This is a genomic window from Halorubrum trapanicum (assembly GCF_002355655.1).
In the GTDB taxonomy this organism is placed as follows: domain Archaea; phylum Halobacteriota; class Halobacteria; order Halobacteriales; family Haloferacaceae; genus Halorubrum; species Halorubrum trapanicum_A.
In genome coordinates this window covers 1,841,125-2,059,764 of sequence record NZ_AP017569.1, presented here as the reverse complement: position 1 = coordinate 2,059,764, position 218,640 = coordinate 1,841,125, and the positions used below count along the sequence as shown (strand labels likewise).

At 68.9% G+C, this 218,640-nt stretch carries 226 protein-coding genes, 2 tRNA genes, 1 other RNA gene and 1 pseudogene (2 of these 230 cut by a window edge); 94 read left to right on the top strand and 136 right to left on the bottom strand.

The genetic code is table 11. The features are described from left to right. The 3 genes in view from CPZ01_RS10010 to CPZ01_RS10000 are tightly spaced (at most 25 nt apart) and all read left to right on the top strand, a layout consistent with a single transcriptional unit that may run on beyond the window. On the top strand, positions 1 to 254 hold the 3' portion of the coding sequence (locus CPZ01_RS10010; protein ID WP_096394643.1) for a hypothetical protein. Its footprint begins 823 nt before the window's first position; 254 of the gene's 1,077 nt are visible here — the last part of the coding sequence; the start codon falls outside the window, past its left edge; the stop codon is at positions 252 to 254. A 9-nt stretch (positions 255 to 263) separates the two neighbouring features. Continuing rightward, on the top strand, positions 264 to 923 hold the full coding sequence (locus CPZ01_RS10005) for a DUF998 domain-containing protein (protein ID WP_096394641.1): 660 nt from the start codon (positions 264 to 266) through the stop codon (positions 921 to 923). Positions 924 to 948: 25 nt separating this feature from the next. Beyond that, positions 949 to 2,199: an MBL fold metallo-hydrolase gene (locus tag CPZ01_RS10000; RefSeq protein WP_096394639.1), complete on the top strand. Its 1,251-nt coding sequence runs from the start codon at positions 949 to 951 to the stop codon at positions 2,197 to 2,199. A 31-nt stretch (positions 2,200 to 2,230) separates the two neighbouring features. On the opposite strand, the gene CPZ01_RS09995 is transcribed toward CPZ01_RS10000, so the two are convergent. Then, positions 2,231 to 2,821, bottom strand: a complete 591-nt coding sequence (locus CPZ01_RS09995; protein ID WP_096394637.1) for a DUF7344 domain-containing protein — start codon at positions 2,819 to 2,821, stop codon at positions 2,231 to 2,233. A gap of 464 nt (positions 2,822 to 3,285) precedes the next feature. Between CPZ01_RS09995 and CPZ01_RS09990 the strand changes: the two genes are divergently transcribed. Together CPZ01_RS09990 and CPZ01_RS09985 are read left to right on the top strand one after the other, a co-directional pair. After that, positions 3,286 to 3,987 carry a hypothetical protein gene (locus tag CPZ01_RS09990; protein ID WP_152418667.1) on the top strand — a complete coding sequence of 234 codons (702 nt, stop codon included), beginning with the start codon at positions 3,286 to 3,288 and terminating at the stop codon, positions 3,985 to 3,987. A gap of 81 nt (positions 3,988 to 4,068) precedes the next feature. After that, complete coding sequence (locus tag CPZ01_RS09985; RefSeq protein WP_096394635.1) at positions 4,069 to 4,656, top strand: hypothetical protein; 588 nt, start codon at positions 4,069 to 4,071, stop codon at positions 4,654 to 4,656. A gap of 124 nt (positions 4,657 to 4,780) precedes the next feature. Here CPZ01_RS09985 and CPZ01_RS09980 read toward each other — a convergent pair whose 3' ends face one another. The 3 genes from CPZ01_RS09980 to CPZ01_RS09975 all read right to left on the bottom strand — a co-directional run bounded on the left by CPZ01_RS09980 (position 4,781) and on the right by CPZ01_RS09975 (position 7,478). Next, on the bottom strand, positions 4,781 to 5,359 hold the full coding sequence (locus CPZ01_RS09980) for a DUF7344 domain-containing protein (protein ID WP_096394633.1): 579 nt from the start codon (positions 5,357 to 5,359) through the stop codon (positions 4,781 to 4,783). Between the two features lie 593 nt (positions 5,360 to 5,952). After that, positions 5,953 to 6,960, bottom strand: a complete 1,008-nt coding sequence (locus CPZ01_RS15015; protein ID WP_157745953.1) for a hypothetical protein — start codon at positions 6,958 to 6,960, stop codon at positions 5,953 to 5,955. A 260-nt stretch (positions 6,961 to 7,220) separates the two neighbouring features. After that, entirely contained in the window at positions 7,221 to 7,478 is a 258-nt protein-coding gene (locus tag CPZ01_RS09975; protein ID WP_004597269.1) for a hypothetical protein, read from the bottom strand. A 117-nt stretch (positions 7,479 to 7,595) separates the two neighbouring features. Between CPZ01_RS09975 and CPZ01_RS09970 the strand changes: the two genes are divergently transcribed. The 4 genes from CPZ01_RS09970 to CPZ01_RS09950 all read left to right on the top strand — a co-directional run bounded on the left by CPZ01_RS09970 (position 7,596) and on the right by CPZ01_RS09950 (position 11,254). Then, positions 7,596 to 8,462: an inositol monophosphatase family protein gene (locus CPZ01_RS09970; protein ID WP_096394631.1), complete on the top strand. Its 867-nt coding sequence runs from the start codon at positions 7,596 to 7,598 to the stop codon at positions 8,460 to 8,462. Positions 8,463 to 9,158: 696 nt separating this feature from the next. Further along, a complete protein-coding gene (locus CPZ01_RS09960) occupies positions 9,159 to 9,689 on the top strand; it encodes a DUF5817 domain-containing protein (protein ID WP_096394629.1) in 531 nt (176 codons plus the stop codon). Positions 9,690 to 9,758: 69 nt separating this feature from the next. Beyond that, entirely contained in the window at positions 9,759 to 10,775 is a 1,017-nt protein-coding gene (locus tag CPZ01_RS09955) for a DUF7490 domain-containing protein (RefSeq protein ID WP_096394627.1), read from the top strand. Further along, entirely contained in the window at positions 10,772 to 11,254 is a 483-nt protein-coding gene (locus CPZ01_RS09950) for a hypothetical protein (protein ID WP_096394625.1), read from the top strand. The genes CPZ01_RS09955 and CPZ01_RS09950 overlap by 4 nt, the downstream gene beginning before the upstream one ends. A gap of 76 nt (positions 11,255 to 11,330) precedes the next feature. Here the strand turns inward: CPZ01_RS09950 and CPZ01_RS09945 are convergent, their stop codons facing one another. Beyond that, complete coding sequence (locus CPZ01_RS09945) at positions 11,331 to 11,726, bottom strand: hypothetical protein (protein ID WP_096394623.1); 396 nt, start codon at positions 11,724 to 11,726, stop codon at positions 11,331 to 11,333. A gap of 100 nt (positions 11,727 to 11,826) precedes the next feature. After that, the gene (locus CPZ01_RS09940) at positions 11,827 to 12,666 is read right to left on the bottom strand and encodes a Rieske (2Fe-2S) protein (protein ID WP_096394621.1); all 840 of its coding nucleotides are present in this window, start codon (positions 12,664 to 12,666) and stop codon (positions 11,827 to 11,829) included. A gap of 223 nt (positions 12,667 to 12,889) precedes the next feature. Here CPZ01_RS09940 and ppc point away from each other — a divergent pair, with 223 nt between their 5' ends. Continuing rightward, positions 12,890 to 15,592, top strand: a complete 2,703-nt coding sequence (ppc, locus tag CPZ01_RS09935) for a phosphoenolpyruvate carboxylase (RefSeq protein ID WP_096394619.1) — start codon at positions 12,890 to 12,892, stop codon at positions 15,590 to 15,592. Positions 15,593 to 15,895: 303 nt separating this feature from the next. Here ppc and CPZ01_RS09930 read toward each other — a convergent pair whose 3' ends face one another. The 4 genes from CPZ01_RS09930 to CPZ01_RS09915 all read right to left on the bottom strand — a co-directional run bounded on the left by CPZ01_RS09930 (position 15,896) and on the right by CPZ01_RS09915 (position 19,574). Continuing rightward, positions 15,896 to 16,351 (bottom strand): 30S ribosomal protein S19e, encoded by a 456-nt coding sequence (locus CPZ01_RS09930; protein ID WP_004597278.1) that lies wholly within the window; start codon positions 16,349 to 16,351, stop codon positions 15,896 to 15,898. Positions 16,352 to 16,482: 131 nt separating this feature from the next. Continuing rightward, positions 16,483 to 17,826: a hydroxymethylglutaryl-CoA synthase gene (hmgB, locus tag CPZ01_RS09925; protein ID WP_096394617.1), complete on the bottom strand. Its 1,344-nt coding sequence runs from the start codon at positions 17,824 to 17,826 to the stop codon at positions 16,483 to 16,485. A gap of 225 nt (positions 17,827 to 18,051) precedes the next feature. After that, complete coding sequence (locus CPZ01_RS15010) at positions 18,052 to 19,290, bottom strand: hypothetical protein (RefSeq protein ID WP_157745951.1); 1,239 nt, start codon at positions 19,288 to 19,290, stop codon at positions 18,052 to 18,054. Between the two features lie 95 nt (positions 19,291 to 19,385). Beyond that, complete coding sequence (locus CPZ01_RS09915) at positions 19,386 to 19,574, bottom strand: hypothetical protein (protein WP_096394613.1); 189 nt, start codon at positions 19,572 to 19,574, stop codon at positions 19,386 to 19,388. A 187-nt stretch (positions 19,575 to 19,761) separates the two neighbouring features. Here CPZ01_RS09915 and CPZ01_RS09910 point away from each other — a divergent pair, with 187 nt between their 5' ends. Further along, on the top strand, positions 19,762 to 20,487 hold the full coding sequence (locus CPZ01_RS09910; protein WP_096394611.1) for a nucleoside phosphorylase: 726 nt from the start codon (positions 19,762 to 19,764) through the stop codon (positions 20,485 to 20,487). A 30-nt stretch (positions 20,488 to 20,517) separates the two neighbouring features. Here the strand turns inward: CPZ01_RS09910 and CPZ01_RS09905 are convergent, their stop codons facing one another. Then, a complete protein-coding gene (locus tag CPZ01_RS09905) occupies positions 20,518 to 20,964 on the bottom strand; it encodes a UPF0179 family protein (protein ID WP_096394609.1) in 447 nt (148 codons plus the stop codon). A gap of 133 nt (positions 20,965 to 21,097) precedes the next feature. On the opposite strand from CPZ01_RS09905, the gene tmcA reads away from it, so the two are divergent. Next, a complete protein-coding gene (gene tmcA, locus CPZ01_RS09900; RefSeq protein WP_096394607.1) occupies positions 21,098 to 23,488 on the top strand; it encodes a tRNA(Met) cytidine acetyltransferase TmcA in 2,391 nt (796 codons plus the stop codon). Positions 23,489 to 23,975: 487 nt separating this feature from the next. Here tmcA and CPZ01_RS09890 read toward each other — a convergent pair whose 3' ends face one another. Both CPZ01_RS09890 and CPZ01_RS09885 read right to left on the bottom strand, forming a co-directional pair. Beyond that, positions 23,976 to 24,305: a 4Fe-4S dicluster domain-containing protein gene (locus CPZ01_RS09890; protein ID WP_096394603.1), complete on the bottom strand. Its 330-nt coding sequence runs from the start codon at positions 24,303 to 24,305 to the stop codon at positions 23,976 to 23,978. A gap of 93 nt (positions 24,306 to 24,398) precedes the next feature. After that, the gene (locus CPZ01_RS09885) at positions 24,399 to 26,171 is read right to left on the bottom strand and encodes a glutamate--tRNA ligase (RefSeq protein ID WP_096394601.1); all 1,773 of its coding nucleotides are present in this window, start codon (positions 26,169 to 26,171) and stop codon (positions 24,399 to 24,401) included. A gap of 389 nt (positions 26,172 to 26,560) precedes the next feature. Between CPZ01_RS09885 and CPZ01_RS09880 the strand changes: the two genes are divergently transcribed. Continuing rightward, complete coding sequence (locus tag CPZ01_RS09880) at positions 26,561 to 26,800, top strand: hypothetical protein (RefSeq protein ID WP_096394599.1); 240 nt, start codon at positions 26,561 to 26,563, stop codon at positions 26,798 to 26,800. A gap of 40 nt (positions 26,801 to 26,840) precedes the next feature. On the opposite strand, the gene surE is transcribed toward CPZ01_RS09880, so the two are convergent. Continuing rightward, a complete protein-coding gene (gene surE, locus CPZ01_RS09875) occupies positions 26,841 to 27,743 on the bottom strand; it encodes a 5'/3'-nucleotidase SurE (protein ID WP_096394596.1) in 903 nt (300 codons plus the stop codon). Between the two features lie 230 nt (positions 27,744 to 27,973). Continuing rightward, the gene (carA, locus tag CPZ01_RS09870; RefSeq protein WP_096394594.1) at positions 27,974 to 29,041 is read right to left on the bottom strand and encodes a glutamine-hydrolyzing carbamoyl-phosphate synthase small subunit; all 1,068 of its coding nucleotides are present in this window, start codon (positions 29,039 to 29,041) and stop codon (positions 27,974 to 27,976) included. 97 nt (positions 29,042 to 29,138) lie between these two features. Between carA and CPZ01_RS09865 the strand changes: the two genes are divergently transcribed. After that, entirely contained in the window at positions 29,139 to 29,552 is a 414-nt protein-coding gene (locus CPZ01_RS09865) for an Lrp/AsnC family transcriptional regulator (RefSeq protein WP_006114390.1), read from the top strand. A 40-nt stretch (positions 29,553 to 29,592) separates the two neighbouring features. On the opposite strand, the gene CPZ01_RS09860 is transcribed toward CPZ01_RS09865, so the two are convergent. Beyond that, complete coding sequence (locus CPZ01_RS09860; protein WP_096394592.1) at positions 29,593 to 30,486, bottom strand: isoaspartyl peptidase/L-asparaginase; 894 nt, start codon at positions 30,484 to 30,486, stop codon at positions 29,593 to 29,595. A gap of 123 nt (positions 30,487 to 30,609) precedes the next feature. Here CPZ01_RS09860 and CPZ01_RS09855 point away from each other — a divergent pair, with 123 nt between their 5' ends. The 11 genes from CPZ01_RS09855 (at position 30,610) to CPZ01_RS09800 (ending at position 40,981) form a co-directional block, all read left to right on the top strand. After that, positions 30,610 to 32,136, top strand: coding sequence for an HTTM domain-containing protein (locus CPZ01_RS09855; protein ID WP_096394590.1), 1,527 nt, complete (start codon positions 30,610 to 30,612; stop codon positions 32,134 to 32,136). A 51-nt stretch (positions 32,137 to 32,187) separates the two neighbouring features. Then, positions 32,188 to 33,201 (top strand): glycosyltransferase, encoded by a 1,014-nt coding sequence (locus CPZ01_RS09850; RefSeq protein WP_096394588.1) that lies wholly within the window; start codon positions 32,188 to 32,190, stop codon positions 33,199 to 33,201. A 124-nt stretch (positions 33,202 to 33,325) separates the two neighbouring features. Then, positions 33,326 to 34,588, top strand: a complete 1,263-nt coding sequence (gene icd, locus CPZ01_RS09845) for an isocitrate dehydrogenase (NADP(+)) (RefSeq protein ID WP_096394586.1) — start codon at positions 33,326 to 33,328, stop codon at positions 34,586 to 34,588. A gap of 668 nt (positions 34,589 to 35,256) precedes the next feature. Further along, the gene (cofD, locus tag CPZ01_RS09835) at positions 35,257 to 36,309 is read left to right on the top strand and encodes a 2-phospho-L-lactate transferase (protein ID WP_096394582.1); all 1,053 of its coding nucleotides are present in this window, start codon (positions 35,257 to 35,259) and stop codon (positions 36,307 to 36,309) included. After that, positions 36,306 to 37,133 carry a tRNA-dihydrouridine synthase gene (locus CPZ01_RS09830; protein ID WP_096394580.1) on the top strand — a complete coding sequence of 276 codons (828 nt, stop codon included), beginning with the start codon at positions 36,306 to 36,308 and terminating at the stop codon, positions 37,131 to 37,133. The genes cofD and CPZ01_RS09830 overlap by 4 nt, the downstream gene beginning before the upstream one ends. After that, positions 37,130 to 38,131, top strand: coding sequence for a triphosphoribosyl-dephospho-CoA synthase (locus CPZ01_RS09825; RefSeq protein ID WP_096394578.1), 1,002 nt, complete (start codon positions 37,130 to 37,132; stop codon positions 38,129 to 38,131). The genes CPZ01_RS09830 and CPZ01_RS09825 overlap by 4 nt, the downstream gene beginning before the upstream one ends. After that, on the top strand, positions 38,128 to 38,793 hold the full coding sequence (locus tag CPZ01_RS09820; protein WP_096394576.1) for a DUF447 domain-containing protein: 666 nt from the start codon (positions 38,128 to 38,130) through the stop codon (positions 38,791 to 38,793). The genes CPZ01_RS09825 and CPZ01_RS09820 overlap by 4 nt, the downstream gene beginning before the upstream one ends. Positions 38,794 to 38,885: 92 nt before the next feature. Beyond that, the gene (locus tag CPZ01_RS09815) at positions 38,886 to 39,080 is read left to right on the top strand and encodes a 30S ribosomal protein S17e (protein WP_053770576.1); all 195 of its coding nucleotides are present in this window, start codon (positions 38,886 to 38,888) and stop codon (positions 39,078 to 39,080) included. A gap of 84 nt (positions 39,081 to 39,164) precedes the next feature. Further along, positions 39,165 to 40,400, top strand: coding sequence for a tripartite tricarboxylate transporter permease (locus tag CPZ01_RS09810; RefSeq protein ID WP_096394574.1), 1,236 nt, complete (start codon positions 39,165 to 39,167; stop codon positions 40,398 to 40,400). A gap of 133 nt (positions 40,401 to 40,533) precedes the next feature. Beyond that, positions 40,534 to 40,713 (top strand): HVO_2753 family zinc finger protein, encoded by a 180-nt coding sequence (locus CPZ01_RS09805; protein ID WP_017343870.1) that lies wholly within the window; start codon positions 40,534 to 40,536, stop codon positions 40,711 to 40,713. Position 40,714: 1 nt separating this feature from the next. Then, the gene (locus tag CPZ01_RS09800; RefSeq protein WP_096394572.1) at positions 40,715 to 40,981 is read left to right on the top strand and encodes an elongation factor 1-beta; all 267 of its coding nucleotides are present in this window, start codon (positions 40,715 to 40,717) and stop codon (positions 40,979 to 40,981) included. A gap of 102 nt (positions 40,982 to 41,083) precedes the next feature. On the opposite strand, the gene CPZ01_RS09795 is transcribed toward CPZ01_RS09800, so the two are convergent. Both CPZ01_RS09795 and CPZ01_RS09790 read right to left on the bottom strand, forming a co-directional pair. Then, entirely contained in the window at positions 41,084 to 41,521 is a 438-nt protein-coding gene (locus CPZ01_RS09795) for a DUF5809 family protein (protein WP_096394570.1), read from the bottom strand. Between the two features lie 36 nt (positions 41,522 to 41,557). Continuing rightward, entirely contained in the window at positions 41,558 to 42,085 is a 528-nt protein-coding gene (locus tag CPZ01_RS09790) for a DUF5810 domain-containing protein (RefSeq protein WP_096394568.1), read from the bottom strand. A gap of 612 nt (positions 42,086 to 42,697) precedes the next feature. Here CPZ01_RS09790 and CPZ01_RS09785 point away from each other — a divergent pair. The 5 genes from CPZ01_RS09785 to CPZ01_RS09765 are packed head-to-tail and all read left to right on the top strand — an operon-like array spanning position 42,698 to position 45,872. Continuing rightward, positions 42,698 to 43,942, top strand: coding sequence for a translation initiation factor IF-2 subunit gamma (locus tag CPZ01_RS09785; RefSeq protein ID WP_096394566.1), 1,245 nt, complete (start codon positions 42,698 to 42,700; stop codon positions 43,940 to 43,942). A 1-nt stretch (position 43,943) separates the two neighbouring features. Then, on the top strand, positions 43,944 to 44,414 hold the full coding sequence (locus CPZ01_RS09780; RefSeq protein WP_096394564.1) for a DUF188 domain-containing protein: 471 nt from the start codon (positions 43,944 to 43,946) through the stop codon (positions 44,412 to 44,414). 21 nt (positions 44,415 to 44,435) lie between these two features. Further along, positions 44,436 to 45,011: a DNA-directed RNA polymerase gene (locus tag CPZ01_RS09775; RefSeq protein WP_017343865.1), complete on the top strand. Its 576-nt coding sequence runs from the start codon at positions 44,436 to 44,438 to the stop codon at positions 45,009 to 45,011. Next, complete coding sequence (spt4, locus tag CPZ01_RS09770; protein WP_096394562.1) at positions 45,011 to 45,208, top strand: transcription elongation factor subunit Spt4; 198 nt, start codon at positions 45,011 to 45,013, stop codon at positions 45,206 to 45,208. Before CPZ01_RS09775 ends, spt4 begins: the two co-directional genes overlap by 1 nt. A 28-nt stretch (positions 45,209 to 45,236) precedes the next feature. Beyond that, positions 45,237 to 45,872: a GTP-dependent dephospho-CoA kinase family protein gene (locus tag CPZ01_RS09765; RefSeq protein ID WP_096394560.1), complete on the top strand. Its 636-nt coding sequence runs from the start codon at positions 45,237 to 45,239 to the stop codon at positions 45,870 to 45,872. Between the two features lie 18 nt (positions 45,873 to 45,890). Here the strand turns inward: CPZ01_RS09765 and CPZ01_RS09760 are convergent, their stop codons facing one another. Beyond that, a complete protein-coding gene (locus tag CPZ01_RS09760; protein WP_096394558.1) occupies positions 45,891 to 46,469 on the bottom strand; it encodes a hypothetical protein in 579 nt (192 codons plus the stop codon). 149 nt (positions 46,470 to 46,618) lie between these two features. Between CPZ01_RS09760 and CPZ01_RS09755 the strand changes: the two genes are divergently transcribed. The 4 genes from CPZ01_RS09755 to CPZ01_RS15695 all read left to right on the top strand — a co-directional run bounded on the left by CPZ01_RS09755 (position 46,619) and on the right by CPZ01_RS15695 (position 49,317). Beyond that, entirely contained in the window at positions 46,619 to 46,924 is a 306-nt protein-coding gene (locus CPZ01_RS09755; RefSeq protein WP_004597313.1) for a 30S ribosomal protein S24e, read from the top strand. A 9-nt stretch (positions 46,925 to 46,933) separates the two neighbouring features. Further along, positions 46,934 to 48,658 carry a bifunctional N(6)-L-threonylcarbamoyladenine synthase/serine/threonine protein kinase gene (locus tag CPZ01_RS09750; protein ID WP_096394556.1) on the top strand — a complete coding sequence of 575 codons (1,725 nt, stop codon included), beginning with the start codon at positions 46,934 to 46,936 and terminating at the stop codon, positions 48,656 to 48,658. 106 nt (positions 48,659 to 48,764) lie between these two features. After that, a complete protein-coding gene (locus CPZ01_RS09745; protein ID WP_096394554.1) occupies positions 48,765 to 49,064 on the top strand; it encodes a DUF5808 domain-containing protein in 300 nt (99 codons plus the stop codon). A gap of 118 nt (positions 49,065 to 49,182) precedes the next feature. After that, the gene (locus CPZ01_RS15695) at positions 49,183 to 49,317 is read left to right on the top strand and encodes a hypothetical protein (protein WP_008847522.1); all 135 of its coding nucleotides are present in this window, start codon (positions 49,183 to 49,185) and stop codon (positions 49,315 to 49,317) included. On the opposite strand, the gene CPZ01_RS09740 is transcribed toward CPZ01_RS15695, so the two are convergent. The 4 genes from CPZ01_RS09740 to pyrH form a co-directional block, all read right to left on the bottom strand. Continuing rightward, on the bottom strand, positions 49,301 to 50,209 hold the full coding sequence (locus CPZ01_RS09740; protein WP_096394552.1) for a sensor histidine kinase: 909 nt from the start codon (positions 50,207 to 50,209) through the stop codon (positions 49,301 to 49,303). The two genes, CPZ01_RS15695 and CPZ01_RS09740, sit on opposite strands and share 17 nt — an antisense overlap. Before the next feature lie 98 nt (positions 50,210 to 50,307). Beyond that, on the bottom strand, positions 50,308 to 50,517 hold the full coding sequence (locus CPZ01_RS09735; protein WP_096394550.1) for a DUF7573 domain-containing protein: 210 nt from the start codon (positions 50,515 to 50,517) through the stop codon (positions 50,308 to 50,310). Beyond that, positions 50,518 to 52,251: a lysine--tRNA ligase gene (gene lysS, locus CPZ01_RS09730; protein WP_096394548.1), complete on the bottom strand. Its 1,734-nt coding sequence runs from the start codon at positions 52,249 to 52,251 to the stop codon at positions 50,518 to 50,520. It lies immediately after the preceding gene. After that, positions 52,248 to 52,967 carry a UMP kinase gene (gene pyrH / locus CPZ01_RS09725; RefSeq protein ID WP_096394546.1) on the bottom strand — a complete coding sequence of 240 codons (720 nt, stop codon included), beginning with the start codon at positions 52,965 to 52,967 and terminating at the stop codon, positions 52,248 to 52,250. The genes lysS and pyrH overlap by 4 nt, the downstream gene beginning before the upstream one ends. Before the next feature lie 132 nt (positions 52,968 to 53,099). Here pyrH and CPZ01_RS09720 point away from each other — a divergent pair, with 132 nt between their 5' ends. The 3 genes from CPZ01_RS09720 to CPZ01_RS09710 all read left to right on the top strand — a co-directional run bounded on the left by CPZ01_RS09720 (position 53,100) and on the right by CPZ01_RS09710 (position 55,956). Beyond that, complete coding sequence (locus CPZ01_RS09720) at positions 53,100 to 53,987, top strand: molybdopterin synthase (RefSeq protein WP_096394544.1); 888 nt, start codon at positions 53,100 to 53,102, stop codon at positions 53,985 to 53,987. Between the two features lie 361 nt (positions 53,988 to 54,348). Then, positions 54,349 to 54,609: a DUF7123 family protein gene (locus CPZ01_RS09715; RefSeq protein ID WP_004597322.1), complete on the top strand. Its 261-nt coding sequence runs from the start codon at positions 54,349 to 54,351 to the stop codon at positions 54,607 to 54,609. 198 nt (positions 54,610 to 54,807) lie between these two features. Continuing rightward, the gene (locus tag CPZ01_RS09710) at positions 54,808 to 55,956 is read left to right on the top strand and encodes a site-2 protease family protein (protein ID WP_096394542.1); all 1,149 of its coding nucleotides are present in this window, start codon (positions 54,808 to 54,810) and stop codon (positions 55,954 to 55,956) included. 9 nt (positions 55,957 to 55,965) lie between these two features. Here the strand turns inward: CPZ01_RS09710 and CPZ01_RS09705 are convergent, their stop codons facing one another. The 4 genes from CPZ01_RS09705 to CPZ01_RS09690 form a co-directional block, all read right to left on the bottom strand. Beyond that, entirely contained in the window at positions 55,966 to 57,639 is a 1,674-nt protein-coding gene (locus CPZ01_RS09705; protein ID WP_096394540.1) for an ABC1 kinase family protein, read from the bottom strand. A 3-nt stretch (positions 57,640 to 57,642) separates the two neighbouring features. Further along, entirely contained in the window at positions 57,643 to 58,017 is a 375-nt protein-coding gene (locus CPZ01_RS09700; RefSeq protein ID WP_004597325.1) for an Hsp20/alpha crystallin family protein, read from the bottom strand. Between the two features lie 132 nt (positions 58,018 to 58,149). Continuing rightward, positions 58,150 to 58,842, bottom strand: coding sequence for a DUF2391 domain-containing protein (locus tag CPZ01_RS09695; RefSeq protein ID WP_096394538.1), 693 nt, complete (start codon positions 58,840 to 58,842; stop codon positions 58,150 to 58,152). A gap of 89 nt (positions 58,843 to 58,931) precedes the next feature. Beyond that, positions 58,932 to 59,702, bottom strand: coding sequence for an alpha/beta fold hydrolase (locus CPZ01_RS09690; protein WP_096394536.1), 771 nt, complete (start codon positions 59,700 to 59,702; stop codon positions 58,932 to 58,934). 213 nt (positions 59,703 to 59,915) lie between these two features. On the opposite strand from CPZ01_RS09690, the gene CPZ01_RS09685 reads away from it, so the two are divergent. Both CPZ01_RS09685 and CPZ01_RS09680 read left to right on the top strand, forming a co-directional pair. Next, entirely contained in the window at positions 59,916 to 60,167 is a 252-nt protein-coding gene (locus tag CPZ01_RS09685; RefSeq protein ID WP_096394534.1) for an Hsp20/alpha crystallin family protein, read from the top strand. Further along, positions 60,164 to 62,431: a CDC48 family AAA ATPase gene (locus tag CPZ01_RS09680; protein WP_096394532.1), complete on the top strand. Its 2,268-nt coding sequence runs from the start codon at positions 60,164 to 60,166 to the stop codon at positions 62,429 to 62,431. Before CPZ01_RS09685 ends, CPZ01_RS09680 begins: the two co-directional genes overlap by 4 nt. A gap of 26 nt (positions 62,432 to 62,457) precedes the next feature. Here the strand turns inward: CPZ01_RS09680 and CPZ01_RS09675 are convergent, their stop codons facing one another. Beyond that, positions 62,458 to 62,700: a hypothetical protein gene (locus tag CPZ01_RS09675; protein WP_096394530.1), complete on the bottom strand. Its 243-nt coding sequence runs from the start codon at positions 62,698 to 62,700 to the stop codon at positions 62,458 to 62,460. A gap of 422 nt (positions 62,701 to 63,122) precedes the next feature. On the opposite strand from CPZ01_RS09675, the gene CPZ01_RS09670 reads away from it, so the two are divergent. Next, on the top strand, positions 63,123 to 66,278 hold the full coding sequence (locus CPZ01_RS09670) for an adenosylcobalamin-dependent ribonucleoside-diphosphate reductase (protein WP_096394528.1): 3,156 nt from the start codon (positions 63,123 to 63,125) through the stop codon (positions 66,276 to 66,278). Between the two features lie 548 nt (positions 66,279 to 66,826). Further along, positions 66,827 to 67,462 carry an IS6 family transposase gene (locus tag CPZ01_RS09665; RefSeq protein ID WP_096393058.1) on the top strand — a complete coding sequence of 212 codons (636 nt, stop codon included), beginning with the start codon at positions 66,827 to 66,829 and terminating at the stop codon, positions 67,460 to 67,462. Positions 67,463 to 67,638: 176 nt separating this feature from the next. On the opposite strand, the gene glnA is transcribed toward CPZ01_RS09665, so the two are convergent. Continuing rightward, positions 67,639 to 69,009, bottom strand: a complete 1,371-nt coding sequence (glnA, locus tag CPZ01_RS09660) for a type I glutamate--ammonia ligase (protein ID WP_096394526.1) — start codon at positions 69,007 to 69,009, stop codon at positions 67,639 to 67,641. A gap of 126 nt (positions 69,010 to 69,135) precedes the next feature. Between glnA and lrp the strand changes: the two genes are divergently transcribed. Further along, positions 69,136 to 69,594, top strand: a complete 459-nt coding sequence (gene lrp / locus CPZ01_RS09655; protein WP_008441157.1) for an HTH-type transcriptional regulator Lrp — start codon at positions 69,136 to 69,138, stop codon at positions 69,592 to 69,594. Positions 69,595 to 69,644: 50 nt separating this feature from the next. Here the strand turns inward: lrp and CPZ01_RS09650 are convergent, their stop codons facing one another. Both CPZ01_RS09650 and gap read right to left on the bottom strand, forming a co-directional pair. Next, a complete protein-coding gene (locus CPZ01_RS09650; protein WP_096394524.1) occupies positions 69,645 to 70,868 on the bottom strand; it encodes a phosphoglycerate kinase in 1,224 nt (407 codons plus the stop codon). Between the two features lie 97 nt (positions 70,869 to 70,965). Continuing rightward, a complete protein-coding gene (gene gap / locus CPZ01_RS09645; RefSeq protein WP_096394522.1) occupies positions 70,966 to 72,018 on the bottom strand; it encodes a type I glyceraldehyde-3-phosphate dehydrogenase in 1,053 nt (350 codons plus the stop codon). Between the two features lie 258 nt (positions 72,019 to 72,276). Here gap and CPZ01_RS09640 point away from each other — a divergent pair, with 258 nt between their 5' ends. Next, positions 72,277 to 72,657 carry an Hsp20/alpha crystallin family protein gene (locus tag CPZ01_RS09640; RefSeq protein ID WP_096394520.1) on the top strand — a complete coding sequence of 127 codons (381 nt, stop codon included), beginning with the start codon at positions 72,277 to 72,279 and terminating at the stop codon, positions 72,655 to 72,657. A 15-nt stretch (positions 72,658 to 72,672) separates the two neighbouring features. Here the strand turns inward: CPZ01_RS09640 and CPZ01_RS09635 are convergent, their stop codons facing one another. The 3 genes from CPZ01_RS09635 to CPZ01_RS09625 all read right to left on the bottom strand — a co-directional run bounded on the left by CPZ01_RS09635 (position 72,673) and on the right by CPZ01_RS09625 (position 75,099). After that, positions 72,673 to 73,572: an ATP-grasp domain-containing protein gene (locus CPZ01_RS09635; protein ID WP_096394518.1), complete on the bottom strand. Its 900-nt coding sequence runs from the start codon at positions 73,570 to 73,572 to the stop codon at positions 72,673 to 72,675. 537 nt (positions 73,573 to 74,109) lie between these two features. Then, a complete protein-coding gene (eif1A, locus tag CPZ01_RS09630) occupies positions 74,110 to 74,400 on the bottom strand; it encodes a translation initiation factor eIF-1A (protein ID WP_096394516.1) in 291 nt (96 codons plus the stop codon). Positions 74,401 to 74,463: 63 nt separating this feature from the next. Continuing rightward, a complete protein-coding gene (locus tag CPZ01_RS09625; RefSeq protein ID WP_096394514.1) occupies positions 74,464 to 75,099 on the bottom strand; it encodes an IS6 family transposase in 636 nt (211 codons plus the stop codon). Between the two features lie 102 nt (positions 75,100 to 75,201). Here CPZ01_RS09625 and CPZ01_RS09620 point away from each other — a divergent pair, with 102 nt between their 5' ends. Further along, on the top strand, positions 75,202 to 75,381 hold the full coding sequence (locus CPZ01_RS09620) for a DUF7470 family protein (protein ID WP_096394512.1): 180 nt from the start codon (positions 75,202 to 75,204) through the stop codon (positions 75,379 to 75,381). A gap of 96 nt (positions 75,382 to 75,477) precedes the next feature. Beyond that, the gene (locus CPZ01_RS09615; RefSeq protein ID WP_096394511.1) at positions 75,478 to 75,723 is read left to right on the top strand and encodes a hypothetical protein; all 246 of its coding nucleotides are present in this window, start codon (positions 75,478 to 75,480) and stop codon (positions 75,721 to 75,723) included. A gap of 3 nt (positions 75,724 to 75,726) precedes the next feature. Here CPZ01_RS09615 and CPZ01_RS09610 read toward each other — a convergent pair whose 3' ends face one another. Then, a complete protein-coding gene (locus tag CPZ01_RS09610) occupies positions 75,727 to 77,481 on the bottom strand; it encodes a cryptochrome/photolyase family protein (RefSeq protein ID WP_096394510.1) in 1,755 nt (584 codons plus the stop codon). Between the two features lie 133 nt (positions 77,482 to 77,614). On the opposite strand from CPZ01_RS09610, the gene CPZ01_RS09605 reads away from it, so the two are divergent. The 4 genes from CPZ01_RS09605 (at position 77,615) to CPZ01_RS09595 (ending at position 79,700) form a co-directional block, all read left to right on the top strand. Continuing rightward, positions 77,615 to 77,812, top strand: a complete 198-nt coding sequence (locus tag CPZ01_RS09605; protein WP_092919919.1) for a hypothetical protein — start codon at positions 77,615 to 77,617, stop codon at positions 77,810 to 77,812. Between the two features lie 80 nt (positions 77,813 to 77,892). Further along, entirely contained in the window at positions 77,893 to 78,870 is a 978-nt protein-coding gene (locus CPZ01_RS09600) for an aldo/keto reductase (RefSeq protein ID WP_096394509.1), read from the top strand. A gap of 95 nt (positions 78,871 to 78,965) precedes the next feature. Then, the gene (locus tag CPZ01_RS15450; protein ID WP_172863950.1) at positions 78,966 to 79,121 is read left to right on the top strand and encodes a hypothetical protein; all 156 of its coding nucleotides are present in this window, start codon (positions 78,966 to 78,968) and stop codon (positions 79,119 to 79,121) included. A gap of 135 nt (positions 79,122 to 79,256) precedes the next feature. Then, entirely contained in the window at positions 79,257 to 79,700 is a 444-nt protein-coding gene (locus CPZ01_RS09595) for a hypothetical protein (protein WP_096394508.1), read from the top strand. Between the two features lie 106 nt (positions 79,701 to 79,806). Here CPZ01_RS09595 and CPZ01_RS09590 read toward each other — a convergent pair whose 3' ends face one another. The 3 genes from CPZ01_RS09590 to CPZ01_RS09580 all read right to left on the bottom strand — a co-directional run bounded on the left by CPZ01_RS09590 (position 79,807) and on the right by CPZ01_RS09580 (position 83,337). Then, the gene (locus tag CPZ01_RS09590; protein WP_096394507.1) at positions 79,807 to 80,796 is read right to left on the bottom strand and encodes a phosphatase PAP2 family protein; all 990 of its coding nucleotides are present in this window, start codon (positions 80,794 to 80,796) and stop codon (positions 79,807 to 79,809) included. Positions 80,797 to 80,811: 15 nt separating this feature from the next. Further along, on the bottom strand, positions 80,812 to 82,125 hold the full coding sequence (locus CPZ01_RS09585; protein WP_096394506.1) for a YihY/virulence factor BrkB family protein: 1,314 nt from the start codon (positions 82,123 to 82,125) through the stop codon (positions 80,812 to 80,814). A gap of 81 nt (positions 82,126 to 82,206) precedes the next feature. Next, positions 82,207 to 83,337, bottom strand: coding sequence for a tRNA (guanine(26)-N(2))-dimethyltransferase (locus CPZ01_RS09580; RefSeq protein WP_096394505.1), 1,131 nt, complete (start codon positions 83,335 to 83,337; stop codon positions 82,207 to 82,209). Positions 83,338 to 83,526: 189 nt separating this feature from the next. Here CPZ01_RS09580 and CPZ01_RS09575 point away from each other — a divergent pair, with 189 nt between their 5' ends. From CPZ01_RS09575 to CPZ01_RS09565, 3 genes are all read left to right on the top strand, one after another. After that, entirely contained in the window at positions 83,527 to 84,414 is an 888-nt protein-coding gene (locus tag CPZ01_RS09575) for a hypothetical protein (protein ID WP_096394504.1), read from the top strand. 369 nt (positions 84,415 to 84,783) lie between these two features. Then, positions 84,784 to 88,944: an Eco57I restriction-modification methylase domain-containing protein gene (locus CPZ01_RS09570; RefSeq protein ID WP_096394503.1), complete on the top strand. Its 4,161-nt coding sequence runs from the start codon at positions 84,784 to 84,786 to the stop codon at positions 88,942 to 88,944. 679 nt (positions 88,945 to 89,623) lie between these two features. Beyond that, complete coding sequence (locus tag CPZ01_RS09565) at positions 89,624 to 91,006, top strand: ATP-binding protein (RefSeq protein WP_096394502.1); 1,383 nt, start codon at positions 89,624 to 89,626, stop codon at positions 91,004 to 91,006. A 127-nt stretch (positions 91,007 to 91,133) separates the two neighbouring features. Here CPZ01_RS09565 and secY read toward each other — a convergent pair whose 3' ends face one another. The 26 genes from secY to CPZ01_RS09435 form a co-directional block, all read right to left on the bottom strand. Then, entirely contained in the window at positions 91,134 to 92,615 is a 1,482-nt protein-coding gene (gene secY / locus CPZ01_RS09560; protein ID WP_096394501.1) for a preprotein translocase subunit SecY, read from the bottom strand. Position 92,616: 1 nt separating this feature from the next. Continuing rightward, positions 92,617 to 93,114 (bottom strand): uL15m family ribosomal protein, encoded by a 498-nt coding sequence (locus CPZ01_RS09555; RefSeq protein WP_096394500.1) that lies wholly within the window; start codon positions 93,112 to 93,114, stop codon positions 92,617 to 92,619. Next, positions 93,111 to 93,575, bottom strand: a complete 465-nt coding sequence (locus CPZ01_RS09550; protein WP_096394499.1) for a 50S ribosomal protein L30 — start codon at positions 93,573 to 93,575, stop codon at positions 93,111 to 93,113. Before CPZ01_RS09550 ends, CPZ01_RS09555 begins: the two co-directional genes overlap by 4 nt. Then, positions 93,575 to 94,222, bottom strand: a complete 648-nt coding sequence (locus tag CPZ01_RS09545) for a 30S ribosomal protein S5 (protein ID WP_096394498.1) — start codon at positions 94,220 to 94,222, stop codon at positions 93,575 to 93,577. The genes CPZ01_RS09550 and CPZ01_RS09545 overlap by 1 nt, the downstream gene beginning before the upstream one ends. Further along, complete coding sequence (locus CPZ01_RS09540; protein ID WP_096394497.1) at positions 94,215 to 94,772, bottom strand: 50S ribosomal protein L18; 558 nt, start codon at positions 94,770 to 94,772, stop codon at positions 94,215 to 94,217. Before CPZ01_RS09540 ends, CPZ01_RS09545 begins: the two co-directional genes overlap by 8 nt. Continuing rightward, positions 94,772 to 95,233, bottom strand: a complete 462-nt coding sequence (locus tag CPZ01_RS09535) for a 50S ribosomal protein L19e (RefSeq protein ID WP_096394496.1) — start codon at positions 95,231 to 95,233, stop codon at positions 94,772 to 94,774. Before CPZ01_RS09535 ends, CPZ01_RS09540 begins: the two co-directional genes overlap by 1 nt. Beyond that, the gene (locus CPZ01_RS09530) at positions 95,226 to 95,933 is read right to left on the bottom strand and encodes a 50S ribosomal protein L32e (RefSeq protein ID WP_096394495.1); all 708 of its coding nucleotides are present in this window, start codon (positions 95,931 to 95,933) and stop codon (positions 95,226 to 95,228) included. Before CPZ01_RS09530 ends, CPZ01_RS09535 begins: the two co-directional genes overlap by 8 nt. Before the next feature lie 3 nt (positions 95,934 to 95,936). After that, positions 95,937 to 96,470, bottom strand: coding sequence for a 50S ribosomal protein L6 (locus tag CPZ01_RS09525; protein WP_096394494.1), 534 nt, complete (start codon positions 96,468 to 96,470; stop codon positions 95,937 to 95,939). Positions 96,471 to 96,472: 2 nt separating this feature from the next. Further along, entirely contained in the window at positions 96,473 to 96,865 is a 393-nt protein-coding gene (locus CPZ01_RS09520) for a 30S ribosomal protein S8 (protein WP_004597419.1), read from the bottom strand. 2 nt (positions 96,866 to 96,867) lie between these two features. Continuing rightward, entirely contained in the window at positions 96,868 to 97,041 is a 174-nt protein-coding gene (locus CPZ01_RS09515) for a 30S ribosomal protein S14 (protein WP_004597423.1), read from the bottom strand. Beyond that, complete coding sequence (locus CPZ01_RS09510) at positions 97,038 to 97,562, bottom strand: 50S ribosomal protein L5 (RefSeq protein WP_096394493.1); 525 nt, start codon at positions 97,560 to 97,562, stop codon at positions 97,038 to 97,040. The genes CPZ01_RS09515 and CPZ01_RS09510 overlap by 4 nt, the downstream gene beginning before the upstream one ends. Next, positions 97,555 to 98,280: a 30S ribosomal protein S4e gene (locus CPZ01_RS09505; protein WP_096394492.1), complete on the bottom strand. Its 726-nt coding sequence runs from the start codon at positions 98,278 to 98,280 to the stop codon at positions 97,555 to 97,557. Before CPZ01_RS09505 ends, CPZ01_RS09510 begins: the two co-directional genes overlap by 8 nt. Beyond that, the gene (rplX, locus tag CPZ01_RS09500; protein WP_004597427.1) at positions 98,277 to 98,633 is read right to left on the bottom strand and encodes a 50S ribosomal protein L24; all 357 of its coding nucleotides are present in this window, start codon (positions 98,631 to 98,633) and stop codon (positions 98,277 to 98,279) included. The genes CPZ01_RS09505 and rplX overlap by 4 nt, the downstream gene beginning before the upstream one ends. A 2-nt stretch (positions 98,634 to 98,635) precedes the next feature. Next, a complete protein-coding gene (locus CPZ01_RS09495) occupies positions 98,636 to 99,034 on the bottom strand; it encodes a 50S ribosomal protein L14 (protein ID WP_004597429.1) in 399 nt (132 codons plus the stop codon). Continuing rightward, a complete protein-coding gene (locus CPZ01_RS09490) occupies positions 99,034 to 99,378 on the bottom strand; it encodes a 30S ribosomal protein S17 (protein ID WP_006114464.1) in 345 nt (114 codons plus the stop codon). The genes CPZ01_RS09495 and CPZ01_RS09490 overlap by 1 nt, the downstream gene beginning before the upstream one ends. Continuing rightward, positions 99,369 to 99,827 carry a ribonuclease P protein component 1 gene (locus CPZ01_RS09485; RefSeq protein ID WP_096394491.1) on the bottom strand — a complete coding sequence of 153 codons (459 nt, stop codon included), beginning with the start codon at positions 99,825 to 99,827 and terminating at the stop codon, positions 99,369 to 99,371. Before CPZ01_RS09485 ends, CPZ01_RS09490 begins: the two co-directional genes overlap by 10 nt. Before the next feature lies 1 nt (position 99,828). Next, a complete protein-coding gene (gene rpmC, locus CPZ01_RS09480; RefSeq protein WP_004597441.1) occupies positions 99,829 to 100,044 on the bottom strand; it encodes a 50S ribosomal protein L29 in 216 nt (71 codons plus the stop codon). Further along, positions 100,045 to 100,989: a 30S ribosomal protein S3 gene (locus CPZ01_RS09475; RefSeq protein WP_096394490.1), complete on the bottom strand. Its 945-nt coding sequence runs from the start codon at positions 100,987 to 100,989 to the stop codon at positions 100,045 to 100,047. After that, complete coding sequence (locus tag CPZ01_RS09470; RefSeq protein WP_096394489.1) at positions 100,989 to 101,453, bottom strand: 50S ribosomal protein L22; 465 nt, start codon at positions 101,451 to 101,453, stop codon at positions 100,989 to 100,991. Before CPZ01_RS09470 ends, CPZ01_RS09475 begins: the two co-directional genes overlap by 1 nt. Before the next feature lie 3 nt (positions 101,454 to 101,456). Then, a complete protein-coding gene (locus tag CPZ01_RS09465) occupies positions 101,457 to 101,882 on the bottom strand; it encodes a 30S ribosomal protein S19 (RefSeq protein ID WP_004599532.1) in 426 nt (141 codons plus the stop codon). Continuing rightward, entirely contained in the window at positions 101,879 to 102,601 is a 723-nt protein-coding gene (locus CPZ01_RS09460; protein ID WP_026046261.1) for a 50S ribosomal protein L2, read from the bottom strand. Before CPZ01_RS09460 ends, CPZ01_RS09465 begins: the two co-directional genes overlap by 4 nt. Before the next feature lies 1 nt (position 102,602). Beyond that, positions 102,603 to 102,857 (bottom strand): 50S ribosomal protein L23, encoded by a 255-nt coding sequence (locus tag CPZ01_RS09455; protein ID WP_004597450.1) that lies wholly within the window; start codon positions 102,855 to 102,857, stop codon positions 102,603 to 102,605. Then, positions 102,854 to 103,600 carry a 50S ribosomal protein L4 gene (rpl4p, locus tag CPZ01_RS09450; protein WP_096394488.1) on the bottom strand — a complete coding sequence of 249 codons (747 nt, stop codon included), beginning with the start codon at positions 103,598 to 103,600 and terminating at the stop codon, positions 102,854 to 102,856. The genes CPZ01_RS09455 and rpl4p overlap by 4 nt, the downstream gene beginning before the upstream one ends. A gap of 3 nt (positions 103,601 to 103,603) precedes the next feature. Beyond that, a complete protein-coding gene (locus tag CPZ01_RS09445; RefSeq protein ID WP_096394487.1) occupies positions 103,604 to 104,620 on the bottom strand; it encodes a 50S ribosomal protein L3 in 1,017 nt (338 codons plus the stop codon). Between the two features lie 4 nt (positions 104,621 to 104,624). Then, entirely contained in the window at positions 104,625 to 105,491 is an 867-nt protein-coding gene (locus CPZ01_RS09440; RefSeq protein ID WP_096396233.1) for a putative RNA uridine N3 methyltransferase, read from the bottom strand. 141 nt (positions 105,492 to 105,632) lie between these two features. Continuing rightward, positions 105,633 to 106,907, bottom strand: a complete 1,275-nt coding sequence (locus CPZ01_RS09435) for a PQQ-dependent sugar dehydrogenase (RefSeq protein WP_096394486.1) — start codon at positions 106,905 to 106,907, stop codon at positions 105,633 to 105,635. 107 nt (positions 106,908 to 107,014) lie between these two features. Here CPZ01_RS09435 and CPZ01_RS09430 point away from each other — a divergent pair. Both CPZ01_RS09430 and CPZ01_RS09425 read left to right on the top strand, forming a co-directional pair. Further along, positions 107,015 to 107,085: transfer RNA gene (locus CPZ01_RS09430), tRNA-Gly, on the top strand. 517 nt (positions 107,086 to 107,602) lie between these two features. Continuing rightward, positions 107,603 to 108,445, top strand: a complete 843-nt coding sequence (locus tag CPZ01_RS09425) for an aldo/keto reductase (RefSeq protein WP_096394485.1) — start codon at positions 107,603 to 107,605, stop codon at positions 108,443 to 108,445. A gap of 12 nt (positions 108,446 to 108,457) precedes the next feature. On the opposite strand, the gene gfo6 is transcribed toward CPZ01_RS09425, so the two are convergent. Continuing rightward, complete coding sequence (gene gfo6 / locus CPZ01_RS09420) at positions 108,458 to 109,552, bottom strand: D-xylose 1-dehydrogenase Gfo6 (protein ID WP_096394484.1); 1,095 nt, start codon at positions 109,550 to 109,552, stop codon at positions 108,458 to 108,460. A gap of 85 nt (positions 109,553 to 109,637) precedes the next feature. After that, positions 109,638 to 110,171 carry a redoxin domain-containing protein gene (locus CPZ01_RS09415; protein ID WP_096394483.1) on the bottom strand — a complete coding sequence of 178 codons (534 nt, stop codon included), beginning with the start codon at positions 110,169 to 110,171 and terminating at the stop codon, positions 109,638 to 109,640. Between the two features lie 141 nt (positions 110,172 to 110,312). On the opposite strand from CPZ01_RS09415, the gene CPZ01_RS09410 reads away from it, so the two are divergent. Continuing rightward, on the top strand, positions 110,313 to 111,614 hold the full coding sequence (locus CPZ01_RS09410) for an RNA-guided endonuclease InsQ/TnpB family protein (RefSeq protein ID WP_096394482.1): 1,302 nt from the start codon (positions 110,313 to 110,315) through the stop codon (positions 111,612 to 111,614). A gap of 2 nt (positions 111,615 to 111,616) precedes the next feature. Here the strand turns inward: CPZ01_RS09410 and CPZ01_RS09405 are convergent, their stop codons facing one another. The 3 genes from CPZ01_RS09405 to CPZ01_RS09395 all read right to left on the bottom strand — a co-directional run bounded on the left by CPZ01_RS09405 (position 111,617) and on the right by CPZ01_RS09395 (position 115,278). After that, positions 111,617 to 113,437 (bottom strand): acyl-CoA carboxylase subunit beta, encoded by a 1,821-nt coding sequence (locus CPZ01_RS09405; protein WP_096394481.1) that lies wholly within the window; start codon positions 113,435 to 113,437, stop codon positions 111,617 to 111,619. A gap of 102 nt (positions 113,438 to 113,539) precedes the next feature. Beyond that, on the bottom strand, positions 113,540 to 114,475 hold the full coding sequence (locus CPZ01_RS09400; RefSeq protein ID WP_096394480.1) for a class 1 fructose-bisphosphatase: 936 nt from the start codon (positions 114,473 to 114,475) through the stop codon (positions 113,540 to 113,542). Next, positions 114,475 to 115,278, bottom strand: coding sequence for a class I fructose-bisphosphate aldolase (locus tag CPZ01_RS09395; RefSeq protein WP_096394479.1), 804 nt, complete (start codon positions 115,276 to 115,278; stop codon positions 114,475 to 114,477). The genes CPZ01_RS09400 and CPZ01_RS09395 overlap by 1 nt, the downstream gene beginning before the upstream one ends. Positions 115,279 to 115,491: 213 nt before the next feature. Here CPZ01_RS09395 and CPZ01_RS09390 point away from each other — a divergent pair, with 213 nt between their 5' ends. After that, complete coding sequence (locus CPZ01_RS09390) at positions 115,492 to 116,349, top strand: 3-hydroxyacyl-CoA dehydrogenase family protein (RefSeq protein WP_096394478.1); 858 nt, start codon at positions 115,492 to 115,494, stop codon at positions 116,347 to 116,349. 58 nt (positions 116,350 to 116,407) lie between these two features. On the opposite strand, the gene CPZ01_RS09385 is transcribed toward CPZ01_RS09390, so the two are convergent. The 6 genes from CPZ01_RS09385 to CPZ01_RS09360 form a co-directional block, all read right to left on the bottom strand. Beyond that, entirely contained in the window at positions 116,408 to 117,658 is a 1,251-nt protein-coding gene (locus CPZ01_RS09385; RefSeq protein WP_096394477.1) for an RNA-guided endonuclease InsQ/TnpB family protein, read from the bottom strand. 222 nt (positions 117,659 to 117,880) lie between these two features. Next, the gene (locus CPZ01_RS09380; RefSeq protein ID WP_096394476.1) at positions 117,881 to 118,561 is read right to left on the bottom strand and encodes a phosphate ABC transporter permease; all 681 of its coding nucleotides are present in this window, start codon (positions 118,559 to 118,561) and stop codon (positions 117,881 to 117,883) included. An 88-nt stretch (positions 118,562 to 118,649) separates the two neighbouring features. Continuing rightward, positions 118,650 to 118,928 (bottom strand): zinc ribbon domain-containing protein, encoded by a 279-nt coding sequence (locus CPZ01_RS09375; RefSeq protein WP_096396231.1) that lies wholly within the window; start codon positions 118,926 to 118,928, stop codon positions 118,650 to 118,652. A gap of 154 nt (positions 118,929 to 119,082) precedes the next feature. Beyond that, entirely contained in the window at positions 119,083 to 119,685 is a 603-nt protein-coding gene (locus CPZ01_RS09370; protein ID WP_157745949.1) for a hypothetical protein, read from the bottom strand. Positions 119,686 to 119,824: 139 nt separating this feature from the next. Then, a complete protein-coding gene (locus tag CPZ01_RS09365; protein WP_096394474.1) occupies positions 119,825 to 121,141 on the bottom strand; it encodes an MFS transporter in 1,317 nt (438 codons plus the stop codon). A gap of 97 nt (positions 121,142 to 121,238) precedes the next feature. Continuing rightward, on the bottom strand, positions 121,239 to 123,029 hold the full coding sequence (locus tag CPZ01_RS09360) for a hybrid sensor histidine kinase/response regulator (RefSeq protein WP_096394473.1): 1,791 nt from the start codon (positions 123,027 to 123,029) through the stop codon (positions 121,239 to 121,241). Between the two features lie 143 nt (positions 123,030 to 123,172). Here CPZ01_RS09360 and CPZ01_RS09355 point away from each other — a divergent pair, with 143 nt between their 5' ends. The 4 genes from CPZ01_RS09355 to CPZ01_RS09335 all read left to right on the top strand — a co-directional run bounded on the left by CPZ01_RS09355 (position 123,173) and on the right by CPZ01_RS09335 (position 126,896). Continuing rightward, a complete protein-coding gene (locus CPZ01_RS09355; protein WP_096394472.1) occupies positions 123,173 to 124,639 on the top strand; it encodes a Y-family DNA polymerase in 1,467 nt (488 codons plus the stop codon). An 83-nt stretch (positions 124,640 to 124,722) separates the two neighbouring features. Beyond that, a complete protein-coding gene (locus CPZ01_RS09350) occupies positions 124,723 to 125,313 on the top strand; it encodes an NUDIX hydrolase (protein ID WP_096394471.1) in 591 nt (196 codons plus the stop codon). Positions 125,314 to 125,402: 89 nt separating this feature from the next. After that, positions 125,403 to 126,338 (top strand): CPBP family intramembrane glutamic endopeptidase, encoded by a 936-nt coding sequence (locus tag CPZ01_RS09345; RefSeq protein WP_096394470.1) that lies wholly within the window; start codon positions 125,403 to 125,405, stop codon positions 126,336 to 126,338. Positions 126,339 to 126,668: 330 nt separating this feature from the next. Further along, complete coding sequence (locus tag CPZ01_RS09335; protein ID WP_096394468.1) at positions 126,669 to 126,896, top strand: hypothetical protein; 228 nt, start codon at positions 126,669 to 126,671, stop codon at positions 126,894 to 126,896. 88 nt (positions 126,897 to 126,984) lie between these two features. Here CPZ01_RS09335 and panB read toward each other — a convergent pair whose 3' ends face one another. Further along, positions 126,985 to 127,791, bottom strand: a complete 807-nt coding sequence (gene panB / locus CPZ01_RS09330; protein WP_096394467.1) for a 3-methyl-2-oxobutanoate hydroxymethyltransferase — start codon at positions 127,789 to 127,791, stop codon at positions 126,985 to 126,987. 144 nt (positions 127,792 to 127,935) lie between these two features. Between panB and CPZ01_RS15715 the strand changes: the two are divergent. Beyond that, a pseudogene (locus CPZ01_RS15715) lies at positions 127,936 to 128,208 on the top strand (DUF5822 domain-containing protein); the annotation flags it as partial. 266 nt (positions 128,209 to 128,474) lie between these two features. Here CPZ01_RS15715 and CPZ01_RS09320 read toward each other — a convergent pair. The 14 genes from CPZ01_RS09320 to CPZ01_RS09260 form a co-directional block, all read right to left on the bottom strand. After that, positions 128,475 to 129,083, bottom strand: coding sequence for an HAD family hydrolase (locus tag CPZ01_RS09320; RefSeq protein ID WP_096394465.1), 609 nt, complete (start codon positions 129,081 to 129,083; stop codon positions 128,475 to 128,477). After that, on the bottom strand, positions 129,080 to 130,267 hold the full coding sequence (locus tag CPZ01_RS09315) for an acyl-CoA dehydrogenase family protein (RefSeq protein WP_096394464.1): 1,188 nt from the start codon (positions 130,265 to 130,267) through the stop codon (positions 129,080 to 129,082). Before CPZ01_RS09315 ends, CPZ01_RS09320 begins: the two co-directional genes overlap by 4 nt. Before the next feature lie 56 nt (positions 130,268 to 130,323). Continuing rightward, a complete protein-coding gene (locus CPZ01_RS09310) occupies positions 130,324 to 131,346 on the bottom strand; it encodes an AIR synthase family protein (protein WP_096396229.1) in 1,023 nt (340 codons plus the stop codon). Then, complete coding sequence (locus tag CPZ01_RS09305) at positions 131,343 to 132,578, bottom strand: alanyl-tRNA editing protein (protein ID WP_096394463.1); 1,236 nt, start codon at positions 132,576 to 132,578, stop codon at positions 131,343 to 131,345. The genes CPZ01_RS09310 and CPZ01_RS09305 overlap by 4 nt, the downstream gene beginning before the upstream one ends. A 525-nt stretch (positions 132,579 to 133,103) precedes the next feature. Further along, positions 133,104 to 133,304, bottom strand: coding sequence for a dodecin (locus CPZ01_RS09300; RefSeq protein WP_096394462.1), 201 nt, complete (start codon positions 133,302 to 133,304; stop codon positions 133,104 to 133,106). Positions 133,305 to 133,382: 78 nt separating this feature from the next. Further along, on the bottom strand, positions 133,383 to 133,721 hold the full coding sequence (locus CPZ01_RS09295; RefSeq protein WP_096394461.1) for a DUF7116 family protein: 339 nt from the start codon (positions 133,719 to 133,721) through the stop codon (positions 133,383 to 133,385). A gap of 148 nt (positions 133,722 to 133,869) precedes the next feature. Further along, positions 133,870 to 134,115, bottom strand: coding sequence for a DUF5816 domain-containing protein (locus tag CPZ01_RS09290; protein WP_004597528.1), 246 nt, complete (start codon positions 134,113 to 134,115; stop codon positions 133,870 to 133,872). Positions 134,116 to 134,206: 91 nt separating this feature from the next. Then, entirely contained in the window at positions 134,207 to 134,581 is a 375-nt protein-coding gene (locus CPZ01_RS09285) for a HesB/IscA family protein (protein ID WP_096394460.1), read from the bottom strand. Between the two features lie 48 nt (positions 134,582 to 134,629). Beyond that, positions 134,630 to 135,907, bottom strand: a complete 1,278-nt coding sequence (hisD, locus tag CPZ01_RS09280; RefSeq protein WP_096394459.1) for a histidinol dehydrogenase — start codon at positions 135,905 to 135,907, stop codon at positions 134,630 to 134,632. Positions 135,908 to 135,987: 80 nt separating this feature from the next. After that, positions 135,988 to 136,197: a hypothetical protein gene (locus CPZ01_RS09275; protein WP_096394458.1), complete on the bottom strand. Its 210-nt coding sequence runs from the start codon at positions 136,195 to 136,197 to the stop codon at positions 135,988 to 135,990. A 6-nt stretch (positions 136,198 to 136,203) separates the two neighbouring features. Then, positions 136,204 to 137,169, bottom strand: a complete 966-nt coding sequence (locus CPZ01_RS09270) for a phytoene/squalene synthase family protein (protein WP_096394457.1) — start codon at positions 137,167 to 137,169, stop codon at positions 136,204 to 136,206. A gap of 179 nt (positions 137,170 to 137,348) precedes the next feature. Continuing rightward, a complete protein-coding gene (locus CPZ01_RS15690; protein WP_269459578.1) occupies positions 137,349 to 137,480 on the bottom strand; it encodes an HVO_2523 family zinc finger protein in 132 nt (43 codons plus the stop codon). A 101-nt stretch (positions 137,481 to 137,581) separates the two neighbouring features. Beyond that, positions 137,582 to 138,133 carry a hypothetical protein gene (locus CPZ01_RS09265; protein ID WP_096394456.1) on the bottom strand — a complete coding sequence of 184 codons (552 nt, stop codon included), beginning with the start codon at positions 138,131 to 138,133 and terminating at the stop codon, positions 137,582 to 137,584. A 124-nt stretch (positions 138,134 to 138,257) separates the two neighbouring features. Then, entirely contained in the window at positions 138,258 to 138,836 is a 579-nt protein-coding gene (locus CPZ01_RS09260; RefSeq protein WP_096394455.1) for a cysteine hydrolase family protein, read from the bottom strand. Between the two features lie 205 nt (positions 138,837 to 139,041). Between CPZ01_RS09260 and CPZ01_RS09255 the strand changes: the two genes are divergently transcribed. Together CPZ01_RS09255 and CPZ01_RS09250 are read left to right on the top strand one after the other, a co-directional pair. Beyond that, positions 139,042 to 140,823, top strand: coding sequence for an Hvo_1808 family surface protein (locus CPZ01_RS09255; protein ID WP_096394454.1), 1,782 nt, complete (start codon positions 139,042 to 139,044; stop codon positions 140,821 to 140,823). 76 nt (positions 140,824 to 140,899) lie between these two features. Beyond that, the gene (locus CPZ01_RS09250) at positions 140,900 to 142,060 is read left to right on the top strand and encodes a nicotinate phosphoribosyltransferase (RefSeq protein WP_096394453.1); all 1,161 of its coding nucleotides are present in this window, start codon (positions 140,900 to 140,902) and stop codon (positions 142,058 to 142,060) included. 40 nt (positions 142,061 to 142,100) lie between these two features. On the opposite strand, the gene CPZ01_RS09245 is transcribed toward CPZ01_RS09250, so the two are convergent. Further along, positions 142,101 to 142,703: a TIGR00296 family protein gene (locus tag CPZ01_RS09245; RefSeq protein ID WP_096394452.1), complete on the bottom strand. Its 603-nt coding sequence runs from the start codon at positions 142,701 to 142,703 to the stop codon at positions 142,101 to 142,103. Positions 142,704 to 142,854: 151 nt separating this feature from the next. On the opposite strand from CPZ01_RS09245, the gene rnpB reads away from it, so the two are divergent. Continuing rightward, positions 142,855 to 143,217: RNase P RNA component (gene rnpB / locus CPZ01_RS09240), an RNA gene on the top strand. Between the two features lie 511 nt (positions 143,218 to 143,728). On the opposite strand, the gene htpX is transcribed toward rnpB, so the two are convergent. Further along, on the bottom strand, positions 143,729 to 144,598 hold the full coding sequence (gene htpX / locus CPZ01_RS09235) for a zinc metalloprotease HtpX (protein WP_096394451.1): 870 nt from the start codon (positions 144,596 to 144,598) through the stop codon (positions 143,729 to 143,731). A 178-nt stretch (positions 144,599 to 144,776) separates the two neighbouring features. Here htpX and CPZ01_RS09230 point away from each other — a divergent pair, with 178 nt between their 5' ends. Further along, on the top strand, positions 144,777 to 145,715 hold the full coding sequence (locus CPZ01_RS09230) for an NAD-dependent epimerase/dehydratase family protein (RefSeq protein WP_096394450.1): 939 nt from the start codon (positions 144,777 to 144,779) through the stop codon (positions 145,713 to 145,715). 52 nt (positions 145,716 to 145,767) lie between these two features. Here the strand turns inward: CPZ01_RS09230 and CPZ01_RS09225 are convergent, their stop codons facing one another. The 12 genes from CPZ01_RS09225 to CPZ01_RS09170 form a co-directional block, all read right to left on the bottom strand. Continuing rightward, positions 145,768 to 146,097, bottom strand: a complete 330-nt coding sequence (locus CPZ01_RS09225; protein WP_096394449.1) for a hypothetical protein — start codon at positions 146,095 to 146,097, stop codon at positions 145,768 to 145,770. Next, positions 146,097 to 146,474: a MarR family transcriptional regulator gene (locus CPZ01_RS09220; protein WP_096394448.1), complete on the bottom strand. Its 378-nt coding sequence runs from the start codon at positions 146,472 to 146,474 to the stop codon at positions 146,097 to 146,099. The genes CPZ01_RS09225 and CPZ01_RS09220 overlap by 1 nt, the downstream gene beginning before the upstream one ends. Positions 146,475 to 146,600: 126 nt before the next feature. Continuing rightward, positions 146,601 to 148,337 (bottom strand): archaellar assembly protein FlaJ, encoded by a 1,737-nt coding sequence (flaJ, locus tag CPZ01_RS09215; protein WP_096394447.1) that lies wholly within the window; start codon positions 148,335 to 148,337, stop codon positions 146,601 to 146,603. Between the two features lie 59 nt (positions 148,338 to 148,396). Further along, entirely contained in the window at positions 148,397 to 150,070 is a 1,674-nt protein-coding gene (locus tag CPZ01_RS09210) for a type II/IV secretion system ATPase subunit (protein WP_096394446.1), read from the bottom strand. A gap of 92 nt (positions 150,071 to 150,162) precedes the next feature. Continuing rightward, a complete protein-coding gene (gene arlH, locus CPZ01_RS09205; protein WP_017343764.1) occupies positions 150,163 to 150,912 on the bottom strand; it encodes an archaellum protein ArlH in 750 nt (249 codons plus the stop codon). Between the two features lies 1 nt (position 150,913). Then, on the bottom strand, positions 150,914 to 151,411 hold the full coding sequence (arlG, locus tag CPZ01_RS09200) for an archaellum stator protein ArlG (RefSeq protein ID WP_096394445.1): 498 nt from the start codon (positions 151,409 to 151,411) through the stop codon (positions 150,914 to 150,916). Then, positions 151,412 to 151,885 (bottom strand): archaellum stator protein ArlF, encoded by a 474-nt coding sequence (gene arlF / locus CPZ01_RS09195; RefSeq protein ID WP_096394444.1) that lies wholly within the window; start codon positions 151,883 to 151,885, stop codon positions 151,412 to 151,414. Next, positions 151,875 to 153,791: a FlaD/FlaE family flagellar protein gene (locus CPZ01_RS09190; protein WP_096394443.1), complete on the bottom strand. Its 1,917-nt coding sequence runs from the start codon at positions 153,789 to 153,791 to the stop codon at positions 151,875 to 151,877. Before CPZ01_RS09190 ends, arlF begins: the two co-directional genes overlap by 11 nt. A gap of 151 nt (positions 153,792 to 153,942) precedes the next feature. Further along, entirely contained in the window at positions 153,943 to 154,530 is a 588-nt protein-coding gene (locus tag CPZ01_RS09185) for a chemotaxis protein CheD (protein WP_096394442.1), read from the bottom strand. Continuing rightward, positions 154,527 to 155,717 carry a chemotaxis protein CheC gene (locus tag CPZ01_RS09180; protein WP_096394441.1) on the bottom strand — a complete coding sequence of 397 codons (1,191 nt, stop codon included), beginning with the start codon at positions 155,715 to 155,717 and terminating at the stop codon, positions 154,527 to 154,529. The genes CPZ01_RS09185 and CPZ01_RS09180 overlap by 4 nt, the downstream gene beginning before the upstream one ends. After that, positions 155,717 to 156,073 (bottom strand): chemotaxis protein CheY, encoded by a 357-nt coding sequence (gene cheY / locus CPZ01_RS09175; RefSeq protein WP_004597560.1) that lies wholly within the window; start codon positions 156,071 to 156,073, stop codon positions 155,717 to 155,719. Before cheY ends, CPZ01_RS09180 begins: the two co-directional genes overlap by 1 nt. A gap of 125 nt (positions 156,074 to 156,198) precedes the next feature. Continuing rightward, entirely contained in the window at positions 156,199 to 158,562 is a 2,364-nt protein-coding gene (locus tag CPZ01_RS09170; protein WP_172863949.1) for a BGTF surface domain-containing protein, read from the bottom strand. A 208-nt stretch (positions 158,563 to 158,770) separates the two neighbouring features. Here CPZ01_RS09170 and CPZ01_RS09165 point away from each other — a divergent pair, with 208 nt between their 5' ends. Continuing rightward, entirely contained in the window at positions 158,771 to 159,223 is a 453-nt protein-coding gene (locus CPZ01_RS09165; protein WP_096394440.1) for a zinc ribbon domain-containing protein, read from the top strand. A gap of 19 nt (positions 159,224 to 159,242) precedes the next feature. Here CPZ01_RS09165 and CPZ01_RS09160 read toward each other — a convergent pair whose 3' ends face one another. The 4 genes from CPZ01_RS09160 to CPZ01_RS09145 form a co-directional block, all read right to left on the bottom strand. Further along, a complete protein-coding gene (locus tag CPZ01_RS09160; protein WP_096394439.1) occupies positions 159,243 to 160,007 on the bottom strand; it encodes a DUF7500 family protein in 765 nt (254 codons plus the stop codon). Between the two features lie 84 nt (positions 160,008 to 160,091). Beyond that, a complete protein-coding gene (locus CPZ01_RS09155; RefSeq protein ID WP_096394438.1) occupies positions 160,092 to 160,754 on the bottom strand; it encodes an archaellin/type IV pilin N-terminal domain-containing protein in 663 nt (220 codons plus the stop codon). A gap of 2 nt (positions 160,755 to 160,756) precedes the next feature. Then, positions 160,757 to 161,350, bottom strand: a complete 594-nt coding sequence (locus CPZ01_RS09150) for an archaellin/type IV pilin N-terminal domain-containing protein (RefSeq protein WP_096394437.1) — start codon at positions 161,348 to 161,350, stop codon at positions 160,757 to 160,759. A gap of 363 nt (positions 161,351 to 161,713) precedes the next feature. Further along, the gene (locus CPZ01_RS09145; protein WP_096394436.1) at positions 161,714 to 162,052 is read right to left on the bottom strand and encodes a hypothetical protein; all 339 of its coding nucleotides are present in this window, start codon (positions 162,050 to 162,052) and stop codon (positions 161,714 to 161,716) included. Between the two features lie 185 nt (positions 162,053 to 162,237). Here CPZ01_RS09145 and CPZ01_RS09140 point away from each other — a divergent pair, with 185 nt between their 5' ends. Next, positions 162,238 to 162,576 carry a helix-turn-helix domain-containing protein gene (locus CPZ01_RS09140; protein WP_017343751.1) on the top strand — a complete coding sequence of 113 codons (339 nt, stop codon included), beginning with the start codon at positions 162,238 to 162,240 and terminating at the stop codon, positions 162,574 to 162,576. Between the two features lie 27 nt (positions 162,577 to 162,603). Here the strand turns inward: CPZ01_RS09140 and CPZ01_RS09135 are convergent, their stop codons facing one another. After that, a complete protein-coding gene (locus CPZ01_RS09135) occupies positions 162,604 to 163,335 on the bottom strand; it encodes an RAD55 family ATPase (protein WP_096394435.1) in 732 nt (243 codons plus the stop codon). Between the two features lie 144 nt (positions 163,336 to 163,479). Here CPZ01_RS09135 and CPZ01_RS09130 point away from each other — a divergent pair, with 144 nt between their 5' ends. Together CPZ01_RS09130 and CPZ01_RS09125 are read left to right on the top strand one after the other, a co-directional pair. Beyond that, positions 163,480 to 164,043 (top strand): HalX domain-containing protein, encoded by a 564-nt coding sequence (locus CPZ01_RS09130; protein ID WP_096394434.1) that lies wholly within the window; start codon positions 163,480 to 163,482, stop codon positions 164,041 to 164,043. Positions 164,044 to 164,197: 154 nt separating this feature from the next. Further along, the gene (locus CPZ01_RS09125) at positions 164,198 to 165,718 is read left to right on the top strand and encodes a molybdopterin-dependent oxidoreductase (RefSeq protein ID WP_096396224.1); all 1,521 of its coding nucleotides are present in this window, start codon (positions 164,198 to 164,200) and stop codon (positions 165,716 to 165,718) included. 52 nt (positions 165,719 to 165,770) lie between these two features. On the opposite strand, the gene CPZ01_RS09120 is transcribed toward CPZ01_RS09125, so the two are convergent. Next, positions 165,771 to 167,189: a single-stranded-DNA-specific exonuclease RecJ gene (locus CPZ01_RS09120; protein WP_096394433.1), complete on the bottom strand. Its 1,419-nt coding sequence runs from the start codon at positions 167,187 to 167,189 to the stop codon at positions 165,771 to 165,773. Between the two features lie 199 nt (positions 167,190 to 167,388). Between CPZ01_RS09120 and CPZ01_RS09115 the strand changes: the two genes are divergently transcribed. From CPZ01_RS09115 to CPZ01_RS09100, 4 genes are all read left to right on the top strand, one after another. After that, a complete protein-coding gene (locus CPZ01_RS09115) occupies positions 167,389 to 168,720 on the top strand; it encodes an O-acetylhomoserine aminocarboxypropyltransferase/cysteine synthase family protein (protein ID WP_096394432.1) in 1,332 nt (443 codons plus the stop codon). A gap of 4 nt (positions 168,721 to 168,724) precedes the next feature. Then, positions 168,725 to 170,023 carry a homoserine O-acetyltransferase MetX gene (gene metX / locus CPZ01_RS09110; RefSeq protein WP_096394431.1) on the top strand — a complete coding sequence of 433 codons (1,299 nt, stop codon included), beginning with the start codon at positions 168,725 to 168,727 and terminating at the stop codon, positions 170,021 to 170,023. Positions 170,024 to 170,284: 261 nt separating this feature from the next. After that, the gene (locus tag CPZ01_RS15005; protein WP_157745947.1) at positions 170,285 to 171,508 is read left to right on the top strand and encodes a hypothetical protein; all 1,224 of its coding nucleotides are present in this window, start codon (positions 170,285 to 170,287) and stop codon (positions 171,506 to 171,508) included. A gap of 413 nt (positions 171,509 to 171,921) precedes the next feature. Beyond that, positions 171,922 to 173,571 carry a long-chain fatty acid--CoA ligase gene (locus CPZ01_RS09100; RefSeq protein ID WP_096394429.1) on the top strand — a complete coding sequence of 550 codons (1,650 nt, stop codon included), beginning with the start codon at positions 171,922 to 171,924 and terminating at the stop codon, positions 173,569 to 173,571. Positions 173,572 to 173,589: 18 nt separating this feature from the next. On the opposite strand, the gene CPZ01_RS09095 is transcribed toward CPZ01_RS09100, so the two are convergent. Beyond that, a complete protein-coding gene (locus CPZ01_RS09095) occupies positions 173,590 to 174,048 on the bottom strand; it encodes a DUF5807 family protein (protein WP_096394428.1) in 459 nt (152 codons plus the stop codon). Between the two features lie 316 nt (positions 174,049 to 174,364). On the opposite strand from CPZ01_RS09095, the gene CPZ01_RS09090 reads away from it, so the two are divergent. The 4 genes from CPZ01_RS09090 to CPZ01_RS09075 all read left to right on the top strand — a co-directional run bounded on the left by CPZ01_RS09090 (position 174,365) and on the right by CPZ01_RS09075 (position 179,024). Continuing rightward, positions 174,365 to 176,848, top strand: a complete 2,484-nt coding sequence (locus CPZ01_RS09090; RefSeq protein WP_096394427.1) for a DEAD/DEAH box helicase — start codon at positions 174,365 to 174,367, stop codon at positions 176,846 to 176,848. Positions 176,849 to 176,917: 69 nt separating this feature from the next. After that, positions 176,918 to 177,130 (top strand): DUF7557 family protein, encoded by a 213-nt coding sequence (locus tag CPZ01_RS09085; protein WP_096394426.1) that lies wholly within the window; start codon positions 176,918 to 176,920, stop codon positions 177,128 to 177,130. Then, the gene (locus CPZ01_RS09080; protein ID WP_096394425.1) at positions 177,127 to 177,519 is read left to right on the top strand and encodes a PIN domain-containing protein; all 393 of its coding nucleotides are present in this window, start codon (positions 177,127 to 177,129) and stop codon (positions 177,517 to 177,519) included. The genes CPZ01_RS09085 and CPZ01_RS09080 overlap by 4 nt, the downstream gene beginning before the upstream one ends. 230 nt (positions 177,520 to 177,749) lie before the next feature. After that, positions 177,750 to 179,024: an RNA-guided endonuclease InsQ/TnpB family protein gene (locus tag CPZ01_RS09075; RefSeq protein ID WP_096394424.1), complete on the top strand. Its 1,275-nt coding sequence runs from the start codon at positions 177,750 to 177,752 to the stop codon at positions 179,022 to 179,024. An 11-nt stretch (positions 179,025 to 179,035) separates the two neighbouring features. On the opposite strand, the gene CPZ01_RS09070 is transcribed toward CPZ01_RS09075, so the two are convergent. Both CPZ01_RS09070 and CPZ01_RS09065 read right to left on the bottom strand, forming a co-directional pair. Further along, positions 179,036 to 180,124, bottom strand: coding sequence for a molybdopterin-dependent oxidoreductase (locus tag CPZ01_RS09070; protein ID WP_096394423.1), 1,089 nt, complete (start codon positions 180,122 to 180,124; stop codon positions 179,036 to 179,038). 77 nt (positions 180,125 to 180,201) lie between these two features. Further along, on the bottom strand, positions 180,202 to 181,029 hold the full coding sequence (locus CPZ01_RS09065) for an MBL fold metallo-hydrolase (protein ID WP_096394422.1): 828 nt from the start codon (positions 181,027 to 181,029) through the stop codon (positions 180,202 to 180,204). Positions 181,030 to 181,186: 157 nt separating this feature from the next. Between CPZ01_RS09065 and CPZ01_RS09060 the strand changes: the two genes are divergently transcribed. Next, positions 181,187 to 182,248, top strand: coding sequence for a succinylglutamate desuccinylase/aspartoacylase family protein (locus tag CPZ01_RS09060; RefSeq protein ID WP_096394421.1), 1,062 nt, complete (start codon positions 181,187 to 181,189; stop codon positions 182,246 to 182,248). Between the two features lie 25 nt (positions 182,249 to 182,273). Here the strand turns inward: CPZ01_RS09060 and CPZ01_RS09055 are convergent, their stop codons facing one another. The 3 genes from CPZ01_RS09055 to CPZ01_RS09045 form a co-directional block, all read right to left on the bottom strand. Next, positions 182,274 to 182,759 carry a Tfx family DNA-binding protein gene (locus tag CPZ01_RS09055; protein WP_096394420.1) on the bottom strand — a complete coding sequence of 162 codons (486 nt, stop codon included), beginning with the start codon at positions 182,757 to 182,759 and terminating at the stop codon, positions 182,274 to 182,276. A 126-nt stretch (positions 182,760 to 182,885) separates the two neighbouring features. Then, positions 182,886 to 183,356: a TRAM domain-containing protein gene (locus tag CPZ01_RS09050; RefSeq protein ID WP_096394419.1), complete on the bottom strand. Its 471-nt coding sequence runs from the start codon at positions 183,354 to 183,356 to the stop codon at positions 182,886 to 182,888. Positions 183,357 to 183,501: 145 nt separating this feature from the next. Further along, positions 183,502 to 183,849 carry a hypothetical protein gene (locus CPZ01_RS09045; protein WP_096394418.1) on the bottom strand — a complete coding sequence of 116 codons (348 nt, stop codon included), beginning with the start codon at positions 183,847 to 183,849 and terminating at the stop codon, positions 183,502 to 183,504. Between the two features lie 128 nt (positions 183,850 to 183,977). On the opposite strand from CPZ01_RS09045, the gene CPZ01_RS09040 reads away from it, so the two are divergent. The 3 genes from CPZ01_RS09040 (at position 183,978) to CPZ01_RS09030 (ending at position 186,014) form a co-directional block, all read left to right on the top strand. Continuing rightward, entirely contained in the window at positions 183,978 to 184,211 is a 234-nt protein-coding gene (locus CPZ01_RS09040) for a hypothetical protein (protein ID WP_096394417.1), read from the top strand. Beyond that, complete coding sequence (locus CPZ01_RS09035; protein ID WP_096394416.1) at positions 184,208 to 185,050, top strand: beta-keto acid cleavage family enzyme; 843 nt, start codon at positions 184,208 to 184,210, stop codon at positions 185,048 to 185,050. Before CPZ01_RS09040 ends, CPZ01_RS09035 begins: the two co-directional genes overlap by 4 nt. Before the next feature lie 547 nt (positions 185,051 to 185,597). Then, the gene (locus CPZ01_RS09030) at positions 185,598 to 186,014 is read left to right on the top strand and encodes a hypothetical protein (protein WP_096394415.1); all 417 of its coding nucleotides are present in this window, start codon (positions 185,598 to 185,600) and stop codon (positions 186,012 to 186,014) included. A 770-nt stretch (positions 186,015 to 186,784) separates the two neighbouring features. On the opposite strand, the gene CPZ01_RS09025 is transcribed toward CPZ01_RS09030, so the two are convergent. Together CPZ01_RS09025 and CPZ01_RS09020 are read right to left on the bottom strand one after the other, a co-directional pair. Further along, positions 186,785 to 188,695 carry an ATP-binding protein gene (locus CPZ01_RS09025; protein ID WP_096394414.1) on the bottom strand — a complete coding sequence of 637 codons (1,911 nt, stop codon included), beginning with the start codon at positions 188,693 to 188,695 and terminating at the stop codon, positions 186,785 to 186,787. A 71-nt stretch (positions 188,696 to 188,766) separates the two neighbouring features. Next, the gene (locus CPZ01_RS09020) at positions 188,767 to 189,999 is read right to left on the bottom strand and encodes an RNA-guided endonuclease InsQ/TnpB family protein (protein ID WP_096394413.1); all 1,233 of its coding nucleotides are present in this window, start codon (positions 189,997 to 189,999) and stop codon (positions 188,767 to 188,769) included. 384 nt (positions 190,000 to 190,383) lie between these two features. Between CPZ01_RS09020 and CPZ01_RS09015 the strand changes: the two genes are divergently transcribed. Beyond that, positions 190,384 to 190,635 (top strand): hypothetical protein, encoded by a 252-nt coding sequence (locus CPZ01_RS09015; RefSeq protein ID WP_096394412.1) that lies wholly within the window; start codon positions 190,384 to 190,386, stop codon positions 190,633 to 190,635. 227 nt (positions 190,636 to 190,862) lie between these two features. Here the strand turns inward: CPZ01_RS09015 and CPZ01_RS09010 are convergent, their stop codons facing one another. Together CPZ01_RS09010 and CPZ01_RS09005 are read right to left on the bottom strand one after the other, a co-directional pair. Further along, positions 190,863 to 191,198, bottom strand: coding sequence for a hypothetical protein (locus CPZ01_RS09010; RefSeq protein WP_231899163.1), 336 nt, complete (start codon positions 191,196 to 191,198; stop codon positions 190,863 to 190,865). Further along, positions 191,198 to 192,742: an acyl-CoA carboxylase subunit beta gene (locus tag CPZ01_RS09005; protein ID WP_096394411.1), complete on the bottom strand. Its 1,545-nt coding sequence runs from the start codon at positions 192,740 to 192,742 to the stop codon at positions 191,198 to 191,200. The genes CPZ01_RS09010 and CPZ01_RS09005 overlap by 1 nt, the downstream gene beginning before the upstream one ends. Before the next feature lie 318 nt (positions 192,743 to 193,060). Here CPZ01_RS09005 and CPZ01_RS09000 point away from each other — a divergent pair, with 318 nt between their 5' ends. From CPZ01_RS09000 to CPZ01_RS08980, 5 genes are all read left to right on the top strand, one after another. Then, entirely contained in the window at positions 193,061 to 193,699 is a 639-nt protein-coding gene (locus tag CPZ01_RS09000) for a 50S ribosomal protein L1 (protein WP_096394410.1), read from the top strand. After that, entirely contained in the window at positions 193,696 to 194,742 is a 1,047-nt protein-coding gene (locus CPZ01_RS08995) for a 50S ribosomal protein L10 (protein ID WP_096394409.1), read from the top strand. Before CPZ01_RS09000 ends, CPZ01_RS08995 begins: the two co-directional genes overlap by 4 nt. A gap of 16 nt (positions 194,743 to 194,758) precedes the next feature. Then, positions 194,759 to 195,103 carry a 50S ribosomal protein P1 gene (gene rpl12p, locus CPZ01_RS08990; protein WP_096394408.1) on the top strand — a complete coding sequence of 115 codons (345 nt, stop codon included), beginning with the start codon at positions 194,759 to 194,761 and terminating at the stop codon, positions 195,101 to 195,103. A 123-nt stretch (positions 195,104 to 195,226) separates the two neighbouring features. After that, positions 195,227 to 195,418 carry a hypothetical protein gene (locus tag CPZ01_RS08985; RefSeq protein WP_096394407.1) on the top strand — a complete coding sequence of 64 codons (192 nt, stop codon included), beginning with the start codon at positions 195,227 to 195,229 and terminating at the stop codon, positions 195,416 to 195,418. Positions 195,419 to 195,479: 61 nt separating this feature from the next. Next, the gene (locus tag CPZ01_RS08980; RefSeq protein WP_096394406.1) at positions 195,480 to 195,695 is read left to right on the top strand and encodes a DUF7472 family protein; all 216 of its coding nucleotides are present in this window, start codon (positions 195,480 to 195,482) and stop codon (positions 195,693 to 195,695) included. Positions 195,696 to 195,734: 39 nt separating this feature from the next. Here CPZ01_RS08980 and CPZ01_RS08975 read toward each other — a convergent pair whose 3' ends face one another. The 5 genes from CPZ01_RS08975 to CPZ01_RS08955 form a co-directional block, all read right to left on the bottom strand. Then, on the bottom strand, positions 195,735 to 196,916 hold the full coding sequence (locus tag CPZ01_RS08975; RefSeq protein WP_096394405.1) for a DNA primase: 1,182 nt from the start codon (positions 196,914 to 196,916) through the stop codon (positions 195,735 to 195,737). Between the two features lie 88 nt (positions 196,917 to 197,004). Next, positions 197,005 to 197,655: an HVO_2922 family protein gene (locus tag CPZ01_RS08970; RefSeq protein WP_096394404.1), complete on the bottom strand. Its 651-nt coding sequence runs from the start codon at positions 197,653 to 197,655 to the stop codon at positions 197,005 to 197,007. Positions 197,656 to 197,741: 86 nt separating this feature from the next. Continuing rightward, positions 197,742 to 198,395: a protein sorting system archaetidylserine decarboxylase gene (locus CPZ01_RS08965; protein WP_096394403.1), complete on the bottom strand. Its 654-nt coding sequence runs from the start codon at positions 198,393 to 198,395 to the stop codon at positions 197,742 to 197,744. Next, positions 198,392 to 199,441 carry an AAA family ATPase gene (locus CPZ01_RS08960; protein WP_096394402.1) on the bottom strand — a complete coding sequence of 350 codons (1,050 nt, stop codon included), beginning with the start codon at positions 199,439 to 199,441 and terminating at the stop codon, positions 198,392 to 198,394. The genes CPZ01_RS08965 and CPZ01_RS08960 overlap by 4 nt, the downstream gene beginning before the upstream one ends. A 55-nt stretch (positions 199,442 to 199,496) precedes the next feature. Further along, positions 199,497 to 200,153: a DUF4013 domain-containing protein gene (locus tag CPZ01_RS08955; protein WP_096394401.1), complete on the bottom strand. Its 657-nt coding sequence runs from the start codon at positions 200,151 to 200,153 to the stop codon at positions 199,497 to 199,499. A 172-nt stretch (positions 200,154 to 200,325) separates the two neighbouring features. Between CPZ01_RS08955 and CPZ01_RS08950 the strand changes: the two genes are divergently transcribed. The 4 genes from CPZ01_RS08950 to CPZ01_RS08935 all read left to right on the top strand — a co-directional run bounded on the left by CPZ01_RS08950 (position 200,326) and on the right by CPZ01_RS08935 (position 204,826). After that, positions 200,326 to 201,624 carry an ABC transporter substrate-binding protein gene (locus CPZ01_RS08950; RefSeq protein WP_096394400.1) on the top strand — a complete coding sequence of 433 codons (1,299 nt, stop codon included), beginning with the start codon at positions 200,326 to 200,328 and terminating at the stop codon, positions 201,622 to 201,624. A gap of 53 nt (positions 201,625 to 201,677) precedes the next feature. After that, positions 201,678 to 202,664, top strand: coding sequence for a carbohydrate ABC transporter permease (locus CPZ01_RS08945; RefSeq protein ID WP_096394399.1), 987 nt, complete (start codon positions 201,678 to 201,680; stop codon positions 202,662 to 202,664). Beyond that, the gene (locus tag CPZ01_RS08940) at positions 202,661 to 203,605 is read left to right on the top strand and encodes a carbohydrate ABC transporter permease (protein WP_096394398.1); all 945 of its coding nucleotides are present in this window, start codon (positions 202,661 to 202,663) and stop codon (positions 203,603 to 203,605) included. Before CPZ01_RS08945 ends, CPZ01_RS08940 begins: the two co-directional genes overlap by 4 nt. Positions 203,606 to 203,707: 102 nt before the next feature. After that, a complete protein-coding gene (locus tag CPZ01_RS08935) occupies positions 203,708 to 204,826 on the top strand; it encodes an ABC transporter ATP-binding protein (RefSeq protein WP_096394397.1) in 1,119 nt (372 codons plus the stop codon). A 63-nt stretch (positions 204,827 to 204,889) separates the two neighbouring features. On the opposite strand, the gene CPZ01_RS08930 is transcribed toward CPZ01_RS08935, so the two are convergent. Both CPZ01_RS08930 and CPZ01_RS08925 read right to left on the bottom strand, forming a co-directional pair. After that, positions 204,890 to 205,303 (bottom strand): SHOCT domain-containing protein, encoded by a 414-nt coding sequence (locus tag CPZ01_RS08930; protein ID WP_096394396.1) that lies wholly within the window; start codon positions 205,301 to 205,303, stop codon positions 204,890 to 204,892. A 64-nt stretch (positions 205,304 to 205,367) separates the two neighbouring features. After that, positions 205,368 to 205,847 (bottom strand): DUF192 domain-containing protein, encoded by a 480-nt coding sequence (locus tag CPZ01_RS08925; RefSeq protein ID WP_096394395.1) that lies wholly within the window; start codon positions 205,845 to 205,847, stop codon positions 205,368 to 205,370. Positions 205,848 to 205,908: 61 nt separating this feature from the next. Here CPZ01_RS08925 and CPZ01_RS08920 point away from each other — a divergent pair. Further along, positions 205,909 to 205,982 (top strand) — tRNA-Val (locus tag CPZ01_RS08920). A 156-nt stretch (positions 205,983 to 206,138) separates the two neighbouring features. Here CPZ01_RS08920 and CPZ01_RS08915 read toward each other — a convergent pair. Next, the gene (locus CPZ01_RS08915; RefSeq protein WP_096394394.1) at positions 206,139 to 206,954 is read right to left on the bottom strand and encodes an ABC transporter permease; all 816 of its coding nucleotides are present in this window, start codon (positions 206,952 to 206,954) and stop codon (positions 206,139 to 206,141) included. Further along, on the bottom strand, positions 206,951 to 207,949 hold the full coding sequence (locus CPZ01_RS08910) for an ABC transporter ATP-binding protein (RefSeq protein ID WP_096394393.1): 999 nt from the start codon (positions 207,947 to 207,949) through the stop codon (positions 206,951 to 206,953). The genes CPZ01_RS08915 and CPZ01_RS08910 overlap by 4 nt, the downstream gene beginning before the upstream one ends. 281 nt (positions 207,950 to 208,230) lie before the next feature. Here CPZ01_RS08910 and CPZ01_RS08905 point away from each other — a divergent pair, with 281 nt between their 5' ends. Further along, positions 208,231 to 209,646, top strand: coding sequence for a GntP family permease (locus CPZ01_RS08905; protein ID WP_096394392.1), 1,416 nt, complete (start codon positions 208,231 to 208,233; stop codon positions 209,644 to 209,646). Positions 209,647 to 209,715: 69 nt separating this feature from the next. Here CPZ01_RS08905 and ligA read toward each other — a convergent pair whose 3' ends face one another. The 7 genes from ligA to CPZ01_RS08870 form a co-directional block, all read right to left on the bottom strand. Next, positions 209,716 to 211,896, bottom strand: coding sequence for an NAD-dependent DNA ligase LigA (gene ligA, locus CPZ01_RS08900; RefSeq protein WP_096394391.1), 2,181 nt, complete (start codon positions 211,894 to 211,896; stop codon positions 209,716 to 209,718). Between the two features lie 515 nt (positions 211,897 to 212,411). Then, positions 212,412 to 213,611, bottom strand: coding sequence for a metal-dependent hydrolase family protein (locus CPZ01_RS08895; RefSeq protein WP_096394390.1), 1,200 nt, complete (start codon positions 213,609 to 213,611; stop codon positions 212,412 to 212,414). A 133-nt stretch (positions 213,612 to 213,744) separates the two neighbouring features. After that, positions 213,745 to 214,056, bottom strand: a complete 312-nt coding sequence (locus CPZ01_RS08890) for a glutaredoxin family protein (protein WP_096394389.1) — start codon at positions 214,054 to 214,056, stop codon at positions 213,745 to 213,747. Next, complete coding sequence (locus CPZ01_RS08885) at positions 214,053 to 214,475, bottom strand: DUF7126 family protein (RefSeq protein WP_231899161.1); 423 nt, start codon at positions 214,473 to 214,475, stop codon at positions 214,053 to 214,055. Before CPZ01_RS08885 ends, CPZ01_RS08890 begins: the two co-directional genes overlap by 4 nt. Beyond that, the gene (gene guaA / locus CPZ01_RS08880) at positions 214,475 to 215,392 is read right to left on the bottom strand and encodes a glutamine-hydrolyzing GMP synthase (RefSeq protein ID WP_096394388.1); all 918 of its coding nucleotides are present in this window, start codon (positions 215,390 to 215,392) and stop codon (positions 214,475 to 214,477) included. The genes CPZ01_RS08885 and guaA overlap by 1 nt, the downstream gene beginning before the upstream one ends. Beyond that, positions 215,393 to 217,048 (bottom strand): CTP synthase, encoded by a 1,656-nt coding sequence (locus tag CPZ01_RS08875; RefSeq protein ID WP_096394387.1) that lies wholly within the window; start codon positions 217,046 to 217,048, stop codon positions 215,393 to 215,395. Between the two features lie 103 nt (positions 217,049 to 217,151). Next, positions 217,152 to 218,453 carry an outer membrane protein assembly factor BamB family protein gene (locus tag CPZ01_RS08870; protein ID WP_096394386.1) on the bottom strand — a complete coding sequence of 434 codons (1,302 nt, stop codon included), beginning with the start codon at positions 218,451 to 218,453 and terminating at the stop codon, positions 217,152 to 217,154. A 135-nt stretch (positions 218,454 to 218,588) separates the two neighbouring features. Here CPZ01_RS08870 and CPZ01_RS08865 point away from each other — a divergent pair, with 135 nt between their 5' ends. Further along, a protein-coding gene (locus CPZ01_RS08865) for a hypothetical protein (protein ID WP_096394385.1) crosses the window boundary here: on the top strand, positions 218,589 to 218,640 show its beginning. The gene runs 374 nt beyond the window's last position; 52 of the gene's 426 nt are visible here — the first part of the coding sequence; the start codon lies at positions 218,589 to 218,591; its stop codon lies off the right edge, out of view.

Below are 218,640 nucleotides of genomic sequence, written 5' to 3'. Positions count from 1 at the left end.
ACGCGACGACGGACGGCGGAGCGGTGCCCGAGGGAGCGCCGGCCGGCGAGCCGGCGGCCGACTCGCCGACGACCGCCGACGCCGACCCGGCCGAAGGGACCGAACGGGCGACCGTCCGGATCACCCGCGACGTCGGGGCCATCTTCGGCGTCGACGAGCGGGAGTACGAACTCGCGAGCGAGGACGTCGTCTCCCTCCCGGTCGAGAACGCCGACCCGTTGGTCCAGCGCGACGCGGCCGAGCGGCTCGACTGACCGCGGTCGATGGCGCCCTCCGCGCCCTCCTCAGCCGACGGTCGGGCCGGCACCGACGCGGACTCTCGTTCTCCCGAAGTCGGCGAATTCGGGCGTTTCGCGGCCGCGTTCGGCGCCGTCGCGACGCTCTCGGCGCTCGGCGGCATCGCGCTCGCGGTGCTCCTCGATCCGACCTTCTCGTGGACGGCCGACGCGCTCTCCGACCTGGGCGTCCGCGACGGGAGCGCCGCCGCGTTCAACTGGGGGCTGATCGGCGGCGGGGCGGCGGGCGTCTGCTACGCCGCGGGCCTCGGACGGACCGGTCGCCCGCTCCGGGCGCTCCTCCTCGCGCTGTCGATGGTCGCGATGGCCGGGGTCGGCGTCTTCGACCTCACCGAGCCGCTCCACGGACCGGCGGCGATCGGGTTTTACGGACTGATAACGCAGGTGTTCGCCGTCGACGGGTGGGTGAGGCGAGACGAGCTGACCGGCCGCGTCGCGCTCGCGTTCGCCCCGGTCCACGTCGCCGTCTGGGCGACGTTCGCCGCCGGGTGGTGGCCCGTGACCGGGCTCGCGCTCCCCGAGCTTCCGGGGGCGCTCATGCTCGCCGCGTGGGTCTGGGTCGTCGGGCCGGCACCGGTGGTCGGGGCGATTCGGTCTTCGCCCGGCGACCCGACCGACGGACACTAACGCCGCGGGCGGCTACGGTTCGCCGATGGAGTTGGAGTTCCTCGGCGGCGCCCGCGAGGTCGGCCGGAGCGCCCTCCTCGTCGACGACGCGCTGCTCGTGGACTACGGGCTCATGACGGCGGACCCGCCGCGGTACCCGGTGCGGGACCCGGAGCCGGACGCGGTCGTCGTCTCGCACGGCCACCTCGACCACGTCGGCGCGGTGCCCGCGCTGCTGAAGGGCGACCGCCGACCGCCGGTCCACTGGACGCCGCCGACCGGGGAGCTCGCGCGGACGCTCGCCGAGGACACGCTGAAGCTCCACGGCAACAGCCCGCTGTGTCCGTTCGGCGCCGAACACGTCGCGCGGCTGGGCGAGGCCGAGCAGCGGCACGGCTACGAGGAAGCCTTCCCGGTCGCGGGCGGGATCGACGGCGGTGGGTACGAGGTGACGCTGTTCTCGGCGGGGCACATCCCGGGCTCCGCGCACGTCCTCGTCGACGACGGGGAGACCCGGCTGCTGTACACCGGCGACTTCCACACCGACGACCAGCGGCTGGTCGCGGGGACGACCGCGCGACCCGACGCCGACGTGGTGGTCTGCGAGTCCACCTACGCCGACGTGACCCACGAGGACCGCGCCGCGGTGGAGTCGGCGTGGGCCGAGGGCGTCGAGCGAACGATCTGGGAGGGCGGGACGGTCGTCGCGCCCGCGTTCGCCATCGGTCGGACGCAGGAGATGCTCCTCGTCGCGGCCGCGAACGACCTCACGCCGTACGTGGACGGAATGGGCGTCGACGTGACGGAGATGCTCCGGCGGTACCCGTCGTTCCTGCGCGACGCGGACGCGTTCGGCGAGGCGGTCGGTCGCGCGCGGGTCGTCACGGGCCGCGACGGGCAGCGCGAGCGGATCGCGGCCGAGAACGCGCTCATCGTCACCACCTCCGGAATGCTCGCCGGCGGCCCGGTCCAAACCTACCTGCCGGAGATCCGGACGAACCCGACGAACCTCGTGACGCTCACGGGGTATCAGGTGGAGGGGACGCCGGGGCGCGAGCTCCAAGAGCGCGGGCAGCTGGAACTCAACGGCCGGGTTCAGCCCGTGAGCGCGCGGGTGGAGTCGTACGACTTCTCCGCGCACGCCGACCGAGAGGGGTTGGAGTCGTTCCTGGCGTCGTATCGAGACGCGCGCGTGCTGGTGAACCACGGCGACCGCTGCGAGGCGTTCGCAGAGGACCTGCGCGAGGACGGGTTCGCGGCAAGCGCGCCCGAAATCGGGGAGCGGATCGAGCTGTAGCCGCGTCGAACAGAGGAGACCGCGTCCCGAGTTATTTTTCCCGCCCGCGCAGTTCGGGCGGCTCTTCGAGGTTCCCCAACCGAGCGCGCTCGCCGTAGTGGTAGTGGAGCAGCGCGGAGACGGTGAAGGCGGTGACTACGAACACGGCGGCGGTGGTCCCGTCGAGCGCGGCGAAGCCCGGCACGCCGACCGCGACAGCGACGAGGACGAGCCCCGCGAGGACGGCGAGCCCGAAGTAGTAGAGGCTCCAGGGTATCTCGCGTCCGCGTAACACCTCGATGTACACGTCAAGGTCGTCGAGCGTCGGGGTCGGCTCGACGAGGTTCGCCTCCTCGTCGACGCGGACCACGTTCTTCTCCTCCAGCTTCGGCAGGTGGATGCGCTGGAGCGTGCTGTACACGTTCCGGCGGTCCTCGTACTTGACCGCGTCCGGGTCGACGCCGCGCTCCCACGCGGTGACGTGCGTGGAGAGCTCGGACACGTCGACCGGCTCCTCCGCGCGCTTGAGCGCGTGGATGACGAACCGCCGGCGGCGGTTGGAGAGCATCTCGAAGACGTCGTCTTCGGACAGGTCGTCGACCTCCGAGCGCGATTCGGCCGTCGGTGCGGTGGTGGAGCCCATGCGATTGTTTCCTCCTCGTCGGCGTTCGTCTCGTTCGGAACGCCCGGTTTCGGACGATACTGCTCAACCGGGCTACATAAACCAGTTAGATAGTTAATCTGTTACTCTCTGTTAGGTGAGAGGAGATAACACGTCCCGTTGTTGGTATAGTGGGTCCTAACTCGCGGTTGGGTCTGTATACCGTCGAAACGACCGTTTGCGGTCGGGTTTCAGGGGGGTCCCGATGGTCGCCGTAATCGGTCGATTCGATCCGAGTACGTACTGTCGAGGGGTTCAGGGCCGTCCCGTCGGCGGCAACGAGACGAGCGTGTCACGCGACGATCAGAAGCCGAGGATCCGACGGGATCTCCCGGTGGGACCAACGGGGATCTCATAACGAAGTACCACCCGTCGTATGTGTTTCCCAAGCACTCCCGGCCCGGACGGCGGGTCGCGGGGGTGTGTGAACACAGGTGAGATACGACATGGACCGACGCAAATTCGTGGTTGGACTGGGCGCATTGGCTTCGGGAGCAGCGGCTGCGATGGGGACGGGCGCGTTCACCGCAGCAGAGATCAACGGGCGGAGCGTGGGAGTGACCGTGGCGGACGACAGTCAAGGCCTCGTCGCGCTCGTCGCGGGCGAGAACGACTACGTGAGCGAGGGCGACGACGGTGAGCTGGGAATCGATCTCTCCAACGGGAGCAACGGCGTGAACCCGAACTCCAAGTACCAGATCGGGGCGATTCCGGAGTTCGACGACGAGACGGCGCTGAAGTCTGACCCGCTCCACGTCGGCCCCAACACGGACCCGAGCGACCACGCCTTCCAGGTCCAGAATCAGAGCGCCAGCGACCAAGCTATCGAGGTCGAGGTAGACATGGACGAGTGTCCGGACGACGCCACCATCTACCTCGTCGGGTACACGGACGACAACACCGCCGACGACGGTCAGGAGGCCCTCGTCGAAGGAAAGGTGGACGCGGACAACGACTGGCAGGGACTGCTGTCGTTCACCGAGGAGACAAGCGGGGCGATCGTCGGTTCGGGCGGTGCGATCAGCGTCTCAATCCTCGTCGACCGCGAGGGCAAAACGACCAGCACGGAAAGCGAGGAGTGGAGCGGGACGATGACGGTCCGGGCCGGGGAGAACGACGACATCTTCAGTCCCAACTCGGGGTCGTAATCGAGGCGGCCGGCACTACGCTCCCCTCTACTTATGAATCGAAGACAACTGCTGTTGGGTCTCGGTGCCACCGCGAGCGGAATGACGGCCGCTCTCGGGACGGGCGCGTTCACTGCGGCGGAGCTGCGCAACCGTCAGGCGACGATCACCGTCTCGAACGACGACACGAGCCTGATCGCCTTAGACCCGAACGACGACCTCCGTGGGGTTCGGCTGGAGGACGGAGAGCTCACCATCGACCTCGACGATCCCGGGATCAACGCGAACTCGATCTATCAGTTCGGCTACTTCGCGGCGGGCGGAGGGGAGGTGAACGTCGCGAGCGACTCCTTCCCGCTGACCGTGGCAGATCCGATCTCGGGCCCCGGCATCGAGTCGGCGTTCGTCGTCCGAAACCAGTCTCGGAGCCCGAAATCGGTCACGTTCGACTTCACCGTCGACGCTGAGCAGTCCGATCCGGGGGCGGCCACGTTCGTCTATCAGACGCATTCCGCGGACGAAACGAACACGCTCATTTATCCCGACGATCAGGACCTCTCGCTCAGCGTGGACGAGCTCGGGGTCGGCGAGGAGTTCGGCGTGTCGTTCCTCGTCGACGCGACGGACGGGAGGGTCGGCGATCGGTTCCGGGCGTCCTTCTCGGTCACCGCCGGCCCGCCGACGCAGTAACCGCGTTTCTGCTGTCTTTTTTATTCGACCGAGACCGAAGGCACGAGGCGAACCCGCATCGGTCGGGTCCTCAGGTGAGCACGTGAGAGACCCCGAAGTCGGCGGTTCGTCGTTGCGTTTCCAGTCACTCCCGCTCGCGCAGTTCGGGCGGCTTCTCCAGATTCCCCAAACGAGCGCGCTCGCCGTAGTAGTAGTGGAGCGCGGCGGAGACCGCGAACGCGGTGACGACGAAGACGGCCGCGGCGGTCGCGTCAAGCGCGGCGAACAGGGGAGCCTCGACCGCGACGGCGACTTGGACGAGCCCGGCGAGCACCGCGAGCCCGAGGTAGTAGAGGCTCCACGGGATCTCGCGTCCGCGCAGCACCTCGATGTACACATCGAGGTCGTCGAGCGTCGGGGTCGGCTCGACGACCTTCGCCTCGTCGTCGTACTCCACCACGTCGTGCTCGTCGAGCTTCGGCAGGTGGGTGCGCGTGAGGACCGTGTGGACGTTCCGGCGGTCGTCGTAGTCGATCGTCTCGGGATCGACCCCGCGCTCCCACGCAGTGATGCGCGTCGAGAGGTCCGCGACGTCCATCGGCTCGCCCGCGTGTTTCAGCGCGTGGATGGTGTACCGGCGGCGGCGGTTCGCCAGCAGTTCGAAGATCGTTTCCTCCGGCAGCGATACGTCGCTCGTCGTTCCCAGCGGCGTCGTCGAGAGCATCGTGTGGCGTGCGCCGACCGAGATCGTGAGTAGATCTCCTGTTCGGCGTTTTACACGATACTGTGCGCTGGGCCACATAAATCGATCCGATACTTGATCTGAGAGGATCTGATTCTCGCCGGTTCTTCCGGTCCCTACGACCGGGTCAAGCGGTGCTTGAAACGGTGAATTCCGGGGTAAAACCGGCAATTCGAGTTCGTTTCCGTGATTCGACGTGATTTGGGGTTTAGGTCCCGGTCGAGGTGGGATCAACCGGTACCTGTGGCGCTTCGAGGTCGCGTCGTGACTGGTTTCGGGTGCGCATACGATACTTTGAGCGTGTCATAACGACATTGGATAGGGTGGCTCTGTTGAAACCCTCTTCTTCATAGATATTCTCGCCTGAAACAATCGGTCGATGAGAGTTGCATATTGATTTCTTGAACATTATCAGTCAGCAGGGATATGAAAACAGGCGGCTAAATACCGGCATGGATTGTTCAGTGTAGTTGCTGAGTTCACCACCTACAGTTGAATGTAATCCCTCAAAATATCAAAATTTCCATAAAATAAGTATAGCTGCCGCGGACCGGCTCCGCGGCGTCAGCCAATAATTACTCGGCCGCGGTATTAGAGTCGCCAGTAACGCCGGAGTCAGAGCCGAGATTTTGCGCACTCACTCCGAACTGCGCGGTTTCCACGATGATACCGACATGATCCGTGTTGTTTCGAAGAACGTTATACGGAATCCCTGCACCATCACTGTACGAGTCGAAGCTCTGGTAACCATCTTCTCCCTCCATGACAAGCCGTGAGTTACCTTCGTCAATATCAGACTCTTCTAGCCCGTCAATCTGTTCTACAGCAATAGATTTCTGTTCACTATCTGCGAGATTGCTGAACTCTTCTTCATCTGCCACGTCCTCAATCTGGTCATAATCAACGCGATATTTGAGCTGACTCAGGTTTGGACGCTGAAGTTCAATGGTGTATCGGAGTTGAACGGTCGTTGTCTCAGACGATCCATTTCCGGCATCATCGTTGTTGTTGTCAAATGGAGCCGTATCGCTTGCTGCACCGTAGTAACCGGCGTTTTGATCCGGGAAGTTATTCTGCGGCGTCGGGCCGCTACCGACGGGTTCAGACCCGTTCACGTAGTTCTCCGCGGACCCAAGGCTCGTCCCTGAAAGGAAGGAACTCAGGTCGGCGTCCCCGTAAGAGCCCCAATTCCATCCATCATAGTCGGGACGGCCTTGTTCGTCAGCGATGACGAGCGGCCCCAGACCCCCGTTGTTACTGTTTGGTCGGCTGAAGGTGCCGCTAGTTCCGATGTCTTCTGCACTTAGCCACGGCGTCGCACGGTAGATCGGCTGCCAGTCACCACCAGCGACCTTTGCTTCCAAAAGCCAGAAGACCTTCCCGACTGCATCGTCCAGACCGGACCAGTTGACATTAAACGCGGGATCAACAGTAACTTTACTGACATCCCCACGATCATTTGAGACTGTACTGGGCCCAGTAGCACTGATACTGACTGTAGACGCAGCCGCCCCTCCAGTCATCGACACCACTCCCGCACCACCTGCTACGGTTGCTGCTCCAATACCTCCGACCAGCTTCATAAATTTCCGTCGGTTACTCATGGATTTGCGTATTGTTTCGTGCTATCCGTCTGCTCCTGTTGACATCGCAGCAGAGGCATGACACACGGATAGCACGTACTATCACAAATGATTTCCAATAGTATGGTTATTAACTGCCAGAAGGACGTTGAGTAGACCCAGAAACCAGTCAAGTCCTTCTTGAATGTATTCAGACCTCCCTTTAATTACCCGGACTCTTTATAACGGGATTTGATACTATAGTTTTGTTACGTCTAATCTTACTCCCCGCCATCGGTGTACGCCCAGTCGTCGAGCACGCGCTCGGCGACCGCGTTCGCCTCCGCCGGCGAGGGACAGGAGCCGTCGACGACGTCCTGACAGAGCTCGCCCGCGAGGTCGTACACCGCGGCCCCGTCCGCGCGCTCGGCCACGCGCTCGAAGGTGGGCCGGTAGCCGGCGGCGGCGCGCTGACCGATCTCGTCGAGCGAGGCGTCGATGGTGTATTCGAGCTGACGGACCGCTTCCTCGGGTTCCATATCCGATTCACCGACCGCGACCCACTTAAAGGTACTCGGATTCGAAACTGAGTTAATTTCGGCTCCTCGCCCGCGCCGAACCGACGTTTATACGCGTCGGGGGCGTCGACTAGGGCCATGACCGACGAAGCCGAGCGCGGCGCCGCCCCGGGCGACCGCGCCGACGAGCCCTCCCCCGTCGCGGACCGCGCGGACGATGTCGCCGAGCGTGCTGCCGTCGCGAAGCGCGCCGCGGAGGCGGGCGCCGCGGTCGCGCACGAGCACTTCCGGAGCGACATCGCGGTGGAGACGAAGGGCGAGGACGACGTAGTCACCGAGGCGGACCGCGCCGCCCAGCGCGCCGTCATCGCGTCGATCCGCGAGACGTTCCCGGACGACGCGGTCGTCGGCGAGGAGGAGGACGAGCGCAAGACCGTGCCCGACGACGGCCCCGCGTGGGTGATCGACCCCATCGACGGCACGAACAACTACGTCCGCGACGTGCGGATCTGGGCCACCGCGGTCGCGGCCGTGGTCGACGGCGAGCCCGTCGCGGCCGCGATCGTCGCGCCCGCGCTCGGCGACACCTACACCGCCGACGCCACGGGCGCGTACCGCAACGGCGAGCCGATCGCGGTGAGCGACGTGGACGAGCCCCGCGACGCGGCCGTCGACCCGACGATCTGGTGGGCCTACGACGCCCGCGACGAGTACGCCCGCGCGTGCGAGGCGATCGTCACGCGCTTCGGCGACATGCGCCGGCTCGGCGCCGCGCAGGTGGTGCTCCCGACCGTCGCGGCCGGCGGGCTGGAGGGGACGATCACGAATCTCCGCGCGAACCCGTGGGACACGGTCGCGGGGGTCTTCGTGATCCGGCAGGCGGGCGGGCGCGTGACGGATCTGGACGGAAACCGCTGGCGGCACGACTCGAAAGGGCTCGTCGCCTCGAACGGCGCCCTCCACGACGCGGTGCTCGCGGCCGCGAACGAGATCGAATCGGACTGATACGTGGGGTTCGGGGTGGTTTTTGATCGATTCTCGGTCAGCGGTTGATGAGGCGAGACCGCGGATCACTCTCGGCAGAACACCGCCAAAGCCCCAGCCGCTCGCTTATAAATAGCCGACAGTAGATCGACGACGAACACTCCCAAAGCCCCAGCCGCTCGCTTATAAATGACTGGTAGCGGATCGGCGGTGAGCGCCTCCAAAGCCCCAGCCGCTTACTTATAAATGACTGGTAGCGGATCGGCGGTGAGCGCCTCCAAAGCCCCAGCCGCTTACTTATAAATGACTGGTAGCGGATCGGCGGTGAACTCCTCCAAAGCCCCAGCCGCTTACTTATAAATGACTGGTAGCGGATCGGCGGTGAACGCCTCCAAAGCCCCAGCCGCGAGGACTTGCGCGACTCGCTGTGCTCCTCAGTCGCTCGCTCCGCTCGCTCCTTGCGGTGCTTGCGTCGTCGTGCTTCGTCCTCGCGGCTGCCCCTTTGAGTCCCACCCCGCACCGCGACCGCACAGCACCTCACACCTCCCCAGCCTCGCGGCTCCCTCCGCTTCGCTCCGGTCGCCGCGTCCCTCGCGCGTGCTGCTCGGCCGCGGGGCGGCCTCGCAGGCACGCGCCACCGCATCGTGTGAGGTGTTCGCGGGCGCGGCCGCGTCTCGGAGCCGAGGGTTCAAATTCGGGGCCGGCGAATCCCCTCGTATGTACGCGGTCGTCGGCTGTAACGAGTGCGCCAACATGTGGCTGGTGACGGACCCGGAGACGAGCGAGACGGCGCAGTGCTCGCGGTGCGGCAAGACCCACCGGACCGCCAAGCTCAAGCGGTTCTTCGAGTCCGAGGACCGCGCGGCCGCGCGGGAGGCTCGGTCGGCGCTCCTCGCGAAGAAGCGCGGCGACAGCGCCGCGTTCGCGGACGTCGACCACGTCTCGGAGCTGGAAGCCGCCGTCGAGGACGCCGGCATCGACGACCGCGAGTACCTCGAAGCGTCCGGGCTCGACGCCGACGCGGTCGACGAGGCCGGCGAGCGCGCGGAGGGCGGCGGAGGCGGCTCGCGGAGCCGGACCGAGGTCGTTCGCGACGCGGTCGACGCGGTCGACGACCCCACCGAGTCGGCGGTTATAGAGCGGGCCGCGACGGAGGGAGTTCCCGCCGACGCGGCCCGCGAGATCCTGACCCGCCTCGCGCGCCGCGGCGAGGTCACCGAGTCGAACGGGCGGTACCGCGTCCTCTGAGACCGGTTCCGGACCGCCCGGAGCGAATCCCGGACAAAGCACTTATATCGCGGTCGTGAGGGGTCGCGTATGGACACCCGCACGGCCCTCCTGGCGGCGGCCGCCGCCCTCCTCGTCGCGAGCGCGGTCGGCGCCGTCGCCGCGCCCGGCGCCATCAGCGACCCCCGAGCGACGGACGAGCCGCCCGGGCGGATCGATATCGCCGGCACGACCGTCGCGCCCGGTGACGTGCGAGGCGAGACCGCGGAGCTCCGGCTCGGCACCGACCTCCGCCACCGCGGCGGGACGGTCGAGAACGTCACGGTGCGCCACCGCGCGATCGGCGCCGAGTCCGGCCTCCTCGTCGACGAGACCACGGTCGAGGTCGGCGACGTCGACATCGACGGCGAGCGCACCGTCAACGGCACCGTCACCGTCGAGCGCGAGGGCGGCTACCGCATCGAGACGGTCGTCTTCGCGGACGATCAGCGCCGCGAGCAGCAGACCACCCGGATCGCCGGCGTCGCGGCGCTCACGCCCGACTACGCGGACACGCAGGTCGGCTTCACCGAGGGGACGGTCTGGCCGACCGTCGCGGTGAGCGTCGTCGAGGCCGACAACGAGACGGCGACGCTGTCGACCGCCGTCTCGGTGACGAACCGAGGCGACCAGGCCTCCGACGACGTCGAACTCCGCCTCTACCTCCGGCAGGCGGAGTCGAACGTGATCGCCGCGGAGGCGACGGAGACCGTCGGCGCGGTCCGCCCCGGCCGCACCGACACCGTCACGGCGACCGTCGAGGTCCCGAGCGGCTACAACTACTACGTCGACGCCGCGCTGTTCGACGACGACGTGCTCGTCGACGAGACGCAGGGCGTCGCGAACCTGAACCCGCGGGAGACGATCACCGCGAACGAGACGGTCCGCGACGTCCAGTTCTCCGTCGAGGACTTCGAGCGTGACGACGTCGGCGGCGAGGGTGGTGACGGCGCCGACGCCGCACCGCCGGGCGACGGCGCCACTGACGGCTCGACGCCCGGCTTCGGCCCGCTCGTCGCGCTCGTCGCGCTCGTCGTCGCGGCGCTGACCGCGCGGAGGCGACGATGACGGACGACCGGCCCCTCGACGGCCCGACCGACGATCCGGACGCCGACGAACCGGCGACGGACCCCGCGACCGACGACGGCGACCACACCCCCGACCCACCACAGCCAATGACAGACGACACCGACGCGACCGACCGCACGGACCCCGAACGCACGGCGACCGCTCCCGACCGCACGGCGGCGGACGCCGAGGACACCGACGCGAACGGATGGACGGAGCCGGTCGACTCCTCGGGCTTGGACCGCCTCTCGACCGACGACCTCCGCGGTCTGCTCGACCGCGTCGGGCTGGCCGCGCTGTCGCTGCTCGCGGTCGTGGCCGGCTGGGGCTTCTACAGCCAGTCCGGCAACGCGATCCGCACGTGGTTCGACCCGGCCTACCAGTCCGTGGCGCTCGCCGTCTTCAACCTCGCGGTCCTGCTCGTCGCGCTCGCGGGCGTGACCCACCAGCTCCGCCGGATCCGGTCCAGCGAGCCCTGACGGAGGACGGGCTCGACCGACGAACGGGCTCGACGGCGCGCGCGGCCCGAACTGTTTGGCGGGACGCGGTGTCGAGCTACTCGTCGGGGATCTGGTCGGTGCTGGCCGGGATCTGTTCCACTTGTCCCGCGAGCGTCGCGGCGTCGCCGGCGACGGTCGAAGGCTCGACGCCCGCCTCGCCCGCGACCAGCCTGACGTGCGCGGCGAGCAGCGCGAGCGCCCGGAGCCCGGCGCCGTCGGCGTCGTCGTCGGTGCGCTGGGCGAACGTGGTGTCGACCTCGCCGTCGCGGACGACGCCGACGTGGACCGCGTCGACGTCGTCGCCGTCGAGGAGGTCGCGGGCGCGGGCGAGCTCCGCCTCGAAGTCGTCGTCCGCCGACGCGCTCTCGGCGGCGTCCGTCGAATCGTCGGCGGTCTCGGAGCCGTCGGCTCCGGCGGGCGCGTCGGCGTCTGCGGGGTCGTCGTCGCTCATGTCGGTCCCTCGGGCGAGCGGCGTGAAAAGCGCGGCGGGGACCGTCGGCTGTGCGGGACGCGGATCGGGAGGTGAGAAAATCAGGGACGAGACGGACGCGTTACTCTTCCGGGCGGGGCCGCGCGATGAACAGCGCCTCTTCGATGGTGAACGGGTCGTACGTCGACTGGTGGCAGACGCAGTAGGTCCCGTTGGCGGCGTCGTAGCGGGCGGACTCCTCTAGCACCTTGTAGCCCGGGATACAACAGAAGTGCGTACAGACGTTGAGGTACGCCATGAACCCCTGGTCGGTCGACGCCTGTAGCCACTCGTCGTTCTGGGCCGCCTCCTCGATCTGGGGCGAGCGGATGACGATCGCGCCGAGGTTCGTCTCGGCGTCCTCGGAGCGCCACGTGACCGACGCCGGCTTGCCGACGCCGTCGCTGCCGATCCCGTTGCCCCACTCGGTGTAGTCCGAGAAGTCGTCGATGTGGATCCGGTCGCCGCCCGAGTAGGTGTTCGACTGCCAGTCGTACGGCGGGGCGCTCGCGGACCGGAACAGGTTGTCCGACTCGAAGTTCGGCTGGACGTTCTCTTGGGACTCGACGCCGCAGTACTGGAACCACGCGCCGGAGTAGGTGAATCCGCCGAGCTCCTCTTGGGCGACCTCGATCTCCTGTCCCTCCTGGGTGACGGTGGTCGTCTCGGGCCAGATTCCCTCGATGTAGCCCTCGTCGGTGACCTGGACCGGAATCTGCGGGAGCCCGCGGGGCGCCGGACCGCCGGTCTGTGCGATCGTCTTCGCGATCGTCGACCCGCCGCCGACGCCGCCGGCGGTCGTCAGGGTGTTCACGGTCGCCGACCCCATCGCGCCGACCCCCGCGAGGGCCGCGCCGCCGACGACGCCCTTCACGAAGCGTCGCCGCCCGGACTCAGACGGATACTTGTCGGACGCACTCATACTCGCACCTGGGGTTGGATCGGTAAAAAGGGTGACGAACCCTCCACCGGCGCGAGAATCGGGGTCCTCATCGGCCAACACCGACGCCTCGAGTCGGGCACCGATGGCCGCGGCGTCTCGGCGCCGGTCACACAGAAACGTTCGTGAACGAATTTACTCGAAACCGAGGCAAACATTCGTTCAGACCGCGGTTTTAACCGATCGCGACCGCAGTGTGCGTGGTATGAAGTTGCACAATCGGGACGTGCGGACGGACGTTCGGGAACTCGGGGCGCTGGTGGGAGACGTCTTGGCCGCGCAAGCCTCGACCGAGGCGTACGAGACGGTCGAGACGCTACGGAACGCGGCGATCGACTACCGGCGGGGCGACGCCCCGAACCGCGACGCCCTCCACGAGGCGGTCGACGATCTCTCGACGACCCGCGAGGAGGTCGTCGCCCGCGCGTTCACGACCTACTTCGAACTGATCAACCTCGCCGAGGAGCGCGAGCGCGTCCGCGCGGTCCGGAACGCCGACGACGGGACCGCCCTCCACGACTCCTTCGACGCGACGATCGCCGAGTTCGCCGAGGCCGGCGTCGACGCCGACGAGTTAGAGGAGCTGCTCGCCGACGTGCTCATCGAGCCGACGTTCACCGCCCACCCGACGGAGGCCCGGCGATCGACCGTGAAGTCCAAGCTCCGTTCCATCGCGAACCACCTGGGAGAGCTCGACGAGCGCAACCTCACCGACCGCGAGCGGCGCGCCGTCTGGCGCGACGTCACCGCCGAGGTGACCAGCCTGTGGGGCACCCGACAGGTCCGCCAGCGGGCGCCCGAGCCGGAAGACGAGGCGCGAAACGTCCAGTGGTACCTCGAGAACACCCTCTTCGACGTCGTCGGCGACGCCTACGAGGAGTTCGAGGAGACCATCTCGAAGGAGTACGACGACGTCGACTGCCCGAAGCTCTTCGAGTTCCGCTCGTGGGCGGGCTCCGACCGCGACGGCAACCCGTTCGTCACCCCCGAGGTGACCGACGAGACGCTCGAACGCCAGCGCGAGATCGCCGTCGAGAAGTACCGTGACCGCTGTAAGCGGCTCTCGGCCGTGCTGAGCCAGGACGGCGACCGGTACGCCGCCGGCGACGCGCTCGCGCGCTCGCTCGCGGCCGACGCCGAGCGGTTCCCGACCGTCGTCGAGGAGGCCCGCGAGCGCTACCCCGACGAGCCGTACAGACAGAAGCTCCGGCTGATGCGCGAGCGGCTCGACCGCGTCAACGACGTCCGGCCGGGCGAGTACCCCGACGGCGACGCCTTCCTCGACGACCTCGACGTGATCGCCGAGTCGCTGCGCGAGGACGGCCAGGAGTCGGTGCTGGAGTCCTTCGTCGAGCCGTTCCGCCGGCAGGTGGACACGTTCGGGCTCACGCTGGCCTCGCTCGACTTGCGCGACCACCGCGAGAACCACACCGAGGCCGTCGCCGAGGCGGTCGCCACGGAGGGGGTCGACTACGAGGGGATGGACGAGTCGGAGCGCGTCGACTTCCTCACCGAGGCGATCCTTCAAGAGGAGCCGGTCGTCGACGTCGACGAGCCCGGCGACGTCTCGGAGACGACCGAGCGCGTCCTCGAACGGTTCGAGTCGTTCGCGGAGTGGCAGGAGGAGTACGGCCAGCAGGCGATCGACACCTACTGCATCTCGATGACGGAGGAGCCCAGCCACGTGCTGGAGGTGCTCTTCTTGTCCGATCAGGTCGGCGTCGTCTCCCTGCCGGACCACTGCGCGGTCGACGTCGTCCCCCTCCTCGAGACCGAGTCCGCGCTCAACGGCGCCGAGCGCATCCTCGGCACCCTCTTCGAGAACGAGGCGTACGCGAAGGCGCTGGAGGCCCGTGGCGAGGTCCAGGAGGTCATGCTCGGCTACTCCGACTCCAACAAGGAGAACGGGTTCCTCGCTGCCAACTGGGACCTCTACGAGAACCAGCGCCGGATCGCCCGGTTCTGCCGCGAGGAGGACGTGACCCTCCGGCTGTTCCACGGCCGCGGCGGCTCCATCTCGCGCGGCGGCGGCCCGATGAACGAGGCGCTGCTCGCGCTCCCGAACGAGACCGTCACCGGACAGGTGAAGTTCACCGAGCAGGGCGAAGCGATCGCCGAGAAGTACGCCAACCCGCGGATCGCCGAGCGCGAGCTCGAACAGATGCTCGACGCGCAGATCCGCGCCCGGAAGGAGGCGAACGAGGAGCCGGTCGAAGACGTGCCCGACCGCTGGGTCGAGGCGATGGAGGTCATGGCGCCCGCGGCGCGCGAGACGTACCGCGACCTGCTGAACGCGGACGGGTTCGTCTCCTACTTCGAGCAGGCGACGCCGATCAGCGTCGTCGAGGACCTCAACCTCGGGTCGCGGCCCGCCTCGCGCTCGGGCGAGCGCAGCGTCGAGGACCTCCGGGCGATCCCGTGGGTGTTCTCGTGGACCCAGACCCGGCTCATCCTCCCCGGGTGGTACGCGATCGCCTCCGGCATCGACGCCTACCTCGACGAGGTGGGCGAGGAGGAAGGAATGGAGACGCTCCGCGAGATGTTCGACGAGTGGCCGTTCTTCCGGACGACGCTCGACAACGCCTCGCTGGCGCTCGCGCGCACCGAGCCGGAGATCGCGGCCGAGTACGCCGACCTCGCCGACGACGAACTCCGCGAGCGCTTCTTCCCCGAGCTGGTCGGCGAGTACGAGCGCGGGCGCGAGCTGGTCTTAGAGATTAGCGGCCGCGACCAGCTGCTCCGCCGCGAGTGGCTCGAAGAGAGCCTCGACCGGCGGAACCCCTACGTCGATCCCCTCAACCTCCTCCAGGCGAACCTGCTCGGGCGCACTCACCGCACCGACGAGGAAGAGCGCACCCTGCGGCTCACCGTCAACGGCATCGCCGCCGGGATGAAGAACACGGGATAGCGCGACCGCGCCGGTCGAACCGAGCGGACACCGCCCGCGGTCCCCTTTTCGCTTCGTCGACGTCCGACGCGATAGCCTCACCTCTCGCTCCCGATCGCGCGAACCGACGGCACGGCGTTCGCACGAACGGGCAGGGTGCGGTGCCGAACCAATTCTATATAGCGGAATACAATATAATCCGACGATCGGCGGAGACTACCGAGCGGCGGGGAGAAACGACGAAACGTCACAGATCAGGCGTCTCGGCGGCGCTGGGCGGGGCTGCGGCTATCGAATTTCGACGAAAACGAACAGAAAGACGGTCTACGCGTAGCGTTCGAGTTCCGGGCGGTCGAGGTCCTCGAAGACCTCGGTCGCGACCTCAGAGAGGAACGCCTCGCCCTCGTCGGAGACGCGGCGGCCCTCGCCGCTCGCGGTGGTGACGAGCCCCTCCTCTTCGAGCGCCTGAAGCGACGAGCGGATGAGCTTGCGGGAGCCGCCCTCGTGCTCGCCGGGGCGAACGACGTAGCGGTTCGAGCCGCGCTTCTTCGAGCCGTACTCGGTGGCGAGCCGCTCGATGCCGATCGGCTCGTTCTGGGCGACCTTCCGCAGGAGGCTCGCGGAGCGGACGTACCAGAAGTCGTCCTGCTCCGGCGGGAGCTCCTTGCCGGCGCCGGTCTTGGCGAACTCAACCCAGTCGGGCTCGTCGATGCGGTCCTCGAGCCGTGCGGCGACGGCCTCGATGAGGTCGTCGGCCGGCACGTCGTAGATGGTTACCATTGGGTGTCGATTCACGCCAGCGTCGTTTAAAACCATCGTATCGTGTACGGCCCGTGTGAGCCGTTTTCACGGGGTTTCGGGCCGCTGCGGGCGACTCACGGATCGGAGAAACCGGGCAGATACGACGCGACCTACTCGACGTATTCGTACTTCCGCTCGTTCATCCGCCCCCAGCCGGTGAAGACGAACTCCCCGTCCGGCTGGGTGAACTCCTCGATCTCGCGTTCGACGTCCATGTCGTACTCGTGGACGTCGTGGACGTCCTCGTACTCGTCCCACGCGAGGTCGTAGCGGGCGTCGAGCTGGGCGTCGATGTCGAGCCCCTCGATCTCGGCCCGCCACCCCTCGCGGATCGTCTCGGCGTGGATCTCGGCCTGCGCGCCGGAGCCGTAGGAGGCGACGAGCAGCGTGTCGCCGACGAACTCCCGGTCGCGCTTCAGCGCGTCTCGCAGGGCGCTCACGCGGGCGATATGGACGGAGCTGGTGTACCAGTTACCGACCTCGCGGGAGAGCCCGAGCGTCGGCTCGACGGCCGTGTCGTACCACGTCTGGTACTGTTCGGTGGTCTTCAGCTCGTCCATGTACCCGCGGATCGCCTCCTCGTAGGCCTCTCGGTCCTCGTACTCGGCTTCGCGGGGCTGGCGGCCGATCTCGTCGGCGAGTGCGTCCTCGTGGGCGGTGTCGCGGATGACGTGCCGGTAGGCTAAGAGTGCCGCCTTCCGGACCATCCCCGGGAACGGCGTGTGGAACGGGGCGTACGCGAAGTCCTCCAGCTCGATGTCGTCGGTGACGGACTCGTAGTCCTCCAAGGCCTCGCGCATCCGAGAGAGGTACACCTGGACCGAGCGCTTCCCGTCGACGCTGGGGAACTGCTGGTTCGGCTTGAGGAAGTCCGTCTCGTCTTTCGACCCGTAGCCCTGATCGGTCGAGAGTTCGACGATAGACGGATCCTCGTCGATCAGCATCGCGACGGCGCCGGCGCCCTGCGTCGCCTCGCCCGGGTCACCGCGGGCGTACAGCGCCGTGTCCGTGGTGATGACGATCGCCGGTCGGTCTCGGTTCCGCCCCGCTCGGATCCAGTTGTACGCGTCGTCTATCGCCTGCGTGCCGGCGAGACAGGCGAACTTGCGCTCCCCCTTGTTCGCGTGGGTGAAGTCGCCGTCGTACACCTGTTCGAGGCAGCCCGCGATATACGTCGACACCGGCTTCGAGTGGTCGAACGCCGACTCGGTGGCGACGTCGATCCGGCCGACGTCCTCGGGTTCGAGCCCCTTCCGGTCCATCAGGCCCTTGGCGGCGTTCGCCCCCATCGTGACGATGTCCTCGTACACGTCGGGGAACGAGGAGTTGTTGAGCCCGAGTCCCTTCGTGTACTTCTCGGGGTCGTCGCCTTTCTCCGGCGCGAACGTCCCCGGCAGGTCGAGCTTGAGCTTCCCGGTCCAGATCTCGATGCCGTCGATCCCGACTGCGGTCATACACGGTCGTTCATGCGGCCGGCATATGGGTGTGTCGATAGTGGTTTACGTCGATTGTGGAAGTAGTTCCGGAATCGTATAGTGTTCCAACTACATTACAATCAAGACTTTGTTTAGACGGTTAGACCTAGTCAGCCTGAGGACTGTATTATAAGATACCAACAGGAGCCGGCGCTAAACAGAGGAGCATAAATTTCACTGAGAGGATTTTGCGAAATTAATGTTCTAATTACAAGTAAAATCGTTCAAATTTAACTCACTACCTCCACCAGTTAGATCGCTATCACTAGTACAGGTCGTATAGATATCTCCAGTCGCATCTGATAGTACAATAGTTACTCCGATACTGCTCGGTCCCATATTACCACTCCCTGTATCAAAGATCCTATTGAAGCTACTGTTCATTGAGATTTTCCTCGAATTTGTGCTTCCATCGTTATAATCGAGTTCTATTTCGATATCCCCATTTGAGTCAACATTATCGATATTTCCACTTACGCTGACCTCTCTGATCGCGTCCTGACCGTTATTATAATCATCAACAGTTGCGGTAAGCGTATTGAAAGATGGATTGTTATTCATTGGGGGGTCAGGATCACTGGCGCCCTCACTTTTGTCCGCTGGGCCAACGTTGTCTTTCGCCGTCTCCCCAGCCGGCTCTGATTGGATTCCGACCGAGTTCACGGTGACGTTGTCCGGGCTATCCGCCTGAAGCAGTAGCGCTGATACCTCGCTCGACGAGGGGTAAGCGGAGTCGTCTATGCCCTGATACGTGATAGAGCCGTTGTCAATCGACTCGTTCCAGTAGCCATCTCCACTCCCTAATCGTGTCGGGATTCGGATATCAAGCGTCCCATTCAATTCCGACAGGTTGCTGGCGTTGGTCGTCGGGTATATTTCCACAGCGACCCTCCGAGTGCCGGACGCGCTGAACTCGTTCTGGACGGCGGTCAGCCTGAGCGTGTCGTTGTCGACCAAGATGTTCTGGTCCTCGATGATCACAGCAGGACGGTTTGAGCCCGCCTCAGCGAGGTACAGAACGGAGTTGTCGTACCACGTCGACCCCGATTCGAGCTCGTTGTACCGCGGCCGGTACTCGATGAACCGCGTCGAGACGTTCACGGTGGTGCCGGAGTCGTCGCGGATTGTGATGTTGTACGCGTCGCTCGTCCGTAGCGTTCCCGCCGGGTCGGGTGGGTTGATCGTGAACGTCCGGGTCTGGTAGTTCGTGCCAAGTTTCACGTCGACGAACTGCGGACGCTCGGAGCTCCCGGCCGATAAGATTCCGTTCCTGAGCTCAACGAGGTCGTTCCTGACTTCCTCGAAGTGCTGAAACTCGACCTCCGCGTTCTCTTGCGGCACGATCTGTACCTGATACAGCGAGAGCGCCAGGATCAGAAAGCCGAACAGCACCACCGTTCCGACCACGACCGACTGGCCCCGACGGTCGCGATTGAATCGCATTATCCGATGTCGACGCCGAACGGGTATAAAATCCTCCGTCCGGGCTCTCAGTCGCGATACTCGGGTTCGCGCGGTCAGAACCTGGACGGACCCGCTCAGTCGCCGTCCGCCCGCCGGTCCGTCAGCCACGCCGACGCGACGGCCACGACGCCGGCGAACCCGCCGAGCAGCACCGCCTGCGTCCAGTTGAAGTCGAGCAGCGTTCCCGCGACCAGCGCGACGACGAGGAACGCGATCGTGAGGGCGCCGAGCGTCGAGACGAGCGAGGCGTCAGCGTCGGGCATATTCGAACTGGGAGTTATCGGGCGATAAATCGGCCGATCCGGGCCGATTCCGTCCGTCTCGTCGAGAGGAGGTTGACGGCATCTGGACCCGATTATAAATTTCATAGCGCGATATTAAATCCGTCTCGCGCCGATACCCCGCCCGCCGACCGGTCCGTTTTTGCGCGCGGCGGCTGTCCCCGCTCGTATGGCGAAACAGCCGCACCTGCTGGTCGAGGAGGGCGACGTACACGACATCGCGGTCATCCCGGGCGACCCGGGCCGCGTCGACCGGATCGCGGACCTCTGCGACGACAGCGAGGTCGTCGCGCAGAACCGCGAGTACAAGATCGTGAACGCGAGCTACGAGGGGACCGACCTCACGATCTGCTCGACCGGGATCGGCTGCCCGTCGGCCGCCATCGCCGTCGAGGAGCTCTCGCGGGTCGGCGTCGAGACGTTCGTCCGGTGCGGCACCTGCGGGGCGCTCCAGGCCGACATGGAGGTCGGCGACATGGTCGTCGCGACCGGCGCGGCCAAGGAGGAGGGGACGAGCAAGCGGTACGAGGACGAAGTGTACCCGGCGGTTCCCGACTACGACGTGCTCACGGGACTGGTCGGGGCGGCCGAGGACAACGACGAGGAGATCCACGTCGGGCCGATCGTCTCCGACGACGCGTTCTACAACGAGGACGACGCGTACGTCGCCGACTGGAACGACGCGAACCTGCTCGCGATCGAGATGGAGGCCGCGACCGTCTTCTCGCTCGCGCGCCGGAAGGGGCTCGCGGCTGGCGCCATCTGTACCGTCGACGGCAACCTCGTCGCTGGCTCGCAGAAGGGCGCCGACTCGGACGACGAGCTGCCGGAGAAGGCGAAGGACAACGTCGAGCGCGCGATCCGGATCACGCTGAACGCGATCACGTCGTTGTAGCGCTCCGGACGGTCGGCCCGCTCCGACCGCTCACTCCTCCGCGCGGAACTCCACGAGCGTCAGGTCGCGGTCGAGCGCGCACGTCTCGTGGGGCGGTTCGCCGAGTACCTGGTCGATGACGCGCTCCTCGTCGAAGTCGGCGCCGTCGGGGACGCAGTAGCCGTGGCTCGGGCACTCGGTGTGCGGGCAGGGACCGGCGAGCGACGCCTTGCTCCCGGCGTACGCGCGCTTCGAGGGGACGTTCGCGGGGACTGGGGCGGGCTCGACCTCGACCGCGCGGACGCCCGCGTCGTGGACGGCGCAGTCGAGCGTCTGGGCGTTCTCGCGGATCCCGGTCACCCGGTAGCGGGTGCCCTCTGAGAGGTTGAGGCACTGGCCGCGGTAGGGGCACCCCTCGCAGTCGGTCGATTCCCCCTCGTAGACGAACTCGCGGCCCACGTCCGCGAGCCGGGTCCCGATGAGCGTGACCGTGGTCATGCCCGGAGCGACGCGCCGAGCGTCCGTAAGCCTCCCGCCTTCGCGGGCGCGCCGCCGAGGCGACCCGGTAACGAGGACGACGGCGGTCCGGAGGGCAAGACACATGTCCGCGCCTCGGCAACGACGGGCGAAGATGATCGCGGGAGTCGCGCGCGACCTGCGCGCCGAGGCCGAGCGAACGAACGATCGGCGCGTCCTCGTGCTCGCCGGCGACCGCGACCGCGCGGTCGACGCCGCCTACGACGCGGTCGAGTCGCTCGGGGTCGACGACGGGGACGTCACATTGGTCACGACGCGCGAGGGGTTCCGGTTCGAGGAGGTGCGCCCGCGGAACGCCGACGAGCTACTGGGGCGTACCCGCGAGGCGGTCGTCCTCGACTGCCACGAGCGGTTCGTCCCGAACGCGCTCGGCCGCGCGGTCGGCGCGGTCGACGGCGGCGGCCTCCTGATCCTGCTCGCGCCCGCGCTCGACGACTGGCCCGGGATCCGCGACCGCTTCGACGACTCGCTCGCGGTGCCGCCGTACGGCCTCGACGACGTGACGGGGCGGTTCCGCGAGCGCCTCGTCGGAACGCTCCGAACGCATCCCGGTATCGCGGTCGTCGCGCTCGGAGCGGGTCCGGAGGGCGACGCCGTCGAACGCGACGGCCTGACGGGGGCGGGAGGCTCGGAGGGCGACGCCACGGACCGATCCGATGCGGTCGGCGGGGGCAGCGACCAGAGCGCGCCCCCGGGGTCGGCGTTCCCCGCGACCGCGTACGGCGCCTGCCGCACGGCCGACCAGGCGCGGGCGCTGCGGGCGTTCGAGTCGCTCTCCGAGCCCGGCTCAGCCGTCGTGGTCGAGTCGGACCGCGGGCGCGGGAAGTCGAGCGCGGCCGGGCTGGCGGCCGGCGCGCTCGCGCTCGCCGGGAGCGACGTACTCGTCACCGCGCCCGCGTTCCGGAACGCCGCGGAGGTGTTCGCCCGGGCCCGAGAACTGATCGCGGCGGAGACGGGGGGAGACGCCACCGCGAGCGAGCGGGACGACGGGGGCGGTCTCGACGGCGACCGCGACCGCGACGAGCGCGAACTCCGGACGCCGGCGGGCGGCCGCGTCCGGTTCCTGTCGCCCGCGGCGGCCGCGGCGGCAGCGGGAGGGGCGGACGCGGCGATCGTCGACGAGGCGGCGGCGCTCCCGGTGCGGCTGCTGGAGGGGTTCCTCGACGCGCCCGCGGTCGCGTTCTGCACGACGGTCCACGGCTACGAAGGCGCGGGCCGGGGGTTCTCGGTCCGATTCCGCGAGCGGCTGCTCGACTCGCGCTTTTCGGTCCGCGACGTGCGGCTCGACGAGCCGATCCGGTACGCGCGCAACGACCCGGTCGAGGCGTGGGCGTCGCGCGCGCTCCTGTTGGACGCCCGGCCCGCGGTCGACGACGCGGTCGCGGACGCCGCCGTCGAGGACGCGACGTATCGGGCGCTCGACCCGGAGGACCTGCTCACCGACGAGACGCTGCTCGGCGAGGCGTTCGGGCTGCTCGTCGCCGCCCACTACCGGACCGAGCCGAACGACCTCGCGCGGCTGCTCGACGCGCCGAACCTCCTCGCCCGCGCGCTCGTCGCCGACGGCCGAGTGGTCGCGGTCGCGCTCCTCGCGCGCGAGGGGGGACTCAACGCCGAGACGCGGCGCGGGATGTACGAGGGCGAGCGCGTCCGCGGGAACATGGTGCCGGACGTGCTCACGAGCCAGCTGCGCGACGAGGCTGCGGCCGAGCCGCGCGGCCTGCGGACGGTCCGGATCGCGACCCACCACGCGCTCCGGGACGCGGGGTTCGGCTCGCGCCTGCTCGACGAGGTCCACGCGGAGTTCGGCGGCGAGCGGGGGGCCGGCGGCGAGGACGACGGCGACGAGAGAGGAGCCGGCGACGGCGACTTCGACTACTTCTCCGTCGGCTACGGCGCGACGCCGCGACTGCTCCGCTTCTGGCGCCGGGCGGGCTACCGCACCGTCCACCTCTCGACGAGCCGGAACGACGCCTCCGGCGAGTACTCCGCGGTCATGCTCCGCCCGGAGACCGCGGCCGGCCGCGACCTGCTGGACCGCCACGCGGTCGCGTTCCGGGACCGCGAGCGCGACGGGCTCTCGGACGCGCACCGCGACGTCGACCCGGACGTGGTCCGCGGCGCGCTGCGGGCGTGTTCCGCCCCGGTCCCGGTCGACCTCACCGAGACCGAGTGGCGCTCGGTGGTCGGCGCGTCGGTCGGCCCGGGGATGTACGACAGCGCGCCCGGCGCGTTCCGCGACCTCGCGCTCGCGGCGCTGATCGAGGGGAGCGGCGGCGACGGCGTCGACCTCGACGACCGCGCGGAGCGCCTGTTCGTCCGAAAGGTCCTCCAGGGTCGGCCGTGGGCGGAGGTCGCCGACGAACTCGATTTCGTCTCGACGAGCGCGTGTATGCGCGCCCTCGGCGACGCCTTCGTCCCGCTCGTGGAGCGGTACGGCACCGAGTTCGCGCGCAAAGAGCGGGAGCGGTTTATAAGCGACTGAGCGGACCGGCGACGACTACTTATAAATAGATCCGCGGTGGCGCGTGCCGGCGAGCGGCCGGAGCGAAGCGACGGCCGCGAGTCGCACGCGCGAGGGAGTCGCTGGCGGCGGAAGCCGCCAGCGACGAGGCTGGGGAGGCGTGAGGTGCTGTGCGGTCGCAGCGGGGTGGACTCAAAGGGGCAGCCGGGAGGCCGCCGTAGGCGACGCAAGCACTGGAACGAGGGAGCGAACGGAGTGAGCGACCGAGTGAAGCGCGCAGCGAGCGTACGGCGGCCTCCCGGCTGGGGCTTTGGCGGTGTTCACCGCCGATCCACAGTTAGCTGTTTATAAACGAGCGGCTGGGGTTTTGGCGGTGTCCACCGCTGATCCACAGCCGACCACGTACAGCCGAGCGGCTGGGGCTTTGGCGGTGTTCACCGTCGCTCCTCAGTCAACTACTTATAAAAACTCGAACGACGGAAACCGTCCCTACACCGACAACGACTACTTATAAGCGGTTCTCGCGCCCGGGATCGACGTCGATCGCGTCCACGGGGCAGACGTCCACGCAGAGCATACAGTCGATACACTGGTCCTCGTCGGCGGGGTTCGCCTTCCGCTCGGACTCCGGATGCCCCGGCGTCTCGACCCACTCGAACACGTCGACCGGGCAGTCCTCCAGACACGCGCCGTCGGCGAGACAGATGTCGAAGTCGACCGCGACGTGGGTCCCGCGGATCCCCTGCTTCTCCGGCGGTTCGACGGGGCCCCAGACGGCGACCCCGTCCTCCTCGTCGACCCGCTCGCGGTTCACTTCGAAGTTCGAGTCGATGGCCATCGTTGCCCCCGCTTCGCCGGTCGCGGGTTTAAAGCCCGCGACGAACGGATTCGGGCGGCCGGGCGGAGCGCCGCCGACCGGCCGAACGGCAGTTCACGGATGCGCGTAGTACGCCAGCAGGTCCTCGGAGCCGTCCGGGCCGTCGTCCTCGTCGGTCGCCTCGGGGTCGAACGCGTCGATCCGGGCGAAGCCGACGCGCACGAACTGGACGACCGTGTCGGGGTCGACGTCCGCGAGCGCCGGCTCCGCGATCCCGCGCACGTCGCCGTCGACCGTCCGCAGGAGGGTGTCGAGCCCCTCGTCGGCGGGCGCCCAGTGGACCACGTCCACGTCGCCCTCGCGGACGATCTCGATGTCGGCGTCGAGGAAGGCGAGCTCGTCGCCCTCGTAGCGGACGGGGCCGTACCCCTTCAGCCAGACGCGCTCGCCCTCGGGCGGGAGGTCGGAGGACTCGACGACGACGCGGCCGGCTGGCACCTCGCGCTCGCCGCGGTCCGGGTGTTCGGGGTGGAACCGCGGGTGGCCCGCGTCGGGCGCGGGCGCGTCGCCGTCGACGACCGGGAGTTCGACGGCGGGGTCGTTCTCGCGGTCCCGGACGAAGAAGTAGCGGTTCGCGTCGTCGTCGATCAGGTCGCGGTTGTTCGCGTAGACGGACGACATCGCGAGATCGACGTCGGAGGTTGACATCCCGAGGTCGGTCATCGAGTCGACCAAGGCCTGCCCCTGAATGCCGCGACGCCGCATCGACTGGATCGTCGGCGCGCGCGGGTCGTCCCAGCCCGTCAGCTCGCCGTCCTCGATCAGCCCCTTGATCGTCGACGTCGACAGCTTCACGTCGTACTCGTCGACCTGGACGTGGCCCCAGTGGAGCACCTCGGGGTACTCCCAGCCGAAGTAGTCGTAGACGAACCGCTGGCGCTTCGCGGAGTCCTGGAGGTCGATGCCGCGGATGATGTGGGTGACGCCCGTGAGGTGGTCGTCGACGCCGGACTGGAAGTCGAGCATGGGCCAGCAGCGGTACTCCGCCGCCTCCTCGCGCGGGTGCGGCGTGTCGATCATCCGGAAGGCGACCCAGTCGCGCAGCGCGGGGTTCTTGTGCTCGATGTCGGTCTTCACGCGGAGGACCATCTCGCCGGAGCCGTACTCGCCGTCGACCATGGCCTCGAACTCCTCGCGGACCGTCTCGGCGTCCTTCTCGCGGTGCGGGCACGCCTCGCCCGCGTTCTTCAGCTCGGAGAACGCCTCGCCGGAACACGAGCAGGTGTACGCGCCCCCGAGGTCGATCAGCTCGCGGGCGTGGTCGTAGTACGTCTCCAGCCGGTCGGACGCGTAGACCACGCGGTCCGGCTCGAAGCCGAGGTACTCGATGTCCGCTAAGATGGCGTCGTACGCGTCGAGGTCGGGCCGCTTCGTCTCCGGGTCGGTGTCGTCGAACCGGCAGATGAACTCCCCGTCGTACCGCTCCTTGTACGTCCCGATGACGGCGGGCATCCGCGCGTGACCGACGTGCCACGGGCCGTTCGGGTTCGGCGCGGCGCGCATCACGACCTCTCCCGCCTCGGCGTTCGGGAGGTCGGGGAGGACGCGGTCGTCGGCCTCGTCGTCGGCCTCCAGCTCCGCGAGCTTCTCCGGCGCGAGCTCGCCGAGCCGCTCCCGGCGCTCGGCCTCGTCCATCTCGCCCACCCGGTTCACGACCGGGCCGAGGACGCCCGGAATCTCGTCGCCGTGCGGGCGGAACTCGGGGTTCTCGCCCATGAGCGGCCCCATGATCGCGCCCACGTCCGGGTCGCTGCCGTGCTTGAGCGCGTTGAAAAGCGCCGCGGCCTCGCCGGCCGCCGCGACGCGCTCGCGGAGTTCGTCGTCCATACGGTTCGCTTGTCGGGGTCGGGTCAAAAGCGCCGCGAAACGGCGGGGAGGGGCGGGTCCCGGGCTCGCCGCGTCGGCGAGGCGCTGCGAACGACGGCCGCCGCGACGCGCCGTGACGGCGGTCCGGGACGGCGGGTAGGGGCACTCGACACGAAGCGCTCGGAGCGGCTTAAACGACCGAGACCGTTCACGGGGGTAACGGCCCGCTACCGGCGTGAACGGTCGAGAGGCTTTTCACCGGCCGCCTCCGATCGGCGCGGTCGGTCGCCGCGGCGACCGGGCGTCGACGCCGGGCGGACCGAACGGGTTCGTCGCCTTGATGGTCGGCGGGAGCGTGGTGGGCGCATGAGCGTCGCGCCGGGAGCCGTCGGAACGCGAGGGGGAGCGCGGTGGTAGGACCCATCTCCGAGGCGGAGCGGGAGGCCGGAAACCGGAAGATCAAGCTCGTGCTGCTCGCGATCGTCACGGCCTCGCCGCCGCTTATCGCCCTCCAGTTGGACCCGTCGCCGATACAGCTGCTGGCCGGGGCGGGGCTCGGGTTCTGCCTCGGGCTCGTGGTCGTGTGGTACCTCGGACGGCTCGCGGCGGAGTTCGCCGGCAGCGGGCGGCGGCCCCGTCGGCGGCGCTGAGGTCGGCCGTTCGCGCTCCCGTTTCCGCGGCGGCGCCCCGTCAGTCGGCGCCCGTCTCCGCGCCCCGGGCCGGCTCGACGAGGTCGCCCGCCTTCTCGCCCGCGACCGACCGGGAGCTCGACAGCGGCGAGATGCTCACCTCGCCCTCGACGGCCGCACGGCGGTCCGAGCCGGGGTCGTCCTGAACGTTTCCGCGCAGGAACTCGCGCCAGAAGCGGTCGCGCAGCTCCATCCCCATCTCGCCGCGCCGCTCGCCGAACTCCCAGCCCTCGGGGACGTTCTCCTCGTCCGGCCCCTCCTCGCCCGGGCGGAACTCGATCACGTCGAAGCCGCGGGCGGGCTCGGTCAGGCGGTAGGTGGGGTCCGCCGCCGCCTCGTCGTCCGCGGCCGGGACGTTGACGTTCAGCACGTCGGCGCCGAACGGGAGTTCGAGGCCGCCGCCCGCTCCGTCGCCGGCGTGGCTCCCGGACTCGGCGCGGTCGATCAGGTCGGCGACGACCTCGCCGGCGACCGCGAAGTCGCCGTTGTCCAGCGTCGGCGGCACGGGGAGGTTGCCGCGGTCGTACAGCGAGACCGCGATCGCGGGCGTGCCGAGGAAGGAGGCCTCCATCGCGGCGCCGACGGTGCCGGACTGCCCGAGGATGTGGGCGCCGATGTTCGGGCCGTGGTTACAGCCGGAGACGACGACGTCGGGGTCGAGCCCGAGCGCCACGTCCGCGACCGCGACGCAGTCGGCGGGGGTCCCCTCGACCGCGTAGCCGCGGTCCGTCTCGGTGTAGTCGACCGTCGTGTCCCACCACGAGCGCGCGCCGCCGACGCCGGACTGGTTCGTCGCGGGCGCGACGACCGTCACGTCGTAGTCGCGCGAGAGCGCGTCCGCGAGCGCCCGGATCCCGACGGCGTCGATCCCGTCGTCGTTGGTGAGCAGGATCTCGGTTGGCATGCGTCACCCTGCGAGGGGACGGGAGAAAACGTCGCCGGTCCGCGGCGAGGAGCGGAGCAAGCGGGAAGGACGAACCGAGAGGAGACGGGAAAGGACGAACCGAGAGGAGACGGGGAAGGACGAACCGAGAGGAGACGGGGAACGAACGTCGCGGGCGTCGGCCGAGTGGTACTCCGTGTGGTCAGCGGAGGGCGCCGGAACGGAAAAGCGAGAACTCGGTGAGCGAGCGGTCAGTCGGCCGCGACTCGACGCGACGAGGTCGCCAGGTCGAGCACCTCGTCGAAGAAGCCGAGCGAGTCGTGCGGGCCGGGGTTCGCCTCGGGGTGGTACTGACGGGTGATGACGTCCAGCTCCTCGCTGTCGAGCCCCTCGACGGTGTCGTCGTTGACGTTCACCTGCGTCACCTCCAGCGGGCCGGTGTCGTCGACCGTGTAGCCGTGGTTCTGCGTCGTCATCACGACCTTGTCCGTGCGGAGGTCCTTCACCGGCTGGTTGACGCCGCGGTGGCCGAACGCCATCTTCTCGGTCGAGCCGCCGAGCGCGCTCGTGATCACCTGCTGGCCGAGGCAGATCCCCGCGAGCGGGAGCTCGCCCGCGAACTCGTCGACGACCTCCTGCGCGGCGACGAAGTTCTCCGGGTCGCCCGGGCCGTTCGAGACGAACAGCACGTCGGGCTCGACGGCGGCCACGTCCTCGGGGGTCGCGTCGTACGGGAGGACGTGGACGTCGGCGCCGCGCTCGGTGAGCGAGGAGACGATCGAGCCCTTCGCGCCGCAGTCGAGCATCGCGACGTCGACGTCGACGCCGTCGGCGCCCTCGTGGACGGTCGGCTCCGCGACCGAGACCTGCGCGCCGATGTCGACGTGGTCGCTCATCGGCTTGCACGCCTCCATCTCCTCGACCGCGTCCTCGGGGGTCGCGTCCGGGCCGGCGGCGATCCCGCAGGCCATCGCGCCCTCCTCGCGGACGGTGGTGACGATCTCGCGGGTGTCGACGTGGTCGACCGCCGGTACGCCCTCGCCGGCGAGCCAGTCGGCGACGTCGTCGGTCAACTCGCGGGCGATCGCCGCGCGGGGCTGGACCGAGTCGGACTCGAACCGCTCGCTTCGGACGCCGTAGTTCCCGATCAGGGGGTACGAGAAGGTGAGCACCTGCTCGGCGTAGGAGGGGTCGGTGAGCGACTCCTCGTAGCCGGTGTACGCGGTCGTGAACACCAGTTCGCCGCGGGTCCGCCCCGGCGCACGGGCGCGCGCTTCGAGCACGCGGCCGTCGGCCAGCGCGATGTAGGCGTCCGACATTACGAGAAACGTACGCGCAAAGGATAATAAATGCGTCGTTCGAAGGTTCGTTACGATATTCGTAACGGGTAAGGCGACGGGGGAGAGAGGAACCGGTATGGACGACCTCGACCGACGGATCCTCTCGATCCTGCGACGGGACGCGCGGACCCCGTACACGGAGATCGCGGACCGGGTGGGGACCTCCGAGGGGACCGTGCGCAACCGTGTCGACCGGATGACCGACGAGGGCGTGATCGAGCGGTTCACGGTGACGACCCGCACCGGCAACGTGAAGGCGATGATCGAGATCTCGGTGGAGATGAACGTCAACACCGACGCGGTCGGCCAGCGGATGGTGGAGTGGGAGGAGGTGGACTTCGTCTGGCAGGTCTCGGGCGAGGAGGACGTCGTCCTCGTCGTCGACGCGGTCGACACGCGCGCGGTCAACGAACTGATCACGCAGGCCCGCGAGATGGACGAGGTCAAGTCGACGAAGACGCGGCTCATCCTCGACGAGCGGCTGGGGTGAGCGGGACCCGGCCGACGGCTCGGCGACCCCCGCGCGGCGACTACTTCTCGGCCGCGCTCGTCTGCATCCCGTCCGTGTTGAACGCGCTCCCGGCGCCCTCCTCCCCGAGGACGATCACGCCGGCGCCCGACCCCGTTATCTCCTCGAACTCCTCGATCGCCCGGTCCGCCGCGGCCCGCGCGTCGAGGCCGTCGTCGAGGAAGTCGACGGCGCGCCGCGAGAGCGTGACGCGGGCGATGTCCTCGCCGGCGCCCGTCGCGCTCGCGCCGCCGGCCTCGGTACAGAAGAAGCCCGAGCCGACCTGCGGCACGTCGCCGACGCGTCCGGCGAGCGCGAACGACCGGCCGCCCGTTGAGGTGACCGCCGCGAACGAGTCGCCGTCGGTCGCCACCGCGCCGACCGTGTCGTGGTCGGGGGCTTCGTTTTCCGAGCGCTCCCCGGCCTGGTCGTCGCCCGAGCCGAACCGCGAGGCGAGCCAGTCGAGGTGTTCGCGGGGCGACCCCCGCGGCGGGTCCTCGGCCTCGTAGCGCTCGCGTTTCTCGTCGGTGAGGAGGTCGACGCCGGTCTCGACGCCGAAGTCGGCGGCGAGGTCGACCGCGTGCTCGCCCGAGACGAAGACGTGCGGCGTCTCGGAGTGAACCGCGCGGGCGACGCGCGCCGCGTGCTCGACGCCGGGCATCGAGCAGGCCGCGCCGACCTCGCGGTCCGAGGTCATCACGCCGGCGTCGGTGCGGACGACGCCGTCGGACTGGACCGCGCCGCCGACGCCCGCGTTGAACCGGGGGTCCGATTCGAGGACGCCGACCGCGGACTCGACCGCGTCGAGCGGCGAGGCGGCGTCGGCGCCGCGCGCGGCCGCCTCGTCGAGGACCGCCTGTCTGGGCTCCGGGTCGTCCGGCGCGCCGCCGGCGCCGCCGTGGACGATGACTCGCATATCGGTGGGACCCGCGGCGACCACATAAGCGTCCGGAAGCCGGCGGCGACCGCGGGGAGTCGGTCGGCTTGCGCGCGCGGCGCCGCAAGACCTATCCTCGCCGCCGGGCGATCCGGGGGCATCGTGACGACCGCCGACGCCGCGGGCGCCGACGCCGGGTCCCGCGCGGTTTCCCGCCTCCGCGCCGCGCTCCGCCGTCGCCTCGGGATCGACCCGCGCGCGCTGGCCGCCTTCCGGATCGCGCTCGGCGTCGTCCTCCTCGTCGACCTCGCGCTCCGCGCGCGGAACCTCGGAGCCTTCTACACCGACGCCGGCGCCCTCCCGCGCGCGGCGCTCGCCGAGGCGTACCCGCTCGCCGCCCGCCTCTCGCTCCACGCCGTCTCCGGCGAGTCGTGGGCCGTCTCGCTGCTGTTCCTCCTCGCGGCCGTCGCGGCCGCCGCGCTCGCGATCGGGTACCGGACCCGCCTCGCGACCGCCGTCTCGCTGGCCCTGCTCGCGTCGCTCCAGGCGCGGAACCCCTTCGTCCTCAACGCCGGGGACACCCTCCTCGTCTACCTGCTCGGCGCCGGACTGCTCTGTCCGCTCGGCGCCCGCTGGTCGGTGGACGCGGTCCGGCGTCGCGGCTCCTCGGAGTCGACGGGGACGGGCGCGGTCGACCGCGTCGCCGGTCCCGCTTCGGCGCTCCTCCTGACGCTCGTCGTCGTCGTGTACGTCTCGAACGCGGTCGTCAAGCTCCGCGGGACGACGTGGCCCGCGGGCGAGGCGGTCGAACGCGTCTTCCGGCTCACCTACCTCCACGGCCCGCTCGGCGGGCTCGTTCCCGAGTGGCCGGCGCTGCTCTCGGCGGCGACCTACGGCTGGCTCGCGCTCGTCGTCGCCTCGCCGCTGCTCGTCGCGGCCGCGGGGCGGGTCCGGGCCGCGCTCGCGGGGGCGCTGTTCGCGGCGCACCTCTCGATGGCGTTCACGCTCCAGATCGGCGTCTTCTCGGTGATCTCCGTGACCGCCCTGGTGCCGTTCTTCCCGCCGTTCGTCTGGGACCGGATCGAGGGGGCGGCCGCTCCGGCGGCCGACCGCTTCGGGGACTACACAGCGCGTCGGTTGGTGCCCGAAGGCACCTCCAACGGCGGCGGCTCGGTCGGGGGGATCCGCGATCGGATTGCGCCGGCGGCCCCGGTCGTCGCCGCGGTCCTCCTCGTCGCGCTCGTCGCGTGGAACGGGATGGCACTCGGGCTCGTCGAGACGCCCGAGGCGGTCGCGTCGGTGTCCGATCCGACGGAGAGCGGCTGGGACATGTTCGCGCCGAGGCCGCCCGCGACCGACGCGCTCGTTATGGCGACCGCGACGACCGCCGACGGCGACCGGATCGACGCCTTGTACGGCGACCGCGTCGCTCGCGACCGCCCGCCCTCGGACGCCCGCGCGTACCCCACCGCGCGCTGGCGGAAGTTCCTCACGCTGCTCGCGGACGACCCCGATCCGGACCGCGTCGACCCGCTGCTCGCGCACCTCTGCGACCGCGCGGCGGGGTTCGCCGCGGCGGGCGACGGCGGGTCGGTCCGGTCCGTCTCGGTCTCGGCGGTCGACGTCGACGTCGAGACCGGGGAGACCCGAGTCGACGAGCTCGGGACGCGCCCCTGTCCGGAGTCGTGAGCCGCGGCTCGACCGTGGTCGTTTATCCGTGAACCGGACGAAGCGCACGGCGTGACCGATTCGGAGCCGACCGCATCGTCGACGGGGCCGACGCCGGTGTCGGTCCTGCTCCCGACCGTCCGCTGGACCGACGCGTGCGACGAGATGGTCGGGCAGCTGCGCGGCCCGGAGGCGTTCGCCGGCGAGAACGGGGACGAGGGCGGCGAGTTCGACGGCGACCCCGCGGCCGACGAACTGCTCGTGATCTGCGACACCCCGGACGACCCCGTAGCGGACCGGCGCGGCGACCTCCCGGACCGGGTCCGGGTCGTGATCGCCGGCGAGCCGGCGGGCTGCTCCGGGAAGGCGAACGCCATTGCGGCCGGGATGGAGGCGGCCGCGAACGACCGGATCGCGTGGACCGACGACGACTTTCACCATCCCGCCGACTGGCTGGCGACGCTCGACGCGGACTACGACCGGCGGGGGCCGACCACGGAGGTGCCGGTGTTCGTCGGGGAGGACCCCCTCGCCCGGCTGTTCGAGCCGGCGTACGTCATCGGCGGGACGCTCGCGGTGTTCGCGGCCGGGGTCGCGTGGGGCGGCGCGGTGATATTCGAGCGGGACGACCTCCGCGACGGAGAGGCGGCGTTCCGTCGCGACCTCCGTCGGACCGTCAGCGACGACGGGACGCTCACCGAACACCTCGACGTGTCGGCGGCGGACCGGACGCGCTACGTCGAGGCCGGCGGCTCGCTCCGCGGCTCGCTGGAGCGGTTCGTCCGATTCTTCACGATCACCCGGTACCACGCGCCGCGGGCGACCGCGTTCAACGCCGTCTTCGGCGTCGCGATGGCCGCGCTCTGTCTGTTCGCGCCGTTCGCAGGCGTCGCGCTCGTCACCGCGCTGGCGGGCGCCGCGTACGCCCGGTTCGGAATCTCTCGGGCGACGTTCCTGCTCGCGGCGCCCGGGGTCCTGCTCGCCCCGCCGCTGATGGCGTACGCACTCGCGCGTCGGACGTTCGTCTGGGGCGGGCGCCGCTACCGCTGGCGGTCGATGTTCGACGTCGAGGTGGAGCCGGTCTGAGGCCGGGAGGGCGGCGACCGGTTCGGAACGTACCCGCGGTCGAGAACCGGCAAGCGCTGCGAGCGCGACGCTCACGCCGAAAACGGCAGGCACTTTAGGGGCCCAACTGAATCCACGAACGTTCATGAGCTACGATAAGGTCGACGTCCCCGACGACGGCGAAGCCATCACGCTCGCCGACGAGGAGACCGGCGAGCTGAACGTCCCGTCTAATCCGATCGTTCCGATCATCCACGGCGACGGGATCGGCACCGACGTCGGGCCGGCCGCGCAGCAGGTGCTCGACGCCGCCGCCGAGGCGACGGGCCGATCCATCGCGTGGATGCGCGTCTACGCGGGCGAGAGCGCCCGCGAGAAGTACGACGAGAACCTGCCCGAGGACACCGTCTCGGCGATCCGCAACCACCGCGTCGCGATCAAGGGGCCGCTGACGACGCCGGTCGGCGCCGGGTTCCGCTCGCTGAACGTCGCGCTCCGGCAGACGCTCGACCTGTACGCGAACGTCCGCCCGACCTACCACCTCGAAGGCGTCCCGTCGCCCGTCAAGAACCCCGAGGAGATGGACATGGTCACCTTCCGCGAGAACACCGAAGACGTCTACGCGGGCGTCGAGTGGGAGGCCGGCACCGACGAGGTCGAGCAGGTACGCGACTTCCTCGAAGACGACATGGGCATCGCGGACGTCATCCACGACGGCCCGGTCGGCATCGGCGTCAAGCCCATCTCCGAGTTCGGCTCGAAGCGCCTCGTCCGCGAGGCGATCGACTACGCGCTCGCCAACGACCGCGACTCGGTCACCCTCGTCCACAAGGGGAACATCATGAAGTTCACCGAGGGCGCGTTCCGCGACTGGGGCTACGAGGTCGCCGAGGAGGAGTACGGCGAGGACGTCATCACCGAAGACCAGCTCTGGGAGGAGCACGACGGCGAGCGGCCTGACGGCACCCTCGTCGTGAAGGACCGCATCGCGGACAACATGCTCCAGCAGCTGCTGACCCGCACGGACGAGTACGAGGTCATCGCGACGATGAACCTCAACGGCGACTACATGTCCGACGCCGCCGGCGCGCAGATCGGCGGCCTCGGCATCGCGCCCGGCGCCAACTTCGGTCACGGCCGCTGCCTCGCCGAGCCGGTCCACGGCTCCGCGCCCAAGTACGCCGGCGAGGACAAGGTGAACCCCACCGCGATGATCCTCTCGGGCCGCGAGATGCTCGACTACCTCGGCTGGTCGGACGCCGCGGACCTCGTGCGCGACGCCGTCGAGGAGACCATCGCCTCCGGGAAGGTCACCTACGACCTCCACCGGCAGATCGAGGGCGGCGAGAAGCTCGCGACCAGCGAGTTCGCGGACGCCGTCGTCGACAAGATCGACGAGCTGGCGTAAGCGGAGCTCCGGTCGAATTTCGTCGGATCGCCACCTGATCGGTTTCGGTATTTTTCAGATCTCGTTTCGGTGTCGACTCTCAGGTGTATTCCGTCGAACCGGTTTTTTAGGGGATGGCGGCGACCACGTCTAAAGTCCCGGTCGATCGCTTATAAATGAGATGCCGCAGATCAGCGGCGAACACCGCCGAAGCCCCAGCCGCTCGCTTATAAATAACTGACAGTGGATCGGCGGCGAACTCCCCCAAATCCCCAGCCGCGAGCTTATAAATGGCTACTGGCGGATCGCCGACGAACACCGCCGAAGCCCCAGCCGTGAGGCCGCCGTACGCTCGCTGCGCTCCTCAGTCGCTCGTTTCACTCGCTCCCTACGGTGCTTACGTCGCCTACGGCGGCCTCGCGGCTGCCCCTTCGAGTCCCGCCCCGCACAGCGACCGCACCTCACGCCTCCCCAGCCTCGTCGGCCTCCCTCCGCTTCGCTCCAGTCGGCCGACTCCCTCGCGCGTGCTCCTCGCGGCCGCCAAAGGCGGCCACTCGGAGGCACGCGCCGACCGCGGAGATCGATGGCGCGTCGTCGGTGACTTATAAATGACGCCGTCGACCTCGCCTCGATCCGGCTCGTCGAGCGCGGAGGCGAGGATACAAATCCGGGGGTCGCCTTGCGCCGGTATGGTAACCTTCCTCGCCGGGGGGACGGGCACGCCGAAGCTCCTCGACGGCGCGGCCCGGGTATGGGACCCGGCCGAGACCGCGGTCGTCGCCAACACCGGCGACGACATCGAGCTCGGCGGGCACCTGGTCTGCCCCGATGTCGACACCGTGCTGTTCGCGGGCGGCGGCGTCCTCGACCGCGAGACGTGGTGGGGGATCGACGGCGACACCACCGCGACCCACGAGGAGCTGCGGCGGCTCGCCGACGAGGTCGGACTCGGAACGGGCCCCCGGTACCTCGACGACCACGCGCAGACCGCGGGCCGCGAGATGGCCCGCTGGCGGCGATTTTCTGCGGTCGGCGAGTTCATGGAGATCGGCGACCGCGACCGCGCGGTCCACCTCACGCGGACGAGCCTGCTCGACGAGGGGCACACGCTCACCGAGGCGATCCGGGCCCTCGCGGACGCGTTCGACCTCGACGTGGACCTCCTCCCGATGTCCGACGACCCGGTGGCGACGCTGGTCCACACCGAGGGCGGCGAGACGCTCCACTTCCAGGAGTACTGGGTCGCGCGCCGCGGCGAGCCGCCGGTGGCCGACGTGGAGTTCCGGGGCGCGGCGGACGCCGAGCCGACCGACGCGGTGCTGGACGCGCTCGCGGAGCCGGTCGTGATAGGCCCCTCGAACCCCGTGACGAGCATCGGGCCGATGCTGGCGCTGCCCGGGTTCGAGCGCGCGCTCCGCGAGACGCCCGTCGTCGCCGTCTCGCCGTTCGTCGGCGACGAGGCCTTCTCCGGGCCGGCCGCGGACCTGATGGCGGGCGTCGGCCGCGACCCCTCGACCGCGGGCGTGACCGACTCGTATCCCTTCGCGGACGCGTTCGTCCTCGACGACGACGACCCGACCGAACTCCCCGAGCGGCACGTCGAACGCACCGACACCCGGATAGACGACGCGGACGACGCCGAGCGCGTCGCTCGCGCCTGCGAGCGTGCGCTGGCGGCGGTCGCCGACGACGCGGCCGGCGGCGACGCGGCGGACGCGCCGCCGCGGGAGGGCGCGGAGTGACGCGAGATCCCTTCCTCGTCGCCGCGAGCCTCAGCGGCGCCGCCGACGCCGCGTGGGCCCGCGACGCGGCCGAGCACGTCGACGTCGCGCTCCTCGGCGGCGTCGCGCTCGACCCGGCGAGCCGCGGCGCGGCCCGCGACCTCGTCGCGCGCGGCCGGTCCGAGTTCCTTCCGGCCGACCCGCTCGCGTTCGTCGCCGACCAGCTCGACGCGCTCGCCGACGCGCCCGTCAGGCCCGGCGTCAACGTCCGGAGCGCGACGCCGGAGCCGATTCGAGCGGCCGCCGAAGTCTGCGCCGACCGCGGCGCAGTCTGCGAGGTGAACGCCCACTGCCGGCAGCCGGAGCTGCGCGCGGTCGGCTGCGGCGAGTCGCTGCTGCGCGAGCCGGACCGCCTCGCCCGGTACGTCGCCGCGGCCGCCGAGACGGGCGCGACGACGAGCGTGAAGGTCCGCGCGGAGGTCCCCGGCGTCGACCTCGTCGCCGTCGCGGAGCGCGTCGCGGCCGCCGGCGCGGACTGGCTCCACGTCGACGCGATGGACTCGGAGGCGGTGATCGCGGACCTCGCGGCGACGATCGACGCGGGGGTCGTGAGCGGCGACAGGGGCGATCTCGCCGACCTGACGCTCGTCGCGAACAACGGCGTCCGGGGCCGCGAGACGGTCGCCGAGTACGCCGCGCACGGCGCCGACGCGGTGAGCGTCGGGCGCCCGACCGAGGACCCGCCCGTCCTCGCGCGCGTCGCGGACGCGGTGGAGGAGTGGCGGGCGGAAGCGCTGCGGGACCGGGGCGACGAGACCGGTCTCGAATCGGAGGCGCGGCCGTGACCCGGAACGAGCGACGCCGGGGAGCGGCCGCCGATCCGGTCGACGACGCGACGCTCGCGCTCCTCGTGGAGGTCGCCGGCACGCCGAAGCCCGGGAACGTCGACCGGCGCCGCGACCTCGCGGACCTGCGGTTCGAGGCGTTCCTCGGCGGCGCGGTCGGCGCGCGGCCGGGCCTCGAACTGGCGGCGACGAGAGGGACCGCGGGCGATCCACCCGGCGTCGGCGACGCGTTCGAGCGCGCCGTGGGAGGGATGGCCGACCGCGCCGGGACGAACACGCAGTTCGGCTGCCTGCTGCTTCTGATCCCGCTGGCGCGGGCGGCCGCGGATCCGGATCGGGAGCTCTCGCCCGACGGCGTCGACTCCGTCTGTCGGGCGACGACCGTCGAGGACGCGGTCGCCTTCTACCGCGCGTTCGAGGCCGTCGACGTCGCGGTCGACGACCCGCCGCCGGGCGCCGACGAGCTCGACGTGCGCCTCGGGAGCGACGCCGAGCCCGCGCTCCGGGAGCGCGGGACGACCCTGCGCGACGTCATGGCGCTGTCGGCCGACCCCGGCGACCCCGAGACCACGGAGGACCCGGACCGCGTCCCCGACCGCAACGCCGCGGAGTGGGTCGAGGGGTTCCCGCGGACGTTCCGCGCGGCCGAGTGGATCCTGACCGACGAGGGGCCGCTCGCCGACCGGGCGGCGCGGGCGTTCCTCGGGCTGCTCGCCGCGGAGCCCGACACGCTCGTCGCGTCGACGCAGGGGGCGGAGACGGCCCGCGACGCGAGCGGGCGGGCGAGAGCGATTCTGGAGCCCGAGGGGGATCCGAGCGGTCCGGTGGGAGACGTTTCCGGGGTCGACGCCGACGTAGTCCGCGGCGCCGATCTCGACGCCGCGGAGTCGCTGGCGGAGGAGTTCGTCGCCGAGGGGATCAATCCCGGCACGACGGCCGACCTCACCTGCGCGGCGCTGTTCGTCGCGCTCCGACGCGGCGCGGAGGTGGCGCCGTGAACGACGAGGGCGACGGGAGCGACGAGCCGAGAGAGTTCGAGGGCGTCGCCCCCGACGGCTGGCCGGTCGCACTCCGCGGCGTCACTGAGTCCGCGGTGACGACGCTCGGGCCGAACGACCGGTGGAACGTCGCGGCCCTTGGGCTCCACGCGCCCGAGACGGACGCGGACGGCGAACCCGAAAGTCCCGTCACCGCGCGCACCTACGGGCGCACCCGCACGTGGCGGAACTTCGCGGAGCGCGGCGGCGGGGTCGTCCAGTTCACCGTCGACCCGCGGACGTTCGTCGACGCGGCGCTGACGGTCACAGAGGTCGACGACCCGGTGCTACCGAGCGCCGACGCGTGGGTCGAGGTCGACGCCGAAGAGGTCGCGGCCGAGACCGAGGGGGACACCACGGTTCGGACGTGGGAGCTGTCGCCGGTCGAGTCCGCGGTCGTGAGCGAGCGCGTGCCGACCGTCAACCGCGGGTTCGGCGCGGTCGTCGACGCCACGGTGGCCGCCTCGCGGCTCGACGTGCCGGCGTTCGACACCGCCGAACTGCTCGAACGCCTCCGCTACTTCGCGGACGTGGTCGAGCGCTGCGGCGGCCCGGCCGAGCGCGAGGCGTTCGCGCGCATCGACGAGGCGACCGGGTGGCGCGAGCGCGCGGACGAGACGTGACGAGTCGGGACGAACACCGCCGCCGACTCACGGCTCGCGGCCGCTCGCGGCGGAACGAACCCTTTTAGTTCGGCCCTCCGGTATCGCTCGGTATGGCCATCAAACCCAAGTACATCAAACAGCTCGGGAACGCCCTGCTGGAGCGGTACCCCGACTCGTTCAACACGGACTTCGAGACGAACAAGGAGAGCGTCACGGCGCTGACGACCGTCGAGTCGAAGGGCGTCCGCAACCGGATCGCCGGCTACGTCACCCAGAAGAAGTCGCAGGCCGCGCAGAACGCGTAACCGCCCGGTTCGACTCGCCGCTGGTCCTGCCGACGGGCTCGACCCCCGACACCTTAAGTCCGGAGCCGCGGCCATCCCGTCTCGATGGACGCGCTCGTGCGGCCGGTGGTCGATCCGACATTCGCGGCGGGCGCGCTCGCCTTCCTGCTCGGCGGAGTCGCGCTCGGGACCGCGAGCGGGCTGGTCCCCGGGCTCCACGCCAACAACTTCGCGCTGCTTCTCGCGGGGTTCGCCCCGTCGGTGCCGGCCGACCCGCTGTTCGTCGGCGTCGCGATGCTCGGCGCCGGCGTCGTCCACTCCTTTCTCGACATCGTTCCCGCGCTCGCGCTGGGTGTGCCCGACGCCGCGACCGCGGTCGCCGCGCTCCCCGGTCATCGGCTGGTGATCGCGGGCCGCGGCCGGGAGGCGGTCCGCCTCTCCGCACTCGGTTCCGGGCTGGCGGTCGCGCTCGCGGTGCCGCTCGCGGTCCCGATAACGTGGCTGATGACGCGGTGGTACCCGGCGATGCGCGCGCACCTCCCGCTGCTGCTCGGCGGCGTCGTCGCCCTGCTCGTGCTCACCGAGTCGTCGCGCCGGGCCGCGGTCGGCGGACTGGTCGCCTTCCTCGCGAGCGCCGCGCTCGGGTTCGCGACGCTCGACGCCGACCCAGCGGCGCCGCTGTCGACCGGGGGCGTCCTCGCGCCGCTGTTCGCCGGGCTGTTCGGCGTGCCGGTCCTCGTCGACGCGCTCGGCGGCGAGGGGGTCCCGCCGCAGGCCGATCCCCGGATCGCGATGCGCGCGCGCGACCTCGGGACGAGCGCGGGCGCCGGCTCGCTCGCCGGCGCGGTGGTCGGGTACGTGCCGGGCGTCTCGGCCGCCATCGCCGCCGTGGCCGCGATGCCGGCGGTGCCGCGCGCGTCGGCCGACCGCGGGTTCGTCGTGGCGACGAGCGGCGCCAGCACGGCGAACACCATCTTCGCGCTGTTCGCGCTGGTTGCGCTCGGAACGCCGCGCACGGGCGTCACCGTCGCGATCGACCGGGCCGGCGTGCCGTTCGCGCTGCCGATGCTGGTCGTCGCGGCCGCGACCGCCGCGTGCTTCGGGTTCGCCCTGGTCGTGCTCGTCGGCGATCCGTACCTCCGAATCGTCGGCAACGCCGACTACACCCGGCTCTCGGTCGGCGTGTTGGGACTGCTCGCGCTCGTGTCGTACGCGTTCGCCGGGGCGTTCGGCGTCGGCGTCCTCCTCGTCGCCGGCGCGCTGGGGCTCGTCCCGCCGCGGGTCGGCGCCCGACGCGTCCACCTGATGGGCGTGCTGATCGGCCCGTTGATCGTCGGGTGAGCCGTCGACGGGGAGGCTCGGCGGTCCGCCCTCGCCGCCTCGATATCGATGGTCGAGCGGCACGGTACCGGGGCGCACGGCGCGTTCCGGCGGAAAGAACAACGGTTAAAAGTCGCCGCCGGTAGGTACGTGTATGAGCCAGAGCGACTCTCAAGCCACCCCGCAGTGCGTCTCCTGTGGGATTCAGGTGTCCGGCATGAACGCCGCGCGGTTCTCCTGTCCGGACTGCGGCGCCACCATCTACCGGTGCGCGAAGTGCCGGAAGCAGAGCAACCTCTACGAGTGCCACGACTGCGGCTTCCGGGGGCCGTAAGATGGGCGACGTCGCCGCCAAGATCAAGGTCATGCCGAACAGCCCCGAGGTCGACCTCGACGACCTCCAGGACCGTCTGGAGGAGGTCCTCCCCGAGGGCGCGAAGATCCGCGGCTTCGAGCGCGACGACGTCGCGTTCGGGCTGGTCGCGCTCCTGCCGACCGTCATCGTCCCCGACGGCGCGGGCGGCACGGAGGCCGTCGAGGAGGCGTTCTCGCAGGTCGAGGACGTCGAGTCGGTCACCGTCGAGAACGTCGGCCGCCTGTAAGGGTTCGAACTTCTCGCCGCGTCGCCGTCGGCGACGCTCGCGGTCCGATTCTTCGGTTTCGTTCGTTTCGGTGAGCGGTCGCTTCGCGATTCGCGCGGCGCGCTATCGGCCGGACTCGTAGAACTCCTCACGGTAGACGCGCCCGAAGGCGTTACGCCTGAGGGTGCTGGCCGCCGCGTCCGGCTCCTCCTGGTACGTCGCCGCGATCACGGTGCCCGCGAAGGGGACCGGGTGCCAGACGACGTTGTCGACGTTGTCGGAGCCGATCCGCACGACGTCCTCGTCGTCGAACTCGCTGTCGGCGAGCCACGCGTCGAACTCGTCGCCCTCGCCGACGTGGACGGCGAGCAGTTCGGCGAACGTCGCGTCGCGGGCGGTCCGGATCACCTCGGGCGTGACGCGCTCGTCGTACTCGTCGGCGTCGAACGACATCGCCTTCGTCGCCTCGCGGACAACCACCTGCGCGACGGGGCCGACCTCCTCATAGCGTTCTAGCGCGTCGGCGCGGGTCTCGGGGGCGAACGTGCCTCTGGTCTCCATACCCGGGCTTGCGCGGGGGTGGAAAAGGGCGTTCCGTTACGAGTCGCGGTCGTCGGTGTCGCGGTCGGCGTCGGGGTCGTCGGCGGTGTCGCGGTCGGCGTCGGGGTCGTCGGCGGTGTCGCGGTCGGCGTCGGCGTCTCCCTCGCTCTCCTGTTCCCGCGCTTCCCGAGTCATCTCGCGGGCCTCGCGCAGCGCCTCGGCGACCTCGGGGTCGTCGACCTCCTCCGGGTCGGGGACGCCGGCGTCCGCGGGCGGGTCGTGCGCGTGGTCGTGATTGTGGTCGGCGTGGTCGTGGCCGGCCGTGTCCCCGCCCGACCCCATCCCCACGTCGGGGCGGCCGCGGGGGACGGTGTCCTCAAACACCTCCTCGTACTCGGCGTCGTCGGCGTGCGGGGTCACCTCGGCCGCGAGCGCCGTGGGCTCCCGCTCGCTCCAGTCGTCGACGCGTTCGTCGAGCCAGTCGGCGTGGTCGCCGCCGTGGAGCATCGCGGTGAACGCGAGGTGGTGCGCGAGGTGTTCGCCGTCGCGCTGCGGGGTGTCACAGACCGGGCACGCGTATCCCATTATGAATCCGCGTTGACCCGTGAGGCGTAAATCGGCGTCGAACGTTGTCGGTCCCGACGGCGTTTGTTTATAAATCGCACCGGCCGTGAGGCGAACGACACCGCCGAAGTCCCAGTCGCTCGGTTATACGCAACCACAAACACAACTCCGGAGAACACCGCCAAAGCCCCAGTCGCGAGGCGGGCGCACGCTCGTTGCGCTCCTCGCTCAGTCGCTGACGCTCCTTCGCTGCGGTGCTTACGTCGCCTCCGCCCGCCTCGCGACTGCCCCTTTGAGTCCCGCCCCGCACCGCACAGCACCGCCCAGCCTCACGCCTCCCCAGCCTCGCGGTTCGCTCGGACTCCCTTCGGTCGCCCTCGCTCACCGCGTCCCTCGCGCGTGCTGTCTCGCGGCCTCCGCTTCGCTCCGGCCGCTCGCAGGCACGCGCCGCCGCACCGCGGCGCTGTTTATAAGCGTCCGCGGCGCTCGATGTCGGTTATTTATATACCACGTCGCCGTCGCGGTCGGCCGTCGGTCGGGAGCCGTCGCCCGGGCTGACGCCGCTATAACAGCAACTTTATCACTCGCACGGGGCGAAATTCGCATAAGACTACTCCGTTAGGAGGTCCAACAGTGACTGAAGCCAACACACAACCGGAGGTGAACATCGGTCTCGTCGGTCACGTCGACCACGGGAAGACCACGCTGGTACAGGCGTTGTCCGGCTCGTGGACCGACCAGCACAGCGAGGAGATGAAACGCGGGATATCGATCCGGCTGGGGTACGCGGACGCGACGTTCCGCCGCTGTCCCGGCGTCGACGAGCCCGAGTGTTACACCGTCGACGAGGAGTGCGAGGACGGCTCGACGAGCGAGCCGATCCGAACCGTGTCGTTCGTCGACGCGCCCGGCCACGAGACGCTGATGGCGACGATGCTCTCGGGCGCCTCGATCATGGACGGCGCGGTCCTGGTCGTCAGCGCGACGGAGGACGTCCCGCAGGCCCAGACGGAGGAGCACCTGATGGCGCTCGACCTCATCGGGATCGAGAACATCGTCATCGCGCAGAACAAGGTCGACCTGGTCGACCGCGACCGCGCCGTCGACAACTACGAGCAGATCCAGGAGTTCGTCGAGGGCACCGTCGCGGAGGACGCGCCGATCGTCCCCGTCTCGGCCCAACAGGAGGTCAACCTCGACCTGCTCATCGACGCGATCGAGACCGAGATCCCGACGCCGGACCGCGACCCGGGCGAGAGCGCCCGGATGTACGCGGCCCGCTCGTTCGACATCAACCGGCCGGGCGCGAGCGCCGAGGACCTCAAGGGCGGCGTCGTCGGCGGCTCGCTCGTCAGCGGCGAGCTGTCGGTCGGCGACGGCCTGGAGATCCGACCGGGCCGCGAGGTCGACGAGGAGGGTCAGACCGAGTGGCGGCCGCTGGAGACGACCGTCCGGTCGCTTCAGGCAGGCAACCGCGACGTCGAGACCGCCCACCCGGGCGGCCTCCTCGGCGTCGGCACGGGGCTCGACCCGAGCCTGACGAAAGGCGACGCCCTCGCCGGACAGGTCGCGGGCGAGCCGGGGACGCTCCCGCCGACCCGCGAGGAGTTCGAGATGACGGTCGACCTGCTCGACCGCGTCGTCGGCAAGGAGGACGACGAGAGCGGCGAGAGCGACATCGAGGAGATCAGCACCGGCGAGCCGCTGATGCTCACGGTCGGCACGGCGACGACGGTCGGCGCCGTGACGAGCGCGCGCGACGGCGAGTGCGAGGTGAGCCTCAAGCGGCCGGTCTGCGCCGAGGAGGGCGCCCAGATAGCGATCAACCGGCGCGTCGGCGCGCGCTGGCGGCTCATCGGCGTCGGGACGCTCACGTAACGTGACCGACGACGCCCGCGCGGACCGTCCGGAGTCGAGCCCCGCGGGCGACGCCCGCGCCGAGGGCCTCGCGGGAGACGGCTCCGAGGGAATTCCGGTCGTCGCGCTCGACGCGAGCGCGCTGATGGCGCCGGTCGAGGCCGACCTGCGGCTGTTCGAGGAGTTAGACCGGCTCCTCGGCGGCTACGACGCCGTGGTGCCGACGGCGGTGCTCGCGGAGCTCGACGGGCTCCAGGGCGGCAACGGCGCCGAGGCGACCGCCGCGAGCGTCGGGGCGGACCTCGCGGAGCGGGCGGAGGCGGTAGAGACGGACGAATCGTACGCCGACGACGCGCTCGTCGCCCTGGCCGCGGCCGGCCGGGTCGACGCCGTCGTCACCAACGACGGGCCCCTCGCGGACCGGGTGCTGGCCGCGGACGCACCAGTAATCGGTTTAAGGGGTCGGAACACACTGGCGATAACGGAACCCTAGCGGCCGCGGACAACCAACAACATGTACAAACGAGTTCGACTCAAGGACACGGTCGAGGTCCCGCCGAAGCACCTGGCGGACGTCACCGACGAGCGGGTGAAGGCCCTGCTCCAGGACAAGCTGGAAGGACGGATGGACGAGGAAGTCGGCAGCGTCGTGAGCGTCATCGAGGTTCACGACATCGGCGAGGGGGCGGTGTTGCACAACCGCCCCGGCGTCTACTACGAGGCGGAGTTCGACGCGCTCACCTACGACCCCGACATGCAGGAGGTCGCCGACGGCACCGTCGTCGAGACGGTGGAGTTCGGCGCATTCGTCGGGATCGGCCCGGTGGACGGGCTGCTCCACGTCTCGCAGATAACCGACGAGTACCTCACGTTCGACGGCGCGAACCAGCAGCTCGCCTCGTCGGACTCCGACAAGACGCTCGGCGTCGACGACGCCGTGCGCGTCCGCGTCGTGACGAAGAGCATCGACGAGCGCAACCCCCGCGACTCGAAGATCGGGCTCACGGCGAAACAGCCCGGCCTCGGCAAACACGAGTGGCTGGAGGGCCAGCGGAAACACCGCGAGCAGACCGGTGAGGAGGCCGACTGATGGCCGAGGACCGCCTGGCGTGTCGGGAGTGCCACCACGTCAACGACCCGGACGCCCAGACCTGCGCGCTCTGCGGGTCGTCGTCGCTGACGGAGGACTGGGCGGGCTACGTCATCATCACCGACCCCGCGGACAGCCAGATCGCCGAGGAGATGAACGTCTCAGACGCGGGCGCGTACGCGCTCAAGGTCCGCTGACCGGCCGCACTGAGGCCGAACGAAACCGATGAGCGACTCATCCGACGACCCGTCCGACCCGCTTCTCACGCTACCTGAATCGCTGCGCGACGCGTTCAAGGAGCCGCTGGGACCGGTGACGACCGACGCCGCCGCGCTTCTGGAGGCGGTCGACGAGACCCGCGAGCGACACGGCTCCCCCGACGAGGCCCCTCCGCGGCTGATCGCGGTCGGCGACGTGGTCACCTACCACCTCCGGGAGGCCGGCCGCGTCCCGGACGCCGCGCTGGTCGACGGGAAGACGGAGCGCGAGGCGGTCCGCGAGGAGATCGCGACCGCGCTGTCTGCCACGGGAGAGCGGCGAATTCCCGTTGAGAACCCCGCCGCGGCGCTGTCGGCGGCGCTGCTCGACGCGCTCGCCGAGGCGCTCGCGGCCGACGAGCCGGTGACGATAGAGGTGACCGGCGAGGAGGACCTGGCGGCGCTGCCCGCGATGCTGGCGGCGCCGCTCGGCTCGACCGTCGTCTACGGCCAGCCCGGCGAGGGGATGGTCCGCGTCGCGGTCACGCCCGAGACCCGACGGAAGGCCCGCGAGCTGTTCGAGGGGTTGGCGGGCGACACCGCGGCCGCGTACGAGCTTCTCGACGTCGACCCGGACGGGCTCGACGGGGCGGACGCGGAGTAGGCGACCGGGCGGTCGGCGTCACGCGCCGTCGACGACGGTGGCCGCGAGGACTGCGAGACCGACCGCCAGCGCGACCGCGCTCGTCAGTCGCGGCGTGACCGGGAGGGTCGAGACCGAGGCGTACGGTTCGATCCCGTTTCGCCGGAGGGCGTCGAGCGCGTCGACCCCCCAGTGCCCGCTCGCCAGCAGCGAGAGGCCGAGGGCGACGCCGAGGCCGCCGGTGACGAACCCGATCCCCGTGAGCGCGTCCTCGATCGCGAGGAACGACCAGACCGCGTCGTCCGTCGGTTCGGGGCCGCGCGCGAGGCGCCGGTGGAGCGCGACGAGCCCGAGGCCGGCGAGGCCGGCCGCGACGGTGCCGGCGAGCGCGACGGCCGCGACGGCGAGCGGGGTTGCGAGCGGCGGCCCCGAGAACGCTGCGTCGCGGACGCCCACGGGCAGGGTCGCGACGACCGGCGCCGCGAGCGACCCGAGGAGCGCGACGCCGCCGCAGATCCGGGCCTTCCGCAGGGGCGGCATCGGGACGATAACGTTCGCCGCCCGGACGAGCTCGTACTCCGAGCGGTCGGTCGGCTCGAATCCGGCGTCGTCGGACATCCGCGTGGTAACGGAACCCACGGTCCGGAGGAGTGAAACCCTGACGCCGAACGGGGCGTTTGGTCGACGGTCGGCGAGCGGTTCGGCGGCGTCACCCCCGCTTCGAAATCCTTTTACAGCTTTCGAGGGGATATACGCCCAACTGAACCATGGACGTCGATATCATCTCCGAGGAGGAGAACCCGATGCTGCACCGCACGGACATCCGTTTCGAGACGACGCACGAGGAGGCCACCCCCTCGCGGCTGTCGGTCCGCGACTCGCTGGCGGCCAAGCTCGACAAGGACTCCGAGGAGGTCGTCGTCCACGAGCTCGACACGAAGTTCGGCATGCGCAAGACGATCGGCTACGCGAAGGTGTACGACTCCGCGGCCGACGCCTTAGAGGTCGAACAGGACCACATGCTCGAACGCAACAAGATCGGCGGCGACGAGGCGGACGCCGAGGAAGCCTAACGCCGCCGGATGCGCGTTCTCGGCATCGAGGGTACCGCGTGGTGCGCCAGCGCCGCGCTGTACGACGCCGAGACCGACTCCGTTCTCATCGAATCCGACCCCTACGAGCCGGACAGCGGCGGCATTCACCCGCGCGAGGCCGCCGAACACATGTCGGAGGCGATCCCCGCAGTCGTCGACCGGGTGTTGACCGCGGCCGAGGCGGAACACGGCCCGGACGCGGTCGACGCGGTCGCCTTCTCCCGCGGCCCCGGACTCGGCCCCTGCCTCCGGATCGTCGGGACCGCGGCGCGGTCGCTGGCCGGGACGCTCGACGTTCCCCTCGTCGGCGTCAACCACATGGTTGCGCACTTAGAGATCGGTCGCCATCGGTCCGGCTTCGACAACCCGGTCTGTCTGAACGCCTCGGGCGCGAACGCGCACCTGCTCGGCTACCACGACGGGCGCTACCGCGTCCTCGGCGAGACGATGGACGCCGGCGTGGGCAACGCGATAGACAAGTTCACCCGCCACGTCGGCTGGAGCCACCCCGGCGGTCCGAAGGTGGAGACGGCGGCCGCGGAGTTCGCGGCGGCTGCGGGCGGAGGTGAAAGTGACGGGGAGACCGCCGACGCCGGCCTCCTCGACCTCCCGTACGTCGTCAAGGGGATGGACTTCTCGTTTTCCGGGATCAGCTCGGCCGCCAACGACGCCGCGGACGACGGCGTCCCCGTCGAGGAGATCTGCTTCTCGCTCCAGGAGCACGTCTTCGCGATGCTCGCCGAGGTGTCGGAGCGCGCGCTCTCGCTGACCGGGGCCGACGAGCTCGTGCTGGGCGGCGGCGTCGCGCAGAACGACCGGCTGCGTGAGATGCTGGCCGCGATGTGCGAGGCCCGCGGGGCCGACTTCTTCGCCCCGGAGCCGCGCTTCCTCCGCGACAACGCCGGGATGATCGCCGTGCTTGGCGCGAAGATGGCCGCCGCGGGGGACACGGTCCCGATCGCGGAGTCCGCGGTCGACCCGAACTTCCGCCCGGACCAGGTCCCGGTGACGTGGCGCGGCGGCGAGTCCGTCGCGCGGGCGCCCGGGAGCGGGATGTCGGCGGACGGAGCGCCCGCGCGCGACTCCGACGCGGATCGGCGGGGCGCGGAGGCGACCGTGACGGTAACCGGGAGCGACGGCGACCGCCGCGCGGTCAAGCGGCGGGTCGAGAAGTCCTACCGACACCCCGAGCTCGACCGGACGCTCCGGCGCGACCGGACCGTCGCGGAGGCGCGGCTGACGAGCGAGGCGCGGCGCGCGGGCGTGCCGACGCCGCTCGTGTCGGACGTCGACCTCGCGACCGCGACGCTGACGCTCCAGCACGTCGGCGAGCGCGACCTCGCGGCCGCACTCGACGAGCGTTGGACCGAGGCGGTCGGCCGTCACCTCGCGCGGCTTCACGGCGCGGGGATCGTCCACGGCGACCCGACGACGCGGAACGTGCGGGTGTCGCCCGAACGAGCCGGGAGCCGAGGCGGGAACGGTGAGGCCGACCCGCCGGAGACGTACCTCATCGACTTCGGACTCGGCTACCACACCGGCCACGTCGAGGACCACGCGATGGATCTCCACGTGTTCGAGGGGTCGGTCCGGGCGACCGCGACGGATCCCGACCCGCTGATCGCGGCGTTCGAGGCGGGGTACGAGGCCGTCGGTGACGGCGAGGTCCTCGAACGGCTGCGCGACGTTGCGGACCGCGGCCGGTATCGCTGACGGGGGATGGAGCCGCCGGCCGCGGCGTCGACACGGGCGCGCTCCCCGCCGCGATCGGCGTCCGATGGCGCCACGATTTATGGTGCCGGCGGATAGAGGAACAGGTATGGCAGACAAACCGTCGTCGGGAGAGATTCTCGGGATCCCGTACAACTTCGAGCGTCCGAGCCTCGGACGCATGCTTTCGTCGTACTGGCAGCCGGACAAGGGGATGCTCGTCGAGAAGCCGTTCGGCATCGGCTACACGCTGAACCTCGCCAACTGGCGGTCGTGGCTCGTCCTCGCGGTGGCCGGCGGGCTCTACTACCAGCAGCAGTCGGGCGGTACCGCCGCCTCGTCCGACGGTCACGACGAGGAGGCCGACGACGGCGACGGCCCCGTCGAAGTGATCGTCGACGACGACTGACCGCGGCCGCGACACCGCCACCGAGGGGACGCCGTGCGGCGTGGTACCGCGATCGCCGGTTTTCGCCGCTGATTCCGCGTCGGTTTCTTTTAAATACCAGAAGCGCATAGGAACGGTAGTGAAAGTCCAGTTCGAGTGCTCGTGTTCGGAGGAGATCTCCGAGTTCACCCGCGGCGAGGCGAGCCGCGGGGTTCACGTCGAATGCGGGAACTGCGGCGCGGTGTACGCCGTGACGATCACCGAGCTGGATTAGGCGGCGCCGCGGACTCGAACCGGAGTCGGACCGTCGTGCCGTCGTCGGTCGCGTCGAACCGGACGGTCCCCCCCTGCGTCTCGCACATCCACTTGACGAGCCACAGCCCGATGCTGCTCGCGTGCGAGAGCGGCGTCTCCTCTTCGGCCTGCAACACCGCGCGCTCGTCCGGGGGGATCCCCGGCCCGTTGTCGGTGACCTCCAGGCAGGTGGTCGTCCCGTTCTCGCGGATCGTCGCCGCCACGCGCCGCGTCGCGCCGTCGTTGTGGGTGACCGCGTTCTCGAACACCTCGCGGACCGGGAACTCGACGGAGTCGTCCGCGCGGATCCACGCCTCGGAGGGGGTTTCGACCGTGACCGCGGCGCCGTCGGCGTCGACGACGTCGACCGCCTCGTGGACCGCGTCGACGAGGTTCACGCGGCCGTCCGGCGGTTCGGTCGACGCGTCCTCGATCACCCGGAGCTTCTCGCTGATCTCGACGACGTCGTCGGTCGTCTCTCGGATCGTCTCCAGGCACTCCCGGCTCCGCTCGTCGTCGATCCGGTCGGCCAACAGGTCGGTGTACCCCTGAATCACGTTGAGGTCGTTGCGGACGTTGTGTCGGAACACCCGGCTCAACACCTGTAGCTGCTGGTTGGAGGTTTCGAGGTCCCGCCGGGCGGTCTCCGCCCGCCGTCGATGGTACGTGACCGCGCCGTAGAGGAGTCCGCCGGACCCGACGACGAGCAGGAAGTCCCCGACGAGGCGCGCCGGCGTCAACCCCGCCGCGGCCCCGTTCACCGACGCGGCCGCGAGGTCGACCGCGACCGCGAACAGCACGCCGAGACAGAGGTACGCCGCCGTGAGAGCGGCCGCGGACCGCCCGTAGATCAGTTCCGAATTAAACGTCATTTATATTTAACTTGTGCGCGCCGAATTTTCTCCGCGAGCAACTCCTCGACGGCCGTCGGCTTAAATTTTGACCGTCACACCCGATCGCAGAAAGACGGTCACCACGACGCGCAGTCGGCGCAGACGAAATCCCCCTCGTCCCGCCAGCGGCGCTCGACCGGCTCGCCGCAGCGGTCGCACGCCGCGCCGTCCGCGTGCCACGTCGAGGTGGCGACCGCGGGGTCGACGGCTGCCGGGTCGGCGGCGTCGTCGGAATCGGCGTTCTCGTCGACGGGGGCGAACTCGTCGAGCGAGCGGTCCTCCGGCATCTACGCCTCCCGCCGGAGCCGGTCGACGACGTAGTCGCGCTCCAGTTCGCCCAAGAACTCTCCCAGCCGCGGCCCCTGCGTGTCGTCGAAGAAGAGGCGGTAGCCCGCCGCGAAGAACTCGCTCACCTCGACGTCGTGGTCGCGGGCGGTCTCGTACATCGCCCCCTGAATCGCCTCGCCGTCGTGGCCCTCGGCGACGAAGTCGGCGAGGTCGTCGAGCGCGGCCGCGACGTCGTCGTCGAACTCGACCGCGGGGAGGTCCGTCTGGAGCCGGTAGTCGTACTCGTTTTCGGTCCGCTCGGCCCAGTTCCGGGCCTGCTCCACGCGGGCGAGCGCGGCGTCGACGGCGTCGGCGGCGGCGGCGTCCGGGATGTGCCCCTCGTCGCGGGCGAGCCGCTCGCGGAACTCGGGGTCGTCGACCATCCCGAGGACCGCCGCGAACGTGTACGGGAGCCGGAGCGGCTTCTCGGTCGGCGGGTCGTCCGGTCGCCCGACGACGAACGGGTAGGCGCGCTCGGCGAAGGCGGTGAGGTCGGGGTCGTCGACCTCGCCGAAGTACGCGCGCTCGAACCGGTCGAAGCGGTCGACCAGCTGGTCGAGCCGCTCGACGTCGAGGTCGCGGGCCTTCTTCGGGTGGAGCGCGAAGAAGTAGCGGAGCACCTCGGGCTCGATCAGCTCCAGAAGCTCCTGGACCGTGACGACGTTGCCCTCGGAGGAGGAGAACGCCTCGCCGTTGAGCGTGAACCACTCGTACACCATCGGCACGGGCGGCTCCTCGCCGAACACGTTCCGCGCGACGTCGACGCCGGAGGGCCACGACCCCTCGGCGTGGTCCTTCCCGAACGGCTCGAAGTCGACGCCGAGGACCCCCCACTGGGCGGGCCACTCCAGCCGCCACGGGAGCTTCCCCTCCCGGAACGTCGCGGTTCCCTCGTGGCCGCACCCCTCGATGGTGTTGCCGCCGGCGTCCATGTCGGTACAGACGTAGTCGACGGTCTCCGCGTCGAGGTCGATCCCCGTCACCGTCTCCGTGACCTTGCCGCACGCCTCGCAGACCGGGTTGAAGGGGACGTACTCGCCGTCCACCTTGTCCTGGTACGGCGAGAGCACCTCGCGGACGCGCTCGACGTCCGAGAGGACGGTCCGGACCGCGTCGTCGAACGTCCCGTCGGCGTACAGCTCGGTGTTCGAGAGCATCTCGACGGGGACGTTCAGGCGGTCGGCGTCGGCCTTCAGCAGGCCCGCGAAGTGGGCCGCGTACGAGTCGGCCTCGCCGAACGGGTCCGGGATCGCCGTGTACGGCTTCCCGAGGTTGCGGCCGAGCGCGCCCGCGTCGACCTCGCCGAGGCCGACGATCTCGCCGTCCGCGTTCGCCAGCTTTCGCGGGACCTTCCGCAGCGGGTCCCTGTCGTCGGAGGTGAACACCTGTCGGACCTCGTGGCCACGGTCGCGTAACACCTCGGCGACGAAGTAGCCGCGCATGATCTCGTTGAAGTTGCCGAGGTGGGCCACGCCCGACGGGGAGACGCCGCCCTTGATCACGATCGGCTCGTCGGGGTCGCGCGCCTCGACCTCGTCGGCGACCACGTCGGCCCAGAACGCGTGGAAGGCCCCCGCGGACCCCTCGGGCGCGCCCTCGCCGTCGTCGGCCGCGTCCTCGCCCGCTTCGGCCGCCCCCTCGTCGAGCGCGGTCTGCTCCGAGAGGATGTGCGGGGAGTCGTCGTCCGCGCTCATCGCTCCCCCGTCCAGTAGCTCGGCTCCTCGCCGTCGACGGGGACGACGTCGGTCCCGGTGTGGTCGCCGCGCAGCACGGCGTCGACGACGGCGGTCGGGTCGGTGCCGTCGAGGACGATCGACCGGATGCCCGCCCGGTCGATGAGCTTCGCGGCGAGCAGGTCGACGGGCGCGGACGCGCCCGCGTCCCGGCTCATCGGGAGGACGACCTCGACGAGCTCGGCCGGCGACAGCGACGCGAACTGAGTCGCGTCGGGGTCGGCGTTGGGGTCGGCGTCGTACACGCCGTCGGCGCTCGTGGCGTACACGAGCAGGTCGGCGTCGACCGACTCGGCGAACGCGGCGGCGACCGCGTCGGTCGTCTGTCCCGGCGTCACCCCGCCCATCACCGCCACCTCGTCGCGGCGGAGGGCGGCGGCCGCCTCCTCGGTGTCGACCGCCGGCGCGAGGCTCGCGTGATCGCCGAGGGCGGCGATCAAAAGCCGGGCGTTGAGCCGGGTCGTCCCGATGCCGAGCCGGTCGAGCTCCACCTCGTTGGCCCCGATCTCGCGGGCCGTCTCGATGTACTCGCGGGCGACGCCGCCCCCGCCGACGACGACCCCGACCTCGCAGCCGTCGGCGGCCAGCCGTTCGATCGCCTCGGCGTAGGCGGCCACGCGCTCGGGGTCGAGGTCCGGCGCGAGCACGCTCCCGCCGACAGAAACGACGACTCTCATTGGCGACGAGTACCCCTGTCGCGGTCTTAAGGATTGTCAAGCCCGGACGCGGCGGAGCCGGCGACGCGGCGCCGAACGACCGCGACGGGCCGACCGGGAAACGCCTAAGCCCGTCGCGGCCCGCCCTCGGGTATGCGACCGATATCGATCGTCGGCGACGGGGCCCCGGAGCTGGCCCGACGGCTCGCGGCGCGGCTCGACGGGCGAGTCGCCGTCGTCGAGCGCGACGACGGCTCGGCCGGCGGGGGGCGGAGCGAGCCGGCCCCCGACGAGCGGGAACCGACCGATCCGGCCGCCGACGGCGGGGTCGTCGACGGCGAGGGTACCGGCCCCGAACGGCGCCTCGACGCCCGCACCGAGATCGCGTTCGACGCGGACGGGAACTGGCGCGGCCGGGGGAGCGTCGAGGGGTTCGACGACCTGCTCGACGGGCTCGCTCCCGACCACGACTACCTGCTGGCGGTCGGCGAGTCGCGCCTGCGCGTGTCCGCGGTCCTCCTGGGCCCGGATCCGGACCCCGAGAGCGTGCCGGGGACTGTCCTCGCGACCGCGGGCGCCCGCGACGAGGTCGACCTCGACGCGCTCGTCGCCGACCTCGACGGCGCGGAGCCGTGGATCACCCGCGAGACGCTCGTCGAGCGGGTGGAGGCGTCGGCGGACGCGGAGCGGTCAGGTGCGATCGCTACGTTCACCGGCCGCGTACGCGCGCGAGACGGCCCCGACGACGACCGGACGACCCACCTCGCGTTCGAGAAGTACGAGGGGATCGCCGCGGAGCGGATGGACGCCATCGCCGACGAACTCGCGGAGCGCGACGGCGTCTTCGACGTGCGGATGCACCACCGCACCGGCGTGATCGAGGCGGGCGAGGACATCGTGTTCGTCGTCGTCCTCGCCGGGCACCGCCGGGAGGCGTTCCGGACGGTCGAGGACGGGATCGACCGGCTGAAAGACGAGGTGCCGATATTCAAGAAGGAGGCGACGGAGTCGGAGGCGTTCTGGGTCCATCGGCGGGACTGAGCGGGACTGCTGAGCGACGCGCACGGTGGGGCCTGACCGGGGCCGAGGTCGGCCCCTGCGACCCGCGAGGCGAGCGCGCGAGCGGCGCGCGGCCGCTCCGAACCCGGTACAGCACCAGCTATTCTTGCCGCCAAATGCCGGCCGCCGAGCCACGACGGGAGTTACTCGGGCGACGGGACAATAACCAAATTAACGTCTTAGAACCGGTTATAAAATTTCTACGCCAATTTGAAACCGTTGTGAAGAGTCCGTCAGACACGTTTTACCCCGGCGAGTTCGGTAAAACGCCCTGAAACCCTCTGAACGCCACCCAACGGTGTAGCCTTTATAACACCCTCCGGCGGGATGTGTGGGATGTACTATGAGCGCGACTGCGAACCCCTCCACGAACGCGAGCGCGAACGACGACCGCAGCAAGGAAGAGCGGCTGAAGCAGTACCTGCTCGACCGCGCGCAGGACGGCGAGATGTACTTCAAAGGGAAGTTCATCTCGGAGGACGTCGACCTCTCGCCGAAGGAGATCGGCGCCCTGATGGTGAAGCTCCGCGACTCCGCGACGGAGCTCACCGTCGAGAAGTGGTCGTACACCGGCGCGACGACCTGGCGCGTCGAGCCCGCCTGACGCTCCCGGTCCACCGACCGACGCCCGCAGCACCGCCTCCGACGCGCAGCACCGCACCGAAACCCGCGGTTCGGTCCCCGACTCGCGCTTTCTGCCCGCGCACGCGTCCGCCTCGCGAGCGGACGACCGGTCCCCCGCTTCCGGTTCGCTCGCCCGCCGACGCGGGGTTTATACTCGCCGACCAGCTACGACGATGCGATGTCAGAACACGAGGACGCGGCGGCGGCCGGCGACGGCGCGCCGCGTCCGGAGCCCCTCCGGACGTTCTTCCGGATCGACGAGGTCCGCCGCGAGGACGGCCGCGTGCGATACCGCGGCGAGTCGTACGTCCCGGAGCGGACGCTGCTGCGGAAGCTGACTCCACACTTCAGAGAGGCGGGCTACGAGGTCGACGTGGAGGTCGTCGACGACGGCCACGTCGTCGTCGCGACGCCGTTCGACCGCGGCCGCGACGGGATCCCCTGGGTGAACGTCGCCATGTTCGCGGCCACCGTGCTGTCGACGCTGTTCGTCGGCGCGTACGGGTGGTACTACGTTCCGCTCGCGGAGATCCAGTCGAACCCCCTCTCGCTGCTTCAGGCGTGGCCGTTCACCGCCGCCGTCCTCGGCGTCCTGATGACCCACGAGCTCGGCCACTACGCCGCCGGGCGCTACCACGGCGTCCCCGTCTCGCTCCCGTACGTCATCCCCTTCATCTTCCCGTTCGGCACGCTCGGCGCGGTGATCCGGATCCGCGGGCGAATGCCCTCTCGGAAGGTCCTCTTCGACATCGGGGCCGCCGGCCCGATCGCGGGACTGGTCGCGACGGTCGTGGTGACCGCCATCGGACTCTCCTTGGACCCGATCGGAGTGCCGGCGGAGCTCGCGAACTCCTCGGGGCCGGTGATCCGCTTCAACAACCCGCCACTCCTAGACCTCATCGCCGGCGTCCTCGGCCAGCCGACGAGCTACGCCGATCCGCGGATAACGGCCCATCCGGTCGTGATCGGCGGCTGGGTCGGGATGTTCTTCACCCTCCTGAACCTCCTCCCCGTCGGCCAGCTCGACGGCGGACACATGGTCCGAGCGATGCTCGGGCCGCGACAGGAGACGCTGGCGGCGCTCGTCCCCGGCGCGCTGTTCGGGATCGCCGCGTACCTCCACTTCTGGCGGGGGCTCGGGCTGAACGAGTCAGTCGGGCTGTGGGCGTTCTGGGGGGTGTTCGCGACGGTGATCGCGTTCAACGGCCCGGCCGACCCGACCGACGAGGAGGGCGTGGGCCTCCCGCGGCTGGCGGTCGGCCTCGCCACGTTCGCCGTCGGCGCGCTCTGTTTCCTCCTCGTACCGATCCAGGTCGTCGGCGCGTGACGCCGCGAGTCAGTCGTCGCGGCGCTGCTTCATCCCCTGCCTGGTGAACTGGGGCGTGGTCCGGAGCCCGCGCTTCTTCCGGAACGACCGGTACAGGGCGATCGCGAGCGGCGCGGCCAATGCGAGGACGACGAGCGCGAGCCGCCAGTTGTCCGCGAACGAGTAGAGGATCGTCGCCGAGAGGACGCCGACCGCGAGCAGCACGGAGTAGGCGATCCGCATCGCCAGCTTCTCTAAGACGTTCGTGTCGTCCTCCAGCACGACGTTCACCGTCAGGTCGTCGCGGTTGGCGCGGTCGAGGAACTCGTCGGCCTTCGGCGGCACCGTGAACAGCGCCTCGGTGGTCTTTTGCACCTGTCGGCCGGCGTCCTCGGCGAGGTCGCGGGCGGTCTGCTCGTAGTACCCCTCCTCGCGGAGGTAGTCGGTCGCCGTCGAGATGAAGTCGAACTCGGGGTCCAAGGTGACGCAGACGCCCTCGACGACGGTGGCGACGCGGAGGACCAAGGCGAGGTTCGGCGGGAGCCGCAGCGGGAACTCGTAGATGGTCGACTCCACCTGCTCGATGATCTGGTTCACCTGGTACTGCTCGATGTCCTCGCCGCTGGCGTCGGCGATGGCCAGCTCCATCACGTTGCCCATCACCTCGCGGTCGGCCTCGGGCGAGAGCGTCCCCATCGAGATCAGCGTGTCGAGGATGGCGTCGATGTCCTGGCGCGCGACCGCGACGTAGAACTCGACGATCTTCTCCTGGACGAACGGGTCGACCCGGCCCGCCATCCCGAAGTCGTAGAAGATCACGGCGCCGTCGTCCGCGACCGCGAGGTTCCCCGGGTGGGGGTCGGCGTGGAACACGCCGTCCTCGATTATCATCTGGAGGTACACCTCCTGGAGCGTCTCCGCGATCTGCGTCCGGTCGTGTCCCGCCTCGTCGAGCGCGTCGATGTCGCTGATCTTCGTGCCCGGGACGTACTCCATCGTGAGCACGCGCGGCCCGGAGACCGCCTCGTACGTCTCCGGGATCCGGATCCGGTCCTCGTCGGCGAAGTTGCCGCGAATCTCCTCGAGCATCGTCCGCTCGCGCTCGTAGTCCATCTCCTCGCGGATCGTCTTCGCGAACTCGTCGGCGAGGTTCTCCAGCGAGAACGCTCGACCGGCGCCGGTGAACCGCTTGACGAGGGGGATCGACCAGCGGATCGTCCGGAGGTCGGCCTCGACGAGCGACTCGATCCCCGGGCGGCGCACCTTCACCGCGACCGGGTTCCCCTCGTACTCCGCGGTGTACACCTGCCCGAGGCTTGCGCCGCTTATCGGGTCGCGGTCGAACTCGTCGAAGACGTCGTCGACCGGGCCGAACTCGTCTTCGAGGACGACCTTCGACTCCTCCCACGGCGCGGGCGGCACGTCGTCCTGGAGCCCCTCTAACACCTCGATGTACGCCGGCGGGAGGATGTCGGGGCGCGTCGAGAGGATCTGCCCGAGCTTGATGAACGTCGGGCCGAGGGTGAGCAGGATGTCGAGCAGCACCGCCGCGCGCTCGCGCTGCGTCTCGGTGTCGACCTCGCGGCTCCCGCCGAACAGGAAGTAGCGGCGGCTGTCACGCCAGTAGGCGATAATGAGCGGCGAGAACTGCCGCAGGACGACGACGAACCGCCAGTAGGCGCGAAGGTTGACCAGCGTCACCACCCGTCAGGCGTCGCCCTCGTCGTCCGCGTCGTCGACGGGGATGGTCCGGGAGACCTCGCGCTCGCGCTTCGGCAGCGAGATTTCGAGGACGCCGCGGTCGATCTCGGCGTCGGCGCCCGCGCCGTCGGCGTCGCTCGGGAGGGGGAGCTCCGCGTCGAGGAACAGCGGGCGGTCCTCGCGGACGTACTCGAACCCCTCGGGGACGGCCTTCTCGCGGCGCCCCTCGATGTCGATGCGCCCGTCCTCGACGAGGACCTCGGTGGTCTCGGCGGTCGCGCCCGGGAGGTCGACGACGAGGACGTATCCCTCGTCGGACTCGAGTAGGTCCGCAAACACCGCGTCCGGGAGGTCCCGGAGCGCGTCGCGTAGCGCTGACATGGACACGGGTAGGGTCGCCGCGGCGAAAAAGCTGTGGAAAAACGGGGTCCGCTCGCGGGAGCCGAGGCGGTCTGGTAGACGGGGTCGCGGCCGGAGAGCCCGAGGAGTGCCGTCGCGGTCGCCGGTCTCGGCTCAGTCGTCGTCGCCGATGTCGAGGTCGAACTTCCCGAGGTCCTCGCCCTGCGACTCGCCGGGGAGGATGTCGCCCAGTCCCGCGCCGAACGCGGCCGCGGCCCAGACGACCGCGACCCTGCCGACCCGTTCGAGCGCGGTCGGGTCACCCTCGTGAAGCCGGCCCCAGAACAGCAGCATGGCCGCCGACGTGGTCAGCGAGACGAGGAGGACGCCGGCGTACCGGCGGGGGATGAGACCGAAGATCGGGTGTCTGATCGCGATCTGCCGGAAGTCGGCGAAGTAGAGGAGCCCGGCGGTCGCGAGGAAGATGAACCCGACGTGGCCGATCAGGAGGACCGGGACGCCGGCGACGGTCGTCGCCGCGAACCAGGCCGCGATCTCGAAGACGCCGCCCTCGACGAGCAGCGGGAGCGCGAACAGCACCGCCCCCACGAACGACTCGGCCAGGTCCCGGGAGGTGTACTTGGTGATCCGCTCTGCGAGCGCCCCCGTCCCGGGCATCCGCTCGACGAGGGAGATCGTCTGTCTGACCTTCTCGCGCTCGTGTCCCTCGTCGACGGTGTCGCTCAGGGCGTCGAGCTTCGCGAGCAGGTCGTCGATGTCGGGGTCGGTCGGCGGACCCGCGGCGGCCCGCTCCTCCGAGTCGCCGGTCCGACCCGTGTCCGCGTCTCGTTCGTCGCTGTCGACCATGTGCCCCCGCGACGCGCGAGCGACCTAAAAGGGTACCTGCGCGACCGCCGCGGCTCCCGGCTTCGGGGCCGGTCGCGGCGGTCGACGGCCTACAGGCGATCGAGGAACCCGGAGAGCGCCTCGTTGAACGCGGCCGGCCGTTCGAGCATCGCGAGGTGAGCGGCGTCCGAGAGCTCGGTCCACTCCCCGTCGGGTATCCCCTCGGCGAGGTACTCGTGGTACGCCGGCGGGGTGAGCCCGTCGTGCGCGCCGACGAGCGCGAGCGCCGGGACGTCGACCGCGCCGAGGCGGTCCCGGACGTCGAAGCGGTGGCACGTCAGGAAGTCGCGTTCGGTGACCGCACGCCCGCACGCGCGCATCGCCGCCGCCGAGAGCTCGACGTACTCGGCGGGCGCGTCGTGGAACAGCCGATCCGGCTCGTGGAGCAGCGAGACCGCCCGCTCGAAGTCGTCGGCGAGCGCGTCGCGGAGGGGCTCGGCCACCCCGAGCTTCGCGCCCGTGCCCGCGAGGACGAGCCCGTCGAGCGCGAGGTCGCGCTCTAATGCGACCCACAGCGCGACCGCGCCGCCGAGGGAGTTGCCGCAGAGGACCGTCGCACCCGTCGCCTCCGCGACGGCGACGACGTCGTCGGCGTACGCGTCGAGCGTCTCGGGGCCCGCGGGCGTCGCGACGTCGTCGCTGTCGCCGTGCCCTGAGAGGTCGACGGCGACGCCCGGGAACCGGTCGGCGATCCGCGCCTGCGACTTCCAGACGTCCTTCGCGCCGCCGCTGCCGTGGACGAAACAGACCGTCGGTCCGTCGCCGCCGCGGTCGAAGCGGCGGTACGCCGTGTCGCGGCCGTCGTGGGTGACCCGTTCCATGGCCGGCGGTTCGGCGCCGAGCGGTATAAACGCCGGAGGGGAACGACTCGCGATCGGGGGGCGGAACCGGCCCGGAGATCCGACCGCTCGACGGCGGCCGATCGGGGACGATCGGGCCCGAACCGCTACACTACCGATGTGACGAAGAAACACTCACGTCATGCGATTTTGAGCGTCAAGTTTAAATAGCTGCGCGACTAACTCGTAGTTAGGATGAATCACATACAGACCCGATCGACCGGCGACGGCGCGCTGCTGCGTCGGTACGAGTACGACGACGAGTGGGTCGTCGCCGCCGACCTCGGCGTCGACGACGAGACCGTCACCGTCGACACCGTCGGCGGGACGGCGATCGTCGTCGTGGAGGGACCGGACGGGCCGGTCGAATCGGAGTTCGAGCTGCCCGGCGCGGCCGCGGACGCGGCCGTGAACAACGGCGTGCTCACCGTGGAGGGCGAGCGATGAAGCTCACCGTCAAGCCGCTGAAACAGAAGGACGCCGGCCGCCGCCTCGCGGCGATCGACCGCGTCGCGGCCGACGAGCTCGGGCTCTCCGGCGGGGACATCGTCCGCGTCGAGGGCGCCGACGGGGCGGTGATCGCCCGCGTCTGGCCCGGCTACCCCGAAGACGACGGCACCGGCGTGATCCGCATCGACGGCCGCCTCCGGCAGGAGGCCGACGTGGGGATCGACGACCGCGTGACCGTCGAGGACGTCGACGTCTCGCGCGCGGACGCGGTGACCATCGCCTTCCCGAGCCAGCTGCGGGTGCGGGGCCAGATCGCCCCGTTCATCCGCGACAAGCTCTCCGGCCAGCCCGTGACCGAGGGGCAGACGATCCGGACCTCCCTCGGCTTCGGGCTGATGGGCGGCCAGTCGCAGGCGGTCCCGATGAAGATCGCCGAGACGAGCCCGAGCGGCACGGTCGTCATCACCGACGAGACCGAGATCAGCATCTCCGAGATCTCCGCCGAGGAGATCGCCGACCGCGGCGACGCCCCGGGCGGCACCGGCGAGGGCCCCGACGTCACCTACGAGGACATCGGCGGGCTCGACGACGAGCTCGAACAGGTCCGCGAGATGATCGAGCTGCCGATGCGGCACCCGGAGCTGTTCAAGCGCCTCGGCATCGACCCGCCGAAGGGCGTCCTGCTCCACGGCCCGCCGGGCACGGGGAAGACGCTGATCGCGAAGGCGGTCGCCAACGAGATCGACGCGAACTTCCACACGATCTCCGGCCCGGAGATCATGTCGAAGTACTACGGCGAGAGCGAAGAGCAGCTCCGCGAGGTGTTCGAGGAGGCGTCCGAGGAGTCGCCGTCGATCATCTTCATGGACGAGCTGGACTCCATCGCGCCCAAGCGCGAGGAGGCCGGCGGCGACGTTGAACGCCGCGTCGTGGCCCAGCTCCTCTCGCTGATGGACGGGTTAGAAGAGCGCGGCGAGGTCGTCGTCATCGGGGCGACGAACCGCGTCGACGCCATCGACCAGGCGCTCCGACGGGGCGGCCGCTTCGACCGCGAGATCGAGGTCGGCGTCCCCGACCGCGACGGCCGCAAGGAGATCCTTCAGGTCCACACGCGGAACATGCCGCTGACCGAGGGGGTCGACTTAGACGAATACGCCGAGAACACCCACGGCTTCGTCGGGGCCGACCTGGAGTCGCTCGCGAAGGAGTCCGCGATGCACGCGCTGCGGCGTATCCGCCCGGAGATAGACCTCGAGAGCGACGAGATCGACGCCGACGTGTTGAACTCCATCCAGGTGACTGAGTCGGACTTCAAGGAGGCGATCAAGGGGATCGAACCCTCCGCGCTGCGGGAGGTGTTCGTGGAGGTCCCCGACACCACCTGGGAGGACGTGGGCGGCCTCGAGGACACCAAAGAGCGGCTCCGCGAGACGATCCAGTGGCCCCTGGAGTACCCCGAGGTGTTCGAGGAGCTGGACATGCAGGCCGCGAAGGGCGTCCTGATGTACGGCCCGCCGGGCACGGGGAAGACCCTGCTCGCGAAGGCCGTCGCCAACGAGAGCGAGTCGAACTTCATCTCGATCAAGGGGCCCGAGCTGCTGAACAAGTACGTGGGCGAGTCCGAGAAGGGCGTCCGCGAGGTGTTCAGCAAGGCCCGGGAGAACGCGCCGACGATCGTGTTCTTCGACGAGATCGACTCGATCGCGACCGAGCGCGGGACGAACTCCGGCGACTCCGGCGTCGGCGAGCGGGTCGTCTCCCAGCTGCTGACGGAGCTCGACGGGCTCGAGTCGCTGGAGGACGTGGTCGTCATCGCGACGACCAACCGCCCGGACCTCATCGACTCGGCGCTGCTGCGCCCCGGCCGCCTGGACCGGCACGTCCACGTGCCCGTTCCGGACGAGACGGCGCGCCGCCGGATCTTCGAGGTCCACACGCGGAACAAGCCGCTGGCCGACGACGTCGACCTCGACGCGCTGGCCCGCAAGACCGAGGGGTACGTGGGCGCCGACATCGAGGCGGTCGCCCGCGAGGCGTCGATGAACGCCTCTCGGGAGTTCATCGGCAGCGTCACGCGCGAGGAGGTCGGCGAGTCCGTCGGCAACGTCCGCGTGACGATGGCGCACTTCGAGGAGGCGCTAAGCGAGGTGAACCCGAGCGTCACCCCCGAGACGCGCGAGCGGTACGAGGAGATAGAAAAGCAGTTCAAGCGGTCTGAGGTCGACCGCACCGAGGCCGAGCCGGGCGCCGCGTTCCAGTAAGCGGACGGCGCGGCCGAACGAGTTTTTTATATCAGTCCGAGCGTCGACAGCACGTAGAACGCGGCGACGACGACGATCCCGATCGTGACGAGCCGCCACGCGAGCTTCAGCACGAACTTGCCGACGACGATTATCAGTGCGACGGCGACTAAGGCGACCAGCAGCTGCCCGACCTGACTTCCGAGCAGGGCGGCCTGTGCCGGCGCGACGAGCCCCGCGAGCGCGAGCGATGATGCGGTCATGTCCGGCCTCACGGCGACGCCGGGCATAAGCTTGTGGGACGATGGACGCTCCGGGTACGAATTCTGATAGGTGTCCGGCAAACTCGCGTCGAATTCGGATGCGAACTCGTCCGAACGCGCGCCACAGGGACGCGAGCACCCGGCGCCGCCGCCGGAACCACCGCCGAGCAACCCCCCTTCTGTTCCGGTGGGAGGCCGCTTCGGTCTTCCGTTTTGTTCGGTCAGTGTTCAGTTTCACTCCGGTCTACCTACGCTTATGTGTCCGGAGTCCCTTCCGTACCGACGTACCGGATTCAGCGTCAGACGCCCCGGACCGACGTTACATACCGAATCGGACATGTAGATGCCGGACGGGTCCGAACATCCGAACCTACAAGGGCCCGCCTCGCCAGTACACCAACACTACTGATGATCCATATCCCACGCCAAGCCAGCGGGGTGGCCGCCGAATGAGCAGCGACGGCGTCTCCGCCGACGGAGTCGAACTGCCGATCAAACGAACCACGGGCGACACCATGGAGGAGCGCCTCACGGGCAACGCCTACGGGAACATCCTGCCCGCGCGCTACCTCCGGAAGAACGCGGACGGCGAACCGATCGAGGACCAGGAGGAGCTGTTCGACCGCGTCGCGCGCAACGTCGCGCTCGCGGAGGCCGTCTTCGAGGCCGAAAAGCAGGGCGTCGAGGTCACCGTCACGCCCGACCAGCTGAAGCCCGATCACCCGCGGCGCGACGAGCTCGCCGAGGAGGTCTTCGGCGCGGGTACGACCGCCGAGGACGACGCGGAGACGACGCTCACCGCTCACAACGTCAACAAGTTCGCGTACGAGACGGTCGTCCCCGAGCTGCCCGAGGGCGTTCGCGACCACGTCGAGGCGACCGCCGAGACGTTCCGGCAGGGGATGGAGTCGCTCTCCTTCATGCCGAACTCCCCGACGCTGATGAACGCGGGCGACGAGCTCCAGCAGCTCTCCGCCTGTTTCGTCGACTCGCCGGGCGACGACATCACCGACATCCACCAGACCGCCAAGGAGGCGGCCGAGGTGTTCCAGTCCGGCGGCGGCATGGGGTACGCGTTCTGGAAGCTCCGCCCGTACGGCGACGCGGTCGGCTCCACCGGCGGCATCGCCTCCGGGCCGATCACGTTCATGCGGACGTTCGACCAGATGTGCGAGACGATCGCGCAGGGCGGCGCGCGCCGCGGCGCCCAGATGGGCGTCATGCGCATCTCGCACCCGGACGTCATCCAGTTCATCCACGCGAAGAACAAGGACGTCTCCCTGGCCCACTCGCTGCGGCTCAACGACCCCGACGACTTCACGCACAACTCCTTCGCGGACGCGTTGGAGGAGGCCCGCGACCTCATCGACGAGGACGGGAAGGTGCCCGAACACCTCCGGAACGCGGTGGAGGGCCACCTCTCGAACTTCAACATCAGCGTCGGCGTCACGGACGACTTCATGGCGGCGCTGGAGAACGACGAGGAGTTCACCTTCACCAACCCGCGCACGGAGGAGCCCCACGTCGCCACCCCCGAGACGAAGGAGCTCTACGACATGTTCGGCCTCGGCGAACACGTCGAGGTCGGCGAGGAGCTCTCCGTCCCGGCCGCCGAGATCTGGGACCACATGATCGAGGGCGCCCACGAGAACGGGGAGCCCGGGGTCGTTTACTTGGAGCGCATCAACAAGGAACATTCGTTCGATGTAGAAGAAAATCCAAGCCATAGAATACTCGCAACAAACCCCTGCGGAGAACAGCCCCTCGAGGAGTACGAGGCCTGTAACCTCGGCCACATCAACCTCTCGACGCTCGCGGACCTCGACGCGCCCGACTGGCGCGTCTGGTCGGACGAGCACGCCGACGAGTACGACTCCGAGGCGGCCGCGGTCGAGGCGTTCTTAGACGAGGCGATCGACTTCGAGGAGTTCGAAGAGCGGATCGCGTACGGCACCCGCTTCCTCGAGAACGTCGTCACGATGTCCGACTTCCCGGTCCCGGAGATCGAAGAGAAGGTCCGGGACATGCGGAAGATCGGGCTCGGAATCATGGGGCTCGCGCAGCTGTACGTCCAGCTCGGCGTCCGCTACGGCTCCGAGTCGGGCAACGAGATCGCCCGGCAGCTGATGACCCACATCAACCACGAGTCGAAGCTCGCCTCCCACGAGCTCGCCGAGGAGCGCGGGACGTTCAACGACTGGGCGGACTCGAAGTACGCGAACCCGACCGAGCACCGCGACTGGTTCGAGCACTACACCGGGCTCGACGCCGACGAGTGGGAAGACGGCTTCCCGATCCGCAACCACAACACGACGACGATCGCGCCGACGGGCACGACGTCGATGATCGGCAACACGACCGGCGGCTGCGAGCCCATCTACAACGTCGCCTACTACAAGAACGTCTCCGACGACGTCCAGGGCGACGAGATGCTCGTCGAGTTCGACGACTACTTCCTGCGCACGCTAGAGGCCAACGACGTCGACGTCGACGCCGTCAAGCAGGAGGCTCAAGAGCAGATGGCGACCAACGAGTTCGACGGCGTCGAGGGGCTCGACACCGTGCCGAACGCGATCGGCGAGCTGTTCGTCGTCACCGGCGACCTCTCGGCGAAGGACCACGCCGGCGTCCAGGTCGCCTGTCAGAAGGGCGTCGACTCCGCCATCTCGAAGACCGTGAACGCGCCGAACGACTCCACGCTCGGCGACGCCAAGGAGGTCTTCGAGTACATCTACGAGAACGGCGGGAAGGGCGTCACCTACTACCGCGACGGCACCCGCTCGAAGCAGGTGCTCACGACGCGCGCGCAGAACACCGAGTTCGCCGACGAGAGCGAGGCGGCCGAGACGATCGTCGAGCAGATCTCCGAGGTGTTCGGCGGCGTCGAGGCGTTCCTCGACAACGAGGACGTTCAGGCCGCGATCGACGCGGAGATCTCGGACCTGCTCGAAACGACGGAGCAGCCCCGGATCGACTACAGCGAGCGCAGCCCGCGTCCCGACTCACTGAACGGCGTCACGCAGCGCGTCGAGACGGGCTACGGCAAGCTGTACGTCACCATCAACGAGGACGAGAACGGGCTGCCGTTCGAGCTGTTCGCGAACATCGGCCACTCCGGCGGCTACACCAACTCCTTCACGGAGGCGCTCGCGAAGGTCATCTCGACGGCGCTCCGCTCCGGCGTCGACCCCGAGGAGATCGTCGACGAGCTCCAGGGCACCCGGAGCCCGAAGGTCGCCTGGGACAAGGGCGAGCAGATCCAGTCGATCCCCGACGCGATCGGCACCGCGCTCCGGCGCTACCTCGACGACGACGTCGACAAGGGGATCCCCCAACAGCAGAGCCTCGACGACGTCGAGGAGTCCGCGTCGGGCCCGGGCCGCCCGAGTCAGACCGACGGCGGCGCGGTCGACGCCGGCGCGGCGACCGAGGCTCCGAGCGGGTCCGAGCCGACGGCGGCCGACGACGCCGCCGGCGCCGACGACTCGACCCAGGAGCTCATCGCGGCGGGCGAGTCGCCCGAGTGCCCCGAGTGCGGCGGCATGAACCTCTACTACTCCGAGGGCTGCAAGACGTGCGAGTCGTGCGGCTGGTCGGAGTGTTAGACGGGCCGAACTGACGGTAAAAGCGCTTGCGGCGCGGTTTTTTTGCGGTTCGTACGAACGCGATCGATACCGGGAGTGAGTATCGTAGATCGGCGGTGGCGGGAGCATATTTAAAAGGCGATGAGCGACGGCGACGGGGGCTTATAAATGGTAGGCGGTGGCGCGCCTGCGAGCGGCCGCCACCGGCGGCCGCGAGCCAGCCCGCGAGGGAGTCAGTCGCCGGAGCGAAGCGGAGGCGACTGACGAGGTTGGGGAGGCGTGAGGCTGCGGTGCTGGGCGGTCGGGGTGGGACTCAAAGGGGCAGTCGCGAGGCGGCCGCAGGCGACGTAAGCACCGCAACGAGGGAGCTGTAGCGACCGAGTGAGGAGCGCAGCGAGCGTGCTGCCGCCTCGCGACTGGGGCTTTGACGGTTGTCACCCCACCAGCCTCAACCATTTATAAACAGCCGACAGCAACACCGCGATCCATCTTATAAACGGTCCCCCCCCCACAACGACGGTGTTCAGATAAGGATTGAAAGGTGAGGCGGTGCGTTTTCAAAGTGATTCATGCCCGAAAACGACCGGCTCAGCGGCTGTTTAGACGAGATCAACTTAGAGTTTGTGGAGCGAGAGGCAACACCGACGTTGTTGATGAAGATCAGTATTCAGCTCCATCTTGCTGGATTATCGCTTTCGAATACTGTTTCGTTTCTTGAGGTATTTGGTGTTGATCGGGTTCGATCTACTGTTCATAACTGGGTTCACAAGGCCGATCTACAGCCGGAATCTGGTCGGTGCCCGAATCACGTTGCGGTCGATGAAACCGTGATTCAGCTTGACGATGAACAATATTGGCTGTACGCCGCTGTCGATCCCGATTCAAACGATTTACTCCATACAAAGCTTGAGCCGACAAGAACGAACGTGATCGCAGATCAGTTCTTCGCGGAACTCCGCGAAAAACACGATGTGGATGACGCGATCTTTCTCGTTGATGGCGCGACTCCACTTCACCGTGCCTGTGACAAACATGACCTCGATTTCAGATACGAACGACATGGAAATCGGAACAGCGTCGAACGTGTCTTTCGTGAGGTAAAACGCAGAACTACCAGTTTCTCAAACTGTTTCAGCAACGCCGAAGCAGAAACTGCTGACGAGTGGCTCAGGTCGTTCGCGTTCGCATGGAATCAGCTTATCTGAACACTACCCCCACAACGTACTACACCTACTCCCGTAATCGATCGCTCGTCGGGTTCACGCGCTCGCCGGGGGACGAACCGCTCCCGCTCGAAAAACGCTCGACGAAGCGAAACCGGACGGCACGAGAAAGCCGAGAGAGACCGAAAGAAGTCGAAACGTTGGGCCGCGCCGTCGCCTCAGAAGGTCTCTAGGTAGCGGTCCTCCTCCCACTGCGACACCTGGGTGAGGTACTCGCTGAACTCCTGGGACTTCGCCTCGGCGAACTTCTCGGAGGTGTGGGGGCCGAGCGCGTCCTGCAGCACCTCGTCCGCCTCGAGCTCCTCGACGGCGGCGCCGAGGTTCGGCGGGAGCGTCTCGATGCCGTACTCCTCGCGCTTCTCGTCGTCGAACTCGTAGATGTCCTCGCGGACCGGGTCGCCGGGGTCCGCCTCGGTCTTGATCCCGTCGAGGCCGGCGGCGATGAGCGACGCCATGCCGAGGTAGGGGTTACAGGACGGGTCGGGGCTGCGGACCTCGAAGCGCGCGGAGACGCCCGCGGCGTCGGGCACGCGGACGAGCGCCGAGCGGTTCGTGTCGGACCACGCGACGTAGATGGGCGCCTCGTAACCGGGCACCAGGCGCTTGTAGGAGTTCACGGTCGGGTTGGTGACGGCCGTGAACGCGGGCGCGTGGTTCAGGATACCGCCCATGAACTGGTAGGCGGTCTCGCTGAGGTTGAACTCGTCGTCGTCGTCGGCGAAGGCGTTGCCGTCCTCGTCGAACAGCGAGATGTGGCTGTGCATGCCCGAGCCGTTGATGTCGGCGATCGGCTTGGGCATGAACGTCGCGTGGAGGTCGTGCTGCTCGGCGACCGCGCGGACGACGGCGCGGAACGTCGCGATGTTGTCCGCGGTCGTGAGCGCGTCGTCGTACTTGAAGTTGATCTCGTGTTGGCCCTCGGCGACCTCGTGGTGCGAGGCCTCGATCTCGAAGCCCATCTCCTCTAAGGTGAAGATGATCTCCTTGCGCACGTCGGACGCGAGGTCCTTGGGAGCGAGGTCGAAGTAGCCGCCGTTGTCGTGCGGGATCGTCGTCGCGTTGCCGTCGTCGTCCTTCTCGAACAGGAAGAACTCCGGCTCGGGACCGATGGAGACGGAGTAGCCCATCTCCTCGGCTTCTGCGAGGACGCTCTTGAGGACCTGACGCGGACCGCCGGCGAACGGTTCGCCGTCGGTGTCGACGATGTCACAGATGAGCCGCGCGGCGCCGCTGTCACCGTCACCGTCGCTGCGCCACGGGAGCACCGCGAACGTGTCGGGGTCGGGGACGAGCCGCATGTCCGACTCCTGGATGCGCACGAACCCCTCGATGGAGGAGCCGTCGAAGTAGATTCCCTCGGTGAACGCCTTCTCCGCCTGGTGGGCGGGGACGGAGACGTTCTTCACCACACCGAGAATGTCGGTGAACTGGAGCCGCAGGAAATCGACGTTCTGTTCTTCGATCTCGTCGAGTACCGCCTGTTCTTTGGCCGTGAGGCCGCCGTCCGGTTTCGCGTGTTCGTCCGTCATGTTCTGGACGCTTGATTCGTTATCTGCCAGTATAAAGGCCTTATCGCTTGGCGCATGAACCGCCGGACAGGCAAAACTGCTGGACGTTCGTAAAATTCTAAACCCCCGAAAGCGTGGATCGGTGTGATGACGTACGAAAACCTCGACGCGAAGCTTATCAACTCGCTGCTCAGCAACGGCCGCGCGAGTCTCCGGAGCCTGGGCGACGAGCTCGACGTCTCGGTGACGACCGTTTCGAACCACCTCCGCGACCTCGAAGAGGAGGGCGTGATTCGAGGGTACACCCCCGTCGTCGACTACGACAAGCTCGGCTACGACGTGACGGCCGTGCTCCAGCTCAAAGTGGAGGGGAGCGCGCTGCCGGACGTCACGGAGAAGCTGCGCCAGGAGAAACAGATGGTGAGCGTCTACGAGGTCACCGGCGACTACGACGTGATCGCCATCGGGAAGTTCACCGACACGGACGGGATGAACGACCAGATCAAGTCGATCCTCACGGACGCGGACATCCGCGAGTCGAACACGAGCGTCGTCCTCAACGCGGTCACGGAGAACGAGCAGTTCGACCTCGACGTCAAGGAGTAGCCGGTCGCCCGACTTGAACGCTTAGCCCCGCTTCGAGGCCGCTCGCCCTTCTACTGCCGTTCCGCCGCCGCTTCCAAGACCTCTACCGCCGGGAGCGGCTCGCCCGTTAGCGCGCGGATGTACGCGCCGCCCGCGATAGAGACGTGCGAGAAGTCCGCCTCGCTGAGGCCGTACATCTCGATGGCCCGGGAGGTGTCGCCGCCGCCGACGACCGAGAAGCAGTCCGTCTCCGCGATGGCTTCGAGGACGCCGACGGTGCCGTCCGCGAACCGCTCGTCCTCGAAGACGCCGAGCGCGCCCTTCACGAAGACGGCGTCGGACTCGCGGATCGCGGGCTCGTAGTCTGCGACCGTCGCCGAGCCCACGTCGAGGTACCCCGTCTCCTTCTCGTCGATCGCCTCGACTTCGACCTCGGCGCGCTCGCCGTCGTCGCCCTCGTACGCGAGGTCGCTCGCGAGCCGGATCGCGTCGCCGCGCTCGTCAAGGACCGACTCGATCAGCTCGCGGTTCTCTTCCCACTGCTCGTCGAACAGGTCCATCTCTCCCACGTCGCGACCGACCGGGTGGCCCGCGGCGCGCAGGAACAGTTCCCCCGCGACGCCGCCGAGGAGGAAGCGGTCCACCTTGTCGTCTAAGGCGTCCATCACGCCGATCACGTCGGTCGCCTTCGTCCCGCCGACGACCATGGTGACGGGCCCGTCGAACTCGCGGGTCGCGATGGCGGTGTTGGCCTCGTACTCCGTCTCCATCACGCGGCCCGCGTACGCGGGAAGGACGAGCGGGAAGCCGACCAGCGAGGCGTGTTTCCGATGCGCCGCCGAGTAGGCGTCGTTGACGTACGCGTCGAAGCGCGGCGCGAGCGTCTCGACGAACTCCGTCTCCGCCTTCTCCTCGGGGGACTCCTCGGGGAGTTCGTCGTCGCACATCCGGGTGTTCTCCAAGAGGAGCACCTCCCCCGCTTCGAGCGCGTCGATCGCTTCGAGCGCCTCGTCGCCGTACGTGTCCGCGACGAACGCCACGTCGCGGCCGACGTGGTCGGCGAGGATCTCCGCGTGGCCGGCGAGCGAGGTGAAGTCGTCGCGGCCGGGGCGTCCCTGGTGGGCCATGAGGACGACGCGGTGACCGGCGTCGGCCAGTTCGCGGACGGTCTCCGCGTGGCGCTCGAAGCGGCGGTTGTCCTGCGGTTCGCCGTTCTCGATCGGGGAGTTGAGGTCCAGTCGGACGAGGACGCGCGAGTCGGCCGGGAGGTCGTCGATGGTGTCGAACGTGGGCATGAGTGAGTGGTCGTCGATGAGGTATTTAAGCGGTTGTCCTCCGGGGGAACGTTACCGCCCGGGTGTCGGGCCTCGCTCTTCAACCGCGGTCGGGCGTTCAGGCCTCGTCCTGAACGTACGCGGCCATGTCGAGCATCCGGTTCGAGAAGCCGTACTCGTTGTCGTACCAGGTGAGGATCTTCAGCAGCTTCCCGCCGGCGATGACGTTCGTCGACCGGAGGTCGACGTAGCTGGAGAAGGGGAGCCCGACGATGTCAGAGGAGACGACCTCGTCGTCGGTGTAGCCGAGGACGCCCGCGAGCGGGCCGGAGTCGGCGGCGTCACGGAAGGCGGCGTTGACCTCCTCCTCGGTGACGTCCTCGTCGAGGCTGACGACGAACTCGGTGATGGAGCCGGTCGGGACCGGCACGCGCATCGCCATCCCGTCGATCTTCCCCTCAAGCTGCGGGAGGACCTCCTGGGCGGCGCCCGCGGCGCCGGTCGAGGTGGGGACGATGTTCTCGGCGGCCGCGCGGCCGCGGCGGCGCTTCCCCATCGGCCCGTCGATGAGGCTCTGGGAGCCGGTGTAGGCGTGGACGGTGGTGAGGGTGCCGGCGTCGATGCCGAACTCGTCGTCCAGTACCTTCGCGACCGGAGTAATGGAGTTCGTGGTGCAGGAGGCGTTCGAGACGACGTCGTCGCCCTCGTACTCGTCGTGGTTGACGCCGTAGACGAGCTGTTTGACCGGCTTGTCGCCCTTCGGGGGCGCCGAGATGATCACGGTGTCGGCGCCGCCGTCGAGGTGCGCGCTCGCGTCGTCGCGGGTGCGGAAGATGCCCGTACACTCCAAGGCGACGTCGACGTCGAGCTCGTCCCACGGGAGGTCCGCGGGGTCCTGAACGTTGAACAGCGGGACCGAGGTGCCGCCGATCGTCAGCTCGTCGCCGTCGCGCTCGACGCCGTCAAGCCGGCCCATGACGGTGTCGTACTTCGCGAGGTACCCCATGTCGTCGAAGTCCATCACGTCGTTGATCCCGACGAGCTCGATCCGCGGACTCTCCAACACCGCGCGGAACACGTTGCGCCCGATGCGACCGAAGCCGTTGAGCCCCACCCGCACGACCTCGTCGTCGCTCACGTCGTCGCCGGCAGCCAGATACGATTTACTCATGTTCGAAAAAAGCGACCCGCAACTACTTAAATCCGGCCCAGTCGCGCCGAGACCGTCATAATCGTTCGAATTTGTTACGGTCGGTCTCGGCGATCTCGGTCGGTCTCGGCGATCTCGGTCGGTCTCGGCGGGTTCGCGTCGCTCGTCGCTGCTCGTTGCCCGCTCGTCGCTGCTCGTTGCCCGCTCGTCGCGGGGCGGGTAGCGGCCGAAACGGCGACCGACAGAAGGCTTATCGGAGTCAGCGACCTCACGGGAGGTATGGACAGAGACGACCGCGACGATCCGTTCGGAGACTTCTTCGAGGAGATCGAGCGGATGATGAACGAGATGGCCAACGCGGACGCGCAGTCGGCCGACGACGCGGGGTTCGGCTCCGACACCCACGTCGACGCGTACACCACGGAGGAGTCGGTGCGTCTCGTCGCCGACCTCCCCGCCGTCGAGAAGGAGGACCTCTCGCTGCGCTGCGACGGCGACGCGCTCACCATCTCGGCCGTCTCCGACCGGCGCGAGTACGACGAGACGGTCGAACTCCCCGCGCCCGTCGACGAGCACTCCGCGGACGCGACGTTCAACAACGGCGTCTTGGAGGTCTCGTTCGACCGCGACGAGGACAGCGCCTCGATCGACCTGGTCTGAGCCGATCGCCCGTTTTTATGCTGTTTCTGCCGTCCGACGGATCAGCGCCGCGAACCGGTCGTAGAAGTCGTCCGCGTACTTCGTCGCGGCGTCGACCGTCGGGCGCGCGTTCGTCTCGTTGACGACGAGCCGGTCGTCCGTCGCGAGCAGGTCGACGCCGAGGTAGTCGATTCCGAGCGTCTCGGCCGCGCGCTCCGCGAGCTCGCGCGCCGCGGGGTCCAACTCGACCCCCTCGGCCGTCGCGCCGCGGTGGACGTTGTGCTTCCACCGGCCCGCGGCGAGCGCGTCGTCGTCGAGGACGCGCTCGACCGCGCCGGCGTACGCGCCGTCGACGACCATCGCGCGGTAGTCGCGCGCGTCGGGCAGGTACTCCTGGATCAGGAACGACTTGTCGCCGGTGGCGCGGTAGTCGTGGATCAGGTTCAGGTAGTCGACGACGCCCAAAAGCGAGTCGAGGTCGGTCGCGGTCGCGACGCCGACGCCGCGGGTCGCGGAGTTCGGCTTCACGACGACGGGGTAAGAGAACTCGCTCGCGGCGTCGACGACGACCGACTCGTCGACGGGGTTCGACACGAGCGTCGTCTTCGGCGTCGAGAGCCCGGCGGCCGACAGCCGCGCCAGCACGCCCGCCTTGTTGCGCGAGGCGACGACCGCATCGCGGCCGTTCACCCACGGGACGCCGAGGCGCTCGTCGACGACCGCACCCTCCATCAGGCGGGTGGGGTAGACGAGGCCGGCGTCGAATCCCGCGAACTCCTCGGGGTCGGCCGCCGGCGAAGCGTCGCCTTCACCGTCCGAAACCCGGAGCGACCGCTCTTTCGCCCGCACGTGGTCGACCTCGATGCCGCGGTCCGCGAGCGGCTCGCGCACGCGCTCGAACGTCTCCGCGTCGGTCGTCATCGCGAGCCGGAGCATAGCATTACTGGGCGCCGTTCGGACTTAAAAACCGCGCGAGCGGCGCGACGGCAGCGACACCAACGCGATACGAGATGCGGTGGCGCGCGCCTCCGAGCGCCCTTGGGCGCGAGGAGCACGCGCGAGGGAGTCGGGCGCTCCGAGGGCGACCGAAGGGAGCCCGAAGGACGCGCCCGACGAGGTTGGGGAGGCGTGAGGCGCGGTTGCGGGGCGGGGCGGGACTCAAAGGGGCAGTCGCGAGGGCGAAGGCGCGCGACGTAAGGACCGCAGGAGCGAGCGGAGCGAGCGACGAGGACCGCAGCGAGCGCACCGAGCCCTCGCGACTGGGGCTTTGGCGGTGTTCGCCGTCGATCTACTGTCAGCTATTTATAAGTGAGCGGCCGAAGCTTTGGCGGTGTTCGCCCTCGATCCGCCAGCAACGGTTTAAAAACGGGCGGCCGAGGCTTTGATAACGGTCACTACCAGCCCGCAGTCAGATATTTATAAATAAGCGGCCGGAACCCCCGCGACGTCTCACGTCGATCCACGCCAACCGAGTTATTGTAAGTGGCCTTCCTCGCGGAGCCGTTCCGCCTCGCTCTTCTCGTAGCGCCACGAGATGTCGGCCTTCTCGTCCTGCCAGTCCCACGGCTCGACGAGAACGATGTCGTCTTCGCGGATCCACACCCGCTTTTGCATCCGGCCGGGGATGCGCGCGGTCCGCTGTTTCCCGTCCGCACAGCGCACCTTGACGCGGTTCGCGCCGAGCATCTCGACGACCTCCGCGAACACCTCGTCGTCGTCGGGCATCCGGAGGTCGTCCTGACCGCCGCCGTCTCCGTTGCTCATGCGTACGCGGTGATACGCGCTCTTGGAAATAAAAGGGCCGCTCTCCGCCGCCGATCGTAGTGTTCAGATAAGCTGGTTCCATGCGAAAGCGAACGATCTGAGCCACTCGTCAGCAGTTTCTGCTTTGGCGTTGCTAAAACAGTTTGAGAAACTGGTAGTTCTGCGTTTTATCTCACGAAAGACACGTTCGACGCTGTTCCGATTTCCATGTCGTTCATATTTGAAATCGAGGTCGTGTTTGCGACAGGCTCGCTGAAGTGAAGCTGATCCATCTACGAGAACGGTTGCGTCATCCACGTCGTGTTTATCACGCAGATCAGCGAAAAACCGATCTGCGAGAGCGTTATTTGTCGTCGGCTCAAGCTGTGTGTGAAGCAGATCATTTGTTTCCGGATCGACAGCAGCGTACAGCCAATATTGTTCATCATCAAGCCGAATCACAGTCTCATCAACCGCAACGTGATTCGGGCTCCGACCAGATTCCGGCTGTAGATCGGCTTTGTGAACCCAGTTGTGAACGGTAGAGCGCACTCGTTCAACACCGAATACCTCAAGAAACGAAACAGTATTCGAAAGCGATAGTCCAGACAAATGAAGCTGAATACTGAGCTTCATCAACAACTTCGGTGTTGCCTCTCGCTCCACAAACTCTAAGTTGATCTCGTCTAAACAGCCGCTGAGGCGGTCGTTTTCGGGCATGAATCACTTTGAAAACGTACCGCCTCACCTTTCAATCCTTATCTGAACACCGCCCCGCCGATATCCCTCCGTTTTAAGCCCGACCGACGGCCACCCGACGACATGCGCGACACACTGGGAGTCGAAGGGATCGTCGGCGTCCTCGTCGTCTTCGTCGCGGTCGGCATCATCACCGTTCGCGACCCCGTCATCGCCGGCGCGGTGATGCTGCTGATCGCCGGCCTCGCGCTGATCGCGAAGGGGCTCGTCGACACCGCCATGCGGTCGTTCGGGCTGAAGTGACCGCACGCGACCCGGGCGCCTCGGCCGTCGTCGACGCCCGCCCGCCGTTCACCGTTCTCCCGAAAGAGTCATAATCGCCGACCGTTCCCCTCCGATATGGTCGAAGTACCCGCCGTCGCGGTCGAACTCGTCGAACTCCTCGCCGTCACCCTCGGCGCCGGCGCGGCCGCCGCGGTCGGCGTCGTCCTCGAACGCTTCGGACTCTCCGCGGTCTCGGGCGGCGACCTCGTCCTCGGCGCCTGGGCCGTCGGCATGGGGCTGCTCGCGCTGTACGTCGGGGTCGTCGGGCTGGGCTACGAGCAGGCGCTCCCGCGGCTGCGCCGGCTCGCGGGCGGCGAGTAGCGCCTATAAACACCCCTCGGCCGCCAGCTCGCGGACCTGCGCCGCGCGCTCGCGGATCGACTCCCACTCCGCGTCGTCCTTGTCGTCGACGTGCGAGTACATCAGTCCCATCCGGCCGGTGCCCCGCAGCGTCTCCTCGTTCTCCTTTAAGAAGTCCCAGTAGAGCGCGTTGAACGGGCAAGCGCCCTCGCCCGTGGTCCGCGAGACGGCGTACCGGCAGTCCGCGCAGTGGTCGCTCATCCGGTTGACGTAGCTCCCCGAGGAGGCGTACGGCTTCGAGGAGAGCACGTCCGTGCCGAACGACCCCATGGCGACGACGTTCGGCGTCGTCACCCAGTGGTACGCGTCGACGAAGCCGAGGTGGAACCACTCGTTCAGCTCGGCCGGGTCGGCGCCGTACACCAGCGCGAAGTTCGACAACACCATCAGCCGCTCGATGTGGTGGGCGTAGCCGTACTCGCGGACGTGGCCGACCGCCTCCGAGAGACACCGCATGTCGGTGTCGCCGTCCCAGTAGGCGGGCGGGAGGTCGCGCTCCTGTCCCAGCCGGTTCGCCTCGGCCAGCTCCGGCATCGCCTCGCGGTAGACGTGGCGCACGAACTCCCGCCAGCCGATCACCTGTCTGACGAACCCCTCCGCGGCGTTGAGCGGGACGGGGGCGGGCTCCTCGCCCGCCGCCGCTTCCGTCTCCTCCCCGGCACCGTCGCCCGCCTCGTCGCCGTCAAACTCGTCGCCGCCGAACTCGTCGAGCGAGGTCGCCTCCGCACCCGCGCCGACTTCGCCGTGCTCGGCGGGGTCGTACGCGCCCGGCTCGACCCCGCGCTCCGCGTAGGCGCGCTCGACCGCCCTGACGGGCTCGCGCGGGTCGAGCAGCCCGAGGTTGATCGCCGGCGAGAGCAGCGAGTGCGACAGGAACGGCTCGCCGCCGACCATCGCGTCCTGATACCGACCGAACGCCGGGAGCCCCGCGCGCACGAAGCGGTCGAGCGCCTCGCGCGCCCCCTCGCGGGTAACCGGCCACGCGAACCCGTCGAGCGAGTCGTTCCCCCACGTATCGAACCGCTCGCGGACCCACGCGTGGGTCCCGCGCGTCAGCTCGTCCGGCTCGAACCTCGGCCGCCCGGGCGGCTCCCAGTCGTCCGGCGGGGTCTCCTGGTTCAGGTCGTCGTAGTTCCACTCGCCGCCGACCGGCTCCTCGCCGTCCATCAACACCCCCGTCTCGCGGCGGACGTGGCGGTACCAGTTCTCCTGTCGGTAGGTCCGGTCGGCGGCGCCGTCGGCGCCGATTTCCGTCTCCCCCTCGCCGGCCCACTCGCGCCAGTCGCTCGGCGTCGTCCAGAACAGCTCGTTGTCGACGAGTTCGAGGGTCCCGCCGCGGTCGGCGACCAGTTCGCGGAGCCGCTCGCCGGCGCCGTGGCTCGCGGGGCGCATGAGTCGCAAGTGCGGGCCGTCGTCATCGCCCGCGTCGCCGTCCCCGTCCCGGCCGCCCATTTCCGTCTCCCGCTCCGCGAAGAACTCGTCGAGGCCCTCGCCGAACGACTCCGCCCGCACGTACGTCACGTCGCGGCCGCGCTCGCGGAGTTCGTCGCGGAAGTGCCGCATCGCCGAGAACACGAGCGTCAGCTTGTGGGCGTGGTACGGCTTCCGGTCGGCGAAGCCGTGCGCCTCGATCAGCAGCACGTCGTCGGCCGCGTCGAGGACGTCGAGGTCGGGGTTGAGCTGGTCGCCGAGCAGCCAGCAAGTGGTCCGGTCGCTCACGTCCCGTATCAGGGGTGCGAGCGCCATAGCTCCGGCGGCGCCCCGCGCGGCCGCGGCTCCCGACCGCCGCCGCTCTCCCGCGCGTCGCCGCCGCATCCGCGGCTTTTTGTCGCCCCCGCGTGACGGGCGAGCCATGGACGACATTCTCACGAACTGGCTGCTCGGCCTGATCGCCGCCCTCCTCGCAGTGCTGGTGCTCGACTCGACCGGCGAGCCCTTCCTCGCCCCGCTCGCGCCGGTCGCGAACGTGCTCGCGCTCGTCACCTTCCTCGCGTTCGTCATCCTCACCGGCGCGTTCCTCGTGTACACGGCGTCGTTCCGGGACCTCTGATATTTCCGGGTCGAGCCGTCTCACCCTGCGATCCCCGCCGCCGCGCGTAGCTTTTTGTCTCGGCCCGAACTGATCGACGTATGGAGTACACGACCCTCGGGAACACCGGCACCACCGTCTCGAAGATCTGTCTCGGCTGCATGAGCTTCGGGGACTCCGACTGGCGCGAGTGGGTCCTCGACGAGGAGGAAGGGAAAGAGCTCGTCGAGCGCGCGGTCGACCTCGGGGTGAACTTCTTCGACACCGCCAACATGTACTCGAACGGCGAGAGCGAGCGCGTCCTCGGCGAGGCGCTCGACGGGTACGACCGCGACGAGTTCGTCGTCGCCACGAAGGGGTACTTCCGGATGGACGAGTCGAACCCGAACTCGGGCGGGCTCTCGCGGAAGGCGATCGAACAGGAGCTGTCGAACTCCCTCGATCGCCTGGGGATGGACACGATCGATCTCTACCAGATCCATCGATGGGACGACGACACCCCGATCGAGGAGACGCTCGCCGCGCTCGACGACGCGGTCCGGCGCGGCGACGTGCGGTACGTCGGCGCCTCCTCGATGTGGGCCCACCAGTTCGCGGAGTCGCTCCGCGTCAGCGAGCGCGAGGGGTACGAGCGGTTCGCGACGATGCAGAACCACTACAACCTCGCGTACCGCGAGGAGGAGCGCGAGATGCTCCCGCTCTGCGAGAAGGAGGGGGTCGGCGTGATGCCGTGGAGCCCGCTCGCGCGCGGCTACCTGACGCGCCCGCACGAGGAGGTGGACGCCACCCTCCGCGGCGAGACGGAGGAGCACCTCTACGCGCACCCCTACCGCGAGGGCGGCGGGCGCGAGGTCAACGAGCGCGTCGAGGAGCTCGCCGCCGAGAAGGGCGTGAAGATGGCCCAGGTCGCCCTTGCGTGGCTGTTCGAGAAGGACTCGGTCGACGCGCCGATCGTCGGCACGACGAGCGTCGAACACCTCGAAGACGCGGTCGAGGCGCTCGACGTCGACCTCTCCGACTCGGACGTCGAGTGGCTGGAGGAACCGTACGAGCCGGTCCGCGTCTCCGGGCACGAGTAGTCGGCGCGAACGACGCTTCGGCCCGTTCGCGGCCTAAATCGTGTTTTAGGAATACACGGGTAAGCTATTTGTATGGTATTCGTTGACAATTAGGTATGACGGACGACACCGACCGATCCGCCGTCCGGTCGCGCACCGAGTACGCGCGCACCCGGACGCGCTGTCCGAACTGCGGCGACCGCGTCCCGGCGGCCGGCGGCGACGGGGAGCCCGCGGAGTGCCCGAACTGCCACCGCCTCGTGCGCGCGTGACGGCGGGGCCGACCGCTGCCCGGTCGCGAGGCCGACGCGGCTCCGTCCGGTGGCCGCCGCCCGCCCCCGACTTATAAACACTCCGTCGCGGGCGCCACGACAACCCTTTTCGGCGGCGCCGCCGAATCGTGGCGCATGGCAGACGACGACGCCACCGACCCCGAGAACGGCGAGGCCGGCGAACAGGGCGATTCCGCCGACGGCGACGGCGAGGAGAAGTCCTTCCGCGAGCGCGTCGAGGAGATCCGCGAGCGACGCGAAGAGGAGCGCGAGGAGGGCGACCGACCCGAACCCGAGGAGATGATGGGCGGCGGCGGCCCGCCCGGGATGGGCGGCGGGGGCGGCGGCAACCCCTTCGCGCAGATGATGTCCGGCATGATGGGCGGCGGCGGGGGTCCCGGCGGCGCGGGCGGCCCCCCCGGGATGGGCGGCGGCCCCGGGGCGCAGGGCGAGCAGGGCGCTCGCGGCGACGACGGCGGCAACGAGGAGCTCGTCCGCGAGGTGCGCCAGCTCCGCGACGAGGTCCGCGACGCGACCCGGCAGCTCCAGCGCATCGCGCAGGCGCTCGAAGACGACTGATTCGGCCGCTCCTCTCTCGGTTTTCCGAAGCCCCGTAGCGCCCAGTTCGTCGGTCGACGACGATGCGGGGTCGGGAGGGAACCGCGACGACCGCTCGGAGAACGATTCAGTTCGGGGCGCCGTTCATCGCCTCGATCCGCTCCGGCAGCGCGGGCAGCGCGACGACGGCGACCACGGCGGCGGTCGTGGCGACGAGCGTCACCGGGAGCGTCCCGGCGAGCGCGTAGGCGCCGACCCAGAGCCCGCCGGTGACCGCGAGCGCGGGGACCGCGACGCGGACCGGGACCGCGGGCTCGTCGCCCTCCACGAGCCGCCAGCCGACCGCGCCGCCGGCGCCGGTGGCGATCCCGATTCCCGCCTCGACCACCTCGCCGGTGTGTCCCCCCGCGACGGCGACGCCCAGCGCGCCGGTCGAGACGACCGCCGCGAGCAGGAACGCCGGGGCGGGGTTCAGCGCGGCGGTCGGGCCGGCCGCCGTCTCCTCCGTGCTCGTCGAGCGACGGACGCGCGGGTCGCCCGCGAGCCGCAGCGCGACGGCGACCGTCCCCGCGCCGACGGCCAGCCCCGCGAGCACGTCGACGAGGTAGTGGACCTCGATGACCACCCGCGAGGCCGCGACGGCGACCGCGACCGCGGCGGCCGCGACGTAGCGGGCACGGTCCGTCCAGAACCGGTCGTACAACAGGGCCACGGCGAGGTACGCCGCCGCGCCGCCGGTGGCGTGACCGCTCGGGAAGCCGAACCCGTCGGAGAGCACCTGCGCCTCGTACCACCCGGACAGGAGCGCGGGGAGCCACGTCGGGACGTCGGCGGGGGGCATCGCGCCGGGCGGTCGGGGGACCGCGAACCACGCCTTGCCGAGCGCCGTCGCGGCGTACGCGCAGGTGACGGCCGCGATGGCCGTCGCGCCGGCGCGGCGCGGCGACCCCGCGACCTCCTCGCTCGCGAACCAGTAGCCGACCGCGAGCAGCGCGAAGAGGAACCACGGGTCCGCGAGGTGGGTGACGGCCGCGAAGACGACGACGACGAACTCCGGGAGCGCGTCGACGAACGCGGTCTCGCCCAGCCCGCGCTCGGCGGAGACGAGTCCGGTCACGCGTCGATCACCCGGTCAGTCATCGCCGCGGCGGCGGGCGTAGTCGAGCGCCTTGCCGGGCGTCTCGATCAGGTTGAGGCCGATGCCGACGACGACGAAGATCGTGTACAGGCCGAGCGTCGAGAGCCCGAGGACGACGATGGCGCCGATCGCGTAGATCCCCTGAAGGGAGGTCAGCGCCGCGAGCGTCAGCACGGTGCCGTACAGCAACACGAGGTACGGGCCCCAGCCGCGGGCGTGGCCGCGGCGCATCCGCGAGCGCACGTACCGCTTCAGCTCCGACTCGACCTCGGGCTTGTCGACCGTGCGGCGTTCCACGTCGTCCTCGAACTCGTCGAGCTGCGACCGCAGCTCCCGGACCTCCGCTTCGAGGGCGGCGACGTCCGGCGCGCCGCGCGGCCGCTCGCCGTCGTCCCCGTCGGGATCCGACTCGCCGTTCATACCCGTGGGTCGGTCGCGGTCCTGTTGTAACTGCCGGTCCGCGGCGTCGTCCGAGGGGGTGACGGGGCCCTCCGGCCCGCCGTTCCGGAGACCGTCGCCGTCGTCGCCCCGCCCCGCGATCACCACGTTGATCGCGCCGCCGAGGACGACGACGACGGCCGCGAGGTACAGCCAGGTGACCAGGAGGAGGACCCCGCCGATGACGCCGTACACCTGGTACTGCGCGGCGCCCGCGGCGTACACCTGAAACCCGGCCTGGAGCAGCGTCCAGCAGACCGCCGCGAACGCCGCGCCCGGCAGCGCCTCGCGGACGCCGATCGACGGCTGCGGGAGGACGTAGTACATGGGGAGGAAGACGGCGGCGAGGAAGAGGGGGAGGGCGAGGACGCTCGCCGCCTCGATCAGGGGAAGCACGTCCGCGGCCGCGACGAACGCGCCGACGGCGACCATCACGCCGATGCCGACGCCGACGGCGACGACGACAGAGGCGGCGTCGGCGACCTGCTTGAGGAAGCCCGGCGGCTCGTCGCCGCCGTAGAGGGAGACGAACGCCGTGTCGAGCCCGCGGAACACCTTCAGCGTCGACCACAGCAGCACGCCGAGCCCGAGCAGGCTCGCGCCGGTCCGGCCGCCGGCGGAGGAGACGGCGGCGACGACCGCCTCCTCGCCGGCCGGCGTGAGGAACTCGCCCGTCGACGCGACCAGCTCCGCGGCGATAGTCTCGCCGAAGACGGCGGTGGCGACGACGACGAGCAGCAGGAGCGCGGGGACGAGCGAGACGAACGCGTAGTAGGCGATGGCGGCCGCGAGGAACGTCACCTGCCGGTCGATCGCGAGGTCGGCGACGCGCCGAGCCGTGCCGAACGCGGTGCGCGAGTGTCGAGACACGTCCGGCGTTTCGGTCGACCGCGACAAAAGCAGGGGGGTGCCGACCGCGGGAAGCGGCCGCGGTCGCCCGGAACGGCGCCGTCAGTCCGCGCCGTCGCCGAGGACCGCCTCGCGCATCTCGGGGATCGAGGCCGTGCTCTTGACGGCGGTGCCGCGGTAGTGCGCGCGGCTCGCCTCGTGGCCGGCGCCGCGGAGGCGCTCGACGAACTCCTCCATGCCGATCGCGGGCTCGCCCCACTCCTTGTACAGCCGGTGCTGGTCGTAGTGCGTGGGGGTGTCGAGCTCGCGCGCGACGGTGCCGAGCAGCTTGCGCGCGCGCTTCGCCTCGCCCATGTCGTCGGTCACCTCGCGGCGGACGGCGCGCGCGAAGTCGGCGTCGGCGACCGGCCCGAGCCAGATCGGGCCCGCCGTGAGGACGCGGTCGCTCCCGCACTCCGGGCAGGCGTCGACCGGGTCGGCGACGTGTCCCGGCGTCGCCTCCCGCCAGAGGCAGTCCTCGCAGTGGTCGACGTGCCCCACGCCGTCGAGACAGTCGTCGGCCGCGCGGGCGCCCGACTCCAGTTCGAGGTAGGTCCGCGCGTAGTGCCGCGAGACGTGCGAGAGGATCGGCGTCGCCGCCTTGTCGTAGCGGGCGGCGGTTCGCACCAGCGCGGAGATCAGCGTCCGGAGCCCCATCTCCGGGTGGTAGTCGGTGTTGCGCGGGACCGCGCCGTACTTTCTGATCCCGCTGTTGAGGTGGGCGCCGCACAGCGGCGCGGTGTCGGTGGCGGTGACGCAGACCAGGTTGCGGCCGTTGGCGAACGCCGCGTCCGCGAAGGGGATCGGCGTGCCGTAGGGGTCGAGGTCGACGACGTCGAACGGGCCCTCGTCGTACAGCAGGGCGTTGACGTCGCGGTGGACCGCCTCGCCGTCGAGGCCGTTGGCGTCGAGGTTGGCGGCGGCGAGCTCGACCGCGTCCGCGTCGACGTCGGCGCAGGTGACGTCGTACCCCTCGGCGGCGGCGCGGACGCCCCGGATCCCCGAGGCGGCCATCGCGTCGAGGTACGAGGCCGCGCGCGGCTCGCGGTCGCGGTAGGCGCGCAGCGTCGCGATCGTCACGTCGCGGTTCAGCTCCTGGGTCGGGTTGAAGAAGACGCCGCCGCCGGTGCCCTCGCTGGCGCCGTCGCGGGCCTCCGGGACGGAGACGGTGAGTCCGCCCTCTTCGATGTCCATACGCTCGGTTCGGTCATCCGGGCTAAAAGGGCCGCGCTCCGGGGGCGGCGAGCCGCGGGAGCGTCGGACGCGGCGGTCGGCGGCGACAATGAGAGGCTTTTACGCCGTGGGCGCGGAACTGAAACGTATGAACGGAGACGCCACGCGAAGACAGTCCGGCGCAGTCGACGACGACACGGAGGGACGAGGATGGTGAGTCCGGCGCGGGTGGACGCGATAACCGACATCGCGTACGGCGCGCTGATCGTCCTGTCGATCGTGCTCATCGCGACGCTGCCGGTGTTCAACGTCGCCATCGCGTTCGGGATCGGGGTGTTCGCCTCGTACGTGATCCACGTCGTCTGGAAGATGGCCCGGTTCGACCCGGACTGGATGACCCGCGAGGTCGCGGACCAGGTCGGCAAGCAGGTCGAGGAGAGCGTCGGCGAGACCGTCGACAAGGAGGTCGAGAAGACCGTCGGGGAGACCGTCAACAAGGAGGTCGAGAAGACGGTCGGCGAGACGGTGAGCAAGGAAGTGGAGAAGACCGTCGAGGAGACCGTCGGCGAGAAGGTCGAGGAGACGGTGAGCAAGGAGGTCGAGAAGAGCGTCGGCGAGACCGTCAACAAGGAGGTCAGCGAGGTGGCCGACGACGTCAGCGACACCGTCAGCGAGGAGGTCACGGGGAAAGTCGAGGAGACCGTGGGCGAGACGGTCGAGCAGACGGTGGGCGAGAAGGTGGAGGAGACCGTCGAGAAGACCGTCGAGGAGAAGGTCGGCGAGACGGTGGAAGAGAAAGTGGGCGAAACCGTGGAGGAGAAAGTCGGCGAAACGGTCGAAGAGAAGGTCGGCGAAACGGTCGAGGAGACCGTCGAAGAGACGGTAGGCGAGACCGTGGAAGAGACGGTCGAAGAGACGGTCGAGAAGACCGTCGAGGAGACAGTGGGCGAAAAGGTGGAAGAGACGGTCGAGAAGACCGTCGAGGAGACGGTCGGCGAGAAGGTGGAGGAGACCGTCGAGAAGACCGTCGAAGAGACGGTCGGCGACGGGGACGACGACGAGGACGACGAGGACGACGAGCGGTCGAGCGGGTCGTAGTCCGTTCAGGTCTGTGCGCGTTCCGTCGGTCCGGCCGCGAGCGCGACTCGGATTCCGGGCCGGTCGCCGCGGCCGAAACGCCTCGTTCCGGGTCGGTGCCGTCAGCGGACTATTATCAATCGCGTGCCGAGGAAAAGTCTATACGGCCTCCCGTATTCGTCCGTGTCATACGTGATGTCCTGTAAACAAGTCGGGCAGCGTTCCAAAGATCCGAGGCGACTCGACGCCTCCTCGTCCGGACTCGGCGGACGCAGTTCTGCGACCAGTAACGCGACCGACGTCGAACCCGTCGGGCCCGCGGACGTCGCACAGATCTCCATCGAGGGCACGGACTCAGACGAGTCCCTCCCCACGACCCACGACTGACGGATGCAGCGTTCACTCACCTACCGGACGAACCGCGACCTGTTCTCGAACCACTACCTCGACGAACACCTCCCCGAGACCGAGGCGTGGGAGGAAGTCGACAGCGAGGAACTGGAAGCCGCGTACGAGGAGATCGTCGACCTCTACGAGCGCGAGAAGGACACGGCCCCGAAGCGGAACGAGTCCCAGCTAGAGGAGAAGTTCATTCGGCCGATGTTCCGGAAGCTGGGGATTCCCTTCGAGGTCGAGGAGAGCACGAGCCGGACGCAGCGCCGGCCTGACTACGGCTTCTTCGAGAGCGACGACGCCGCGCGGAGCGCCTTCGAGCGCCGCGAGGAAGGGGGCGATTTCTACGAGAGCGCGGTCGCCGTCGCCGACGCGAAGCGCTGGGGACGGCCGCTCGACACGCGGGGCAGCGGCGAACACGAGCGTGACTTCGAAAATCCGAGCTACCAGATCCACGTCTACCTCCAAGAGACGCCCGCGCGCTGGGCGGTGTTGACGGACGGGAAGAAGTGGCGGCTCTACTACGGGCCGACGAGCCACCGCCTCGACTCCTACTACGAGATCGATCTTCCTACCGTCCTCGAAACGGGGGACCTAGAGGAGTTCAAATACTTCTACCTCTTCTTCCGGCACGGCGCGTTCCTCGAAGACGCCGGCGGGGACTGCTTCCTCGACGAGGTGTACGACGAGTCGAACGTCTTCGCGCAGGATCTGGGCGAGGACCTCCAAGACAACATCTACGAGGCGATCAAGGTGCTCTCGGAGGGGTACCTCCAGTACCCGGAGAACGACCTCGACGAGGGGGACCTCGACCTGATCCACGACGCCTCGCTCATCTACCTCTACCGACTCATCTTCGTGCTGTACGCGGAGGCCGAGGGGCGGGACCTGCTGGACACGGACAACGGGATCTACGAGGAGTCGTACAGCCTGAACTCGCTGAAACAGGAGATCGCCGCGGAGTTAGACAGCGGCGACCCGAAGTACCGCGACTGGCAGGACGACCTGAGCTCGCGGCTGGACGAGCTGTTCGAGCTGATCGATCAGGGGAGCAAGTCGCGCGGGATCCCCGAGGACGACCTCCACATCCCGGCGTACAACGGCGGGCTGTTCCGCACCGACCCGGACCCGGACGACGGCGCGGAGGCGCGGTTCCTCGCCGAACACACGGTCGGGGACGCGCACCTGGCCCGAGTCGTCGAACTGCTCACGCGGAGCCGGCAGGGGGACGGCGAGGGGAAGATCTTCGTCGACTACTCCTCGCTGGACGTGCGCCACCTCGGGAGCATCTACGAGGGCCTGCTGGAGTACCAGCTTCACGTCGCCGACGAGCCGCTGACGCTCGACGACGGCGAGTACGCGCCGGTCGACGAGGACGCCGACGCCGAGGACGTCGCGGTCGAGCCGGGCGAGGTGTACCTCACGACCGGGAGCGGCGAGCGCAAGGCGACGGGGTCGTACTACACGCCGGAGTACGTCGTCGAGTACATCGTCGACGAGACGCTCGGGCCGCTGGTCGACGACATCCGCGAGGACCTGGTCGGCTACGACTCGTACAGCGAGGGCGGGTTCGCGGACGAGTTCGCGGAGCGCGTGTTCGACTTAAAAATTCTCGACCCCGCGATGGGGAGCGGGCACTTCCTCACGAGCGCGGTCGACTACCTCGCGCGGGAGATCATCGACGCGCAGGAGCGGCAGGCGGCCCAGCAGGGCGTGGAGACGGTCGACGAGGAGCGCGACATCAACTGGGCGCGGCGGAAGGTGGCCCAGCGGTGCATCTACGGCGTGGACCTGAATCCGCTCGCGACCGAGCTGGCGAAGGTGTCGCTGTGGCTGCGGACGCTCGCCGCGGAGCAGCCGCTCGCGTTCCTCGACCACCACTTAAAAACCGGGAACTCGCTGGTCGGCAGCGACATCGAGGACGTGCTCGCCAACGGCGACGACGCCGACGCGAACGACGGGCAGTTGACCTTAGAGCAGTCGTTCGCGCACACTCGCCAGCAGGCCCTCGAACACGTGATGGACCGGTTCCAGAGTCTGCTCGCCATCGACAACGAGACGCTCGAAGACGCGAAGGAGATGGAGGACGTGTACGACGCGGTCCGCGAGGACCCCCTCTACCAGCACCTGCTGGCGATGGCGAACGTCCACACCGCCGAGCGCTTCGGCCTCGACGTCCCGAGCGACGCCGACAAGCGCATGGCGGAGGCCCTCCGCGCCGACTCGTGGAGCGACATCGAGGGGCAGGACTGGTTTACAAGCGCGCAGGCGATGGCCGCCGACGAGCGCTTCTTCCACTGGGAGCTGGAGTTCCCGGTGGCGTTCTACGACGAGGACGGCGGCCGCAAGGCTGACGCCGGCTTCGACGCGGTAATCGGGAATCCGCCGTATATACGAGGACGGAGCTTACCCGAAGAGTACAAATCTTATTTAAATAAAGAATTCGAGACAGCCCATAAGTCATATGATATTTATGTATTATTTTTGGAACTAGCAATAAAGAATATAAACCCAAACGGTTTGTCTTCAATGATCGTTCCACGTTCTCTCTTGTCTGAATCATACGGAGAAAAGATACGAGAGAAAATGCTCGACGAAACCCGGATCAGTTCAATTTCTGATTATTTAGGTGTTGATGTTTTTGATGGAGTTAGTGTCATCAATTGTATCCCAGTTCTCCGCAAAAAGCAGGGATCTCAAACAGAAAACGAGATTCAAATCAGAGTGATGCAATCAGATCAAGAATACAGTATTCGGCAGGATCTGTTTTACCAAACCCCACAATACACCTACCGAATCGGATTAACTCCAGAATTACAATCAGTTCTTAGTAACCTTAATCAACAAAAAGTTACTATCGGAGATGTTTGTTACGTGAGCTATTCGGTCGCAGCACATAGTGAGGTTGAGGATAAAGGGAAAGACGAGTATATATTTGAACAGAAAATAAATGAAAAATGTGTTCCATTCGCCGAAGGAAAAGAAATATCGAGATATGCGATTGATTGGGATGGACGGTATTTAGAATACGATCCGGAAATACTGAGACGGCCGAGTCTCCCAGAACTGTTTGAAAATACAAACATCGCGATTAAAGGGATTTCCGGGAATTCAGGGATATCGGCTGCTTACAACGATGATAGCTACTATCTAGGATATCCCGCAATCTGTCTCACGCTGAAGCACTATTTAAAAGACATCGGTCGATCTGACATATCATTTTCAACCGAGAATATCAACCAATCGAAAAATCACGATCTCAGATTTATCCTATCGATATTGAATAGCAAGTTGATGAAGTTATATTTTGATATTATGATATTTAGCACCAGTCAAACGATATATTCGACCGACATCAGGGAGATACCTCTACCGGACATTGAACAAAATAGTCGCCGTGAGACAGATGAGAGTGTCAAGGAATACCAAGATATATTAGACGATTATTTAAATAGCAACCTCGCTCCCCGTGAGTTTTTGTCAGATTTAGATACAGATGAAAATGAGTTGAACCAATATACGATGTTGGTTAGTCTGAGCGATAGAATGAACAAGTTGTCGTCAGCTGTGTTAGATCTTAACACTGATATTCTTGATTACCTCGGCAACTACGAGAACGGCCCGAGGCTCCCCGACGTCGGGCTCTTCCAGCCGAGCGCGTCGAACGTCCTCGACGCGACGACGGAGGAGTACGAGAAGCTCCGCGTGGGCGACGTGCGCGCCGAGCGCGACGGGACGCGCGTCACGATTTCGGCGACGGCGCGCTACAAGCCCGACGACGAGGACGCCCACGAGACCGACACGTACGGCTACACCGAGACGGAGTTCGTCGAGGCGTTCACGCTCGTCGACTGCTCAGAGGCGGAGGCCGCGCTCGTCGCCGCGTTCGTCCCCGTCGCCGTCGACGACGAGATCGCGGGCTTCCGCGACAATGCCACCAAGACGAACTCGCTCGTCGACCGCCTGAAGGCGATCACGCTGCCCGACCCCGACGACGTGGCCGACGACCTCGACCGCTACGTCGAGACGAAGGCGCGCGCCGACGAACTCGACGCGAAGATCGCGGAGACCGACCGACTCATCGACGAGATCGTCTACGACCTCTACGACCTGACCGAGGAGGAGATCGAGATCGTCGAGGCGGCGGTGGCGGAGTAGTCGTCGACGCGACCGAGCGGAGCGAGGTCGCGCTTTTATAAGTGACCGGCGTTGCCGCAGTGAACTCCTCCAAAGCCCCAGTCGCTCGCTTATGAATAGTTGACCACAGATCGGCGGTGAACCTCCAAAGCCCCAGTCGCTCGCTTATGAATAGTTGACCACAGATCGGCGGTGAACCTCCAAAGCCCCAGTCGCGAGCGCGACGTACGCTCGCTGCGCGCTTTACTCGGTCGCTCACTGCGTTCGCTCCCTCGTTCCAGTGCTTGCGTCGCCTACGTCGCGCTCGCGACTGCCCCTTTGAGTCCCACCCCGCACCGCACAGCACCGCAGCCTCACGCCTCCCCAGCCTCGTCGGTGGTCCTCCGCTTCGCTCCGGACCACCGACTCCCTCGCGCGGTGCTGTCTCGCGGCCGCCGAGGGCGGCCGCTCGCAGGCACGCGCCACCGTGATAGCTGGCGCTCATTGATTCGTCCGTACTGAGCGATGGGATCGGTCGAACGCGACCGAGCGGAGCGAGGTCGCGCTTTTTGGTCGAGCTTTTTCCGTGAGCGGTCGCCGTCTGAGCTACCGCCTGACTGGGATCCCCAAATAGCCTATTTCAAAATAGCCTACTTCAAGATAGCCTATTTTAAAATAGCCTATTCGGAAGTATTATTTTTCGCCCCGATGGAGGAGGGGTATGGACCGCTTCGTGAATCGGGACGACGAACTCGCTCGGCTCCGCGACTGCTACGAGTCCGACGACGCAGAGATGGCCGTGGTGTTCGGCCGGCGACGCCTCGGGAAGACGCAGCTCGTCCAGCACTCGCTGTCCGATCGTGACGACGCGGTGGTCTATCAGGCCACGGAGACCACCGCTCAGGTACAGCTCGACGAGTTCGTCGACGTCGCCGCCGAAACCTTCCCCGGAATCACGCGGATCAAACAGAACTGGGAAGCGCTGCTCGGGTATCTGGGCGATCAGGACGGCATCGTCGTCCTCGACGAATTCCCCTACCTCATCGACGCCGACGAGAGCCTCCCCTCGGTAATTCAGCGACTCTGGGACCAACGGCTCCAGGACACCTCGGGAACGCTCGTGCTGGTCGGGTCGTCGATCAGTATGATGGAAGAAGCGACGCTTCTCGGGAGCAGTCCCCTGTACGGCCGATTCACGGAACGGCTCGATCTCCGGCCCCTCGATTTCGCTGCCGCACAGGCGTTCGTTCCGGACGCGTGTTCGCCCGAAGAGCGGATTTTCACGTGGGGGATCTTCGGCGGCGTTCCGTACTATCTCGACGGCGTCGATCTCGGACGGGACCTCGGAACGGTTCTCACCGAGGAGCTCCTCTCCCAGAAGGGATACCTACATAACGAACCGGAGTACGTGCTCCGCACCGAACTCACGGACCCGAACCGATACTTCGCGATCCTCACCGCCATCGCCGCGGGAAAGACGACGTCGAACGAGATCGCGCAAGCGATTGGAATCGACGGGAAGCAGATATCGACGTACACACAGAAGTTGGAACGGCTGCGGCTCATCGAGCGCGAGGTACCGATCACCGAAGAGAAGGCGAAGTCACGCCGCGGACGCTATCGAATCCTCGATCCGCTGTTTCGGTTCTGGTTCCGCTTCGTTTACGGCAAGGAAGATCGATACGAACGCCTCGGGGCGGACGCCTACGACGCGGTCATCGAACCCGAACTCCCGGACTTCGTGAGCCACGAGTTCGAGCGGCTCTGCCGCGACGCACTTCCGGAGCTCTACCCGGACGAAACGTTCCTCGACATCGGCCGCTGGTGGTACAAGGAACACGAGGTCGACGTCGTCGGATTCACCACGGACGGAACGATGGTCGCCGGGGAGTGTAAGTTCACGAACGCACCGCTCGATTACGGAGCGCTCTCCTCGCTCGAAGACCACGCCGCCGAGATCCGCTGGACGCCGAACAGCGGTGAGAGGGACACCACGTACGCGTTATTCACTCGAAACGGTGCGACACGATCCGTTCAGGAAGCCGTGTCCGAGCGCGACGACGTACGGCTGTTCGACCTCGAAGACGTCGCGAAACACGCGTAGAGAGCAATCAACGGCCAGAGTGGGGGATAGCCGGTACTCGAAATAAAACTAGCTTCGGGGTCAGCCAATCCGTACCAATAAAAGGGCGTAAGAACCCCGAGAACGCCCGCTGGCGTTCAAGCCGTTCTCACTCGTTGCCGAACATCTGGCGCATCATCGGATGCATCTCCATCAGCTGCTCTTCGGCGATCTCCTCGTACAGCTTGTACGTGATAGAGACCGCCAGCAGCAGCCCGGTGCCGGAGACCTGTCCGATGGTGCCGAGCAGGTTCGCCATCACGGCGAGGAACCCGACGAGGGCGCCCCCGATGACGGTCACCTGCGGGATGTACCGCTCCATCACCTTCTCGACGACCTGCGGGTTCCGGCGGAACCCGGGGATCTGCATCCCGGAGTTCTGGATCTGTTTCGCGGTCGCCTCCGGCCCCATGCCGGTGGTCTCGACCCAGAAGATCGCGAAGATGGCGCCGCCCACGATCATGAACGTGAGGTCGACGGCGAGCCGGACCGCGATCATCCACGGTTCGACCGACGCCGGGATCTCCCCGAGGAACCACATCCACTGGCTGCGGCTCTGGATGGGGTTCAGGTAGTAGAACAGCCCGGAGATGGGCTGGCCCTGCGCGCTGTACTCGCCCAGGAACGCCGGCATCCCCGCCCACTGCGAGGAGAGGATCTGGCCGAGGAACTGGATGTTCGCCTGCAGCGCGCGAACGAGGATCATCGGCAGGACGGAGGCGTAGATCAGCTTCACCGGGAAGCGGCCGCGGGCGCCCTTCACGCGGGCGTGCGACAGCGGGATCTCGACGCGGACCGACTCCGCGTACACGACGATCCCGAAGATGAACACGGTGGTGAAAAGCGCCAGAATGCTGCCCGGATCGAACAGCAGGTTCTGGAGCCCCTCCGTCGTGAACGGCGACAGCGAGGCCGGCACGTCGCCGACGATGACGCCGTACCAGCTCGCGAAGAAGCCGGGGGGACCGAGGGCGGAGAAGCTGAAGAAGCCGCCGACGATCTGCTGGCTCACCGACGCGATGATGAACAGCCCGACGCCGGAACCGACGCCCCACTTGCTCACGATCTCGTCCATGAACAGGATGAGGATGCCGCCGACGAAGATCTGCGCGAAGATCAGCACCTGCACGCCGAACGTGCCGATGCCGAGCGCGTCACCGACGGCGGCGTCGGCCGGAAGGAAGCTCCCGGTGAACACCATCGGCGCCGCCGTCAGTGCCGAGACGATGATCACCAGCAGCTTCTGGAGGCCCTGGTAGAGGACCTGGTCACGCGGGTCGTTCTCCGTGTCGAGCCCGAGGAGGTTCGCACCGCCCAACAGCTGGAGGACGATGGACGCCGTGACGATCGGTCCGATACCGACCTGTAACAGCGACCCGGACGAGCCGGCGAGCACCGACCGGAACTGCCCGAAGAAGTCCGACCCCTGTCCGACCGCCAACCCGAACGGGTTGATGTTGGTCAGGAAGAAGTAGACGATCAGGACTCCGGCCGTCCACGTGAGCTTCCGTTTGAACGGGACGTGTCCCGCGGGCCGCTCCACGACGGGCATCCGCGAGAGCACCGGTTCGGCGGCCTCCTTCCAGCTCATGTTACGCCTCGTCGTTCTCGTCGTCGGAAGTGTTTTCCGGTTCGTCAGCGGGCTCTTCGGCGCGCTCGGAGAGCGTCGCCTCGCCGCCGGCCTCCTCGATGAGCTCGACCGCACCGGCCGTGAACGCGTCGGCCGTGACGTGAAGTTCGCTCCGGACCTGCCCGCCGCCGAGCACCTTCACGACGTCCGCCTCGTGACCGTCCTCGACGACGTCGCGCGCGTCGAAGACGTACGCGTCGCCGTCCTCCTCGGCGAGGCCGTCCGCGGCGTACAGCGCCGCGTCCTCGTCGAGCTTCTGGACCTTCACTTCGAGGACCTCCGTCTGAGCGTCCTCGGGGCGCTTGAACCCGTGCTTGCCGAGCGGGCCGTAGTTGTGGTACTCGTGTTTCGCGCGGCCGGCCGCGCCGCGGCCGCCGCGGTGTCCGGCGCCGCGCCGGTTCTTGTGCGTGCCGCCGCCGTGCGTCCGAGAGCCGCGCTGTCGTCGTTTCTTGCTCGTCATCGCATCGCCTCCAAGAGACTGTCGATCTCCTCGGTGGTGTGTTTCCCGAGCTCGCCGCCCTCGATCACGGGGTGTTTGATGCCCTCGTGACCGCCGCGGGGCGCGTGGAGCCGGAGCGTCGGCGAGAGGCCCTGCTCGCGCAGGGTCGTCTCCTCGTCGACGAGCGCCTCGGCCAGCGCCTCCAGGTCGGCGTAGTCGGTGTTGTCGTCGATCCACTCGTCGTCGACGTCGGCCGAGCCCTCGACGGGCTCGCCGCGCCGCGCGATCGTCCGCGCGACGGCCTCGACGCTCGGTTCCCCGAACGCGACGACGTCGTTGACCTTCGTGATCATGCCGCGGTACGAGTCCGTCTCGGGGACGAACGTCGCGTGGTTGACGCGCCCGATGTTCAGCATGTCGAGCGTGTCCTCGACGCCGGACCCGAGGTTGACCTCGCCGCGGAGTTGAACGAGCGCCTGCATCACTCGCTCACCTCGTCGTAGTGGACCTCACGCGCGTGCTGGGGGGTGCGGGACTGCGCCGCGTTCTCCAGAGCGTTGAACGTCGCCTTCGCGAGGTTCACCGTGGTGCGCGTGTTGCCGTCGGAGTTCGTCCAAGCGTCCTCGACGCCGGCGAGTTCCAAGATGTTGCGGACCGTCTCCGCGGCCGCGAGGCCCAGCCCCTGCGGGGCGGGCTTGACCTCGACCGTGACGGAGCCGGCCTTCCCCGTCGCCGTGCGAGTCAGGGAGTTGGTGCCGCCGGGCTGGTCCTCCCAGGAGCCGGAGCCGCGGTCGACCGAGATGATGTTCAGCTTCGCGACGTCGATCGCCTTCTGGATCGCGCCGCCGACCTGGTCGTCGCGGGCCTGCGCGTAGCCGAGGTAGCCGTCGCGGTTGCCCACGGCGACCACGCAGCGGAACTTCACGCGGCGGCCGGAGTCGGTCATGCGCTGGACCATGTTGATGTCCAGCACCTCGTCTTCGAGCCCCGGGAGGAGCTGGTCGACGATCTCCGCCTCCTTCAGCGGGAGGCCGGAGTTGAGCGCCTGTTCCATCGACGAGATCTCCCCGTCTTGTACCTTGCGGCCGAGTCGCGTCCGCGGCTCCCAGCCGTCGTTGTGTCTACTCATGGTCCTCCTGGATTGTCTCGAGCACGGAATCGAAGTGCTCGGGTAGCTCGCTGGCGTCGAACGAACCGCTGTACAGCGGCTCGTCGAGCTGCTCGGCGTAGTCGGCGATGTGCTCGCCGCGCGTGCGCGACCAGTCGGCCAGCACGTCGTCGTTGTGCGGGATCTCGAGGCCCGCGTCGATCGCTCCTTCCTGTACCGCGAACGTCTTGTTGCCGGGCGTCGCCGTGTTGAGCCCGATGTCGAGGACGGCCTCGTCGAGGCCGGCGTCGACGGCGCGGGCGCCCGCGAGGAAGCCGGTGAGGTACGCGCTGGGGAGGTTGCCCGTGGGGGCGTCCCAGCCGTACTCGCCGAGCTCCTCGCTGGAGGCGGCCGCGTGGGTCTCGTCGCCGTCCGGTCCGGGGGTCACCAGCTGCGCCCTGACGTGAGCGTTGCTCACCCGAGCGACCAGGCGAGGCTTGCCCGATTTCAGCAGGCGCAACCTCTGATGGTAATCCGTCCGGACCTCGCGGCGGCGCCGCATCGGCACCTTGTATCGTGGTCCTGTCGCCATTAGTCCGTCACCTCGTAACCGTACTGCGTCCGAATGTACGCCTCGAGACGGGCGACGTCCTCGAAGTCGCCGCCGCTCGCCTTGTTGTACAGCGTGCGGTACTCGGAGGCGTCGAGCACGTCTTCCTCGTCGCGAAGCTCCTTCAGGCGCGCCCGCTGCGCGCGGATGCGCGCCTTCCAGTCGTCTTTCGTGTCCTGTCGCGCGCCGGAGCGACCCTTGCGGGAGCCGGCGCCGGACTGGTGCCCGTACGAGCGCTTGTCGGCGCGCTCGCGGGCGCGACCGCGCGAGTTCGTCTTCTCGTCTTTCGCGCGGATCGTCCCCTGTTCGATGAGTTCGCGGACGTCCTCGCGGGTGATCGCGTCTTCGATCTCCTCCTGTGCGTCGGGGTCGAGCCAGACGCGGCCCTTGCCGACGTCCAGCTCGTCCGCTGCGAGCCGTTTCTGCGCCTTCAGATCACTCATCGTTGACCTCCACCTCGACGTAGGTCGGGTTCAGCACGCGAATGCCGCGCTCCTCCGCCTCGTCTTCGATCAGTTCGCGCTTGCGACCGCCGACCTTCGAGGCGATACGCACCGCCTGCGTGTCGCCGTCGACGCCCTCGAGGTCGTCCGTGTTGTGCACGCGGACCTCCTCGAAGCCGCTCGGGTGCAGGTCGCGCGACGCCTTGGGCGAGCGGAAGCCGGCCTCGACGACCGGCCCCTTCGATTTCATGCGGCGGCGCTGCTTGGAGAGCCCGCCCCGCGGCTTGCGCCACGACGTCGGGATCCGCTTTTTCTTGTGGTAGTCCTGCCGGTTGAACTGCGGTTTCCCCTCGCGGTGCTTCTGTGCGAGCGCGCGAGCGGTCTCGTCGTCCAGCTCCGGCGTCTTGTCGGCGTGGCCGCGGGGACGAAGCTCCGTCTCGACCTCCTCGTCGGATTCGGCCTCGTCGGCCTCCTCCTCGTCGGTCTCGTCTTCGATCTCCGCGTCCGCCTCCTCGTCGACCTCCAGTCCGCCGACGTCGGCCTTGATACGCGCGGCGAGCGCGTTGCCGACGCCCTCGACCTCGGAGAGCTCCGACTGGGAGGCGGCCTTCACGTCCTCGACCGTCTCGTAGCCGGCCTCGCGAAGCGCGTCCGCCTTCGAGGGACCGACGCCGCTGATGTCTTCCAGTTCGTCTGCCATTGGTTAGGCACCTCCGGTGGGCTTCTCGACGATGTACACGCCGTCCTGGAAGACGCGCGTGTCCTTGTCGGTCACCTTCGTCAGCTGTTCGATGTCGGCGGCGGTCTGCCCGACGGCCTCCTTGTCGGAGCCCGAGAGCGTGACCGTCTCGCCGTCGACCTGTACGTCCGTGTCTCCGCGGATCGGGGTGCGCCGCGCGGCGCTCTCCCCGAGGAAGTTCTCGATGACGACCTCGTCGCCCTCCACGTTCACCTGCATCGGGAAGTGGGCGTAGTACACTTCCATCGTGTACTCCCACCCGTCGGTGACGCCGTGGATCATGTTGGCGACGTGGCTCTCGAAGGTGCCGACCGTGGCGTTGGTCTTCGCGTCCTCGTTCTCCGAGGTGATGACCACCGCGCCGTCCTCGACGGCAACGTCGACGTCGGGGTACCAGAGGCGTCGCGTGACGCTCCCGTTGGGCCCCTCGACGGTGAGTTCGAGGTGGTCGGTCTCGGCGGAGACGTCGTCCGGAATCTCGATTTCGACTCTGTTCATTGTTAGTAGACGTATGCGATCACTTGGCCGCCGATGCCCGCTTCGCGGGCCTCGTAGTGGCTCATGACGCCGTGGCTCGTCGTGACGATGAGCGTCCCGTAGTCACGGGCGGGGAGGTATCGCTTCTCCCACTTCTCGAACTCGTCGGCTCCCGCCGAGTAGCGGGGCTTGACGGCGCCACACTCGTTGATCGCGCCTTTCAGTTCGACCTCGAACTTCCCGGCTTTCCCGTCGTCGACGTACTCGAAGCCGTCGACGTACCCGCGGTCGTAGAGGACCTCGAGGACGGAGCCGATGATGTTCGAAGCGGGCTCTACCGTGTACGACAGGTGGCCAACGCTCTCGGCGTTGTCCATGCCGGCGAGCGCGTTGGTGAATGGATCGTTTCCCGTCATGATCAGCTGTACTTCTCGAATCCCATGTCTCGGGCGACCTCGCGGAAGCACTGCCGGCAGAGGTTGATATCGTACTTGCCGACGAGTCCCTGCTCGCGGTCGCACCGCCGGCACGTGTGCCGGGAGTCGGTGCGCTTCGCGGCGTGCTCGCCCGTGTCGTTGTTCGCTTCGCTCATTCGGTTACCTCGACGTCGAAGTTCGTTTCGAGGAACGCGGCCGCGTCCTCGGCTGTCATCCGGTGGCGAGCGGGGATGGTCCCCGTCGCCTTGTCGCGCTTCGAGACGCGGTAGCCGGGACGGACGATCGTCGTCGTCACGTCGAGGCCGTAGATCCCGGTGTTGGGATCGTACTCCTGGCTCGGGAAGTCGGTGTGGTCCTCGACCCCGAAGCTGAGGTTACCCGTGTCGTCGAACTGGCTCCGGCCGATCTCGACCAGATCCAGCGCGGTCGCGAGGAACTCGTGCGCGTCCTCGCCCCGCAGCGTCACCTTCACGCCGATCGGGTCGCCCTTGCGGATCCCGAACTCGGCGATGGTGCGCTTCGAGGTGGTCCGGACCGACTGCTGGCCCGTGATCTCCTCGATGATCTGCTCGGCGTCGGCGAGGGGTTCACCGCCCTGTCCGACGCCCATGTGCACGACGACCTTCTCGAGGTACGGCTCGCGCATCTCGTGGTCGGCGCTCTCGGCTTCACTCATCCGAATCACCCGCCGCGTCGGCGTCGTCGTCGGTGAAGTTCTCGTCGATCACGACGACGTACTCCTCGACGGTCTCGTAGCCGCCGTCGTCGCTGGCGACGGTCACGGTGTTGTCTCCGGAGCCGAGCGTCACGTCGATGTCGTCGATCTCGCCGATGTGGCCGGCGTGCTGGCCGGCGACGGCGGTGACCAGGGCGCCCTCCTCGTACTCGAAGTGGGCGACGATCTCCTTCGTCTCGTTGTCGACGACGATCGAGTCGTTCGTGTCGTAGTCCGCGTCGTCGTCGACGCGGACGTTCGTCCCGTCGTGGAGCGTCAGCTGGACGACCCCGCCGGGGACGACGGTCTTGTTCGTGATCTTCCCGAGCCGGCTACCCGCGGCCTCCTCGTCGACGGAGGTCAGCGCGAGCCGACCGCCCTCGTCGGGGAAGACGCGGAAGTACTCCCCGCGCTCGGGGAACGCCAGGATGTCGAACATCCCGATCGGACGCTGCTCGTCCGAGACCGCGTCCCCGTTGACGAGGATCGAGTCGTTGTTCAGCGCGTAGCGCGCCTCCTTCGTCGAGTCGACGTAGCCGAGCACGTCCCGCAGCAGGACGACGAGCGGAACGCCCGCCTCGCCGTGCGGGCCCGCGCCCGCCTTCACGGTGAACGTGTCCGTCTTGCGCTCGACCGGCCAGGAGTTCGGTACCGACAGTCGCTTCTGGTGTCGCGTCATTCGTTGTCCTCCTGGAGCCGCGCCTCCCGGCGCTCGTCTTCCAGGTCCAGCTCGGTCACCCGGACGTTGCTCGCCGGGATGGGGCGGGGAACCTCCTCCCCGTCCGCCTTCTCGACGGTGACGTCCTCGACCGTGATCCGCTCGGCGGACAGGTCGACGGAGACGACCTCCGCCTCCGTGCCGGCCGCGTCGCCGCGAAGCACCTCGACGGTGTCGCCGGCGTTGACGCGGACGTTCCGCTGTCCGTACTCCTCGCGGAGATCCTCGGTGAGGGTGGCCCGGACCTGGTTCTGCCGCTCGTGGAGCGGCGCGGTCTCCGACCGTTTTCGCTGTTTGCGTGGCTGTTTCGTCATAGTTAGACGATCATCGTCGCGGTCGAGGCGATGCTCCCGAACCGTTCGGCGACCTCGCGGGCGACGGGGCCTTTGATCTCCGTGCCCCGCGGCTCCTCGAGGTCGTCGATGATGACGGCCGCGTTGTCCTCGAACTTCACGCGCGTGCCGTCCGGACGGCGGATCGGCTTGCGCTGGCGGACGACGACCGCCTCCAGCACCTGCCGCCGCATCTCCGGGGTCCCTTTGGTGACCGAGACGGTCACCTTGTCGCCGATCCCCGCCTTCGGGTGGCGGTTCTTCGTGCCGGAGTAGCCCGACACGGAGATGACCTTCAGCTCACGGGCGCCGGTGTTGTCGGCGCACGTGATCAGCGAGCCCTTCGAGAGCCCCTGCGTGACGTCGGCCTTGAGCGCCTCCATCACTGATCACCCGAGCGGATCTCGACGACGACGTGGGACTTCGTCTTCGAGAGCGGTCGCGTCTCCGCGATCGTCACTTCGTCACCGACTTCGAGCGAGTCGAGCACGCCCGGCACGTGGGCCGGGATGCGCGAGCGACGCTTCATGTACCGGTCGTATTTCGGTACGAACACGTCGTACTCTCGCTCGACGATGACGGTCTTTTCCATATCCGTCGACACGACCGTCCCCTCGCGGGTCTGGCCGCGGACGGAGAGCTGCCCGTAGAACGGGCACTTCTCGTAGTCGTAATCCTCCGGGTTGTCTGGCTCCGGAGGCGTGGGTACGTCGATTCCTATCGCCATTGTGTGGCACCTCGTTCGGTGCGTTCGGCGGGCCGATGCCGCAACCGATCGCCATCCACCGTCGCGTAGACCGCGTCTTTGCACTCGCCTCGTCGGCTCGCCGGACCCGCGCCGTCACCGGTGACGACGCTTTCGGACCCGGACGGGCCAGACTGACGGGGGCGGACCCCCGTAGTATCCGACCCGAGTTGGGACGCGGACCCCGGCGACTGTCCGTCGCCGGCGGCTTCATCTGTGCGAGCGGTCGGCGTCTCGACGACGCCGAACTCGAACGTCGCGCCCGACTTGGGCACGCGCTTGTCCCCCGACGCCGTCCGGACCACGAGGGTGCCGAACGTCTCGTCGAGCACGCGACCGGCGACGCCAACGTGGGCGTCGCTGTCGGCGTCGGCCACCCGAACCGGGAGGCCGACGAGCTCGTGTCGAACGATGTTGTCGGGGGAGATCATCTCACTGTTCGTCGTCGAAGTCGCCTTCTTCCGCCTGGATCGTCTTGATCCGCGCGATGGTCTTCTTCAGCTCGTTGACGCGGCCCGGGCTCTCCGGCATGCCGCCGGCGGCCCGCTGCGCCTTCGAGTTGAGCAGCTCGGTCTCGAGCTCCTCGAGTTCGACCTCCCGCTCCGCCGCGGTCATGTCGCGGATCTCGTCGGTGTAGAGGATCGCCATTTACTCGTCCTCCTCGGCTTCCTCGTCGGCCGCCTCCATCTCCGCGACGAGGTCGGCCGCCTCGGACTCGATCTCTTCGTCGAGTTCGTCGAGCTCGTCGGCGTCGACGTCCTCGTCGACCGGTTCCTCCGCGGCGACGTCCGTCGCCTCGTCGGCCGTCTCCTGCGTCTCCTCGACGACCTCTTCGACGACCTCCTCGTCGATGACGTCCGTGGGGTCCTCGTCGGGGACGTCGACGTCCTCGTCGTCGCCCACGTCGGGCACCTCCTCGGGCTCCTCCTCGAGGAGCGACTCGACGCCCTCGTCGGCGTCGGCGTCGACCGCCGCCTGCTCGACCTCCGGGACTTCGGCGTCCTCGCGGACGTCGAAGTCGTCCGGGAGCGTCGCGCCCGGCGGGATGATCTTCACGTTGACGCCGATCGTCCCGAGCTTCATGACGGCGACGCCCTGGCCGTGGTCGACGACCTCCTCGGCGGGCTCGCCGTTGTGCTTGATGTAGCCGCGGTTGAACTTCTCGACGCGCGAGCGCGCGCCGGTGACCTTCCCGCTCAGGACGATCTCGGCGCCCAGCGCGCCCGCGTCCATGATCCGGTCGATCGTCGTGTGACCGGCCTTCCGGAAGTACCAGCCGCGTTCTAAGGCGTTCGCGAGACGGTCCGCGACGATCTGGGCGTTCAGGTCGGGCTCGTCGACCTCCTGAACGTCGATCTGCGGGTCGTCCATGTCGAAGCGCTCCTCGAGCTCGGTGGTGATCTTGCGGATGTTCTTCCCGCCCTTCCCGATCACCATGCCGGGCTTTTCGGCCTTTAAGACGATCTGGGTGCCCATCGGCGTCTGGGCGACGTCCATCCCGCCGTAGCCGGCGCGGCCGAGCTCGTCCGCGAAGAACTCGTTGATCTGGGAACGGCGAAGGCCGTCCTCGATGAATTGGTGTTCGTCAGCCATTAGTTGTCAGCCTCCGGCTCCTCGATGATCAGTTCGACGTCCGCGAGGGTGGTGTTCCACTCCGTCGCGCCCGCGGCGCGGGGGTTTCGGCCGGGCCGCTCGCCGACCTTGTGGGGGGCGACGTGTTTGATGACCATCTCCTCGCCGTCGAACCCCTGTTCGTCGGCGTTGTTCCTGACGTTCTCTAAGAGCTTTAGGAAGTCCTTGGCGGCCTTCTCGGGGTACCGTCCCGCGTCCCAGCCGTCGATGTCGGAGCGGTGACCCGCGCCGGCGTTGTGCTGGCGCATCGGCACCGAGGTCTCCTCGTCGATCACTTCCTGGAGGAACTCCTCCGCGTCGGCGACCGTCTCGCCTTTGATCTCTCGGGAGATCTCCTTGCTGTCCTTCACGCTGATGGGCCGGTCGCGGAGCATCCCCTTGGCGGTGGTCTCCGGGTCGGCCTCGACGCTGTAGTTGATTCCCATGGGTTACTTGAGGGGCACGAACTTCGAGGACCGGGTCGCGCCGATGCCGGCCTGGCCGTGTTCGACGGTGCTTCGCGTCAGGTGGAACTCGCCCAGGTAGTGGCCGATCATCTCGGGCTCGACCTGAACGCGCTCGAAGCTGTGTCCGTTGTACACGGCGAAGGTGACGCCGACGAACTCCGGCAGCACCGGCATGTCGCGCAGGTGCGTCCGGATCGGGTCGTCCGCCGTCGTCTCCTTGTCGCGGCTCCGGACCGTCTCCAGCAGCTTCTGCTGTTCGGTGCCGAGTCCGCGAACGATGCTTCGCCGCTGGCGTGCGGGGAGCAGTTCCGCGACCTCGTCTACGTCCATCTCCTGCAGCTCGTCGAGCGAGTGACCGCGGTAGGCGAACTCCTTGCCCTCGCGGCCGGTTCGGTAGTCTGAACTCATTTGTTGCCACCTCGTCCGGTGCGCTTGGATGCGATGTCACCGACCTTGCGTCCCGGCGGAGCGTTCCGCGAGACGGACTTCGGCTGGCCGGGGTGTTGGCGACCACCGCCACCGAAGGGGTGGTCGACGGCGTTCATCGCGACGCCGCGCACGCGCGGGTATTTGGTGCCGCGCGCCTTCATCTTGTGGTGCTTGTTGCCGGCCTTGACGAAGGGTTTCTCCGTCCGGCCGCCGCCCGCGACCACGCCGATCGTGGCGCGGCACTGGGGGTCGAGCCGCTTCACTTCGCCGCTGGGGAGCTGGACGACCGCGACGTCGCGGTCGTGGGTGAGCAGCGTCGCGGACACGCCGGAGGCGCGCGCGAACTTCCCGCCGTCCCCGCGGTTGCTCTCGACGTTACACACCGGGACGCCCTCGGGGATCTCCGCCAGCGGGAGCGTGTTGCCCGGCTTGATCTCCGCCGAGACGCCGACCTGGATCGTCTCGCCCACGCGAACGCCTTCCGGCGCGAGCACGAGCCGACGGTCGTCGTCCTCGAACTCGACCTCCGCGAGGGGGGCCGAGCGGGCCGGGTCGTGTTCGATCCCGACGATCTCGCCGGTGATCGTGTCCACGTCTTCGAGCTTCTTGTGCGACAGTTCCGCCTTGTAACGGTGGGAGGGGGCCCGGAACGTCGGGCCGCCGCGTCCGCGCCGTTGTCCTTGAATTCGTCGTCCCATCTCAGAACACCCCGATGCGCGAGGCGATTTCGGTCGCGTCGTCGTCCGCGGACAGGGTGACGATCGCCTTCTTCTCGCCCTGCGGCGTCACCTGCGTGTTCACGTTGACGACGCCCACGTCGTAGCGCTCGGCGACCTCGGACTCGATCTCCGGTTTGGTCGCGTCCACGTCGACGAGGAACAGCAGCTTGTTGTTGAAGTCCATCTCGTTCATCGCCTGCTCGGTGACGATCGGATGCTCGATGATCGAGTTCATCGGTCCGCCACCTCCGAGACGGCGCTTTCGGTCCACAGCGTGAGTCGGCCCGGGTGCGCGCCGGGCGCGAGGTCCTCCGCGTTGACCTCGCGAGCGGTCGCGACGTCGACGCCCGCGAGGTTGCGGGCGGCGCGCGACGGCTCCTCGCTGGTGACGACGAGGACGGACTTGGGCTGGCGGTACTTGCGGCCGCGGGCCTTCCCCTGTCCGGCGCGGACGGAGCGGCCCTCCTCGGAGCGCTCGATGTCGGCGTCGACGCCGACGGCCTCGAGCACGCCCAGGGCCTCCTGGGTCTTCTTCAGGTCCTCGAACTCGTCGCTCACGACGAGCGGGAGGTCGAGGTCCTCGTCGAACGCGTGACCGCGCTCGGCGACGAGCTCGGCGTCGGTCGTGGCCGCGATGGCCGACCGGATCGCGAGCTGTCGCTCCTTGTCGTTGAGGCTCTTCGTCTGGTCCTTCTCGGCCTTCGGCGGGTGCGCGGCGCGGCCCGACACGGCGTGCGGGACGCGGCGGGCGACGTTCTCGGAACGTGGCACGTGCGCGAGCCCGCGGCCGGAGCCGAACGACTCGGCGGGCGTCCGCAGCCCGGCGAACTCGTCGGCCCCGTAGGCCTGCTTCCGGTTTGCCTGGGCGGCGCCGACCGCGCGACCGATGAGGTCCGGTCGGAACGCGGTGTCGAAGACGGCCGGCAGCTCGACGCTGCCCGCCTCGTCGCCGTCCAGGTCGTGTACTGTTGCGTTCATTGGTTATCCCTGGTTGGATTCGGTGGAAACGTACCGGACCTCGGGGTCGAGGCGCGGCTGGTCGTTCGGCCGGATGGCCGGGCGGAGTCGCAGCAGGCGCTGGTCCGGTCCGGGCAGCGAGCCCTTGATGAGCGCGTACTCGCCGTCGACCTCGCCGTAGTTGACGAAGCCGCCGTCGACGGAGGCGTCGTCGCCCTCGCCGAAGTCGATGAGGCGCTTGTTGAGCTCGGTGCGCTGGTGGTAGCCGGTCTGCCCCTGCTGGGGCACGGTGGAGCGGACGCGGGAGGGGTTCCACGGACCGAGGTTGCCGATCCGGCGCCGCCATCCCTGGCGGGCGTGTTTGCCCTTCCGCTTCTGAACGCCCCAGCGCTTGACGGGACCCTGCGTCCCCTTCCCCTTCGTGATGCCGGAGACGTCGGTGTACTGGCCGGCGCGGAAGACGTCGCCGAACTCGTGGGCGCCGCCTTCGGCGACCAGGTCCAGCGCGAAGTCGGCGCGCTCCTCTAAGGAGCCGCCGCCGACGCGCGTCTCCATGACGTCGGGCTTCTTCTTGGGGACGTTCGCGAGGTCCGAGGGGGCCGTGTGCGTGATGACGCGCACGTCGTCGACGACGTCGTCGTCGAGCAGCGCGCGCAGCTCGTCGGCGTCCTCCTCGAATGTTTCTTCGGCCGGGAGGTCGAGCGCGCGGTCGAGCTCCTCGTGGAACTCGGTCGCCCAGACCTCTTCGACCGGCTTCTGTCCGTACGGCGTGTCCTCGTAGGCTCGGACTGCGACGGCGTACATCTGCGGCGTCTCGACGACGGTGACGGGGACGGCCTCTTCCATCCCTTCACGCGGCGAGTTCGCCTCGTCGTTGACCATCATGACGTGGGTCATCCCGGCCTTGTAGCCGGCGAATCCCTGCAGCGCAGGGGCCCCGTCGTCGTCTGGCCACGAACGGATGCGCGGCACCTCGCTGTCTGCGCGGGTGCGCGGGCCGTAGCCCAGCGAGCCTTTTCGTGGTCGGCTTGGTTGTGGCATGTGTTTACTCCGTGAGTGTGAGCGAGCCGAGGGTCGCGAACAGAGCCTCCTCCGTCCGGACGACCTCGCTCGCCTGTGCCGGGATCGTGTTCAGCCAGAGGTCGAACCCCGGATCGGGTTCGACCGAGCGGCCGTCGGCGACGGCCGCCCGAATGCGGTCGGGCGAAAGCCCGAGCATCTCCGGAAGCCCCCGCTCGGGCGCCCCGAAGGCGACGGTGTAACCGCCGGCCTCGCGGGCGTCCGAGACGAGGTCGCCGAGCCGCGAGACGGAGAGCGATTCTCCGTGTCGCGACGTCGCGACGGCCAGTCCGTCGCCGGCGAGCGCTTCCGACAGGTCCGCGGCCACGACCTGGAAACCCTCCTCGGGCTTCCCGGCGATGCGGGCGCGGACCGGTTCTCTCGAAGAGACCCTGATGGTGACGCGCTCCCCCTGCTCGACCTCCATTCCGGAGGGGACGAGCAGGGAGATCGGGTGTTCCCGCAGCGGGGAATTGACCCGGACGCGGCCTTCAGGTCCGACCTCGGTCACGAGTCCCTGTGTTTTCGACTCTCCCCCGCTAGGGGTCGAGCCGGTCCGCCACGGCACGCGGAGCGGGGGGAGCACGCCGACGTACCGGAGCTCGTCGCGCTGCCCCCAGAGGTCCTTCCGGAGCTCCGGCGGCGTCGCGGCGTACCCCAGCACGGTGCGGACGTACTCCCCGCCCCGTCGGCCGTCGCCTTCCCGGTCGGGGAAGACGACGAGCCGATCCGCCCGGAACACCGCCGCCGCACGGGCGACGTAGCCGAGTTTGCGAGTCGCCTCGCGGTCGTCCTCGGCCTCCCGGACGACCGAAGACGGAACACATATCGTGAGTCCGTCTTCGGTACGCATCGTGGCGAGACTGTACCCCTCGATTCCGGACGCCACCGTAAAAGGATAGCGGTCCCGATTTTCGGCTGTGCCGCGTTCACACGGGGTTTCCCGCGGGATCTGGCCGGGCGATCGTGGGAACCGTCACCGCGGTGATCGAGGTCACGCCGGAACGATCCGCGCGACCGGCGCGTCGCCGGCGTCGACCGCGACGTAGAGGTGACCGGTGGTCGGCTCGACCGCGACCGCGCGCATCCGCCAGTCCCGGCCGTCGAGCAGCGGGCTGCGCTCGGTCACGGTCGCGTCGAGGCCGTCGCCGTCGACCGTGAACCGCCCGAGGTACTGCGCCGCGAGCGTGCCCGCGAACAGGTCGCCGCGCCACTCCGGGAACGCGTCGCCGTCGTAGAAGACGGCGCCGCTCGGCGGGAAGCCGCCGGAGCCGCAGGGCCAGTAGTGGACCGGCGCGATCACGTCGTCGCGTTCGTCGTGGCCCGGCGCGACGGGGTCGTCCGTCCCGTAGCGGCACGCCTCGCTCGCGATCGGCCAGCCGTAGTTGCCGCCGCGCTCGACGACGTTGATCTCGTCGCCGTCGCGCTCGCCGTGCTCGCACTGCCAGAGCGCGTCTGTCTCGTGTCGCACCGCCATCGCCTGCGGGTTGCGGTGGCCGTAGCTGTAGAGCGCGTCGGCCGCGTCGGGGTCGTCGACGAAGGGGTTGTCCGGGTGGGCGCCCCCGTCCGGGGTCAGGCGGAGCGTCGCGCCCAGCTCGTTCGACCGGTCCTGCGAGACGTGGTCCGGCCCGAAGTCGGTGTCGCGCCGGTCGCCGACCGTGACGAACAGCGACCCCTCGGGGCCGAACGTCGCCCGCGACCCGAAGTGGAGGTTCGTGTCGCGGAACGGCTCGGCCGCGAAGATCGCCTCGAAGTCGTCGAGTGCGGGCGCGTCGTCGTCGAGCGAGAGCCGACCGACGCCGACGTGGGTCGTCGCGCCGTCCGCGCCGTCGCCGGCGGGCGAGTCCGCCGCGGCCGCCGAGTAGGTGAGGTAGGCGCGCGCGTCGTCGGGGTAGTCGGGGTGGACCGCGACGTCGAGCAGCCCGCCCTGTCCCTCGGCGAACACGTCGGGTGCGCCCGCGACCGCCTCGACCGTCCCGTCCGCGGGGTCGACGAGCGAGAGTCGGCCGGGCCGTTCGGTGACGAGCAGGCGGCCGTCGTCGGGCAGGAAGGCGAGCCCCCACGGGTTCTCGAACCCCCCGGCGACGGTCTCGACCGCGTAGTCGACGTCGCCGCCGTCGTCGGGCGGGGCGTCGACGGGGTCGTCGGTCCCGTCGCCGCCAGTGTTGCCGAGACAGCCCGAAAGGGTCGGGAGGGCGGTCGTTCCGGCGAGGCCGCCAGCCGCGCGGAGGGCGGTGCGTCTGTCGATGCGGTCGGGGAAGTCGGCCATCGTTCGAGTTCGGGTCTACATGCGGACGCGGCACCGATGACCCTTCCGCCGGCTCTCGTTCGGAACCCTTATATCTCCGACCCGGGCTACGATCGAATGCGAAGCACGCACCGGTAGTGTAGTGGTATCACGCAACCTTGCCATGGTTGCAACCCGAGTTCAAATCTCGGCCGGTGCATTTCTCGAACGTAGTGAGAGAAATCTCCGCGAGATTTGAACGCTATCAGTCATTTATAAACGGGCGACGGGACGACGGAACACTCCGCCAAAATCCCGGTACTTTGCTTATAAATAGATGCCAGCAGATCGGCTGCGAACCCCTCCAAAGCCCCAGCCGCGAGGGCTCGCGCGGCTCGCTGCGCTCCTCGGTCGCTCACTTCGTTCGCTCCCTGCGGTGCTTGCGTCGCCGTGCTTCGCCCTCGCGACTGCCCCTTTGAGTCCCGCCCCGCACAGCAACCGCACCTCACGCCTCCCCAGCCTCGTCGGTCGCCGTCGCTTCGCTCGGCGACCGACTCCCTCGCGCGTGCTGCTCGGCCGCGGAGCGGCCTCGCAGGCACGCGCCACCGCCTGTCATTTATAAACTGCCGAGCAACTCCGCCTGCGATTTAAATACCGCTACGCAGTCATCGAGAACCGCGACCGAGGCGGGTTCCCCGACCGGTAGTTTCAATCGGCGATCCCCCGAAGGCGTTCGTGTGACCGTACCAACGAAGACGCTGCCGAGCGGCGCGGAGCTGCCGGCGCTCGGACTCGGCACGTACGACCTCAACGACGGCGAGACGGCCGACAGCGTGCGCGCGGCGCTCGACGCCGGGTACACGCACATCGACACGGCCGAGGGGTATCACAACGAGGCGGCCGTCGGCGACGCGCTCGCGGCGAGCGGCGTCGACCGCGAGGACGTGTTCCTCACCTCGAAGGTGCTCGCGAAGAACCTCAACTACGAGTCGGTGATCGAGTCGTGCGAGGCGTCGCTCGACCGGCTCGGGGTCGACTACATCGATTTATACCTCATCCACTGGCCCAACCCCGCCATCTCGCTGCGCGAGACCCTCCGCGCGATGGCGGAGCTGCGCGACCGCGGGCTCGTCCGCGACGTCGGCGTCTCGAACTTCAGCGCCTACCAGCTGAGCTGCGCCCATCACGTCTCGGACGTGCCGATCGCGGTCAACCAGATCGAGTTCCATCCGTGGCTCCAGCGACCGGACCTCGTCGACTACTGCCGCGAGTCCGACACCGTGGTCGAGGCGGCGGCGCCGCTCGCGCGGACGGACGTGTTCGGCGACGAGGTCGTCGCCGAGCTGGCGGAGAAGTACGACAAGCACCCGGCGCAGGTCGTGATCCGGTGGGCGGTCGACCGCGGCGTCGTTCCGCTCCCGCGCTCGTCGACCCCGGACCACGTCCGAGCGAACGCCGAGACGGACTGGAAGCTCGACGACACCGACCGGCGCCGCCTCGACGAGCGCGACCGCGACGCGCCGGTGTACGACACCCCGGCCCGCGACTGGACGAGCGACGTGTACGGGATCGAGCAGTAGCCCGAAGCGGAATCAGTCTCCGTCGAGCACCACCGGCTCCCCCGCCTCGGCCGACTCGTAGACGCCGGCGAGCGCCTCCATGTCCGTCAGGGCGTGCTCGCCGTCGGCGTGGAACGGCTCGCCAGCGAGGAGCTGGTGGCCGAAGTACGCGAACTCCGCTTCGATCTGGTGGACCTGGTCGAAGTCGAGGTCGACCCGGGTCCCGTCGCGGACGACCGCGAACCCGCGGTCCTCGCGCTCGTAGAACGCGGGGTCTAAGATTAGTCGGGCCTCCGTCCCGGTGACCTCCAGCCGGCTCGCGTGCTGTGCGTTCTGACTCACCGTACAGAAGGCGTCGACGTCGCCGGGGAACTCCAGCCGGAAGGTGGCGTGCTCGTCGACCTCGGCGAACGCCTCGTGCTCCGAGCGGGTGCGGCCCGACACCCGGACCGGGTCCTCGCGGAGGACGAACCGGGTCGTGTTGAGCGGGTACACACCGAGGTCCATGACCGCGCAGCCGCCGGAGAGCTCGGGGTCGAGCCGCCACTGGTCCGCGTCGCTGCCGAGCTCGCCCAGCATCGTCTGCGACATCGTCGCGTGGACGCCGACCACCTCGCCCGCGACGCCCGCGTCGAGGAGGTCGCGGAGCCGCCGGACGGCGGGGTCGGTCTGCATCCGGTAGCCGACCATCAGCGGGACGTCGGCGTCGCGGCACGCCGCCACGAGTCGACGGGCGCGCTCCGGCGTCACCTCCAGCGGCTTCTCGCAGAGGACGGCCTTCCCCTGCGCCGCGGCGGCCTCGACGTACTCCAGGTGGGTCGCGTTCGGCGTGGCGATATAGACCGCGTCGTACGCGTCCGCGGCGTCGCCGGCGCGGAACGCCTCGGGCGTCACGCCGGTCACGTCGCGCTCGGCGGCGACCGCCTCGACGGCCGCGGCGTCGACGTCGGTGACGACGGCCGCCTCGGTATATGCCGACCGCGCGATGCCGGGCAGCGCCCACTCGCGCGCGAACCAGCCGAGGCCGACGACCGCGACTCGCACGGGGTCGGTGACGGCGCCGGGGTCGAGCGTCTCCCAGTCCCGGCGCGTGAACTCGTCGAGGTACTCCGCGAAGGCGGCATCCATATCCGCCCCTCCGTCCGGGGGCGTCAAATAACCCCGCAGGTGCCCGCGGCCGGGCGGACCCGCCGGACCGGCGGGCTCGACGATGTCACCGCTCCCAGTCCGCGTCGTACTCCACCCGCGGGCGGTCGGCGTCGACCCCGACCTCGCGGAGGGTCTCGGTCGCGCGCTGAACCGGGGCCGGGTCGGCGCGGTCCAGCGCGTCGTCGGTCGCCTCGGCGAACCGGACCGTCCAATCGCCGTCGACCACGACCGTCGCGCGGCGCGGGATCTCGGAGTGGCCCTCCCACGACTCGGCGAGCAGGTCGTACGACTCGGCGACGCCGCCGTGGAAGTCGGCGACGACGGAGAACGGGAGGTCGAACCGGTCGACGTACGCGAACGCCGCGTACAGCGAGTCGCCCGTGAGCGCGGCGACGGCGAGGTCGTCGCGGGCGCTCCAGCCGGCGTCGCGGACCGCGGCGAACTCGGCCGTACACGTCGGCACGAACGTCGCGGGCGCGAACAGCACGGCGACCGCCTCGTGCGCCTCGACGAGCCGGAACAGCGCGAGTTCGGCGGCGCTCCCGTTCGAGACGGCGGGAGTGGCGAAGTCGGGCGCGGTGGCTCCCTCGTCGATCACAGAGGAACGAGGAAGAAGCCCACGGCTTCAACCGTGGGAGGAATCCGACACTCCCCGCAACATACCACGAGCGATAGCACCCTGACTCCCCACTACCAGTCGCAGAATTTATGAACAAATAGATTAATATGTGAGATACAGATGGGGGATGTGATTCGCACCGTCAAAGTCAAACTCGACGTGCCCGACGAGCGGTGCGACGACCTCCATCAGACCAAAGAGCAGTTCCTCCACTGTGCGAACACGACCGCAGCGTGGGCGTGGCGACATCCGGACGAGCATTGCGTTACCTCGAAACAACAGGCCGAAAACGCGCTCTACGACCGAATTCGCGACGAAACGGAGTTAACGGCGAACCTCGTTCAGAAGGGAATTCGACGCGCTATCGAGGCCACGAAAAGCGGTGTCGCCCGACTCAAAAAGGGCAAAACTACCAGCCAACCGCACTTCGACGCGTGGAGCGTGGTCTACGACAAACGCAGCGCGACGTTCCACCGCGACCACGTCTCTCTTTCCACGGTGAACGGGCGCGTCGAGTGTGAGTATATAATCCCTGACGATCCCGAGGGAACACCGATCGGCGAGTACCTGCTGAACGGGGACTACGAGTTCCGGATGTCCACGCTCCAGTACGACCGCTCGAGTGAGGCGTTCTACCTCCACGCGCGAATGCGCCGCACCACAGACGAACACGAGCAGTCCGCGGCTGCGTCTTCTGACGCCAAGCACAGAACAGTCCTTGGCGTCGACTTGAACGTGGACGGCTCGCTCGCCGTGACGTCGACGGGCGCGTTCATCGGGAACGCCGACGAGATGAATCATCGACGCCGCGAGTTCGAGAAGACGCGCGGGTCGATGCAACAGACGGGTACGCGGTCGGCACACCTGTCGATCCAGTCGATGGACGACCGCGAACACCGCTGGATACAGGACGAACTCCACCGTGCTTCCAACCAGATTCTCGACGAAGCTCGCGATCACGGGTGTACACACGTCGCGTTCGAGAACCTGACAGATATCCGTGATCGGATGGCTCGTGCGAAGAGATTCCACGCGTGGGCGTTCCGGCGCTTGTACGAGTACGTCGAGTACAAAGCCGAGATGCTCGATATCGAAGTCGAGCAGGTGAGTCCCGCATATACGTCTCAGCGGTGTTCGAAGTGCGGCTTCACGCACGAGAGGAATCGGCGCTCGAAACACCAGTTTGCGTGTCAGAAGTGCGAGTACGAGCTGAACGCGGACTACAACGCGAGCAAGAACACCGCTCGGAAACTACTAAAACGTCTCCACTCGGGGCAGACGTCTTCGAGTGGAGGCGCACCCTGTCAGTGTGCGCTGAAGTCAGGGACGCTGAACCTGAACGGCGGATTCACCGCTAGCGTCGATTCGACGACAGAAGGGGAGTCCACTGACAAGCCCACGACTTCAGTCGTGGGTCACTGACGTCACAGCACCGTCCCGTGCTTCTTGTCGGGCAGGTCCTTCCGAACGTCCTCGTAGAAGTCGAAGCGCGCGGCCAGCTCGGCGCGGAGGTCGGAGGGCGGCACGATCTCGTCGATGACGACCTCGCTGGCCATCCGGTGGACGTCGATCCCCTCGCGGTACTCCTCGCGCAGGCGCTGTTCCTCGGCCGCGCGCTCCTCGGGGTCGTCGATCTCGGCGAGCTTGCGGGCGTAGACCGCGTTGATCGCGGCCTCGGGGCCCATGATTCCGATCTCGCCCGAGGGGAGCCCGACCACGCTCTCGGGGTCGTAGGCGGGCCCGCCCATCGCGTAGATGCCCGCGCCGTACGCCTTCCGCACGACGACGGTCTGCTTCGGCACCGTCGCCGACGAGGTGGCGTAGATCATCTTCTTCCCCTTCTCTAGGATGGCGTCCTTCTCCACCTGCGACCCGGCCATGAAGCCGGGGGTGTCACAGAGGTACAGCAGGGGGATCTCGTAGGCGTCGCAGGTCCAGATGAACTCCGCGGCCTTCTCCGCCGCGTCCGGGAAGATGGCGCCGGAGCGCTCGGTCGGCTGGTTGGCGACGACGCCGACGGGCCGCCCGTCGATCCGGCAGAACGCCGTGACGATCTCCGGGCCGTACCCCTCCTTCAGCTCGAAGACGGATTCGGCGTCCGCGATCCGGTCGATGAGGTCGTGAACGTCGTACGGCCGGTTCGGCGCCTCCGGGATCAGCTCGTCGATCCCGTCGGGCGAGAACTTCGGCGGCTTCGTCTCGCGTCGCGGCGGCTTCTCGCCCGCTCGGTCCGGGAGGTAGCCGATCAGGTCCGCGACCAGCTCGCGGGCGTGCTCCTCGTCGCGCGCGACCAGGTCCGCGGAGCCGGACTCCTCGGCGTGGACGCGCGGGCCGCCGAGCTCCTCTAAGTCGATCTCCTCGCCGGTGACCATCTCCACCATCCGCGGCGAGGCGATCGCCATCGCGGACATGTCCTCGACCATCACGGTGAAGTCGGCGAAGACGGGCGTGTAGGCGGCGCCGGCGATACAGGGGCCGTAGAGGACGCAGATCTGCGGGACGGCGCCCGACAGCATCGAGTGGTTGTAGTAGTACTTCCCGATCCCCTCGCGGTTGGCGAAGAAGCCGGTCTGCTGGTCGATCCGGCCGCCCGAGGAGTCCATCAGGTAGAGGACGGGGTTGCCGGTCTTCAGCGCGCGCTGTTGCATCCGGAGGAACTTCTCGACGCCCTTCGACGCCATCGACCCCGCCTTCACGGTGAAGTCGTTGGCCATGAAGTGGACGTCGCGCCCCTCGAACTCGGCCGCGCCCGTCAGTAGCCCGTCGCCGGGGAGGCGGTCGCCGTCGCCCGCATCGTCCTCCCCGTCCGCGTCATCGCCGCGTTCGGGCGCGTCCGGGTGCCAGTCGTCGAACGCGGCGAACTTCCCGTCCTCGAACTTCACCCCGGCCGGGTCGCCGTCGGCCGCGCTCGCGTCGCCGGCCCCCTTCGTCCCGCCCTCGCCGCCGAACCAGAGGTCGAGGCGGTCGCGGACGAACAGCTTCCCCTGCTCGGAGAGGCGGTCGCGGTACTTCTCCGGGCCGCCCTCGCGGATGTCGGCGATCTCGGCGCGGAGGTCGCGCTCCCGGTCCGTGGGGCCGAGGTCGTCGTCGAGCGGGTAGCTCGGCTCGGACGGCTCGGCGCTGGCGAGCGGCGTCTCCTCGCCCTCGATGTGGACGTCGACGTCGACGCCGAGGTGCTCGGCGAGCGACTTCGCTATCGCCTCGGCCTCCTCGGGGGTCGCCGCCGCGCCGACGTGGACTTTCATGGACGCAAGATTTGCGGAGAGTCCTAAACAGTTTTCCATGCGGGATCGGCGGCGGGCGTCGAACGACGGGACCGAGCCTCGGGGGCTGCGGAGCAGCCCGGCTCAGTCCGCGTCGACGGCGGCTTCCAGCCGCTCGATCAGCGCCTCGTCGCCGACGTACAGCGGGACGCGCTGGTGGACCGCCTCGGGCTCGACGTCGAGGATCGAGCCGGTTCCGTCCGAGGAGGCGCCGCCCGCGCGCTCGACGATGTACGCGATCGGGTTCGCCTCGAACTGGAGCCGGAGCTTCCCCTCGGGCGCGCTCCGGAGCGCGGGGTACGCGAACACCCCGCCGTAGGTGAGCACCTGGTTCACGTCGCCGACCATCGCGCCGCCGTAGCGGAGCTTCAGCTCGTCCTCGATCGATCGGGCGAACGCGCGAAAGTCGCTCGGCCAGTCGGGCACCCGACCGCCGAACCCGTAGACGGTCGGGTCCTTCGGGAGCGTCAGGTCGGCCTCGACGACCGACCGCGAGACTGCCGGACCGTCCTCACCGCCGCCGTCGCGCTCGACGACCTCCTCGCGGACGCCCGCCTCGTCGGCGACGACCATCGTCGTGATCGGGCCGTAGAGGACGTATCCCGCGGCGACGAGGTCCCGGCCGCTCGCGGGCAGCGGGGCGTCGTAGATCCCGACGACGGTCCCCATCGCGTTGTTCGACCGGAGGTTCGAGGAGCCGTCGAGGGGGTCGATCGCGACCGCGTACGCGTCGTCCGGCCCGCTCCCCACGGCGCCGCCCGCGTCGACCGCTTCCTCGCGCTCCTCGCTGACGAACGAGCCGACGCCGTCGATCGCGGTGATCGCCTCGCCGAGCAGCTCGTCGGCGTACAGGTCGCCCGCCAGCACCGACTCGCCGGAGGCGTTCTCGGTCCCGCTCTCGACGCGGCGGCCGGGGAGCGCGGCGCGGATCTCGGGGGCGGTCGCCGCGACCGCGTCGAAGACGGCCGCGACGGTCGAGTCGGCGGGGCCGCCGTCGGCGCGAGGGTCGGAGTCGGACATCAGTCGTCGCTCTCGGCGGTGGCCAGCGCCTCGGCCGGATCGACCTCCTGGAAGATCACGGCCTCCAGCGCGTCGAGGATGCGCTCGGGCTCGTCGCGCTGGAAGACGTTGCGGCCGACGGCGATGCCGGTGGCGCCCGCGTCGATGGCGTTCGAGACGTTCCGGAGGAACGCCTCGTCGTCGCGCATCGTTCCGCCGGACATCACGACGTCCGCGGGGCCGGCCATCTCGACTGCGTCGCCCATCGCCTCGGCGGAGCCGGGGTACTTCACCTTCACCACGTCGGCGCCGAGCTCCAGACCGAGCCGCGCGCCGTACGAGATCACGTCCGGGCTCCCGTCGTTGCGGAGCCCCTGCCCCCGCGGGTACGACCACATGACGACGGCCATGTCGTGTTCGCGGGCGCCCTCCTGCGCCTCGCGGAACTCCTCGGCCATCTCGACCTCGTGGTTCGACCCGCCGTAGACGGTGAACCCGACCGCGTCCGCGCCTAGCTCGGCCGCGTACTCCGCCGTGCAGTTGACCGCGCTGTCCGGCTCTCCCATCCAGAGGTTCGAGGTCCCGTTGAGCTTCAACAGGAGGTTGACCTCGTCCTCGTAGTCGGGGTAGTACGCCTCCGCGAGCCCCTTCTGGACGGCCAGCGAGGTGACCGCCTCGTGGGTGGCGAGCTCGAAGATCCGCTCCGGGTCCGCCGTGTCCGGGTTCGGCTCGAAGTCGACCGGCCCGTGTTCGAGCCCGTGGTCGTACGCGAGGATGAGCGATTTGCCGTCGCGCGAGATGTCGTCGGCGGCGTGAGGAAGCATCGGTTCGTAGTTCAGTTACATACGTAAAAAGGGCTATGGTCGTTTCACCGAGCGTAAAGAAACAGAGACGCCGTCTGAGGGGCGTTTCGAGGCGAGCAACGAGCGATAGAGCGTGGGGATTCGTTACTACTCAAATTGTTAATTTCTTCGAACGGAGCGCGAACCGGCCCGGCTTCCGCAATACTTACCACCCGCGGCGCGGCAGCGGTCCGCATGCGAGAACTCTCCGAGGTGGACGTCGTCGGCGTCGTCGGCGCCGGGACGATGGGCAACGGGATCGCGCAGGTCGCGGCGACCGCGGGCTACGACGTGGTGATGCGCGACGTCGAGCCCGAGTACGTCGAGCGCGGCCTCGACAGCGTCGAAGACAGCCTCGACCGGCTGGCCGGGAAGGACGCGCTCGACGAGGAGCCCGCGGCGATCCGCGACCGGATCGCGGGCACGACCGATCTCGGCGACCTCGCCGACGCCGACCTCGCGGTCGAGGCCGTGGTCGAGGACCTCGACGTGAAACGCGACGTGTTCGCCGACCTCGACCGCGTCACCGACGGCGACGTCGTCCTCGCGACGAACACCTCCACGCTGTCGATCACGAGCGTCGCGAGCGCGACCGACCGCGCGAGCGACGTGGTCGGCCTCCACTTCATGAACCCCGTTCCGATCATGGACGGCGTCGAGGTCGTGGTGGGCGAACGGACCGACCCCGCGGTCGTCGACTTCGCGCACGCCTTCGCCGAGGACCTCGGCAAGGAGACGTGGGAGGCGGACGACAAGCCCGGCTTCGTCACCAACCGGATCCTGATGCCGTGGATCAACGAGGGGATCCGGGCGTACGACGAGGGGGTCGCCGACAAGGCCGACATCGACCGCGGCATGAAGCTCGGCACGAACGTCCCGATGGGCCCGCTCGAACTCGCCGACCACATCGGCCTCGACGTGGCGCTCGACGCCAGCGAGACGCTCCACGACGAGCTGGGCGACCGCTACAAGCCCGCCTACCTCCTCAAGCGCAAGGTGGAGGCCGGCGACCTCGGAAAGAAGACGGGGCGAGGGTTCTACGAGTACGAGTGACATCCTCCTCGCCGTAAACGGCGAGGCTTCCCGTCCCGCAGGTGGGATATTTGCTGGTCTACGACACGACCTGTTCTCTCGTGTGAAACGTCCCGCTCTCGCGGTCGAACAAGTGTGTCGATGGCTGTGCCACACAGCCGTTACTCCTATCCTCGCCGTGAGGACTCGGAGTTATCTTCTGACGCATATTCTCCGCCCCGTTACAATCCGCGTTGGCTACCAACTCGCACGACGAGCAGACGTACAGTCCACGTTCGACGCGGTTCGACTTCGTGTCGTCTCCACAGCGGGAACACGTTTTCGAGGTGTTCCACTCGTTCTCTTTCAGCACCTCCACACCGCGCATCTCGCCTTTGTATTCGAGGTACTGGTAGATGCGGTCGAACGGCCACGAGTGGAGCTTTTTGTTACCGGTCTTGCCCCAATCTGACTCACGCACGTCTTCAGGCCAACTCACCGCGAGCGTACCGACACCGCGTTCGACACACTCCGTAATGATGGCGTCCGTCAGCGTGTGGTAGTAGTGTGTCTCACGTTCGGAGAGTTTCCGACGCGCCCACCTCGACTGCTCTGATGGGCCACTCTCTCCCTCGGTGTCGTACTCGGCTCTGGTGAAGTAGTGTTTGTCTTCTTTGAGCGAATTACCGGGGTACAACACGTATTCATCGGGGAACGCGACCGTGGCGATGTTTGTGATGCCGAGGTCGATCCCTGCGATGCCGTCGCCAGCTGAATCCACTGTTTCGAGTTCGACCTTACACACGAAATGAAGTTCCCATTCGTCACCGTTCCAGACGGCACGAACATTCTGTACGCTGTTGACTTCCGAGAGGTCAACGTCTGGCCGGGTCTGGTACTCGCAAAGCAGGAAGTCTGAGAAGTGTTCTTTCAGATTCGAGCCTTTTGAGAGTCGGACCCGATTGTTGTCAGGATCGTGTTTGAACCCGTCTTCTTTGAACGTCACCGTGGAACGTGGCCGGGTGTCGCCGTGTTTGCGGTAGCCGGGCGGATTCACCTTTTGATCTTTCTGTCGCAGGTCGAACCACGACTGGAAAGCGTCAGAAAGTTCTTCGATGACTTTCTGACTGGATTGTGCGTTCAAATCTTTCCAGCACGACTGGTTTTTCATGTACGATTTCAGCACACTACCGTTTGGGATCTCACCGGTTGCGTCCCAGATACGGTCGGCTGTCCATCGTGCGACGTTCCAGATTTTCGAGGCGGAGTCTCCGAGCGAATCAAGACCATCACAGACCTGTTGGTGGTTCTGGATGGAACCAACGTAGGTACGTGTGGCCTTAATCGCCATACATAGACTATGTAGACAAACTAACTTAATGGTATGGATGTGCGTGGAATATCCGACCTGCCGTCCGTGAGGGATTGGGTCAGCGTTGTCGAATTCACTCCCGGCGTAAACGCCGGGATTCTCTCCTCGTAGAAAGATAGGCCGCCGCACGGCGCGGTCGGTGCGGTCGGCGCGGTCGTCGGCACGGCGAGGGCGCACGAGAGCGCGATGTGCCGCGAGAAATCAGGCCGCGTCCGCGTCGCCGTCGCGGTCGTCGTCCGCCGTCCACCGGCGCGCGCCCGGCAGCGAGCCGACCAGCTTCGTCACGTAGCCGAACTTGAACAGTCCCAGCTGCGAGAGCGCCCCGAGGACGAACACCGCGAGGAACGCGGGCGCGGACAGGTCGAAGAGGAGCGGCTGGACCGTCGTCTCCGCGGCGGCCGCCTCGAAGTCAGCGGGTGTCAGCGACCGCGAGGCGAACGCCGCGCCGATGAGCGCGGTCGAGACCACGAGCGTCGTCCGCGTGAGGACGAACCCGAACAGCGCGCCGACCGCGACGCCCGCCAGCGTCGCGCCGACGAGCAGCGCCGTCCCCTCGATCCCCGCCGCGTCGGCGGCGTAGAAGGGGCCGACCGCGAACCGCCCGGCGAAGCCGCCGACGATCGCCCCGATCCCGAGGACCGCGAACGAGAGCCCGGCGTACGCGAGGAAGCCGCCGAGGAGGCCGCCGACCGCGACCGCGCCGGCGGTGAGGACGGCCCCATCGACCGCGATCAGGCCGACGACGTTCGGCGCGAACAGGTAGCCGGCGCCGGCGCCGACGAGCAGCCCCGTCAGCGTCACCGCGTAGACGGAGACCGCCGCGCCGACGAACGCGAGCGCCAGCCCCGCGAGGACCAGGCCGCCGGTGAGTGGGGTGAGCATGTGGGTATCGTGGCGGCCGCTGGTATTTAAATTGTCGCGACCGAGGCGACGAGAAGCGCGCTGTCGGGTGGATCGGGGGCGACCGCTTTCACCGCGCCCGGCTCGCGGCCTGCCGGTCGATGTAGCGCGTGTAGCCGCCGACGGCCAGCCCGAAGCCGACGACGAGCAGGAGGAACCCGAGGAGGCGGCTCGTCCCGACGGTCATCACCGCGAGGAGGGCGCCGAACAGCAGCGCGAACACGCCCGCGACGACGACGCCGACGTCGAGCAGCGGCGACGGCTGGATCGCGCGGCAGTGCGGGCAGATCCGCGCGTCGGCGGGGATCGGCTCGCGGCAGTCGACGCAGCGGAGGCGGTCGCTCGGCACGCCGGGCACTTCGACTGCGACCGGTTTGGCTCTGTTGACTGCGTACGGACCGACGGGAGTCGCCCGCAGAACGCGGAGGACGTGGTCGACGCGAGAGTGGACCCGGCGGGAAGACCGCGCCCGCCGTCCGTGCGACGGGGAGAACTACGGGATATCAGTCGTCTCCGTCGTCCTCGTCGTCTTCGTCGTCTTCGTTATCTTCACCGTCTTCATCATCCTCTTCGTCCTCTTCTTCTTCCTCTTCGTCCTCTTCTTCTTCCTCTTCCTCACCGTCGTCGTCCCCCTCGCTCTCGTCGTCCGCGTCGCCCTCGTCATCGTCCGCGTCGCCCTCGTCGTCCGCATCCTCATCGACTTCGTACTCGTACTCCTCCTCGACGAGGGTCAGCGAGCCGTCCTCGACGACGTACTCCAACTCGCCCTCCGCGTGGTCGGACTCGTACTCGACTTCGAGCTCCTCGAGCGATTCGTCGCCCTCCGAGAGGGCCGAGCGATCGACCGACGCGGTCCCGTCGGCGTCGGTGGTGAGGGTAACCGATTCTTCCCCTTCGACACCTATCGAGGCGTTCTCCACGGGGTCACCCCCGTCCGTGACGGTCACCGTGACGGTCTCGTTATCGACCGTCGCGTCCATCTCGAGGTCGGACACCGACGCCGTCGACGCGCTGGCGTCCGTCTGTGCCACGCCCGTCGCTACGGCGCCGCTTCCGGCGACGAGCAAGACGACCAGCACCGCCAGGAGGCTTCTTGAGACTGGCATTACAGTCGGCGTAACGGCCGCGAGGGGCATAAATCGGAAGCATCGTCAAATCGATTTTTATCGGATTAACCGAGTTAGTGCGGTTCGGTTGCCCCGCGGAACGCGTGCCGGGCGCGTTTTTCCGCCCCCCGTCCCCGCTTCAGTCCGCTCCCGCCGCCGCGGCCGGCTCCTCGCCGGCGTCCAGCGTCTCCTCGACCTGCGTGAAGACGGCGATCAGCGCGAGCACGGCGGACGCGGCCCCGACCGCGAAGGGGACGACGAAGCCGAAGCCGTAGAGCCAGCCGGACGCCAGCGGCCCCAAGGCGACGCCGAAGCCGAACCCCATCGTGAGCACGGAGAGGGTGGTCCCGGACTCCCCTTCGCGGGCGAGATCGCCGGCGAGCGCGAGCGACGGGGCGAACACGCACGCGACCGCGATCCCCTGCCCGAGGCGGACGAGCATCATCAGCGCGGGCTCCGTCACGATCCCTTGGAGGAGCGTCGTCGGGACGAGGAGGACGAACCCGGCGAGCAGGAAGGGGCGGCGACCGATCCGGTCGCTGGCGCGCCCCACCGGCACCTGGAAGACCACGTTGGCGATCGTCACGGCCGCGAACTGGGCGCCGAACCAGATCGGCGCCTGGTCTAAGCGGACGTTCACCTGGTTCTGGAGCGTCGCGAACAGCGCGATACACGCGCCCATCGCGACCGTCGCGAGCCCCAGCGTGAACACGGGGTCGAGCAGGCGGTCCTCGCCGCGGACCCGGATCGAGACGTCGTCGCCCGCCTCGGCCTCGACGTCGGCGTCGCGGACGAGCAGGAACACGAGCGTGAAGCTGAGGTACGCCCCCGCGCAGGCGGCGACGAAGGCCGCGTCGAAGCCGTCGAGGACCGGGAGCCCGACCGGCGAGAGGTCGTACGGGCCGGCCTCGACGACGGCGCCCGCGAGGACCGGGCCGAAGCCGAAGCCGATGAGCCGGAACGTGTTGTACACCCCGAAGTTCCCGCCGCGGTCGGTGTCGCTCGCGGCGTACTCGTTGACGAGGGCGACCGTCGCGGGGATGATGAGCGCCGCGCCGAGCCCCTGGATCGCGCGCAGCGCGACCAGCGCCGGATAGCTCGTCGCGACCGTGTACAGCCCGCTCGCGGTGCCTAAGAGGAGGATACCGGCGAGAACGAACGGGCGTCTCGCGCCGATGCGGTCGGAGAGCCGTCCCGTGAACGGCTGCGAGAGGCTGTTGAGGAAGCCGAAGAGCGAGAGGACGACCCCGATGAGCAGCGGCTCGGTCAGCGTGACCGCGGCCGCGCCGACCCCGACCTCCGCGCCGAGGAGTCCCTCGATGTCGACCACGTCGCTGGTGATGTACAGCGGGAGGACGACGATGAGGAAGGAGTTCCCGGCAGCGCCGACCATCCGCGCGAGCGCCAAAACGATCACGCGACGGTCGGTCTCGGCGATGTCGGAGAGGGACCCCATTCGCTCGGAGCTTCGAAACGGAGCATAAAGGCCCTTTTGAACGGGGGGAGTCGATCCGCTTCTCGGGCGAATCGGGGCAGTTACAGAACGGGACCGCTCAGTGAGCCGCTGGCGTCCGCTTGTCGACCCCGCGGACCTCGAAGCGCGCGCCGCCGTCCTCGCCGGTCGTCGCCGCGACCGTCCAGCCGTGCGCGGTGGCGATCTCTTTGACGATCGCGAGCCCGAACCCGGTGTTGCCCGCGGTGCCGCTCTCGCCGGGCTCGAAGAGCGAGTCCGCGACCGCGGGGTCGATCCCCGGGCCGTCGTCCTCGACGAAGAAGCCGTCCGGGAGGTCGCCGACGCGGATCGAGACGTCCGGGCCGACGTGGTCGACCGCGTTGCGCATCAGGTTCTCGAAGAGGTTCCGGAGCCGGTCCGGGTCGGCGAGCACCTCGCGCTCGGTCTCGACCGAGAGGGCGGCGTCGGCGGTGTCGACGGTCGACCAGCTGTCGGCGACGACGTCTGCGAGGTCGACGGGCTCTGGGTCGCCGACGGTCTCCCCCTCCCGCGCCAGCGTGAGCGTGCGCTCGACGATCGACTCCATCCGCTCCAGCGCGTCGAGCGCGGCGGACAGGTTCTCGTCGTCCCCGTCGTTCGCCGCGTCCTGCGCGAGCTGGACGCGCCCCTGCGCGACGTTGAGGGGGTTACGCAGGTCGTGCGAGACGATGCTGGCGAAGGAGTCGAGCCGGTCGTTCTGCCGTTCGAGGGCGGCCTCGCGCTCCTTGAACGCCGTGATGTCCTCCTGGAAGCCGACCCAGTGCGTCACGGTGCCGTCCGCGTCGCAGATGGGGGCGACGCTCACCCGGTTCCAGAACTCCGTGCCGTCCTTCCGGTAGTTCAGCAGCTCGACGCTCGTCGACTCCTCGGCGTCGATCGCCTCCCGGAGCGCCCGGACCGACTCCGCTTCGGTGTCCGGGCCCTGAAGGAACCGGCAGTTGACGCCGATCGACTCCTCGCGGTCGTAGCCGGTCATCTCGACGAACCGGTCGTTGACGTACACCATCGGGTTGTCCTCCTGCCCGGGGTCCGTGATGGTGATTCCGACGGGCGCCTCGTCGAGCGCGCGGGTCTTCGTCTCCAGCTCCTCGCGGCGCTCGCGCTCGTCGGAGACGTCGCGGAGGATGCCGACGCTGCCGTCGAAGGAGTCGCCCTCGTACGGCAGCGCCGCCATGTGGTCGCGACAGGGGATCGGGTCGCCCTCCTTCGGGACGATATCGACCGCGAAGTGCTGGACGTCGGGGCCGTCGTCCGAGAGGATCGTGCCGAGCCGCGCTTCGGCCTCCTTGACCGCGGCGTCGTCCTTGATGAACCCTGGCGTCCGGCCGATGATCTCCTCGCGGTCGTAGCCGATGAGCTCGGCGAACGGCTCGTTGACGAACCGGAAGACGCCGGTCTCGTCGACGACGTAGACGGGGTAGCCGAGCGCCTCGATGACCGTCGAGTAGCGGTCGGCGATCTCCTTGGTCCGGTGCTCCTCGACGGCCTGGTCGACGCGGTTCGCGAGCCGGCGGAGCTGCTCGGGGCCGCCCTTCTGGAAGTAGCCGGTGACGCCGGCGTTGAGCGCCTGACTCGCGATCTCCTCGGACCCCTTACCGGTGTACAGCACGAAGGGTACCTTCCGGTGGCGCTCGCGCAGCGCCTCAAAGAACTCCAGCCCGTCCATCGCGGGCATGTCGTAGTCGCTGACGATACAGTCGAAGGCCGTCTCGTCGAGCTGTTCGAGCGCGGCCTCCGGGTCCGTCTCGGTCGTCACCGCGACCGCGTCGAGCTCCCGCTCGAAGTACGCCTCCGCGAGGTCGAGGACCGAGGGGTCGTCGTCGACGTGTAGCACGTCGATCGCTCCGGGCATACGGGAGGACAGAGACGCACGGGATAAACGACTACCGACCCGGCTATCGGATCTGGATCCGCGTGCGACGCCGACCGCGCTCCGCGTCCACTTCCGGCCCGCGTGGCTGGTTCTTAAGGCCGCGGAGCGCGGACCCGAACGCGATGACCGGGGGGACGCCCGCCGCCGGGGAGACGCTCCCGGGCGCCGGCGACGACGGGGACGACGCGCCCGAGCGCGTCGTCTGTCACGTCGACATGGACTGCTTTTACGCCTCCTGCGAGCGGCTGCGACACCCCGACCTCGCGGGCGAGCCCGTCGTGGTCGGGATGGGGTACGAGCCCGGCGAGTCGATCGGCGCGGTCGCGACCGCGAGCTACGAGGCCCGCGAGTTCGGCGTCGACAGCGCGATGCCGATCTCGAAGGCGCTGGAGCTGCTCCCGCGCCGCGTCGACGCCGCCCCCGACGACCCGGACGCGCCGGATCCGGAAGAGACGGGCCGGTACCTCCCCGTCGACCTCGACTTCTACGAGGAGGTCGCGAGCGAGGTGAAAGGGGTACTCCGCGACTGCGCGGACACCCGCCGCGAGGTGAGCATCGACGAGGCGTACCTCGACGTCACCGACCGGACCTCGTGGGCGGTCGCGGGAGGTGGCGGCGGGACCGACGACGACGACGGCGACGCCGGCTCCGAAGCCCCGCCGCCGAGCGGCGCCGCCGGGCCCGCCGAGGCGCGGACGCTCGCTGAAGGGTACGCACGCCACGTGAAAGACCGGATCGAGCGGGAGGCGGGCGTGCCGGCGAGCGTCGGCGTCGCGCCGAACATGTCGGCCGCGAAGGTCGCCAGCGACGCCGACAAGCCCGACGGCCTCGTCGTCGTGCCGCCGGGGTCGGTCGCGGAATTCCTCGCGCCGCTGCCGACCGCCGACGTCCACGGGGTCGGCCCCGTGACCGAGGAGACCCTCGCGGAGCTGGGGATCGAGACCGCGGGCGACCTCGCGACCGCCGACCGCGACCGCCTCGCCGAGGCGCTGGGCGAGCGCGGCCCGGAGCTCTCCCGGCGCGCCGCCGGCGACGACGACCGCGAGGTGACGCCGACCGGCCTCCCGAAGAGCCTCTCGCGCGAGTCGGCGCTGCCGACGACCGCCGACGAGTCGACGAAGCGGGAGACCGTCTCCGCGCTCGCCGCCGACGTGGCCCGCCGCGCCCGCGAGCGCGGCTGCCTCTACCGCACCATCGGGATAAAGGCGGTCGAGCCGCCGTTCGACGTCAACACCCGCGCGCGGAGCCTCCCCGGGCCGGTCGACGACCCGGACCTCGTCGAGGAGGTGGCGCTCGACCTGCTCGGCGAGTTCGACGACGCGCGGGTCCGCAAGCTGGGCGTGCGCGTCTCCAAGCTCGACTTCGCCGAGACCGACCAGGCGACGCTCGGCGGGTTCGAGGCGGGCGACGGCGGCGGCCGGGGGCACGGCGGAAAACGGGAGACCCGGAGTGAGGGGGGCGACGGCGGCAAGCTCACCGACTGGGTCGACGGGCCGCCGGACCGCGACAGCGACGAGGCCGGATCGAGCGCGGACCGCGAGCGACGGGGAACCGACGAGGGGCAGGCGTCGCTCGGGGACTGGGAGTGACCGGGTCGAGGCGACCGCCTCCTGGCCGCGACCCCCGACGCCCGGGTGCCGGGTATTTACGCAATGAGCGACGACCGCGATCCATGGACGATTCAGCCGCCGATCTCTCGTGGGAGACGCTCGACTCGGCCGTCGACTACGCCTGCCCCGGCTTCGACGTGCGCCGCGACGAAGTCCGGTTCCCGAGCGGCGAGACCGACGGATTCCACTACGTCGACGAGCCGCCGGCGGTCGTGGTGCTCCCGCTGACGCCCGACGGCGACGTCGTCGTCATCGACGAGTGGCGGCAGGCCGTCGGGCGGGTGAACCGCGGGATCCCGGCGGGGACGATGGAGCCGGCGGACGAGGGAGAAGCGAGCGCGGACGGCGGGGCGACCGACGACGCGATCGAGCGCGCCGCGGCGCGCGAGCTCGCCGAGGAGACGGGGTACGAGGCCGACGCATTCGAGCGGCTGACGACCGTCGAGCCGACGAACGGGATGGCGAACGCGGTCCACCACCACGTGCTCGCGACCGGCTGCGAGCCGACGGCTGACCGCGACCTGGACCACAACGAATCGATCGCGGTCGAGACGGTGCCGTACGACGACCTGCTCGCCGCGGTCGTCGACGACGGCCTGCGCGACGGGCGGGCCGTCACCGCGGTGCTGTGGTACGAGCTGCTCCACCGGTAAGCCGAAATTGTGTGTTCGAGAGCCGTTGAAATCCGGTGACAAGAGTGACGAGAGACAGGCCTTTGAGCAACCGGACCGTACTAATGGCAATGAATGATCCTCCTGAGTTCAACGCCGAATCCGATGACGGCGGACAAGATCTCAACGATCAGAAAGACGCCGCGGTCAGCGACGGCGGCGAGGCCGACAACGCCCACGCGGTGGTTGACACCACCGATCCGTCGGATGACCAGGACAAAGGTTCCACGCTGCGGACAGTCGGCGTCGCCTTCGGGCTGGGACTCGTCGGTATCCTCGGCCTCGTCGCCGTCGGCGCTGTCGTCGGGAGTGCCGTCTTCCTCGCGGCGAGGTCCACCGGCTGGCAACCGTCACTTCTCGGCTCGTTCGTCGCACCCCTCGTCGTTGGACAGGTCGTTGCGTTCGTCGGTTTGGGTCTCGGATACCTGCGATGGCGGGGGCTAACCCGTGAGGAGATCACGGCGTACCTCGGCATTCGACGGCCGGGTATCGTTGATTCCGTGATCGCCGTTTTCGGCCCGGTACTCGTACTAATTACGGTACTTATCATCAGCTCGCTCGTCCTCCTCATCGGGACGGAGCCGGCCTCGAACCAAGGCGCGCAGGTAGCCCTAGAGAATCCGTCGATCATCCCGGTAATGATCGCGGTCATGTTGCTCGTCGTGGGACCGTGCGAGGAGTTCCTGTTCCGCGGCGTCATACAAAACCGGGCGCGAGAGACACTCTCGGCGGCCCCTGCGATCTTCCTTGGAGCCGCTGTGTTCGCGCCCGCTCACATAGTCTCGTTGACCGGCGGCGTGAGTGCGGTGCTGACATCGATAAGTATCCTCTTCGTTCCGAGCCTGATCTTCGGTGCGGTGTACGAATACACGGAGAATCTCGTTGTCGTCGCCGTGATGCACGGGCTGTACAACAGCCTCCTGCTGACACTCGGCTACATCGCTATTACGTATGGGCCCGAAATAGAGGGCGCAGGGCAGGCGGGAACAGCGCTATTGGGTGTATAGGCAGGCAGTGGCGTCAGCGACAAACGGGGATAAGCGACGGCCTCGCGATCGTCGACCTCGCGGTAACCTGAATCTACGGCCGAATGTGCGAGGTGGCGGCGAATGAGTACGAGATCGTTTCGTGGCAGGCCAGCGCGTGCGAAGAGATAGACTTCCGTAGGTCGTGATATTCACCGCCCTCTACGTCACCGTCACGCAGCTGGACCCGAGCGAGCTGCCGGCCGTCCTCGGGCTCCTCTGAAGACCGCGGGAACGGTCCCGGCCACGGCACACGTTTCGCGAATGTGAAGATAGATTTATAAATAGCGGCTAACAGTGTGGGATCGGACCATGGGACTGTTTAGCAGCCCGAAGTGCGACGCGTGCGGGAACAAGCTCTCTGACGCGAAGCACTTCCACTGTTCGAACTGCGGCATCGAACTCCACCTCCAGTGTGCGAAGAGCAAGGGGTGGATGCGCGAGGGTGCGACCGACAGCGGCGGCCTGTTCAGTTCGGGCGGAACGCAGTTCCACTGGGACTGTCCGAACTGTCCGCACACCGCCACCAAGAAGGTGTGAACTCCGCCGAGAGGGGCACACTGCGTCGAGAGACGGCCGAACTGGATTTTTCGAGACCGTCAGACGTGCTGAGAGAGGATTTTTCGACTCAGTACAGGTCGTCGAGAGTCTCTTCGACGTGCGAGTGCTCCTCGGCCGGGAACTCGCCGCTCGTCACGGCCTCCCTGTACGCCTCGACGGCGTCGACCATCTCCCCGCGCACGTCGCCGAACTGCCTCGCGAACGGCGGTGACCACTCACCGAGGCCGACCGCGTCGTTGATCACGAGGACCTGGCCGTCGCAGTCGGGGCCCGCGCCGATGCCGATCGTCGGGACGTCGAGCGCCTCGGTCACCGCCCCCGCGAGGTTCGCCGGGACGTGTTCCAACACGAGCGCGAACGCCCCGGCGTCGGCGTGGTCCCCCGCCAGCTCGATTATCTCCTCGGCGGCGTCCTGCTCGGTCCCCTGCCGGGTGTAGCCGCCGAGCCGGTTCACGTGCTGGGGAGTCAAGCCGAGGTGCGCCATCACCGGGATCCCGACCTCGGTCATCCGCCGGGTCGTCTCGACCGTGTGTGGCCCGCTCTCGATCTTCACCGCGTCCGCGTTCGCCTCTTTCAGCAGGCGGCCCGCGTTCCGCACCGACTCGGCCTCGTCGACGCCGAAGGAGAGGAACGGCATGTCGGCGACGACCAGCGCGTCCTCGGTCGCGCGCGCGACCGCCGCGGTCCGGCTCGCGACCTCGTCGAACGTCACGGGGAGCGTGGAGTCGTAGCCTAAGGCGGCGTTGCCCATGCTGTCGCCGACGAGGACGACGTCGATCCCGGCCTCGTCGACGACCGCCGCCGTCGGGGCGTCGTAGGCGGTCAGCATCGTGATCGGATCCTCGGCGTCCCGGAGTCCCCGCGTCGTGGTCATGCTCGGGAGTCACCCCCGCGACGCCCTAAATTCGTCGGGAACCGGAAGCGAGCGCGGGCGCGCGGCCGACGCCGCGCTCACCGCCGACCGCCGGCGCCGCGGCCGACCGCCACCGATTTGCCGTTCGGCCGCGGAGTCCGCGGTGTGCAACCAGTCGAGCGGGCCGAGTACGAGGGGGTCGACTACGCGTGGGTGATGCAGACGACGTTCGTCGTCACCATCCTCGTCGGCGCCCCCGCCGCGGCCCTGCTGTCGACGCTCGTGACGCTGGAGTCGTGGGGCGCGCGCGCCGCGTTCGCGGTCCGGGTCGGCGCCCCCATCTGGTTCGTCACCGCGGTCGCCGTCGCGCTGTACGCGAGGCGGGCGGAGGCCGGCGACGGCGGCGCGAGTGCGGACGACGGAGCCGGTTCGGACGAGAAAATCGGCTCGGCCGGCGGCGGAGAGCCGATCGAGAACGGAGAGCCGATCGGGAACAGCGAGCCGACCGACGACGGCGAGCCGACCGACGACGGAGAGCCGACCGAGGCCGGAGAGCCGACCGACGACGGCGAGCCGACCGAGGACGGAGAGCCGACCGAGGACGGAGAGCCGACCGAGGACGGAGAGCCGACCGAGGACGGAGAGCCGCCGACGAACGAAGCAGGAAAGCGAGACTGAACGCGCGCGACGCCTTTCTATACGCGCTACTTCGCGAGCAGGTCCGAGACCCACGCGAAGTCGACGCCGCCGCGCTCGGCGGCGACCGCGTCGGTCCGCGAGTCGCCGACGAACAGCGCGTCCTCCGGGGCGGCGCCGAGCCGGTCGATCGCCGCGAGCAGCGACGCCGGGTCCGGCTTGAAGCTCTCGACCGTGTCGCGGCCGACGATCGCGTCCGAGACGAGCGCGTCGTCGAGCCCGTGAGTGTCGACCGCGATGCGACACGCCGCCTCGCAGTTGAGCGAGCAGACGCCCGCGGGCGGATGCGAACCGGCGTCGGCGCCAGCCGCGGTTCCGGTCAGCCGATCCCCCAGCGGGAGCCGCGTCGACTCGCGGGCGCCGGGGCGCTCGTGGAGCGCGATCGCCTCCTCGACCTCGTCGCGGACCCCGTAGTCGTCGGCCGCGCCGAGCAGGTCCCACAGCTCCTCGGTCGGGGGGATGAGCGCGCGCTCGGCGTAGACGTCGAGGACGTCGGCGGCGACGGCGTCCCAGTCGACCGCGAGCTCGACGAGGGTGCCGTCGAGGTCGTAGACGACCGCGTCGTAGCCGGCGAGACGGGAACCGGCCAGCGCCGACTCCGGATCCCCGTCGGTCACTCGCCGAACACCCCCCGGGCGATGATCGTCTTCTGGATCTCGGTCGTCCCCTCGTAGATCTCCGTTATCTTCGCGTCGCGGTAGAGCCGCTCGACGTCGAACTCGGTCGTGTAGCCGTAGCCGCCGTGGATCTGGACCGCCTCGTTCGTCACCGACATCGCGGCCTCGCTGGCGCGGTACTTCGCCTTCGAGGCGGCGACGCGGTAGTCCTCGCCCGCCTCGGCCTGCCGGCACGCCTCGCGGACGAGCAGCCGCGCGGCCGACACGTCCGTCGACATCTCCGCGATCTTGTGCCGGATCGTCTGAATGTCGCCGATCGGCCGGTCGAACTGCTCGCGCTCCTCGGCGTACGACGTCGCCTCGTCGAGCGCGGCCTGCGCGACGCCGACCGCCTGCGCCGCGATCCCGATCCGGCCCTCGGTGAGCGTGCGGAACGCGGCCGAGAGCCCCTTCCCCGGCTCTGTGAGGCGGTTCTCGGCGGGAACCCGACAGTCGTCGAACGTGATCCCGGTGGTGTCCGAGGCGCGGAGGCCGAGCTTCTCCTCCTTCTTTCCGACCTCGAACCCGTCGGCGTCGGCCGGGACGAGGAACTGGGTGATCGCGTCGTCGTCGGGGGCGGTCTCTCCGTTGTCGCCGCCCTCCCCGGCGGCCTTCGCGAAGACGATCGCGACGCCGCCGCGCTGACCGTTCGTGATCCACTGCTTCTCGCCGTTCAGGACGTACTCGTCGGCCTCGGGGTCGTACGTCGCGGTCGTCGACATCTCGGCCGGGTTCGAGCCCGCGTGCGGCTCGGAGAGGCAGAACATCCCGACCGGGCGACCCGTCTCGGCCATCTCCGGGAGCCACGCCTCGCGCTGGGGCTCGGTACCGAACTCGGCGATACAGGAGGTGGCGAGGCAGTGGACGGAGAGGGCGGTCGCGACCGCGAGCGACCCGTGCGCCAGCGCCTCGTTGACGACCGCGTAGGTGGTCTCGTCGGCGCCGAACCCGCCGTACTCCTCGGGGACCGTCAGGCCGGTCAGCCCCAGCTCCGCGAGGCCGTCCCACACTTCCTCCGGGAACGTCTCCGTCTCGTCGGCCTCCGCCGCGGTCGGCCGGACCTCCTCGGCCGCGAACTCCTCGACGAGGTCGCGGACCGCCGCCTGCTCGTCGGTGAGCGCCGACCCGACGCGTGCTCCGGTCATGTCACCGCCTTCGGTCCCTCACCGAAAAAGGTGCGCGATCGGGCGGGGGAGGGAATCTATTCCCGGGCTTCCCAGAGCGGGTACAGCTCGTCCCGCGGGGGCTCCGCGAGCGCCTCGCCGTCGATCCGGACGGTCCCCGGCTCCGCGTCGCCCTCGGCCGAGCCGGCGTCGCCGTCGCTCTCGGCGGCCTCCACGACGCCGATCTCCGCCCCCTCGATCCCGGCCGCGTCGAGCGCGCCGAGCGCGTCGTCGACCCGATCCGGCGGGACGGCCGCCAGCAGCGCGCCGGAGCCGAACGTCGCGAGGGGGTCGACGCCGAGCGCGTCACAGCAGGCCCGCGTCTCGGGGCGGACCGGGACCGCGTCGCGCTCGACGGCGAAGGCGGCCCCGCTCGCGGCCGCCATCTCGACGAGGGCGGTCGCCACGCCGCCCTCGGTCGGGTCGTGGAGCGCGGTCGCGGCGTCGCGGACCGCGGCCGCGTCGGGGACGACGCTCACCTCGTCGAGGAAGCCGGCCGCGGCGTCGAGCGTCGCCGCCGGGACGCCCGCCTCCAGACACTCCTCGCGGAAGTCGGTCGCGAGGATCGCGGTCGCCTCGATCGCCGCCCCCTTCGTGAGGAGGAGCCGGTCGCCCGGCTCGGCGCCGCCGCTCGACACGAAGCGGTCCGTCGTCCCCATCGCCGTCATCGAGCAGAGCGGGCGGTCGAGCGCGTCCAGCACCTCGGTGTGGCCGCCGACGACCGCGACGCCGAGGGCCTCGGCGGTCGCGTCGACCTGCTCGGCGACCGTCCGGAGCCGGTCGGGGTCGTCGTCGGGCAAGAAGAGCGTGTGCGTGAGCCACCGCGGGTCGGCACCGCTCGCGGCGACGTCGTTGCAGGCGACGTGAACGGCCAAGGTGCCGACCGACTCCGCGGCCAGCGAGAGGGGGTCGGCCGCGACGACGAGCGTCTCCCCGGCGTCCGAGAGATCGATCGCGGCCGCGTCCTCGCCGTAGGCCGGTCCCTGCGCCACGGCCGGGTCCGCCGCGCCGGTGGCCGCGAGCGCGGTCGCGAGCGCGTCGGGACCCAGCTTCCCGGTCATCGCTCGCGGAGCCACGCCGCGACGGCCTCGGGATCGGCGTCGAGACCGCCGCCCTGCGCGAACGTCGGGCCGCCGCCGCCCCCGCCGCCGAACTCGTCGGTGACCGCGCCGACGACTTCGCCGGCGTCGACGCCGGGGTCCCCGACAGCGTCACCGTCGACCGCGACCACGACGAACGGGGCGTCGCCGGTGCCGACCGCGGCGAGGGCGTCGGGGGCGTCGTCGCCTCCGAGCGCCTCCTGCGCCGGCTCGCGGAGCTCGTTCGGATCGGCGTCGTCGACGGTCCCGATCGCCCACCGCGCGCCGTCGACCTCGACGGTCGGGAACTCGCGGAGGCGGGCGCCGAGCAGCTCCTCGCGGGCGTTTCGGAGCTCCGCCTCCAGCCGGTCGGCCTCGTCGCGGAGGCGCGCGACCGCGTCCGGGAGGTCGCCGACGCGCGCGTCGAGCGTCGTCGCGGCGTCGAGCGCGGCGGCGTGGACGGCGCCGAGCTCGTCGATGGCCGTCGGACCGACCGCGAACTCGACGCGGGTCACGCCCTCTCCGGGGTTCGACCGGTCAAGCACCGCTATCGGGCCTATCTCCGCGGTGCTCGCGACGTGGGTGCCGCCGCAGGCGGCGACGTCCCAAGGGTCACCCTCGTCGCCGACCGTCACGACTCGGACCGCGTCGCCGCCGCTCATCGCGCCCTCCTCGGTCTTGGTGTTGAACGCGATCCCGTCGACGTCGCGGGCCGCCTCGGCCGAGTGGGTCTCCCACGAGACGGGCAGCGAGTCCCAGACGGCGCGGTTGGCGAGCCGCTCTAACTCGATCAGGTCGCCGTCGCCCAGCGGCTCGGCGGTCGTCAGGTCGACGCGGACCTTCGTCTCGGAGATGTCGAAGCCGGCGTAGCCGAGGTCGTCGGCGATCCGGCGCGCGGCCCCGTACAGCACGTGCGAGGCCGTGTGCGCCCGCATACAGTACGTGCGAAACGCGTCGTCGACGAGGCCCGTGACCTCGTCGCCGGGCGCGAGATCGACCTCGACGTCGGGGGCGAGCGCGTGGACGACCGCCCCGTCCCGTTCGACCACGTCGTCGACGAGGTGGCCGTCGAGCGTCCCCCGGTCGGCCGGCTGGCCGCCCGACTCGGGGTAGAAGTACGTCTCGTCGAGGACGACCTCGCGGCCGTCGACGGACTCGACCGTCGCTTCGAACTCCCGGACCGTCGGCTCGGCCGGCGCGCGTGAAGCGGTCATTGCCGGGACGTGGGCACGGGCGGATAAATAGGTGGCCGCCGCGCTATCGCTTATAAATGAGGCGGTGCGGTGGCGCGTGCCTGCGAGGCCGCTTTGCGGCCGAGCAGCACCGCGCGAGGGAGTCAGTCGCCGGAGCGAAGCGGAGGCGACTGACGAGGCTGGGGAGGGTGAGGTGCTGTGCGGTGCGAGGGCGGGACTCGAAGGGGCAGCCGGGCGGCGGCCTGAGGCGACGCAAGCACCACAGGAACGAGCGAAGCGAGTGACGAGGAGCGCAGCGAGCGTCAGGCCGCCGCCCGGCTGGGGCTTCGGCGGTGTTCGCGTCGATCGGTCGTTTATAAACCGCACCATCGCACAGCCGAGCGGCTGGGGCTTCGGTGGTGTTCGTCACTGATCCGTCGTCGACCATTTATAAGCAGGCGGCCGGGGATACGGCGGTGTGAGTCGACGATCCGCGCTCCACTACTTATAAAGAGACACCGGCACCGCTCGCGACCGTTTATAAACCATAAAAACCGCGGACCGCGCTCAGCCCTCCAGCTCGAACGCGACCTCGACCTCGGCCTGGTACTCGCGGTCGGCCGCGCCGTCCAGTTCGACGCCGAACTCCTCGACCTCCGCCCAGTAGACGTTGTCCAGCGTGTCCTCGGCGCGGTCGATGGCGTCGTCGGCCGCGGCGTCGAAGCTCTCCTCGCTCGTCCCGATCAGCGTGATCTTCTTGAACACCATGTCGCGTGCTGGTAGGGAACACGGGGAGATAAAAATACGCGTCCGCGGAGGGCGCGGGCGGACGGACCCGTCGCCCGACTACGGGCTTCCGGGCGCGCCTTCCATCACCGCGAAGTCCTCGCCGTCGCGGTCGATGCCGATGACCGCCCAGTCGTAGGGGGGTTTCGCGGCGACGAGCCGATCCTGGAGGTCGCTCGCGCGGTCGCGCCACGTGACGAAACACCGGAGGCGCGCCGCGTCGCCCCCGTCTGCGAGATACGGGTCGAGCTCGTCGTCGTCCATACACAGCACCGTCACGAACACGCGCCGCCACTTGCGTTCCGCGACGAACTCTCGTCCGCCGTCGGAGACGGTGTATCCCAGTTCGCGGAAGACGTCTCTGGCCTCGGTCGTCGGGGGGATGCTCGCAGTGGCCATCTACCTCGGAGTTCGTCACCATCCGTGATAAACTTTCTCACGATTACGGGCGCGGAGAATCGGACGGGTCGCCGGGAACAGCCGGGAGAACCGCGGACGCGGCTCGTCGTCGGAGACCGTTCACCGGGCGGGAACCCACACCGCGAGCTCACTCGTGGGCCGCGTCCCACTCGTCCGGCTTCCGGAGGTTGCCGCACTCGGTACACTGGATCCGCCCCATCGTGTCCATCGCGGTGTCGAACGACCCGCAGTTGCCGCAGCGGAACCCCCAGCGGGACTCGCCCGCCTCGTCCTCGAACACGAGGTAGAAGGGCCCGTCCGCGCCGCGCTCGGTGCGCGACCGGTCGGTGTACACCCGCTCCCCGCTCGGCGTCGTTGACGCTTCCAGGCTCATGGCGTCCCGTACCCTCCCGAGCGACTTAAGCGGCGGACTCGCGCGTCGGCGAAAACGGAAGAAAATCCGAGAATCGGCCCGCGAGCGATCGCTACGTCCGGAACGACTCGCCGCAGCCGCACTCCGAGACGACGTTCGGGTTCTCGACCTCGAAGCCGGCGGCCTGCAGCCCGTGCTCGTAGTCGAGCGTGCTCCCGCCGATGTAGTTCTTGCTCGCGGGGTCGACGAACACCCGGAGCCCGTGGTGGTTCACGACGAGGTCGTCGTCTTCCGGTTCGGTGTCGAAGCGCATCCCGTACGACAGCCCCGCGCAGCCGCCCTGCTGGACGAACAGCCGCAGTCCGGCGACGTCGGTGTCGAGCCCCTCGCCGTCGAGGAGCGAGAGCGCCTCCTCCGCGGCGTCCGGCGTCACCTCGATCGCCGGGTCGTTCCCCTCGGTCCCGGTGTCGGCCGGTTCGGTACTCATGCGAACGCGTTCGGTACGGACACTCAAAACCCTGCCGGCGGGGAGTAGTCAGTCGAACCGCTTCCGGACGCTCTCGGCGTGCGCCTCCAGCCCTTCCGCCTCCGCGAGCGTCGTGATCGTCTCGGAGAGGTCGTCGAGGGCGTCGCGGTCGAGCCGCTGGACCGTCGACGACCGGAGGAACGTGTCCACGGAGAGCCCGCCGTACCGCTTCGCGCCGCCGTTCGTCGGCAGCACGTGGTTCGTCCCGGCCGCGTAGTCGCCCGCGGCGACCGGCGAGTACGGCCCGAGGAACACCGAGCCGGCGTTCGTGATCCGGTCGAGCAGCGCCTCGTCGTCGGCGGCGACGATCGAGAGGTGTTCCGCGGCGTACTCCTCGGCGAACAGGACGGCCTCGGGCATCGAGCGCGCGTGAAGGACGCCGGACGCGTCGTTGTCGAGCGCAGCCCGAATCGTCTCCTCGCGCTCGCGCTCGGCCGCCTGCGCGTCGACCGTCTCGGCGACCGCCTCGGCGAGGGCAGCGTCGTCGGTGACCGCGACGACCGAGGCATTCGGGTCGTGTTCGGCCTGCGCGACGAGGTCGGCGGCGACGAGGTCCGGGTCGGCGGTCTCGTCGGCGAGGACGAGCACCTCGCTCGGGCCGGCGAGGAAGTCGATCTCGACGTCGCCCTGGACGATCGACTTGGCCGCGGTGACCCACTTGTTGCCCGGCCCCACAACCTTCTGGACCCGCGTCACCGTCTCCGTCCCGTACGCGAGCGCGGAAATTGCCTGCGCGCCGCCGACCTGGTACACCGCGTCGGCGCCCGCCTCGTGGATCGCCGCGAGGGTGACCCGGTTGAGCTCCTCTGCGGGCGGCGTGGCGACGGCGACGTGGTCGACGCCGGCGACGACCGCGGGGACGATCCCCATCAGCGCGCTGGAGGGGTACGCGGCCGCGCCGCCGGGCACGTACACCCCGACGCGGTCGATCGGGCGGAAGCGCCGCCCCAGCTCTCGGCCGCCGAAGTCGTCGCGCCAGTCCTCGGGGTGCTGCCGCTCGTGAAACTCGCGGACGTTCGCGGCGGCCTCCCGAACGGCGTCGAGGACGGGGTCGTTCGCGTCCGCCAGCTCGTCGTGCGCCCGCGCCGCCTCGTCCGTCACGTCGACGTTGCCGACCGCGACGCCGTCGAACTCCTCGGCGAACTCGCGGACCGCGACGTCGCCCTCCTCGCGGACCCGCTCGACGATCTCCCGCACGTCTTCGCGGACCCCCTCGACGCCGGCGTCGCGCTCGAAGAGGGCGCGCCGCTCGGCCGGCGAGAGGTCCGCGACGGTTCGTACGTCCATACGCGCCATCCGAGGCGGCGGGGCAAGGGCGTTCCGACTCGGTCGAAGCGCGGGAGCCGAGCGACTCGGGCCGTCGCCGTTCACCCCAGCCGACGGATCCCGGTCACGTCGAGGACGGCGAGGACGACGAGGCCGGCTAAGAGCGCGGCCGCCGCGAAGAGGACGGGCGCCGACACGGCGACGGCGACCTCGTAGGGGGCCACCAGCCGGGTCACGCCGCGGAGGAGGAAGGAGACGAACACGAGCCCGAAGGCGGCGACAGCGAGGGCGACGAACCGGGAGCGGTCCACGGCCGCTCAGTCCGTCTGCGGGACGCCCGCGCCGTGCGGGCCGTGCCCGTGGCGGTCGCGGCCGGGGTCGAGGTCGGTACACATGTCGTAGAACACCGCCTCCGGGTCCCTGTTCCACTGCCACTTCCAGCGGGTGCGGACGAGCAGCGACAGCTTCCGGGTGAGCGACAGCTCGGGAGTGGCCGAGACGGTGTCGTAGCCGCGGTTCCGGATGAGTCGGTGGTGGTCGACGTACAGCACGGCCGCGAGCAGCACCGCGAGCTGGCAGTCCTCGGGGAGGTACTTGATCCCCGCGACGCCCTCCTCGTAGAGCCGCTCGGTGCGGGCCATCTCCTCGCGGATCGCGGCCGCGACGCTGTCGTCGAACTCCAAGTCGAGGATCTGCTGCTCGCTCACGCCGTGACGCCGAAGCGTCTCCAAGGGGAGGTAGATCCGGTCGCGCTCGACGACGTCCTCGCGGACGTCCCGGAGGAAGTTCGTCATCTGGAACGCCTCGCCGAGCTTCGTCGCGTGGGGGAGCGCCTCGGCCTCGGTCTCGGGGTCGAGGTCCATGATCGCCGTCATCATCCGGCCGACGGCGGCCGCGGAGCCGTCCATGTACGCCTCCAGGTCCGCGTACGTCTCGTAGCGGTCGGTATCGATGTCGCTCGCCATCGCGTCCACGAACGAGTGGACGTCCTCGTCCGGGATACCGTTCTCCTCGCACACCTCCGCGAACGCCTCCAACACCGGGTCGTCGGTCGGCTCCTCGCCGAGCGCGGCCGCCCGGAGGCGGTCGAGTTCGGCCCGCTGCTCGGCGGGCGGTGCGGTGTCCTCGGCGTCGACGACCTCGTCGGCGATACGGAAGAATCCGTACAGCACGTACGTCGGATGGCGGATCCGCTGGGGCAGCAGCCGGGTGGCGACGTGGAACGTCTTCCCGGTGCGGCGCTGGATCCGCTTGCTCCGGGCAACCTGCTTTTGCTCTACCATGCTGACCTCGGAAGGTCGGCGTGGAGGGTCGCGTACGGGTCGCCCATCATGGAAGAAAGGTCGGCCTCCAAGAACATAACAGTTCGCACGACCCAGTCTGGTTCTCGGTCACCCGTGTTAATTCCGGCGACTCACGGGTTCGCGAAGGGGGATTCGGCGTCAGTAGGCGTGCGTGGGCGTCAATAGAACGTGTCGCTACAGTCGTAGACGACGCCGTGAGACGGGCAGACGTACTTACAGTGCCGGTGGTACATCGGCGTCTCGCAGACCGGACACGGGCGGCCGCCGTCGTTCCTCGATTCCTCGCTCACGGCGGATCCACGCGGCCGGGAGACAAAACCCTGTCCGATGGTCGCCCGTCCCGCAGTACCTGACCAGTCAGTCGTCCGGGGTCGGTCGGCTGCGAGGCCGATCAGCTGTCGGCCAGCCGGTCGTAGACGGACCGCGCCACCCGCTCCTCGCCGAACGGGAGCGTCAACACGCCCTCCCAGTCGGAGCCGGTGAGCGCGTCGACGGTCTCCCGGTCGAGCTCGACGCGCCGCACCTCGGTCCCGTCGAGCGTCATCGACACCACGAACGCCGCCGGGTCGTCGGTCGCGCCGGCCTCGTCGAGCCGGGTCCGGAACGCCTCGACGCCAGCGTCGGGGAGCACCACCTGAACGAGGAACTCGTCCTCCTCGGCGAAGACGCCCTTGACGCGGTCGAGGTCGCTCGCGTCGAACAGCAGCGCGTCGGTCCCGTCGTCGTCGGTCAGCCGCGCCTCGAACGGCGCGTCCGGGTCGACAGCGGCCGATTCGGGGCCGTCGTCGGCCTCCTCCGAACCCCCGCCGGCCGGGCCCGAACCGCCGCCGAGCCCGCCGACCGCCCCCCCGTCCGTCACCGTCGCCGCGCCCGCGAAGCCGACGGCGCCGACCGCGCAGGCCGCGCCGAGGCCGCCGAGCACGCCCCGCCGAGAGATGTCCATACCTCGCGGTTCCGGCGAGCGGTAAAAAGGGTTACACGCCGATTTGCGCGCGCGATAACTGCGGAGCGGAAATCCGGAACGTTCGCGGCCGCGGGCCGGCCGCGAGCGCGACGAGTACCGTCGGCTACGCCGGCGCGAACGCGACCTCGTCGCGGGTCGTCGTCTCGCCGAACAGCCAGTCCGCGTGGTCGACGGCGTACTCGCGGTGCTGCTCGGTGATGTAGCCGAGGGCGTCCTCGACGACGACGGGGCGGTAGTCCCGGAGCCCCGCGCTGCCGGCGGTGTGGAGGACGCAGACGTTCGCGAGCGTCCCGCAGATCAGTAGATCGTCGATCCCGTGCGCGTCGAGGTACCCCTCCAGGTCGGTGTTGTAGAACGCGTCGTAGGTGTGCTTCTCGACGACGTGGTCGCCGTCGCGCACGTCGAGGTCGGCGACGAGCTCCGCGTCCCACGACCCCTCGACGACGTGTTCGCCCCATCGGTCGAACTCGTCGTAGTAGTGGGTCTCGTCGAACTGCTCGGGCGGGTGGACGTCGCGGGTGTAGACCACGCTCGCGCCGGCCTCGCGGGCGCGGTCGACGAGCGCAGTCACGGGCTCGACCGCCGCCTCGCTCGGCTCGGCGTAGAGGCTCCCGTCCGGGTGACAGAACCCGTTTTGCATGTCGACGACGACCACCGCGGTTGCTGTCGGATCGAACGCCATGCCGGGGGTTGGCGCGCGGCGGACAAAAACCGTCGTCCCCGCCGCGACGAGCGCGCGATGAAGTCGCGACGAGCGCGCGATGAGGTCGCGACGAGCGCGCGGCACCCGACCGCCGCCGCGACCGTCGAACCGCGCCGAAAAATCCGCCGGCCGCGGCGCCGAAGGAACCGACAAACTACTTACCGGAGCGGCCGATCACATTCGTATGCGACGGGTTCTCACCCCATCGACCGCGGCCGCGGTCGTCGCCGCGGCCGCCCTCCTGTGTGTCGCCTTCACCGCCGGCGTCGCCGCCGCTCCGGACACCGGCGCGGTCCCCTCCGCGTCCGCCAGCGGGCCGGGGACACCGGGCGCGACGCCCTCCGCGTCGGCCGACGAGTGCGGTCCCGGCGACGGCACCGAACTAGTGGGCTGTTGGAACGGGACCCACTACGAGGAGTCGGTCGACTTCGCGGAGACGGACGGGCTCAACGAGTCCCAGCTGTCGGCGCTGACCGACCTCACGATGGCCCGCGTCGAACACGTCCGGCAGCGGCCGTTCAAGCGGGACGTGCCGGTCGAGACGGTCACCCGGAGCGAGTACGTCAACGACACCGCGAGCGGCAACGGCTCCGAGGCGTTCCGGCGCTGGAACGACCAAGTGTGGGAGGCGCTGTTCGTCGTCGGCGACGACACGAACGCGAACGACGAGATCGACTCCGTGTTCGGCGGCGCGGTCTCCGGCTTCTACTCGCCCGCGCAGGACCGGATCGTCATCGTCGTCCCCGACGGCGAATCGCCCGACATCGACCCCTCGACGCTCGCGCACGAACTCCTCCACGCGATGCAAGACCAGTACCACGACCTCACCCGGCCCCGCTACGTCGGCGCCACGCAGGACGGCGACCTCGCGGTGGACGGGATCGTGGAGGGGGAGGCGGTCCACGTCGAGGAGCGCTACGCCGCCCGCTGCGCGGATAACTGGACCTGCGCCGAGGCGCCCGAGGGCGGCGGAGGCGGCGGCGACGGCGCCGACTTCAACTTCGGCATCCTCCAGACCGTCCTCCAGCCGTACGGCGACGGCGCGCTGTACGTCCGCGAGCTCCGCGCCGAGGGCGGGTGGGCGGCCGTCAACGAGACGATGAACGACCCGCCGACGTCGACGGCGGAGGTTATCCATCGGAACCCCGACTACGAGGAGGGCAACGTCACGTTCGAGAACTCGGCGACCGAGGGGTGGGAGACCTACCCGGACCAGGGCGTCGACGGCGCGGAGACCGCGGGCGAGGCGTCGATGTTCGTGATGTTCTGGTACCAGAGCCTGGAGTACCGGTACGCCGTGTTAGAGCCCGACGCGACCGTCCGGCAGAACGTCCAGATCCACCTCGACACGGAGGCCGACCTCCGGACGCGCGCGACCTACAACTACGCGCACCCCGTGACGGGCGGGTGGGCCGGCGACGAGCTGTACCCCTACCGGAACGGGGACCGCGACGGCTACGTCTGGGCGACCGAGTGGCAGACCGAGGCGGACGCCGCGGCGTTCCGCGACGCCTACGTGCGGATGCTGGCCGCGCACGGCGACGGCGAGTACGCGCGGGGGACCGTCTACGAGATCGGCGAGGAGAGCGACTTCCCCGGCGCGTACGGCGTCGAGCGCGACGGGACGAGCGTGACGATAACCCACGCGCCCTCGCCGGAGGGCGTCCTCGAACTCCGGCCGGAGGCCGACCTCGCGCTCCCGGACGCGAACGGCACCGACGGCGGCGACGGAAACGACGGCGGAGACGGCGACGGCAACAGCAGCGACGGGGGTGACGGCACTGACGGCGGCGACGGGAACGGAAGCGGCGACACTGACGGCGACGACGGGAACGGAAGCGGCGGCACTGACGGCGACGACGGGAACGGGAGCGGGGACACGGACGACAGCACCCCCGGGTTCGGCGTCGCGGCGGCGGTCGCGGCGCTCGCGGCGCTCGGACTGCTCGCGCGGCGGTCGGCGTGAACTGACCCGCTGAGAGATCGGCGCGCCCCCGCCGCGACACGGGTGGCTTTTCGTCCCCGCGGCCGAACCGGGGCGTATGAGCGAGTTCGACATCGTCGACGCGGCCGCGGTCCGGGAGGGCCGCGCGACCGACGCGTACTTCGAGCGGACCGAGGCGGCGCTGGAGGCGGCCGACCGGAACCCGCGCGTCGTGGCCGAGGTGACCGCGGACCAGTTCCCGGACGGGGAGTTCGAGCTGTTCGCCGGCCTCGGCAACGCCGTCGAGCTGCTCGCCGGCCGCGACGTCGACGTCGACGCGATCCCGGAGGGACGCCTGTTCGACGGCGGCCCGGTGATGCGGATCGAGGGGCCGTACCTGGCGTTCGCGCGGCTGGAGACGTCGCTCCTGGGCTTCCTTTCACACGCCTCCGGGATGGCGACGGCGGCGCTCGACTGCCGGGTCGCCGCGCCCGACTCGCAGCTCCTCTCGTTCGGCGCGCGCCACGTCCACCCCGCGATGACCGCCGCGGTCGAGCGGTCGGCGCTCGTCGCCGGCTTCGACGGGTTCTCGCACGTCGCCGCCGGGGAGCTGATCGGTCGGGAGGCGTCCGGGACGATGCCCCACGCGCTCGCCATCTGCTTCGGGCGTGGCGAACAGGAGGCCGCGTGGCGCGCCTACGACGAGGGCGTCCCCGCGGACGCGCCCCGGATCGCGCTGTGTGACACCTACTCCGACGAGGTCGACGAGGTGCTCCGCGCGGTCGAGACGCTCGGCGACGACCTCGACGGCGTCCGCCTCGACACGACCGGCTCCCGGCGCGGCGACTTTCGGCACATCATCCGCGAAGTTGGGTGGGAGCTCGACGCGCGCGGCCACGAGGACGTCGACGTGTACGTCTCCGGCGGGCTCGGCCCCGCGGACCTCCGGGAGCTGCGCGACGCCGTCGACGGGTTCGGCGTCGGCGGCTACGTCTCCAACGCGGACCCGGTCGACTTCGCGCTCGACCTCGTCGCCGTCGGCGGCGAGCCGGCGGCCAAGCGGGGGAAGCTCTCCGGCGCGAAGGACGTCTACCGCACCGCCGACGGCGCGCACGCGGTCGGGCTCGCGGACCGCTCGGGCCCGGAGGGCGCCGAGTCGCTCATGGAGCCCGTGATCCGCGACGGGGAGGTGGTCGCCGAGGGCGCGTTCGACCTGTCGGCGGCGACGGAGCGGGCGCTCGCGGACGCGGAAGCAGTTGAGTACGGAACGAGCGACTGAAACGGGACGCGCGGCCGGCGATTCGGAAAAAGCGGGCCGACTACAGCTCCTCGACGGCGCCGCCGTCGGCGCGCTCCCGGAACACCTGCCCCTCGATGAGCGTCACCATCGTGTCCTCCTCCTGCCACGCGGTGGGCGAGAGCTTCGCCTTGCGGCAGGTGCGCGAGAGGAACTCCGCGGCCGACCAGCCGTTCTCGACGGGGACCGTCGGGTAGAGCCAGCCGTGGGCGTTGCCGCTGTCGACGGCGACGCCGTGGGTGCCGATCTCGAGGTCCTCGGCCGGGTCGTTCGTGAGGACGGTGTTGGAGACGACGAACACGGAGACGGTGATGTTGTCGAGCTCCTTCGGCTCCACCTCGGAGCCGCAGGAGTCGCCGGAGGCCGCCTTGATCGCGGCCTCGACGATGGCGTGGCCGAGCTGATCTGAGGTGTCCCGCGCGCCGGCGCAGCCGCGGAGGCGGCCGCGACCCCGGGTGGACTGGAGCCGGACGAAGGCGCCCGTGCGGGCGTAGAACGCCTCTCGCATGCTGCCGGGCTGTTCGCGTTGCCCGTGTCGAACGAACGACTCGACCGCCTCCCGCGCGAGTTCGACCGCTCGTGCACCGTCGTCGTACGACAGCTGAACGGTCTGAGCCTCGGACATGAGAGTCCATTACAGTGCTGACGACTTGAACGCTTCCCTTGTGGCACCGTTCTCGCGGGGCTCGCGGCATCTCCGGCGAAACCCGCCGCGAACGGCCCGAAGGCGCCCCCGACCGAACCGCTTATTCGCCGGCGGGCGAAAGGACGGACCGGACAGAGGGAGCCCGACTCCCGTGCCCTTGGCATGAGGAAAGTCCCCCCACCGGCCGGACGGGCGACCGGGCACACGCCCGGAGTCGGAGACGGCTGGCTCTGGAACAGCAACGAGACCCCCCGCCTCGACCGATGAGTCGCGTGCGGTCGCCTCGGCGACCGACGGCGTTCGCGGGTGACCCCGCGAACGCGCGAACCGACCCGCAAGGGGAGGGAGTTAACCCGACGAGGGTCGACGGGCGGGAACGGATGGAACGGCGAATCCTCGCCGGTGCAAGTCCGCGCCACAAGGTAGTCCGGCCGCGGCGCGGACGCTCAGCCGAATGTCGGGACGAACCGAAGGGGGCTTACTCCCCTCAGTCCGCTCACACCGACCAGCGGCGCGACTCTCGCGATTATTTATAAATGAACGAGCGGTGGCGCGTGCCTCCGAGCGGCCGCCGAAGGCGGCTGCGAGGAGCACGCGCGAGGGAGTCGCTGGCTCCCGGAGCGAAGCGGAGGGTGCCAGCGACGAGGCTGGGGAGGCGTGAGGCGCGGTTGCGGTGCTGTGGGGTGGGAATCGAAGGGGCAGTCGCGAGGGCGGCGCAGGCGACGTAAGCACCGAACGAGGGAGCGAACGGAGTGAGCGACCGAGTGAGGCGCGCAGCGAGCGTGCGCCGCCCTCGCGACTGGGGCTTCGGCGGTGTTCGCGTCGATCGGTCGTTTATAAATCGCACCATCGTACAGCCGAGCCGCTGGGGCTTCGGCGGTGTTCGTCACGGATCTGCCCGCAACGATTTATAAACAAGCCGCTGGGGCTTCGGCGATGTTCGTCACCTGTCCGCGCTCAACGGCTTATAAATGACCGACTAGAAACTCCGAGACAAATCCGTCTCAGGCCGTCTCCATTTCCTTTTCCAGCTCGCGGAGCTTCTCGATGCGGTTCTCCGTCGAGGGGTGCGTCGAGGCGATCTTCCCGACGAAGCCGGCCTTGATCGGGATGATGAAGAACGCGTTCATCTCCGCCTCCTCGCGGAGGTCCTCCTCGGGCACCTTGTCCATCCGGCCGTCGATCGTCATCAGCGCCGAGGCGAGCGCGCCGGGCTGCCCGGTGATCAGCGCCGCGCCGCGGTCGGCGGAGTACTCGCGGTAGCGCGAGAGCGCGCGGATCAGGAGGAACGAGACGACCCACACGACGAGCGACACCAGGATGGCGACGATGACGGGCGCGCCCTGCCGGTTGTCGCCGCCCAGCAGCCACCCCCACCGGACGATGAAGAAGGCGATCGTCGAGAGGAACGAGGCGATGGTCATCACCATCACGTCGCGGTTCTTGACGTGGGCGAGCTCGTGGGCGAGCACGCCGTCGAGTTCGTCCTCGTCGAGCGCCTGGAGCAGCCCGGTCGTCACCGCGACGGTCGCGTTCTTCTTGTTCCGGCCGGTGGCGAACGCGTTCGGCACCTGCGTGTCCGCGACCGCCACGGTCGGCTTCGGCAGATCGGCCTGCTGGCTCAGCCGCTCGATCCGGCGGTGGAGGTCCGGGTACTCGTCGGCGCTCACCTCGCGGGCGCCCATGCTCCGCAGCGCCAGCTTGTCGCTGAAGAAGTACTGCGCGACCGCGAACGCGCCGAGCATGATCATCGGGAACAGGAAGTTCCCGAAGTAGGTAGTCAGCACGCCGATGAACACGACGTAGAGGGCGAAGAGGAGGAACATCGTGAACCCCATCCGTCCACGGAGTCCCCAGTCTGTCTTCCAGTCCATGCCCGGGAGTTACCGCTCGGCGCGTTAAAGCCTGCCGGAGCCGCGAACGATCCGGCCTGCCGGAGCCGCGAACCCCCCAGCCGGAACCCGCCGTCCGCGGGCGGGCCGGACCCCCGAACCGCGGCGCGCGGCTCCACGCCAACGGTGCGCTTTTGCCCGGCGGCGGCGACGCCGATCCATGGAAACCGTCCTCGTCACCGGCGGCCGCGGCGCCTCCGGACGCTGGGTCGTCGACCGTCTCGCCGGCGACTACGAGGTCGTCGTCGTCGACTACGACCACCCGGGGCTCGCCGTCGACCCGGCTCCGAACGTCTCGTTCCGCGCGGCCGACCTCGCCGAGCGCGACCAGGCGCTCGACGTCGTCGCCGCCGTCGACCCCGACGCGGTCGTCCACTGGGCCGCGATCCCGGTCGCCGGCACCCACCCCGAGGGGCGGGTGTTCGAGACGAACGCGCTCGCCGCGAAGCACGTCCTCGACGCCGCCGGCCGCGCAGACGCCCCGGTCGTCCAGGCCTCCAGCGACGGCGCCTACGGCTTCTTCTTCGCCGATCCGACCCCGTTCCCGGACGAGCTACCGATAACCGAGGCCCACCCGCTCCGCCCCGAGGACCCGTACGGGCTCTCGAAGGTGACCGCGGAGGCGGCCGCGGGCGCTGTCGCGCGCCGCCACGACGTGCCCGCGGTCTCACTGCGCCCGTCGTGGATCCAGTACCCCGGCGAGTACGCCTGCCGCGCGGAGGAGTACGTGACCGACCTCGACGCGGGCGCCGGCAACTTCTGGTCGTACGTCGACGTCCGCGACGTGGCCGACCTCGTCGCGACCGCGCTCGCCGACCTTCTCGGCGACGGCCCCGCGGTCGCCCCCGGAACTCACGAGGCGGTCAACTGCGTCGCGGCCGACAACGCGCTCGGCCGGCCCCTGCTCGACCTCCTGCGGGAGTCGTACGGCGAGATTCCGGACGCCTGCGCGGTCGACGAGAGCGAACTCACCGAAGGCGACGACCGCGGCGCGTACGCGATCCGAAAGGCCGAGCGGCTGTTCGGGTGGACGCCGGCGCGCGCGTGGCGCGACGCGGCCGCCGAGGCGGTCGCCGAGCCGACGCTGTTCGAGGGGTAGATCCGGTGGAGCCCCTTCGCGTTCCCAAACAGAGGTTCGGCCGAACAAGGCCTCAATCGTCGGAATAGCCGACGAACCGCGCCATCCGACGAACCGTCGTCTCGGTGACCTCGTCTTCGACCCGAGCGACCGCCCGGTCGACAGTCGCCTCGCGCAGCGACACGACCGCCCACGGAGCGACAAACGACTCTCGGTCGAGCCCTCCCTCGGCGAACGCGCCGGCGAGCGGCACCGACGCGTCGTACTCCTTGGTCGAGATCCCCGCCCCGATGTACTGCTCACCCGCGAACGGGTGGGAGCCGTCGCTGACGATCAGGTAGGGCCGCCGCGGCGCGTCGCCGAACGGGTCCGACGCGACGACCACGGTTCCGCGTCGATACATCAGCCGTCGGTCGATTCGTCTCCCGACTCGTCCGCGTCGAGATCCGGGAGGTCGGCGTCCCAGTCGTCGGTCCGGTCGTAGCCGTCGCCCGCGAACGCGTCCGCGACCGCGCGGAGACCGATCTGGGCCGCGGTGTGGGCGTCGTACGCCTCGGCGTTGATGGCCCAGTACTCGCCCTTGTGCCGGACGAGCCCCCGCTGTTCGAGTCGCCTGAGGGTCGTGCCGACGCTCCCGCGGGGGACATCGAGCTCTTCCGCGAGCTCGCTCGGCCGGAATCCCAGCTCCGGGTTCCGAGCGAGGAACTCGAGGATCCGACGCCCGTTGGTGTCTTCGTCCGGGAGATCCGTGGGACGGTAGCTCTCGAAGTCGACCGGCATGTAACTGTGTGTAATCTTACGTCGACAAGAGTAATAACGCTGTGGGTAATCGGTCCCGTGGGCCGGTGAGAGCGGCAACGCGGCCCCGGCCGCGGCGGTCCCGGATCGGCGACCCGGGACGACTCCTCAGATCGACAGGATCGCGTTGACGAGCGTCCGCGTCGCGATGGCGGTGCCCGCGCCGAGCCACGTCAGGAGGACGAAGTGGATGTAGCCGTTCGCGGGGTTGCCGCCGTCGATCCGGCGGATCATCTGCGAGGAGAGCGCCGCGTTGAATAACACGACCGTCAGGAGGAGGTACTCGATGAGCGGGATGTCGTACGCGCCGGGGTAGACGATCTGGCCGATGTCCATCTGGTCGAGCCCGAAGTCGGAGGTGAGGTCGGCTAAGATCGCGACGATCTCCAGCCCGATGAAGAAGGCGAACGTCGCGGCCGCCGTGATCCCGTACAGCAGCCCGATGAACGTCATCGCCGCCTGGCGGCGCTGCTCGCGGAGCTGGTTGACGGCGTTCATGTTCTTCGAGATCAGCTCGCCGAGCATCTTCGGGTCCCCGCCCATCCGCCGGCCGACCAGGTACATCTCGGAGAACTTCTGGATGAGGTACGAGCGCGTGTCGCGCGTGAACGCTCGCCACGCGCCCTCGGTGCTGATCCGCATGTTGAGGCGGCGGTAGAGCCGCTCGATGGCCTCGGAGAGCTCGCCGAAGTTCTTGTCGCGCAGCGTCGTCAGCACGTCCGTGGTCGTCGACTGCTTCGCGCTCTCGGTCGCGCCCAGCGCGCGCACGAACGACGGGAACTCGCCGTCGCGGGCCGTGATCGCCTGCTCCTCGTTCCGGAGGACCACCCCGGTGATGATGAGCGGCGAGATGGGGACCGAGAGGTACAGCGGCAGCCGCACGTCGTCGAGGAAGAAGAGGAGGCCGGGGAGGCCGGGACCGTAGCCGAACATCCCGGCGGCCGTGATCCCGATGAGGACGAAGGAGAGCCCGCCGCCGCCGATCAGAGAGCCCCACAGCTTCAGGTCGCCGGGCGCGCGCTCGTCCGGGTGGTACCAGATCGGGTCGTACGGCGACGTCGCGCGGATCATCGCGTAGAAGCCGAGCTGAACGAAGACGAAGAGGACGATGACGGCCGCGACCGTCGCGGTCGGGTCGTTGCCCGTGAGGATCGGGAGGACGACGGCGAACACCAGCGCGAACGTCATCGAGAGGATCATCGACATGTACAGGTCCTTCATCACCTCCAGGTTCGAGAGCGCGGACTCGTAGCGGGTCTCGTACTGCGCGAGCATGACGTCCTGCTCGGAGACGAGGAACTCCTCTAACGACTGCCCCGCCCCCATCGTGTAGCCGAGGCGGTCGAAGAAGTCGGCCATGGCGTCGGAGGGGACCTCCTGCGCGCGGCGGCGACACGCGTCGTCGAGGCTCTGGTTCCACGTGTCGACGAGGTGGACGACGCGGCCGATCTCCTCGGCGGCGACGCCGTACTCCTCCTCTTGCGCCAGCGTCCGGAACACCTCCATCCGGTCGATGTTCGTCGTCGACAGCACCGTCATGTGGGTCATCACGAGGTGCAGCTGGTTGTCGATCTTCGTCTCCAGGCTGGAGAGGTAGATCTTCGGGTAGATGACGGCCGCGAACAGCACGAGCCCGCCGAACATCGGGATCGGGACTCGGGCGGCGAAGGGGAGCGGAAGCGCGACCAGGCCGACGACGCTCCCGAGGAAGACGAACACGGCCGGCAGCAGCACGAGGCCGACGTACTTCCCCTTGGAGATGTCGAGCTGCTCGTACGACTCCATCACCTCGGAGGTCAGCTTGGCGGCCGTCGCGAGCCCGTCGCCCATCCGTTTCACGGCCATCGGTCAGCTCACCTCCGTCGTCGGCTCGCCGGCCGCCGTCAGTGCGCCCTTCATCGTCGCTACCTCGTGTTCCGGTGCATGTCGAAGGGGAGCCCCTCGACGCCGTCGCGCTGGAAGGAGTTGATCGCGTCGTTCACCTCGTGGTAGCCGAGGATTCCCTCCTGGATCATCCGCTCGATCAGCTCCGCGCGGAAGTCGAGGTCGTCGTAGATGTCGCGGGTGTCGGCGTACCCCAGCAGGGTCGCGATCTGCTCTTCGAGCACGTAGGAGTTGTTCATCCCCTGGAAGACGATCTCGTCTTCGACGGGGTCCCAGCTGAACACCTCGCGGGTGACGACCCCCTCCATCTCCTTGGAGTACCCCTCGATCTCCTGGACGCTCGTCACGCGGCGCAGCACCTGGTCGCCCTGCTTCACGCGGTTCTGGAACAGCGCCACGTCGGCGTTGTCCATGAACGTCTCCGGGACGTTGATCGGCTCGGAGGTGAACCGCTGGATCATCGAGACGATGTCGGACGCGTGGAACGTCAGCATCACGGGGTGGCCGGTCTGGGCGGCCTGGAACGCCATGCGACCCTCGGCGCCGCGGACCTCGCCCACGATGATGTAGTCGGGACGCGACCGCAGCGCGGCGGCGACGAGGTCGAACATGTCCACGTCGGAGGAGCCCTCGCCGCCCCCCTCCCGGGTCAACAGCTGCTGCCAGGTGCTGTGCGGCGGGATGACCTCCGCGGTGTCCTCCGCGGTGTAGATCTTCGAGTCGTCCGGGATGTACGAGAGGATGGCGTTCAGCGTCGTCGTCTTCCCGGACGCCGTCTCCCCGACCACGAACACCGTCTGCTCGTTCTCCAGGCAGAGCCAGAGGTACGCCGCCAGCTCCGGCGAGAGCGTCCCCCAGTTGGTGATCTGGTTGATCGACAGGGGGACCTCCTCGCCCTGCCGGATCGTGAGCGAGGAGCCCTTCAGCGACACGTCGTCGGAGTAGATGATGTTGATACGCGACCCGTCCGGCAGCGTGGAGTCGACGATGGGGTCGGAGTCGGAGAGCGGGTCCCCGATCCGCTCGCCCATGTTGCGCAGCCAGTTGTCGAACTCCTTCGGGGTGCCGAAGTCGACGGTCGTCTCCAGCATGCCGAACGTGCCGTGGTCGACGTGGCACTCCTTGGGGCCGATGACGTGGATGTCCTCGTTTGCCGGGTCGCGCATCACCGGTTCGAGCGGCCCGAGCCCGACGATGTCGCGGTTGAGCCGGTAGCGGATGTTCTCGTAGGTCTCCTCGGTGACCGACAGCTTCCCGAAGTTCTTCAGCTTCGAGAGCCCGCGGCGCCAGCCGGTGGAACTGTCGTCGACGTGCGTGACCTCCTCTAACAGCTCCTCGATGAGGTCGTCGTACTCGGCCTCGTTCTCCGGCGCGGTGTGCTGGCCGCTCACGGTGAGCAGCCGGTTTTTCACCTCGTTGAGGATCTCCGCCTGCGGGCCGGACACCTCCGGCTCGATGGCGTAGTACTTCGTGTCCTGCCCGAGGTCGCCGTAGATGTGGCTGTAAATGGGGCCGCCGACCGGGTAGATGACGTTCGGCCGGTCGGACTCGTACTCGTCTTTCGGCTCCTCGATGAACTGCGGGAACTCCCCCGTGATCTGTTTGAACTCGCGGAGGTGCTCCCGGAGGTGCGGCCGCCGCATGGCCGCCTTCCGGAGCTCTTCGGACGGTTTTGCGGTGCCGTGTTCGGTCATCTCCTACACCCGGTCGTCGTGGCGGGCCTACGCCCGGTCGCGGTGGTCGCGGTCCGCGCGCGCGGACCGGCTGTGCGTCGGCGGGTCATGTGTTAGGCGACGCTGCGGCTCTCGATGACGATTCCGGTTCCGGAACGGACCGAGAACCCGATCGTGTCGCCGACCTGCTCGCCCATGCCCGCGAACCGCTTCACGTTGATCTGCCGGCGGATGTCGTTGCCGACTTCGATCATCTCGAGCTGGAGGAACACGTCCGCGATCGACCGGAAGGGGCCGATGGCGTCGTCGTCGACGGCCGAGGGGTCGACGGTGAGCACGACCACCTTCCCCTGCGAGATGATCTCGCGGAAGAAGGAGATGATCTCCAGGGCGGCCTGTCGCTCCTCGTTCTTCCGCACCAAGGCCTCGAAGGTGGGGTCGTTCCGGAAGATGGCGTCGAACGTGTCGAGGAAGACGACGTCGGAGTTCCACATCGCCTCGGCCTCCATCAGCCGCTTGAGCAGCTCCTTGCGCTCGCCGTCGCCGTCGGAGAAGGCGCCGCCGGAGTCGAAGTCGGCGTGGAGGAAGAGCAGCTCCTCCTGGAGGAGCGGCTTCACCATGTCGTACTCCAGCGAGTGCATCTGGTCGATGAACCCGCGGACGGTGAGCTCCGTCGACATCATCGTGACGGAGGCGCCCTCCTGGACGAGGCCGTAGGCGAACCGCTGGGAGATTGCGCTCTTGCCCGCGCCGTAGTCGCCCTCCATGAGGACGATGCTGCCGCGGGGGATACCGCCGCCCAGCTCCTTGTTGAGCCGGTCGCGGTCGCCGAGGCCGAGGGAGAGGAGGTTGTCGTGGGGCATCTCAGTTACCCCCCTCCACGCGGAACTGGAACAGCTCCTCGTCGCCGTTGACGGTGATGAACACCCGGTGGTCCCCGTCGACGAGCCCGTCGCTCGACCCGTCGATCGCGTTGACGTTTATCGTGAGCCGTAACACGTCGCCGCGGCTCCACGCGTTCGCGCCGTCGGCGGAGACCAGCTCCCCGGAGAGCGCGTCCGGTCGGACGTACGCGCCGTTGAAGACGACGTCGAGGTCGGAGCCGTCGGGCGCCAACCGATAGGTGCCGGTGTTCTTTATCAACAGCGTGACGTTCTGGTCGCCGCTCGCGTTGTACACCCCCGCGCTGGGGTCCGAGATGATCGTCACGTCGGTCCGGAGCTGTTCGGTCGCGTCGAGGCCGGCGTCCTCGACGGCGGCGCTCACCCGGTCGACCCCGGTCGTGATGGTGCCGACGACGCCGGCGGCGATCACCAGGCTCGCGATGAACAGGATGAGGTGGGAGACGGGGACGCTGGCCATCTACGCGCCCACCTCCGTCACGGTCGCGGCGTCGCGGACGCCGGACTCGACGACGAGGACGACCCGCGTGCCGTCATCGATCGTCGTCTCCGTCTCGCCCTGTGTGACCCGCACGGTGAGGGTCTCGTCGCCGAGCCAGAGCGCGGTGTCGCCGTCGCCGTCGACGGTCGTGGACGCGTTCGCCCCGCCCACGTCGACGTACTCGTTACCGACGACGAGCGTCGCGTCGCCCGCGACGAGGCCGATCGCCCCCTCGTTGGTGGCGTTGACGGTGAGGGTCTCGGTGTCGGTGTCGTAGGTCGCGTTCGTCACCGCGAAGTCGGTGTTCTGCCGCTCCAACGCGCGCTCGTTGATGCCGTGTTGGGCGTCGGAGACGCGGTCGAGCCCGTTGGCCGCCACGGGGTAGAACGTCGTGAACGCGAAGAACAGCCCCGCGACGATGATGGCCGTGGACGCGGAGACGCTAACGCCCATCTCCCCACCCTCCGTCGGCCGGATCGGCGCGGTCGGAACGGGGATTCGGATCGTTCATCGGTCGCGCGGAACCGTTCCGGTCGCGCCGGTCGTCGCGGTGCCCGTCGCGTCGGTCCGCCTCCGCCTCGCGCGCCGCGTCGTCGCGCTCCGCCGGGTCGCGGTCCGCGCCGTTCGTCCGTCGCTCGCGCTCGTCGGGCGCGTCCCGCCGGCCGGACTCGTCGTGACCGTTCCGCTTCGATGCCGACCGATCGTTGCGGTCGTTGCGACCGTTGCGCCCGGAATCGACGCGCCCGCCGCGGCGCCCGTTGACGGGCCCGCCGCCGACGAGCGAGCCGCCGGCGAGGTCGTCCCAGCGGTCCAACAGGACCGTGTGGCTGCTGGTGCCGTTGAGCTGGGTCACGTACCGGAGGCTGCGGGTGTGGTGTTCGCGGACGAGCCGGTCGGTGCCCGGCCGGTCGACGAGGTTGCGGTCGATCGTGCCGAACCCGGAGAGGAAGTCCCGGAGCCGCGCGGCGGCGTCGGGCCCGATCCACTCGATCCGCTCGTAGTAGTTGATCGCGCGCACCGCGTCGGTGACGTCGCTCTCGGAGACGAGGAACTCCAGCCACTCCATCACGAGGAGGTCGCCGACGTAGTCGCCGGGGAGCTCGGTGAGGTACGGCTTACCGCGGCCGCCGCTCCCCGAGAGGTCGTCCTCGCCGACGTACTCGAAGCCGCCGGAGGCCTCCGCAGGGTCGCCGCCGGGCCGGCGGTCGGGCGCCGGCTCCGGATCGGCGCCGCCGGCCGGCTCCGGGTCGGCCGCGCCGCCCGCCGGCTCCGGGTCCGCCGGTTCGTCGAAGTCGACGCCGTCGTCCTCGGCGCCGGCGAGGTCGTCGTCCCCGAGGCCGCCGTCGTCGTCGAACGAGTCGGTTTCGTCGCCGGGGTCGGCGAACGAGTCGTCCCCGTCCTCGAACGGGTCCTCGTCCGCGGCGTCGTCGCCCTCCTCGGCCCAGTCGGCCTCCCCGGAGTCGTACTCTTCTTTCAGTTCGCTGAAACTCTTTCCATCGTCGTTCATGTCGTCTCCGTCGTCCGCCGCTTCGGTCTCGGACGCGGCGTCATCCGTGCTGTCGTCGTCCAGTTCGTCGAACTCGTCGTCGAGGTCGTCGAACCCGTCGTCGCCGTCGAGGTCGTCGAACCCGTCGTCGCCGTCGAGGTCGTCGAACTCGTCGCCGCCGTCGTCCTCGTCGAGGTCGTCGAACTCGTCGTCTTCCGCCTCCTCGTCGAGGAGGTCGTCGTCGAAGAACCCGTCCGCGTCGGCGTTCGCGACGTCCTCGTCGAGGTCCTCCTCCTCGCCGCCGTCGTCGTCGTCGAAGATGCCGAACGAGCCCTCGCCGCCCCCCTCGACGCTGTCGAAGCCGCCGCCGTCGTCGACGAACGGGTTGATGCCGCGGGTGACCATCTCGTAGATGTCGAGCAGGTTGCGGACGTCCTCCTCGATGTCGTCGACGGCGTTCGAGATCTCCTCGTTCTCCGAGCGGACCGTCGAGACGGTCGAGGAGAGCGACGCGACCTCGTTTTCGAGCTCGTCGAGCCGGTTCTCCAGCTCGTCGGTGGCCGCGCCGCCGCCGCCGCCACCGCCGCCGTCGTCGAACTCGTCGTCCCACTCGTCCATGCCGTCGAAGTCGTCGAAGCCGTCGCCGCCACCGCCGCCACCGCCCATGCCGCCACCCATCCCTCCGCCGCCCATGTCGCCGCCGCCCATGTCGCCGCCGAAGGGATCGTCGTCGCCGTCCATACCTCCGGAACCGTCGTCGTCGGATCCGTCGTCGTCGAGGAACCTGTCGAGGACGCTCGCACCGACGAGCCCCAGCGTGGCGACTGCCCAGGCGGCGGTTGGAGCTCCCCACACCGGTAGTTCGAGGCCCATTACCGTGTACCACCCGCAGAACCCACTTCAATTCACCCCTCAAAATATCAGCCGTGAGAAAGCACGCCGAGACACGAGTATCGTCGATTGAGCGGGGTGAGAGCGGATAAATCCGGAAGCGACCAGAAGCGAAACCAGTTCCGATCGACGGTCAGATCGCTCGTTCGAAGCCGTCCGCCGCCCGGACGACGAGCCGACCGTCCGGACCGAACCGGACGGTCCGCCCCACCGCGTCGCCGACGTCGCTGGCGACGACGGGGACGCCCGCGGCGTCGAGCACCTCGCCGACGCGCTCGACGTTCCGCGGGCCGACCGCGTCGGTGAGGTCCAGCATCTCGGCGCCGCCGGCGACGCGCGCCTCCAAGCGACGGGGGTCGGCGCCGGCGTCGTCGAGCGCCCCGATCAGCGAGTCGATCCCGGTGTCGACGTACTTCGCGGGCCGCGAGACGGCCGTCGTGCGGCCCTCGCCCGCGGGCAACATGGCGTGGAGGAGGCCGCGGACGCCCGCCCGCTCGTCGACGAGCGCGACCGCGACGCAGGAGCCGAGCCCGCTCGTGGTCAGCAGGGCGTCGCCGTCGGTGACCGCGAGCTCGCCCACGCCGACCTTGATCCGGCCGGGGTCGTCGGCCGCCGCGCCGCCGGTGACGGCCGCGGGCTCCGCGTCGGCGACCGCGTCCCCACCGCTCTCCGTTCGGTCCGCCGGCTCGTCCGGCCGATCGTCGGAGAGCGAGCGGGTCACGGCTCCGAAAGCCGGTCGAGCGCCCGAGCCAGTTCGCGCTCGTCGGGGAGCGCGTACACGTCGCACCGCGCCTGGATCCCCTCCGTCTGGATCGCGGTGTCGATCACGAACCCGTAGTCCTGCCGCTCGCTCAGCTTCGCGACCAGCGGGCTGATCGTCGAGGCGCCGATGTCGTGGACGAACTCCGGCGGCGAGTGGGTGATCGACGTGCCGAGGACGTTCGCCCACCCGTCGATGAACCCGCTCGTCATCACGTTGCCGAGCTCGCAGAGCGCGTTCTGTGCCATGTCGCCGAGGGGCTCGTCGGGGTCCATCGGAAGCATCGCGTCGGCGACGGCCGCCGCCGAGGACTCCTCGAAGAGGATCGCGAGGTAGCCGCTGGGCTCTCCCTGAAGCTCGAACACCGTGCCCGCGTGCGGCTCGGTGCCGACCTCCGCGGGCACGTCCGCGAGCGGGACGAACCGGAGCCGGCTCACGTCGACGCTGGTCTCTAACCCGGTCATCATCGCGATGTTGTCGGCGGCGTTCGCCGACCCCTTCTTCGCCAGCGACGAGAACGTCGACAGCGACTCGTACGGCACCGCCGTGCTCGCCGTCCCGCCGTCCGCCTCGCCGCCGGCGGTCGCCGCGGGCGCCGTCTTCCCGACGATGAGGTCGCGGAACGGCCCGGAGTCGGGGAGCATGTAGATCGAGAAATCGAGGTCCGTCGTCGTCGCGTCCAGCCGGCTCTCGAAGAGGAAGACGCCGTCGCCGGCGAGCGCGCCGTCCGGCAACACCGCCGCGCCGTCGGCCTCGAAGTACCGCGGCGGCGACATGTCGATCGCCTTTCCGAGGTAGTTCGCCCAGCCGTCGAGGAAGCCGCCGAGCGCGATGTTGCCGACCTCCGTCACCGCGCTGCGCTCCATCGACTGCCCCCCGGGGAGCAGCGAGAGCAGGGCGTCGACGTTGGCGGCGTCGAACGCGAGGACCGCCTCGCCGTCCAGCCCGCCGCGGAGCCCGACGCTCACGCCGATCGACTCCCGGCCCGCGAACGACTCCGCGAGGTCCTCGCCGCTGGCGACGCTCGCGCCCGTCACCTCGACCGCGAGGTCGGTCCCGGTGAGGTCCGAGAGCGCGCCCGCGGCCTGTTTCGCCCCCCGCTCCGCGAGGCGGTTGCAGGCGCCGAGCGCGCGGACGTCGACGCGCATTATACCGCCGAGCCGATGGCGTCGAGCACGTTCGGCTTCTGGAACGGCTTCGTGATGTACCCCTCCGCGCCCGCCTTGATAGCGGCCTTCATCTTCTCCTCCTGCCCGACGCTGGTACACATGATCACGGTCGCGTCGGGGTTCTCTTCGAGGATCTCCGTCGTCGCCTCGATCCCGTCGCGGATCGGCATCACGATGTCCATCATCACGAGGTCCGGCCCGTGCTCCTCGTACATGTTCACCGCCTCCACACCGTTTTCCGCCTCTCCGACGATCTCGAACTCGCCTTCGAGGATCTCCCGGAGGAGGTTCCGCATGAACTCCGAGTCGTCGGCGATGAGTACCCGCGTAGCCATTGTTGTCTGAAACCGGGCGCAGCGATCACTTAATCGCTCCCCCGCGGTTCTCAGCGATGAGAACGGAGCCGGGACGTCCCCGGCGAAGAGGGGAGTGCGTCTCGAGTCAGTGGCCGAGGAGGGCCTCAGACCCAGTGGCCGAGGAGGTGGATCGCGCCGACGAGCACGGTGCCGCCGAACGCCTCGCGCGTCCCGAACGGCAGCGGAAGCATGCCGACGGAGTCAGTCTCCTGCTCGGCGGGCGCGTCGCCGTCGCTCGTCGCGCCGGGGCCCCCGTCGCCGTCGGTTTCGGTGTCGTTCGAGTCGGCGCCGGAGTCCGACCCGTTCGGGGCGGTCGAGTTCGGTTCCGAGTCGCCGTCGTCGCCGCTCCCGTCGACGTCGGTGCCGTCGTCCGCGCCGCCGTCGCCGGTGTCGGTGCCGTTTTCGGTACTCCCGTCGCCCTCGTCGTCGATCGTCGTCGTCGCCGGGTCTTGTTCGACCACGAGCGTCCCGCCGTGAGTGTCGCCGTCGAGCCGGAGGGTGAACGGGTAGGTTCCCGGGTCGAGGTCGACCGTCACGGAGCCGAACGCGTACGTTCGGGACTTGCCCGGTTCGAGCCGGACTCCCCACGACCCCACCGCGCTGCCGTTGTCGACGGTGAGGGTGAGTTCACCCTCGCCGGTGAGGCCGCCCGCGTTGCGCGCGACGACCCGGAGCGCGGAGAGGTTCCCGCCCTCGGTGACGGTGACGTTCTCGGGGGCGTCGTCGATCACCAGTTCGTCCGGGTTGTCGGCGTCGCCGACGACGATGACAGTCCGGCTGTCGCGGAGGGTGGATCCCTCGTACAGCTCGTAGTTCAGCCGCGTCCCGGGTGATACCTCCTCGAGGTCGACAGCGATCGTGAAGTTCCCGTCCCCGATTTCGAGCGGTGACTCCGTTCGGAACGGGGCGTCGCCGGCGTCGTTCACGAACGTCGCGGTCATCTCCCGCCGCGGTAGCAGCGACGTCGTTCCCGTGAGCCGTCCGTCCTCAATCTCGACGAGGAGGTCGCCGTCGTCGGTGACGTGGTCGTACCGAAGGTACCGCTCCCGGACGGTGAACGACGCCTCGGCGCGGACCGTGCTGTCGCCGGCCGTCCAGTAGGGGAACTGCTCCGAACCGCCGTCGAAAGCCGAACTGGCGTTGAACGCGCCCGGCGGCTCACCGCCGTCGGCGAACGCGTACCGCTCGCCCTCGGTGCCCTCCAGCGCGAACTCGACGGCGAACTCGTCGCCCGGTTCGGGCTCCTCGGTGAAGTGGTCGCCGTCGCTCGTGTCGATCACGAGGTAGAAGCGGCCCGGCGCGTCCGGGGTCGCCAGTTCGGTCGCATCCGCGAAGATGAGCGAGACGTCCTCGGCGTCGGCGCGCGAGAGGTCGAGCGTCGCGGGCGGTTCGTTCATCCCCGGATTCGTCTGTCGGACGCGGAGCGACACGCCCGATTCCTTCTCCAAGAGGTCGGCCAACACTCGGTGGTCGACCGCCCCGCCGGCCTCGATCGGTCCCGCGTCGCGTTCCGCCGCGAAGTGCGACAGCGCCCCCCAGATGCCCGTCGACTCGAACCCGAGGACGATCCTGTTCCCCTTCGTCACGACGGACCGGTCGAGCCCGTTCTCCCGGAGCACGTCGAGCGACTCGGCGTCGACGTCCTCGCCGAGCGCGTCCCGGTCGGCGGTGGTGAACACCTCGACCTCCTCGCGGAACTTCGGCTTCTCCAAGAGGAGGTCGGCCTGATCCGCGCTCGCGGTCGGCGTCACCACGCCTGAGTCCTCCACGACGAACGTCCCGTTGGTGATCGCGAGCCGGTACCGCTGCGGGACGAGCGGACGAGCGAGCCCCCCTGCGCCGGTCGCGCTCGGGAGCGCGCTGAGGTTCTCGGCGACCGGGTCTCCGTTCTCGTCGACGAACTCCAGGTCACACGACGTGTCTTCGAGACCACAGCTCTCGACGTTGCTCGCGTCGGTGCCGAGCGTCCGGGTGTTGATCGTGGTTTCACTCGATCCCGTGATTTTGAGCACGTCGACGAAGCCGACCGGCTGTCCCGTGTCGGTGAGCCGGTTCCCGCCGATCAGCAGGTACTCGTCTTCGCCAGGGTTGTCGGCCGTGTACCTGATCCTGACCGGATCCCCGGCGACCCCGGTGTACGTCGAGCGGGAGAACCCACCGTCGATCTCCGGACGGTCCGCCGGACCGGTCGACCCGGGAGCCTCGACCGCGACGGGCGCCGTCGGTCCAGCCTCGACGGCCGGCGCGGACGACCCGGGCGCGAGGCCCGCCGCGGCCGGAGCGGTCGCGACGACGCCGGCGAGCGCGACGAGGACGACGAGGGCGATCACGCTCGTCTGAAACGCCGATGGGCCGATCTCGTCGGGACGGAACCGCCGGTCGGGTCCGGAGTCGACCGTCCGGTCGCTGTCGGTCGCCGTCGAGTCCGTCGAGCGCGTGTCGGTCGCGTGATCGTGGTCCATCGTCATGAGGGCTGGTCAACGAGTGCGGGCCGGACGACGGCCCGCGCTTGGTTGGCGACGACTCGGCGAGTCACCGACTAAAGCGTACTCACCCGATTATCAGGACTTGTAACGCGATCAGGTGCGGCGGAGCGGAAAACACGGGAATCGCCCGACGTGAGCGGACTCCTCGGTCCGAAGAATTAAGCCCGGGCGGCGCCCGATCCACGCCAAGATGCCATCGTGTCCCCGCTGTGACGCTCCGGTCGACGACGACGCGCGGTACTGCGCGCAGTGCGGCGCCCCGCAGACGGAGGACGCGGCCGAGGAGCTCGACGAGTACGTTCAGCGACAGGCGGAACAGGTCGCGGGGGGCGGCGGTGGCGGATCCGACGGCGGCGGCTCGGGCGGGAATGACGCGTTCCCGTCGAAGGAGGACCTGACCGACCGCGAGCAGCTCTGGCGCCGGGGGTCGTACGTCGTCGGGTACGGCACGGTCGTCGTCGCGCTCACGCGGGTCCCGGCGCCGGAGTCGTGGCCGCTGATCCTCGGCGGGATCGCGATTCTTCCGCCAATCCGGCGGCTCACCGCGGAGCCGCTCGGGAGCCCGCTGAAACGCGAGGTGATGGCGGGAATCTACGCGGTGTTCGCGCTGATCGGGATCGCGCTGTTCGTGTTGTTGGGGTAACGGGTCTCTCCTCCGGTAGTCACTCGATCCTGAACCCGCCTTCCTCTTCGGCCGCGCGAACTAAGTCGCCGATGCTGTCGCTCGCGGAGAGCCCCTGACTCGCCGCGAACCGCTTGATCACCACCGGCGGCAGGTCGACGGTCGTCTCGGAGGCCGCGAGCAGCAGCCCGATCGCCTCCGGCGTCGGCGAGCTCGGCCCCGCGTTCGACGCGAACCACGTGACGAGCGTGTCGAACGTCGCCGTCACGTCGTTCGACACCATCCGCTGGCGGGTGGTGTCGCCCTTCGCGTGGAGCGTCGCGTCGATGCCGTAGTCGAACCCGTCGCCGTCGAAGGAGTTCGCCAGCCACCGGCTCACCGACTGGCGGTCGACCGCGTCGCCGCCCGCTGCGGCCTGGTTTCGACGCTGCCCCTGCGCGTTCGGCGGCGGCTGTCCGCCGCCGGCCGGTTGCCCCGCGGACTGCTGTCCCCCGCCGGGCTGTGCGTCGGGTTGACCGCCGCCGGGCTGTCCGCCCTGCTGCCCGCGCTCGCCGACGCCGGGCCCGGCCGCGCTCGACCGCGGGTCGTCGCCGGCGGGCCGCCGCTCCTCCGGGCTCGCCGGGTCCGCGGCGGTGAACCCGGAATCGTCCTCGGGCGGCGCGCGGCGCTGGCCCCGCGAGCGGCCGACGTTGGGGCGGCCGTTCGTCCCGACGACGTAGCGACCCTCCCCGATCTCGACGACGTCCTCGTCGTCGGTGAAGTCGAGCTCCTCCGGGTCGGCCGGGACGGCGTCGTCGTCACTCATGGGTCGTGGTAGCGCGCGCCGAAAAATAGGTGTTGCGGGCGGCCGAGCCGCCGCGACAGTGGTTACCGTGCTGTTCGAGGCTCGTTAGAGCCGGACCGCTTCGCCACCCTCGTTGAACAGGTCGGGTGCGCGGATATCAACACTGGTCGTCGCACCGGAGGGTGAGACGATGTCAAGCGATGACTGTTCTCCTTGACCGAAGTTGTTGCTACCGTCACCGAATGGTTCGATAGCGGGATTGAACACGATCGTGAAGCGGTCCTCGTCATTCAGAACTGCGGAACTTTCCTCGACGAACTCGCCGTTAGAGTCTTGAACCGCGAACGTCCCTGCGGGGATGTCTGAGACGTTAGCACCAGTGAGGTTGCCGTTGTTCGAACCGAGGACCTGACTGTCGGTGAAGATCAAGTTCGCCTGGCCGTTCGGCCCGACTGCCTGTATCGTTGCCGAACTCAGATCGATTTGGTTAGACCCAGCAGCTCCAGCGACACCGACGCGGATCTCGGAAAGTTCCTGCGGGTCAGTATTGTTTTTGACGATACCAACTGTGCTCGTCACGTCAATACGCTCTGAGACGAGATCCGTACTCTCCTGTCCGGTCGCTTCCGCCTGTGACTGGAGGAACCCGGCCGTGTTGATCAGGACGCCGGCGGCGATCGCCGCCACCAGCACCATCGCGATGAACACGATGAGCGTGCCGATACCAACCTGACCGCGGTCGTCGTTGTTATTGATGAACTCAAACATTGTTACAGCCTCACCGAAGTCTGGTCTTTCGTAAGCGTCGTCGGCACACGAATCTCGGTCGTCGTCGTTGCGCCAGACGCCGTGGTGAACGTCACGGAGAGTTGCTCGCCCGAGCCCATGTTGCCGTAGTCCACGACCGTACTATTGTCAAGATCAACGTTGATCTCGGCCCGGTCGCTGCTGTCTGTCAAGACGACGTCCGTATTCTCAGGATCGGTGAAAATGTCCACGCTGGAACTGAGCTCGTCAAGTTGGAACGCCACTTGACCGTTTGCCCCAATCATCTCCAGGCTCACCTGGTTTAGATCGATAGCTCCAGCACCGGGCGCCTTCGCAACGACGAAGTCAATCTCGTCGACTCCCTGGCTACCATTAACATCGGTGACGTTACCCGACTGGCTCACGACCTGGAGCCGGTCGGAGACCTGACTTGTACTTTCTTCGCCCGTTGCTTCCGCCTGCGTCTGGAGGAATCCGGCCGTGTTGATCAGAACGCCGGCGGCGATCGCCGCCACCAGCACCATCGCGATGAACACGATGAGGGTCCCGATCCCCACTTGACCGCGTTGTTCCTCGTCCGTGATTGCTTCGAACATTGGTTGTGTTGCGTCGGCCCCCGGCCTGCCCGGCGGGCGTTATCGATGACGATGAGGAATTCCTACTTAAGATCACGTCCCCGGTTATCCATGTTGATAAACAACTCACTTCGTGCGGTTTTCGTATTTATTTTGGTCAGATAATTACAGAACTAATTAACGAAATCCGCGGAGCGTTCTCAGCGTTGGATCTGGGAATGCCGCGTCCAGCGCCGACGCTCACCGACAAAATTGCGGACGGAAACCGAACAGCGCGATCGACGTTAGCAGAAAGACCGAACCAGATAATCGGCGACCGCCGCCGGAGAAGTTACAGCACGCGTCGTGCTTGCGTTCCGGCTCTACGCGTCTCCGCTTTTCACTTTACCGATCGCGCAGGCGCGAGAGTTCCGATTCGGGGATCACGAACTCCTGCGTCCCCGGCTCGTAGACCGCGAGGCTCCCCGCGACGAGCGCCATCGACGCCGCGAGCAACCCGGTGTTGACCAGGAGTAGCGCCTCCGCGTTGCCGAACCCCGTCCGGAAGGCGGCCGCGGGCGTTCCGACCGCCGCGACGACGACGAGCCCGAAGCCGACCGCTAAGTACGCCATCGCCGTGCGGCCGGACGAGCGGTACGCCGCGACCGCGAACGCGACCAGCGTCGCGCTCGCGCCGGCCAGCACGGTGGTCGTCATCAGGTACAACCCCTCGATTATCTCCATACCGAACCTGCTCGAACGCCGGTAATAAACCCACGGTGGCGGGTATCAGCGGCGATAACACGATTCCGCGGGGCGGAGCGCCGAACCGGTCACGGTCCCCTCCCGCACGTCGAATAGAGACATTCGGCAATCGGGGCGACCACCGGTACCATTATAAACCAAAGAAATCAATCTCGATAACGTGAATGGTGGGGGACGATCTGATCACCGTACTCGGTAACAAATACAACACGGACATCCTGACGGCGACGGGCGAGGCGAAGTCGGCGCAGGACCTCAGCGACCAGCTGGACGTCCCGATCGCGACGTGTTACCGACGGATCAACGAGCTGGAGGAGGCGGACCTCCTGGAGCTACACGACCGGCCGCTCTCGGACGAACACCGGCGCGTGAAGGTGTACCGCCGGAAGGTCGACGGGGTCGAGGTCGACTTCCGCGACGGGCTCACCGTCGAGGTGGAGGAGCGGTCGGCGGTGAAGAACCGGCTCGACGACGTCTGGCGCGACCTCTCCTCGCGGGAGTAACGAGGTAATCGGCGGGCTCTGCGGCCGTCAGAACGACGGCTGGTCGTCGGAGCCGCCCATCATCGAGAAGCCGCCCGCGCGCTCGTGGACCGTGATCCCGCCCTGGCCGATCTCCATCGGGAAGATGTCGGTGTCGATGTCCTGTTTCCGCATCTTCGCCACCCAGACGTAGCGGTTGACGCCGGAGTCGGTCGGCGTCTGGATGAAGTAGATGTTCCCGTCCGTGAGGAAGTTCTCTAAGCCGACCTCGGTGTCGGGGAAGACGGCGCCCTGCTCGTTGATGAGCAGGGAGGTGAGCCCGTTCGCCTTGAGGATGTCCGAGAACTTCAGCAGGTACGTGCGCTTCTCCTGTTCGGCGTCGAAGAAGAGCTGGAACATCGACAGCGAGTCGAGCACGAGCCGGTCGAACCCGCCGTCCTCGACGGTGTCGAGCAGGCGGTCGACCGCGGTCGAGAAGTCGGTCTCCCGCAGCATCTCGCGTTTGTCGAGGATCACGATGTCGCCGTCGTCGACCATCTCGTCGAACCCCTCGAAGCCGACGGACTCGGCCGCGCCGCGGATGTCGGCCTCGTCCTCCTCGAAGGAGACGTAGACGCCGCGCTCGTCGTGTTCTGAGACGCCGTGATGGAGGTACTGGATCCCGAAGATGCTCTTGCCGGTGCCCGGGTTCCCGGAGACGAGGACCGTCGACCGCTCGGTGATGCCGCCGGTGAGAATGGAGTCGAGCCCCTCGACCCCGGTGGAGACGAGTTCTGACATTCGTCTCCCCATTGGCGGCCGGAGTATATAAAAGACGGTTCAGGGCATCGGGCGAACGGACGGCGACAGTTTTATTTCTCGACACGCCGCCCGTTCGTGTATGCCCGGTGAAGCGTGTCCGGTCGCTCCCGGCGGTGATCGGCGGTGAGCGACCCGTCGATACTCGTCGTGGAGGACGAGCCAGACATCGCGGCGCTGTACGCCGGCTTCTTAGAGGAGCGGTACGCGGTCGACGTCGCCGAGACCGCGGCCGAGGCGATCGACCGGGTCGACGCCGCCGTCGACGTGGTGCTCCTCGACCGCCGACTCCCCGACGGGAGCGGCGACGACGTCTTAGACCACATCCGCGGGGAAGGGTACGACTGCCGCGTGGCGATGGTCACCGCGGTCGAGCCCGACTTCGACATCATCGACATGGGGTTCGATCTGTACCTCACCAAGCCGGTGAGCCGCACGAAGCTGCTCGCGGCCATCGACACGCTCCTGACGCGCAGCGAGTACGACGACCTCGTCCAGGAGGCCGCCGCGCTCGCCAGCAAGCGCGCCGTGTTGAGCTCGCAGAAACCGGCCGCGCAGCGCGAGGGGAACGACGCGTACGCCGACCTCGTCGATCGGCTGGAGGAGCTGGACGCCGACATCGACGACCTCGGCGAGTCGCTGTCGACCGACGACTACCGCGCGATGTTCCGCGACCTCGGCGAAGCCTGACGCGACGCCGACCGCCTCGCCGCGATTTCTCGCGGCGCTCGCTCCGGTCGCTTTTCCCGCCGTCACGGCAGTGCGTACTCCGCCAACGCCGACGACGCTGGAGCGGTTTTCGGTCGAGGCCGCAGTTCAAGTGACTGTGGTCCCAACGACGATCGTGATCGATGTTACCGAGCGCCGAGAAGCGCTCCTCGCCGCGGCGACCGGCGCGGCCGCGGTCGCGGGCTCGTACCTCGTCACGGGGTGGACGCCCTCGTTCGTCGTCAGACCCCTCGATCAGACGATCGTCAACCTGACGCCGGGGCCGATCGTGACGTTCACGATCGAGACCCTCGGCGGCGCGGGACACTTGATCCACATCGCCATGGCGTTCGCGATCGCGGTCGGGCTGTTCGGTGCGGTCGCGTTCGCGGGCCTTCGGCTCGCCACGCGCACGGATCGGCGAGCGGTCGGCGCCGCGGTCGCCGGGGGCGGGTCCTGGCTGCTCGCCGCGGGGCTGACGGGCGTCTCGACGGGCGCGCTGGGTGCGGCGTTCCCAGCGGCGGCCGTCGTCGGGATCGGCTGGCTCCCCTCGTCGGCCGCGCCGTCCGGCGGCGACACCGGCACCGCGAGGGACGCGTCCGCCGTCGTCGACGCGGTGCGCCGCCGGACCTTGGGGGTCGTCGCCGGGGCGCTCGGGTTCGTCGCCGCGACCGCGGTGGGTCGGCGGACGCTCGCGTCGGACGACGAGCCACTCTCCGACGCTCCGCGGTCGGAGGGCGCGACCGCGCGGCTCCAAGCTCTCGACTCGGCGTCGCTGGCGTTCGAGAGCGACGACCTCTGGGGGATGGTGACGCCGATCGGCGAGTTCTACAACGTCGACATCGCGGAGTTCGACCCGGAGGTCACCGCCGAGGAGTGGTCGCTGACGTTCACCGGCGAGACCGGCTCCGAGCGGACGGTCGACTTCGACGAGCTGATCGACCGGCCCGTCGAGAACCGCGCGGTGACGCTTCGGTGCGTCGGCGAGGACCTGAACGGCCGCCGCATCGGCAACGCGGTCTGGACGGGGACGCCGATCCAGCCGCTGCTGGAGTCCGTTGACCCGGAGGGCGACTGTAACTGCGCCATGCTGCGCGGCGAGGACGGCTACTACGTGCAGTTCCCGGTCGACGTCCTCGCGGAGGGGTTCCTCGCGTGGGGGATGAACGGCAAGGAGCTCCCGACCAGCCACGGCCACCCGGTCCGGGTGCTGATCCCGGGCCACTGGGGGGAGACGAACGTGAAGTGGCTCTCGGAGATCGAGCTCCTGAATGTCGAGGACGACGGCTACTGGGAGGAGCGCGGCTGGGAGGGGACCGGCGAGGTGACCACCGTGGCCAAGCTCTGGGACGAGGGGATCACGGAGCTCGGCGACGGGCGGATCGAACTGGCCGGCCACGCGTACGCGGGGACCCCCGGGGTCGAGCGCGTCGAGGTGTCGACCGACGGCGGCGACTCGTGGACCGACGCCGAGCTCTCCGATCCGCTGCCCGACGCGGACGTCTGGCGGCAGTGGCGCCACGTCTTCGAGCCCGACGGGCGACACGAGGTCGTCGTCCGCGCAGTCGACGGCGAGGGGACGCGCCAGACCAGTGAGGCGTCCGGCCCGGTCCCGAGCGGCGCGTCGGGGTGGGTGCGTCGGACGGTCGGAGAGTGAGCGGTCAGCGAGTGAGCGGTCAGCGAGTGAGCGGTCAGCGCGTTGACCGCGTTCACGAGAGCTGATCGCCGACGATCCGGTCCGCCTCGGCCAGGAACGCGTCGCGCTCGTCGATCGGGATGGTCGCGCCCGCGGCCACGTCGTGACCGCCACCGTCGCCGCCGACGGTCTGGCTCGCCTCGCGCATCACCGCGGAGAGGTCGAGCCCCCGCCGGACGAGCGCGTGCGAGCCGCGAGAGGATACCTTCAGCTCCTCCGCGCTCTCCTCGGCGAAGGCGATCACCGGCTTCGAGCGGTCGACCGCCGGGGAGCCGACCGCCATCCCGGCGACGATGCCGACGATCGTCTCGCGGATGCGCGACCCCGCGTCGAACCACTGGAGGTTGTCCTCGTGGGTGACGCCCTCGTTTTTGACCCACTGGAGCCCCTCGGAGAGGTTCCGCCGGTGGGTGCGGAGCAGCCGGCGCGCCTCCGCGAGCGCGTCGCCGCGATCGCCGAGACACACCGCGAGTCCGACGTCGCCGCGCTCGTAGCGCGCGGTCGCGTTGAGCAGCGTGGAGAACTCGCTGACGTCCCGGAGCTCGGTGCCGGGCTCCTCGTCGACGAGCGTGTAGGAGGTGCCGACGAGCGCCTCGATCCGCTCGGACGGGACGCCGGAGGCGACCGCCCGGCGCATCAGTGCGGAGGCGAGCCGCTGTCGCTCCTCGCCGTCGAGGTCGACCCAGCGCCGCCACTCCCCGTCGCGTTTCACGTCGACGTCGAGGTCGGTGAGGAAGGAGATGGCCCCCGCCTCGTCGTTCGAGATCCCCGGGATCTTCACGTCGGAGGCGTACTCCAACAGCTTCGGGAGCGGCCGGGTCTGTCTGCCGTACAGGTCGAGATCGGTCCGGGCCTCGAGGACGCCCGCGTCGACGCCGTCGGCGACGATCGACTCGTTGGCGCCGACGAGTTCGCCGTCGGAGTCCTGCATGTCGCCGACCGCGCCGACGACCGCGAGCGCGGCGAGGTCTCGGTTGTCGCCGTCGGGCCCCTCCAGCGCGCGGGCGAGGAGGTAGCTCGCGCCGGCGCCGGAGAGCTCGCTCGCGCCGTCGATCCCCTCCAGCAGGGGGTTGAGGTGGTAGCGCGTGTCGCGGTCGGCGGGCTGGTGGTGGTCGGCGATCACGGGGACGAAGTCGCCGCGCTCCTCGTGGTCGGCGATGACGTCGAGCTGGCCGGAGCCGAAGTCGGTGAACAGCACCACGTCGAACTCGCGGGCGGCGATGCCGGCGATCGAGTCGGCGTCCAGCTGCTTCTCGAAGACGACCTCGTGGTCGATCTCGGCCCGGGCGAGCGCGGTGGACGCGATCGCGGCGCTCGTGATCCCGTCGGCGTCGATGTGCGACGCGAGCAGCACCCGGCCGGCCTCGCGCAGGCGGTCGGCGCAGTCGGTCGCGCGGTCGTCGAGGTCGGGGACTGGAGCGGCGACTGCCATTACCACCGGTTGGCGCCCGATCGGGCATAAACGCACGCTTCGGTGCGGCGGGCGCGGACCGGCGCGGCGGGGGCAATCCAGCATCGCGCTCGCCCCCGCGACGCCGTCGGCACCGGGTCGCCCGCGTCGCCTCCGCCGAAGGGGCATCAATTGCCGTAACTGACAGTTATAGACGTGCGTAGACGTATGAGCAACAAACATGACACGTGGGTTCAACACCCGGAGTCTCCACGCTGGCGCCGAGCCCGATTCGGCCACCGGCGCCCGCGCCACGCCGATCCACCAGACCACGTCGTACGTCTTCGACGACGCGGACACGGCGGCGGAGATGTACGCGCTCCGGGCGGAGGGTCACATCTACTCCCGGCTCTCGAACCCGACGGTGAACGTCTTGGAGGACCGGATCGCCGACCTCTCCGGCGGGTCGGACGCGGTCGCGACCGGCTCGGGCATGGCCGCGTTCGACGCGATCGCGACCGTCCTCGCGAGCGCGGGCGACAACATTGTCGCCAGCTCGGAGATGTACGGCGGGACCGCGGCGTACCTCACCAGCATCGCGGACCGGCGCGGGATCGAGTCGCGGCTCGTCGACACGCTCGACTACGAGGCGTACGCGGACGCGGTCGACGACGACACCGCGTTCGTCCACGTCGAGACGATCGCGAACCCCTCGCTCGTCACGCCCGACTTCGAGCGGCTCGCCGAGATCGCCCACGAGAACGCGGTCCCCCTCGTCGTCGACAACACCTTCGCGACGCCGTACTGCTGTCGCCCGTTCGAGCACGGCGCGGACATCGTCTGGGAGTCGACGACGAAGTGGATCACCGGCAACGGCACGACCGTCGGCGGGGTCGTCGTCGACGGCGGGCAGTTCCCGTGGGACCACCCCGACGCCGACTACGACGAGCTCGACGGGGAGTCGCCCGCGTACCCGATCGACTTCGTCGAGCAGTTCGGCGACGCGGCGTTCGCCAACGTCGCCCGCCAGCGCGGCGTGCGCCCGACGGGCGGCCAGCAGTCGCCCTTCGACGCGTGGCAGACGATCCAGGGGCTCAACACGCTCCCACTGCGGATGGAGCGCCACTGCGAGAACGCGCGGGAAGTGGCCGAGTTCCTCCGCGGGGACGACCGCGTCGACTGGGTGAGCTACCCCGGCTTCGAGGACCACGAGAGCCACGACAACGCCGCCGAGTACCTCGACGGCTTCGGCGGGATGGTCACCTTCGGCGTCGACGGCGGGTACGAGGCCGCCAAGACGTTCTGCGAGTCGGTCGACCTGACGAGCTTCCTCGCGAACATCGGCGACGCGAAGACGCTCGTCATCCACCCGGCCTCCACGACGCACGCGCAGATGGACGAGGAGCAGCAGCGGCTGGCGGGGGTCTACCCGGAGATGCTCCGGCTCTCGGTGGGGATCGAGGACCCGGAGGACGTGATCGCCGACCTCGACGCGGGGCTGACCGCGGGCGAGCGCGCCGCGAGCGAGGGAGAGGGAATAGGGGGGGCCGCGACCGGCGAGGAGGGGGAGTGAACCGATGAGCGCCGTCCCGACCGACCACGGGGTCGCCGAGCTCGGCGAGTTCACCTTCGAGTGCGGGCAGTCGGTCCCCGACTTCGAGGTCGCCTACGAGACCCACGGCGAGTTCGACGGCGACAACGTCGTGTTAATCTGCCACGCGCTCACCGGGAGTCAGAACGTCGCGCGCTCGCCCGAGCCGGAGCGCGACGCCGAGACGACCGGCGCCGGACAGGCCGGGCAGGCCCGCGCCTGGTGGGACGACGTGGTCGGCCCGGGGAAGGCGATCGACACGACGGAGTACTACGTCGTCTGCGCGAACGTCCCCGGCTCCTGTTACGGGACGACCGGCCCGGCCAGCGAGCGGCCGCCGGACCTCGACCTCCGCGAGGAGCCCGACCACGACCGCTGGGGGACCGCCTTCCCGCCGGTCCAGGTCGAGGACTGGGCGCGGGCGCAGCGCCGCCTGCTCGACCACCTCGGCGTGGGGCGGCTCCGCGCGGTCGTCGGCGGGAGCGTCGGCGGGATGAACGCCTTAGAGTGGGCGAAGCGGTACCCGGACGACGTCGACCGCGTGGTCGCCATCGCGACCGCCGGGCGCCTCGACGCGCAGTGCCTCGCGCTGGACGCGGTCGCGCGCCGGGCGATCCGCGCGGACGCCGACTGGAATGAGGGGCACTACTACGGCGACGACCGGCCGGACCCGACCGAGGGGCTCGCCATCGCCCGCCAGATCGGGCACATCATGTACCTCTCGAAGGCGTCGATGGAGCGGAAGTTCGGGCGCCGCTCGGCCGGCCGCGACTCGCTCACCCGCGAGGACGGCGACCTCGGGCTGCCCCCGGAGCCGACGGCCGGCTTCTTCCCGTACCGCGAGGTCGAGTCGTACCTCGACTACCAGGCGGAGGGGTTCGGCGACCGCTTCGACGCGAACAGCTACCTCTACCTCACGCGCGCGATGGACGAGTACGACCTCGCCGCGGGCCACGGGACCGACGCCGACGCGCTCGCCGCCTTCGAGGGCGAGACGCTCCTGCTGAGCTTCACCGCCGACTGGCACTTCACCGTCGAGCAGTCCGCCTCCCTCGCCGACGCCTTCCGCGAGACCGCGGTTCCGGTCGCGCACCACGTGATCGACTCCGACCACGGCCACGACGCGTTCCTCGTCGAGCCGGAACACGTCGGCCCGCCGGTCCGCGACTTCCTCGCCGAGGGCGTCGACGGCCGCGCGGTCTCCGACGAGGGCGGCGACGACGGCGACGACCCGCGGCCCGACTCCGACCACGCGCCCGTCCACGCGAGTCTGTTCCGGGGATAAGCGGACTCCGTTGAAACCCGCAACTGCTGACAGTGTGGAGAGGCCGTGCCGAATAGAGCGCGAACTCGGTGGACCAGCCGTTAAATCGACCGAGCAGCGGGAGCCGTACCCCGGAAGTCATTCCAGTGTGATAGATAACCGTTGAGATGACAAACTCGGCCGCAAGGGACTAATCCGAGCGATTACTACTCCTCAACCGAGCCACGCTGTCCGCGAGCAGGAGGATACCGCACGGTAGTAAGTACAATTGAGCTACAACTGATGGAACGGACACGTCGAAAGTACCTTCATCTCATTGCTGCCGGAGCTACCGCGGGCATATCGGGCTGTAGTAACAGCGCAAACACCGCGACGTCCGCTGGCCCCCCGCGGACCTCACTATCGGTATCGCGTGATACCGACGACCAGAGCACAGCCTGTTTCGAGATCAGTTTTGAAATCCCCCAGGGCGTCTCCGGTGTCACCGTCGATCTCCGGTCTGATGTCGTCGATTCCACCGATGGATTTGAACGCCGGAATAACAAGAATAGATACAGTTGGGATACCGAAACGTCTCGACCGTCTCTCTCCGTTATCGTAGATGTCGACGCGATCGACTACACGACCTACGAGAACACCTTCGCTGCCACCGCCTCGTGGGTGTTCGGCCCGACGCCTCGGATCCGATTGTGGTGGGAGACGGCGGGCGATTGGACGTCCGTCCGGCCCTTGATCGATTCGAGCGACGCCCGCGTCGCCATTTCACAAGCATCGCCCGGGGTGGTCGGAGGCGGGTTCTTTTACCTTGGTCCGCACCAGTCCTATACGACAGATACCGGCGGCCAGGTACTCCGTCTCGTCGTCCCGGATCAAGCCTCGCTTAGTACCCCTCCGTCAACGCTGCTGAATGCGATCGCGAACGCGTCTCAGTACATGGTCGACTCCCCCCACGAGTCGGTCTTGGTCTTTTCGCCGCCGGATCCCGTCCGGAGTGGTGGCCTCGCACACCCGGAAGCGGGCGAGTTCTGGGTGTATGACGGGTCTCGGTTAGCGGTTCCTGAACCGGTTTGGTTCCACGAGTACGCACATCTCTGTCAACAGTATCGGACGACGACGGAGATGCGGTGGGCGATTGAGGGCTTCGCTGATTGCTACGCGACGCTGGTGGCATATAGTGAGGACCTGATATCAGAGGAGACGACGTATGATCACTTCACGGAGTCAGAACACAAGTCAGCGGTGCTGTCGGAGCCGTCGAGCTGGTCCTCGGACCACGTTCCGTTCTCGAAGGGGGAATCCGTGCTTTACGTTTTGGATCGGAAGATCCGGGAGCAGACCGGGAAAGATAGCTGGTTAGGGGATGTCTCGTATCGGATGAACCGGCTCGACGAGCCGGTCTCGTACCGTTCGTTTAGATCGATTGTCGTCGATATCGCGGGTTCCGAAGTCGGCTACTGGGTCGACGAACACGTGACCACGTCTGCCTGGCCGGATTCCCTTGAATAATATCAACGCCAACGGTGAGTGTGGGAGTAGTCGTTTTGACCGGGATATTCGGCAGTGGTGCCGAGTATAGTCCCTGTATTGAGCAACCGGTACCAGTCAGTTGCTGAGGATTTCAGCGGCGCCAAACGGCCCCGACAGCGCGCGGGTAGACGGGGACCTTCGGTCTCTCTGATAGCCGTACACGATCGGCGATCGCACGCGAGAGAGACCGTGGGCACTTAAAAAACGGCCGCGGCGACCGGGCAGGCGTGAGGTGCTGTGCGAGGAGAGATCTCGGGGGCTTCACCGGCAAGCCGCAGTCGCCCGTTTATTAGCAAGCGATCGAGGCGAGACAGGCATTCACGGATGAGTCGCAAAGAGTCACGATCAATCATGATAACGTTCATAGTTCCCGGCCTCATGGTGTGTAAGGTATGCCAGGCGGACACGCTCAGACCCTGCGACCGTTCATGTGGCGCGCGGAACGACTGTACCCCGACACCGAGATCGTCTCGCGCACCCACGAGGGACGCACCCGGCACACCTACGCCGAGTACGCCGACCGGACCGCCAAGCTCGCGAACGCCTTAGACGACTACGGGATCGAGCGCGGCGACCGCGTCGCGACGTTCTGCTGGAACCACACGCGGCACTTCGAGACGTACTTCGGCGTCCCGAACACGGGCGCGCAGCTCCACACGATCAACCCCCTGCTACCCGACGAGCATATTCAGTACATCGTCGACGACGCCGACGACGAGATCGTCTTCGTCGACCCGTCGCTGGCGGAGAAGATCGCGGGCGCCGCCGAGGGCGCCGAGGAGTTCGACGACGTCGACTTCGTCGCCATGGGCTCGGAGGGGATCGAGGCGCTTGACGCGCCGGCCTACGAGGAGTTCATCGGCGACTACTCGACCGAGTACGACTGGCCGGACCTCGACGGCGACCAGCCCGCCGGCCTCTGTTACACCTCCGGCACGACGGGGCGGCCGAAGGGCGTCGAGTACACCCAGTCGATGCTGTGGAGCCACACGATGGCCTCCCAGACGCCGCAGGGGATCCCGATGGAGGACTCCGACGTGGTGATGCCGGTCGTCCCCATGTTCCACGTGAACGCGTGGGGGATGCCGTTCACCGCGGCCGCCGCGGGCGCGAAGCACGTCTACCCCGGCCCCTCGCCGGACCCGGCGGACCTCGCGGCGCTGATCGAGGAGGAGGGCGTGACGATCTCCGCGGGCGTGCCGACGGTGTGGCTCGGCCTCCGCGAGTACGTCGAGGGCGGCAACGACGTGGACCTCTCGACGCTCGACACCGTGATCGTCGGCGGCGCGGCCGCGCCGCAGGCGCTGATCGAGTGGTACGACGAGCGCGGCGTCGAGGTGCTCCACGCGTGGGGGATGACGGAGCTGTCGCCGATCGGCACCGTCTCGCACCTCACGGACGACCTGCGCGACGCCGACTACGAGACGCAGGTGAGCAAGCGCGCGAAGCAGGGGCTCGTCGTCCCCGGCTTAGAGTTCGAGGTCATCGACGAGGACGGCGAGGAGGTGCCGTGGAACGGCGAGGACTTCGGCGAGCTTCGGATCCGCGGTCCGTGGGTGACGAAGGAGTACTTCGCGCGCCCGGAGGCCAGCGAGGAGGAGTTCGTCGACGGCTGGCTGAAGACCGGCGACGTGGTCACCGTCGACGAGGACGGCTACATGCAGCTCGTCGACCGCACGAAGGACGTGATCAAGTCCGGCGGCGAGTGGATCTCCAGCGTCGAGTTGGAGAACGCGATCATGGCCTACGACGGCGTCAGCGAGGCGGCCGTCGTCGGCGTGCCCCACGAGCGCTGGCAGGAGCGGCCCGTGGCGTTCGTCGTCGTGGCCGACGGCGTCGAGCGCGAGGCGCTCGTCGACCGGATCGAGGCGGGCCTCCGCGAGGAGTACCCCAAGTGGTGGGTGCCGGACGCGGTGGAGTTCATCGACGAGGTACCGAAGACCGCGACCGGGAAGTTCTCGAAGAAGGACCTCCGGGAGCAGTACGGCGACCAGTCGCTCGTCGAGGGCGCGGTGCCGGAAGACGACGCGCCCGAGGAGTAAGTCGCCCGCGGCCGCGATCTACTCGCCGTCGCGCTCGCCGATCACCCACTTGTGCGAGTAGCTCTCGCCGCACGTACAGTGGGCGTACGCGTGGACGACGTCGCCCTCGGCGTAGAGGCCGCCGACCTCCTCGTTTTGCGCCTCCGCGAACGCGAAGACGAACCGGATCGCGTGGTCGTCGTCGGTCGCGTCGTCCGCGTCCGCGTCGTCCGCGAACGGACACGCCCCGTCGTCGAGCGAGCGCGCGATCTCGCCTTCGGCGTCCATCGCGGTCTTCGCAAACTCCATCGCACCCATGCCCGTGCCGGCCTGAAACGCGGACCGACCGGTCTCGCCGTCGAGTATCAGGCGGACGCCGCCGTCCGTCTCCTCCCCGACCTCGCGCAGCCGGGAGTCGTCGTCGAGGTACGCGTCGCTCAGGTAGAAGACCACGTCGTCGAGCCGCTCGCCCGCGAGGAACTCGTCGAGGTTGCTCATGCCGGCCGGAGGCGCGTGAGCGGTAAAAGGCGTGCGAGTCGCGGCCGCAGCGAACACGCGTGCGCCGACGCCCGTCGAACCGCGGGCGACCACCGATCGGTGCTAAATCATGTAGAATCGGGGTAACTGTTAAGACGCATCACGGAGATCCGTCGCGTGATGAGTACGCAGACCAGATCCGGCGACCGGCTCGCGGAGTGGGCGCAGCTGGTCGACGAGGACGTTCCCGAGGAGCTCCGAGAGGAGCGCTCCGCGGACGGATAACTTTCACCCCGCTTCGCGAAGGCTTTAGGCCGGTGCCGGCCAAGAGCCGTCGATGGCGACCGAGGCCGCCGGGATCGACAGGGATCTGCTCGTCGACGACTTCCTCCAGCGACGCCGCTACCAGCTCCAGCTGGCGGACGCAGCCGCCGACGAACACACCCTCGTCTGTCTCCCGACCGGCCTCGGCAAGACGACGGTCAGCCTGCTCGTCACCGCCGAGCGGCTCCACGAGGCCGGCGGGAAGGCGCTCTTTTTAGCCCCCACCAAACCCCTCGTCCAGCAGCACGCCGACTTCTACCGCGAGGCGCTACAGATCCCGGACGACGAGATCGTCGTGTTCACCGGCGACGTGAAACCCGACGACCGCGCCGCGCTCTGGGAGGACGCCCGGATCGCGATCGCGACCCCGCAGGTCGTCGAGAACGACCTCGTCGGCAACCGGATCTCGCTGCGGGACGTGACCCACCTCACCTTCGACGAGTGCCACCGCGCGACCGGCGACTACGCGTACGTCTACATCGCGGAGCGCTACCACGCCGACGCCGCCGACCCCCTCGTGACGGGGATGTCCGCCTCCCCCGGCGGCGACACGGAAGAGATCGAGACGGTCTGTGAGAACCTCGGGCTGGTGAACGTCGAGGTGATGACCGAGGAGGACGCCGACGTCGACGAGTACACCCACGACACCGACGTCCAGTGGGAGCAGGTCACCCTCCCGGACGAGGTCTTAGAAATCCGAGACGCGCTCAACGAGGTGATCACGGACCGGTTGGAGAAGCTGAAACGGCTCGGGGTGACGAACACGACGAACCCCGACCTCTCGCAGAAGGACCTCAACAAGATGCGGGGGCAGCTGAAACAGATGATGGACAACGACCAGTCGGACGGGTACAAGGGGATGTCCACCCACGCCGAGGTGATGAAGCTCCGGCGCGCGACCGAGCTGGTCGAGACGCAGTCCGTCGAGTCCGTCCGGCGCTACTTCGAGCGCCAGCGGGAGGCCGCGCGCTCGTCGGGCGCGTCGAAGGCGAGCCAGCGCATGGTCGCGGACCCCAAGGTCCGCGAGGCGATGCGGAAGGCGGAGTCGTTCGACGGCCTCCACCCGAAGTTCTCGAAGGCCCGGATCCTCCTCGCGGAGACCCTCGGCATCGACGGCGGCGAGCGCGCGATCCTCTTCACCGAGTCCCGCGACACCGCCGAGGCGCTCGTGGAGTTCCTCTCCGCCAGCTTCGACGTGCGGAAGTTCGTCGGGCAGGGCGACAAGGAGGGATCCGACGGGATGAGCCAGACACAGCAGCAGGAGACGCTCGACGAGTTCAAGGCCGGCGAGTTCGAGGTGCTCGTCTCCACGTCGGTCGCCGAGGAGGGGCTCGACGTGCCCGAGGTCGACCTCGTCTGCTTCTACGAGCCCGTCCCGACCGCGATCCGCTCGATCCAGCGCAAGGGACGGACCGGCCGGCAGGCCGAGGGGAAGGTCGTCGTCCTGATGGCCGAGGACACCCGCGACGAGGCGTTCTTCTGGATCTCCCGGCGCCGCGAGAAGAAGATGGCCAGCCAGCTCGCCGAGCTGAAGGAGGCCACCGACGACATCGAGGAGTCCGTCGGCGGCGACGGGCAGGCCGGCCTCGACGCGTTCGGCGGAGGGTCCGGGGGCGAGGACGAGAACGCGGACGCCGAAGTCGACGACGGCGCAGAGACGATCGACGAGGAGAGCGACGACAGCGGGGACGACGACGGCGGGAACGACGACGCCGGACTCACCGACTTCGCCGAGGAGGTGCGCGAGCGCGACGAAGGCGACGCCGAGGCGTCACCGACCGACGAGACGGAATCGGCCGACGAGACGGACGCGGACGACGGCGTCGTCGCGACCGCGGGCGTCGACGAGGGCGTCGAGGTCGTCGTCGACCAGCGCGAGCTCGACTCCTCCATCGCGAAGGACCTCTCCACGCGCGACGGGCTCGTCACCCGGCTGGAGACGCTCTCGGTCGGCGACTACGTGCTCTCAGACCGCGTCGCGGTCGAGCGCAAGTCCGCGGCCGACTTCGTCGACTCGATGCTCGACGCCGACCGCTCGATGTTCGAGCAGGTGGGCGAGCTCTCGCGGGCGTACGCCCGGCCCGTGATGGTCGTCGAGGGGACGAACCTCTACGGCCAGCGCGACATCGACCCCAACGCGATCCGCGGCGCGCTCGCGTCGCTCGCGGTCGACTTCGACGTGAGCGTCCTCCGCACCGAGGACGAGGCCGACACCACCGAACTGCTCGCGACGATCGCCAAGCGCGAGCAGGAGACGCGCGACCGGGAGGTGAGCGTCCACGGCGAGAAGACGACGAAGACCCGCGCCGAGCAACAGGAGTACGTCGTCTCCTCCATCGCCGACATCGGCCCCGTCACCGCCCGGTCGCTGCTGGAGCACTTCGGCACCGTCGAGGCCGTGATGACCGCGCGCGAGGCGGACCTGCTGGAGGTCGACGGCGTCGGGCAGGTGACCGCCGAGCGCATCCGCGAGGTCGTCGGGAGCGAGTACGAATAGACTTGATCGACGGTACGAACGGCAACAGCGACGAAAGGATATTGTATACGAGGTAGTATACGACCAAACATGAGCAAGAGCATCCGCGTCGACGAGGAGACACACGCCGCGCTCGCGTCGCTGAAAGGCGACGACGAGACCTTCGACGACCTGCTGACGCGGTTGCTTCGCGAGCGCCGCGAGGATATCCGGTCCGGGGCCGGTCTGTGGGAGGGAACCGACGCGCCGGACCGCGCCCGAGAGAAACGCCGGGAGATGAAACGCGGGGTCGACTCGCGGTGACCCTGTACGACAGTAGCGTCCTCATCGATTACCTCGCGGGACGATCCCCCGTCGTCGAGTATGTCGAGTCTCACGCCGACGAGCGTGCGGTCGCTCCGCCGCTCGTGCTGTTCGAAGTATATCAAGGAGAGGTCTTCAAGGCGGGAGCGACGGACCTCGGCGCGGTCGACGAGGCTCTGGACTGGGTTGACGTGATCGACACGTCGGCGGCGGTCGCTCGCGAAGCGGCGTTGCTTCAGGATGCGCTCCGTGATCGGGGAGACCCCCTCGCGGCTCGCGACGCGTTTATCGCGGGGGCTGCCGTCACACTGAATGATCGGCTCGCCGTGTCGGACGCCGACTTCGACGTCGACGGGATCCGTGACGCTCTCGACGTCGATTTCGTCTGAAGGGACTCAGCATAATACGAGGTGGAGCCTCCGACCTCAAGTCGTGCGGGACCGTAGGTCCCGCTGACCATCCGAACGGGCCTGCGGCCCGTGAGGAGAGAGCGAGCGAAGCGAGCGAGTAGGTCGGAGAGGGAACCGACCCGGCACTACACAAGTCACGTTCGATTGTCGGCCGACTCCCCACCGAATCGTTACTAATATAAAAACAAGTGTACACATCTGAATCACGGATGGAGGTCCGCCGCACCGTCCCTGTCAAGCTCAATGTGTCCGATAGCGACGCCGACCTCCTCCATGAAACTATCTCCGAGTTCCTGTGGGCCGCCAACTATGTCGTCGACCACGCCTGGCAAGGCGAGTATAAAACGACGAGCAAAGCCGAACTCCAACGTGAAACCTACGACGACGTGCGGGCTGAGACACGGTTACAAGCGAATCTCGTTCAGAACGCTCGCAACAAGGCCGCCGACGCCGTCCAAAGCGTCGTCGCTCGGTGGAAACAAGGCGACTACGCAGGGAAACCATCCTTTTCCGCTCCCACACTCGTCTACGATAAGCGGTGTGCGACGTTCAACGACGACCACGCGACGCTCTCGACCGTCGAAGGCCGCATCACCGCCGAGTACGTCCTTCCAGACGGGGGCCACGAGACGCCCCACTCGGAGTATCTGTTCAACGACGACTACGAAGTGACAGGCGGAGAACTTCACTATCGAGACGGCGAGTTCTACCTTCATGTCCGAACAAAGGCGGACGTGGAGTCCGAGACTGCCGATGAAGGTGACGACGAGCACAACACAGTCCTCGGCGTTGACCTCGGCATCGAAAACGTCGCCGTCACATCAACAGGCACGTTCTGGAACGGGTCAGAATTGAACCACTGGCACCGCGAGTTCGAAAAGCGGCGCGGGTCGCTCCAACAGCGCGGGACGCGGGCCGCTCACGAAACCATCCAATCGGTCGGACGAACGGAGACGGGACGCTACGACCACTTCTTACACACCGTCTCGAAGGAACTCGTCGCAGAAGCCGTCGAATACGACTGTGACGTAATCGCGTTCGAGAACCTGACGGGAATTCGCGAGCGGATGCCGAACGCCAAGAAGTTCCACGAGTGGGCGTTCCGGCGCCTGTTCGAGTATGTCGAGTACAAAGCCGAAGCCGTCGGCATCTCAGTTGAACAGGTGAGTCCCGCCTACACCTCCCAGCGGTGTTCGAAGTGTGGAACAACACTCCGAGAGAACCGCGAGACGCAAGCGCGGTTCCGCTGCCAGAAGTGCGGTTACGAAGTGAACGCCGACTACAACGCGGCGAAGAACATCGGTCTGAAGCATCTCCGCTCGGCGCAAACGTCGTCGGCCGGAGGCGCACCCGTAAACGTGCGCTTGAATCGCGGGACGTTGAACGTGAACGGCGATTACGAGCCTGCCAGCGATGGCCAGAACGGGAGTCCACGCGAAAGCCCCGCCCGCAACGAAGCGAACGGCGAAGCCGTGAGCGAGTAGGGCGGGGTAGTTTACTCGAACCCGCTCACCAGCGTCACCACCCACTGCCCGAGGTCGTACTCGGCCCGGACCTCCACGCGCGTCACCCACTTCACCCACTGGAACCCGCGCCGGTCGGGCGCGACGAGTCGGGCGGGCGCGCCGTGGCCGTGGCTCAGCCGCTCGCCGCCGACGTGGGTCGCGAGCAGGGCGTCCTCGGCCTCCTCGATCGGGAGGCTCCAGCGGTAGCCGGTGACGGACGTGAACCGGACGTAGGCCGCGTCGTCGTCGAGTTCGCCGGCCGCCTCGAGGAGCTCGCCGACCCGGGTCCCGCCCCACTCTTGGACCGTGTACCAGCCGCTGGTACAGTCGAGCAGCGCCTCCGTCTCGTGGCCCGCCGCCAGCTCGTCCGCCGTCAGTTCGACGGGGTCGCTCACGAGGCCGTCGACGGTCAACCGGTAGTCGTCGCGGTCGATCGGGTCGGGGTCGTCGGCGACCCACGAGGTGATCGGGAACGCCCCGTTTCCGTCCCCCTCGCGGGGCTGTGACCCGGTGAATCGGCGGTCGGCGCCCGCGGTGTCGAGCGCGTCGTTGACCCCCTGCTGGAGCCGGTAGGTCGCGCCGCCCGCGGCGAGCAGCGCGAAGTAGCGGACCGCGGTCCGCCGGCGCTCGAAGTCGACGCGGCGCGGGAGCCGGAACCGGGTGGCGGCGTGCGCGGCCACGAGCGGCACCAAGGCGAGCCCGAACCCGACGTGAACGGACAGCAGCGTCCAGTACGAGACCCGTACGTCGAGCCCGAACACCCACGCGACGCCGGTCCCGATCGCGCCGAGCGCGGCGACGAGCGTCAGGACGGACAGCGCGGTCGACCGCTGCCACAGGGTCGGGTCGGTGAGCCGTCGGCGGACCCGCGCGAGCTTCCACCCGAGCAGCGCGACGATCCCGAGCCCGAGCGCGCGGTGGAGCCAGAAGAGGGGCCACCCCTCGGGGACGCCGACGGTGAACGAGACCAGGCCGGTGCCCGCCTCGGCGACGACGAACGCGAACAGCGACCAGTCGACCGCGCGCGGCGGCGGCTCCAGGCGGTCGAGCGCGGTCCGGAGGCGATCCTGGGCGGCCATCTCGGAACGGGCTACGGGCTAGCGAGACAAAACGGTGCGGCCGGTCGACCGCGGCGTTCGGCGCGCGACGACCCGAGTCACAGCTCGTAGGTCTCGCCGTCGACCGCCAGCGGCTCCTCGAACGCCTCGTCGGCGGGGTAGAAGTGCGCGAGGTGGACGAGCCGCGTCCGGTCGGCGTCGAGGTCCTCGGCGAGCGCGAGCGCCCCCTCCCGAGTCATGTGTTTCGTGCCGAACGTCCGCGGGACGCCGTCCGGCCCCTCGTGGCGGCCGCCGATCGGGTGGTGCTCGCACAGCGAGGCGGGGACGATGGCGTCGGCGAGCAGCAGGTCCGCGCCGGCGAGCGCCTCGCGGGAGCGCTCGGGGACATCGTAACTGGTGTCGCCGGTGAGCGAGAGCTTCGCGCCCGTTTCCGGATCCTCGATCACGACGCCGTAACACAGCAGCGGCGGGTGATCGACGGGGACGAACCGCACCTCGAACCCGCAGGTCTCGAACGGCTCGAAGGGGTCGCGGGCGTGGACGCCGATCCGGTCCTCGAGGTAGTCGTACTTGTCGCGGATCGTCTCCGCGACGCTCTCGTCGGTCGCGGGGTCGGTCTCCGAGGGCGCGTGGACCGGGAGCCCGTCGACGAGCCGGTAAACGTTCCCCAGCCCGTCGAGGTGGTCGAAGTGGATGTGCGTCACGAGCCCGGCGTCCGGGAGCGGGACGTCGGCCGCGAGGAACTGCTGTCTGAAGTCGGGACTGAAGTCGACGAGCAGCGACTCGCCGGTGCGCTCGTTGGCGACGTGGACGGAGAAGCGCGACCGCGACACCCCGCGCTCGCGGGCCGCCTCGCAGGTGTCGCAGTCGCAGCCGACCGTCGGCGTCCCCGTCGTGTCGCCCGTCCCGAGGAGGGTGACCCGCATGGGACGCGCTCGGCGGGCCACGGCCTTAGCGTCCGCGGTCGGGAGCGGCGGGATCCGGGGAGCGCCGCGAGCGCGCTCCGGCCGCGTCGCGAGCGCAGCCCGGCCGCGTCGCGACGGCACCCCCGAGGTATAACCCCGATCCGCCCCGATCCGAACTATGCACACCAGCAGAGAGCTGACGCTCGCGCGGCTCCCCTCCGGCGTGCCGATCCGGACGACGGTCCACGCGTACGGCGAGGGCGAACTCGTCGACGGCGACGACGGTCCCGAACTCGACGCGCCCGACGACGCGCCCGTGGTGTACGCGCAGGCCGCCCAGCACGGGAGAGAGGTGAACGGGACCGCGGTCCTCAGGCGGCTCCACGAGCGACTCGTCGGAGACGGAGCCGATCCCGTCGACGGGGACGAAACGGGGCACGGACACGGTCCGACGGCCGCCGACCTCGCCGGCACGCTCGTGACGGTGCCCGTCGCCGACCCGCTCACCTTCGACCACGTCTCGTACACGACGCCGGAGTCGCTCGACTCGCGGCAGCCGAACATGAACCGCTGCTGGCCCGGCGACCCGGAGGGGTCGCTCCACGAGCGGATGGCGGCCCGGCTCTGGCGGTTCGCGGGCGCGGCGGACGCGGTCGTCGACCTCCACACGGGGTCGCCGTCGATGGCGACGCATACGGTGTACATGCGCGGCGACGGGGCCTGCCGCGGGCTCGCGGAGGCGTTCGGCACGGACCTCCTGCTCGCGGAGGCCGCGGGCGACGACGCGGACACCGAGTGGGACGAGCGGGGGTTCGCCGGGAAGCTCCGGGTCGCCGCCACGCGCGAGGGGATCCCGACGATCACGCCCGAACTCGCGCACAGCAAGGAGATCGTCCCGGAGGCGGTCGAGGCCGGCGTGGCTGGAACCCTCGGCGCGCTGCGGCACGAGGGGCTCTTGGCGGGCGAGCCCGACGCGTGGGACGGCGTCGTCGCGCGCAACCACCTCGGGCGCGTGATCGCCGACGACTCCGGGCTGTTCGTCCCCGAGCCCGACCTCGCGGTCGGCGACCGGGTGCGCGAGGGCGAGCGGGTCGGCGAGGTGTTCGACCCGACGACGTTCGAGACGCTCCAGGTCGCGCGCGCCGACCGCGACGGGATCGCGTACTCGGTCGCCCGGGAGGCGACCGTCACCGCGGGCGCGACGCTCGTCGGCGTCGCGGAGCGGATCGACGGGGAGTAGCGCGGGAGGGGCTTGAAACCTCGTCTTACGGCCGCCGGACGCGGATCTGTCCGTCCGCTGCGACCGTGACGAAGAGTCGGCTGCGGACCTCGCGGCCGCGGACCGCGTCGCCCGCGCGGTCGCCGATCGTCTTCATCAGCTCGGGCGCGGTCTGGTTCACCTTCACGCCCGCCTCGTCGCAGGCGTCGTACACCCGCTTGGGCGCGTCGTAGAGGTCGGTGCCGGTCTCGATCTCGACGCGGACCGGCGCCGACAGCGCCTCCGCGAACGCGACCGTTTCGCGGGCGCGCTCGACGTTGTCGCGGGCGCTCGCCTCGACGCTGGAGACGTTCGCGCGCGAGGTGCCGAGCCGGTCCGCGATGTCCGACTGCCGGAGCCCGCGCTCGCGGAGCGCCAGCACCTCCGCCTGCCGACGGGTGAGCACGCTCTCGTCGGCGTCGAAGCCGGCTCGCTCTAAGATCGAGTCGGCGTCGACGTCCGCGGGGTCGGGTCGCCCGTCGTCTGCGGCCATGTGGTCACCGACGGGCCGGTCGCTCAAAAAACGGCGGTTTCCCGCGGGGTCGAGGGCGGGGTCGTGTCGGTCGGAAAATCGACGGCGTCCGGACTGTCCGTGGGGCGGGGCTCCCCCGAGACGCCGTCACTTGCCCCAGAAGTTCTCGCGGCTGCCGAGCCGTTCGCGGTCCGTGCGGTCCGGGCGACCGCGCTCGTCGTCCTCGTCGTCCGCCGCGTCGCCCTCGGCGGCCTCGTCGTCCCCCTCCTCCGCTTCCGGGTCGTCGGGGAGGCGCTCGACCACCTCTTGGGCCGTCGCGTGACTGGACTTCACGCGGTGGATCTTGACCTCGGCGCGCGCCGGGGGGAGGAGGCCGTCGACGAGGACGATGAACCCGTCGTCGGTGCGGCCGACGCCGGCACCGCTCTCGTGGATGTCGTCGACCTCGACGACGACCGCCTCGCCGGGCTGGACCGGCTGCTGTTTCAGTTCGTAGATCGGCATGTCGTAGTGGTTACACCACTCCGCGCCGCCTTTGTTGCCGTAGTGTTGACACCCCATCCCCTGGATCCGTTCGTCGAAGCTGGGGCAGTCGTCGGCGAGTGGACAGTCCGCCATACCGTAGGGGAGACCGGCCGCCGTTGTAAACGTTTTCGACTCTCAGACCGAGATTTACGAAAACGGCCGATTCACGCGGTCGAGCGGCGGCTACCTCGATCGGACCGACGCGCGGCGACCCCAGCGGGGCTCGCGCCGACCGGCCCTACAGGAACTCGCGGACCTCGGAGTACCACATGTCGTGGTGGTCGACGGCGTCGAGCGCGTCCGCCACGTCGACCGCGATCGCGTGCCAGCAGCGGTCGTCGGGGTCGTCCGCGTCGAGGTTGTACGTCGCGTCCGCGCAGTTGCACTCGCCCTCTTCGACCACGTACTCGTCCTCGTGGCCGACGACGACGGTGAAGTCGCGGTAGCGCTTCACGCGCCCCTCGCCGACGGCCTCGATGGCGCGCTGGCCGCGGTCGCCGTGGGCCTCGACGATGGCCGCCGCGATCGGGCCGGTCAGCTCCCCGGCCTCCTCGATCGCCGACCGCCAGTCGTCGACCGGCTCCATGCCCGCCCGTTCTCGGGCGTTCGGTTAAACAGCGTCGGTCGGATCGGGGCGGGCCGGCGCGGGCCGCGCCGGACGGAATCGGAACGCTCGACGCGTGGTTTCAAGCCGCTCGCCCGCCTCCGTCCGCCATGGACGAGACGTGCCAGCACCTGTCGTATCGCGAGGAGGGAGACGGGAAGTCGTTCGACACGGCCCGCGCGTTCTGTACCGTGACGGAGTCGTTCGTCCAGCCCATGCGCGCGGACGTCTGTAACGCGCGGTACGACCTCGACCCCGCGGCAGACTGCGAGTTCTACGTGGATCCCGAGTCCGAGGCGGCGGAGGACGAGGACGCCGACCGCGGGGGCGACGGGGCGGAATGACGTACGACGACTACATCGACGGGAAGCCGGCGGTCATCACCGCGGCGCTCACGGGCGGCGTCCACGGGAAGGAGGCGCACCCGGACCTCCCGGAGACGCCCGCGGAGATCGCGGCGGCCGCGGCGGCCTGCGAGGAGGCGGGCGCGAGCGTGCTCCACCTCCACGCGCGCCGCGACAACGGGGAGCGCGCCTTCTCGACGGAGCGGTTTCAGGAGATCGCCGACGCGGTCCGCGAGGCGACCGACGACGCGGTCCTCCAGCACTCGACGGGCGGGACGGCGGCGCCGGACGCCCTCCGGCACGAGCCGCTCCGGACCGACCCCGCCCCCGAGATGGCGTCGCTCGACATGGGGCCGCTCAACCGCTACGACCGGCTCACCTCGGAGAACACCCGAGAGCTGGTGTCGTCGCTCCACGCGGAGATGAAAGAGCGGGGTATCAAGCCCGAGCTGGAGGTGTTCAACGACGGCCACCTCAACGAGTCGCTGGCGATACTCGACGAGCTCGACGACCCGCCGTACCTCAACTTCCTGTTCGGCGGTGGGACCACGTCGCCGCCGCATCCCCGGAACCTCGTTAATCGAGTCGAGGCGCTCCCCGAGGGCGTCGAGTTCAACGTGATCGGATTCGGCCCGCATCAGCTTCCCATGACGACCCAGTCGCTGCTGCTCGGGGGGCACGTCCGGGTCGGCTTAGAGGACAACCGGTACTACGAGAAGGGCGAGCTGGCGACGAACGAGCAGCTCGTGGCGCGGGCGGCGCGGATCGCCGAGGAGCTGGGGCGGCCCGTGGCGACGCCCGATCAGACGCGGAAGCTACTGGGGCTACGCGGTCGGTAACCTGAGTGCGCGACGCGAGCCTCGACAGCGAGACGATATTTAAGAGGTGCGAGAGGCGGCGACGACTACTTATAAATGAACGACGCGGTGGCGCGCCTGCGAGCGGCCGGAGCGAAGCGGAGGCCGCGAGCCAGCCCGCGAGGGACGCGGTGAGCGCTCGGAGAGCGCGAACCGCGAGGCTGGGGAGGTGAGAGGTGCGGTGCCGTGCGGGGCGGGGTGGGACTCAAAGGGGCAGGCGCGAAGCGGCCGCAGACGACGCAAGCACCGCAGCGAGCAGCGCAAGCGAGGAGCGCAGCGAGTGTGCGGCCGCTTCGCGGCTGGGGCTTTGGCGGTCCCCGCCGTCGGCCTAGTAACGGCTATTTATAAGCGAGCGGCTGGAGCTTTGGCGGTACTCACCGTCGATCCGCCAGCGGCTATTTATAAACAATAGCTTCCGTTGAAATTCCATTTTCAGATGTGTTTTCGACTGAAACGGCCGGTCGATGAGGGTGCCAATCAGTCACGTCGCAATTTCTTAATGTTCTAGGCCTGAAGAGGCGGATCGTGTATGGTTCCCGTTGACACGCGAACCCTCCTACTGGGCGAGGATCGAAAACAAGCGAGACGGTGGAGTATCGGTGCTGGAATACTCTTCGTTGCGTCGCTCTGCTACTTCGCGGCGGTGAGAATAGTAGGCTTTCCTCAGATCCATTTGCTGCTGTGGTGGCAGGGGTACGCCGTTCTGCTCACGATCTTCGTCGCGGTCCAAGCGTACTCCAACGGAGGGCTCGGGGTGAGTTGGTTGCTCGTGTTCGCCGGGGTCGCCGGCGTCATCCTGAACTACGGTGGTATCGGACTGAGCGGAGCCAAACCTGGGCTGCTGTGGCTCGTCAGATACGCCATCGTCGGAAGCGCAGTTGCCGCGGCGATCGTGGGGACGCTCGGCTTTACCATCGGAACCGCGGTCCGACGAATTGCTGGATAGGCTCTCTGTACACAATACTCTACGTTTGAAACTGCCGGGGTTGCGCGACTGAATTAGCCGCAAAAGCGCTCGCTTCCTGATCGGTAGCGGGAGTACGTGTAGTACGTCGTGAGTGAGGCCGTTTATAAAGAGGATCGCGGTGTTGCTGTCGCCCGTTTATAAGTGATTGACTGCTGGGATGATGATCTCCAAAGCCCCAGTCGCGACGGCTCGCGCGCCTTGCTGTGCTCCTCAGTCGCTCGTTTCACTCGCTCCCTGCGGTGCTTACTGCGGCGTGCTTCGCCCTCGCGACTGCCCCTTTGAGTCCCTCCCCCGCACCGCTCAGCACCACCGGAAGACGGTCCTGCTCGCTCACTCCGTTCGCTGCGCGGGCTGCGACTTCCGTACTCCCGCTCGCTCCCTCCGGTCGCTCACGGGACCGCAGCCTCACACCTCCCCAGCCTCGCCGCTCGCTCCGCTCGCGGCGTCCCTCGCGGGCTGGCTCGCGGCCGCCGATGGCGGCCGCTCGCAGGCGCGCCACCGCACCGCGGTGTTCTTTTATAAGCGATCATCGCCATCTCTCATCGCGTTTTAAATATACTCCCGCCACCGCCGATCTACGATACTCACTCCCGAAATCGCCCGTCGATACGTCTGTACTGACCGGCAGAGAGCTACGTATGTCACTCACTGTGGATTTCAGCGAAGCCAAGTGAAAAGCTAAGCCTCAGAACGTCTCACCGTAACGCTGTCCACTATTTATAAACAGCCACGTCCGGAGAACTCCGACCTCACTCCAGCACGATCAGCACGTCGCCCATGTCGACGCTGTCGCCCTCGCCGACGTGGACGCTCGCGACGGTGCCGCCGCGCTCGGCGACCACGTCGTTCTCCATCTTCATCGCCTCGAGGACGCAGACCACGTCGCCGGCGGCGACCTCGTCGCCCTCGTCGACGTCGACCGAGAGGATCGTCCCCTGCATCTCCGCGTCGATCGACTCGCCGCCCTCCGCGACGTCGACGCCGCCGTCGTCCCCGCCGTCGTCCGGCTTCGCCTGCGGGGGGCGCTGCTGGCCGCCACCGCCCCCGCCGGCGCCGCCTTCCGGGACCGGAATCGCGGGCGCGCCGCGCTCCTCCAGCTCCACGTCGAAGCGCTTCCCGTTCACCTCGACGGTGAACTCGCGCTCGGTGACCTCCTCGTCGTCGTCTTCGCCCGCGGACGCCGACTCGGTCCCCCACTTCTCCTGCGCCTCGGCGACCAGCTCGCGGTCGAGCTCCTCGTCGAGGTACTTCGTGGTGTGCGTCCCGTCGACGAACCGCTCGTCGTCGAGCATGAGCCGGTGGAACGGGACGATGGTGACGACGCCCTCCAGGTCGTACTCCGCGAGCGCGCGCTTCGAGCGCGCGAGACACTCCTCGCGGTCCGGGGCCCAGACTATCAGCTTCGCGATCATCGAGTCGTAGTCGGTGACGAGCTCGTCGCCCTGCCGGAGCGCGTCGTCGACGCGCACGCCGATCCCGCCCGGCGGGTCGTACGTCTCCAGCGACCCCTCGTTGGCGGGCTGGAACTCGTTCGCGGCGTTCTCGGCGTTGATCCGGAACTCGATCGCGTGGCCCTCCAGCTCGACGTCGTCCTGCGAGACGGAGAGCCCCTCGCCGCTCGCGACCCGGAGCTGTTCCTTGACGATGTCGATCCCCGTCAGCTCCTCCGTGACGGTGTGTTCGACCTGGATCCGCGTGTTGACTTCGAGGAAGTAGAACGGCGTCTCCGGGCCGAGCGGCTCCGACGGGTCGCGGTCGGGGTCCTCCTCGACGAGGAACTCGACCGTCCCGGCGTTGGAGTAGTCGGCGGCGGCGACGCCCCGGCGAGCGGCCTCCCCGATCTCCTCGCGCAACTCGTCGGAGAGCGCGGGAGAGGGCCCCTCCTCGATCACCTTCTGGTGGCGGCGCTGGAGCGAGCAGTCGCGCTCGCCGAGGTGGACCACGTCGCTCTCGGTCACCGAGGCGTCCCCGTCGCCGCTCCCGCCGTCGGACCCCGCGGCCGCCGGGTCGTCCGCGACGATCTGGACCTCGACGTGGCGGGGGGTCTGGAGGTAGCGCTCGAGGTACACCGAGTCGTTCGAGAAGTACGCCTCGCCCTCGCGCTTCGCGGATTCGAGCGCCTCCTCGGCCTCGTCGGCGCTCTCGACGACCTTCATCCCGCGGCCGCCGCCGCCGCCCTCGGCCTTGATCGCGACCGGGTAGCCGTGCTCGTCGCCGAACTCCGTGACGGCCTCGACGTCGGTGACGGGCTCGGTCGTCCCGGGGACGATCGGCACGTCGGCGTCGTCCATCACGCGTCGCGCGTGCGTCTTCTCGCCGAGCCGCTCCATCGCGTCGCTCGACGGGCCGACCCACGTGATCCCCTCGGCGGCCTCGACGCGGGCCGCGAAGTCGGCGTTCTCCGCGAGGAAGCCGTACCCGGGGTGGATCGCGTCGGCGCCGGCCGACCGCGCCGCCTCGACGACCGCCTCGCCGTCGAGGTAGGAGTCGGCCGCGCGGGCGGGCCCGACGTTGTACGCCTCGTCCGCGTACCGGACGTGGCCGCCGTGCTTGTCGGCGTCGCTGTACACGGCGACGGTGTCGACGCCCAGCTCCGCACAGGCGCGCATCACCCGGACCGCGATCTCGCCGCGGTTCGCCACGAGAACCTTATCGAACATTCCTGTCGGTTCTTCCACCAACTGCTACCAAACTCTGTCGGTCCGTGCCGAGACGAGTGAACTACTCCATCCTACTCGCTTACCGCTGACGCGGTTCGCTCCTTGAGGGTGGGGCTTCCTGTTTCCACGACGCGCTTTGCAGACACCGAAGTGGTGTCCGTAGGGAGCGCAGTCTCCACAGGCGGTGATTCGGAGTGTCCCACTCCTACTTTGTCGAGTCCGCGAGAAAGAATGTTCCACGACGCATTCGCGTCTCTGTCCGCCACAAACCCACATGATGGGCACGAATGCTCACGCACCCACAGCGGTTTGTCCGTCTCTGTCCCGCATGACGCGCATTCTTTCGTCGTTCCACGGGGGTCTACGGCAACGAAGTGCGTCCCCTCACGCTCACATTTGTATTCGAGCATTCGCAGGAACGTTCCCCACGAGGCCCCGGCACGGTTCCGAGAGTTGCCCGGTAGTTCGATTAGTCCCTTCGCGTCCAAGTCCTCGACGGCCACCAAGTCGTACTCTCGGGCGTAGTAGTTCGACAATTTGTGGAGGAAATCTCGACGCTTGCGTTTCAGGTCGGCGTGGCGTCGAGCGACCATCTCGCGCTGATCTTCCCAATTATTAGAGCCGCGTTCCTTCCGCGAGAGGTTGCGTTGAGCGCGTTCCAACCGCTCACGCTCGTCGGAGAAGTCTGGCGACTCGACAGCAGTGCCGTCCGTGTCGTGAGCGTACTTGACAATACCTACGTCAATACCCACCACATCCCTAGGATTCTCCGGTTTCTCTGACGTAGCTTCGTCCACGTCGATACCGAACGTGGCGTACCACTCGCCCGTGGGCTCTTGTTTGACCGTGACCTGCTTAATGGTCGCGTTCTCGGGGATGTCTCGGTGGAGGTGAATCGGGATCTCGCCGATTTTGCTCAACCGCAAGACAGGCCGACCACTCGTATTCTTGAGTTCGAAGCCGGACTGGTTGTAGGTGAGCGACCGATACTCCTGAGGCGGTTTCCACTTGAGCATCCCCACGGCGCGTCCGTTCTCCTTCTGCGCACGGAGCGTAGAGAGGTTGTCGTAGACACGCTTGACGACCATTTGGAGGACTTTCGAGTGAACGTCATTCAGGTCATCCCACCACGATTTGAGGTCGGGGAGTTGTCCCTGTACCTTGTAACGTGCTGGAATCTCGTCTGTCTCGTTGAGTTTGTAGAGGACGTGGTTGTAGAGTTGCCTACAAGTATCGACGTGGTGTAGAAGCGTCTCGGTAAGGGCTTCCGGTGGGTTAAGTCGATACTTGTAGCCGTAGTACATCTATGACTCTCGTTCCTCGATGAGTTCGTCCAGTTTCTCTTGGACGAATGAGGAGAGGCTCAGGTGATTGTCCTGAATCCACTCCTCTTGATCGTCACGGATGGAAATGGTCTTTCGCGTTGCCATATCATAACTTACGTAATTTACATACAAGTAGTTTGCGGGGGTGAGGGCTGCGGGCCAGTCGTCGCGGAGTGTTTGTGAGACGATAACAGCGTGAACGAATCATTTTGCGATTCGTTAACACTCTAGAGATCTCCAATTTCTGGAGACGCTGTATTCCCTCTATACTACGCGACTCGGTCTTCGGCCTGCGTTGTTCGTTGAGAAAGCGGGCTTAGCGCCTGAAAACAATTAAAAGGACTGCGGACGCCACGATGAGGTATGCTCGACGCGGGAAACCCCTACGTGCTGCCGTCGGTGTTGGTCGGCGCCGCCGTCTACCTCGGCCTCACGGTCGCGACCGACGCGTCGCTTCCGGTCCGGGTCGGCGCGCTCCTCGTCTTCGTGGGCGTCGTCCCAGTCGTCCTCAACCGACTGCTCGGCGACCGGAGCGGACCGAGTGACCCCGGCGACGGTGACGAGTCGGCCGCCGCGACTGCGAGGGAGGACGCCGGCGACGACGGGACGCGCTGAGCGACCGCGGGAGTGACTACCACAGTTATATATGTCAGCGGACGTATCTCCGGACGCGCCCTGAGGCGGATCGGGGTCGACGGCGCGACGGTTCGACGCCGCGCTGTCGGGGGAATGTACGCGGCCGGGCGCCCCCGCGTCCGGCGACGCCGTTCGACGTGTCGACTACCCGATCAGCGACGCTGCTCGTGACCGAGTCGGCAGAATCAGCGCGGCGCGCCCGCGGCTCAGAACCGGTCGCTGCGACCGACCGCTGTCCACGGGTCCGGAGGCGCGTCGGCGGGGACGCGCACCCGACGGCGGTGGAGCCGATCGATCCGACCGGCGAGCCCCCAGCGGTCCTCGTCGCGCCCCTCGTCTCCGTCGCTCGCGGCGGCCGCGGCAGCGAGTTCGCCGTCTCGGACGTGCGCCGCGACCGCGGCGGCGATGGCGGCCGCCTCGTCGTCGCCGGCGTCGTCCGGGATCGAGAGGCCGGCGAGCGCGGGGGTCGCCCCGTCGGTGGGCACAGCGGTCCCCCCGTCGGCGGGCGCGTCCGTGTCGGCGGAGTCGTCCTCTGCGGCCATCAGATCGGGATGTTGCCGTGCTTCTTCGCGGGCTGGTCCGTGCTCTTCCCCTTCAGCATCTTCAGGTCCTCGACGAGGCGGGCGCGCGTCTCGGTCGGCTCGATGACGTCGTCGACGAAGCCGCGGTCCGCGGCGGTGTAGGGGTTCGCGAACTCCTCGCGGTACTCGTCGATGAGCTCCTGTCTGCGCGCGTCGGGGTCGTCGGCCTCGGACAGCTCCTCGCGGTAGAGGACGTTGACCGCGCCCTTCGGTCCCATCACTGCGATTTCCGAGGTGGGCCACGCGTAGTTGACGTCGCCGCCGATGTGCTTCGAGGACATCACGCAGTAGGCCCCGCCGTACGCCTTCCGGGTGATGACGGTCAGGAGAGGTACCGTCGCCTCCGAGAAGGCGTACAGCAGCTTCGCGCCGTGGCGGATGATCCCGTTGTGCTCCTGGTCGGTGCCGGGCATGAAGCCGGGCACGTCCTCGAAGGTGAGGATGGGGATGTTGAACGCGTCGCAGAAGCGGACGAACCGCGCGCCCTTCTGGCTCGCCTCGATGTCGAGCGTGCCGGCGTTCACGCGGGGGTTGTTCGCGACGACGCCGATCGAGTGGCCGTCGAGCCGGGCGAAGCCGACGACGATGTTCTTCGCGAAGTTCTCGTGCACCTCGAAGAAGGAGCCCTCGTCGACGACGCTGCCGATCACGTCCTTCATGTCGTACGGCTTCCGGGGGGCGTCGGGGACGATCGACTCCAGCTCCTCGTCGGCGCGCTCGGGGTCGTCCCACGGCTCGACGCGCGGCGGGTCCTCCACGTTGTTCGCCGGGAGGTACGAGAGCAGCCGCGCGATGTCGTCGAGCGCCTCCTCCTCGCTCTCCTCGGCGAAGTGCGCGACGCCGGAGGTCGAGGAGTGGGTGACCGCGCCGCCGAGCTCCTCGAAGCTCACCTCCTCGCCGGTGACCGTCTCGACCACGTCCGGCCCGGTGATGAACATGTGCGAGGTGTCTTTCACCATGAACGTGAAGTCCGTGATGGCGGGCGAGTACACCGCGCCGCCGGCGCACGGCCCCATGATCGCCGAGATCTGCGGGATGACGCCGGACGCCTCCGTGTTGCGCCGGAAGATCTCCGCGAAGCCGCCGAGCGAGGCGACCCCCTCCTGGATCCGGGCGCCGGCGGAGTCGTTGAGGCCGACGACGGGCGCGCCCACGTCCATCGCCTTGTCCATCACCTTGCACACCTTCTCGGCGAACACCTCGCCGAGCGACCCGCCGAAGACGGTGAAGTCGTGCGCGAACACGAACGTCTTCCGGCCGTTCACCTCGCCGTAGCCGGTCACCACGCCGTCGCCCGGGATCTGCTTCTCCTCCATCCCGAACGTGTGGTTGCGGTGGGTCCGGAACCGGTCGAACTCGTGGAAGGTCCCGTCGTCGAGGAAGTAGTCGATCCGCTCGCGGGCGGTCATCTTCCCCTTGTCGTGTTGCGACTGGATCCGTTCCTCGCCCCCGCCCTTTGCCGCGCGCTCGCGGCGCTCGCGGAGGTCCTCGATGCGGTCGTCCATCGTCACGCCGGACCACCCTGAGTCATTACCTCGTCGGTCGGACAGCGGCGTCAAAAGGGTTCCCCTATCCGACGTTTTCGGCTTCGACGCGCGTCGAACCGCAGCGGCGGTGGCGACGACGAACCGAACCCCGGAGCCGACGGCGAACCGACGGGACCCCGCTCGCCCCCGCGACCGCCGCGGAGCGGCCCTGTCGCCGGTTCACACGGGGAGGGGCGGTTCGACGCTTTTAAACCTCCGATGGACCTCTCTCCGATGAGACAGGCTTCGCCTGTTTCACTGACCCGTAGGAGCGACCTGCGTACTACGGAGGTGAAAATGGCAGACACAATACAAGAGGCCGTAACTCTCGCACTCGACGATGCGCCCGAGCGGAACTTCCGCGAGACCGTGGACATCGCGATCAACCTGCGAGACCTCGACCTCAACGATCCGTCGAACCGTATCGACGAGTCCGTCGTGCTGCCGGCTGGAACGGGGCAGGAGACACAGATCGTCGTCTTCGCGGAGGGCGAAACCGCCGTCCGCGCAGAGGAGGTCGCTGACGAAGTGCTCGACAGCGACGACCTCGAAGAGTTAGGAGACGACGACGACCGCGCTAAGGACCTGGCCGACGATACCGACTTCTTCGTCGCCGAGGCCAACCTGATGCAGGACATCGGCCGGTACCTCGGTACCGTCCTCGGTCCGCGCGGGAAGATGCCTACCCCACTACAGCCGGACGACGACATCGTCGAGACCGTCAACCGGATGAAGAACACGGTGCAGCTCCGGTCGCGCGACCGGCGCACGTTCCACACCCGCGTCGGCGCCGAGGACATGGGCGCCGACGCGATCTCGGACAACATCGACGTCATCGTCCGGCGGCTCGAAGCGAACCTCGAGAAGGGCCCGCTCAACATCGACGGGATCTACGTGAAGACCACGATGGGTCCCGCGAAGGAGGTGCCCGTATGAGCTCGGTCCGCAAGACCGAGACGATCCCGGAGTGGAAGCGCGAGGAGGTCGACGAGCTCGTCGAGTTCATCGACTCCTACCAGTCCGTCGGGATCGTCGGCGTGGCCGGCATTCCGAGCCGGCAGCTCCAGGCCATGCGCCGGGAGCTCCACGGCTCGGCCGCCGTCCGCATGAGCCGCAACACGCTCACGAACCGAGCGCTCGAGGAGGTCGACGACGGCGTCGAGCAGCTGACGGAGTACGTCAGCGGCCAGGTGGCGCTCGTCGGCACCAACGACAACCCGTTCGGCCTCTTCAAGCAGCTCGAAGCCTCGAAGACCCCCGCCCCCATTAACGCGGGCGAGGTGGCCCCCAACGACATCGTGATCCCCGAGGGCGACACCGGCGTCGACCCGGGACCGTTCGTCGGCGAGCTCCAGACCGTGGGCGCGTCCGCCCGCATCATGGACGGCTCGATCAAGGTGACCGAGGACTCGACCGTGCTGGAGGAGGGCGAGGTCGTCGACGACGACCTCGCGAACGTCCTCGTCGAGCTCGGCATCGAGCCCAAGGAGGTCGGCTTGGACCTGCGCGCCGTCTACTCCGAAGGCGTCCTCTTCGAGCCGGACGAGCTCGAACTCGACGTCGACGAGTACGAGGCGGACATTCGGTCCGCCGCGGCCGCCGCGCGTAACCTCTCCGTCAACGCCGCGTACCCGACGGCCGCCACCGCCGGCGCCCTCCTCGCGAAGGCGTCCGGCGAGGCGAAGTCCGTCGGCCTGTTCGCGGAGATCGAGAGCCCGGACGTCGTGCCCGACCTGATCGGAAAGGCCGACGCCCAGCTGCGCGCGCTCGCGACCCAGATCGACGACGAGGAGGCGCTCCCCGAGGAGCTCCAGGGCGTCGAGGCCGCGCCGGCACCGGAGCCGGCGGCCGACGACGCCGACGAGGAGGAGGAACAGGCGGACGAAGACACGGAAGACGCCGAGGCGGCCGACACCGACGACGACGCCGACGACGACGGCGACGACGGCGGCGAGGGACTCGGCGCGATGTTCGGATAACACGAGGTACACACCAATGGAATACGTTTACGCTGCGCTCATCCTGAACGAGACTGGCGAAGAGATCAACGAAGACAACGTCACCGGCGTGCTGGAAGCCGCCGGCGTCGACGTCGAGGAGTCCCGCGTCAAGGCGCTCGTCGCCGCGCTGGAGGACGTCGACATCGAGGAGGCCATCGAGACGGCCGCCGCGGCCCCGGCCGCCGGCGCGTCGGCGGGCGGCTCCGCGGACGCCGAGGCAGCCGACGAGGCGGACGACGACGACGATGACGACGACGAGGCCGAGGCCGCCGACGAGGCGGACGACGACGACGAGGAAGAGGGCGACGGCGGCGAAGGGCTCGGCGAGCTCTTCGGCTGAGCCGGCGCACGACTCCCCGGCGCCAACCGCGTCGACCGACCACGAATTTTTCGCGACGCGTCAGTATCCGGAGTGATAACGCCGTCAGCGATTTTATATACCGATCGCGGAAACGGGCAGGCGATGAAGATCGTCGACGGCGACAAGGCGGAGTGCGACCGGTGCGAGTCGGTGTTCCCGCTCGCGGACGTCTCCCTGCTGGAGAAGGAGACCAACCGCGACTACGAGCGGGTGCTGTGCGGCGAGTGTCTGAAGATCGTCGGCGTGCCGCGCGGATACACCCTACGGCGGGACATCACGCACCTGGCGACGTGAGCGACCGGCGGGCGGAGCGCCCATCGAAGTCCTTTTTTAGCGGCGACGGGAAGCCGCACTCATGGAAATCGACGCGGAGCTCCGTCGGCAGATCGCGGTCTCGCTGGCGGCGGCCGCGGTGTTCATCGTCGGGCTGGTCGCCATCGGGGTCACCTTCGGCGGGTCGACGGTCCTCCCGGAGGCGGGAGCGATCGCGCTCGTCGCGCTGTTGGCCGGGTTCGTCCTGCTCATGGCCGGCGTCGGGACGTACCTGATGCGCGCGAAAGGCGAGTCGTAGCCCGTCGGGCGGTCGCAGCTTCTTTCTCTCTCGTCGCGGTCACGCCTCGCTCTGCTCGTCCCCTTCCCGTCCGTCCCGCCAGTCGGTTACGTCGTCGGCGGCGGCCACCCGCTTCTCGTAGTACGAGAGGGGGTCGGCCGCGACCTGCATGTGGTCGTCCTCGTTGTGGCAGATCCCGTAGTTCGCGAGCGTCTCGCAGGTCGGCGGGGGGTACTGGGTGCCGCGGTCGTCGGTCAGGTACTCGGTCTGGTAGCGGATCCCCTCGGCGTCGAGGCTCGTGTCCGCGCAGAAGGCGACGACCTCGTCGGGCGTCATGCCGATGCCGACGAGGAACGCCATCAGCGCGAACGACTCCGCCGCGGAGAGCGCGGCGTCGCGCTCGGCCTTCTCGATCAGGTTCGTCATACAGGGCGGGAACAGCGCGGGGGCGACGACGTCCGGCGGCTCGGCGTACGTCCGCTCGGAGAGCAGCCGCCGCAGGTCGGCGACGCGCGACTCTAACGCCGCGGCGATCTCCTCGTCGGCGCCCAGCTCGAAGGGGAGCCCCTCGGCGACCCGCGCCTCGACGGCGGCCTCCAGCGCCGCGAGCAGCTCCTCGCGGGAGACGCGCACCGCGCCGTCGGCGAGCGCGCGGTTGACGAGCCGCCACGAGTTCCCCCACTCGGGCGAGGTGAGCCGGAGGTACGGGCCGACGTCGATCCGGTAGTGGTCGGGGTCGCGGCCGGAACCGGTCCCGGTCGGGCCACCCCCGCTCGCGCCGCTCGCCGTTCCGCCGCGGACGCCGGCCGGCGCGGTCGCGTCCGGGCGCACGGCGTCCGCGAGGTCGAACTCGGCGAGCAGGTCGTCGAGCGAGACCGTCGCGGCCGACACCGACCGCAGCTCGTCGTCGGCTTCGAGGTCGCGGCGGACCCGCTCCATGGCGGTCGTCGCCTCCGCGGCGGCGTACTTCTCGATGGCGGGCTCCGAGTCGAGCAGCGAGACGAGGATCCGCGCGATGGGGTACGAGAGCAGCTCCGCCTGCGTGTCGGACGCCGACTCGCCGGGGAACTCGCCGCTCTCGGCGGCGACGGTCCCTTCGAGGAGGGCGCGCTCGACGCGCTCGCGGGCGCGGTCGACGGCCGGCGCGTCGGCCGCGACGAGCTCCGGCAGCGACACCGCGGCCTCGGCGACCGCCTCGCGGGCGCTCGCGAAGAACGGGTACTTGGCGTCGAGCGCGTCCATGTCGGCCCGAGGTAGTGAGGGCCGGCGAATAAGCGGTGCGGTCCGCGGGCGGTCGGGCCGGCAGGGGAGGGGAGCCGACCGGCGACGGCTACTCGTCGGTCTCCTCGACGGCCGCGCCCGGCGCGTTCGACTTGACGCTTCGGAGCCCCTGTTTCGCCTTCTGCTTCGAGGCGTACCCCTGTCCGCCGTCGGCGATGACGTTGCCGTTGTCGTGGCGGAGCCGCCAGCGGTACTCGTCGGCGCTGTCGCGGAACAGCTCGAACGTCGCGTCGCTGCCTCCCTCGTCGGGCGCTTCCTCGTCGCGAGAGGCGTCGACGACGTGCGCGCCCGGCGCGTTCCGCTGGACGCTCTCGATCCCCGAGCGGGCGTCGCGCTTGTCGGCGTACCCCTCGCCGCCGTCGGCGACGATGTTGCCGTTGTCGTGGCGGAGCCGCCAGCGGTACTCGTCGGCGCTGTCGCGGAACAGCTCGAACGTCGCCTTGCTCGCGCTCGCCTCCTCGTCGATTGCGGCCGCCTCGTCCGGCCACTCCATCTCGATCTCGAAGTGGACCGTCCCGTCCTCGCGCTCGAGTTCGACCTCGACGTCGCCGGTCGCCGCCGCGTCGACGGTCACCGTGCCGTCCTCGTCGACCGGCACCGGTTCGCCGCGGCCGAGCGCGCGGGCGATCCGGCGGAGGTACGTGGCCAGCCCCTGTCGGGTCCGCGACCGACTCGACTCGTGGATTGTCTCTTCTGGCATCAGGGAACGGTCTCGCGCGTGAAACAAAAGGGTACGCCCGAACACGGGCGTCTCGGGTGCCACCCCGGTTGTTCGGCGTCCGACGGTCACGCCGCGGGGGCCGACCCGCCCGGTCGCTCCGCGACGATCGTCTCGCCCGCGCGCACGCTGTCCCCCTCGGCCACCAGCAGGTCCTCGCGGGTCACGTCCGCGGGCAACACCACGTCGGCGCGGGAGCCGAACGAGACGTGGCCGACGCGGTCGCCGCGCTCGACGCGGTCGCCGGCCTCGACGGACGGGTGGATCCGCCGGGCGAACCAGCCCGCGATGACGAGCAGCTCGTACTCGCCGAAGTCGATCGCGACCTGCTCGTTGCGGTCCGACTCCTTGTCGAACGCCGGGCGGTTCGCGCCGGGGCGGTGGCGCACCTCGCGGACCTCGCCGGCGAGCGGCGCGCGGTTGACGTGGACGTCGGTGACGTTCATGAACACGCCGACGCGGAGCCGCGAGCCCTCCTCGCGCACCACGGAGACGGTGCCGTCGGCCGGGGCAACGACCGCCTCGTCGCCCGTCGGCGGGTCGCGCTCCGGGTCGCGGTGGAACCAGAGGACCCCGAGCGCGAGCGCGACGAGCGCGGCGCCGACCGGCGGGAGGAACGGCAGCGCGACGGCGCCCGCGAGCGCCGGGACGAGCGCGAGGTCCCACGCCGCGTCGACGACCGGGAACGGGAGGAGCCGCGAGAGCGGCGGCGCTCGGCTCACGGGGCCGCCTCCGCGTCCCGCAGCTCGGGCGAGAGCTCGGTCCGGCCGGCCGCCCACGCCGCGAGCAGGTGGACGAGGTGGGTCGTGTCGTCGAGCCCGTCCGACATGTCGAGGTCGGCCTCGCCCGCGAGCGCGTGGAGCCGGGCGAGGTCGTCGCCGCCGTACTCGGAGCCGGCGCGGGCGACGCGGAGCGTCTCGCGAAGCAGTTCCCCGCCGTCGTACCCCTCGTCGAGGAGGTCGTCGAGCGTCGAGCGCGCGTCCTTCAGGTCGCCGCTTCGGGCGTCGGCGAGCGCCTCGCGGAGCGCGTCGTCGTCGCCGACCTCGCCCAGCGCCTCGTAGGCGGTCGACATGGTGATCTCGCCGCCCTCGACCGCGGTCGCCTGCGCCGAGAGGATCGCCTCGCGGAGGTCGCCGCCGGCCGCGCTGGCGACGAACTCCAGCCCGTCGCCGTCGTAGTCGACGCCCTCGCGGTCGCAGATCGCTTCGAGGACGTCGATCGTCTCGTCGGTCGTCGGCGAGCGCACGCGGACCGGGAAGCAGCGCGACCGGATCGGGGCGATGAGCTTCGACGGCTGGCGGGTCGCGATCACGAACTGGGTGGTCCGGTGGTGCTTCTCCATCACGCGGCGCAGCGCCTGCTGGAAGTCCTCTCGGATCGCCTCCGCGTTGTCCAACAGGATCGTCTTGTACTCGCCGGACATCGGCGCGTACGACGCCGACTCCTTCAGCACGCGGTTTATCATGTCGCGTTTCGCCATCGAACTCCGCCCGGCGAGGAAGCCCTCGAACCGCGGGTCGGTCCGGATCTCCTTTTTCGTCCGGCCGAAGAAGTCAGCGACGTTGATCTCGATCAGGTCGGCGTCCGGGTCGGCGTGCGACGCGTCGGCGAGCGCGCGCGCCGCGGCCGTCTTCCCGACGCCCGGCGGCCCCTGGACGACGAGGTTCATCGGCTCGTCGACGGCCCGACGCAGGCGGTCGCGGGCCTCGTCCTGCCGGATCTCGTCGAGGTCGGGCGCGTGCGTGTCTGTCCACAGCGGTCCGTCCATGCCGTGTAGGTCGGGTCCGCGCGCTCAAGAATCGGTCGGTCGCGGCGCCGTCCGCCTACCGCCGTCGCGCGCGCTCGACGGCGCGGCCCCACAGGTACGCGGTCACGAGGAGGCCGTACGCGAGGACGAACGTCCCGAACAGCGGACCGGCGCGCGAGACGGTGAACAGCGCCCCGCCGACGCCGACGGCGACGACGAGCGCGGTGAAGCCGAGGGTCCACCCGAAGAAGTAGGCGGCGTGGCCGGCGACCGGTCTGAGGGCGGCCGCGGAGAAGGCCCGGCGAAGCGACCCCTCCCGACCGTAGGTGATCAGCGAGACGGGGACGAGGTACGTGCCGAGGACGCCGAGGAAGAGGACGGCCGTCGAGCCGGCGAGGATGCGGCCGACCGGCGCGTTCGAGCCGGGGTCGAGCGTGACGACGCCGTAGAGCGTCACGAGGAGGGCCGCGAACGGGATTCCGAGGAAGACCAGACAGACGGCCGTCCCGCCCAGCGACCGGCGGGCGAGCGTCCGGCCGTCGGAGAGGAAGAGGGGCATCGAGTCTCCCCGTTCGCTGGCGGTCAGCACGCGCACGAGGTAGCCGACGACCGGCAGCGCCGGGAGGACCGGGACGACGACGGACAGCGCGAACAGCAGCCAGACGGCGAGAAGGGGCCGCTCCCGGGCGTCGCCGGCGATGGGGTACGTGACGGCGGCGATCGAGGGGCGCATGCGTACGCCAATCCGCCGGACGGTAGTATGCCCGTCGGTCCGTCGCCGTTCGACCGAGAGTAAAGAATTCCGATTACGGCCGGGGGTGACGGGCAGACGGGTCCTTCAGAAATAGTTCTAAAAGAATGAGTAAGTATATATGGGAATCATCCATTGTACATCGTGAAGTACCATGACAGACCAAGACAACCGGCTATCGCGGCGACACTTCGTCGGAGCGACGGGGGCAGCGACGCTCGCAGGGCTCGCTGGCTGTTCCGGCGGCGGTGACGGCGGGGACGGAAGCGACGGCGGAAGCGGGAACACGCTCGAAGTTCTTCACGCCTGGACCGGCGGCGACGGCGCGCGCGCGGCAGAGGCGCTCGTCACCGCCTTCGACGAGGCGCACCCGGACATCGAACACGAGTTCAACCCGATCGGCGGCGGCGGCAACCAGAACCTCGACGCCGTCGTTGCGAACCGCCTCCAGAACGGCAACCCGCCGAGCTCGTTCGCCAACTGGCCCGGCCCGAACCTCCAGCGGTACGAGGGCGTGCTGGGCGAGGTCGGCGACGTGTGGGAGTCCGAGGGCTTCGCTGACGTGATGGTGGACGAGGCGGTCGACCTCCACCAGTACAACGGCGCGTATCGCGCGGTTCCGCTCGGCTCGCACCGGCTGAACTGCCTGTTCTACAACACGTCTGTCGTCGAGGAGGCGGGGGTCGACCCCGACTCGCTGACGAGCGTGTCCGCGCTCATCGACGCGCTGGACACGGTCCAGACCGAGACGGACAAGACCCCGATGACCCACGGCGCGAGCGGTACCTGGACGACGACCCAGCTGTTCGCCTCGACGATGCTCGGGCAGGAAGGGTACGACGCGTACATGAGCTTCCTCGACGGGAACCCGGACGAGGCGGCCGTCCGCGCGACCTTCGAGTCGCTCGGCGAGATCCTCGAGAACTACATCAACGAGGACGCCGCATCGATCGGGCTCACGGAGTCCAACCAGAACATCATCGAGGGCAACGCGGCGTTCATCCACCAGGGCAACTGGGCCGCCGGTGCGTACCGGAACGCCGAGGACTTCAACTACGACGAGGACTGGGGCTTCAAGACGTACCCCGGCTCGGAGGGCATGTACATGCTCCACTTCGACTCGTTCCTCTACCCGTCGAACAACCCGAGTCCGGAGGCGAGCAAGACGTTCCTCTCGTTCGTCGGGAGCAAGGAGGCGCAGATCGCGTTCAACCAGTATAAGGGCTCGATCCCCACGCGGACCGACGTCGACATGAGCGAGTTCGGCCCGTACCTCCAGGAGACGCAGCAGGACTTCGCGGAGGCCGACGAGCGGCCGCCGAACCTCCAGCACGGGCTGGGCGTCCCCTCGGAGACCATGACGGCGCTGAACGAAGTGATCTCCAGCGAGTTCTCCCGACCGTACAACGTCGACGCCGCGACGCAAGGCTTCGTCGACGCGGTCTCCAACTGACTCCGGTCCTCGATGCGACCGGATTTTAGCGGTTTCGGCACACGACGACCCACATGACACGGAACACTGACACCGGTGACGGGAGTGGCGACGCGGTCACGGACGGCGGCGTCACCGAGGAGCGCGGCGGGTCCGGATTCAATCCGATCACCGCGCTGAACGAGCGCTTCGGCAGCGACTTCGTCGAGTCCTCGCAGTTCTGGCTGCCGCCGTTCCTGCTGGTCGGCCTCTTCGTCTACGGGGCGATCATCTGGAACCTCCTGATCTCGCTGACCGACTTCAGCGGCTTCGGGACGCCGGACTACAGCGACTTAGACCTCGAGATGTACGGGCGGGCGCTGGCGGACAGCGGGTTCGTCGACGCCGCGATAAACACGTTCATTCTGCTCGTCGGGTTCACCCTCGTGACGCTCGCGATCGGGCTCGGACTGGCGATCCTGATAGACCGGAACATTCGGTTCGAGAACACCTTCCGGACGATCTACCTGTTGCCGATGAGCCTCTCGTTCGTCGTCACCGCCCAGTTCTGGGCGTGGATGTTCAACTTCAACAACGGGGTCATCAACATCGTCATCACGTCGCTCGGCTTCGGCCGAGTCAGCTGGATCGGCAACCCCGACATCGTCCTCTGGGCAGTGATGTTCGCGCTGATGTGGCAGTTCGCCGGCTACGCGATGGTCGTGTTCCTCGCGGGCCTGCGAGCCATCCCGTCCGAGCACTACGAAGCGGCGAAGGTCGACGGCGCCTCGACGGTGCGGATGTACTGGCGCGTGATCATCCCGCAGCTGAAGGGGTCGACGATCAGCGCCTCGGTCGTCCTGATGGTGTTCGCGCTGAAGGCGTTCGACTTCCTCTACTCGCTGGTCGGCGGCTACCGGCCACCGAACGGGGCCGACATTCTGGCCACCAAGATGGTCCGCGAGGCGTACGCGAACCTGAACTGGGCGTACGCGTCGGCGATCGCCATCACCCTGTTCGTGATGACGCTCGGGATCGTCGGACCGTACCTCTACTACCAGTACAACCGAGGGAACCTATGAGCGACGACGCACGAACTGACGGCGGCACGGCATCGGCGACGGACTCCGGCGCGTCCGCGGGGCCGCTCTCGGAGGTCGACGGGTACCGGGTCCTCCTGTATCTCGGGCTCCTCGGGTTCCTGACGTTTTTCATGGTCCCGATCGAGTCCGGGCTCGTCACCTCGTTTAAGACTTCCAGCGGCGTCACCGGGTCGCTCCCGTTCGCGCCGCCGACGGGGAGCACGTTCACCTTGGAGAAGTGGCAGACGGCGTTCGACGCGCTCGGACGGGGTCTGGTAAACAGCGCGCTGTACGCGATCCCGGCGACCGTGATCTCGGCGCTGCTCGGGAGCTTCGCGGCGTACGGTCTCACGCAGTCTAACTGGAAACAGCGGTACAAGGCGCCGGTCCTCGCGCTGTTCGTCGCGGGGATCTTCATTCCGTACCAGGCGGTGCTAGTCCCGCTCTCGCAGTTCTGGTCGATGATCCCGCTCCAAGAGGCGCTCGGCTTCCTGTGGGCGCTCGGGATCAACAACGACTACACCGGGATCGTCGAGCTGATCGTCACCCACGTGGCCTACGGGCTCCCGATCTGTACCGTTCTGTTCCGGTCGTACTACAAGAACATGAGCGAGGAGATGATCGAGGCCGCGCGGTTGGACGGCGCGTCCATTCGCCGGATCTACCGCCGCATCGTGCTCCCGCTCTCGGGGCCGATGTTCGCGGTGGTCCTGATCTATCAGTTCACGCAGATCTGGAACGACCTCCTGTTCACCCTCGTGTTGGTCCAGACCGAATCCAGCGCGGCGGCGCCGATCGTGTTGATCCTCGCCGGACTGGGGACGTCGCTCGAAGGACAAGACTTCGCGCTCCGCATGGCGGGCGCGTTCATCGCCGCCCTGCCGACGCTCGCGGTGTACATCGCGTTCGGCGAGGAGTTCGCCGAGGGGGTGGCGACATGAACGCCGCCGCCCGCCAGCAGCAATCCATGACTCGACAGCAACAACGCAGCCGACCGGAGGTATCGCTCTCAAACCGCAGCGCCGTTTCGCGGGGGCGATAGCATGGGGACGCTCGAACTCGACGGCGTGACCAAGGTGTTCCCCGACGGCGACAACGAGGTCGTCGCCGTCGACGACGTCGACATCGAGATGCGCGACGGCGAGTTCCTCGTCGTCGTCGGCCCCTCGGGCTGTGGCAAGTCGACGACGCTCCGGATGGTCGCGGGGCTGGAGACGGTCACCAGCGGTGAGATCCGACTCGCCGGGGGCGTCATCAACGACGTGAAACCGCAACACCGCGACATCGCGATGGTGTTCCAGTCGTACGCGCTGTATCCGCACATGACCGTGCAGGGGAACATGGCGTTCGGGCTGGAGGAGTCGACGGACCTCTCCGAAGACGAGATCGAGACGCGCGTCACCGACGCGGCGGAGACGATGGGGATCGCCGAGCTGCTGGACCGGAAGCCGTCCGACCTCTCCGGCGGCCAGCAGCAGCGGGTCGCGCTCGGGCGAGCGATCGTCCGCGATCCCGAGGTGTTCCTCATGGACGAGCCGCTCAGCAACCTCGACGCCAAGCTCCGGTCCGAGATGCGGACGGAGCTCCAACGGCTCCAGGACGAGCTGGACGTGACGACGATGTACGTCACGCACGACCAGACCGAGGCGATGACCATGGGCGACCGGATCGCGATCCTCAACGCCGGCGAGCTCCAGCAGGTCGCGACGCCGCTGGAGTGTTACCACGAGCCGGCGAACCGGTTCGTCGCCGGGTTCATCGGCGACCCGTCGATGAACTTCTTCCCCGTCGAGCGCGACGGCGACACCCTCGTCGCCAACCGCTTCGACTACCCGCTCGCCGAGTCCACCCTCGGCGACGTCGGCGACGTCACCGACCTCACGCTCGGCGTCCGGCCCGAGGACATCTCGCTGGCCGACGGCGCGACCGGGGACCACACCTTCTCGACGGTGGTCGAGGTCGTCGAGCCGATGGGCGACGAAAACACCGTCTACCTCCGGTTCGAGGACGCGCCGGAGGGCGAGACGTTCATCGCCACCGTCGGCGGCCTCCAGCAGATATCGGTCGGTGACGAGGTCCAGATCGAAATCCCCGAGGAGACGATCCACCTCTTCGACGGGACCACCGGCGACGCGGTCCATAACCGCGAGATCGAGGAGTAACGCACCGGAAAACGTCCCGCGTCGGCGACGCCGCGGACGCGATTCACGCGGCTTCGACCTCTGTTACTCCCGGATTCGTTCCACTTCGCGCCGGACGCCCTCCCGCACCCTGTCGGCGACGTCGCCGCCCGGGTCGTCGACGGTCTCGGCGTCTTCCGTCTCCAAGAGGCGGTCCAACTTGCGCTCGAACTCCCGCTCGTCGATCTCGCCGCGCGCGTAGCGCTCGCGGAGGGCGTCGAGCGCGGGGTCGCCGGTCGCGTCCTCGCGCTCGTCGGGGTCGTCCTCGGGGACCGGCTTCGTGAGGACGTGGAAGACGGGGAGGACGATGAAGAGCCCGAAGAACCACACGAGCGGGAGGGTCCACCAGAGGCCGGTGAGGAGCGGGGCGGCGACGCCGGCGCCGACGACGCAGAGCGCGAACACCCGCCGCCAGCGGTGGCGGAGGTTCCACGCGATCCGGCCGGGGAGTCCGGTCATGGTCGAGGCGACGCCTGCGAGGCCCAAAGCGGTTTCGTCGACCGACCCGGCGGCCGCGACGGAGTCATTCCCGGTCGATCACGAGCCGGTCGCCGGGGTCGACGCCGTGGCGCTCGCTCCACCCGCGCGGGACTTCGAGGACGTACCGCCCGGTGCCCTCGTAGCGGGTGAGCGGCCGCGACTCCGGTTCGGCCTCGTGGATCGTCGTGACGGTCCCGTTCGCGTCGGCGAAGACGATGTCGAGCGCGAACGCCATGTCGCGCATCACGTACGCGCGCTCCGCCGAGTCGCCGTGGACGAACAGCATCCCCTCGCCGGCGTCGAGGTCGTCGGTCGCGGAGAGCCCGACGTACTGCTTCACGAACCCGTCCGCGACCCGGGCCTCGACGGTGGCGAGCGACTCGCCCGTCTCGCCGTCGACGGCCTCGACCGTGGCGGTGTCGTAGCCGGTGATGAGGAGGGCCGGGTTCGCGGCGGCGACGGCGACTCCGAGGAGGCCGACGAGCGCGACCGCGGCCGCGACCCCGACGAGACGGCGGTTCACGGTCGGGGTTCGCGGCGCGGAAGGAAATCGTTTTCCGCTCTCGGCGGGTTCAAACGGGTGAGGGCTCGTGGTCTAGCTGGTTATGACGCGGCCTTTACAAGGCTGAGATCGGCGGTTCGAACCCGCCCGAGCCCACTTGTCGGCGCCGCGAACAACCCGTGAGCGGCGCCGCTGTGAATGTTTGAGGGCGGGTTCGAAGCAGGGAACGGAGCGAGCGAAGCGAGCGGAGTGAGTGAGGTTCGAACCCGCCCGAGCCCACTGCTGTCGCGACTAACTCCGTGAGCCGATTCCTTACAGATCGTCCGCGTCGAACTTCAGCAGGCCGGCGAGCGGCGGCGCGAGCGTCCAGAAGACTAACATTGCGGCCGCCGACAGCTGCTGGTTCGCGGTGTCGCCGCTGAACAGCTGCTCCGCGAGGAAGGCGTTCGACAGCGCCTCGACGGCGGTCGTCGGGTTCGAGACCCGAAGGAACACGTTGATCTGGGTCGCAGACACGGGCAGCGTGTCGACGACCGGCCCGACGACACCCACCAACTGGCCGGTGAGGGGTCCCCACAGCAGGACGAAGAGGACGTATATCGCGACGCCGCCGATGAGCGCCCGGCGCTGGGTCGAGGACGCGGCCGAGCATCCGACGGAGACGGCGACGAACACGACGCCGAGCGCGGCCGCGAACACGGTGTAGCCGAGGAACGCGCCGGCGTTGAACACCACCGGCGCGGCGATCAACACCAGCGCGGGCAGCAGGAAACCCCCGAACACCGCGAGCGCGAGCGCCGCGCCGCGGCCGGCGACCTTCCCTAAGACCACGTCGGCCCGCGAGTGCGGCAGCGACAGGAGGAGCTTCAGCGAGCCGGACTCGCGCTCGCCGCTCACCGCGTTGTAGCCGACGACCACGCCGACGAGCGGGACGAGCGTCGTGACGAGAAACCGACCGACGAAGGCGCTCAGCAGTAGCTCCGTGGCGAACTGCTCGCTCTCGCCGGTGGGTCGCACCGCGTACGCGAACGCCGCGACGAGCAGCGAGAACAGCACCACTAAGGCGATCATGCCGCGCGACTGAACGGTCTCCCGGAAGTCCTTCCGGGCGATGGCGGCGAGGCTCATCGGTCCACCTCCTCCGCCGCCGGCTCGTCGTCGGCCGGCGGATCGGAGCCGGCCGATTCGACGTCGGTCCCCTCAGACGCCGAACTCGCCGCGTCGCCCTCCGTGTACGCCAAGAAGAGGTCCTCCAGCGAGGCCTCGCTCGTGTGGAAGTCGGCGACTGCGACGCCGGCCTCCTCCAGAGCGCCGATCACGTCCGTCTTCGCGTCGCTGGCGCAGTTCACCACCAGTTCGTCGCCGTCGCGGGTGACGCCGGAGACGCCCGGGAGCGCCCGGACCGCCGCGACCGCGTCGTCGTCGGCGCCCGCGGCCGCGACCTCCAGCGTCTCCTCGCCGCCCACCGCCTCGCGGAGCCCCTCGACGGAGTCCTCGGCGACGAGCTCGCCGTCCCGGAGGATCCCGACGCGGTCGCAGACGGCGTCGACCTGTTCGAGGATGTGCGACGAGAAGAAGACGGTGGCGCCGCGCTCGGCCTCTGTGCGGACGATCTCGCGCATCTCCTTGGCGCCGGCCGGGTCGAGGCCGGAGGAGGGCTCGTCGAGGATCAGCAGGTCGGGGTCGCCGACGAGCGCCATCGCGAGGGCGAGCCGCTGGCGCATCCCCTTCGAGTACTCGCCGGCGGAGCGGTCGGCCGCGTCGGCGAGGCCGACGCGGTCGAGGAGCGCGTCCGGGTCGTCGTCCGCCTCTTTCGACTCCACGGCGAATTCGACGTGTCTCCGACCGGAGAGCCGGTCGTACACGGAGAAGCCGTCCGGGAGCACGCCCGTCCGGCCCCGGATCTCGACTCCGTCCGTCGCGACGTCGGCGCCGAGGACGCGGACCGTCCCCGCGGTCGGCCGGACGAGGTCGAGCAGCATGTCGATCGTCGTCGACTTGCCCGCGCCGTTCGGTCCGAGAAATCCGTACACCTCGCCGTCTTCGACGGTGAGGTCGAGGCCGCGAACGGCCGTGACGTCGTCGAACTCCTTTCGAACGCCCCGCAGTTCGATCGCGGTCATACCCTTCGGTTCCGGCGTAGCTTGATAAAGGGTTGCGGGTCGAGGCGCGGGACGCCCGCCCGCTCAACGAATATATCGTCGAACATACCTTTTCCCGCCGGTCGAAATGTTTTGTTAAAAGTAATAAAGAATATCATCCAGTTATCTGACTGCTTTTCACCAGTCGAAGCGGGCCGATGCGAGGAAGAAAAGTAACTGTTTTTGGGGCGCCTTGAGGCTTTTGTCTACAGATCTATCCTCGTATAAAGATTTAAATGATAATACCGAACATACCCATCGGTATGGCTCCGATACCACTTCAGGCAGCTGTCGAGTTCACGCACAGTCCGCTACTAACTTTCATAATTGGGCTGATAATTGTGGTGGCCCTGCTGGTGTGGCTGGACCTCCCGGCGTTCATCGGGCTGATCATCTCCGCGTTCCTGGTCGGCGTGGTGAACACGATCTTCGTCGCCGACTTCTCAGCCGCCGACGCGGGGAGTCAGGTCGCAACGGCGTTCGGGAACGGAATGGCGGGGATCGGCATTCCGATCCTCATGGCCGCGATCATCGGCAAGGGGATGTTGGAGAGCGGCGCGGCCCAACGGATCGTCCGGGGATTCCAGAACATCCTCGGCGAGAGCAACTCCGATGTAGCGCTTCTGGGAAGCAGTTCGGTACTCGCGATCCCGGTGTTCTTCGACAGCGTATTCTACCTGATGGCGCCGCTCGCGCGCTCCATGCGGGCGCGCGTCGGCCGTGACTACACGCTGTTCATCGTCGTCGTCGGCGCTGGGGCCGCGACGACGCACGTGTTCGTGCCGCCCACGCCGGGTCCGCTCGCGGTAGCTGACCAAGTCGGCAGCAACCTGGGGACGACGATCCTCGTCGGACTGGCGGTCGCCATTCCGGCCGCGATCGTCTCCGGACTCGTCTACGGGCGCTGGATCAACAGCCGGCTCGACATCCCGCTGCGCGACACGATGGCGACCTCGACCGAGGAGCTCCAGGAGGTCGCGGACCGGTCGACCAGCGAACTCCCGGGCGTCCTCGAGTCGCTGGCGCCGATCCTGCTGGCGGTCCTGCTGATCGCGTCGTCGACGTTCGTCAACACGTTCCAGGATCCGGTTCCGGCGCTCGCCTCGCTACAGCCGTTCACGGACTTCCTCGGGAACAAGAACGTCGCGCTGACGGTCGCCGCGCTCGCGGCCGCGTACACGTTCTACCGCTACGATACGATGACGCAGAGCGAGTGGAGCGACGAACTCACCGAGGCGCTGCGGAGCGGTGGAAACATCGCCGCGATCACGGCGGCCGGCGGAGCGTTCGGCGCGCTGCTCGCCGCCTCCGGCATCGGTGACTACCTGGCCGGCGCGCTCCAGGAAGTGGGGATCGGCCTGCTCGTCACGGCCTGGCTCATCGCCGCGATCGTCCGCATCGCGCAGGGGTCGGCCACGGCCGCGATGCTGACCGCCGCGGGGATCATGGCCCCGCTCACCGGTCAGCTGACCGTCCACCCGGCGTACCTGGTGATGGTCATCGGCGCCGGCGGGAACATCTTCTCGTGGTTCAACGACTCCGGCTTCTGGCTCGTCAGCGAGATCGGCGGGCTCACCAAGCGAGAGACGCTCCAGACGTGGACCGCCCTCACGACGATCATCTCGGTGACCGGGCTGATCACCGTACTGATCTTGTCGACGGTCCTGCCGCTCGCCTGAGGCGAGCGACCGACCTTCGAGGATTTTTTCGGCGACTGCGCGCGCCCCGCGTCAGCGACGGCTCCGTCGCTACGCGTCGCCCTCGGGCGGCCAGGCCGCGCCGCGCTCGGCGAGCAGGTCGGCGAACTCCTCCTCGTCGACGACCGGGACGCCCTCGGCGTCGGCGTCGTCGCGCTTCGATTGCCCGGGACTCTCGCCGGCGACGAGGTAGTCGGTGTTTCCGGAGACGCTCGACGTGGCGTTCGCTCCGCGCGCCTCGACGTGCGCCTGCGCCTCGCTCCGCGGGACGGACAGCGAGCCGGTGAACACGAACGTGAGCCCGTCGAGCGCGTCGGCCGGCCCGTCACCCGTCTCGGTCTCGAACGGCTCGGGGTCGACGCCGCGCTCGCGGAGCCCCTCGATCGCCGCGCGGTTCTCCTCGCGGTCGAGGAACGACCGGATCGACTCCGCCACCTCGGGACCCACGTCGTCGACCTCGCGGAGGTCGGCCTCGTCCGCGTCGAAGAGCGCGTCGAGCGTCCCGAAGTGCGCGGCGAGCGCGCGGGCGGTCGTCGCGCCCACGTCGGGGATCCCGAGCCCGGCGAGGAAGTCGTCGAGCGGCGGGTTCCGGGTGGCGTCCAGCTCGGCGATCAGGTTCTCGGCGCTCGTCTCGCCCCACCCTTCCAGGTCGGCCAGCTCCTCGGCGGTCAGGTCGTAGAGGTCCGGCAGCGACTCGACGAGGCCGGCCTCGCGGAGCTGTTCGACGCGTTCCGGGCCGAGCCCCTCGACGTCGAGCGCGTCGCGTCGCGCCCAGTGTTCGACCGCCCGTTCGAGCTGTGCCGAGCAGCCGAGCCCGCCGGTACAGAACGCGAGCGGGCCGTCGCGCTCGATCTCGGCGCCGCAGACGGGGCAGGTCTCGGGGAACGCGTAGGTCCCCTCCGAGCGCTTCTCGACGACCTCCGGGACGTACGGGATCACGTCGCCGGCGCGGTAGATCCGAACGCGGTCGCCGACGTTGACGCCGAGCGCCTCGATCTCGGCGGGGTTGTGGAGCGTCGCGCGCGAGACGGTGACGCCACCGACGTCGACGGGGTCGAGCTCCGCGACCGGGGTGAGCCGCCCGGTTCGGCCCACCTGAACCGTAACTCCCTCGACGGTCGTCGTCGCGGTCCGCGGCGGGAACTTGTGCGCGAACGCCCAGCGCGGCGCGCGCGACGTGTTCCCGAGCGCCTCGCGGTGCGTGAGCGCGTCGACCTTGATCACGACGCCGTCGACCGCGTAGTTGAGGTCGTCGCGGGCCGCGAGAATTTCGTCGCGGTAGTCGATCGCGGCCTCGACGTCGTCGACGACCTCGACGCGGCCGTTCCGGCGGAGGCCGAGCGACTCGAACGCGTCGAGCGCGTCCCGGTGCCGCGCGGGACGCTCGGGCCCCTCGTCGCCCGCCTCCCACGCGAGCACGTCGAAGAAGAAGACGTCGAGGGGGCGCTCGGCGACGACCGACGGGTCCAGTTGGCGGAGCGTCCCGGCCGCGGCGTTGCGCGGGTTCGCGAACGGCTCCTCGCCCCGCTCGATCAGCTCGTCGTTGTACGCCTCGAACGCGTCCCTCGGCATGTACACCTCCCCCCGGACGGCGAGCCGCTCGGGGTGGTCGTCGCCGCGCAGGCGGCCGGGCACCGAGCGGATGGTGCGGACCTGCTCGGTGACATCGTCGCCCTCGCGGCCGTCGCCGCGGGTGGCCGCGCGGACGTACTCGCCGTCCTCGTAGATCACCTCGATCGAGAGGCCGTCGAACTTCGGCTCGCAGACGTACGCGAGGTCGGCCGGGTCGAACTCGGGGAGGTTGCCGGATTCCGCAGCGTCCGCGAGGCCCTGGCGGACGCGCTCGTCGAACTCGCGGACCGCGTCGGCGTCGGTCGCGTTATCGATCGACAGCATCGGCGCGACGTGCTCGACGGTCTCCAGCGCGTCGAGCGGCTCGCCGCCGACCTGCCGCGTCGGGGAGTTCTCGGTCGGGAGGTCGAACGCCTCTTCGAGCGCCTCCAGCCGCGCGAACAGCGCGTCGTACGCCGCGTCCGAGATCAGGGGGTCGGCCGCGACGTAGTACCGGTGGTCGTGCTCGCGGACCGCCGCCCGGAGCAGTTCGGCCTGCTCTGCGGCCTCGTCGGGAGAGAGGTCGTCGACCGGGGCGAAGTCGGTCGGCGGGTCCTCGACGTAGGGGTTCTCGTTTGGGTCCGCGTGCCGGGTCGACGACCCGGATTGCGCGCTCGTCATCGACCGACCCTTGCGTCGGCTCGGGTTAAAAGCGACCGTTCGACTCGCTTCGCGGTCGGGTGCGCAGATCGGCGGCGGCGAGACAATTTTTAAATGAACGCGCGGTGCGGTCGGCGCGTGCCTCCGAGTGGCCGCCGAAGGCGGCCGCGAGGAGCACGCGCGAGGGACGCCGCGAACGCCCGTAGGGCGTGAGCGGCGAGGCTGGGGAGGCGTGAGGCGCTGTGCGGTGCCGTGCGGGGCGGGACTCAAAGGGGCAGTCGCGAGGGCGTCGCACGCTCGCTGTGCTCCTCACTCGGTCGCTCACTCCGTTCGCTCCCTCATTGCGGTGCTTGCGTCGCCTGCGACGCCCTCGCGACTGGGGCTTTGGCGGTGTTCGCCGTCGATCTATTGTCGGTTATTTATAAACGAGCGACTGGAATTTTCGAAGCGTTCTCCGCAGAATCGCCGTTGTTTTATAAACCCCCGACTGCGACGCTGCTCGGCTATTTATAAGGCCCGCAGCCGAACCGGATTCCCTATTCTACGCGTTCACCGCGCGCGAACACGGCCTCGGGGTCCTGCCACGCCGCGACGTCCTCGGTCGGGTCGGCGTTGAGAACGACGAGGTCGGCCTGATACCCCTCCTCGACCCGCCCCACGTCGTCGAGCCCCAGCAGGTCGGCGGCGTTGACGGTGGCCGCCTCCAGCGCGCGCTCCGGCGAGAGCCCGTAGTCGACCATGTGCGCCAGCTCCTGCGGAATTTCCTCGAAGAAGTTGAACGGCGTGCCCGCATCGGTCCCCATCGCGATCGAAACCCCGGCGTCCAGCGCGTGGTCCCACGCATCGTCGAAGCGATCGGCGGCGTCCTCCGCCTTCGCGACGGCGTCCTCCGGGATCCCGGCCTCGACGCCGTTGTCGACGATGCCGCGGAGCGCGCTCGCGGTCGGCACCCAGTAGGTGCCGCGCTCGGCCATCATCTCGGCGGCCTCGCGGTCCATGAACGTCCCGTGTTCGATACTGGAGATGCCGGCCTCGACGGCGTTCTTGATCCCCGTCTCACCGTGGGCGTGGGCCGCGGTCGGCGTGTCGGTCGGCGCGGCCGCGTCGGTGAACGCCGCAAGCTCTTCGGGGGTCAGCTCCGGGGCGCCGGTCACCGCGCCCTCAGTGAGGACGCCGCCGGTGGCCATGCACTTGAGCACGTCCGCGCCCGCCTTCAGCTGCTCGCGGGCCGCCTTCCGCACCTCCGCGGGCCCGTCCGCCTCCCGGCCGAACCAGTTACCGTGGCCGCCGGTCATGATCACGTTTCGGCCGCACGCGAGGACGCGGGGGCCGTCGATCTCGCCGGCGGCGACCGCCTCGCCCGCGTCGAGCGCGAGCGTCCCGCGGCTCCCGAGGTCGCGGACGGTCGTGACGCCGGCCGAGACGGCCGCGTCGAGGTTGCTCGCCGCCCGGTAGCTCGCGGTGTAGTCGCTGTCGGACACCGCGGTCGCGACGTCCGGGCGCCCGTCCATCATGACGTGGACGTGGGCGTCGATCAGCCCGGGCGCGACGACGCGGTCGCTCGCGTCGACGCGTTCGAGCTCCTCGTCCGGGACGTCAGCGACCGCGGCGGCGACCGCGTCCGGGTCGCCGACCGCGGCGATCCCGCCGTCGATGACCGCCACGTCCGCCCGTCGGGTGCCGTCCGCGTCCGCGACTCGACCGCCGGTGAACAGGTACGCGTCTCCGTGTGCCATGCCGATCAGCGAGAGGGACGAGAAGGTAAAGGGTCGGGTCGCGGTAGGGGAGGCCGAAGGGCTTGCGGGCGGACCGCGGCCGGGACGCCGACCGCGTCGGGCCGCCGGCCGGGTCACGTGGCCGCCGGCCGGGTCACGTGGCCGCCGCCAGCAGCTTCAGCCGCAGGTCGCGCTCGTCGACCTCGTACTTGAACGCCGGGTGGCCGTCGACGAGGACGTACGGGACGCGCTCGCCGTACTCCTCGGCCAGTTCGGGATCGGTGTCGACGTCGACCGCGTCGAGGTCGACCGTCACGCCGTCGAGGTCGGCGGCGACCTCCTCGATCGCCTCGCGGGCGACGACGCAAAGCGAGCAGTCCTCGCGGGTGTAGAGGGTGACCGGGACGGTCGCGGGGTCGTCGTCGGACGCGTCGTCTTCGGTCGCCTCCGCGTCGTCTCCGCTCACGGCTCGCGGTCGTCGTCGCCGGTCAGCTCCTCGGCGACCGTCGCGGCGTCCAGCAGCGCGGGGTCGACCGCGAGGTCGGCGACGGTCGCGACGAACTCCGGCAGCGACCGGCTCGCGTACGTCACGACCCGGACGTCCGGGTTCAGCTCCTTGGCGACCGGGATGCCGGTCGCCTCTTCGACGTCGGTGAGGACGAAGTAGGCGGCGTCGGCGATACCGGCGTCCTCGAGCTTCGCCGCCGTGACGAGCCCATCGATCCGCCGGATCTCGACGCCGAGCGCGGCGAGCTCCTCTCCGAGACCGTTCTCGTCCGGGCCGGCGACGACGGCGATCGCGCCGCCGTCGGAGACGGGCTCGCCGGTGCGGTCGTCCTCGGCGCGACCGCCGTCGGGGCGGGCGGGGGTGGCGGTCCCCGCCATCACTCGTACTCGATCGTCGCGGGCGGCTTGTGGGTCACGTCGTACACCACGCGCGCCACGTTCTCGTTCTCGCCGGTGATCCGGCTCTGGATCCGCTGGAGCGTGCTCCAGTCGAGCTCCTGCGCGCGGGCGGTCATCCCGTCGCGGCTCTCGACGGAGCGCACGGCGACCACCCAGCCGTGGACGCGGTTGTCGCCCTTGACGCCCGTCGCCTTGCCGAGGACCGCGGCGAACGCCTGCCACGGGTCGTACTCCGCCAGCTCCTCCTCGACGACGTGTGTCGCCTCGCGGGCGACCGCGGCCTTCTCCGGCGTCACCTCGCCGACGATCCGGACGGCGAGCCCGGGGCCGGGGAACGGCATGCGCTCGGAGATGATCTCTTCGAGGCCGAGCGCGCGGGCGACCTCGCGCACCTCGTCCTTGTAGAGGTCGCGCACGGGCTCGACGATCCCCTCGAAGTCGACGACCTCGGGGAGGCCGCCGACGTTGTGGTGCGACTTGATGTTCCCCTCCGACTCGATGCGATCGGGGTAGATCGTCCCCTGAACGAGGTAGTCGGCGCCCACGTCGCGCGCGACCGTCTCGAACTCGTCGATGAACCCCTCGCCGATGACGTGGCGCTTCTCTTCGGGGTCGGTGACGCCCTCGAGCCGGTCGAAGAAGCGGTCCTGCGCCTCGATCACCCGCAGCGACTCCATGAAGTCGAACGTGTCGCGGATCTCGTCGGTCTCCCCCTTCCGCATCAGCCCCGTGTCGACGTAGACGGGGGTGAGCTGGTCGCCGACCGCCTCGTACGCGAGCGTCGCCGCGACCGAGGAGTCGACGCCGCCCGAGAGGGCGATCACGGCGTTCGCGTCGCCGATCGCCTCCCGGATCTCCGCTTTCGCCTCCGCGATGAATTCCTCCGTCTCGACCATCTATAGCCTCACGTCCGCGTTCCGCTCGGTTGTGTCCGTCGATCCCAGCGCCGCCTCGACGAGGGAGACGAACGGCGGGCTCGCGCGGTCCGGCCGCGACCGAAACTCGGGGTGCGCCTGCGTCCCGAAGAAGAACGGGTGGTCCGGGCGCTCGAGGATCTCCATCCGGTTGTCGGCGCGCCCGGAGAAAACGAGCCCGTCCGCCTCTAACGCGTCGATGTACTCGGGATTCACCTCGTAGCGGTGGCGGTGGCGCTCGGTACAGGCGTCGGCGCCGTACACCTCGGCCGCGAGCGTGCCCGGCTCGATATCGGTCTCGTGGGCGCCGAGCCGCATCGTTCCGCCCATGTCCTCCGTCTCGTACTGGTCGGGGAGGAGGTCGATGACGGGGTGGGGCGTGTCGGGGTCGATCTCCGCGGAGTGGGCCCCGTCGAGCCCGAGCACGTTGCGCGCGTGTTCGACGACCGCCATCTGGAATCCCAAGCAGAGCCCGAGGAACGGCACGTCGTTCTCCCGGGCGTAGCGGACCGCCTCGATCTTCCCGTCCGTGCCGCGGGAGCCGAACCCGCCGGGGACGACGACGGCGTCGGCCTCGGCGAGGCGCTGCTCGTGCTCCGCGCGCGTCTCGTCGGCGTCGACCCACAGCACGTTCACCTCGGTGCCGGTCTGGATGCCGGCGTGTTTCAGCGCCTCGTGGATCGACATGTAGGCGTCTTCGAGGGCGTACTTGCCAACGAGCGCCACGTCGATCTCCTCCTCGCGCTCTCGGGTGACTAAGTCGCGCCACTCGGTCGACCGCTCCGCCTTCGGGAGCGCCTCGTCGACGAGGCCGAGCCGCTCCATCACGTACTCGTCTAACCCCTCGTCTTCGACCATCAGCGGGACGTGGTAGATGTCCTCGACGTCGGGGTTCGAGAAGACGGCGTCCGTGGGCACGTCGCAGAACAGGGCGATCTTCTCTTTCGTCTCCGGGTCCAGCCGGTCCTCGGAGCGCCCGACGAGGATGTCCGGCTGGAGGCCGATCGAGCGCAGCTCCTTCACGGAGTGCTGGGTGGGCTTCGTCTTCTGCTCGCCGTTCTTCGAGTAGGGGACGAGCGTGACGTGGGTGAAGAGGATATCCTCGTCGTCCTCCTCGTGGGCGAACTGTCGCAGGGCTTCGAGGAACGGCATCGACTCGATGTCGCCGACCGTCCCGCCGATCTCGACGAGGCAGACGTCCGACCCCTCGGCCGCCTCCCGGATCCGGCGCTTGATGTCGTCGGTGACGTGGGGGATGATCTGGACGGTCTTGCCGAGGTAGTCGCCGGCGCGCTCGCGCTCGATGACGTGCTGGTACGTCTTCCCCGTGGTGACGTTGTGGTCGAACGTCATGTCGGTGCCGAGGAAGCGCTCGTAGTTGCCGAGATCGAGGTCGACCTCGCCGCCGTCCTTGAGGACGTACACCTCGCCGTGCTCGTACGGGTTCATCGTCCCGGCGTCGACGTTGAGGTAGGGGTCCACCTTGACGGCGGTGACGTCGAAGCCCGCGTTGGCGAGGAGGCGCCCGGTGCTGGCGGCGGTGATGCCCTTCCCCAGCCCGGACATCACGCCGCCCGTGACGAACACGAACTTCCGACCCAGCGAGGGGTCGTACCCCGTGTCGGGATCTGCTGGCATATCGACCGTCCGGCAGGCCGAGTCAAAACCGTTTCGGACCCCGCGTTTCGCTGGACGTTCGTGCGGGTCGCGGGTCGTCGGTGAGAACCGCTCGTCCGTCCGCTCAGGCCGGGACGAGCTTGTAACACATCCCGGCCGCGTCGCCGCCCTCCGGCGCGCGCTCCGCGTAGTAGATCGCGTCGTCGGCGACCAGCGGGGCGCTGGTCACCTCTCCTCGCCCCTCGACCGCCCAGGTCACCGAGCCGTCCTCGCGGTCGAGCGCGTAGAGGTGCGCGTCGTAGGAGCCGACGAGGACGTGCTCGTCCGTCGCGGTCACGCTCCCCGTGATCCACCCGCCCGTCGGGGTCGACCACTCCGCCTCGCCGGTCGCTAGGTCGATCGCGTAGGCGTTGCCGTCGTGGCTCCCGACGTAGACCGTCCCGTCGTGGACGGCCGGCGCGCACATGACGCCGCCCGTCCGGACGGGGTCGGGGTCGTCCGACGGCGAGACGCTCTCGTCGGTCTCGAACTGCCAGAGCCCCGCGCCGTCAGCGACGTCGACGGCGGTGACGGTGCCGGCCCACGACGGGACCACCGCGATCCCGCGGCTGACCGCGATCGGCGCCTTGACGTCGCCGCCGGTGTCGAACGTCCACGCGCGGTCGGGACCCGAGACCGACCACGCGTAGACGTGGCCGTCGTTCGAGCCGAACAGGAAGCGGTCACGCTCCAGGTCGACCGCCACGGTCGAGTGCGGGTGGTCGGTGGGCCGGTCGTCGCGCCACTCCACCTCGCCGCTCTCGGCGTCCATCACGACGACGGTCCCGCTCGGGGTCGCGTACTCGACGGCGACGTACAGCTTCCCCTCGTGGTAGGTCGGGCTGGCGGCGGCCGCGTCGCCGACCTCGGTCTGCCACAGCACCTCGCCGTCCGCCACCGACACGGCGGAGACGACGCCGTCGTAGGTGCCGACGTACGCCGCGCCGTCGGCGACCGCGGGGGTGCCGTGGCTCCCGCGGTCGTCGTCGGAGATCGAGGTGGACCACCGCACGGTCCCGTCGCTCGCGATCGACTGGACGCGGCCCGTGTCGTCGGCGAGGAGGACGCCGCCCGACGGCGCCGGCATCGGGCTCCCCTTCGAGGCGGTGTGGTCGCCGCGGTTCGCCGGCACGGCCCACTCGACCTCGACGCTGTCGGGGATCGTCGCGTCGATGTGGCCGTGGTTCCGGAGCCCCTGTCGGAACTGGGTCGTGAGGCCGTCCGGCGACTGCGCGCGGGCGTCGAGGTCCAAGGGGAGGTCCGCGCCCTCGAAGTCGGTCGGCCCGGCGTCCGACGGGTCGGTGCCGAGCGAGGCACAGCCGGCGAGCCCCACCACGCCGACGCCGCCGGCGACGCGGAGCAGGTCGCGGCGCGTCCGTTCGGTCATGCTCCCCGGTTCGCGGGAGAGGATAAAAAGGCATGCCGCTCGGAGATCCGGGCGCGCGGCGACGCGCCGACGCGGCCGCCGTCGGGGGACCGAGAGCGAAAAGCACTCACCGGGCGGGGGAGAGGAGCCGGGCGCATGGACTGGTCCCCGCTCCCGCCCGCGACGGCCGCTGCCGTCGCGCTCGCGG

Bases quoted from the DNA above. Each gene is read 5' to 3' on its own strand.
- CPZ01_RS10005 (WP_096394641.1), top strand. From the start codon at position 264: ATGGCGCCCTCCGCGCCCTCCTCAGCCGACGGTCGGGCCGGCACCGAC.
- CPZ01_RS10000 (WP_096394639.1), top strand. From the start codon at position 949: ATGGAGTTGGAGTTCCTCGGCGGCGCCCGCGAGGTCGGCCGGAGCGCC.
- CPZ01_RS09995 (WP_096394637.1), bottom strand. From the start codon at position 2,821: ATGGGCTCCACCACCGCACCGACGGCCGAATCGCGCTCGGAGGTCGAC.
- CPZ01_RS09990 (WP_152418667.1), top strand. From the start codon at position 3,286: ATGGACCGACGCAAATTCGTGGTTGGACTGGGCGCATTGGCTTCGGGA.
- CPZ01_RS09985 (WP_096394635.1), top strand. From the start codon at position 4,069: ATGACGGCCGCTCTCGGGACGGGCGCGTTCACTGCGGCGGAGCTGCGC.
- CPZ01_RS09980 (WP_096394633.1), bottom strand. From the start codon at position 5,359: ATGCTCTCGACGACGCCGCTGGGAACGACGAGCGACGTATCGCTGCCG.
- CPZ01_RS15015 (WP_157745953.1), bottom strand. From the start codon at position 6,960: ATGAAGCTGGTCGGAGGTATTGGAGCAGCAACCGTAGCAGGTGGTGCG.
- CPZ01_RS09975 (WP_004597269.1), bottom strand. From the start codon at position 7,478: ATGGAACCCGAGGAAGCGGTCCGTCAGCTCGAATACACCATCGACGCC.
- CPZ01_RS09970 (WP_096394631.1), top strand. From the start codon at position 7,596: ATGACCGACGAAGCCGAGCGCGGCGCCGCCCCGGGCGACCGCGCCGAC.
- CPZ01_RS09960 (WP_096394629.1), top strand. From the start codon at position 9,159: ATGTACGCGGTCGTCGGCTGTAACGAGTGCGCCAACATGTGGCTGGTG.
- CPZ01_RS09955 (WP_096394627.1), top strand. From the start codon at position 9,759: ATGGACACCCGCACGGCCCTCCTGGCGGCGGCCGCCGCCCTCCTCGTC.
- CPZ01_RS09950 (WP_096394625.1), top strand. From the start codon at position 10,772: ATGACGGACGACCGGCCCCTCGACGGCCCGACCGACGATCCGGACGCC.
- CPZ01_RS09945 (WP_096394623.1), bottom strand. From the start codon at position 11,726: ATGAGCGACGACGACCCCGCAGACGCCGACGCGCCCGCCGGAGCCGAC.
- CPZ01_RS09940 (WP_096394621.1), bottom strand. From the start codon at position 12,666: ATGAGTGCGTCCGACAAGTATCCGTCTGAGTCCGGGCGGCGACGCTTC.
- ppc (WP_096394619.1), top strand. From the start codon at position 12,890: ATGAAGTTGCACAATCGGGACGTGCGGACGGACGTTCGGGAACTCGGG.
- CPZ01_RS09930 (WP_004597278.1), bottom strand. From the start codon at position 16,351: ATGGTAACCATCTACGACGTGCCGGCCGACGACCTCATCGAGGCCGTC.
- hmgB (WP_096394617.1), bottom strand. From the start codon at position 17,826: ATGACCGCAGTCGGGATCGACGGCATCGAGATCTGGACCGGGAAGCTC.
- CPZ01_RS15010 (WP_157745951.1), bottom strand. From the start codon at position 19,290: ATGCGATTCAATCGCGACCGTCGGGGCCAGTCGGTCGTGGTCGGAACG.
- CPZ01_RS09915 (WP_096394613.1), bottom strand. From the start codon at position 19,574: ATGCCCGACGCTGACGCCTCGCTCGTCTCGACGCTCGGCGCCCTCACG.
- CPZ01_RS09910 (WP_096394611.1), top strand. From the start codon at position 19,762: ATGGCGAAACAGCCGCACCTGCTGGTCGAGGAGGGCGACGTACACGAC.
- CPZ01_RS09905 (WP_096394609.1), bottom strand. From the start codon at position 20,964: ATGACCACGGTCACGCTCATCGGGACCCGGCTCGCGGACGTGGGCCGC.
- tmcA (WP_096394607.1), top strand. From the start codon at position 21,098: ATGATCGCGGGAGTCGCGCGCGACCTGCGCGCCGAGGCCGAGCGAACG.
- CPZ01_RS09890 (WP_096394603.1), bottom strand. From the start codon at position 24,305: ATGGCCATCGACTCGAACTTCGAAGTGAACCGCGAGCGGGTCGACGAG.
- CPZ01_RS09885 (WP_096394601.1), bottom strand. From the start codon at position 26,171: ATGGACGACGAACTCCGCGAGCGCGTCGCGGCGGCCGGCGAGGCCGCG.
- surE (WP_096394596.1), bottom strand. From the start codon at position 27,743: ATGCCAACCGAGATCCTGCTCACCAACGACGACGGGATCGACGCCGTC.
- carA (WP_096394594.1), bottom strand. From the start codon at position 29,041: ATGTCGGACGCCTACATCGCGCTGGCCGACGGCCGCGTGCTCGAAGCG.
- CPZ01_RS09865 (WP_006114390.1), top strand. From the start codon at position 29,139: ATGGACGACCTCGACCGACGGATCCTCTCGATCCTGCGACGGGACGCG.
- CPZ01_RS09860 (WP_096394592.1), bottom strand. From the start codon at position 30,486: ATGCGAGTCATCGTCCACGGCGGCGCCGGCGGCGCGCCGGACGACCCG.
- icd (WP_096394586.1), top strand. From the start codon at position 33,326: ATGAGCTACGATAAGGTCGACGTCCCCGACGACGGCGAAGCCATCACG.
- cofD (WP_096394582.1), top strand. From the start codon at position 35,257: ATGGTAACCTTCCTCGCCGGGGGGACGGGCACGCCGAAGCTCCTCGAC.
- CPZ01_RS09815 (WP_053770576.1), top strand. From the start codon at position 38,886: ATGGCCATCAAACCCAAGTACATCAAACAGCTCGGGAACGCCCTGCTG.
- CPZ01_RS09810 (WP_096394574.1), top strand. From the start codon at position 39,165: ATGGACGCGCTCGTGCGGCCGGTGGTCGATCCGACATTCGCGGCGGGC.
- CPZ01_RS09805 (WP_017343870.1), top strand. From the start codon at position 40,534: ATGAGCCAGAGCGACTCTCAAGCCACCCCGCAGTGCGTCTCCTGTGGG.
- CPZ01_RS09800 (WP_096394572.1), top strand. From the start codon at position 40,715: ATGGGCGACGTCGCCGCCAAGATCAAGGTCATGCCGAACAGCCCCGAG.
- CPZ01_RS09795 (WP_096394570.1), bottom strand. From the start codon at position 41,521: ATGGAGACCAGAGGCACGTTCGCCCCCGAGACCCGCGCCGACGCGCTA.
- CPZ01_RS09790 (WP_096394568.1), bottom strand. From the start codon at position 42,085: ATGGGATACGCGTGCCCGGTCTGTGACACCCCGCAGCGCGACGGCGAA.
- CPZ01_RS09775 (WP_017343865.1), top strand. From the start codon at position 44,436: ATGTACAAACGAGTTCGACTCAAGGACACGGTCGAGGTCCCGCCGAAG.
- spt4 (WP_096394562.1), top strand. From the start codon at position 45,011: ATGGCCGAGGACCGCCTGGCGTGTCGGGAGTGCCACCACGTCAACGAC.
- CPZ01_RS09765 (WP_096394560.1), top strand. From the start codon at position 45,237: ATGAGCGACTCATCCGACGACCCGTCCGACCCGCTTCTCACGCTACCT.
- CPZ01_RS09760 (WP_096394558.1), bottom strand. From the start codon at position 46,469: ATGTCCGACGACGCCGGATTCGAGCCGACCGACCGCTCGGAGTACGAG.
- CPZ01_RS09755 (WP_004597313.1), top strand. From the start codon at position 46,619: ATGGACGTCGATATCATCTCCGAGGAGGAGAACCCGATGCTGCACCGC.
- CPZ01_RS09750 (WP_096394556.1), top strand. From the start codon at position 46,934: ATGCGCGTTCTCGGCATCGAGGGTACCGCGTGGTGCGCCAGCGCCGCG.
- CPZ01_RS09745 (WP_096394554.1), top strand. From the start codon at position 48,765: ATGGCAGACAAACCGTCGTCGGGAGAGATTCTCGGGATCCCGTACAAC.
- CPZ01_RS09740 (WP_096394552.1), bottom strand. From the start codon at position 50,209: ATGACGTTTAATTCGGAACTGATCTACGGGCGGTCCGCGGCCGCTCTC.
- CPZ01_RS09735 (WP_096394550.1), bottom strand. From the start codon at position 50,517: ATGCCGGAGGACCGCTCGCTCGACGAGTTCGCCCCCGTCGACGAGAAC.
- lysS (WP_096394548.1), bottom strand. From the start codon at position 52,251: ATGAGCGCGGACGACGACTCCCCGCACATCCTCTCGGAGCAGACCGCG.
- pyrH (WP_096394546.1), bottom strand. From the start codon at position 52,967: ATGAGAGTCGTCGTTTCTGTCGGCGGGAGCGTGCTCGCGCCGGACCTC.
- CPZ01_RS09720 (WP_096394544.1), top strand. From the start codon at position 53,100: ATGCGACCGATATCGATCGTCGGCGACGGGGCCCCGGAGCTGGCCCGA.
- CPZ01_RS09715 (WP_004597322.1), top strand. From the start codon at position 54,349: ATGAGCGCGACTGCGAACCCCTCCACGAACGCGAGCGCGAACGACGAC.
- CPZ01_RS09710 (WP_096394542.1), top strand. From the start codon at position 54,808: ATGTCAGAACACGAGGACGCGGCGGCGGCCGGCGACGGCGCGCCGCGT.
- CPZ01_RS09700 (WP_004597325.1), bottom strand. From the start codon at position 58,017: ATGTCAGCGCTACGCGACGCGCTCCGGGACCTCCCGGACGCGGTGTTT.
- CPZ01_RS09695 (WP_096394538.1), bottom strand. From the start codon at position 58,842: ATGGTCGACAGCGACGAACGAGACGCGGACACGGGTCGGACCGGCGAC.
- CPZ01_RS09690 (WP_096394536.1), bottom strand. From the start codon at position 59,702: ATGGAACGGGTCACCCACGACGGCCGCGACACGGCGTACCGCCGCTTC.
- CPZ01_RS09685 (WP_096394534.1), top strand. From the start codon at position 59,916: ATGAATCACATACAGACCCGATCGACCGGCGACGGCGCGCTGCTGCGT.
- CPZ01_RS09680 (WP_096394532.1), top strand. From the start codon at position 60,164: ATGAAGCTCACCGTCAAGCCGCTGAAACAGAAGGACGCCGGCCGCCGC.
- CPZ01_RS09675 (WP_096394530.1), bottom strand. From the start codon at position 62,700: ATGCCCGGCGTCGCCGTGAGGCCGGACATGACCGCATCATCGCTCGCG.
- CPZ01_RS09670 (WP_096394528.1), top strand. From the start codon at position 63,123: ATGAGCAGCGACGGCGTCTCCGCCGACGGAGTCGAACTGCCGATCAAA.
- CPZ01_RS09665 (WP_096393058.1), top strand. From the start codon at position 66,827: ATGCCCGAAAACGACCGGCTCAGCGGCTGTTTAGACGAGATCAACTTA.
- glnA (WP_096394526.1), bottom strand. From the start codon at position 69,009: ATGACGGACGAACACGCGAAACCGGACGGCGGCCTCACGGCCAAAGAA.
- lrp (WP_008441157.1), top strand. From the start codon at position 69,136: ATGACGTACGAAAACCTCGACGCGAAGCTTATCAACTCGCTGCTCAGC.
- CPZ01_RS09650 (WP_096394524.1), bottom strand. From the start codon at position 70,868: ATGCCCACGTTCGACACCATCGACGACCTCCCGGCCGACTCGCGCGTC.
- gap (WP_096394522.1), bottom strand. From the start codon at position 72,018: ATGAGTAAATCGTATCTGGCTGCCGGCGACGACGTGAGCGACGACGAG.
- CPZ01_RS09640 (WP_096394520.1), top strand. From the start codon at position 72,277: ATGGACAGAGACGACCGCGACGATCCGTTCGGAGACTTCTTCGAGGAG.
- CPZ01_RS09635 (WP_096394518.1), bottom strand. From the start codon at position 73,572: ATGCTCCGGCTCGCGATGACGACCGACGCGGAGACGTTCGAGCGCGTG.
- eif1A (WP_096394516.1), bottom strand. From the start codon at position 74,400: ATGAGCAACGGAGACGGCGGCGGTCAGGACGACCTCCGGATGCCCGAC.
- CPZ01_RS09625 (WP_096394514.1), bottom strand. From the start codon at position 75,099: ATGCCCGAAAACGACCGCCTCAGCGGCTGTTTAGACGAGATCAACTTA.
- CPZ01_RS09620 (WP_096394512.1), top strand. From the start codon at position 75,202: ATGCGCGACACACTGGGAGTCGAAGGGATCGTCGGCGTCCTCGTCGTC.
- CPZ01_RS09615 (WP_096394511.1), top strand. From the start codon at position 75,478: ATGGTCGAAGTACCCGCCGTCGCGGTCGAACTCGTCGAACTCCTCGCC.
- CPZ01_RS09605 (WP_092919919.1), top strand. From the start codon at position 77,615: ATGGACGACATTCTCACGAACTGGCTGCTCGGCCTGATCGCCGCCCTC.
- CPZ01_RS09600 (WP_096394509.1), top strand. From the start codon at position 77,893: ATGGAGTACACGACCCTCGGGAACACCGGCACCACCGTCTCGAAGATC.
- CPZ01_RS15450 (WP_172863950.1), top strand. From the start codon at position 78,966: ATGACGGACGACACCGACCGATCCGCCGTCCGGTCGCGCACCGAGTAC.
- CPZ01_RS09595 (WP_096394508.1), top strand. From the start codon at position 79,257: ATGGCAGACGACGACGCCACCGACCCCGAGAACGGCGAGGCCGGCGAA.
- CPZ01_RS09580 (WP_096394505.1), bottom strand. From the start codon at position 83,337: ATGGACATCGAAGAGGGCGGACTCACCGTCTCCGTCCCGGAGGCCCGC.
- CPZ01_RS09575 (WP_096394504.1), top strand. From the start codon at position 83,527: ATGGTGAGTCCGGCGCGGGTGGACGCGATAACCGACATCGCGTACGGC.
- CPZ01_RS09570 (WP_096394503.1), top strand. From the start codon at position 84,784: ATGCAGCGTTCACTCACCTACCGGACGAACCGCGACCTGTTCTCGAAC.
- CPZ01_RS09565 (WP_096394502.1), top strand. From the start codon at position 89,624: ATGGACCGCTTCGTGAATCGGGACGACGAACTCGCTCGGCTCCGCGAC.
- secY (WP_096394501.1), bottom strand. From the start codon at position 92,615: ATGAGCTGGAAGGAGGCCGCCGAACCGGTGCTCTCGCGGATGCCCGTC.
- CPZ01_RS09555 (WP_096394500.1), bottom strand. From the start codon at position 93,114: ATGACGAGCAAGAAACGACGACAGCGCGGCTCTCGGACGCACGGCGGC.
- CPZ01_RS09550 (WP_096394499.1), bottom strand. From the start codon at position 93,575: ATGCAGGCGCTCGTTCAACTCCGCGGCGAGGTCAACCTCGGGTCCGGC.
- CPZ01_RS09545 (WP_096394498.1), bottom strand. From the start codon at position 94,222: ATGAGTAGACACAACGACGGCTGGGAGCCGCGGACGCGACTCGGCCGC.
- CPZ01_RS09540 (WP_096394497.1), bottom strand. From the start codon at position 94,772: ATGGCGACAGGACCACGATACAAGGTGCCGATGCGGCGCCGCCGCGAG.
- CPZ01_RS09535 (WP_096394496.1), bottom strand. From the start codon at position 95,233: ATGAGTGATCTGAAGGCGCAGAAACGGCTCGCAGCGGACGAGCTGGAC.
- CPZ01_RS09530 (WP_096394495.1), bottom strand. From the start codon at position 95,933: ATGGCAGACGAACTGGAAGACATCAGCGGCGTCGGTCCCTCGAAGGCG.
- CPZ01_RS09525 (WP_096394494.1), bottom strand. From the start codon at position 96,470: ATGAACAGAGTCGAAATCGAGATTCCGGACGACGTCTCCGCCGAGACC.
- CPZ01_RS09520 (WP_004597419.1), bottom strand. From the start codon at position 96,865: ATGACGGGAAACGATCCATTCACCAACGCGCTCGCCGGCATGGACAAC.
- CPZ01_RS09515 (WP_004597423.1), bottom strand. From the start codon at position 97,041: ATGAGCGAAGCGAACAACGACACGGGCGAGCACGCCGCGAAGCGCACC.
- CPZ01_RS09510 (WP_096394493.1), bottom strand. From the start codon at position 97,562: ATGAGTGAAGCCGAGAGCGCCGACCACGAGATGCGCGAGCCGTACCTC.
- CPZ01_RS09505 (WP_096394492.1), bottom strand. From the start codon at position 98,280: ATGACGCGACACCAGAAGCGACTGTCGGTACCGAACTCCTGGCCGGTC.
- rplX (WP_004597427.1), bottom strand. From the start codon at position 98,633: ATGACGAAACAGCCACGCAAACAGCGAAAACGGTCGGAGACCGCGCCG.
- CPZ01_RS09495 (WP_004597429.1), bottom strand. From the start codon at position 99,034: ATGGAGGCGCTCAAGGCCGACGTCACGCAGGGGCTCTCGAAGGGCTCG.
- CPZ01_RS09490 (WP_006114464.1), bottom strand. From the start codon at position 99,378: ATGGCGATAGGAATCGACGTACCCACGCCTCCGGAGCCAGACAACCCG.
- CPZ01_RS09485 (WP_096394491.1), bottom strand. From the start codon at position 99,827: ATGATCTCCCCCGACAACATCGTTCGACACGAGCTCGTCGGCCTCCCG.
- rpmC (WP_004597441.1), bottom strand. From the start codon at position 100,044: ATGGCGATCCTCTACACCGACGAGATCCGCGACATGACCGCGGCGGAG.
- CPZ01_RS09475 (WP_096394490.1), bottom strand. From the start codon at position 100,989: ATGGCTGACGAACACCAATTCATCGAGGACGGCCTTCGCCGTTCCCAG.
- CPZ01_RS09470 (WP_096394489.1), bottom strand. From the start codon at position 101,453: ATGGGAATCAACTACAGCGTCGAGGCCGACCCGGAGACCACCGCCAAG.
- CPZ01_RS09465 (WP_004599532.1), bottom strand. From the start codon at position 101,882: ATGAGTTCAGACTACCGAACCGGCCGCGAGGGCAAGGAGTTCGCCTAC.
- CPZ01_RS09460 (WP_026046261.1), bottom strand. From the start codon at position 102,601: ATGGGACGACGAATTCAAGGACAACGGCGCGGACGCGGCGGCCCGACG.
- CPZ01_RS09455 (WP_004597450.1), bottom strand. From the start codon at position 102,857: ATGAACTCGATCATCGAGCATCCGATCGTCACCGAGCAGGCGATGAAC.
- rpl4p (WP_096394488.1), bottom strand. From the start codon at position 103,600: ATGAACGCAACAGTACACGACCTGGACGGCGACGAGGCGGGCAGCGTC.
- CPZ01_RS09445 (WP_096394487.1), bottom strand. From the start codon at position 104,620: ATGCCACAACCAAGCCGACCACGAAAAGGCTCGCTGGGCTACGGCCCG.
- CPZ01_RS09440 (WP_096396233.1), bottom strand. From the start codon at position 105,491: ATGCGTACCGAAGACGGACTCACGATATGTGTTCCGTCTTCGGTCGTC.
- CPZ01_RS09435 (WP_096394486.1), bottom strand. From the start codon at position 106,907: ATGGCCGACTTCCCCGACCGCATCGACAGACGCACCGCCCTCCGCGCG.
- gfo6 (WP_096394484.1), bottom strand. From the start codon at position 109,552: ATGGATGCCGCCTTCGCGGAGTACCTCGACGAGTTCACGCGCCGGGAC.
- CPZ01_RS09410 (WP_096394482.1), top strand. From the start codon at position 110,313: ATGGGGGATGTGATTCGCACCGTCAAAGTCAAACTCGACGTGCCCGAC.
- CPZ01_RS09405 (WP_096394481.1), bottom strand. From the start codon at position 113,437: ATGAAAGTCCACGTCGGCGCGGCGGCGACCCCCGAGGAGGCCGAGGCG.
- CPZ01_RS09400 (WP_096394480.1), bottom strand. From the start codon at position 114,475: ATGTCCGACTCCGACCCTCGCGCCGACGGCGGCCCCGCCGACTCGACC.
- CPZ01_RS09395 (WP_096394479.1), bottom strand. From the start codon at position 115,278: ATGCTTCCTCACGCCGCCGACGACATCTCGCGCGACGGCAAATCGCTC.
- CPZ01_RS09390 (WP_096394478.1), top strand. From the start codon at position 115,492: ATGCGAGAACTCTCCGAGGTGGACGTCGTCGGCGTCGTCGGCGCCGGG.
- CPZ01_RS09385 (WP_096394477.1), bottom strand. From the start codon at position 117,658: ATGGCGATTAAGGCCACACGTACCTACGTTGGTTCCATCCAGAACCAC.
- CPZ01_RS09380 (WP_096394476.1), bottom strand. From the start codon at position 118,561: ATGCTCACCCCACTCACCGGCGGCCTGGTCCTCGCGGGGCTGGCGCTC.
- CPZ01_RS09370 (WP_157745949.1), bottom strand. From the start codon at position 119,685: ATGCCAGTCTCAAGAAGCCTCCTGGCGGTGCTGGTCGTCTTGCTCGTC.
- CPZ01_RS09365 (WP_096394474.1), bottom strand. From the start codon at position 121,141: ATGGGGTCCCTCTCCGACATCGCCGAGACCGACCGTCGCGTGATCGTT.
- CPZ01_RS09360 (WP_096394473.1), bottom strand. From the start codon at position 123,029: ATGCCCGGAGCGATCGACGTGCTACACGTCGACGACGACCCCTCGGTC.
- CPZ01_RS09355 (WP_096394472.1), top strand. From the start codon at position 123,173: ATGACCGGGGGGACGCCCGCCGCCGGGGAGACGCTCCCGGGCGCCGGC.
- CPZ01_RS09350 (WP_096394471.1), top strand. From the start codon at position 124,723: ATGGACGATTCAGCCGCCGATCTCTCGTGGGAGACGCTCGACTCGGCC.
- CPZ01_RS09345 (WP_096394470.1), top strand. From the start codon at position 125,403: ATGAATGATCCTCCTGAGTTCAACGCCGAATCCGATGACGGCGGACAA.
- CPZ01_RS09335 (WP_096394468.1), top strand. From the start codon at position 126,669: ATGGGACTGTTTAGCAGCCCGAAGTGCGACGCGTGCGGGAACAAGCTC.
- panB (WP_096394467.1), bottom strand. From the start codon at position 127,791: ATGACCACGACGCGGGGACTCCGGGACGCCGAGGATCCGATCACGATG.
- CPZ01_RS09315 (WP_096394464.1), bottom strand. From the start codon at position 130,267: ATGACCGGAGCACGCGTCGGGTCGGCGCTCACCGACGAGCAGGCGGCG.
- CPZ01_RS09310 (WP_096396229.1), bottom strand. From the start codon at position 131,346: ATGACCGGGAAGCTGGGTCCCGACGCGCTCGCGACCGCGCTCGCGGCC.
- CPZ01_RS09305 (WP_096394463.1), bottom strand. From the start codon at position 132,578: ATGACCGCTTCACGCGCGCCGGCCGAGCCGACGGTCCGGGAGTTCGAA.
- CPZ01_RS09300 (WP_096394462.1), bottom strand. From the start codon at position 133,304: ATGGTGTTCAAGAAGATCACGCTGATCGGGACGAGCGAGGAGAGCTTC.
- CPZ01_RS09295 (WP_096394461.1), bottom strand. From the start codon at position 133,721: ATGGCCACTGCGAGCATCCCCCCGACGACCGAGGCCAGAGACGTCTTC.
- CPZ01_RS09290 (WP_004597528.1), bottom strand. From the start codon at position 134,115: ATGAGCCTGGAAGCGTCAACGACGCCGAGCGGGGAGCGGGTGTACACC.
- CPZ01_RS09285 (WP_096394460.1), bottom strand. From the start codon at position 134,581: ATGAGTACCGAACCGGCCGACACCGGGACCGAGGGGAACGACCCGGCG.
- hisD (WP_096394459.1), bottom strand. From the start codon at position 135,907: ATGGACGTACGAACCGTCGCGGACCTCTCGCCGGCCGAGCGGCGCGCC.
- CPZ01_RS09270 (WP_096394457.1), bottom strand. From the start codon at position 137,169: ATGGTAGAGCAAAAGCAGGTTGCCCGGAGCAAGCGGATCCAGCGCCGC.
- CPZ01_RS09265 (WP_096394456.1), bottom strand. From the start codon at position 138,133: ATGGACATCTCTCGGCGGGGCGTGCTCGGCGGCCTCGGCGCGGCCTGC.
- CPZ01_RS09260 (WP_096394455.1), bottom strand. From the start codon at position 138,836: ATGGCGTTCGATCCGACAGCAACCGCGGTGGTCGTCGTCGACATGCAA.
- CPZ01_RS09255 (WP_096394454.1), top strand. From the start codon at position 139,042: ATGCGACGGGTTCTCACCCCATCGACCGCGGCCGCGGTCGTCGCCGCG.
- CPZ01_RS09250 (WP_096394453.1), top strand. From the start codon at position 140,900: ATGAGCGAGTTCGACATCGTCGACGCGGCCGCGGTCCGGGAGGGCCGC.
- CPZ01_RS09245 (WP_096394452.1), bottom strand. From the start codon at position 142,703: ATGTCCGAGGCTCAGACCGTTCAGCTGTCGTACGACGACGGTGCACGA.
- htpX (WP_096394451.1), bottom strand. From the start codon at position 144,598: ATGGACTGGAAGACAGACTGGGGACTCCGTGGACGGATGGGGTTCACG.
- CPZ01_RS09230 (WP_096394450.1), top strand. From the start codon at position 144,777: ATGGAAACCGTCCTCGTCACCGGCGGCCGCGGCGCCTCCGGACGCTGG.
- CPZ01_RS09225 (WP_096394449.1), bottom strand. From the start codon at position 146,097: ATGTATCGACGCGGAACCGTGGTCGTCGCGTCGGACCCGTTCGGCGAC.
- CPZ01_RS09220 (WP_096394448.1), bottom strand. From the start codon at position 146,474: ATGCCGGTCGACTTCGAGAGCTACCGTCCCACGGATCTCCCGGACGAA.
- flaJ (WP_096394447.1), bottom strand. From the start codon at position 148,337: ATGGCCGTGAAACGGATGGGCGACGGGCTCGCGACGGCCGCCAAGCTG.
- CPZ01_RS09210 (WP_096394446.1), bottom strand. From the start codon at position 150,070: ATGACCGAACACGGCACCGCAAAACCGTCCGAAGAGCTCCGGAAGGCG.
- arlH (WP_017343764.1), bottom strand. From the start codon at position 150,912: ATGCCCCACGACAACCTCCTCTCCCTCGGCCTCGGCGACCGCGACCGG.
- arlG (WP_096394445.1), bottom strand. From the start codon at position 151,411: ATGGCCAGCGTCCCCGTCTCCCACCTCATCCTGTTCATCGCGAGCCTG.
- arlF (WP_096394444.1), bottom strand. From the start codon at position 151,885: ATGGGCGTTAGCGTCTCCGCGTCCACGGCCATCATCGTCGCGGGGCTG.
- CPZ01_RS09190 (WP_096394443.1), bottom strand. From the start codon at position 153,791: ATGGGCCTCGAACTACCGGTGTGGGGAGCTCCAACCGCCGCCTGGGCA.
- CPZ01_RS09180 (WP_096394441.1), bottom strand. From the start codon at position 155,717: ATGCGCGTCGACGTCCGCGCGCTCGGCGCCTGCAACCGCCTCGCGGAG.
- cheY (WP_004597560.1), bottom strand. From the start codon at position 156,073: ATGGCTACGCGGGTACTCATCGCCGACGACTCGGAGTTCATGCGGAAC.
- CPZ01_RS09170 (WP_172863949.1), bottom strand. From the start codon at position 158,562: ATGACGATGGACCACGATCACGCGACCGACACGCGCTCGACGGACTCG.
- CPZ01_RS09165 (WP_096394440.1), top strand. From the start codon at position 158,771: ATGCCATCGTGTCCCCGCTGTGACGCTCCGGTCGACGACGACGCGCGG.
- CPZ01_RS09160 (WP_096394439.1), bottom strand. From the start codon at position 160,007: ATGAGTGACGACGACGCCGTCCCGGCCGACCCGGAGGAGCTCGACTTC.
- CPZ01_RS09155 (WP_096394438.1), bottom strand. From the start codon at position 160,754: ATGTTTGAGTTCATCAATAACAACGACGACCGCGGTCAGGTTGGTATC.
- CPZ01_RS09150 (WP_096394437.1), bottom strand. From the start codon at position 161,350: ATGTTCGAAGCAATCACGGACGAGGAACAACGCGGTCAAGTGGGGATC.
- CPZ01_RS09145 (WP_096394436.1), bottom strand. From the start codon at position 162,052: ATGGAGATAATCGAGGGGTTGTACCTGATGACGACCACCGTGCTGGCC.
- CPZ01_RS09140 (WP_017343751.1), top strand. From the start codon at position 162,238: ATGGTGGGGGACGATCTGATCACCGTACTCGGTAACAAATACAACACG.
- CPZ01_RS09135 (WP_096394435.1), bottom strand. From the start codon at position 163,335: ATGTCAGAACTCGTCTCCACCGGGGTCGAGGGGCTCGACTCCATTCTC.
- CPZ01_RS09120 (WP_096394433.1), bottom strand. From the start codon at position 167,189: ATGGCAGTCGCCGCTCCAGTCCCCGACCTCGACGACCGCGCGACCGAC.
- CPZ01_RS09115 (WP_096394432.1), top strand. From the start codon at position 167,389: ATGACACGTGGGTTCAACACCCGGAGTCTCCACGCTGGCGCCGAGCCC.
- metX (WP_096394431.1), top strand. From the start codon at position 168,725: ATGAGCGCCGTCCCGACCGACCACGGGGTCGCCGAGCTCGGCGAGTTC.
- CPZ01_RS15005 (WP_157745947.1), top strand. From the start codon at position 170,285: ATGGAACGGACACGTCGAAAGTACCTTCATCTCATTGCTGCCGGAGCT.
- CPZ01_RS09100 (WP_096394429.1), top strand. From the start codon at position 171,922: ATGCCAGGCGGACACGCTCAGACCCTGCGACCGTTCATGTGGCGCGCG.
- CPZ01_RS09095 (WP_096394428.1), bottom strand. From the start codon at position 174,048: ATGAGCAACCTCGACGAGTTCCTCGCGGGCGAGCGGCTCGACGACGTG.
- CPZ01_RS09090 (WP_096394427.1), top strand. From the start codon at position 174,365: ATGGCGACCGAGGCCGCCGGGATCGACAGGGATCTGCTCGTCGACGAC.
- CPZ01_RS09085 (WP_096394426.1), top strand. From the start codon at position 176,918: ATGAGCAAGAGCATCCGCGTCGACGAGGAGACACACGCCGCGCTCGCG.
- CPZ01_RS09075 (WP_096394424.1), top strand. From the start codon at position 177,750: ATGGAGGTCCGCCGCACCGTCCCTGTCAAGCTCAATGTGTCCGATAGC.
- CPZ01_RS09070 (WP_096394423.1), bottom strand. From the start codon at position 180,124: ATGGCCGCCCAGGATCGCCTCCGGACCGCGCTCGACCGCCTGGAGCCG.
- CPZ01_RS09065 (WP_096394422.1), bottom strand. From the start codon at position 181,029: ATGCGGGTCACCCTCCTCGGGACGGGCGACACGACGGGGACGCCGACG.
- CPZ01_RS09060 (WP_096394421.1), top strand. From the start codon at position 181,187: ATGCACACCAGCAGAGAGCTGACGCTCGCGCGGCTCCCCTCCGGCGTG.
- CPZ01_RS09055 (WP_096394420.1), bottom strand. From the start codon at position 182,759: ATGGCCGCAGACGACGGGCGACCCGACCCCGCGGACGTCGACGCCGAC.
- CPZ01_RS09050 (WP_096394419.1), bottom strand. From the start codon at position 183,356: ATGGCGGACTGTCCACTCGCCGACGACTGCCCCAGCTTCGACGAACGG.
- CPZ01_RS09045 (WP_096394418.1), bottom strand. From the start codon at position 183,849: ATGGAGCCGGTCGACGACTGGCGGTCGGCGATCGAGGAGGCCGGGGAG.
- CPZ01_RS09040 (WP_096394417.1), top strand. From the start codon at position 183,978: ATGGACGAGACGTGCCAGCACCTGTCGTATCGCGAGGAGGGAGACGGG.
- CPZ01_RS09035 (WP_096394416.1), top strand. From the start codon at position 184,208: ATGACGTACGACGACTACATCGACGGGAAGCCGGCGGTCATCACCGCG.
- CPZ01_RS09030 (WP_096394415.1), top strand. From the start codon at position 185,598: ATGGTTCCCGTTGACACGCGAACCCTCCTACTGGGCGAGGATCGAAAA.
- CPZ01_RS09025 (WP_096394414.1), bottom strand. From the start codon at position 188,695: ATGTTCGATAAGGTTCTCGTGGCGAACCGCGGCGAGATCGCGGTCCGG.
- CPZ01_RS09020 (WP_096394413.1), bottom strand. From the start codon at position 189,999: ATGTACTACGGCTACAAGTATCGACTTAACCCACCGGAAGCCCTTACC.
- CPZ01_RS09015 (WP_096394412.1), top strand. From the start codon at position 190,384: ATGCTCGACGCGGGAAACCCCTACGTGCTGCCGTCGGTGTTGGTCGGC.
- CPZ01_RS09010 (WP_231899163.1), bottom strand. From the start codon at position 191,198: ATGGCCGCAGAGGACGACTCCGCCGACACGGACGCGCCCGCCGACGGG.
- CPZ01_RS09005 (WP_096394411.1), bottom strand. From the start codon at position 192,742: ATGGACGACCGCATCGAGGACCTCCGCGAGCGCCGCGAGCGCGCGGCA.
- CPZ01_RS09000 (WP_096394410.1), top strand. From the start codon at position 193,061: ATGGCAGACACAATACAAGAGGCCGTAACTCTCGCACTCGACGATGCG.
- CPZ01_RS08995 (WP_096394409.1), top strand. From the start codon at position 193,696: ATGAGCTCGGTCCGCAAGACCGAGACGATCCCGGAGTGGAAGCGCGAG.
- rpl12p (WP_096394408.1), top strand. From the start codon at position 194,759: ATGGAATACGTTTACGCTGCGCTCATCCTGAACGAGACTGGCGAAGAG.
- CPZ01_RS08985 (WP_096394407.1), top strand. From the start codon at position 195,227: ATGAAGATCGTCGACGGCGACAAGGCGGAGTGCGACCGGTGCGAGTCG.
- CPZ01_RS08980 (WP_096394406.1), top strand. From the start codon at position 195,480: ATGGAAATCGACGCGGAGCTCCGTCGGCAGATCGCGGTCTCGCTGGCG.
- CPZ01_RS08975 (WP_096394405.1), bottom strand. From the start codon at position 196,916: ATGGACGCGCTCGACGCCAAGTACCCGTTCTTCGCGAGCGCCCGCGAG.
- CPZ01_RS08970 (WP_096394404.1), bottom strand. From the start codon at position 197,655: ATGCCAGAAGAGACAATCCACGAGTCGAGTCGGTCGCGGACCCGACAG.
- CPZ01_RS08960 (WP_096394402.1), bottom strand. From the start codon at position 199,441: ATGGACGGACCGCTGTGGACAGACACGCACGCGCCCGACCTCGACGAG.
- CPZ01_RS08955 (WP_096394401.1), bottom strand. From the start codon at position 200,153: ATGCGCCCCTCGATCGCCGCCGTCACGTACCCCATCGCCGGCGACGCC.
- CPZ01_RS08950 (WP_096394400.1), top strand. From the start codon at position 200,326: ATGACAGACCAAGACAACCGGCTATCGCGGCGACACTTCGTCGGAGCG.
- CPZ01_RS08945 (WP_096394399.1), top strand. From the start codon at position 201,678: ATGACACGGAACACTGACACCGGTGACGGGAGTGGCGACGCGGTCACG.
- CPZ01_RS08940 (WP_096394398.1), top strand. From the start codon at position 202,661: ATGAGCGACGACGCACGAACTGACGGCGGCACGGCATCGGCGACGGAC.
- CPZ01_RS08935 (WP_096394397.1), top strand. From the start codon at position 203,708: ATGGGGACGCTCGAACTCGACGGCGTGACCAAGGTGTTCCCCGACGGC.
- CPZ01_RS08930 (WP_096394396.1), bottom strand. From the start codon at position 205,303: ATGACCGGACTCCCCGGCCGGATCGCGTGGAACCTCCGCCACCGCTGG.
- CPZ01_RS08915 (WP_096394394.1), bottom strand. From the start codon at position 206,954: ATGAGCCTCGCCGCCATCGCCCGGAAGGACTTCCGGGAGACCGTTCAG.
- CPZ01_RS08910 (WP_096394393.1), bottom strand. From the start codon at position 207,949: ATGACCGCGATCGAACTGCGGGGCGTTCGAAAGGAGTTCGACGACGTC.
- CPZ01_RS08905 (WP_096394392.1), top strand. From the start codon at position 208,231: ATGGCTCCGATACCACTTCAGGCAGCTGTCGAGTTCACGCACAGTCCG.
- ligA (WP_096394391.1), bottom strand. From the start codon at position 211,896: ATGACGAGCGCGCAATCCGGGTCGTCGACCCGGCACGCGGACCCAAAC.
- CPZ01_RS08895 (WP_096394390.1), bottom strand. From the start codon at position 213,611: ATGGCACACGGAGACGCGTACCTGTTCACCGGCGGTCGAGTCGCGGAC.
- CPZ01_RS08885 (WP_231899161.1), bottom strand. From the start codon at position 214,475: ATGGCGGGGACCGCCACCCCCGCCCGCCCCGACGGCGGTCGCGCCGAG.
- guaA (WP_096394388.1), bottom strand. From the start codon at position 215,392: ATGGTCGAGACGGAGGAATTCATCGCGGAGGCGAAAGCGGAGATCCGG.
- CPZ01_RS08875 (WP_096394387.1), bottom strand. From the start codon at position 217,048: ATGCCAGCAGATCCCGACACGGGGTACGACCCCTCGCTGGGTCGGAAG.
- CPZ01_RS08870 (WP_096394386.1), bottom strand. From the start codon at position 218,453: ATGACCGAACGGACGCGCCGCGACCTGCTCCGCGTCGCCGGCGGCGTC.